We start from the raw sequence: 228,395 nt of genomic DNA on the forward strand, positions 1-228,395 counted from the left end.
GTGGCCGAGGGCGACTGCACCTTGGCGATCATGGTGGTGAAGAAATCCGGCGCCTGCGGGGCGTCCGCAGCGAGCCCCTGGCTCCTGAGGAATGCGCTCAGCGCGGTCTGGGTCTTGCGGCCGTCGACACCGTCGATCGGGGCGGCATCATACCCCGCGATCACCAAGAGCCGCTGGATCGCGGCCAGGCGCGCCTGCTCGTCGTCGTATTCGCTGTCCTCGGCGAGGTAGGCCACCTGCACGCCGTCGTCGGTTTGGGTCGGCTTGATCTCGGTGAACGGCACCGGCGTCTGGCCGCTGCGGCACTGCCGCGCCGCCGCGATGGTGAAATTGTCCTTGGCTACACACAGCGGATCGCTGCCGTTCTGCGGCACGGGAGACGCGCCATACACCGGCAGCGCACGGGCATGCAGCAACACGCGGTCGGCGGTCAGCGCGCCCTGCAACACCACGCGGCACTGCGCCGGATCGATCCGGAACCAGCCCCGCGTCGCGGTGGTGCCCTTGTCCTCCAGCCCGATCGCGGCCTCGACCACGTAACTCATGCGGTTGCAGAGTTTGAGATCGGCGCGGGCAGGGGTGGCGACGATTAGCGCGGCGAGAAAGATTAGCAATGTAGAGACGAGCGCACCCCACCCACCACTGTCATCACCGGGCTTGTCCCGGTGATCCCGCTTAGGGACGCAGTGCCCTCCTTGTCGGGGTTGCCGGGACAAGCCCGGCAACGACAAAGGAGGGGCAGTGCATGGGAGCGCCACACTCACTTGTGGATCAGCGTTCCGATGCCGTGGTTGGTGAACAATTCCAGCAGTACCGCATGCGGGGTCTTGCCGTCGATGATGACCACGCCTTCGACGCCCTGTTCCAGGGAGTAGATGCAGGTCTCGACCTTCGGGATCATGCCGCCGGAAATGGTGCCGTCGGCAATCAGCTTGCGGGCGTCCTTGATCGAGAGGTCCGGGATCAGCTTCTTCGACTTGTCCAGCACGCCGGGCACGTCGGTCAACAGCAGCAGGCGCTTGGCCTTCAGCGCACCGGCCACGGCACCGGCAAAGGTGTCGGCGTTGACGTTGAAGGTCTGGCCGCTCTTGCTCGACGCCAGCGGCGCCAGCACCGGGATCAGCTCATAACCGATCAACTGGTTCAGCAGCGTGAGGTCGACCTTCTCCGGTTCGCCGACAAAGCCGAGATCCACCACCTTCTCGATGTGGGAATCCGGATCGACCATGGTGCGGGTGGCCTTGGTGGCCATCACCATGTTGCCGTCCTTGCCGCACAGGCCGACGGCCTTGCCGCCGGCCTCGTTGATGTGGCTGACGATCTGCTTGTTGATCGAACCGGCCAGCACCATCTCGACAATCTCGATGGTGGCCGCATCGGTGATGCGCAGGCCGGCTGCGAACTCCGACACGATGCCGAGCCGCTTCAGCATCGCCGCGATCTGCGGGCCGCCGCCGTGCACCACGACGGGATTGATGGCGGTCTGCTCCAGCAGCACGATGTCGCGGGCGAATTGCTTGGCGAGCTCTTCCTCGCCCATGGCATGGCCGCCATATTTGATGACGATGGTTTCTTCGTCATACTGCTGCATGTGCGGCAGTGCTTCGGAGAGGATGCGGGCCTGGTCGAGCGGGGAAATGGCGTCCGTCATGAGGCGGGTCTCGTTTGGTGGCAAGTCTGTTGTTGGCAAGTGCCGCGTTCTAGCGCGGATCGCGCGGGACGGGTACCCACTTTTGAGCCTACGCGCTCTTCCCCGGCCACACCGCGGCCACCGCCAGCACCAGCCATCCGACAATCAACAGCGTCCCGCCGGTCGGCGCAGCCATCGGGAACAGGCTGTGGCCCGCGAACTGGCGTAACACGAGATCGCCGCTGAACAATCCGGCGCCGACCACGAAGCCTGCCGCTGCCAAAAGCCCGACCACACGCTGCACCAGGCCGCGCTCGATCAGCAGCACCGTGCCGATGATGACAGTGGCATGAAACAGCAGCATGGTGGACGCCGAGCCCAGGCGGGTCGCATCCGGTTGATGCGCTGAGAGTGCCGCAAGCACGACGCCCGCTGCGCCAAACAGGCCGGCGACAACCACGAGGGCGCGCAAGAACCCGCGCCCGCTCATGATCGCTCCTGCAGCAGCCGCATCATCGCCGCCCGCAGCTCCGGCATGCCGGCGCCGGTCTGGGACGAGGTGGTGAGCACATCGGGAAAGGCGGCGGGGTGGGTCTTCAGCGTGGCGTTGATCTCCTCGATGCGGCTGGTCAGTTCCGCGGGCTTCACCTGGTCGGTCTTGGTCAGCACGATCTGGTAACTGACCGCGGAACGATCCAGCGTTTTCAGGATATCCAGATCGACATCCTTGAAGCCGTGCCTGGAGTCGATCAGCACATAGACCCGCGCCAGCGTGGCGCGTCCCAGCAGGAATTTATGAATCAAAGTGGTCCAGGCCGCGACCTTGGCTTTCGGCGCCGCCGCGTAGCCATAACCGGGCATGTCGACCAGGCGCAGGCCCACATGGGGCGGGCCTTCAAAGAAGATCAGTTCCTGGGTGCGTCCCGGCGTGTGCGATGTGCGCGCCAGTGCATTGCGGTTGGTCAGGGCGTTGATGAGGCTGGACTTGCCGACATTGGAGCGCCCGGCAAAGGCGACCTCGACGCCCGCCATCGGCGGCAGCGTCTCGATCGAGGACGCCGCCCAGATGAACTCCCACTCGCCGGCAAAGACCTTGCGCCCGGCCTCGATCAGCTCCGCATCGTTTTTCGTATCCATGCGAAGCCTCGTTCAGGGGAGCCGGCAGCGAAAGCTGCAGGCTTACATTATGTTTGGCTCCACGAAGCCACCCCACCCACCGCTGTCATCACCGGGCTTGTCCCGCAAGTCGGATATATCCGACTTGCGTTCTTCAAGCACGCAACTCGAATTTTTCGAGTTGCTATGGATCTCGCTTAGGCGGGCAGTGCGTCCCTAAGCGGGGTTGCCGGGACAAGCCCGGCAACGACAAAGATAAAGCCGGGCGATGACAGCGGAGGGTGTGGCGGCGCGTTGCCCCTCAACCCGCCTCAGCTCTTCGTCTCAGCCTTCGGCTTCAGATCCTGCTTCAGAACATCCTTCTTCGGATCGTCCTTGGGCGGGTCCTTTTTCGCGAACGTCGCCTTGATGTTGTCGAACAGTTCGATCTTGGCGCCGTTGCGCTGCATGATCACGCTTTGCTGCGCCACCGACAGAAGGTTGTTCCAGGCCCAGTAGATCACGAGGCCGGCGGGGAACGATCCCAGCATGAAGGTGAAGATCAGCGGCATCCAGTCGAAGATCATCTTCTGGGTCGGATCCGGCGGCGTCGGGTTCAGCTTCATCTGGAACCACATCGTGATGCCCATGATGATGGGCCAGATGCCGAGCCACAGGTAATGCCCGATCAGCGGAAGCTGGGTTGGATCGTAGTGCAGCAATCCGAACAGCGTGAAGATGTTGGTCGGATCGGGCGCCGAGAGGTCATGGATCCAGCCGAAGAACGGCGCGTGCCGCATTTCGATGGTGACGAACAGCACCTTGTACAGCGAGAAGAACACCGGGATCTGGATCGCGATGGGGAGACAGCCCGCAAGAGGATTGATCTTTTCCTCCTTGTAGAGCGCCATCATCTCCTGCTGCTGCTTCATCTTGTCGTCGGGGTACTTCTCCTTCAGCTCGGCGAGCTTGGGCTGCACCTTCTTCATCTTCGCCATCGAGGCGTAGGATTTGTTGGCGAGCGGGAAGAAGACGATCTTCACCAGCAGGGTGACGAGCAGGATGGCGAAGCCGAAATTGCCGACGATGTGGAACAGGAAGTCGATGGTCCAGAACATCGGCTTGGTGATGAAGTAGAACCAGCCCCAGTCGATCAGGAGCTCGAGGCGGTTGAGCTTCAGGTCCTTGTCGTAGACGTCGATCAGCTTGCTTTCCTTGGCGCCGGCGAACAGCCGTGCATTGGCGCTGCCGGTGCCGCCGATCGCAATGGTCTGCGGATCGAGCAGGTAGTCGGTCTGGTAGGTCTTGCTGTTGCCGACGGCGTTCGACGAGAATCGCGCCTGCACGGCGGCGGTGGTGTCGGGCAGCAGTGTCGCCGCCCAATACTTGTCGGTGATGCCGATCCAGGCGTTGGTGACCTTGTATTCCTTCTTCTTTTCTTCGTCGATTTTCTTGTAGGCGAATTCCTGCAGGCCCTGGTCGCCGAGCACGCCGATCAAGCCTTCGTGCAGGACGTAGTAGCCGGAGACCTGCGGGGTGCCGTGGCGCGAGATCAGCGCATAGGGATACAGCGTCACCGGGGCGTTGCCGGTGTTGCTGACCTCGTCCTTGAGCGAAAACAGATACTGATCATCGACCGAGACGACGCGCTTGAAGGTAAGGCCGCCGCCATTGTCCCAGGTCAGCGTCACGGGCGTCGACGGCGTCAGGGCGTTGCTGCCCTGCTGGGTCCACAGCGTGGTCTGGTCCGGCAGCTTCGCGGAGGTGCCGCTGGCGCCCACCCAGCCGAACTCGGCGTAATAAGGATTCGGCGCGCCCGACGGCTCGAACAGCACGACGGCCGGAGATTTCGGGTCCACGGTCTCGCGGTATTTCACCAGCGCGACGTCGTCGATGCGGCCGCCCTTCAGCGCGATGCTGCCGCTGATGCGCGGGGTGTCGATCTTCACCCGCGGCGAGGCTTCCAGCGCGGCCGAGCGGGTCAGGGTCGGGGTTGCGGCGGCGCCTGCGCCCGGCGCCGATCCCGGCTGCGCCGGTGCCGTCCCGGCCTGCGGGGTGGTGCCCGACTGGGCGCCCGGGGCGGGCTGTTGGGCCTGCTGCTGCGCCTGCTGGGCGGCTCGCTGCTTTTCCATCTGCGGGATGTTGAAGAAATACTGCCAGCCGAGCAGCACGATGCCGGACAGGACGACGGCCAGGATGGTGTTGCGATTGTCGGTCATCGGTCTCTATCTCGTCGCCATTCAATCTGGCTGGTTTGCGATCTGTCTTTGTATTTGACGCGTTTTCTAGCGCGAACCGGAGTCCACTTCGCTTGAAAACGCTATGTTCGGCTTCTTGTTGCTGCCGAGGCGCTTCAGCGCCGTCCGCAGGTCATCGAGCATGGTTTGAAAGTCGCGGCTCAGCGCCGTTCGGCGGCCGACTAGCACATAATCGCTGTGCGGGCGCATGGATAGGGTGTCCACGCGCGTCACGAGTTCGCGTAAGCGGCGGCGAACCCGGTTGCGCTCGGTGGCGGTTCCAACCTTGCGGGACACGGTAAAGCCGACCCGGATCGGGCCCTGGTCGTCACGGTGGCGGCATTGCACCACAAAAGCGGCACCGGTCGCCCGCGGCGCTTTTGCCGCAGCGAGAAAATCGGCGCGCTGCCTCAACCGGTCCATGCTGATAACCGGTCCATGGAGGGGGTTCTGGGGGGCGCTCAGGCGCTCAGGCGTTTGCGGCCACGGGCACGGCGGGCGGCCAGGACCTTGCGGCCACCGACGGTCGCGAGACGGGCACGAAATCCGTGACGGCGCTTGCGCACCAGTTTGCTGGGTTGATAGGTCCGCTTCACGGTCGTTCTCCGCTGCCGGCAAACTTCGCCGGGTGTTAGGTGAATAAGGTCAGGAAATGCCCCGATGCATCAAAAAAGGACCGGTTTCGGTCGCAAAAATGACGTGGCCCAGCTCAAAATGGCCACCGGAGACGGTTGGCGCGGCTTATACGGGAGCGACCTGTTTTCGTCAATCTTGGCCTTTATAAAATGCCCGGCAGCCAAAAAGGGCCGATTCGTATCATGACGGGTTCCAGAATTGGCCGGGCGCTGGTGCAAAAAGCGTCCAACCTATGCCCGAAACCGGCTCAACACGGCGCTGAATCAAGGGTAGAACAGGCTCAATGACCGACGCGTTGGAACCCAGTGCCGATCGCCCGCAGCGCCAGCTGGTGCCGCCGCGCTTCGGCCTGTCCGCCAAGCTGTTGCTGCTCACCATCCCCCTGGTGATGATCGCCGAAGTCCTGATCTATGTGCCGTCGATCGCCAATTTCCGCGTCAACCGGCTGAACGACCGCCTCGCCGCCGCCAATACCGCCGCTCTGGTGCTCAACGCCGCCCCCAGCGGCATGGTGCCGGATTCGCTGGCGCGGGAGATTCTCAACAGCGTCGGCGCCCGCGCCGTGGCGATCAAGACCGGCAAACAGCGCCGGCTGCTCGCCATCGCCGACATGCCGCCCGCGATCGACCACGACGTCGACATGCGCAACATGACCGCCTGGTCGGCGATCATGGATGCCTTCGAGGTGATGCTGGAAACCGGCAACCAGGCGATCCGCGTGATCGGGCCGGCGCCGGGCAACAACGGCCAGTACCTGGAAGTGGTGATCGACGAATTGCCGCTTCGGCAATCGATGTACCGCTTCTCGCGCAACCTGCTGCTGCTGTCGCTGGTGATCTCGACACTGACCGCCGCGCTGGTGTACCTCGCGCTGCATTATTTGTTCGTGCGGCCGATGCGGCGGCTGACCGCCAATCTCGTCGCTTATCACGCCGACCCCGAAAGTCCCGAGCGGATCATTCCGCCGTCGGATCGCGGCGACGAAATCGGCGTTGCCGAGCGCGAATTGTCCGACATGCAGCGCGATCTGGTGTCGATGCTGCATCAGAAGAGCCGACTGGCGGCGCTCGGCCTCGCGGTGTCGAAGATCAACCACGATTTGCGCAACCTGCTGGCATCGTCGCAACTGATTTCCGATCAGCTTGCGCATGTGCCCGATCCGCGGGTGCAGCGATTCGCGCCGAAACTCGTGCGCTCGCTGGAGCGGGCGATCGCGTTCTGCCAGTCGACGCTGTCCTATGGCCGTGCCCAGGAGGCCGCGCCTGACCGGCGCATGATCGCGATCGAGCCGATCGTCAACGAGGTGCGCGAATCGGCGGGGCTCGCGGCCGACTCATCGATCGTCTGGGTCAATGCGATGGAGCGCGGCCTGACCATCGACGCCGATCCCGACCAGCTGTTCCGCGTGCTGCTCAATCTGGTGCGCAACGCGGCGCAGGCGCTCGCCAGCGACAGCGTCAGCCCGACCGTGACCAAGCAGATCCGCGTCACCGGCCGCCGTGAAGGCTCTGTCGCGATCATCGAGGTGTCGGACACCGGCCCCGGTGTGCCGAAAAAGGCCAGGGAGCACCTGTTCGAGCCGTTCCAGGGGTCCTCGCGTGACGGCGGCACTGGTTTGGGCCTCGTCATCGCCGCCGAACTGGTCCGCGCCCATGGCGGCGAAATGCACCTGGTCGAGGGCACCATCGGCGCCACCTTCCAGATTTCGATCCCCGACCGCCCGGTTCAACTGCATAGCCCGCGGCCGGAACGCATCCGCGCCTGATGTCTGGACGGCTTCGCCGGCCAAAAACGCCCGCAGCGCGGCCGGGACGGTGCATAAATCGCGAAATGCCCCGTATTCGGCCCGTTTCGAGGCCGTTTGGGTGCTTGCAATGCAAGGCGGGAGCCGGTAGCTATGGCGCCGCTTCGGTGGTCGCTGACCACCGTTCCTTCGCCGCTCCCGGGCTGATCTTCATAACCCGGAGTGTTCGCGACAAACGCGCCCGTAGCTCAGCTGGATAGAGCACCAGACTACGAATCTGGGGGTCAGAGGTTCGAATCCTTTCGGGCGCGCCATTTCATTCCAATTCAGTCGATCGTAGCGCCTGCGGGTTTGCTCCCGGAGGTCATGACCGTGACACGGCGGGGTTGTCGATTGCTGCTATCTCCGGCGCTGTTTCCGGGGATGTCACATGAGGGGGCGCGATGCCGCGAACGGCGGTGATGGCTGCGGGCGGCATTGTGATGCAGCAGGGGGGCAACGCTCCGCTGATTGCGGTTGTGCGGCTGCGCAAAGGCAATCACTGGGTGCTTCCGAAGGGCAAACTCAACAGCGGTGAAACCGCGCGCGCCGCCGCCGAGCGCGAAGTGGTGGAAGAAACCGGGCGCGACGTCTCGGTTCACGAGTTCCTGGGCACGCTGGCTTATGAGGCCTCCGGCGGCCGACCCAAGATCGTGCATTTCTGGCGGATGGAAGCCGAAGGCGAGCAGACCCGGAAACTGATGGCGGATGTGAAGGCCGTGGCGTGGCTTCCGCTCGACAAGGCGGTGGAGCGATTGACGCGCGGTCACGAGCAGGCGTTTCTTGCCAATGTCGGTCCGCGGGCACTTGAGACGGGCTCGGCGCGTGCTGCGCCAGCACCATCGTCGACCTCACATGACCTTGTCGTGGCGCACATGCCGCCGCTGAGACCGCAGACTATGCTGCAGCGGTTGTGGGGCTGGCTGCAACGCAAATCCTGATTGGCGAAGTGGCGGCTCTGCGCGCAACCGTCGCCTTGCCGATCCACAATGTTCTCACTAAGCTTCCCTGAAATAACAACAATTTTCCGTCCGACGGACACAGGGGGAGAAACACAGTGAAGGGATTGCTTTCCCGTCGCAGCGTGCTGTCTGCAGCCGCCACGGTTTCGGCGACCGCGATATTGCCGCGCAGCAGCCTTGCCGATTGGCGGCCCACCGAAACCGTACGCATCATCGTGCCGGCCGCAGCCGGCGGCAGCACCGACGTGATGGGACGATTTCTGGGGCAGCACCTACAAGCGGCCTGGGGCGTGTCGACCGTGGTCGAAAACCGCTCGGGCGGGGGCGGCACCATCGGCACTGCCGAGGCGGCGCGACAGAAGGGCGACGGCCACACCATCCTGATCGGCAATCCCGGTCCGAACGCCATCGCCTACAGCATTTTCCGCAATCTGCCCTACAAGGCGGACCAGCTGCAGGCCGTCAGCAACATGATCCGCGTGCCCAACATTGTGTCGGCCCACCCATCGGTGCCGATCAAATCGATCGCGGAGCTGATCGCCTATCTCAAGGCCAACCCGGACAAGCTGTCCTATGGCTCGTCCGGTGTTGGACAGAGTCCGCATTTGACCGGCGCCTGGTTTCTGCAACTCACCGGGCTGAAGATGGTGCACGTTCCGTTTCGTGGCGCGGGCCCGGCGCTGCAGGCCGCGCTCGGCGGCGAGATCCAGATCCTGTTCGATAATCTGTATCCGTCGCTGCCGCAGGTGCAGGACGGCAAGCTCAACGCGCTGGCGGTGACCACAACCGAGCGAAGTGCCCAGGCTCCCAACATTTCGACCATGCGCGAAAGCGCGCCGGAGCTCGAAAAATTCGACGTATCGTCATGGTTCGGCGTGTTCCTGCCGAAGAGTGCGCCTGCGCCTGTCGTCGATGCGCTGAACAAGGAAATCAAGAAGCTGCTGGAGCGCGACGATATCAAGCGCAACATTGTCGGCATGGGCGCGCAGCCGGACTACGGCACGCCGGCACAGTTCTCCGACTTCGTGCAAGCCGAAACCGTGAAGTTCGCAGCCATCATCGAGAAGGAAGGCCTTCAGATGGAGGTGAAGTAGGCGCCGGTCGCAGCCACTCGGTGGCTAGCGCTGGATCACGAACTTGAGCAAGCCGTTGTCGCACATGTCGTGCCGGTGATTGTGACGCAAATCAGCTCGACAGGACGAATCGACCCGCCGTGCAGGTATTGGTCGGTTCGAGTCTTTGGAATCAATACAGATTTTGCCGCATCAAGGGGCATCGTCTCGCCGCGCTCCGCGGCGTTGACACGACCCCCATCCCCTGTGCAAATCCCTGCGTTATTCTTCACCGAGGAAAGAAAATCCAATGACAGAGATTCGCCGTCTTCATTCCAACAAGCGGATGAGCCAGGCCGTCATTCATGGCGATACGGTCTACCTCGCCGGTCAGGTTGCGCAGCGCGCCGGGGGCAAGCCCGTGGCCGACCAGACCCGCGACATCCTTTCGCGGATCGACGAACTGCTGGCGGAATCGGGCACCGACAAGACCAAGCTCCTGTCCGCCACGATTTGGCTGACCGACATGGGAACGTTCGCCGAAATGAACAGCGTGTGGGACGCCTGGGTGGCCGAGGGCGGTCAGCCCGGCCGCGCCTGTGTCGAGGCCAAGCTGGCTGCGCCGGAATACACGGTCGAGATCGCGGTCATCGCGGCTCGCTGAAACTAGATACGGCCCCGCCCGGCATCGACGATGCCGGGCGGGTTTTTTTCGTTAGTTGCCGTACAGATAGTTCGGCAGCCACAGCGTCATACCCGGCCACAGATACATGAACACCATGCAGACGATCACGATCAGCATGTAGGGCATCATGCCGGAGAAGATCTGGTTCAGGGTGACATGAGGCGGCGACACGCCCTTGAGATAGAACGCCGACATCGCCACCGGCGGCGACAGGAATGCCGCCTGCAGATTGACGAACACCAGCACGCCCCACAGCACCGGATCGATGTTGAAGTGCTTCAGCATCGGTAGGAAGATCGGCACGAAGATCACGATGATCTCGGTCCACTCCAATGGCCATCCCAGAATGAAGATGATGGCCTGTGACAGGATCATGAACTGGACAGGTGTCAGGTTGAGCGACAGCACCCAGCTCTCGAGCAGGGCCTGACCGCCCAGGATCGCGAACACGGCGGAGAACAGCGCCGAGCCGACGAACAGCCAGCACACCATCGACGTGGTCTTGGCCGTGAGGAACACCGCTTCCTTGGTGCGTTTCCAATCGAGCGTGCGAGCCTGGAAGGCGAGCAGGAAGGCGCCGGCGGCGCCGACGGCGGCGGATTCCGTCGCGGTGGTGATCCCGAGCAGGATGACGGCGAGCACCACGACGGTGAGGATGCCGAGCGGCATCACCGAGGAAATCAGCAGCCGCAGCACCTCGAACTGTTCGGCCTCCATGATCCAGTAGTAGTAGAACAGTAGCAACGCAAGGATTGCTGCCGTGAAGGCAAAGTAGATATAGAATTCGCGCGGAGGTCCGCTGTAGGCGGGCGCTGCCGACGCCTGCTGCTGCAATTCGGCGCTGCCCATCTGCTGCAGGCCTTCCGGCTCACTGTCCTTCGCTGTGTTGGATGCTTGCGATGATCCGCCAAGCTCCTGCAGCGTTTCTTCAGCAGGTGCGCTGCTGGCTTGCGATTTGCCGGCACTTGGCAGACGCTCGCTGATGGTGGCCGATGGCGTATCCGGCTGCTGATGAATCACGACATACCACCACGCGCCCCACAGCGTGAGCACGGTCAACGCCAAAGGAACCAGCGCATAGCCGAGATTCTTCAGCAATGTCGTGTAACTTAGCCGCACGCCGTCGGCCGTGAGCTGCAAGGCCCTGGCGGGCGCAACGGCGGCCGTCAGCAAAGCCGGCAGCATCCTGCGCGAATACGCCTGCTGCAGCTCCGGAATCCAGGGCCGCACCGGCACGCGGGTTTCCTCCACCGAGAGCTTCGGTGCGATCCTCGGATTGAGCAGGGCCCAGCCGACGATATAGACGAGATACAGGAACGCCAGGAAGAAGCCCGGGAACATCGCCGCCGCATAAAGCTTGACCACCGACTGCCCCGCCACCGCGGCGTAGACAATGATCATGACCGACGGCGGGATCAGAATGCCAAGGGTGCCGCCGGCGGTAATCACACCGGACGCGAGGCGCACGTCGTAACCCGCCTTGAGCATGGGATTGAACGCGATCACCCCCATCAGCACCACCACGGCGCCGACCAGGCCGCTGGCGATGCCCCAGAACGTGCACACGATCAGTGTCGCGACCGCCAGCGATGCCGGCACGCGGCGGAACGCGAGCTGGATGCTGTAGAACATCTTGTCCACCAGCGCGCCGCGCTCCATCACATATCCCATCAGCACAAACAGCGGGATCGAGATCAGGACGTCGTTGGTCATGGCGCCATAGGTGCGCTGGACCATGAGGTCGAAGATGTGGTTGTCGCCCCATGCCTGATCGCCACGGTAATAGGCGAAGAAGCCGAAAAACATCCCGAGGCCCATCAGAGTGAAGGCGGTCGGGAATCCCATCATGATGACGACTACGATGAGTCCGAGCATCAACAGTCCAAGTGCCGGATCGCTCATCGGGTGGAATCCTCGCCCATGCCGCGCTGGCGCGCGCTCTCATCAATGGTCTGCACGCGTTCGATCGCCATCTTGCGCGCGTCGTCGTCGACATGTTCGCTGTGCGCGAGCTGCTCCTCGACCACGTCGATCTCGGCGACGTCCTTCAGCCGCTCCGGCCAGGCTCCGGTCTTTAGGCAAATGACGCTGCGGGCCATCTCGGCTGCGCCCTGCAGCAGCAGCAGCGCGCCGGCCAGCGGGATCACCGCCTTGAAGTGGTAGATCGGCGGGCCGTCGGCGGTGACATTGGAATGCTCGTTGATACGCCATGAATCGGCGGCGTAGTCGTAGCCGGCATAAACCAGCGCCGCGATGCCCGGCAAAAAGAACAGGATGTAGAGTGCGAGATCGAGCGCGGCCTGGGTCCGGGGCCGCATCGAACTGTAGAGAAAGTCGCCGCGGACGTGGCCGTTCTGCGCCAGCGTATAGGCGCCGCACAGCATGAACAGGCCACCGTACAGCATATTGGAGGCGTCGAAGATCCACGCCGTCGGCATGTTCATGATGTAGCGCTTGAACACTTCGACGCAGACCAGCGTCATCAGCGCCATGATCAGCCATGCCGCGGCCTTGCCGGTCCAGGTGCTGACGCCGTCGATCGCATACAGGAAACGCTGCGCGGTCATGTGCTTTGACACCGTATGAGAAATGAGTCGGAAACGAACGAGGCATCGCCCGGGATGGTGGTCCCGGACGATGTCGCGATGGCAATGGTAAGGATCAGGTCTTCTTTTTCGCGTTCGGACCGAAATAGTGATTGTACGCCATGCGGCGGTTCACCACCGTGTCCTGCTCCCACTGGGTTGCGCGTTTGGCGAACGCCAGCTGGGATTCGACGATTTCCTTGAACAGGGGATTTTCCGCGGACTTCTTCTCGACGACCTGGTCGTAGATCTCAAGTTGCTTCTGCAGGATCGAGTCGGGTGTCTTGTAGAACTTGACCTTGTCCTTGCTCTGCAGTTCTTCGTAGTCCTTGGAATACCGGTCGATCGCCTTCCAGGCCATGTCCTGCCCGGCCGCCTCGGCAGCGTTGGCGATGATCGCCTTGATCTTCTCCGGCAGCCCGTCGTACTTGGCCTTGTTGAACATGATTTCGAACTGCTCGGCGTTCTGGTGGAAGCTTTGCAGCATGCAGATCTTGGAGACATCCGGGAAGCCGAGTACGCGGTCCGACGAGGCATTGTTGAATTCGGCCGAGTCGAGCAGGCCGCGGTCCATCGCAGAGACGATTTCTCCGCCCGGCAGCGCGTTGACCGCGGCGCCGAGACCGGTGAACACATCGATGGAAATGCCGACCGTGCGGAATTTCAAGCCCTGGAAGTCTTCGGCTTTGGTTATCGGCTTCTTGAACCAGCCAAGCGGCTGGGTCGGCATCGGCCCGTAGGGGAATGAGACCACGTTGGCGCCGATCGAAGCATAGAGTTTGGCCAGCAACTCCTTGCCGCCGCCATACTTGTGCCAGGACAGCAGCATGTTGGCGTCCATGGCGTAGGCCGGGCCCGACCCCCACAGCGCCAGCGCAGTCTGCTTGCCGTAATGGTAGGCAAGCACGCCGTGGCCGCCGTCGAGCGTGCCTTTCGACACCGCATCGAGCAGGCCGAAGGCCGGAACGACGGCACCCGCGGGCAGCACTTCGATCTTGAGATCGCCGCCGGTCATGTCGTTGACCTTCTTGGCGTAGTCCTGCGCGTATTCGTGGAAGATGTCCTTGGCCGGCCAGGTGCTCTGAAAGCGCATGCTGACGGGCCCTTGCGCGCTGACGATGCCCGGCGCAGCGACGGTGGCGGCGGCGCCCACCGCGGCTGTCTTGAGGAAACGGCGCCGCGTCGCGGTCTTGTCCTTTGGTGTGGTCATGGCACTCCCCCTAATGACCCGATCCTTGCTGGATCGGGTTTTATTGATTGTATGCCAGACAACGGCTTGCGCAGGGGTTTGGCAAGATTGCGCAGGCTGCGACGCTACGACGCGCCACCCAAACTGCGCCAACTGAGGAATGCAATCGGACCTGCGGTGACGCTGCGTTGCATCGCAGCGAATAGAGCGGAAAAAGTCGCGCCTTCAATGGCATATAACGTTGCTACGTCGCACCGGCGATCGCGGCGGGGTGCGGCGTGTCTGGTGACGTCATTGAAATTGGTCGCGGCTTATCCAACGAATTGCGTATGGCCATCGCCGACGACTGCGTGGCTTCGAGCAAATCCAGGAGCCGCCGATGCGCGTTTGCCGTTGAGCAAATGCGAAACGGGGTGGACGACGACGCAGACGGAGTGGTGTCTTTAATCTCAGCTCTAATGAAGCCTTGGCTCAGTGCAGCCTTGGCTTTTTTAGAAATTTGGCGCGGTCCGATGAAACCAGCTCGACATCGAAGGTGACGCCTTCGCGGTAAAGCGTTAGCGGCACGTCGACGCCGGCCGGTCCGATTGCCCAGAATTTCCGGTAGAACTGCGCCAGGTCCGAGACCTTCTCGCCCTTCACCGCCAGGATCACGTCGCCGACCTTCACCTCGGCACGGGCTGCCGGACCCTTGGGAGCGACGCCGACCACCACGATGTTGTCCTCGATCTCGGTGGCGTACAGGCCGAGCCAGGGGCGCGCCGGCTTGTTGACGCGGCCGAATTTCTGCAAGTCGTCGAGCGCCGGCTTGAGCAGGTCGATCGGCACGATCATGTTGAGATGTTCGCTCTTGCCTTTGCGCTCGCGTTCGACCTGCAGCGAGCCGATGCCGAGCAGTTCGCCGGTGGCCGAGATCAGCCCGGTGCCGCCCCAGTTGGGGTGGGCTGGATAGGTGAAGAGCGCCTCATCCAGCGCATATTCCCAATAGCCCGCGAAACCTTCCTTGGCGGCGATGCGGCCGGCGAGCGAGCGGGTGCGGCCGCCGACGCCGCCCACCACGATGCGATGGCCGATATCGGTCGCGCTCGAATTGCCAAGCGGCAAGGGATCGAGGTCGATAGGACCGAGGGCCTGCACGAGACCGAAGCCGGTCTCCTGGTCGAAGCCTAGCGCATGGCCTTGCACCACCCGGCCGTCGCCCAGATGCAGCCAGACGGTTTCGGCCTCGGTGATCAGATAGCCGATGGTCAGCACCAGCCCGTCGCCGATCAGCACGCCGTTGCCGACGCGTTCGGTGCCGAGCACGTCGGCGGTGAAGGCATCGGTCGGAATGATGGAATGCAACCCAACCACTGCGGACAAAGCGCGATCGAGGTCGAATTCATAGTCTTCGGTGCGCGGCTGGGAAGCCTGCGGCACTTTCCATTCGGTCAACGACGCCATGCAGGACGCTCCTCGTTTACACGTAATCCTATCACAAGGTGGGTCTGCGGACGAGCCGATGAAAGTGGCAAATTTGAATAACGCAGAATTTATCGGCAGGTGTTTCCAGCGAGGCGCGCGGTCGATGGCGGCAATTGTACCGAGCGTGAATCGTCGGGCACACTGGATCAAATCCCGTCAATCCTCTAGCCCTTGTTCCCGACCTTCAGGGGTCGGCCGCCAGGCAAGATTGTTTCCGCGCATAATCGACGAAAGGGCAACGAGATGACCGCAGAATCGACTGGTCCCGACACCGTGGAGGTTGCAACCACACGCTCGATCGACATCGGTCGCGTGGCGACGCGGCGCGAGCATGATCTGCTGGGCGATGCCGAAGTGCCCGAGAGCGCCTATTGGGGTGTACATACGCTGCGCGCGGTCGAGAATTTTCCGATCACCGGCGTGCCGGTTGGCCACTACCCGGATTTCGTGCGTGCTCTTGCGCTGGTGAAGCAGGCAGCAGCCCGTGCCAATCGCCGGCTCGGCTATCTGGCGCAGGACAAGGCCAGTGCGATCGACCGCGCCTGCGATCTGATCGCCAAGGAGAAACGTTTCCACGACCAGTTCGTGGTCGATGCGATCCAGGGCGGGGCCGGCACCTCCACCAATATGAATACCAACGAGGTGATCGCCAATGTCGCGCTTGAGCTGATGGGAAAGCCGAAGGGCGATTATGCGACGTTGCATCCCAACGACGACGTGAACATGTCGCAGTCGACCAACGATGCTTATCCCACGGCGCTGCGGCTCGGAATCATTTTCGCGGCCGGCCCGCTGATCGAGGCGCTGGATGAGCTGGCGTTTGCGTTCAAGTCGAAGGCGGTGGAGTTCGGCGATGTGCTGAAGATGGGCCGCACCCAGCTGCAGGACGCGGTGCCGATGACCGTGGGCCAGGAATTCGACGCCTTCTTCGCCACCATCAAGGAAGATGTCACGCGGATTCGTGAGGCGTCGGCGCTGTTTCGTGAGGTCAATCTCGGCGCCACCGCCATCGGCACCGGCATCAATGCCGATCCGCGTTATGCGGCGCTGGCGATCGAGGAACTGGCGCGCTCGTCGCAGCAGCCGATGGTGCCGGCCAGCAACATGATCGAGGCCACCTCGGACATGGGCGCCTTTGTGTTCTTCTCCGGTGTGCTGAAACGCGTCGCGGTCAAGCTGTCGAAAATCTGCAATGACCTGCGCCTGCTGTCGAGCGGGCCGCGCGCCGGATTCGGCGAAATCCGGCTGCCGAGCGTGCAGGCGGGATCATCCATCATGCCGGGCAAGGTCAATCCGGTGATCCCGGAGGTGGTCAACCAGGTGGCCTATATGGTGATCGGCCACGATCTGACGGTGACGATGTGTGCGGAAGGCGGCCAGCTGCAGCTCAATGCATTCGAGCCCACCATCGGCTACTGCATTCTGACCTCGCTGCGCACGCTGACGGCGGCGGTCGGCACGCTGACGCGCAAATGCGTGAACGGCATCGAGGTCGACCGCGAACGCTGCCAGGCGCTGGTCGACAACAGCATTGGGCTTGTCACCGCGCTGGTGCCGACGCTCGGCTACGAGACCTGTTCGCGCGTCGCCAAGCTGGCGCTGGCACAGAACCGCCGTGTCGCCGATATCCTGCTCGAGGAGAAACTGTTGACCCCGGAGCAACTCGCCCGGCTATTCCGTCCGGACGCGATGACCGCGCCCGCACGGGCGCGTTGACGCGGTTGGTCGACCGTGAGCTGATCGACACGCTGCCGACATGCGTCGAGCATGTTGACGGCGCGTGCGATCAAGATGCCGGTCGCCCGGCTGGTGTCGTCACGCCCTCGGAAAATGCTGTGACATCAGCCAACAAGGGCCGGATCGGTGGTATTTCGCGTTTTGCAGGGTGGTTTTTAGTGGCATTTTGAGGCGGATCGGCCTAAAGCAGCCTCAAATCGCCCCATCAGCAGATCCGCCGCGGCCGCCCAACACCATGGGCGCGCGCTTTCGACCCGTTCGGTTCTCGTTTTCACCCGTTTCGGGCGCCATCTGCCAGCCAAGGTCCGACATTCCGTGACATTCCAGCCCACCTATCCGTCGCTCTCCCGAGCCTTGGCGGAGCGCCACTATCATGAAGCCACGCCGGTGCAGACCGCGGTGCTTGCCGACGAAGCCGCCGGTCAGGACCTGCTGGTATCGGCGCAGACCGGCTCCGGCAAAACCGTGGCCTATGGCCTCGCGATCGCCGCCAATCTATTGGGCGATTCCGACCGGTTCGAGCCCAGCACAGCGCCGCTTGCGCTCATCGTCGCGCCGACGCGCGAACTCGCCCTGCAGGTGCATCGCGAGCTGGCGTGGCTGTATCAGCATGCCGGCGCGCGGGTCGTTTCCTGCGTCGGTGGCATGGACCCGCGCAAGGAGCAGCGCGAGCTTGCGGCGGGCGCACACATCGTGGTCGGCACGCCGGGGCGTCTGTGCGATCACTTGCGGCGCAATCGTCTCGACATCTCGGAACTGAAGGTCGTGGTGCTCGACGAAGCCGACGAGATGCTCAACATGGGCTTCCGCGAGGATATGGAATTCATCCTCAAGGAAGCTCCGGAGAGCCGCCGCACGCTGCTATTTTCAGCCACCATCCCGCGCGGCATTGCCGCCCTGGCCAAGCAATATCAGCAGCAGGCTTTCCGCATCGAGGTCGCCGGCACCGAAGGCGGCCATGCCGACATCGAATATCGCGCCATCCGGATTGCGCCACACGATGTCGAGCACGCCATCATCAATGTGCTGCGCTTTTTTGAATCGCCCAGCGCCATCGTGTTCTGCAATACACGGCACGCCGTGCGGCATCTGCAGGGCGCGCTGCTGGAGCGCGGCTTCTCCGTGGTCGCTCTGTCGGGCGAATTGACCCAGAACGAGCGGACCACGGCTCTTCAGGCGTTGCGCGACGGTCATGCGCGGGTCTGCGTGGCGACCGACGTTGCCGCGCGCGGCATCGACCTGCCGAATCTCGGCCTCGTCATCAATGCGGATCTGCCCAATGATCCCGAAGTGATGCAGCATCGCTCCGGCCGCACGGGACGTGCGGGCAAAAAGGGCGTGAGCGTCCTGCTGGTGCCGAACGCACGCAAGCGGCGCGCGGAACTGCTGCTCAGCCAGGCTGGCATTGACGCGGTTTGGGGCACCGCGCCTCAGGCCGAGGACATTCGCAAGCTCGATCAGGAGCGGATGCTGAAGGATACGCTGTTCTCGGAGGAGTCGACCGAGGACGATCTGACTCTGGCGCGCGCGCTGCTTGCCGAGCGTTCGCCGGAAGATATCGCTGCGGCACTGGCGCGGCTGTATCGCTCGCGGCTGCCGTCGCCCGAGGATATCCTCGATCCCGGAGAGCGCAGCGGGCGAACCCGCGACGATCGCGGTCCACGACCGGATCGGGTCGTGCGTGACGATGATCGTGACAGCGGCCCCAAATCGAAAAAGACCAAGGCCCGCATGCGCGAGGGCATGGCTGAGGGCAGTGTGTGGTTCCGCGCCGCCATCGGGCGCCAGAAGAACGCCGAAGCACGCTGGCTGTTGCCGATGATCTGCCGCCGCGGCGGCATCGACAAGAACGACATCGGCGCCATTCGCATTTTCGAGAACAGCACCGAGTTCGAAATTTCAAAGGCGGCCGCGGAGCTGTTCGCGACCAAGATCAAGCGCCCCGACAAGGAAGACAACATCCGCATCGAGGCGTTGCCCGATGGGCCGCAGGGCGATGGAGCGCTCGAACGGCCGGCCGGCAAGCCGCCGCATCGCGCTAAAGAGTACGAGGGCAAAGCCCGCCGTGACGACAAGCCGCGCTCTGAGGACAAGCCACGTTACGAGGATGGGCCGAAACGTCACGGCAAGCCCTTTCAGGACAAGCCTTTCAAAGACAAGCCCTTCAAGGATAAGCCGTTCGGCGACAAGCCTTTCGGCAAGCCGCGTCGCGACGATAAGCCGAGGTTTGACGACAGGCCGGCGTTCGACAAGGACCGGCGGCACGATGCCAAGCCCGCGCATGGCGGCAAGCCTTCCCATGCTGGCAAGGCTTCTCATGCAGACAAGCCTCGGCGCGACGATGCGGCGCCATTCGCAAAGGGCGCCTTCAAGAAGAAGCTGAAGAAGAAAAAGAACCGGGGCTGAGCGGCTCGCCAGATCCGAGTTGAGGGGCGGGCAGATCGCCGTTTTGGACCGCCCTTGACAATCTGTCCGTCACGTCTGATATTTCTGTTATGACAGAAATTACAGGAAGTAGAGAGCTGCCCGCCGCCGTCGAACGCTTCATCCTGCATTGGGGCGACATGGGGGACGAGTGGGGCGTCAACCGCTCGGTCAGCCAGATCCACGGTCTGCTCTATCTGTCCGAAGGCCCGTTGACCGCGGAAGATATCGCCGAGCAGCTGGGGATGGCGCGGTCCAACGTCTCCAATTCGCTCAAGGAATTGCTGAGCTGGAACTTGATCCGGCGGGTTCCGATCATGGGCGACCGGCGCGACCATTTCGAAGCCGAAACCGACATCTGGGAAGTCGCGGCGCGGATTGCCGCGGGGCGCAAGGAACGGGAGATCGATCCGGCAGTCGAGGCGCTGCGCGCCTGCGTTGCGGACGCCGCCAACGATCCGAAGATGAGCCCCGTTGCCAGCAAGCGGCTGAAGGAAATGCTGGTGTTCACCGAAACCGTCGACGGCTGGTTCACCCAGATGCTGACGGTGCCGCGGCCCAAGCTGGTGGCGCTGATGCGGCTCGGCGTGAAGATCGTCGGCTTTCTGCCGTCGGCAAAAGGCAAGTGAGCAGCAAGATTGGCTAGTGTCCCGAATTCGAAGTTCGCATCCCTTGGCACCTAAGCTGGAGGCATCATGGACGACGCCAGACTGGGCGACCTCATGGCGGTGTTGCCGCCTTTGCTGCAGTCGCTTGATGTGCTGCAGTTCATCGCCCGCCATCTGAATCCGCCGGATTTCGATGCGGTGATGCAGGCTGTCGGCACGCCTGAGGAGGCCGTGCGTGCGATCCGGTCGCGCCTGGATGACTGGCCGGGCCGATGGGCAGATGTCAGCAGCCAGTTGAAGATCGTCAGCGATGCCGTGGTGACCGCATTCGAGGCCCTTCGCGCCGCGCCGGATCAGGAGAATGGCCTGATGGCCGTGTTTCGCGCATTGCGCTACCTGCCGCGCGCCGAGGAGGCGCTCTATCAGCTCACGGATCTCGCGCCGATCAGTGGCTTCTTCCTCGATCCCGCGCTACGCGGTGACACCGAGTTGTTGACGCGGCTGGCGCATCCGACGCCGGGGGTGGAGACCGGTGTGCTTCATGCCAGCAACGAGCCCGGTAGCCGTGGCGGCTTCTCGCTCTATGTGCCGGAGTATTACACGCCGGATCGCACCTGGCCGCTGGTGGTGGCGCTGCATGGCGGCAGCGGCAACGGCCGCGCCTTTCTGTGGAGCTGGTTGCGGGATGCGCGCAGCCGCGGCGCGATCCTGGTGGCGCCGACGGCGATCGGTCCGACCTGGGCCCTGATGGGAGACGATCCGGATACGCCAAACCTTGCCCGCATCCTCGCCTTCGTGCGCGAGCGCTGGAATATCGATCCGGCCCGGTTGCTGCTCACAGGCATGAGCGACGGCGGCACCTTCAGCTATGTGACGGGCCTGGAGCCGACCTCCCCCTTCACCCATCTCGCGCCGGTAGCTGCGTCTTTCCATCCACTGATGGCGCAGGTGGCGGATGCGGATCGCATGCGCGGCCTGCCGATCTATCTCATACATGGTGTGCTGGACTGGATGTTTCCAGTGCAGGTGGCGCAGCAAGCGCGTCAGGCACTGGCAGCGGCCGGCGCGAACGTGACCTATCGAGAGATCGACGATCTCAGCCACACTTATCCGCGCGACCAGAATGCGGCGATCCTCGAGTGGCTGATGCGAAGCTGAGTGGCGGGCACACGGCAGGCCTGCGTCAGCAGCAGGCTTGCACGGGTGGGGCGAGATGACCATGTGACGTGGCTGAGGATTTCGCCATGTTGGATTTTACCCAGAACATACCGGACCAGGATCTGCCGGGCTCGAACGCCCCGGATCTCTCCGCCCAAACACCACCGCCGGCTGTCGACGATCACGCGCTGCTCGACGCCTATTCCAATGCCGTGATCGATGTCACCGAGCGAGTCGGCCCCGCCGTGGTGCGGGTTGAAACACGAGCTTCGGCAGACACGCGGGGGCGCGGCGGCATCGGCTCGGGCATCGTGATTTCGCCCGATGGTCTGGTGCTGACCAACAGCCACGTGGTCGGCTCCGCCAAGCAGATCCGCTTGAGCGACAGCGAAGTTATGTCCACCGAAGCGCGGGTGCTTGGTGTCGATCCCGACACCGATCTCGCGCTGCTGCGGGCCGATGGCGCGCGCGACCTGCATTTTGCGTCGCTCGGCAATTCCAAAAACCTGCGCCGCGGCCAGCTGGTGGTCGCGATCGGCAATCCGCTGGGATTCGAATCGACCGTCACCGCCGGTGTGGTGTCGGCGCTGGGCCGCTCGATCCGTTCGGTGAGCGGGCGGACCATCGAGGACGTTATCCAGACCGATGCCGCGCTCAATCCCGGTAATTCGGGCGGACCGCTGGTGTCGTCAGCGGCCGAAGTCATCGGCATCAACACCGCGATCATCAGCGGTGCCCAGGGCATCTGCTTTGCGGTGGCCAGCAACACGGCGCAGTTCGTACTGTCCGAGATCATCCGTCATGGCCATGTGCGACGGGCTTATATCGGCGTCTCCGGACAGACAGTGCCGGTGCCGCGGCGGCACGCTGTGCTGGCTGGCATCACCAACAAGATGGGCGCGCTGCTGATGAACCTGGAGTCGGGCGAGGCGGCATCGCGCGCCGGGCTGTTGTCCGGTGACGTGGTGGTGCGACTGGATGGAATCGACGTCAATGGTGTGGACGACTTGATCCGGATTCTCGACCGCGACCGTATCGGCCGCAAGATCGAGATCGAGGTGCTGCGGCTGGGCCGTTCTAGGGTGTTCGAGATCCAACCGGCGCAGCGGAAAACCGCTGCGGTTAAATAAGAAGGCTCGGTGAGGCCGTCGGCGAAAGCGGCTCACCATACTCAGTGTCGTCCCCCGGCTTTGACCGGGGGACCCAGTAGGCGGTGACGCTCATGGTTAAGCCTGAGAGTTAGATGCGGCGGCCATCGGCTTTGCTGGCGCCGTCCTTTCAGTCACATCAGATCCCGGATACTGGATCGCCCGGTTAAACCCGAGCGATGAGACTGAAAATGTTGAGACGCGTTGGTGCACTAACGCTGCCTACCAGCGCAGCGCTGCCGTATGCACCGGCGCGTCCCAGAGTTTTGCCAGGTCGTCGTCCAGCATCGAGACCGTGATCGAGCAGCCCGCCATCTCCAGCGACGTGACATAGGATCCGACCAGGGAGCGGGCGACGCGGATGCTGCGCTTCTCCAGTTCCTTCCGGGCGGCCTTGAACATCAGATACAGTTCGACCGAGGGCGTGCCGCCAAAGCCGTTTACCAGCAGGATGGCATCGCCGGTCCTGTCCAGATCGTCGACGATCGCGGTGACCATCTCGGCGGCGATGCGGTCGGCCGGCTCTAACTTGACCCGCCGCCGTCCGGGTTCGCCATGGATGCCGACGCCCATTTCCATCTCGTCTTCGGCAAGGGCGAAGGTCGGCTTGCCGGCGGCGGGAACGGTGCAACTCGTGAGTGCAACGCCCATGGAGCGGGTTGCCGCATTGACCCGGTCACCGAGCTCTTTCAACTGTGCCAGCGCCATGCCTTGCTCGGCCGCGGCGCCTACCATCTTCTCTACGATCAGCGTACCGGCGACACCGCGGCGTCCGATGGAAAACGACGACTTCTCGACCGCGACATCGTCGTCGACAATGACGGTCATGGTCTTGGTCTCGGCCATCTCCGCAGCCATGGCGAAGTTCATGACATCGCCCTCGTAGTTCTTGACGATGAACAGCACGCCTGCTCCGGTGTCGACCGCAGCCGCGGCCTCCAGCATCTGGTCGGGCGTGGGTGAGGTAAAGATCTGGCCGGGGCAGGCGGCATCCAGCATGCCGCGCCCGACAAAACCGGCATGCAGCGGCTCGTGCCCGGCGCCGCCGCCGGAAATCAGCGCCGGCTTGCCGGCAGTAAGCTGCCTGCGCCGGACGAATTTTCGTTCCTCGCCCAGTTGAATGATGTCGGCATGGGCGGCTGCGAAGCCATCGAGGCTTTCGGCAAGCACGGACTCGGGGGCGTTGATCAATTTCTTCATGGGTGTCCTCCCGGCATTTTTTGAAAACGCGAATTCTTGAGCGCTGCAATGTAATCGCTACTCGCCCATCAGCTTCGTCAGTCTCTGGATAAACTCTCCCACCAGCTGATCGAGTTCCCGGTTCTTGTCCGCGTCACCGAGGTCAGGCAGATGGATCGTATGCTGCCGCAGCCGCTTGATCTCCCGCAGCGACGGCGCGCGGCGCGGATGGGCTCGCGCATAGCCGTCGAGAAACACACGCCGCTCGTCCGGCGAGAAGTGACAGATCTCGAAAATCGTCTCGATATGCTGGGCGGGAATCGGCGTCGCGTAGGCCGGATTGGTGATCTGGCTGATGAAGGAGCGGTTCTTGCCGAGCGCCTGCGCCAGCCGGCCGCGGGTGCCGGACGGACGATTGTCGAGCACGCGTTGCAGGACCTTCTTGTAGTCCGCAACGGCATCGCCGACATCGTTCTCGACGATCGCTTCTTTCATGCGGAAGGGCCTCCATCGATATCGCGCAACGCCAGCTTGACGCGGCCGACCAGCGGCGGGGCGACCGAGACCGATCGCAACCCCGCCGCGATCAGCACCGGCAAATGGCGGGGGTCACCACCCATGTCGCCGCACAGACTGACGTCGATGTTGAGGGCACGGCCAGTTTTGGCCACGTGGGCGATCATGGCACGCACGGCTGGATGACCGGCATCATTCAGGTCCGCCACGGCCGCGTTGTCGCGTGCGCTGGCGGTGACATACTGCGTCAGGTCATTGGAGCCGATGGAAAAGAAGGCGGCCTCCTTGAAGAGTTCGGGCACGATGGCAACGGCCGGCACCTCGACCATGATGCCGAGCTTTGGCCGTTTGGCGCTGACATTCTCAGCCTGCAGCTGCGCCACCGCTGCATCGAGCAGGGCCGCGGCAGCAGTGATTTCCTCCGGGACCGTGATCATGGGCAGCATGATCCTGAGATCGCCGTGCACGGCCGCGCGTGCCAGGGCGCGGAGCTGAACCCCGAAAATGTCTGGCTTCGCCAGCGAGAGGCGGATGCCGCGCATGCCAAGGAACGGATTGGTTTCGCCATCCTGCGTTAGCCCCGGCACCGGCTTGTCGCCACCGGCATCGATGGTGCGAATGGTGACAGGGCGCCCTGCGGCCCATTGCATGATATGCGCATAGGCGCGGTACTGTGTTTCTTCATCCGGCAGGCCGCCCGGGCGGTCGAACAGGAATTCGGTGCGGACCAATCCGATGCCGTCGCAGATCGCCGGGTCGATGGTATTGAGCTCTTCGGGCTCAGCGACATTGATCAAAACTGCGACCGGCTGACGGTCGCGTGTCATCGCAGCCTGCTTCAGCACCACCGCCTCCTGCGCAACACGGGTGGCGGCTTCGCCGAGCGCGGCGGTGTAGGAGGCGACGTCATCGGCGGCCGGGTCGAGCAGCAGACGGCCGCGTTCGCCATCGACAATGGCTTCGGCGAATGTCGCCGCGGGAATCCGTCCGAGACCGACCGTCATCGGTACTCCGCGGGAGCGCGCCAGCATGGCGACATGGCTGGACGGGCTGCCGTCGGACAATGCGATGGCGCCGCCCTTCGACCAGTCGATCGCGAGAAACCGGCTCGGCGTCAGGTCGCGGCCAATCAGGATTGCCCCCGGTTGGATGTCCTGCTGCGCGCCGGCGCCGAGCAGGTGCGAGAGCACGCGGTCGCGCAGATCCTCGAGATCGCTCGCTCGCGCGCTGAAATAGGAATCGTCGCCGGCACGATAGATCGCGATTTGCTCCGCCACAGTTGCTGACCAGGCCGAGGCCGCGTCAGCGCCGCTATCGATGGATACGAGCGCGGGCTCGCGCAGTGCTTCGTCCTCCAGCATGGCGACCTGGAATTCAAGGATGTCAGCGCCATCCGATGATGCGTCGGCGATCAATGTGGCGAGATCGGCGGTTGCCGTTTCGATCGCCGACTCGAGGGCGATCCGCTCATCGCCGGGCGTACCCGACTGTCGCTGCAGATCGGCGATGTCGACAATGCGATGCACCGGCCCGCGCGCGAGCCCCGGCGCGGCAGCGCGTCCCCGCAATTCAACCGTTGCCGGCATGGGCCTCCGCCTCGTCGAAGTCGCGTTCGACCAGCGCCACCAGCGCGGCAACCGCCTGGTCCGCATCGGGGCCGCTGGCGCGGAAAAACAATGTGCTGCCTTGCGGCGCCTTCGCGGCCATCACCTTGACGATGCTCTTGGCGTCGATCCAAATCTGGCCGCCAGTCTCACCGCTCTCGCCGCCATTAAGGCCGAGTTCGATGGTCGATTGAAATGTCTTGGCGAGCTTGGTGAGCTTCACCGAGGGGCGCGCGTGCAACCCGACCTCGTGGGTCAGCAGGACGCTGCCGGATGCTTCACCATTCACCATGATCGTTCCCATTTCTGTTTCATGCCGGCGACAGCTCTTCCGCCGTCCGCCGCACCACGTCAAGCGATGCCCCGCCGGATGCCTCGGTAGCGGCGATCACCGCACCTTCCACGATCGGTGCATTGCAGACCACGATCTTGCCCTGGCGTTCCGCCGGCTGCATCTCGATGGCCATTTCCGAATTGGTCTCGGCGCCGCCAAGATCGACCAGGATCGCGACACCGGCCTCGGACCAGGCGCGGTCGATGGCGCCAAGGATCGCTTCGACACTGGTGCCCAGCCCGCCGCCGGGATCGCCGCCGCAGAATGCGAGCGGCACCTCCTCGCCGACCATCTGCTGCACCATCTGCGCCGTTCCCTTGGCGACATCGGGTGAGTGCGAGACGATCACGATGCCGACATTGCCGTTGTGTTTGGTCGAAGTAGATTTCGTCATACTGATTTTCCTGCCGCGAGTCTTATCGCGTGTTCTGTGGTCTCTGCGATGGCGGCGACCAGCAATGCGCTGGATCGCGCGCCGGGATCCATGTGGCCGATCGAGCGGTCGCCGAGAAAGGAGGCCCGACCGCGAATGGCCTTCATCGGAATGGTTGCGTCGGCGGCGGTCGCCGCAGCTTTGGCAGGGTCGCCTTCGTGTGAGAGCGCTTCGGCAACCGGCGCAAGCACGTCGAGCAGGGTCTTCTGGCCAACTTCCGATTTGCCGCGGTTCTTCACCGCTTCGATGGCGGCAGTGAGCGCCCGTGCCAGATCGGCGCGGCTTGGATCTTCCGGCAGTTCCTTGCCTAGGGTCATGGCGAGCGTGCCGTAAAGCGGCCCGGAGGCGCCGCCGACTTTCATCACCAGGGTCATGCCGATGGCCTTCAGCGCATCCGGCAGCGACTTGGCGGCGAGGCCGTCGAGGTCGGCCAGCACCGCTTCCAGTCCCCGCTTCATGTTGATGCCGTGGTCGCCGTCGCCGATCGCCTGATCGAGCTCCGTCAACTCCTCAGCATGATCGATCACGCGTTTGGCCGCGGTCTCGATCAGGGCGCGCCGTGTGGTCTGGTCGAGCATCAGGCTCCTCCTCCGATTCGCTGTCCCGCCTGGTCGAAATAAAGCGGATCGACCAGCGACAGCGCAACCGCGTCACCGGCCGCCAGGTCCGTTGCCGGATCGACCAGGGTTGTCAACCGGCGCTCGCCGATCCGGATATGCAAATGGTTCTGGTCGCCGAGGTGTTCGATCCAGTCAACCGAAGCGGTCGCAAGCGTTTTCGACGTCTTCTCGATCCGCAGATGCTCCGTCCGTGCGCCGATGGTCATTGTGCCCGGCGGCGCACTGCCCGCCGGAATCAAGCCTTCGGGAAGCAGATTGATCGCCGGCTGTCCGAGACGCGCGGCGACATAGATATTGGCCGGGCTGCGGTAGATCTCGCGCGGGGTGCCGATCTGGGCCAATTCGCCTGCGCGCATGATGCCGATCCGGCTTGCCAGGGTCATCGCCTCGATCTGGTCGTGGGTAACGTAGAGGATGGTGGCGCCGAGATCGCGCTGGATGTGCTTGAGCTCCAGTTGCAGATCGGCCCGCAGCTTGGCATCGAGTGAGGACAGCGGCTCATCCATCAGATAGATCGACGGCCGCCGCACCAGCGCCCGGCCGATCGCAACCCGTTGCATCTCGCCGCCGGACAGTTGCGTTGCGCGGTTGGTCAGCTTGTGACCGATCCTGAGCATGGTCGCAATCGACGTGACTTGCCGCTTGATCTCGTCTTCCGGCACCCGCCGCGCCGGCGAGCGCAGCGGGAAGGCGAGGTTGTCGTAGACCGAAAGGTGTGGGTAGAGCGAGTATTGCTGGAATACAAAAGTGACGTCGCGGCCGGCCGGCTCCATCGAACTCACGTCGTGGCCGTCGATCGAAATGCGTCCTGCTTCGGCTCGCTCCAACCCCGCGACAAGCCGAAGCGTGGTAGTCTTGCCGGCACCGGTCGGTCCCAGCAGCACGACGAGTTCGCCATTGGCGATCGACAGATCGAGATTCGAGACGGCCGTGGTGGTGCCGAAGCGCTTGGTCACGCCGTTGATGATGACATCAGCCATGGGGCGCTCCCTGGTAGAGGGCGGACGGCAGCGCTTGCCCGGACACCGTATCGAACAGCGACAGCCGTTCCGGCCGGAATGCCAGGCCGACCGTCTCGCCGGGATGCACGATGCGATCCGACGGCAGCCGGGCCTTGATCTGTCCGTGTGCGGTATCGACTGCGATGATCTGGGTGGTGCCGAGATAAGCCGATCCGAATACCGAGCCCCGAAGATTCGAGCGGTCGTCGAACACAATGTGCTCGGGACGTACGCCAAGCGCGAATGGGCCGGGCGCACGATCCGTATGGATCTCCGGAACCGCGATCTCGGCACCGTTCAGGCGTACTGCGCGGTCGCCGCTTCGCAGGCCGCCATGAAAGTTGAGAAAGTTCATTGGCGGAGAGCCGATGAAATCGGCGACGAACATGCTCGCGGGACGGTCGTAGATGTCCTGCGGCTTGCCGAACTGTTCGATGGTGCCGTGGTTCATCACGGCGATCTTGTCGGCCATCGCCATTGCTTCGAGCTGGTCATGGGTGACATAGACCGTGGTCGCATCAATGCGATTGTGAAGCTCGCGCAATTCCCTGACCATCAGGTCGCGAAACTCTGTATCGAGGGTTCCGAGCGGTTCATCCATCAGGAACGCCTTGGGACGGCGCACGATGGCGCGCCCCAGCGCCACCCGTTGCCGATCGCCGCCCGCCAGACCCGAGACGGCGCGGTCCAGCAGATGATCGATCCGCAGCAGCTTGGCCGCTTCCTCGACCCGCTGCCGGATCTCGCCGCGGGCCATGCCCTGGCATTTCAGCGGAAAGCCGATGTTGTTGCGGACATTCATGTGTGGGTAGAGCGCGAACATCTGGAATACGAAGGCGATGTCGCGCGCCGCCGCGCGGTTGAAGGTGACATCCTCGCCGCCGAGCAGGATCTGTCCCGATGTCGGCAGCTCCAGGCCGGCGATCATGCGCAGGGTCGTGGTCTTGCCGCAGCCGGACGGCCCCAGCATGACGAAAAACTCGCCGTCTTCAATGGTGAAGGTCGAGCCCTTCACCGCGGTGAAGGAGCCGAAGGATTTCTGGACGTTGTCGACCCGGATCTCGGCCATGGCTCACTCCGGAAAATGGCTGACAATGGCGAACAATACCGTGCCTGCCAGGATGGTGATGAACGAGTAGGCATAGGCCATCGCCGAGAACGGCTGCATCAGCATCACCACGCCGAGCCCGATCAGGACCGTGGCCAGATTTTCCCAGGGGCCGCGCCGCAGGTGAAGCAGGCGGTGCAGGGTCGATGGTCGTTCGATAATCTCGCTGCGATTGGTCATTTGCGCACTGCTCCGAAAGTGATGCCGCGCAGCAAGTGTTTCCTGAGCAGGATGGTGAAGACGAAGATCGGGATCACGAACAGCGTTGTTGCCGCGGCGACCGCCGGCCAGTCCTGCCCGCCTTCGCCGATAATGAAGGGTATGAAGGGCGGCATGGTCTGGGCGGTGCCGGATGTGAGCAGGACGGCGAAGGCGTATTCATTCCAGGCGAAGATCAGGCAGAAGATCGCGGTGGCGGCGATGCCGGTCGCAGCCTGTGGCAGCACGGCTTTGCGGAAGGCCTGCAGCCGGGTGTAGCCGTCGATCATCGCGGCCTCTTCATACTCCCGCGGGATTTCGTCGATGAAGCCTTTGAGCAGCCAGACGGCCAGAGAGACATTCACCGCGGTGTAGAGCAGGATCATGCCGAGCCGGGTGTCGGAAAGGCCGAGCTCGCGATACATCAGGTAAATCGGAATGGCGACGGCAATCGGCGGCATCATGCGGGTCGACAGGATGAAGAACAGCAGGTCTTCCTTCAGCGGCACGCGGAATCGCGAAAAGCCGTAGGCCGCCAGCGTTCCCAGCACCACCGCGAGAAAAGTCGAGCCGAAGGCGATGATGATCGAGTTGACGAAGCGCGGGATCACGTTGGACGGCCCTGCGATCACCATGTTCCGCGAGCGCACCAGCTTGTCGTACCAGGTGGTCGGCTCCGGCAGCTGCTTGAGCACCTCCGGCGATTGCCGCGTGCGTGTGGTGAACAGGTTCACATAACCCTCGAGCGACGGCGTGAACACGACCTTCGGCGGGTACGAGATCGAATCCGGTGGTGTCTTGAAGCTGGTCAGCACGATCCAGACCAGCGGGATCATGGTGATCACAGCGTAGACAATCACCAGTGCACCGGCGATACGGCGCGACAGGTTGGAGGGCGCAACGACGGAATGGGCCTGGGTCAATCCGCTCATGATGTCCTCAGCGCTGCTTCACGCGGTTCAGGGCCTTCACATAGATGTTGGCGAGCCCGAACACGGTGACGAACAGGATGATGGCAAAGGCCGAGGAGTAGCCGGTGCGCCAGCTCTCGAAGGCCTGCCGTTTCAGGGTGATGGACGCGACTTCGGTGATCGAGCCGGGGCCGCCGCCGGTGAGCAGGTTCACCATGTCGAACATCTTGAAGTTCTCGATGCCGCGGAACAGCACCGCCAGCATGATGAAAGGCAGCGCCATTGGCAGCGTGATCGACCAGACCTGTCGCCAGGGCGAAGCACGGTCGACCTCGGCAGCTTCATAGATGTAGTCGGGGATCGAGCGCAGTCCGGCGAGGCAGATCAGCATCACATACGGCGTCCACATCCAGACATCGACAATGATGATGGCCCACGGGCTGAGGCGAACGCTGCCCAGCATCTGGAACGACGATGGTTCGATCCCGGTCACGAACGAGATCGCGTAATTAAACAGGCCGCTCTGCGGCTGGTAGAGGAAGGTCCAGAAATTCCCGACCACCGCCGGCGACAGCATCATCGGAATCAGGATCACAGTGGTCCACAGCGCGTGTCCGCGAAACTTCTTGTCGATCAGCCAGGCCAGACCGAAACCCAGCACCATCTCGATGCTGATCGTCCAGATCACGAAATGGGCCGTGGTCTGCATCGCGGCCCAGACGTCGGCATCGCCGAGAATGCGCTGGTACCAGTCGAGCCCGACGAACTTCACCTCGGCGTTGGGCCGATTGGCGCGATAGTTCGTAAACGAGAGATAGATCGTCCAGATCAGCGGAAAGATGTTGATGGCCAGCAGCAGCAGAATGGTCGGCCCGATAAACAGCCACGCGATCACCCGGTCGGAGAGGCCGCGGACCGACCGCCCAATGGTGGACGGCGTGGCCGCGGCGACCCGATCGGCAAACACGGTTGGAGCGGTGACTTCGGTCATGGATCCGCGGTCCGGCTGTGACGATTCGAACGTCATGGCTTGAATGTCATGGCGACTTGAACATGGTGATCTCGGCAGGGGCCGCCGCTCCGGGGCGTGGTGGACGCCCCGGAGCGGCGATTGACGTCATGAAGCTTACTTGCCGTCATCCTTGAAGATCTGCGTCCAGTCGGCGACCAGCTTGTCGAGCGCCTCCTTGGCCGTGCCCTGGTCGGCGACGACATAATCGTGGACGCGCTTCTGTTCGGCCTGCAGCAGCTGGGCATAGGATGGCTCGGCCCAGAAGTCCTTGACCATGTCCATCGACTTCAGGAATTCGGCGGCGAACGGCGCGCTTGTCGGGAAGCTCGGATCGTTCAGCACCGACTTGGCGCAGGAATAGCCGCCAAGCGTCCACCACTTCTTCTGCACATCGCCCTTGGCAAACCACTTGATGTAGCGAAGCGCATCGTTCTTGCGGTCCGAATAGGCGACCACCGAAATACCCTGGCCGCCGAGCTGGGTGAACTGATACTTCGCGGCCGGATTGACGAAAAAGCCGATCTTGTCGCCGCCGACATTCGGGTCCTTGTAGAGGCCCGGGAAGAAGGCGAAGAAATTCATCTGCAGCGCGACCTGGCCGGATTTGAAGGCGTCCAGGCCTTCGCTCATATAGCTGTTCGACGCGCCGGGCGGTGTGCAGCACTTGTAGAGCGACTTGTAGAATTCGAGGCCGGCAACGGCTTCGGGCGAGTTGACGAAGCCCTTCATGTCGTACGGCTTCTTCGGGTTCTGATACTCGAAGCCATAATCATAAAGGACGTTCGACACGCCCATGGTGATGCCTTCCGAGCCGCGCTCGGTATAGATCGAGGCGCCGTACACCGTCTTGCCGTCGATGTTGCGGCCCTGGAAGAAGGCCGCGATATCCTTCAGCTCGTCATAGGTCTTGGGAACGGCGAGATCGCGGTTGTACTTCTGCTTGAAGGCGGCCTGGATCTCCGGGCGGCCGAACCAATCCTTGCGATAGGTCCAGCCGACCGCGTCGCCCATGGCCGGCAGCGCCCAATAATTCGGGGTGTTCTTGGGCCACTGCGAGTAACCGACAACCGTCGCCGGCATGAAGTCATCCATCAAGATGCCTTCCTTGGCGAAGAAGTCGTTCAGTTTCACGTAATGGCCGTTTTCCGCCGAGCCTCCGATCCACTGGCTGTCGCCGATGATCAGGTCGCAGAGTTTGCCGTGGGAGTTGAGTTCGTTGAGAAAACGGTCGGCGTAATTCGTCCAAGGGACGAATTCGAATTTCATGTCGATCCCGGTCTCCTTGGTGAAGTCCTTGGAGAGTTCGACCAGGGCGTTGGCGGGATCCCACGCGGCCCAGCACAGCGTGAGCTGTTTTCCCTGGGCGTGGGCAGCGCTGATCGGGGCGCTGGCAACGAAGGCGGTGGTGATGGCTGCTGCGGCGGCGAGCAATGGTCTCATCAGTTCCTCCCTGAAATGCCCGCGCGGCAATGCTGCCTTGAAAGGATGCGGGCAGTTGAAATGAAGACGTTTCGTCCGTCACGCCGGTTTGTTCCAGCGGAATGTTTAGTGATTATGTTTAGTAAAGCGCGTTTTGATAAACATCGCAATTGCTGTTTTTCAGGAAAATATTGTGCGGCGCGGCAATTTTACTAAACTGACGATGGAATGGCAGAAAGCCGCCGTCGTCCGGCGGCACCAGCCCCCGATTGCAAGCCGCTGATGGGATGTCGCTTTTGCGCGCGCAGTGAGGCGGGCCTTCGCTAGGCAGTAGGCGCAGCGAAAGATCTTCGTCAGATAACGTTCGGATGCGGATGCGCCGATGTGTGCCGCGCGATCAGCAGCGACATACGTCGAGCTTCTGGTCGAGTTCCTTGTCCAGCTGTCCCTGCAGGGCATCGAATGCATGCAGCCGCTGCTGCTCGGTCCTGTCCGCGCCGGACTGGTCGCGAAATCATTCGCGCGAGGCTGCAGATGACCGACAGGGGCGGGGAGTACAGTCGAGGGGATCAGTTGATCGGCCTGCGCGACGTTGGTCACGGACAACAGCGAGCCGGCAACAATCGCGGCTGCAATTGCAGCGACAAGGCCATGTGAAGACGTGAGATGCATGACGTCGCTCCATCGTGTTGTGTGTCGAGCTGCGCGCCTTAAGGCGTGCATTCCGACTCTCGGCATGAGCGAATGAAACTGACCGCCACGGTAAGGCGCGCACGTGTAGGCGCCAATTAAACACCAGTTTATGGTTTTCACGTCGCGTTGAGCGGGTCCGTGATGACGATCACGGTCGAGCGCAGGCGCGCAGGCTAAAACTTTTTATAATCGATTTCGCGGAGGCAGCATTGCATGTTGGTTGCGGGATTGATCCCGTCACCTTGCATCAGGAGGTTCACATGAAAACGTTCTTCAAGCTGGCCGTGCCGGCACTGGCCTTTTCTGCCGTCGCATTCGTCGCAATGGGCAACTCTGCCGCGCAGGCTGCGCCGGCCATGCATCGGGGCGCCTATTGCCTCACCTATGAGCAGGACGAAATGGATTGCGGGTTCACGACATACGCGCAGTGTGAGGCCAGCGCATCGGGTATCGGTGGCGACTGCTCCCGCGATGTCTTCGACAGCACCACCACCTCGTTCTCCAGGCCTGCCATGCGGCGCGGTTAATGCCTGCGGCCATCGAACAATGTCCGTCCTGATCGCAATCGGCTTGCTCCGATTGCGATCAGGACTTGAAAGATCGTCCGCCTCGGTCGGGTGGCCGATGACTGACTGAAGGAGCGCGCGTTTCTCGGCAATTTGCGGCTCGGGAGAACGCGTGAGATCCGCATCCGGCTGTGATGTTGTATGCCACCGCCGGCAGACCGGCGTTTCGCAGACCTGCTCTGCAAGCTTCCGCTCGCGAACACGACTTGCAAAACGAAAGTCATCGTGTAGGCTCCAGGTTCTAAATAAGAACTGAATGAAAAGGCGCGTGTCCGCGCCCCGCCAGGGAGCCAAGGTCTTGCCAGAAAACGTCTTGTCAGAAGATGCATTGGTGACGCGCGACGAGCGCGGCAATATTTCCGTGCTGACCATGCAGTATCGGCCCTACAATCTGCTGGGGCCGAAGCTGATCAACGCCATCGTCGAACAGGTCGAACAGGCGCAGAAGGCCGGCAGCCGGGCGATCGTGATCCGCAGCGGCCTGCGGCACTTCTCCGCGGGAGCCGACCTCGACATCTTCGAGAAACGCGTCGCGCAGGGCAGCGGCGATACATCCAGCGAGAACCGCCGGCTCAACGGCGTCGAATTCCTGCGCTTCATGGAACTGTTGCCGATCCCGTTGATCGCCAGCGTCCACGGCGTCTGTCTCGGCGGCGGCCTCGAACTGGCCCTGTCATGCGATTACATCGTCGCCGCCACGTCCGCCAAGATCGGCTCGGTGGAAGCGACACTGGGCCTGCATCCGCTGCTCGGCGGCATCCAGCGCCAGGTGCAGCGCATCGGCGCCGCGCGCGCCAAGGAGATGTCGATGCTGGCCCGGCGCTACGATGCACCGACACTGGAGAAGTGGGGCCTGATCAACCTGACGGTGCTGGAAGAAAAGCTCGAACAGGCGACCATGTCGATTGCGGAAGAGTTTGCGCAGGGGCCGACGCTGGCGCATGCGGCGACCAAGGAGCTGGTGCACATCGCGGTCAATGAGGGCGTGGTTGCGGCCGACGAAGCCATGGCGCGGGTGCAGGCGCCGATCTGGGCGTCGGAAGATCTCAAAGCGGGTCTGGCCTCGTTCAAGAAGCAGGGCCCAGGCCTCGCCAAGTTTGCGGGGCGCTGACATGGCCGGACCTCTGAGTGGAATTCGTGTCGTCGACTTTGCCCGTGTTCTCGCCGGCCCGTTGTGTGCCCGCACCTTGCAGGACCTCGGCGCCGAGGTCATCAAGGTGGAGCCGCCCAGCCCCGACGTCTCGCGCTTTGCGTTCCCGTCGACCGACGGCATGTCCGGCTATTATGCCCAGCAGAATGCCGGCAAACGCAATGTCAGCATCAACCTGAACATCCCCGGCGCCTACGAGCTTGCGCTCAAGCTGTGCGACACCGCCGATATCGTGGTGGAGAATTTCCGCGCCGGCACGCTGGGCTTCTTCGGCCTCGACTATGAGACCCTGTCAAAACGCAATCCGCGGCTGATCTATGCCTCGATCACGGGTTATGGCCAGGGTGGTCCCTGGCGCAGCCGGATGGCGTATGCGCCAACGGTGCAGGCCGAAGCGGGCTTCACCGAAAACAGCGTGCGCCATTACGGCGAAGTTCTGACCGAGCCGCGCACCGACAGCCTGTCGCATGCGGACGTCTATGCCGGGCTGCAGGCGGTGATCGCGATTCTGGCGGCCTTGCACAGCCGCGAGAAGACCGGGCAGGGCCAGTATATCGACGTCGCGATGGCGGCGACCCTGCTCGCCGTCAATGAGCGGGCCCATGTCGATCTCTCCGACGATGACATCGGCGCGGAGCCGGCCGTACTCGGCGCGACCGACTGTTCGTTTTTCACTGGCCCCAATGGCGAGCACTTCACCGTGGCCACCAGCATTGTCGGCAGCCGTACGTTTCCGTCCTGGCTGCGCGCGATGCGGCGTGTCGACCTGATGGACGATCCGCGGTTTTCCAGTGCGACGGGCCGCCGGCTGAACTTCGGCGCGCTGCATGCGATCATCCAGTCCTGGATCCTGACCTTCCCGGATATGGCGAGGCTCGACGCGCAGTTCGACGAGGCGAAAATCGCCATGGGTGAGATCCGCTCCATCAAGCAACTCACCAAATCCGACTGGAGCGATTACTGGGGCGCGGTGCAACTGGTGCCGGACCGCAGCGGTGGCGAGTACCGTCTGCCTGGCCGCCCCTGGCACTTCTCCAAGGACGAACTGACGCCGATCGGCACGCCGGCCTTCCAGGGCGAACACAACCAGGAGGTGTTTCGTGAGCTCGGTCTTAGCGAAGCGGACTTGCAGAAACTCAGTGACGCCGGCGCGCTGGTGACGCACCGACGGGCGCTGGCGCCTGAGGTGACAGCAAAGCCATCGACGGAGTCCGGTCAGGCCGCGTGAGGGAGATTGTTGCAGAACAACAGCCGGCCGCGATTCCATCGTGGCTGGCTCGCGCTGTTTGTCGATGCTAGACAGCGATGCCAGAGCATGATGAGCTCTGATCGAATTGTCGCGGCGAGGGATGCGTGCTCCCTCTCCCCGCTTGCGGGGAGAGGGGTGGGGTGAGGGGCCCCTCATTGCACGGCGCTCGTGGTGACGCCCCCTCACCCGCCGCGCAAGTGCGCGACGACCTCTCCCCGCAAACGGGGAGAGGTGAACTGCCCAGGACAATGGAATGGCCGACCAAAAGCGCGCGCGAATTGCCAACAAAGAGTGTTCCATGGCGCGGGCCATGGAGGTGGTCGGCGACCGCTGGTCGATCCTGTTGCTGCGCGAGGCCTATTACGGCGTCAAACGGTTCGACCAGTTCGAATATTATGTCGGCGTGGCGCCCAATATTTTGAGCAATCGGCTGAAGAAATTCGTTGATGCCGGCATCATGGAGCGGGTGCCTTTGCCGGAGCATGCGGGCCGCTACGAATATGTGCTGACCGACAAGGGCCGAAGCTTCTTTCCGGCCTATCTGGCGCTGAAGAAATGGGGCGATGACTGGCTGGCGGAGCCCGAGGGCCCGCAGGTGGTTTTCAGGGATCGTGAGAGTGGACGCCCGATCGAGTATCCCCCCCTGCAGGCGCGCAATGGCAGACCTCTGCAGCTTGAGGACGTCGAAGTCGTGGCCGGCTGCGGTGCCGTGCCCTTCAACCGCAAGCGATTTGCGGCGGCGACCGCGGAGGCTCTCCCCGATCGCGATGTGACGGCCGAATCACGGGATGCACCGGCTCGCAACAAAGCCAGGCCTGTGTCGCGCCGTTCTGCGCCGCGCAAAGGCAAGTAACGGCTCGCCATCGGGCTCAAACAACCTGCGAGACCTTGTAGGCAATCCCGCCCTCGATCGGGTAGCCGGTCCCGACACAGACGATGTCATTCAGCCAAGCGTAGGACTTCGCCCCGGTTTCGAATAGCGGCGTGGTCCGAAAGTAATACCGCGCGGGATCGATCTGGGTCCGCTTGACGGGATCGGCCACCTCGGCGCGCAGCTCGGGCGGGGTGATCCAGCGGCCGCCATAGGTCATGTGCACCAGGGCGTTGTCGTGGGTGCGCAAAGTCAACCGGACATCCAGCGACATCCCGCCGTCGGGGCGGAACAGCGCCCAGTCGCCGCCACCCGCCAGCACCTCGCCACGCAGCTTTGGGCCTTCGAACGTTCCGCCGGCCGCGCCGAAGAGAATCCGCTGACCCAACGGGCCTGGGCCGATGTTCAGCAGTGGATTGAGATCGACAACGATGTCGAACAGGTGCGTCGTTGCGATGTCGCTGACGACCTTTACGCGTGGATCGGATGCCATGGGGGACGCCTTCAGTTGCTGGGTCTGTCTAAAACATTCAATCCGCTTTGAACGATGTAAGTCCGCGCGCCACTTCGGTTCTGATGAGATGCCTGCGATAGTCTGCCGATGCATAATGGTCGGACAGGCAGTCGGCCTGTTCGCCGGCGAGTTTCGCGGCCGCTTCGATTGTCTCTGCGGTGAGCGGTTGTCCGATCACGGCCTTCGCGGCCGCTTCGGCCGCGAAGGCGTGGCCTGTCGCACCGGTGATGCCGATGGCCGCGTCGGACACGGTGTTATCGGTTAAACCCAAGGCGAAGGCGACGCCGACGACGGCATAGCCGCTCGCTGGATGGCGGATCTTGCGATAGCGGAATTGCGTGTCGGGCCGCGGCCGGGTGATGTGAACGGCGACCAGGATCTCGTCCAGCGCGAGTGCGGTGGTCATGATGTCGACGAAAAAATCACGCGCGGCCACCCGCCGTCGTCCTTGCGGGCCGGCGAGCTCGATCTCGGCATTGAGCGCAATTACGACGGCGGGCCAGTCGGCGGCCGGGTCGGCATTCGCGAGCGATCCGCCGATGGTGCCACGGTTGCGCACCTGCGGATCGGCGATCAGGCTTCCGGCCTGATGGAAAATCGGCAGCACCTCGCGCAGCGGCGTGGATGCCAGAAGCTCCGCATGGGTGGTCAGCGCACCGATCCGGATCTGCTCGCCAATCGTGATGCACCTGAGATCGTCGAGGCCGCGGATGTCGACCAGCAGCGCCGGCGATGCCAGCCGCAGTTTCAACGTTGGGATCAGAGAGTGACCGCCCGCGACGAGCTTGATGCCATCGGGATCGCCCTGCAGCAGGCCGATGACCTGATCGAGCGAGGTGGCGCGGACATAATCGAACGAGGCCGGGATCATGGCCGTGCTCCGGAGCGCGCGGTCTGGATCGCCGCCCAGATCCGCGGTGGCGTCATCGGCATGTCGAGATGGTTGATGCCGAATGGCGCCAGCGCATCGAGCACGGCGTGCACCATGGTCGGCGGGGCGGCGATCGAACCGCTTTCGCCGATGCCCTTGACGCCGATCGGGTTGGTCGGCGACGGCGTGATCTGAAACGACGAACGGATGTTGGGTACATACTCCGCGCGCGGCACGGCGTAATCCAGCAGCGATCCCGTCATTAGCTGGCCGTTGTCCGGATCGTAGTTGACGCCTTCATACAGCGCCTGGCCGATGCCCTGCACCACGCCGCCATGGATTTGCCCGGCCGCGAGCAGCGGGTTGATCAAGGTGCCGACATCGTCGACGGCGACATAATCCAGGATCTCGACAATGCCGGTCTCCGGATCGACTTCGACATAGGCCATGTGAATGCCCGAGGGCGCGCCCATGCCGGTCGGATCGTAGAACACGGTTTCATCAAGCCCGGGCTCAAGGCCGTCAGGCAGTTTGTGGCCGACATAGGCCATGCGCGCGACCTTGCCGAAGCTCAGCGGTGCGATATCGGTGCCGGGCACGCTGAACTGGCCGCCTTCGTAAGCCACGTCCTTCTCGTCGACCTCCAGCATGCCGGCGGCGATCTTCTTTGCTTTGGTCACGATGCGATGGGAGGACACGTGCACACTGGAGCCGCCGACCGACATCGAGCGGGAGTTGAAAGTGCCATGGCCGGCCTGCACCTGCCGTGTGTCGCCCTGCACCACGTCAATGTGGTCGATCGGAATCTGCAGCACATCGGCGGCGATCTGCGCGAACGACGTGACATGGCCGTGGCCCTGGCTCATGGAGCCGGAAAAGATCGTGGCCCGGCCGCTGGAATCCACCGCGATCCGCGCGCTTTCCCAGCCGCCGCGGTTGAATCCGCTCATGGCGAGTCGGCGCGACGGCGCCATGCCGCACATGTGGGTGTAGGCGGCGACACCAATGCCGCGATAGCGGCCCTGGGTGCGCAGCGCGTCGCGCTCGCTACTGCGCGCGCCATAGTCGAATGCATCGAGCGCCTTGGTGAGACAGCCTTCGTAATTGCCGCTGTCGAAGATCACGCCCATGCTGGCATAAGGACGGTAGGGAAAATCGGCGGCCTGGATGAAGTTCCTGCGCCGCACCTCGACCTGATCAAGCTTCAGATGCCGCGCCACCGCGTCGATGGTTCGCTCCGCAATGTAGGCACCCTCAGGCCGGCCGTAGCCGCGATAGGCATCGACCGGCACGGTGTTGGTCACCACCACCCGCGAAATTGCCTCATAGTTGGCGATCTTGTAGGTGCCGGTGCCGTAATTGATGGTGTTTACGGTCGGGCCGCCGCTCGCCATGTTGGAGAGATAGGCGCCGACATTGCCCAGCGTCTCCACCTTCATGCCCAGGATGGTGCCATCATTGCGGATGGCGGCTTCGATGGTCTCGATATGGGCGCGGCCGTGGCTGGTGGACTGGTGGCTTTCGGAGCGCGATTCCCACCATTTCACCGGTACGCCGAGTTCACGCGCCAGATACGGGCAGAGCAGTTCCTCCGGATAAAGATGCATCTTGGCGCCGAAGCCACCGCCGATGTCAGGCGCGATCACGCGCAGCATATGCTCGGATAAACCCACGGTCTCGGCAATCCACCGCCGGTGCATGTGCGGCACCTGGCTTGGGATATAGACTGTCAGCGTGCCGTCGGCACCGGGATCGGCGATGATCGATCGCGTCTCCATGCAGGTCGGGATCAGGCGGTTGTTGATGATCCGCAGCTGGATGACCTGATCGGCACTTTTGACGGCCTTCTGGTAGTCACCGCCCTTGACCTTGAACACGGTGGTGATGTTCCCCGGCACATTGTCGTGCAGTTGCGGAGCGCCGTCGCGGATTGCGGCATCTTCATCGACGACGGCAGGCAGTGCTTCGTAGTCGACATCGATCAGGCCGATCGCGTCATAGGCCTGGGCCTGGGTGTCGGCCACCACCAGCGCGACGCATTCCCCGACAAAACGCACACGATCGATCGCGACCACGGGGCGATCGGGCACCTTGGTGCCGGGCAGGATCCAGTTCGGGACGATCGATCCGAGCTTGCCGGCGAGGTCGGTACCGGACAGCGCCAGATGCACGCCAGGCGAGGCCTGGGCTGCGGTGAGGTCGACATGCCTGATGATGGCATGGGCGTGCGGCGAGCGCAGGATCGCCAGATGCAGCATCCCCGGCAGTTTGATGTCGTCGACATAACGGCCCTTGCCGGTGACCAGCTTGAAATCTTCCCGTCGCCGCAATGGCTGGCCGATATAGGGAGGCCGTGCTGCTTCAGTCATGGTGAGCCTCCGTTGCCAGCGATTCCACCGCACGCACGATGTTGTGGTAGCCGGTGCAGCGGCAGATGTTGCCGGTAAGGTGATGACGGATCTCGCTCTCGCTTGGGCTCGGATGATCCCTGAGCAACTGGCGCACGCTCATGATCATGCCCGGGGTGCAGAAGCCGCACTGCAGGGCATGATGTTCATGGAAAGCGGCCTGGATCGGATGCAGCGCGCCGCCCTTTGGCGCAACACCTTCAATGGTGGTGATCGATGCGCCGTCAGCCATCACCGCCAGCACGGTGCAGGACTTCACCGCCTGGCCGTCGATCTCGACCGTGCAGGCGCCGCATTGCGAGGTATCGCAGCCGATGTGGGTTCCGGTCAGGCCGAGGTCGTCGCGGATTAGATGCACCAACAGCCTGCGCGGCTCCACCGCAGCGGTCTTGCGCGCGCCGTTGATGGCGATGGTGACGGTATGAAGCGTGTTATCGGCTTCGATCATGTGGCCCTCCCTTTGGCTACCGCTTGCGGCGTTTTCTTAAGAAAGCCGGATATCGGCGATATCGATGGCGACTGCGGTGAGGCTGGGATCGGCTGTGCCGTCCGGGTTTCGGCGATAGGCCCGCCGTTTGGTCGCGATCTTGATGCCGTCGAAATCCCTGTAGTCGGTCATGACGTGGGCGGTCAGGAGATTGCCGACCACGACGGCGCTGTAATCCATCCGGCTGATCAGGTTGTCCGGGCCGACATGGAAAATCTGTTCGGGGCCGTGGGTTGCGATGGAATCCGGGAAGGTGACTTTGAGTCGACGGTGTGTCTCGCCATTGCTGCTCAGCGGGTCGATTTCCTCGGCTTTGATTCCCGGCAGCAGGAATAGAAACGGCGTCGTGAGATAGTTCCAGATCGCGTAACCGCTGAAATAAGCGAGGTTCAGGTCATCCCACGGGGTGGCCGGCGTGTGATCTTTGAAAGCGGTCCGCGGGCTGCGCCGTTCCTCGAGATGACGCCCGTCGAGCGTCTCGATGACGGTGAGATCCGGCGTGCACACGCTGCGCCTGTCCGCTGCCGTGAACGGCCGATAGCTGGTCCACTGCTTGCGAGTCTCGATGGTGACGTGGACATCCTTCAAAACGTCTGCCCAGCCCTTTCGCGCCCACATCGCGCCGGTGATCGACATGTCGCCGTCGATGGTTGTCACCTTGGTCCAGCGCGCAATACCGCCGTGCGCCTCGATGACCTGATCCAGCAGGCTGCTCATGCCGTCTCCATCCCATCTGTCAGGATATTGCCGCTGCCGCGTTGGGCCGCGCAGGTCCAGCTTTCGCGCTGGACGGTTAGTAACTCTAATGATAAGAGTTATGGTAGCGCAAGCGATTTCTGCGAGGTTGGTTTGGTCCACACCCCCCGCAACGTTCTCGATGATTGGCGGGCCGAAATAGTCTAAAGGCTGATGTTGTTGGATCCCGCATCCGAGGGGATCAAGAGGAGGCCGGCCTTTCATGCGATCCAAAAGTTTCGAAGGCATGACGTGTTCGATCGCCGGTGCGCTGGAGACGATCGGCGATCGCTGGGCGATCCTGATCCTGCGCGACCTGTCGCTGGGACTGCGCCGTTATGAGGATCTGCGGCAGTCGACCGATGTCACCCATGCAACGCTGTCGGATCGGCTCAAGCACCTGGAAGAGAATGAGCTGGTCGAGCGGCGGCTCTACCAGACCAATCCGGAGCGGCATGAATACATCCTGACCCGCAAGGGCTGGGACACCATCCTGCTGACCCAGGCGCTGGCGCAGATTGGCGACAAGTGGGCAGTCGCGGGCGATGACGGGCCGCCGTTGAAGTTCGTCAATCGCAGGAGCGGTCGGCCGGTGAAGCTTGCGCTGGTGGATGAGAAGACCGGTGAACGCGTGAGAAGTTCGGATATCCAGCTGCAGGCGGGACCGGGCGCCGATGAACGAATCCACTGGCGCCTGACGTTTCAGAAAACCTGATGTCGATGTCGGCTATTCGCCGGCATCGGTAACGCCGGCTTCGGCGAACGTCGCCATTCCGGCGTGACACGCGGCGGCGGCGCGCAGCAGCAACACCGCGACAGCCGCGCCTGAGGCTTCGCCCAGCCGCATGCCGAGATCCAGCAGCGGATCGAGTTTCAGCTCGGCGAGCAACTGCCGGTGTCCCGCTTCCGCAGAGACGTGGCCAGCGTTGCAATGATCAAGCACTGCAGGGTTGAGACGCGCGAACGGCAGGACCGCCGCGGTGGCGACAAAGCCGTCGAGCAGAACCGGAATACGCTGCGCCCGTGCCGCCAGCACCGCGCCGGCCATGGCCGCGAGCTCGCGTCCGCCGAGCGCCGTGGCGACTGCGAGCGGATCGCCGAGACTAGCGCTATGGCACTTCAGCCCGGCATCGATGGCGGCGCGCTTGCGCGCGAGCCCCTCGTCGTCGACCCCGGTGCCGCGACCGACCCAGCGCTCGGATCCTCCGCCCAGCAGCGCGGTGCAGAGCGCGGCTGCCACCGTGGTGTTGGCGATGCCCATCTCGCCGACCACCAGCAGGTCACAGTCGAGCGGCACCGTGTCATAGCCGGTGTTGACCGCAGCCAGAAATTCAGCGTCCGACATTGCCGGCGCGCCGGTGAAATCCGCGGTCGGGTGGTCGAGGTCGAGCGGCGTCACATGAAGCTCGGCGTTAGCGAGTTTCGCCAGCTGGTTGATTGCGGCGCCGCCGGCGGCGAAGTTCGCCACCATCTGGTGGGTGACCTCCTGCGGATAGGCCGAGACGCGCTGCGCGGCGATGCCATGATTGCCGGCGAAGACCACAATCTTCACCCGGTCGAGGCGCGGGATGTCGCGACCCTGCCAGGTTGCAAGCCATGTCGCCAGCTGTTCCAGCCGGCCCAGGCTGCCCGGCGGTTTGGTCAGCACACTCTGCCGTTCAGCGGCGACGGTTGCCGCCTGTACGTTGCCATGGGCAAGGTCGTGGCAGAACGTGTGGATATCGTTGCTTGTTTCGAAGCGCATGAAAAACCTGCATAGCGTTTTCCGATCCAGCCGGATCGGACATACGCGTCAAATTCCAAGTTGAAGCATTTTCCGGCAAGGTGCTGGAAAATCGCCCCGAGATCGGCGATGTCTCATAACATGAAAGACTGGCTCGATGATCTGCGTCTCGCCATCATGTTCCTGACGCGGCTGCCCATTCCGCATTCGGATGGCGTTGTCAACTTCCAGCGCGCGATGCGGGTGTTTCCGTTGGTTGCGGCGGGGATCGGTCTGGTCATGGGTCTGGTTCAGCTTGGCCTTCTCAGACTCGGCCTGCCGGCGCTGGCTGCGGCAGCGCTGACCCTCGGCGCCAGCGCGCTGCTGACAGGAGCCCTGCATGAGGATGGCCTCGGCGATACGGCGGATGGTTTTGGCGGTGGCCGCGACACCGCGGCGAAACTCGAAATCATGCGCGACAGCCGGATCGGCACCTATGGGACGCTGGCGCTGATGGTCAGTTTCGCCGCCAAGCTGGCCGCGCTCGCGGCGCTGCCACCAGCCTTTGTCATTCCTGGCCTCGTCGCCACTCATGCGTTGGCGCGCAGCCCGCTGCCGGCGATGGCCGTGCTGCTGCCGCCGGCGCGCAGCGATGGCCTCAGCGTCACGGCGGGAACGCCCGATCAGGCTACGGCGATCACGGCTGCCGCGTTCGGGTTTGTCATCACGCTGATCTGTCTGCCGTGGAGCGCGGCCTTCGCGGCAATTGTGGCGACGATCCTTGCCGCAGCAGGCATGGGATGGCTGGCGCGCCGGCATGTCGGCGGTTACACCGGTGATGTGCTGGGCGGCACGGAGCAGGTCTGCGAAACGCTGATCCTGCTGCTGTTGGCCGCACGGTTGTCCTGAGATGAGCAGCATCGCGCGGTTCTGGCTGATCAGACATGCGACGGTCGATGGACCGCGTGGCGTGATCCATGCGCCGGAGGCACCGGCGGATACCAGTGACGTAGCCGCCTTTGCGGCTCTGAGAAACGTGCTTCCGCTGGCGCCGGCCTTCTGCAGTCCGGCACGCCGCACCCGGGAGACCGCGATCGCACTCGGCCTCGACCCCACGATCGCGCCAGCGTTTCGTGAGCAGGATTTCGGTGCCTGGACCGGCCGCCGTCATGATGATCTCGCTGCGGAGATGGGCGATGCCTATCGGGCGTTCTGGGATGCGTCCGCGAGCAACCGGCCGCCGGGCGGTGAGAGTTTTGTCGACCAGATCGCGCGGGTCAGGAATGGCCTGCAGGAATTGCCCGACGGAGATGTGATTCTTGTGGTGCATTCCGGCACGGTGCGAGCCGCGCTGGCGATCGCGCTGGATATCACTCCGGATAATGCCTTGCGCTTTGTCATAGATCCGTTGTCGTTGACCCGAATCGACCGGCTTGACACCGGCTGGCGCATTGTCGCGGTGAACCGTCATGCGTCGGCGCGCGGTTGACCCCGGGCACCCCGGCGGATACCGTCCCGCTCGATGGTCCTTCCACGAGCGCGTTTTTAAGCGAAGTGGGGACCGGTTCGCGTGAAGAAAACGCGCTCTAATATAATTAGAGCGAATTCGAGCGCAAAACCGGTGTCCACTTTTGCTGAATTCGCTCTACGAAGGTGAAAAGGGAAGCCGGTGCGAGCCTGTCTCAAACCCGGCGCTGCCCCCGCAACTGTAAGCGACGAGCCTGTGCCGAAGCCACTGGGAGGTCCCGGGAAGGCGGCGATCAGGCAGCGACCCGCCAGCCAGGAGACCTGCCATCACGAACTGTGCTTTGGCGGCGTTGGGGCGGGGTGCACCTGACGGGAGCGTTGACCGATGGCTTGCGCCATCGCGCGATCCGACAAAGCTCGCGGCCTTAAGGCCTGAATTTGAGCTTGTGATGGATCGTCCCGACCCGGACCCAGGCACCACTGTTTGTTTCGCGCCCGATGAGCCCGCGGTGCTGCGTGATGACGTCGTCGTCAGCGTCTGCACCACCTGCCGCGCCGCCGGTTCCAAGGAGCCCGCGACCGAAGGGCCGGCGCTGCTGGATGCGCTGAAGCAGACATTCGGAGACAATCGGCAGGCCCGCGTGCGCGCTGTGCAGTGTCTCAGCGTATGCAAGCGGCCGGTGACGGTCGCGGTGACCAGCAGCGACGGCTACACTTTCCTGTTCGGCGATCTGGATGTCGAACGCGGCGTGCCGGCACTGGCGGATTTCGTCGAATCCTATCGTGTGTCCAACCACGGGCTGGTTCCCTGGCGCGCGCGCGCCGAAGTTTTGCGCAAGGGCATGGTGGCGCGCGTCCCGCCGCCGGGCTGGTCACCCGAAAATGGCGAGCCGCCGAAATGACGGCTTTGGTGACCACGCTGGTGCTCGGCGGCGCACGTTCGGGAAAATCGTCTTTCGCGGAAAAGCTGATCACGGACAGCGGCCTGTCGAAAATCTATCTCGCGACCGCAACCGCCGACGATGACGAGATGCGCGAGCGCATCGAACGGCATCGCGCGCAACGTGGCGAGGGCTGGCGCACCATTGAAGCGCCGCTCGATCTGGTGGAAACGCTGGCGCGGGAAGGTCGCGATGGCGTGGTGCTGGTGGATTGCCTAACGCTGTGGCTCTCCAACCTGATGCATGCCGGCCGCGATGCCGCGCGGGAATCGCAGCGGCTTGCCACCTGGCTGACGGTATCGCCCGGCCCGGTCGTGCTGGTATCGAATGAAGTCGGCCTTGGCCTCGTTCCCGAAACGCCGCTCGGCCGCAGCTTTCGCGATGCACAGGGCCGGCTCAATCAAATCATTGCTGCGGCGGTACCCGACGTTGCTTTTGTCGCCGCCGGATTGCCGCTCTGGCTCAAATGCTCATCGTCCTCGACGACCTGATACTGGAGATGTCTGCCACATGACCACCCGTGTTCCCGTGACCGTGCTGACCGGCTTCCTTGGCGCCGGCAAGACCACGCTGCTGCGCTCGCTGTTGACGCAGGCTGACGGCCGCCGCATCGCCGTGATTGTCAACGAGTTCGGCGATGCCGGCTTCGATGGCGGCCTTGTGGAAGAGTGCGCGGCCAAGGCCTGCGCCCCCGGCGATATCGTCGAGCTCACCAATGGCTGCATCTGCTGCACGGTGGCGGACGATTTCATTCCGACCATGGACAAATTGCTGTCCCGCGATCGGCCGCTCGACGCCATTGTCATCGAAACCTCCGGACTCGCGCTGCCGCAGCCGTTGCTGAAGGCGTTTGCCTGGCCGGATGTGCGTACCCGCGCCACCGTCGACGGCGTGGTGACCGTGGTCGATGCCCTGGCGCTGGCTGAGGGACGTGTGACGCTTGATGAAGCGGCGCTGGCCGATCAGCGCGCCGCGGATCCGTCGCTTGATCATGACGACCCGATCGAGGAGGTGTTCGAGGACCAGCTCGCCTGCGCCGATCTCGTGGTGTTGTCGAAGAGTGATCTGGTCGATCCGGCGGCGCTTGGCGATATCGAGACGCGGCTTGCGGCGACACTTCGCCCGGGCGTGCGGCTGGTGCGTTCGGGCGGCACGCTGCCGCCGCATGTCCTGGTAGGATTGAACGCCACGGCCGAGGACGATCTCGCGGGCCGCGCCGGACATCATGGCGAGGAAGAAGAGCACGACCATGACGATTTCGACAGCATTGTCGTGATTCCGTCCGCTACCGACAGCGTGGAGACCATGCGCGCGCGCGTCACCCAGGCGCTCGGTCTCGACGGCGTGCTGCGGGTCAAGGGCCATGCCCGGGTCACCGATAAATCCGCGCCGGCCGTGGTGCAGGCGGTCGGCAGCCGTGTCGATATTTCGTTCGCCCGGCCCGATGTCAAACAGGCCGAACATCTGGTCGTGATCGGCCTGAAGGGATTTGACAGCGATGCGGTGCGCCGCGCACTTGTGGGATGAGGATCGTCTGCGACAACGATGCATCTGAAGCTCGATACCAGCGGGGCCATTGACGACGGCGATCTCGCGCGCGATCTCGGTCAGGAGACCGCCGATATCGTGGTGCTGTCGGCCGCCGACAGCGAGCTTGCGGCGTTCGGTGCGGCGGCGACGAAGCTTCCGCCGGGCTTTCCGTCGATCGCATTGACCAACCTGCTTGCGCTTGGTCATCCAGCGTCGGTCGATGCCTATGTCGAGCGGACATTGAGCTCTGCCAAGATCGTGGTGCTGCGCATGCTGGGCGGAGAGAGCTACTGGCCGCACGGCGTCGAAAGCCTGCGTGCCGATGCGCTGCGTCGCGGTGCGCTGTTTGCTTGTGTTCCCGGCGAGTTGACCTGGAACCAGCACCTGGCGGCGCGCGGCACGCTCGATGCTGCGGCCACCCAGCAGCTGTGGCGCTATTGCAGCGAAGGCGGCGTCGAGAATGCCGAACTGGCGCTGCGTTTCGCAGCGCATTTGATCGGGCGGGCTGATGAGCCGCCGGCGCCACGGCCGATGCCGGCCGCCGGCTTCTGGCCGCACGACGTCACGCATGCGGATCGCCCCAATGTGGCAGTGATTTTTTATCGCGCGCTTGTCGCCGGCGCTGATACGGCGCCGATTACAGCGTTATGCGAAGCGCTGGACGCGTTGGGGTTCAATCCGATCGGCCTTTATGTCACCAGCCTGAAAGACGAGCGCTCAGCAGCCTTCCTCCGTGCGGCGCTGGCGGCGCATCCGCCCGATGTCATCATCAATGCCACCGCATTTGCCACCGCGACCGCCCAGGACGACACCGGCGTGCTCGCGGCGTTCGACTGCCCGGTGCTGCAGGTCGCGCTGGCGGGATCCTCGTTTGCGAACTGGCAGGCCTCATCACGCGGGCTGACGCCGCGCGATCTGGCCATGCATGTGGTGCTGCCGGAGGTCGACGGGCGTATCTTTGCCCATGCGATCGCGTTCAAGCAGCCCGGAGGCACGGTCGATGGCGTGTTCGCGCCGACGGTGCTGCGTGCCGTGCCCGACCGGATCGCGGCGACGGCGGAACTTGCGGCGCGATGGATCACGTTGCGGCGAGCGAGCGCTGGCGATCGCCGTATCGCACTGGTGCTGGCCAATTATCCGAACCGCGACGGCCGGCTCGCTAACGGCGTCGGCCTCGACACGCCGGAAAGCCTGATTGAGATTCTGCGTGCCATGAAGGAGGCCGGCTACGACATCGAGTCGGCGCCAGGCGACAATGCATCCATGATGCAGCTGCTACAGTCCGGTCCGACCAACGATCTGTCCGATCGCGCCGAACGCCGCGGTGGCGTGACGTGGCCGGTCGCCGATTATGAGCGTGCACTGGCGACGCTGCCGGACAGCCTCCGCCAAGCGGTCGAACGGCGCTGGGGACCGCCGCGGCAGGATCCGCATCTGAGCGGCGACGCCTTCCATCTCGGCCTGCATCGTTTCGGCCAGATCGTGGTCGGGATCCAGCCGGCACGGGGCTACAACATCGATCCGAAGAGCAGCTATCACGATCCGGATCTGATGCCGCCGCATCACTATCTGGCGTTCTATCTGTGGCTGCGCCACGCGTTCGGCGCCCATGCGGTGGCGCATCTGGGCAAGCACGGCAATCTGGAATGGCTGCCAGGCAAGAGCACCGGCCTGTCAACCGAGTGTGCGCCGGACGCGATCCTCGGCCCGCTGCCGCATCTCTATCCCTTCATCGTCAACGATCCGGGTGAAGGCATCCAGGCCAAGCGGCGCACGGCCGCGGTCATCATCGATCACCTGACGCCGCCGATGACCCGCGCCGAGCTGCACGATGACCTCGCGCGGATGGAAACCCTGGTCGACGAATACGCGCTGGCCGCCGATCTCGATCCAAAACGCGCCAACGCCATCGCCGACGATATCTTATCCCTTGCGCGGGCGCAGCGGCTCGATGCGGATGTCGGTGTCGTCAACGATACGCCGGTGACCGAAGCGCTGCGCGCCATCGATGCGCATCTCTGCGATCTCAAGGAAATGCAGATTCGCGACGGGCTTCACATCTTCGGCCGTACGCCTGCGGGCCCGCGCTGCGACGACCTGCTGGTTTCGATTGCACGGCTGCCACGGTCCGAGACGATGTCGGAAGACGCCTCGCTGCATCGGGCGCTGGCACTCGATCTCGGCCTTGACCCGTTCGATCCGCTGACACGGGATCTCGCGACGGCTTACGACGGTCCGCGCCCGACCGTCCTGGCCGCTTTGGGCGAGGGGGCATGGCGCAACGCCGGCGATACGGTCGAGCGGATCGAGCATCTGGCGTTGAAGCTCGTATCAGGGGCGATGACGCCCGAACCGGCGTGGGTCTGGACGGTTGCCGTGCTGGCGTGGATTGGGGAGCGTCTGCGCCCGGCGATCGATCGTTGCGGGTCGGCGGAGATGACGGCATTGCTGCGCGGGCTGGACGGCCGTTTCATCAAGCCGGGTCCCTCCGGTGCACCGACCCGGGGCCGGCCGGATGTGCTGCCGACCGGCCGGAATTTCTTCGCGGTGGATGTTCGCGCGGTGCCCAGCCCGTCGGCGTGGCGCATCGGCCGGCTGGCTGCGGAAAGGTTGGTGGAGAACCACTGGCAGGAGACCGGCGAGTGGCCGCGATCGATCGCGTTGTCGGCCTGGGGCACCGCCAACATGCGCACCGGCGGCGATGATGTAGCGCAGGCGTTGGCGCTGATCGGCGCACGGCCGTTGTGGGATGACGCCTCCGGCCGTGTCACCGGTTTTGCGATCATCCCGCTCTCGGAACTGAAGCGGCCGCGGGTTGATGTGACGTTCCGCGTCTCCGGCCTGTTTCGTGATGCGTTTCCCAGTCAGATGGATCTGATCGACAGTGCGGTGCGGGTGATCGCGGCGCTGGATGAACCTGATGACGCCAACCCAATTGCGGCTCATGTGCGGGCGAGGGCGGATGCGTTGGTGGTGACGGGCGTTGCGCTGGATGTCGCGCAGCGGCAGGCGAGCTATCGTGTGTTTGGTGCCAAGCCGGGCGCCTATGGGGCGGGTTTGCAGGCGCTGATCGACGAGGGTGGCTGGGCGAATCGCGCCGACATCGCCGATGTCTATTTGTCCTGGGGCGCATTCGCTTACGGCAGCGGTGTCGAAGGCACGGCGGCACGCGACGATTTCGCCGAGCGTTTGTCCGGCACCGACCTGGTGGCCCAGGCGCAGGACAACCGCGAGCACGATATTCTGGATTCCGACGACTACTACCAATTCCTCGGCGGGCTTTCCGCAACGATTGAGACTTTGCGCGGCACGGCGCCGCGGATCGCGCACATCGACACCTCCCGGCCCGAAGCGCCGCTGCCACGGCCGCTAAGCCATGAAATTTCGCGGGTGGTGCGTGGCCGTGCCGCGAATCCGAAGTGGATCGCCGGCGTCATGCGCCACGGCTACAAGGGTGCATTCGAGATCGCCGCCACAGTGGATTATCTGTTCGGTTTCGCGGCCTCCACCAATGCGGTCGCCAATCACCACTTCGACCAATTGTTTGCCGCATATCTGGAAGATGCGAAGGTGCGCGACTTCATGGCCGAGGCCAATCCGGCAGCGCTGCGTGAGACCGCGTTGCGTTTCGATGAAGCCTTGCGGCGCGGTCTCTGGACGCCACGCTCGAACAGCGCCGCCCATTTGATCGCGGACTTGCTGCAGCCCCCAAATTCACTGGAGAATGATCGTGACCGGATCCGAGCTTGACGACGAAGCTGCGAACACCCGCCATGCCGAGAAGATGCGCAAGCACAAGGCGGCGAAAGACAAGATCATGGCGACCAAGACCGGCGACAAGGGCCTTCTGATCGTCCACACCGGCACCGGCAAGGGCAAGACTTCGGCGGCGCTGGGCATGGTGTTCCGCCATATCGGCCATGGCTGGCCGGTGGGCGTGGTGCAGTTCATCAAGTCTCCGAGCTGGGACACCGGCGAGGCCAAACTGCTGGCCAAATTCCCCGAGCTGGTTACCCTGCACATCATGGGCGAAGGCTTCACCTGGGAAACCCAGGATCGCACCCGCGACATTGCCGCCGCCGTCACTGCGTGGGAGCGCGCCAAGGACTTGATCCGCTCCGATGCCAACAAACTGGTCCTGCTCGACGAGCTCAATATCGTGCTGCGTTACGATTACCTCCCCATCGAGGATGTCCTCACTTTCCTGCATGACGAGAAACCGGCCGACAAGCATGTGATCATCACCGGGCGCAACGCGCGTCCGGAGCTGATCGAGATGGCCGATCTCGTCACCGACATGACGCTGGTGAAACATCCGTTCCGTCAGGGTGTGAAGGCGCAGAAGGGTATCGAATTCTGATGCAGAGGCTAACACCCGCGATCATGATCCAGGGGACCGGCTCCAATGCCGGCAAGTCGACCCTGGTCGCGGGGCTGGCGCGGCTGCTGGTGCGGCGCGGTCTCAAGGTTGCGCCGTTCAAGCCGCAGAACATGTCGAACAATGCGGCGATTGCGGTCGACGGCGGCGAGATCGGCCGTGCGCAAGCCGTGCAGGCGCGCGCCGCCCGGGTGGCGCCGAGCGTGCATATGAACCCGGTGCTGCTGAAACCGGAGACTGATACCGGCGCGCAGGTGATCGTACGGGGACAGCGCACTGGCACGCTGCGCGCGAAAAACTATCTCGACAAGAAAGCGGCGCTGCTGCCCGCGGTGCTGGAGAGTTTTGAATACCTGGCCCGCGACGCCGACATCGTGCTGGTGGAAGGTGCGGGCAGTCCGGCGGAAATCAATCTGCGCGCCGGCGACATCGCCAATATGGGCTTCGCAGAAGCCGCCGATGTTCCGGTGATTCTCGCCGGCGATATCGATCGTGGTGGGGTCATCGCAAGCCTGGTCGGCACCCATGCGGTGCTGGAGCCTGCGGAACAGACGCGCATCCGCGGTTTCCTGATCAACAAGTTTCGCGGTGACGCCGGGCTGTTCAGCGAGGGCCTTGCCGACATCACGCGCCGCACCGGATGGCCGTCGCTCGGTGTGGTGCCGTTGCTGCCGCAGGCGGCCTTCCTGCCCGCCGAGGACGCACTTGATCTTGAACGGTCGGCGAGCGGACCGGCATCGCTGATTATCGCGGTGCCGATGCTGTCGCGCATTGCCAATTTCGATGATCTCGATCCGCTGGGCATGGAGCCGGGCGTGCAGCTGAGGTTTGTCAGGCCGGGCGAGCCGATTCCGGCCGAGGCCCGTGTCATCGTTCTCCCCGGCACTAAATCGACCATTGGCGATCTCGCCTTCCTGCGTACACAGGGCTGGGACATCGACATCCTGGCCCATGTCCGCCGCGGCGGTCATGTGCTGGGACTGTGCGGTGGCTACCAGCTGCTGGGCCGGGCGATCGACGATCCGGATGGCGTTGATGGGCACGCCGGCACAGTCGCAGGACTCGGTCTGCTCGATGTGACCACGGTAATGAGTGTTGACAAATCGACCGTGCTGTCCCGCGGTGTTCATAACGCGACCGGCGCCCCGGTCGAAGGTTATGAGATCCATCTCGGTCGTACGCAGGGGCCAGATTGCGTACGTCCATTTGTGACACTCGATGGTAAGCCGGATGGCGCGATCTCGTCCGATGGGCAGGTGCAGGGGACGTATCTGCATGGCCTGTTCACTGGCGATGCATTCCGCCGGGCGTGGCTTCAGCATTTTGGTGTGACGTCGTCGCTGGCGTATGACGCGAAGATCGAGAGCGCACTCGATGCGCTGGCGGATCATCTTGAGAACTATCTCGATATTGATCGGATTTTAGAGATTGCGCGGAGCCGCTAAACTTCAAGCCTCATGGTGAGGAGGCGCCCTTGCGCCGTCTCGAACCATGAGGCCCGTGATGCTTCCGCTGCGGCCTCATCCTTCGAGACGCCCGCTTTGCGGGCTCCTCAGGATGAGGGGATTAGCATCGCTAACATGACGTAAATAAACGCTTGCAGCCCACACGCGGCAATCAGCATCCTGAGCGCGCGGTCGATGTCCGACGGCGCGGCATCGCTGCGGCCCTCCGCATTGAGAAACGGATCCTCGACACTGTAAGTCGCATAACGCCGTGGCCCGGCCAGTGCGAGACCTAACGCACCCGCCATCGCGCTTTCCGGCCAGCCGGCATTCGGCGAGCGGTGCAGCGATGCGTCGCGCATCATGATGCGCAGTGATGACGAGATGTGTCCGCCGGCGACCGGTGCAACCAACGCGAACAGCAGCCCGGCCAGCCGCGCCGGCAACAGGTTGACTAGGTCGTCAAGCCGCGCCGCGGCCCAGCCGAAAGTCTCGTGACGCACCGAACGGTGTCCGATCATGGAATCCGCAGTGTTGATGATCTTGTAAGCGATCAGGCCGGGCAGGCCGAGCAGGGCGAACCAGAACACCGGCGCCACCACGCCGTCGGAAAAGTTTTCCGCACAGGATTCGATAGCCGCGCGGCAGACACCGCCCTGATCAAGCTGCTCGGGATCGCGCCCTACGATCATCGCCACGGCCCGCCGCGCCTCGGCAAGTCCTCCAGCGCCGAATGCCACGGCGACCTCGGCTACGTGCTGATAGAGGCTGCGCTGCGCAATGAAGATCGAACCCACCAGCGCAACCCACAGGGGACCCGCGGGCGAGGCCAACAACAGCCGCTCGATCGCGTATCCAGTGAGCCCGCTGATCGTTACCAGCACCACGATGGTGGCAACTCCCGCGGCCTTTCGCTGCCCCGGTGTCCATTGTTCCCGGTTGAGACCGCGGTCGAGGCCAGCGATCAACCGGCCGATCAGGACGATGGGATGCGGCAAGCGCCGCCATAGCCAGTCCGGATCGCCGATCACGGCGTCAAGAATCAGCGCGCCGACCACAATCACGAGACTTTCAGGCCACACGGCCATGTCAGTGCTCGACCCGCATGAACTCTGTTACCAGCCGGTCCAGCGCGTCGGCGAGCATCGGGCCGCCACATACGGTCAGTCGTTCGGACAACACCAGGCGTTTCGACGGCGGGTACAATTGTTCGAGGGCCGGATGCAGCACGAAGGCGCGGCCCTGGTCCTCGGCAAAGTCGCTGTCTTCCGACACCAGCAGAAAGTCCGGCCTGGCGGTCAGGATCGTCTCGAGCGACGCAAAGCCGCCGAGTTTATAGCCCAGATCCTGCGCCGCATTGGCAATGCCGATGGTCGCGAGCAGCGAGCTGGTCAGGCTGTCGCCGCCGGAAACCCAGCCGCGGCGCGAAACCGCCAGGATGCGCAGCGGCTTGCGGGCCACCGTTTCGCGGGCGCGCGTGACCGCGGCATCGATGCGGGCGATCTGCGCCAGCGCGCGATCGGGATGGCCGAGCACGTCGCCCATCCGCTTGATCTGCGTCTTGGTATCTTCGATCGAGCGGGCGGCATCGAATTCGACCACCTTGAGTCCCTGCGCCTTCAGGAGTTCGCGGGTGGCGCGTTTGGTGAAGCGGCCGGCTACCACCAGGTCTGGCTTCAACTCCAGCACGTCCTCGGCCTCGCCGGACAGGATCGGGTAGCGGGTGGCCTCAGCTGAGGCCCACGACCGCGCCGGATCGCGCGCATAGGGGCTGAGCCCGAGAATCTGACCGGGATCCGCAAGCGTGATCAGCAATTGATCGGTGCAGAGATTGATCGAGGCGACCCGCGGCAGGTCGGCGGCGCGAACCGGCGCCGTCAGCATTGAGATTGCAGCCAGGGCGGCCAGCGTTCCGAACACGCCCCCCTCGCGCTTTCCCAAGGATGATGGCATGAAGCGCCCATGAAACATGGTGGCGATCTCAGCGATGCAATTGCGCAGTATGGCGGCGGGCCGCCAGCGTGGCTCGATCTGTCGACCGGAATCAATCCCTGCCCGTGGCCTGTTCCCGCCATTCTTGCCGCTGAGGTCTGGCAGCGCCTGCCGTCGCGCGCCGATCACGAAGCTCTGATCGCTGCGGCCCGCGCGGCCTATCATGTTCCCGCCCATGCGGATATCGTCGCCGCACCCGGCACCCAGGGCTTGATCCAGTGGCTGCCGCATCTGGCACCTCCCGGTGCCGTTGCCGTCGTCGGCCCGACTTACAGCGAGCATGCGATTGCGTGGCGCGCCGCCGGGCGGGATGTGATCGATGTCGATTCGATTGAGGCTGCGGTCGCACGCGCGCCACATGTGGTCGTGGTCAATCCCAACAACCCCGATGGGCGCATCATCGATCATCCTTCGGTGATGCAGGCGGCGCGTGCCGTCCAGCGTAACGGTGGATGGCTGGTGATCGATGAGGCGTTCGTCGACACCAGCCCGCGGTCGAGTGCCGTCGCGTTGTGTGGCGATGATCCGATCGTCATCCTGCGCTCGTTCGGGAAATTCTACGGCCTGGCGGGCATCCGGTTGGGATTTGCGATCGCCGCTCCGTCGGTTACCAAGACCATCGCCGCGGCGCTCGGCCCATGGTCCTGTTCCGGCCCGGCGCTCGCCATCGGCACCGCTGCGCTGCGCGACCATGAATGGGCGGAGCAAACGCGCGGCGACCTGCGCGAGATGGCGCAGGCGATGGATCGGGTTCTGACCAGAGGTGGTCTTGAGCTCATCGACGGCACGGCTTTGTTCCGCCTGGCGCGGCATCACGATGCCGCCGTGGTCCATGCCCGTCTCGCCCGCCAGCATATCTGGTGCCGCCGGTTCGACCATGCGGACGATCTGCTCCGGTTCGGTTTGCCACCCGACATGGCCGCGCTCGATCGTCTTGCCGCGGCGCTTGGGTCGGATGCGTAGGTTGCCCCGCATAGGTCAGAGTCCCGACCACGGCACGATCACCGTGTCGTTGCCATGGCTGGCGCGATAGGCACCGATCCGGAAGACGTCGGCCAGGATGGCGTCGGTGAGGGCTTCACCGCACGGCCCCTGCGCCGCCAGTCGTCCATTGTCGAGCACCAGCACCTGATCGGCAAATCGCGCGGCAAGGCCGAGGTCGTGGGTCACCACCACAACCAGTCGGCCGGCGCCGGCGGCGACATGCAGGCCGTTCATCACATCAAGCTGATAACGCGGGTCGAGTGAGGCGATCGGCTCGTCGGCAAGGATCACCGGTGCTTCCACGGCAAGCACGCGCGCCAACGCGACGCGGCTGCGCTCGCCGCCGGAGAGTTCAGTGACGCGGCGATTGCTGAACCTGACGATATCGGCTGCCTGCATGGCGCGATCGACCGCGGCGGCGTCGATCGCGTTCAGGCGCGCCGGATCGGTGGCGCCATGCGGGTAGCGTCCCAGCGCCACCACGTCGCGCACCGGCAGCGGCCAGTGCACGGTATGGCCCTGCGGCAGATAGGCGAAGCGCCTGGCACGCTCGCGGATCGTGAGCGTCGCCACGTCGATGCCGTCGAGATGCACGCTGCCGTGCGTCATGTCGTGGAGGGGAAGCAGCCGTGCCAAAGCGCGCAGCAGTGTGGTCTTGCCGGCGCCGTTCGGGCCCACCAGCGCGATCAGGCCCTGCCGCGGCAGCGCGAACGAGATGCCGCTCAGCACCTGCCTGCCGGCCAGCGATACCTGGATGTTGTCAGCGACCAGAAATGCGCTCTCGCTCATGCCAAGCCTGCTCATGCCAGGCCTCCACCGAGGGAACGCCGCTCGCGCACGATCAGATAGAGGAAAAACGGCACGCCGATGATCGAGGTGAGAACACCGACCTTGATGTCGGTCGTCGAGGGAATTAGGCGCACCGCAATGTCAGCCGCCAGCAGAAGGCAAGCGCCGGCGAGCGCGCTTGGCACCAAGAGGCGAGCGGGATCATGGCCGACCAGCGGCCGCACCAGATGCGGCGCTACGAGGCCGATGAAGGCAATGATGCCGGTGACGGCAACCGCGCCGCCGGCGCCGAGCGCGACACCGGCGATGGTCACGATCCGCACCCGCGCCACATCGACGCCGAGGCTCTGCGCGGCTTCTTCACCGAGGCTGAGCACGCGAAAGGCATGGCGCTGGCTCATCAGGATCGCGCCTCCCGCCAGGATGAACGGCAGCGCCAACATGACATGGCGGAAGCTGCGGTCTTCCAGCGAGCCGAGCAGCCAGAATGCGATTTCCAGCGCCGCGAACGGATTGGGCGACAGGTTCATCACCAGCGATGTCATCGCGCCGGCCAGGCTCGACAGCGCAAGCCCAGCCAGGATCAGCAACAGCAGCCCGGCATTGCGGCCCGCGATCACCAGCAGCGCGAACACCGAGACGAAGGCCGCCGCCGTTCCTGCCACCGGCAGCACATACGAACGCACATCGGCGAGGCCGAGCGCGATCATCAGCACCGCGCCGAATGCCGCCGACTGCGGTGCGCCGAACAGCGACGGTGAGGCCAGCGGGTTGCGCAGCAGCCCCTGCAGCGCGGCGCCCGCCATGCCGAGAATGCCGCCGATGGCGAAAGCAAGAATAGCGCGGGGCAGCCGGATTTCACGCACAATGATCTGGTGCACGTCACTGCCGGAACCGAACAGCGCGCTGACCACGGTCGGCGGCGAGAGTTTTACCGGTCCCACCCCGAGCGAGACGATCATCAGCGCCGCGGCGAGGCTCGCCAGCGCCAGGATGGCCGTCGGCATGGATAGGCGCGCAGAAGCAGAATCTGATGTCACATCCGATGTCACCATGTGGCGCTGACGCCTCCGTAGGGCGCCGGCCCGGTGGTGCCGAAGTTCAGCGCCTCCTGGTTCTGCGCATTGAAGATGTTTTCGCCCCGGGCGTAAACCTTCCAGGTCGGGTCGATCTTGTATTCGGTGTAGAGGTCGATCCGGGTGTAAGGATCGAGCGGGCTGGTCTCATTGTTGCCGCTGTAGCGTTTCGAGACGTAAGTGATGCGAGGTTCGATCATCCATTGATCCGTCGGCGCCAGCGTCGATCCCGGATGGGTGGTCTGCAGCGTGGCGCCGCCGACCACGCTGATGGCGCTGCCGGTAAAACCCATAAGCCCTCTCTTCGCAGACCCGCCGTCGTTCTCACCGCATTCCCGTTTCACCTCCCGAACCGGGAGGCACCGATGACGGCGGCACCGAACCACAAAGGACCGCCGCAAGCAACAAAGCACGCGTGGCGGATCAATGATGCCGGATTTGAAAGCGCTTTTCGCGTCAGTGTGGTTAGTGATTCGAATCAGAACCTCGCGCCGGCCTTGACCATGTAGGTCCTGCCGGGCAGCGGGTAGGCATTGAAGCGGCCTGGCGTGAAAGTGCTGGCGACCGCATAGTCATAGTACAACGCATTGAACATGTTGTTCGCGCTCACTGACCAGAAGAACCGGTCGTACTCGCCGCTCAGTTTGACGTCGACAGTCGCATTGGCTGGAATGAACGATTGAGTGTTGGCTTGATCGTTGTCCATGCGGCGGCGGCTCCAATAGCGGACCGTCGCGTCGACCACGACATATTTCTCCCAGACGTTCCAGGTGACGCCGGCGTTGGCGGTAAAGCGCGACACCAGCGGCACATCGTTGCCTGTATACGCTCCCTCGCGGAAGACTGCGCGGGTGTAAGCGAGGCCGCCGCGCAGCAGCACGCTATCGCTCGCTCGAAGCGACGCCATGGTTTCGCTGCCGTACCGACGCGTCGGGTCAAGGTTGCGGTTGAAAAAATTCACTGGATCGAACTGGATCTCGTTGGTCAGATCCATGGTGTAGACGCTCGACTGCGCTTCGAATCTGCCGGCCTTCACGCGAAATCCGCCTTCGATGTCATGCGAGGTCTGGGTTTTCAGCGTGAAATCACGAGGAGCGGCGTTGAAATTCGCATCGAACAGCGGCCCGGCCGCGACGCGTTCGTCGACATTGGGGGTGCGGAATGCGCTGGCGGCGCGACCGAAGACCGAGAAGGTTTCATTGAAGCGATGCTCCAGGCCGATATGCAGGGCGTGATTGGTTTCACTGTCATCGAGCGGCGCGGCCTGCGTTTCGCCGAAGTAGTTCGGGGCGGCCGGATCGAGGCGGTCTCTTGCCGTGACGCTGGTGCGCTGAACGCGGCCGCCGTAGGAGATGTCGGTCGACGACAGAATTCCCACCGTTTGCTGCCAGTAGGCGGCGAGGGTCTGTTGCGACAGGTCATAGACGTGAACGGGTGGAGCGCCCTTGAACGCGGGCCGGTCGGAGTGGTAGGTCGCGTCGTAATAATCGATGCCGGTGAGGATATTCGAGGGTAATCCGAAAATTGGATTCTTGATGCTCAGCCGGGGCGTGATCGACCATGTGGTGAGTGTGGAATCGACGTAACTGAAGTTGAAGCTTTGCAGCGGAACATTGCCGAAAAAGCCGGCCTGCTGTTGCTTGTTGCGAACCCCGCCGTCGACGATCAACTCGCCGCCGTCCCAAAGTGTCTTGGTGAAGCCTGTCGTGGCGTTGGCACCCTGCTTGTCGCCATAGTCGAACGGCGTATTTGTACCCCTGCGGTTGGTGAGAAGCTGATTAAGTCCGATGGATGGATCGACCGTTCTCGGCCCGGGGAATCCTAAATGCTGCTTGTCGCCGGACAGTGTCAGGAAGGTGGTGAAATCCGGTGTGGCATAGCGGACGTCTCCGATGCCGTTGACCTGATTGCTGGCGTTGTTCGCCCGGTAGCCGTCAGATGTGAACATGCTCCCGTACACCGATGACGACCATGGGCCTTGGGTGACAGCGGCGGACAGCGAGCCGATACGCTGGTTGAAGGAGCCCGTGCCGCCTTCGATCCGCATCGCAACAGGCGGACCGGCCTTGACCTTGGTAACGATGTTGATGACGCCACCGACCGCGTTGTCGCCGTAGAGCACCGCGCCGCTGTTGCCGCGGGTGATTTCGATCCGCTCGATAGAGTCGCGCGGAATGGTCGACAGGTCGACGCCGGCCTGATCGAGGTCATTCACGCGGCGGCCATTGATCAGCACGAGGGTGTTGGCGGTGGCGACAGCACCAAATCCCCGCAGGTCAATGGAGGTGCCGACGCCGTTGGCGCCTCCATACAAGGTCTGGACCTGCACGCCGGGCACCTGCGCGATGATGTCCGGCACGGATTGAGCGGGTGAGCGGGCGATATCGTCGGCCGTGATTACGGATGTTGATGCCCCGACAATGCCGTTCGACAGCCGGCTCGCGGTCACGGTGATGGGCGCCAACTCCTGGATCTGCTGCGCCTGCGCGACCGGTCCATTCAAAACGATTGGCGCGACAAGGCAGCTCGACGCCAGCAATTGGCGCCAACGAGAATGAAGTACGGTGAACATGATACGCAACCTCGGTTGACGTCAGTGGCACGTCACAGCAACCGAAGGGCCGCACTCGGGGGGGACTCCCCTCATAAAGCCAAATGTCTGTACTCCCCGACCGACATCGTCGCGTGTGACCACTTCTGACGGCAGGTCTCCTGGCTCGCGGGTCAACGCCTGCTATCGCCTTCCCGGGACGAGTATCCCAGTGGCTGAAGATAGAAGGCTCGTCGCTTACAGTTGCGGGGGCAGCTGCGGCATCGGAAAACTCCTCACCGCATTCCCTTTTGATCCCGATTGGGAACCGTCAACGCAACGTTAGGATTTGGCCGGCTTTGGCGTCAATAGCGGCAGCGGGAAGGAGTAGTCGTGGCGACAGAGTGTTGCGCGTTTGTCTCAGAACGCAACGGTCGCGGACGCGCAGTTAACTTCTGGAACGGCATCGGAACGAAAGCAGCCCGAATCGGCCGAATCGCCGGTTACGACGATGTCGCATGCTCGATCTAGCGAGTGAGCATGTATCAGACACAAGATGGCGCCTCGACAATACTGGGATGGGCGTGCTTGGGCCCGCAAACGTTAATTGTGCTGGCTTGCGAGGTGCGGGCTCAACGGAAGATCGCTGCTGCGACCGGACACGTGGTGCAGTGATCGCATAGCCGATGCCATAGGCCTGTCCCGGAACGCAACGCGTGATCGTCGCGCCATTAACATAGAGAACGGTCCTGGAACGAAGCGGGCCCGAATCGGCCGAATCGCTTTTGGTGACCATATAGCGTGCTCGATCTAGCGAGCGAACAGCGTGCCAGACACAAGATGCGTTTCGACGAAGATTGGAATGAGCGTGTTTGCGGCTGCAAAACGTTAATTGGACTTGCCTACGAGGTGCGGGCTCAAGGGAAGAGATCGCAACGGTGACCGGGCGTGTGTTGCGCGGTCCTCGCGTCGCCGATGACCAGAAGGCTTGTGCCAGAACGCAACGGGCGAACGTCACGCCATTAATAGAGAGAACGGCACCGGAACGAAGGGAGCTCGAATCGGCCGAATCACTGTGGGCTCGATTCTACGTATGCTTGATCTAGCGATGAACCGTTTTCGCGGCACAAGATCAAGCGAGCCCGCGGTGCGAGACGATGGACTCGCGGCGGGCAAACGTTAACGCGTTTCGCGGAAGACGGCGTTAGTCCTTCAACGGCAACTTCCGCGTCGTCTTCAGGCAATCGAGCACGATCGACGAGCGCACATGCGCCACGCTTTCGTGGGGCATCAGCACGTTGTTGACGATGTCGGACAGGCTCTTGAGATCGCGCAGCGCGATCTTCAGCAGATAGTCGGCGTCACCGGTGAGCGCATAGGCCTCTTGGATGGCGTCCACCCGTCGCACCAAGTCGCGAAAACGTTTGGCATTGTTGGGCGAGTGGGTCGCCAGCGTGATGTGCACCACCGCGATGACGTTGAAGCCCAGCGCCTCGCTGGAGAGATCGGCATGGTAGCCCTGGATGATCTTGTCCTCCTCCAGCCGGGTGCGGCGGCGGGAGCATTGCGAGGCCGACAGTCCGGCGATATCGGCAAGCTCCTGGTTGGTCAGGCGGCCGTCCTCCTGCAGGGCGGCAAGGATCTTCAGATCGAAAGCATCGACCGCGGTTGCGGATGTCAAACTCATGCATGAAATCCAGACTTAGCGCACGAATCGTGCGTATTTTTGGGAAACCCACCTCATTATGCATGAACATTGCGCCAAAAATCAGGGATGATGCAGGAAGCAATCAGGGAGAATTTCCATGGGTCCGTTTCCGCACGATGCGCCCCCCGCCGTCATTTCAGAGCACAATCCGATGGGCACCGACGGCTTCGAGTTCGTCGAATATGCCCATCCGGATCCCGTGCAGCTTCATGCCCTGTTCCGCCTGATGGGTTTCACGCCGGTCGCCCGGCACAAGACCAAGGCGATCACGGTCTATCGCCAGGGCGATGTCAATTATCTGGTCAACGAGCAGCCGGGCACTCACGGTCACGGTTTTGTTGCGGCGCACGGTCCCTGCGCGCCGTCGATGGCATTTCGGGTGGTCGATGCGCGTCAAGCCTATGAGCGGGCAATCTCGCTGGGCGCAGAGCCTGCTGATCTGTCGCCTGCGCAGAAGGCGCTCGACGTGCCCGCGATCAAGGGCATCGGTGGCAGCCTGCTGTATTTCGTCGATCGTTACGGCGCCAAGGGCTCTGCCTACGACCAGGAGTACGACTGGCTGGGCGCGGCGAACCCGCGGCCCGAAGGCGCCGGGCTGTTCTATCTCGATCATCTCACCCACAACGTGCATCGCGGCCGCATGGATGTGTGGACCGGCTTCTATGAGAAGCTGTTCAACTTCCGCCAGATCCGCTTCTTCGACATCGAGGGCCGGGCGTCGGGCCTGTTCTCGCGGGCGCTGACCAGCCCCGACGGCAAGATCCGGATTCCGATCAACGAGGACGCCGGCGACTCCGGCCAGATCGAGGAGTATCTGAACATCTATCACGGCGAAGGCATCCAGCACATCGCCTGCGGGGTGAAGGATATCTATCGCACCATCGAGCAATTGCGCGCCGATGGTCTGCCGTTCATGCCGGCGCCGCCCACAACCTATTTCGAACGCATCGACGAGCGGTTGCCCAAGCATGGCGAAGACGTGCTGCGGCTGCAAAAGAACGGCATCCTGATCGATGGCGAAGGCGTGGTCGATGGCGGCCACACCAAGGTGCTGCTGCAGATCTTCTCGGCGAATGCGATCGGCCCGATCTTCTTCGAATTCATCCAGCGCAAGGGCGACGATGGTTTCGGCGAAGGCAACTTCAAGGCCTTGTTCGAATCGATCGAGGAAGACCAGATCCGCCGCGGCGTGTTGTCGGTGGAGGGGAAGAGCGCGGCTTGAGGCGTCGCGAGGCCCATAGCCCGCATGAGCAACGCGATATGCGGGACCCCGATTGAGATCGTTCCCGGATGCCGCGCTTCGCGCTCATCCAGGCTACGGACGTCTCGCAACGTCACAGCTTCCGAAAGATCACGCTCAAATTATTCGCTGGCATTGCGACAACCTCCGGCGGTGAAAAGCCGTTTATTGCCGCCAGCGCGGCGACATCCTCCAGCACCCGCAAGCCCCACGCTGGATTACGGCTGCGCAGGCTCTGATCGAAGGCCTCGTTGCTGGGCGCGGTCGGCACGTCACTGCGACGATACGGGCCATAGAGATAGAGCGGGCCGCCGGTCGGTAGGATCGTGGCGGCGGCGCGTATCAGCCCTTCGGTTGAGCGCCAGGGCGAGATGTGGATCATGTTGATGCAGATGACGGCAGCTGCACTCTTGACCGGCCAGCTTGTTTCAGCGGCATCGAGCTGCAGTGGTCGTTCGATATTGTCCAGGCCAGCCTTAGCAACCCATGCCGCAATGCTGCGCAGCGCGGCGGCGTCGGGATCGGACGGCTGAAACGTCAGGTTCGGCAAGTGTTGGGCGAAGTGCGCCACATGCTCGCCGCTGCCACTGGCGATTTCGAGCACCGTGCCGCGTTCAGGCAGCACCGTGCGCAGCACATCAAGGATCGGGTCGCGATTGCGGAGTGTCGCTGATGCAAAAAGGCGGTCATCTGTCATGACCGCCAATCTGCAATTCCAGAAGTCGGAAGTCGAGGGGGCTATCCCGCCTCCGCCACCGCCCGCTGAGCCATCACCCTGATCAAATTGGCGCGATAGGTCGCGCTTCCGTGGAAGTCGTCCATCAGTCCGCTGGCCGATATTGCTACGTTGTCGATGGCGGCTGCCGACCAGTTCGCTTTCAAAGCGGCTTCGATCGCTGGCACTCGCATCACGCCCTCCTGCGATGCGCCGGTGGCCGCGACACGGACATCGCCGGCCTTGGTTTTCGCAACGAACACGCCGGTGAGCGCGAAGCGCGACGCCGGGTGGCGGAACTTGGAGTAGGCCGCCTTGGCCGGAATCGGGAAGGTTACGGCGGTGATGATCTCGCCGTCCTCGAGGGCCGTGGTGAACAGGCCCTTGAAGAAGTCGTCAGCCTTGATGCTGCGCTTGTTGGTCTTGACCGTGGCGTCGAGCGCCACCAGCGCGGCAGGGAAATCCGCGGCCGGATCGTTGTTGGCGATCGAGCCGCCGATGGTGCCGCGGTAACGCACCGCCGGGTCGCCGAGCACCGAAGTGAGGTGCGCGATGGCCGGGATGGTCTTGCTGACCGTCGCATCGGTCATGATGTCGTAATAGGTGGTGGCGGCCTTGATGGTCAGGGTGTCGGCTGACGCCTCGACACCGACCAGATCCTTGATCCGCGCCAGGTCGATGACGTCGGACGGGGCAGCGAGCCGTTGTTTCATCACCGGCAGCAGGGTCTGGCCGCCGGCGAGATACTTTGCGTCGCTGCCCTTGCCGAACAGCGCCACGGCTTCGTCGATACTGGAGGCGCGATGATATGTGGTCTCGTACATGATCGTGCTCCTTACTCTGCGGCCTGTTGCTGATGAACGGCGTGCCAGACCCGGTCGGGCGTGGCCGGCATCTCCAGCGCGTTATTGCCGATGGCGTCGGTGATGGCGTTGATGACGGCGGCGGATGAGCCGATCGCGCCGGCCTCGCCGCAGCCCTTGATGCCGAGCGGATTGCCCGGACATAGCGTGGTGGTGTGCGACAGATTGAACGACGGCAGATCGTCGGCGCGCGGCATCGAATAGTCCATGAATGACGCGGTCAGCAGCTGGCCGCTCTTGTCATAGACGACGCCCTCCAGCAGGGCCTGGCCGATGCCCTGGGCCAAACCGCCATGAACCTGGCCTTCGACGATCATCGGATTGATCAGGCGTCCGAAATCGTCGGCGGCGACGAAGTTGATGAAGCTGGTCTTGCCGGTGCCGGGATCGACCTCGAGTTCGCAGATATAGGCGCCCGCCGGGAACGTGAAGTTGGTCGGGTCGTAGAAGGCGCCTTCCTTCAGGCCGGGCTCCATGCCGTCAGGCAGGTTGTGGGCGGTGTAGGCGGCCAGCGCCACCATCGGCAGTGCCAGCGCCTTGTCGGTGCCCGCGATCTTGAACTGGCCCTCTTCGATGACGATGTCGTCCTCGGATGCTTCCAGCTGATGCGCCGCGATCTTTTTGGCCTTGGCTTCGACCTTCTCCATCGCCTTCACGATCGCCGAGAGACCGACTGCACCGGAGCGCGAGCCGTAGGTGCCCATGCCGAATTGCACCTTGTCGGTGTCGCCGTGGATGATCGAGACCTGGCTGATCGGGATGCCGAGACGGTCGGCGACGACTTGGGCGAAGGTGGTCTCGTGGCCCTGGCCGTGGCTGTGCGATCCGGTCAGGATTTCGATGGTGCCGACCGGATTGACCCGCACCTCGGCGGATTCCCACAGGCCGACACCGGCGCCGAGACTGCCGACCGCCTTCGACGGGGCGATGCCGCAGGCTTCGATGTAGCAGGAGAGGCCGATGCCGCGCAGCTTGCCGTCCTGCTTGGCTTTGGCCTTGCGTGCGGGGAAGCCGGCATAATCGATTGCCTTCATGGCGGCGTCGAGGGAGGCGTTAAAGTCGCCGATGTCATAAGCCATGATGACGGGCGTCTGGTGCGGGAACTGGGTGATGAAGTTCTTGCGCCGTAACTCGGCCGGATCGACCTTCAGCTGGCGCGCGGCGGTTTCCATCAGCCGTTCGACCACGAAGCTCGCCTCGGGACGGCCTGCGCCGCGATAGGCGTCGACCGGAACGGTGTTGGTGTAGACGCTGATCACTTCCGCCGAGATATTCGGGATATTGTATTGGCCCGACAGCAGCGTTGCATACAGATATGTCGGGACCGAGGACGAGAACAGCGACATGTAAGCGCCGAGATTGGCGTAAGTCTTCACCCGCAGTCCGGTGATCTTGTTGTCCTTGTCGAACGCCATTTCCGCTTTGGTCAGATGGTCGCGGCCGTGGGCATCGGTCAGGAACGCTTCGGTGCGATCGCCGGTCCATTTCACCGGGCGTCCGACGCGCTTCGAGGCCCAAAGCGCCACCATCTCTTCGGGATAGATGAAGATCTTGGAGCCGAACCCGCCGCCCACATCAGGGGCAATGACGCGCAGCTTGTGTTCGGGGGCGATGTTGTAAAAGGCCGAGAGCACGAGACGCGCGACGTGCGGGTTCTGCGACGTCGTATAGAGAGTGTAGTGCTCCTCAGCCGCGTCGTATTCGGCCACGGCCGCGCGCGGCTCCATCGCGTTGGGCACCAGGCGGTTGTTGAGGATGTCCATCGCCACGACGTTTGCCGCGTTTTTGAAGGCCTCGTTGGTCGCGGCCTCCTCGCCGATATGCCAGTCATAGATTTCGTTGCCGGGCGCTTCGGGATGAAGCTGCGGCGCGCCGGGGGCGATTGCGGCGCGAATGTCAGCTGCCGCGGGCAATTCCTCATAGGTCACGGCCACGGCTTCGGCGCCGTCACGGGCCTGATTGCGAGTTTCCCCGATCACCACAGCCACCGCCTGGCCGACAAAACGCACGGTTTCCGGTGCCATCGCCGGCCATGCGCCCATTTTCATCGGCGATCCGTCCTTGGAGTGGATCATCCAGCCGCAAATCAGGTTGCCGACCTTGTCGTCGACCAGTTGCTGCCCGGTCAGCACCGCCACCACGCCGGGCTTGTTCAGGGCCTCGGATGGATCGATGCTTTTGACCTTCGCGTGGGCGTGCGGGCTGCGCACGAAATGGGCGTAAGTCATGCCCAGCAGCCGGACATCGTCGACATATTTGCCCTTGCCGGTGATGAATCGCTTGTCTTCCTTGCGCGCGACTCGTGCGCCAATGCCCTCAACGCTCATGCCATCTCTCCCTATCGGGCTGCCTGCCGCGCGAAAATCGGAATGGTCGCGGCGGCTGCCGCTTGTGATCGATCTTGAAATACGCGCCCCGGATCATTCCGCGGCGACAGCGACCTTCATGCGGCCCGCGGCATCGAGCACGGACTTGACGATGTTGTGGTAGCCGGTGCAGCGGCAGATGTTGCCTTCCAGCTCGTGGCGGACCGTCGCCTCATCGAGCTGGCCGCCGTGGCGGTTCACGATGTCGATCGCCGACATGATCATGCCCGGTGTGCAATAGCCGCACTGCAGGCCGTGATTGTCGCGGAACGCGGCCTGCATCGGGTGCAGTTCGTCGCCCTTCGCAATGCCCTCGATGGTGGTGATATTGGCGCCGTTGGCCTGGCCGACCAGCGTGGTGCAGGATTTCACTGCGCGGCCGTCGATATGCACGACGCAGGCACCGCATTGGCTGGTGTCGCACCCGATATGGGTGCCGGTAAGTCCCAGATGATCACGCAGCAGATGAACAAGGAGCGTCCGGTCTTCCACATCGGCAGAAACTGCCTTGCCGTTGACCGTCAGTTTGATTGTTGCCACACCCATTCCTCCCTGACTGTATTTTTCATTATTCTAATTAAGAACGCGGGCTCCCGGCTTTGCAACCTCGATTTTTGTCGAACGTCGTCTTGCGCAACAACCCGCTACTACAGGGCGAATGGCCGGCTGGCCGTCCACGGATTGGACTGGCGCGGCCATGAGATATGACAAACACGCGTGCGGGTACGCGGCGTCCGGGCTTGCTGCCGCCATGGGGCGATGCAAAATGGTCGCAGCCCAACACACAATATTCCACGGGAAGGACAGTTCCGGCGTGATCAACAAGCAGTTAGACGACATCAGGGAGGCAGTGGCCGACATCCGCGACGGCGCGGTGGTGCTGGTGCCCGGTTTCGGGGCGGTCGGCATCGCCGATCACCTGCTCGAGGCGCTGTGCGACCAGGGCGCACGCGATCTCACCATCGTGGCCAACAATTCGGGCAACGACGAGCATGGCCTGGCGCGGCTGATCAACCTGGGGCGGATCAGCAAGGTGATCTGCTCCTACCCGCGCTCGGGCGATTACAGCGCCTTCCTCAACGCCTATCGGGCCAAGACCCTCGAGCTCGAACTGGTGCCCCAGGGCACCATCAGCGAGCGGATGCGCTGCGCTGCAGCAGGGCTGGGCGGGTTCTTTTCACCGGTATCCGCCGGCACCAAGCTCGCCGAAGGCAAGGAGACCCGCGAAATCGACGGCCGCCTGCATGTGTTCGAGAAGCCGCTGCGCGGCGATGTCGCACTGGTGAAGGCAGCGCGGGCCGACCGCTGGGGCAATCTGACCTACCGGAAGTCGTCACGGAATTTCAACCCGATCTGCGCCATGGCGGCGGATCTCACCATTGTGGAGACCGAAACGATGGTCGAGCTGGGCAGCCTCGATCCGGAGGCCGTGGTGACGCCGGGCATTTTCGTCAATCGTATTGTCGAGGTCGGCCGCCTGCCGCCGAAGAACCATCCGCTGTATGCCAAGATGCTGGGAGCCGCCGCATGACACCGTTGACCCGCCACCAGATGGCCTGGCGCGCCGCGCAGGACTTGCCGGAAGGCGCCTATGCCAATCTCGGTATCGGCATCCCGACCCTGACGGCGAGCTATGTGCCGCCGGACCGTGAAGTGATCTTCCACAGCGAGAACGGCGTGCTCGGTCTGGGGCCTTCGCCAAAACCCGGCGAGGAAGATGAAGAGCTGATCGACGCTGGCAAGAACTTCACGACCCTGATTACGGGCGGATGTTATGTCCACCACGCCGATGCCTTCCTGATGATCCGGGGCGGCCATCTCGATGTCAGCCTGCTTGGTGCCTTCGAAGTGTCGGGCAAGGGCGACCTCGCCAACTGGACCACGGAAGACCCGGATTTTCCGCCCGGAGTGGGTGGCGCCATGGACCTCGCGGTCGGCGCGCGCGCAATCCGCGTGCTGATGGAGCACACCAGCAAGAAGGGTGAGCCGCGCATCAAGCACCAGTGCTCGCTGCCGCTGACCGCGGCTGGCGTGGTCAAGCGCATCTACACCAATCTGGCTGTCATCGATGTCACCCCCGAGGGCCTGGTGGTGCGTGAGATGGTGCCCGGGATGGATCTGGAGCGGTTGCAGGCCCTGACCGAGCCGAAACTGACGCTGGCGGCCGACTGGCGGGAGATTCGTGCGCCTGCCATCAGTGTGCCGTCCAAGGCCAAGGCGTCTGAACAGGCGGCGTAAGGTCACGCCTCCCGATGAATCGCTACAACGGAAGGTAGCGGTTTACGCCCTCTTATCCATTTTGCCTTAAGTTTGAAGGAAGTGGCCGGGACACACCCGGCCGTTTTCGCGTGGCAATCGGGTTGGGGTGGTTCGCAAATGGGCTGGTTCAGAAGAGCCGCAGGGCAAAAGCAGCAGAAGCAGAAGAAATCTGGTTTTCTGTCCAACATCAGGTTTCGCGCCAAGATCATGCTGGGCTTCCTCACGGTGCTCGGCCTCTCCGCCCTCAGCATGGGGGTCGCCTATTTCGGGTTCGAGCGGATCTCGCAGGGCGTCAGCTCCTATCATGACATTGTCGGGGAAACCGACGCCGCCCGCGATATCGATCGCGCGCTGGTCGAGTATCAGCTGCTCGCACGTTATTACGCGCTGACCGGATATGCCGCCGACGAGGCGGCCGCCCGCGCTGCCGAAGCCGATCTTCGCAAGGCGATCCGGCGCGCCGAGACGGTTGCGACCCAGGACCGCTGGCAGCAGATCGCCACCCTGTCCGGAAAATTCGTCGACTTCACCAAGCTGTTCGCCCAGGTGGTCGAGATCAAGTCCGAGAACGCCGGGATCGCCTCCAACCAGTTGCTGCGGTTGGGTAACTTCTTCCGTTACCGCCTCGAAGACCTCGCCGATACCGCGGCGCTCGCCGGCCAGACCTCGTTCCAGTCGAGCGTCAAGGAGATGGCGATGCAGTCCGCCGCCGTCACCGCCAACGTCGGCAACTTCATCGTCAAGCCGGACCAGGCTGTCGCCAACAGCGCGACCGCACGCATTCATCTCTTGAAGAACAGCTTCGCTTCGCTGACCTCGAGCGACGACAAGCTGACCGCCAAGATCAAGGAGATCTCCGATCAGCTCGGCGGCTACCAGGAGTCGTTCACGAAGTTCGTGCAGAACGCCGCCAAGGTCGATGAGCTGACCGCCAAGATGACCGATGCCGCCACCGCGATCACCAAGGACGGCAAGGCGATCAAGGACGGCCTGCTGGTGCAACAGCAGCGCATCTCCGACGAGTCGGCTGCGGTCGCGCGCGACACCCGGAATTTCGTGACGCTGCTCGGCATCGGCGGCCTGGTGCTCGGCACGCTGCTGGCCTGGATGCTCGGTCAGGGCATTTCCCGGCCGATGATCGGGATGTGCAAGGCCATGCGCGAGCTCGCTAGCGGCAATTTCGACGTCGTGCTGCCCGGCCTCGGCCGCAAGGACGAGATCGGCGAAATGGCAAGCGCCGTGGAAGAGTTCAAGGTGCAGGCGGTGGCGAAAGCCGAGCGTGAGGCAGCGGAGCGTGAAGCCGAAAACAAGGCGACAGGCGATGCGCGCCGCAACGAGCTGCATCGGTTCGCCGACAGCTTCGAGGCCGCGGTCGGTGGCATCGTCTCGAACGTGTCATCGTCGGCTGGCCAGCTGGAAAGCGCGGCTGCGACACTGACACGGACGGTCGATACCACCAAGGAACTGTCCGGCCGCGTGGCCGGTGCTTCGGAGGAAGCCTCCTCCAATGTCCAGTCGGTTGCCTCGGCGACCGAAGAGCTCTCCGCGTCGGTGGACGAGATCGGGCGGCAGGTGCAGGAATCCAGCCGCATTGCTGCAGCGGCGGTGACCCAGGCCGAACAGACCGACGCGCGGATCGCAAAGCTGTCGCGTGCGGCTCAGCAGATCGGCGATGTCGTGAAGCTGATCACCGCGATCGCAGAACAGACCAACCTGCTGGCGCTCAACGCCACCATCGAAGCTGCGCGAGCCGGCGAAGCCGGACGCGGCTTTGCTGTGGTCGCGTCGGAAGTGAAGTCGCTGGCGAGCCAGACGGCGAAGGCGACGGACGAAATCTCTTCGCACATCACCGGCATGCAAGTCGCGACCCAGGAGTCGGTCGCCGCGATCAAGGAAATCGGCCAGACCATTGGCCAGATTTCGCGGATCGCCGGGACCATCGCGACCGCGGTGGAGCAGCAGAGCTCGGCCACCCAGGAAATCGCCCGCAACGTGCAGAGCGTTGCGCATGGCACCCAGGAAGTCGCAGGCAGTATCACCGAGGTCAATCGCGGTGCCAGCGAGACCGGTGCTGCGTCGGGCGAAGTCCTGAACTCGGCACAAACACTGTCAGTCGAGAGCGCGCGGCTTCGCCAGGAGCTCGATCGCTTCATGTCCACGATCCGGGCGGCCTGATCGTCCAACTACAATTCTCGCAACACGCCCTCGGGTCAAAAGCCCGGGGGCGTTTTGTTTTTGAGCGGCTGCGGAACCGCTCCTTTCGGCGGGAACCCTGCGGTCGCGCGGACGTTAGTTCCCCAACGCGGGGCGAGCCATTCGCTTGTCGGAGCACGGTTGAGCTCCGAGGCGTTGGGTTCCTGATCGACACATACGGCCGCGACAAGAGAAGAAGGCAGTGCTGAGCCATTGAGGATGCATGATGAGTGAAACGAGTCATGCATCGGCGGGGATGGAGATAAACGCCTCCGAATCATCCCCCGGCCAGACGGTTGCGCGCACGATTGAAACCGATCTTTCGGCGCGTCTCGACCGTCTCCCTTGGAGCAGGTTTCATACCCTTGTGGTTGCTGCCCTTGGCGTCACCTGGATTCTGGACGGATTGGAAGTGACCCTGGCCGGTGCGCTGTCCGGCGCGCTGAAACAAAGTCCGACTTTGCGCTTCACCAACACCGATATCGGCTTCGCCAACAGCGCTTATCTTGCCGGTGCCGTGCTCGGCGCCATCGTGTTCGGGTGGCTGACCGATCGTATCGGCCGCAAGAAACTGTTCTTCATCACGCTTTCGATTTATCTCACGGCGACCGCGGCGACGGCGCTTTCATGGAATGTCTGGAGTTACGCGCTGTTCCGGTTTGTGACCGGCGCCGGCATTGGCGGTGAATATACCGCGATCAATTCGACCATCCAGGAGCTGATCCCGGCGCGTTACCGCGGCTGGACCGATCTCGTGATCAATGGCAGTTTCTGGATTGGAGCAGCGATCGGTGCGGTCTGCGCCATTGTGCTGCTCGATCCGCAGGTGATCAATCCGGAGCTCGGCTGGCGGTTGTCGTTCCTGACCGGCGCGGCGCTGGGGCTGGTCGTGTTCATGATGCGATTCTGGATTCCCGAAAGCCCGCGCTGGCTGATGATTCATGGCCAGCCGGAGCGGGCCCATGAGATCGTGCGGGAGATCGAGGGGGCGGTCCCCGCTGTCCATTCCGACACGGACGCCAATCAACCTTTGCCGACAATCAAACTGACCATGCGGCACCACACCCCGCTGTCCGAGGTGGCGCAGACCTTGCTCCACACTTATCGGCAACGTTCGCTGGTCGGGTTGGCCCTCATGATCGCGCAAGCCTTTTTCTACAATGCGATCTTCTTCACCTATGCCTTGGTGTTGACCGATTTCTTCGGCATCGCCGCCGACCATGTCGGCTGGTACATCCTTCCATTCGCGGCCGGTAATTTTCTCGGCCCTCTGCTGCTGGGCCGGTTGTTCGATACGCTCGGACGTCGCGTTATGATTACGCTGACGTATGGCGTGTCAGGTGTCTTGCTCGCGGGCTCCGGGTATCTGTTTTCGCTCGGGCTGCTGAGCGCGCAAACCCAGACCATCGCCTGGATGGTGATCTTCTTTTTTGCATCGCCGGCGGCGAGCGCGGCCTACCTGACCGTGAGCGAAACCTTTCCGCTCGAGGTGCGGGCCCTGGCGATTGCTCTGTTCTATGCGATCGGCACCGGCATCGGTGGCATCGCCGGGCCGGCGCTGTTCGGCGCACTGATCGACAGCGGATCCCGCAGCAGTGTGTTCGCCGGGTATCTTTTGGGCGCAGCATTGATGATACTAGCCGCTGTGGTCGCCTGGCGTTTCTGCGTTGCGGCTGAACGCCGTCCGCTGGAATCGATTGCACGGCCGCTGGCGGCCATCGAGCAGGATTGAATGAGAATGGATGCAACCCGACCGGCCCCGCCGGAAACAGCGCCTGAGGATCCGATCCTCCTGACCGATCCGATCATCATTCCGTCACTGGAGGATTGCGCGCTGCTGCTGGACGTTGATGGCACATTGCTCGAACTCGCGCCGACGCCAAGCGAAGTCGTGGTGCCGCCCGACCTGCGGACCGCGATGGATAGCCTGCTGCAACGGACAGGTGGCGCGCTGGCGCTGGTCAGCGGACGATCCATCCGCGATCTCGACATGATTTTTGCGCCCGCGAAATTTCCTGCGGTCGGTGGCCACGGCGCCGAAATGCGTCTCACGCCTGGCGGCTCGGTGACGTCATCGAAAATCCAGCCGATCGATCCGGATTTGAAACGACGGTTCGCCAAAATCGCCGAGCTGGATCCAGGCATTCTGCTCGAAGACAAGGGTTATTCGCTGGCGCTGCATTTTCGGCAGGCGCCGCAGGCGGAGCAGGCGATCTATGATGCGGTGTCGACGATCCGCGCTGAATTGTCCGAGGCGCCGCTCGAGGTGTTGCCGGGAAAATCGGTCTGCGAGATCAAGCCGTCTGGCTTCAACAAGGCGAGCGGTGTGCGCGAGTTGATGCAATTCTCGCCCTTCAAGGGGCGTGTTCCGGTTTTTCTCGGCGATGACGTCACCGATGAAACGGTGTTCGCGATCATGCCGGATCTGCAGGGGCATGCCTTTTCCGTCGGACGCCTCGCCAAGGGCGTGACCGGCCACTTCAAAGATCCGTCGCATGTCCGGGCCTGGTTGACGCAGTTGCTCGGCCGCGAAGAAATCATTGCGCTGTAATCGCGGTTCAACTCAACCAAAGACTGCACATAGATCGGGCATTGCCGATGGAACCCGGTTCCATTCTTGGCGGCGCCTGAATTTGACTTCAATTGGGACGAATGTTGGCTGCGCGGTGATTCCAATTGAATCTTTGTTGTGGCTTGCGAGCCCCTTAGCAACCATTGGCGCGAAACTGCACGAGAATCATAGGCTTCTGAGTTCCATTCAAAACTTCGATCGGATCACTTAGGAACCATATTGATGAATGGCCGTTTATCTCTCGACTGAAATTCGGAGAACAGCCTGTGAACCTCGTTGTTGTCTCAAATCGCGTGGCGCGCGCGAAGGCAAACGAGCCCATGACTGGGGGCTTGGCGGCGGCACTATTGCCGGTGGTGGAAAAATCCGGTGCGATTTGGGTGGGTTCCAGCGGTCGTGTGCGCGATGGCGCGCACAAGGATTTGTTCCCACAAATCGAATCGCTTGGCGCGGGCGCAATTGCCTTGCTCGATCTTCCGGCTGCCCACTATGGCGGTTATTACGAAGGTTTCGCCAACTCGGCGTTGTGGCCAGCGCTGCATTCGCGCCCGGATTTGATCCGGGTGTCGAACGAGGATTACAAATCCTATCGCGAGGTAAACGCCTTCATGGCGCGGGCGCTGCTGCGTTTTCGCAAGCCGGATACCGCTTTCTGGATTCAGGACTATCATTTCCTCGCGCTCGGCGCCGAGCTGCGTGAGCTCGATGTGCGCCAGCCGATCGGCTTCTTTCTGCACACGCCCTGGCCGGCGGCATCGGTGATCAACGGTGTGCCGAACCATCGCGAACTGATCGGCGCGATGCTTGCCTACGATCTGATCGGATTCCAGACCGAAGACGATTGCGAGAACTTCGCGGAGTATCTTCGCAGCGAACTTGGTCTTGACGTGGATGATGGCGTGGTGACGTCATCCTATGGCACGTCGCGCCTCGCGGCGTTTCCCATCGGTATCGACGTCGACGCCTTTGCGCAGTATGCGGCGCGCGCGGCATCTCATCCCGACGTGTCGCGGCTGCGCATGAGCCTGCATGGCGAAAAGCTCGCGATCGGCGTCGACCGAGTGGATTACTCCAAGGGACTGGTCAATCGGATCAGCGCATTCGATCGGCTGTTCACCATGCAACCGCAGCTTAAACGCGCGGTGTCACTGTTGCAGATCGCCACGCCGTCGCGCGGCGCGATCGAGGCTTACGGAAACTTGCAGGCGGAACTGTCGAAACTCGTGACCGACGTCAACGGTCGCCATGGCGAGGTCGACTGGGCCCCGATCCGCTACCTGAGCAAGGGGTTCAGCCAGACGGTTCTGGCCGGATTCTACCGCACCGCCCAGGTCGGTGTGGTGACGCCGTTTTATGACGGCATGAATCTGGTCGCCAAGGAATATGTCGCCGCGCAAAATCCTGCCGATCCCGGTGTGCTGGTGCTGTCGAAATTCGCGGGCGCCGCGAACGAACTCGACACCGCGCTGCTGGTGAATCCCCATGACGTCGATTCGCTGGCGCGGGCGATCTCGACGGCCCTGACCATGCCGGCGTCCGAGCGCCGCATGCGCTGGGAGGCGATGATGGTGAAACTGCGCGCGGGCACCATCCAGCAATGGTTCGCGGACTTTGTCGACGCGCTTGAAGAGGCACATACGCTGGGTGACAAGAAGCTCGTTGCTGCGGTCAAGCCGGTCTACGGTCCGACGGTGCGACCGCTTTATTCGGTAGGTGCCGGCCGGTAACGGCTGGAGCACTTTATTGATGCAGGCTCCGCGGCGCGGAGTCTTGCCAACCATCAGTTCTGTCGGCGATCAATCCTTATCGTCAGTCACAGTACGACACGCCCTCGATGATGGCGCAGCGGGTCTTGTTCGGCGCGTTCGGATCGTCCAGCGGCACGACGCCGCTGCCTTTGCCGACAAAGACGCCCGGGCCGATATGGACCGAAGGCTTGTGGCCGATGATCACGCTGGGATGCTGGGTGGCCGCGCTTGAGCGCGTGCCGTCGCTCCAGATGATGGACTCTCCCGACAGGATGCCGCGACGTCCGTCTTCGCAAAACACCGCGGTGCCATCACGCCGGCAGGAGGGTCCGGCGGCAAAGGCGATATTGGTCTGCAGCAGTGCGATCATCGCCGCGGACAGGACGAAAAGACGATTGGTCATCTGCGGGCCCTATTGCTTGCGAATCCGGAATGTCAGGACCGCCTCGGTTTGCTCGGACAGTTCGAGGATATCGCCGGTCTGCTGCACCAGATGGGGAATATCGATCGCTGCCAGCGGATCGGTGCATTCCACCACCACGATCTCTCCGCTCCTCAGTTTGCGCAGCGCCTTGCGCGTGCGCAGCGCAGGCAGGGGGCATTTCAGCCCCTGAAGGCGGAGAATTGTCTCGGTCATCCAGGCTGGCTCCATGGTTCGGAGTCCCGGTCTCGCCGCAGCAGCGCTAAAAATCAAGCCGGCAGGCGCCGAAGGCTCGCTCGGGGGGCCTTTACAGGGATAAATATCTCTTTTTTATCAATGTGTTGTGGAAATGTTCCGGCGCTTGTCCGCACTCTCTTGCAAAACCCGCCCGGCCCCGTCATGAGAGGCCCGTGGAGAGGTGGCCGAGTGGTTGAAGGCGCACGCCTGGAAAGTGTGTATACGGGAAACCGTATCGCGGGTTCGAATCCCGCTCTCTCCGCCACCCTTCGCCCTGACGGGCTTCGGGTGGCAGGCCATCCTGGTTCGCGCTGACGCGCTTCGCAGGATTGGCAGATTCCCTGACGCGAAGCAGCATGCTCTCCGAGGCTTCAGCGAAGCAGGAGCCGACGTGTGACCGAGGTCACACTTTTCTTTTCGGAGCTGCGATACGGTTTGTCTGGCCGTGGATGAGTGGTCGGGCCAAATAATCTTCCGCTTCACCCATGACATATGACTTGGAATGACGTCGTCGCGACGGCTGATCGCGTGACCGATTTTCAACTGATCCAGAATTTTGGAATTCCTTTTGACTGGAAGTCCTGCTCGCGCTGGCGGAGCGCGGCAACGATTTTCGCAATCGGAATGCCTTGATTGTACGCGGCGCGCGTCACGGCGGAGGGATCTCCAGCGTGGTGTAGCGCCATGAGCTCGAGTTGCTGATTGAAAACCGCGGAGCCCGACGACCCAGGTAACGTATCGGTATCATAACGCAATCGCGAACCGTTCTCGTTCAAGCCAAGCGAGGCGCCGATCGCGAGCGACATTGGAGCGCCCTTGGGATGCTGAACGATGAGGACGGGCAGATTCTGGTCGATCCCGGCCGCGGTGGGCGACAACGACAGCGGCTTGCGCTCGCCGCCGAACGGCGTGGAGAGCTTCAGGATCGCGAAGTCGAGGCAGTCGTCCTTGGGAAGCCCGGTGCCGCGGGTGTCGGCCGCCGGATCATAAGGGCTGCTCCCGATCGTCCAGTCGCCAGCTGTCGTCAGGCCGATCGCAACTCCATCGGCAACACCGGAGGCATCGCTTGCGTAATCAAACCGGCAGGCGATCTCGGGAAGATTGGCCCGGCTTTCGATGTGCTGCTGCACCACGTGGTAATTGGTGACGACAAGGTCCGGCGCCACCAGGATCCCGGTGCCCATCGGGGTGCCGGCCGGCGCCTCGATCCTGCAAACCGCCTCTCCGATCATTGCAAGCTTCTGCGAGAACTCCCTCAGCTGCGCAAAGCCACCGCCCCGGACGATCTTCTCAAGCGACAGCTGCGCATGACCGGCCGTTCGCGGCTGCTCGGTTCCCGTCATGCGAACCGCGTCAGGGAGGTTTTTCACCAGCGGATTATCAGGTCGATCCCTTTGCAGAGCCTCGACCAGGGATTGCGTCCATCCCTGCGCCTTCGCCTTGACGATCAGGGAGAAAATCTGCTGCTCGAACGTCGCGCCCGCAGCGATCGTGGCCAGTGCCGGCTTGTTGAGCTCGGCCGCCAGGAACATGTTGAATTCAAGCGGATCGGTGTACGCGGACAATATGGTTTCGCGCAAAAGCTTCTGCTGCATTCCATTGAGGGTGGACCAGTCCATGGCAATCGCCTTGCTGAAGCCCGAACGACGGTGTCGTCGGCAGAACGTGAAATAGGTCCAGGTAGAGTTGCGTCGACGAAATGACTGCGGATGAAAATAGCTCTGATCGATGCCTGCAAAATCATATTGCATCAGCCGGTCAGGGGTAGATAGTAGGCACTTTCCAATTCTTATTTGAGTTGCGTTTTATAATATTTTTTCGTGAGGCTGGGCAATGGCATCGACACTGGATGCTCGTGGCTGCGTCGAACTGGCGGGGTGCATCGTTGACGGCTTCGTCGACGCCACCGACTTTGACATGTTTGTCGGTGCTTCTCTGAACGAAAGTTTTCCGACACAAGTTCCCAGCAACCAGCCGTTTGTCGGTCAGGTCAAATTCTTCATCACCGCCAAGAACAAGCGAGGGCAAAGCGGCGAGCTGCTGGATCATCTGGGAGGGTACTGGAAATCGGAAACAACGAAGCGTGACGATCTCATCCGCCGTATCGGGCCTCTTGTCGAGCATCTCAACAGCGGTGGCTCCGATCAGTCGTGGTTTCTGAGCTATTCCGGCATGGCGAACTGGGCGGCCACGCTGGAGGACAATCGTGTGTTCGACGACGCATTCGGCGACAGATTGCAGAGACCGGCGGCAGGCAGGCTCGATGGCAGAATCAGCGAAGGATTGCGTGACGAAATCAGCCGGAGCGAATATTTCGTCGCGCTGCTTGACCGCTATTATGTAGCGTCGTCGAACCACTCGGAGATTTTTGCAACGGCGTTTGAGGGGTGGCGCAGCAGGCTTTCGGCTGACACATCGACGCGACAGAAGCTGATCATCCTGGTGCTGGACGACGCCGGCGAGACTTGGTGGAAGGAAAAATACGCCAATACCATTCCGCCCGACGGCTGTGCGTATTGGACCAAGTTTCGCGTTGGCGATGACTTCGCCGCCCTGAGGAAAAGTCTTGCGGACTGGGTCAGGAATCCAGCTGTCGCGCCTTCGCTGCCGTCGACAAGTTCGGTCATCGTCCTGGGTGAGCCGACGGGAAATGCCTCGGACGAGCTCTCGACGGCGGTCGACGACCTCGTCTCCTATCTGGTCAATCGCGCTGCAGACCGGGTCGATTTCTGGGAGGACGGCTGGTCGAAACGGGCGCGGATGTCCGACACCGAGCGCGCCCAGACGTACGGCAGGTTTCCGATATTCGTGCGTGCGATTGCCGATCGCGCGGCAACGACGCGCGAGGCTCAAACGGCGCTGAAGCCTCATCTCTTGAATGCGTTCGGATTTAACTTTGGCGATGACGACAGCTGGCTCGCCGAGCTCAGCCGATTCCGTCGGGTCTACTGGCGTCCGGAGGGACCTGATTGGCCGAGCGAGGGGGCAGACCTCGGCTGGACCGGGCAGGCGCAGGATTTCGGCGCGCGTCTGGCGGAGCTGGCCGGGTTTCCCGGCCGAGCAAGCCGCAGGATGATCGTGCGTTACGAAGACCCAAAATCGGTCGATCCCGCCCAGACGCAGCTCAATCGCCGGCTGGTGGTCACGTCGCTGCAATCGGCAGCGCAGGCCGGCGCAGGCCAGGACATGGTGCCCAATACCGTGCCGATCTCGTTCGAGAAGATCGAGGACAGCGTCAAGAAATTCACCAAGAACGGACTCAACGTTATCGCTTTACACGATCTCGAAGCCCAGCGTGACGACACGATCCGGCGCTTCGAAGGTGCCGACAAGCGGATCGACAGCGCGGTGAATCGTCTGTTCGGCAATGCCCAGAGACCGCCTATCCTGCGTGTCGCAGTCCTGCTGAGAAACGCGGGTTCGTTCGAGGGCCTGAAATTCGACCATGACAGTTCGGTTCATCGCTGGAACCTGCTGAAACGAACCGCTGCAAGTGACGGCACATTGAAGTTCGACGAGCAGGGTTTCAAGAACATCGCGCGAGAAGCCCGCGATCTGCTGGCGGACGTATCCTGATGAATGAAATCGTGAAGCCGTCGCGGCGGGACGATCGGCCGGTCGAACGACAGGCCGACAGGTTCATCACGCGATGGCTGGCGGGTGACAGGAACTGCATTCCGGCGGGCCCCGGCGCGCTGGTCACCGTCCCATATCCGGGATTGCGCAGCTTCAAGCCCGAGCTGAACCAGTTCTTCTTTGGACGCGAGCGCCAGAAGGCCGAACTGAAGTCGTTCTTCGCCGGCCGTTCTCGGGGCACCGGAGAAGCGAGACGTCAGATCACGTTCGTGGTCGGGGGCTCCGGCAGCGGCAAGTCGTCGCTCACACTGGCCGGACTGATCGCCGAGCTCAATACCATCGACATGGCGACAATTTCGGGCGCCTGGTACGTGGCCCAGATGCGCCCGGCGCAGGATCCGATTGAGCAGCTTCTGACGTCGCTCAACATGGTCGTTACCCGCATCATCGATGTTATTGTCGCTGATCCGATGTCCGATGGGGCTGCCGAGCGGCTTGCAAGGATCGCGGCGGGGTTGAATTGTCCGGACGCAAAAGATCTGCCCGCACTCAGGGAGCAACTCCACGACAGGCTGGTCGAACGACTGGCGCCCCTCGACAAGGCCACCGGCAGGCGTTCTCTCGCGATCGCTGCCCTGTTTCAGTTCGTCGACGAGACCCTCGACAGGCTGGATGAGATCGAGTCGCATGCGCAGCGGTCTGGAAAGCCGCTGCTGCTGATTCATATCGACCAGTTCGAGGAGGTGTTTCGCGAGCAGACCGACGCTGATGGACGACAGGCGCTGATGCAGCTCCTGCGCAAGGTCCATGAGTATGCGCCGGAACGCCTGTTCATCGTTGCCACGATGCGCAGCGAGGAATTGCACAAATGCTCGGAATTCGAGGGCATCGCCGACGTCGTCAACAGCTCGATGTACCTGATCGACCTGGTTTCGAACGAGGATATCGAACGGGCGATCGTGGAGCCGGCGCGACGCCAGACGACGCTGTGGGAGTTGCCGATCACGTCGTCGGAGACGGCGCCCTACACGGCGGAAGCCGTCCGGTGGCTGCAACGGGCCTATCAGACGGCTGGCACCGCAGCGCTTCACACCGCGGATCAGTTGCCGCTGCTTCAACACTTTCTGCCGCTGTTGTGGGAAGAGGCTGTCGACGACTGGTTTCGTTGCAGGGAGAAGGACCCTGCCGCCCGATTTGAAATCACCAGGGACCACATCGAGAAGGTGCCGGGTTGGATTCTGCCGGAAAGATCCGCTAAGGAGGCCGCTCCTGTGGCGTCAGGCGCCGGAAGCCAAAATCAGCAAAGTCATCTCGGACGATGCCTGAATGCCCACGCGGATACGGTTCTGAAGCAAGCGATCGAAAAGTGGGGTGGCGTTGAAGGTACGCCTGTCCCCGATCGTTCGCCTGATGGAAAAGTCGCCGACAGTCCCAAAGCCGGATTTGGCAATCCGTCTCCTGAACGTGCCGCTTTGATCGTCGCGTTCTGCTGTCTTGCGCAACTGGACGATCGCGGCCGTCCGGCGCGCAGGTTCGCCTCCCTGGAGGACATCGTTGAGGCTTCGGGCCTGACCGAATGGAAAACGCCAAAATACGATCGCATCGCTTTCGGCAAAGGGCTTGCGCGCGAGCTATCCGAGTTCGAGAAGGCCGGTCTGATCGAGCGCATCGGGTCGGAAGAGCCGCTTCGATACAACGTCAATCACGAAGCCTTCATTCGCAACTGGGCCAGCTATGAGGGTTGGCTCAAGGAAAAGCAGTTCGTTCAGCAGAGACTGCGTGATATCGATTCATCCGCAGGTCGCCTTAACAACCGAAAGAGCCGGAATCCACTGGTTCGAATTTTTTCCGGCCGAGCGCGAGACGCATATGCCGTCATCCCCGACGAAACCGGAGCGCGACTGCAAAGTGTGTTTGGCGACGAGCCAATCTTCAGCCGGGCCTGGGTCGTGGCGGCGCTTTCCAATCAATCGGCCACCGGGGCCGCTCGTGCGCCGGCGAACAGTTTCAGCGCGATCGAAGACGTATGGGAGAATGCAAGATGGTGGCAGAAAAATAGCTGGACGCTCCGGCTTTTTTGGTTCGTAGTGGGCGTTGCGGTCGCGGCGCTCGTGATTGGGGCGGTGGTCTTCGGGCGCATTGCCTCGCGGAATCAAACGCAGAACTATCAACTCTACAATTCGATCATTTCGTTGCGAACCAACCTGTCCGAATTTAGAAGTGCCGTTCAATACAGGGAACTGTACGCTTCCTTGCAGATAGCTGACGGCTACGATGCGTCATCGCGTCTTGAAGACGAGCCATTGCAAATTCTGCGTGAAACGCTGTTTCAAGTCGACAGCGGAGTGCGGAAGATCCTTGGAAATGAAGTGTCGCTTCGTTTTTCAAATACGCCATCGGGCGCGGCAAAGGCCAATTGCAAGATTACCGGCGGAGAAACCACAGAGCTGGAGGTTCAGGGGCCAGGCAACGTTAAGCTGGGCCTTTCTCGAGGTTATGGATATTGGAAGCCGGCGGACTTGAGTGCGAGCGATCGGGGAGTAGAGCAGCCGGCACAGACCCCCGACGGCATTCCTCTTCCAGACAATACGCTCCTGTGTTTGTCTCACGATGCACGCTGGTTGATGTTCTGGACCGACAGCTCGTATCCACCCGTGCTGACACGAATTGTCTGGTCGAGGCCGAAGCAGCCGAATGGCGAGTGGACGGGCAAGCTGCTGCCTCAGCGGCAGATGAATTCGACCGTGGATTTGACCAAACTGACTGACGAGAAGACGCGGCTGTCCTATGATTATCTAAGACATAAACTCACGAGAGAAGCCTTGGAAAAGGTTGAATCCTTCAACGAAGACGGTCAGGTCGGCTTCTCTCTTCCGATCCCGGAGAATGATTCGAGGCTGTTGATCTGGTCTACCACGGGATTGCTTGATCCCGACGATTCCGGTTATGCGACTTCAATCGAATGGCAACCGTGCAAGTACTCCGACGTTTCGGCCCGCCCCGGGACTGGATCAAGGAAAATCAAGGAATGCGGATTTCCTGTCGAGTACGATCGGATTAAACGAGATCTGGCGGTGAGTTACGCGGAGGGGGATTGCAAGGAGACCTCGTTGGAATGCCAATCGACGATTGAGCTCCGCTATCAGCAGGCCAAATCGGACGAGAAAAAGTCGAAAGAGCCTAGCGTGCAAATTCTGGACAATTTTGCAACGATAAGGTTTGCCCGTCTCCAGGATGGGTGGCTTTGGCTCAAGGACAAGCACGAAAACACCTGGCGATACATGGTCGCAAAGGACAAAATAGCGGCCCTGATCGCATTGAAATGGCAGGGTGTGACCTGGAACGATGACGGCAGGACGGGCGGCGAGAACTTTCGTCCATCGAAGTTCTGCCGACTATTCCCGGCCTGCCTCGACTATCTGTCGAGCGAGGAGGGGCAATGGCCCATTCCGTCGAAGAAGCTCCTGGGAGACTTACAATGAGGCGTGAGAGGACGCTGCTGTTGCTGGGGCTCGGGCTCGCTACCGCTGCTGCACAGCCGGCCACGGCGAAGTCGTTGCCGGACGCGGATACGCCCGCCCAGGAACAGTCGAAGCCAATTCAACGGCTCGCCACCATCCGCGCGAATTATCTAAAGACCTTGATCGACAGGAAATTGTACGATCCCAATATCGTCGTCGCCCAGCAGCCGAGATTTCCCAACTTTTCCAACTTCAAGAACTGGTCCAGCGGGTGGCGGAATTCTTGAGCAGAGATGCGTGCCGACACGCGACCGGACTGCTCATCCTGCAGCCGACGCCGTTCTGCAACATTAGCTGCGACTATTGTTATCTGCCCCATCGCAATGACCGCCGTGTCATGCCGATCGACACGGTTCGCGCGGCCGTCGATTTCGTGTTGCGGGAGGACCTGAACGCGCCGGACATGACGGTGGTCTGGCATGCGGGCGAACCGCTGGTGGTTGCCGCGGACTGGTATCGCGAGGCGTTTCGTGTGGTGGATCAGATGTCGCCGGCGGTTGGCCGCCTGCCGCATGCCATCCAGACCAATGGCATGCTGATCACCGAGGAGTGGTGCGACCTGTTTCTAGAGTTTGGCGTTCGCATTGGCGTGAGTCTCGATGGTCCGGCAAGCCTGCATGATGCGCGCCGCAAGACCAGGTCCGGGGCTCCGACCCACGCGCGGGTGATGCGCGGCATTGACATGCTGCAGAAGCGCAATGTGCCGTTTCATGTGATCTGCGTTGTGGGCGCTGCCAGCTTGCCGCGGGCCGGCGAGCTGATCGACTTCTTCCGCTTGAGCGGCGTGACCGACGTCGGTTTCAATATTGAGGAAATCGAGCAGTCCGGCGGCCGATCCACCCTGCAGCGAGCAGGGTGCGAACGCGCGTTTCGCGGCTTCCTGGCTGAGGCGGTGGCTGCGGCCTGCGAGGCGACCCCGCCCGTCGTCATTCGCGAGCAGCAGGAGCTGATGGCATGTCTGGAACATCCGGCTTTCGGGCGGATGTCCGGCAATTCTCAGAATGCTCCGTTCGGCATCATCACGGTCTCCGTGGCAGGGGAGCTGTTCACGTTTTCTCCGGAACTCGCAGGCTTGACCCATCGCGACTACGACACGTTCGCGATAGGCCGCCTGCCTGACGCGACCCTCGACGCTATTCTGGCGGGAGAGCCGTTTCGCAGGATGTGGACCGACATCGAAGCCGGCATTCGGCAGTGCCGCGGCAGCTGTGATTATTTCGATCTCTGCCTGGGAGGCGCGCCGGTGAACAAGCTGTTTGAAAACGGCTTCTTTGCCAGTGGAGAGACTATGTTCTGCCGTCTCGCTCACAAGGCGGTGTCGGACGTGGTCCTCGCCGATCTCGAGCGACGGCTGAAAGCACCGGTGCCTGCGAAAGAGTTGATGACATCCGATTTCAAAGTGATCTGATGCTGCATTTCGGCCGTTGCGCCGAGGGAGATTGTTGATGGACCAGGGTCCCCTCACATTTCGCGATCAATTTCTGTCGGTCTACCAGTCGTGGGCTGCAGATGTTGGCCGCCAGCTCGCAGCGGAGCGAGCGGCTGAGCAAGGCGAGCTGGAAAGCACCGGCGCGGCAATCACGCTGGACAAACCGAAGGAGCTCGTCGCGGCGGAACAGGTTGCCGAGGAGGTTGCTGCAGAGGTGGCCCGTGATGGCCGGAGCGACAGGACCGTCGAAATCCTTCAGGAGAGTGGCCTCGAGGACATGTCGATCGGCCAGAACGCCAAGGTCTGCGCCACGCTCGCCCTCAATCTGATGTGGGCGAAGCTCAAGGGGGATATCGACAAGGTTAGCCAGATTGAAAGCGAATTCCGTCCCGGGTCGAAATGCGATTTGAAATGGATTCAGACGATTACGGAATATCTCGGCTATTTCGGTCCCGGCGGCGACCAGCGGGCCATCCCCTACATCCGCCCGGCTGCGGTGGGGCCAAAAATCATTTCGATCAAAGCGGGTGCCAAGATTGGGCTGATCGGGGATTGGGGCACTGGCGCCGAGCCGGCCAAGCGCGTGCTGCGGCAGTTGAAGGCGCAGAATCCCGATATCCTCATCCATCTCGGCGACATCTACTATTCCGGGACGCTGACCGAATGCCGGATCAATTTCGAGGAGGTCGTGAATTCGGTGTTCGACCGTGCCGCGACCGGCATGCCGGTCTACACGCTGTCCGGCAATCACGACATGTACTGCGGGGGATTGGGGTTCTACGATCTTATCAAGCGCCTGAACACGCCGCCGTTGACCCAGCCGGCAAGCTTCTTCTGCCTGCGGGCCGACGACAATTCCTGGCAGCTGCTGGCGATGGACACCGGCCAGCACGATTATACGCCTATCCATGTCACGCCGATGCCGACCTATGTGGAGCAGGACGAGGTGGATTGGCATGAACAGCGCATCCGTGAATTCCCCGGCAAGACCATCCTGCTGTCCCACCACCAACTGTTCTCGGCGTTCTCACCGGTTGCGCCGGCGGCCGATAACGGGCGCCATCCAGCCAGCAATCCGCGACTGATGGCTGCGTTCGAGCAATTGCGTAGCACCGGAAAGCCCATCGCGGCCTGGTTTTGGGGGCACGAACACAATCTGTGCGTTTACCAGCCTCACCTCAACCTGGAGCGGGGTCGCTGCCTTGGCCACAGCGCCATCCCGGTGTTCTCACAGGACGATCCGTATAAGGTCAACGACAAGATCGACAATCCTCCGCAGCTCGTCACGGACAAGAAAATGAAGCTGTCGTTGCGGGACAATGTCTACGCCCACGGGTTCGCCACGCTCGCGCTTGGGTCGACCAGTGTCGATGTCGATTATTTCGAGGACGTCGACGGGGCAGCCAGGAAGCACTATTCGGAACGGATCGAATGAAGGCGATCACGTTGACGGGCGGCTTCAGTCGCCTGATGACGCCACCAGCGCCAGCAGCGCGTCGCCATAGTGTTCCAGTTTCTTGTCGCCGATGCCGGAGATGTTGCGCAGCTGGTTAAGGCTCGCAGGGCGTTCCGCCGCGATGCCGTCGAGCGTGGCGTCATGCAGCACGACATAGGCGGGCACCCCGCGCTTGCGCGCGGTCTCCGAGCGCCAGGCCCGCAACGCGGCAAGCAGGCCGGAGTGTTTGGCGTGACCGGCCGTATCCGGCGAAGATGGCGCGGCGCCGCGTTTTGATTTCGACTTGCTTCCGCGATGCGCCGACGATCCGGCGGTTTCCTCCCGCAGCATCACCTCGGTCTCGCCCTTGAGCACGCCACGCGCCGTCTCCGTCAGCTTGAGCGCGCCGAAGGCCTCGCTGTCGGCCTGCAGGTGGCCTTGCGCCACCACCTGGCGCACGACGGCGCGCCACTGCTTTTCGTTGAGATCAGCGCCGATGCCGTAGACCGACAGCTGGTCGTGCCGGAATTGCTTGACCCGCTCGGTCGCCCGGCCGATCAGCACATCGATCAGATGCATCGCTCCGAACCGCTGCCCGGTCCGATAGGCGCAGGACAGCAGCTTTTGCGCGAGGACCGTGCCGTCGCGGACGTTCGGTGGCGACAGGCAGTTGTCGCAATTGCCGCATTTGTGATTGTGATCCGCGACGGCTTCGCCGAAATATCGAAGCAGGCGGGTTCTGCGGCAGCCCGCGGTCTCGGCCAGAGCCACCAGCGCGTCGAGTTTGCCGATCGACACCCGCTTGAAAGCATCGGACCCGTTCGAGTCGTCGATCATGCGGCGCTGCTGCACGATGTCGGCGAGGCCATAGGCCATCCAGGCATCGGACGGCTTGCCGTCGCGGCCGGCACGGCCGGTCTCCTGGTAATAAGCCTCGATGCTCTTGGGCAGATCGAGATGCGCGACAAAGCGCACATCCGGCTTATCGATCCCCATGCCGAACGCAATGGTGGCAACGATGACGATACCGTCCTCGTTGATGAAGCGGTCCTGATGGCGGGCGCGAACGGCGGCATCGAGACCGGCATGATACGGCAGCGCCGGTATGCCGGCTTTGGTCAGGGCGGCGGCGGTTTCCTCGACCTTGTTGCGCGAGAGGCAGTAGACGATTCCCGCATCTCCGGCGTGGCGCTGGCTGATGAACGCCTCGAGCTGTGTCTTCGCGTTCTGCTTGTCGACGATTTCGTAGCGGATGTTGGGACGATCGAAGCTCGCCACGAAGCTCGGCGCGCCGTCCAGCCCCAGCCGGTCGATGATCTCCTGACGGGTGAGATCATCCGCGGTGGCGGTGAGTGCGATCCGTGGCACGTTCGGAAAGCGTTCCGCCAGCACCGACAGCCCGATATATTCCGGGCGGAAGTCGTGGCCCCATTGCGACACGCAATGCGCTTCGTCGATCGCGAACAAGGCCAGCTTCGCGCGGGCCAGCAGACCGAGGCAGCGCGGCGTCAGCAGCCGTTCCGGGGCGACGTAAAGCAGGTCAAGATCGCCGGCCAGCAGCCGCTGTTCGACCGCGTTGGCTTCCTCGAACGACAGCGACGAATTCAGCACGGCCGCCTTGACCCCGACTTCGAGCAGGCCGGCGACCTGGTCGCGCATCAGCGCAATCAGCGGCGAGACGACGATGCCGCAGCCGTCGCGGAGCAAAGAGGGCAACTGGTAGCACAGCGATTTGCCGCCACCGGTGGGCATCAGCACCAGGCAATTGCCGCCGCCGGCAAGGTGCATGACGATGTCTTCCTGCGGCCCGCGAAACGCCGGCAGGCCGAACACGGAATTCAGGACGGCGAGCGCGTTGGCCGCGACGTCGGTCTGGTCCATGCGGGAGATCGTGGCGGAACTAGGCATGCAGCGTCGGTATTCCGGCTAAAGGAGCCATGGTCGCAGATGGGGATCCCGGGAAACGACCGAAGCCTCGGTTCGATATCGCTCAATAGGCGTTGACGGCCTGTCGATCAAGACAAGCCCAGTTTAGACCTGATTCGAGTGGTCGTGCCGAGGAAAACGGCAGGATTCATGCGGCTTCCGCCCGCACCATGTGATTTGCGGGGTCGGCCAACGCGCTGCCCGATGGAATTCTGACCGTTGCCTTGACGCCGCGGCAACCGGGGCGATTTCCGATCGCGATGTGAAAGCCGTTGCGATCTGCCGCCGTTTTGGCGATGGCGAGGCCTAGTCCGGTTCCCTCGATATCCGGCGGCGCGGCGCGGAAAAAGCGGTCGTAAAGATAAGGCAATGCGGCTTCTGGAATTCCGCATCCACTGTCGGTGATGTCGATGACAACGGACCCGTCCAGATACTTTCCATGAATGCTCACAAGGCCGCCTCCATCGGTGTAACGCACGGCATTGTCGAGCAGGTTGGATAGAAGAAGTTGCACGTCAGACGCTCTCGTGGTCATCGGAATATCCTCGTCGACATTGATCGAGAGCTCGATCCCTTTCGCCTTGGCGAGGGGTACAAAACCGGACGCGACCAGGCTGACAAGTGCGCGGACGTCAACAGTCTCAGTTTCTCCTTCCATGGAAGCGTCGGCTCGCACCATTGTCATCAACTGGTTGACCAGATACCCGGCGCGGCGAATGCCTGCGAGGAGATCGATGGCAATGTCACCGATATCGCCGGTGAGGTCGCGTGCCCGCAGATTATCGATCTGGATCTGCAACGCCGCGAGCGGCGTGCGGAGTTCGTGGGCCGCATCCGACACAAAGCGCCGCTGGGTCTCCAGCGCCAGTTGATGTCGCTCGATCAGGGAGTTCATCGCGCCGACCAGCGGCGCGATTTCGACCGGCACCCCGGTCAGGCTCAGGGCATCGCGCGCATCCGCACTGCGCTCGCCGATATCCGTCGACAACTGGCCGAGACCCGACAGCACGCGCTTGACGGACCATGCAATCAGCAGCCAGGCGATGGGAATGGCGACAATCAGGGGAACGGCAGCCCCGGCGGCCGCGTAGGCCGCCACCTCTTCGCGGGCGCTCCAGCGCTGCGATATCTGCACGGCATGTTGCGGATCGCTGGCCCGGAACACCCGCCAGTTCTCGCCACCGGCCGTGACGTCGAAATATCCGAGGTCGGTCCGGTAGGGAATGTCGACGTGGGGTCCGGAACGGTGAAGCAGCTTCCCGTCATGGTCCCAGATCTGCACAACGAGCTGGTCTTCGAGCTCGGCGTCGATCCGTGGTTGAATTTCGTGCCGGTAAATCAGGCCTGCATTCAGGGCAACTTCCTGCAGTGCGTTGTCCTGGAAGCTGTTGACCTCGTATTTGACGAAAACATAGGCCGTGGCCGCAGCGGCGAAGCCGACGATCATGAGCAGGACCGTGATATGAGTCATCAGGGTTTGTCGGAGAGACGTCATGTCAGATCCTTCGTGACCATCCAGCCGGCGCCGCGGACGTTCCGCACGACGTCCTTGCCGTATTTCTTGCGCAGTCCATGGATCAGGACGTCGACGGCGTTGCTCTGCACCTCGTCGCCCCACCCATAGATCCGGCTCTCGATCTGCGCCCGCGACAGGATTCGTCCCGGCCGCTCCATCAGCGCATAGAGCACCGAGAATTCGCGGCCGGACAGCACATGCTGAACATTGCGGAACGTCGCGATCTGCGTGGCGGGATCGAGCATGATCTCACCGCTTGTCATGATGGGGAGCGCACGATCACCGGCGCGCCGCATCACCGCGCGCATCCGGGCCAGCAGCACGGGCAATTCGAATGGCTTGACGATGTAGTCATCGGCGCCGAGGTCGAGGCCGGCCACCATGTCCTTCACGCCATCCCTGGCGGTGATGATCAGGGCCGGCGTTTTGGCGCCAGCCTGCCGTCTCGCCTTGAGTACATCCAGGCCTGACATCTTCGGCAGGCCGATATCGATAAGGGCGATTGCATAATCGGACCGTTCCAGGGCGGCGAAGCCATCGATGCCGTTGCGCGTCCAGTCCACGCTCATGCCGTTGTCACTCAAGCCACGGACCAGCGCCTTGCCGAACATCGCGTCATCTTCGATCAGCAAAACGCGCATCGGTCTCGGCCCATGCCTGAATGGCGTTCATGGAAAGGGAATGCGTTGTCGAGCGTGCAATGATCGCTCGGACAACGCCGCGGGGCAGCTTTCCAAGCAGAATTTGGCAGCTTGAGATTGGCCCCGCGTCAAATGATCTTGTTGAGTACCAGGTATTTCAGGTCAAGCGTTCCGCAGGTTTCCAGTTTAGAACGATTACAATTTTAGAGGGCTTATCGTTCCTGCCGACGTGAAGCTGGCTCGCGAGTGCTGCCCTGGCGGACGCTCGACCTATTCTAATGTCCATCTAATTTTCCCCTAATTCTCGCCCGGCAAATGTTTCCTCGCGTTTCCAGGGGAGCGCGAAAACGACGCCTTTGGTGTGGGCGGATCAAGAAAACGGGGGCATTCAATGACTGTTTTGAGCGGCGCTGGGGCGCGTATTTCTCGTCGGCACAAGGGGCTTCTGCTCTCCGCAAGTGCCATTGCGATCGGCTTTGCCATATCCGCCAGCTTCGAGCCGGCTATCGCGCAGGATGCGAGGCCGGGTGCCGCAGCTCTGCCGCCGGTCTATGTCGCACCGGGCGCGAGCCGCCCGCAGCGGGCTCAATCGACGCGATCGTCGTCGGCGCGTCGCGTGGTTCGCTCTCGGCAGGTCGCTCAATCGCAGCCCCAGCGGCAGCCGCCGAGCGTCAACAGCCAGGATGCGCGCACCGGGCAGAGCGGTTATATCACCCAGGGAATCACCAGCGGCACCAAGACCAGGACAGCGCTGATCAATGTGCCGCAGTCGGTCACGGTGCTGACCAAGGAGTTCATCAAGGATCAGGCGTTCACATCGATCGGTGAAGCCGTTCGTTACGTGCCCGGCGTCATCTACCATCAGGGCGAATCGCATCGCGACGATCTGGTCATTCGCGGTCAGCGCAGCAACGCGGATTTTTTCACCAACGGCATCCGCGACGACGTCCAGTATTTCCGCGATTTCTACAATCTGCAGCGCCTGGAGGTATTGAAGGGCTCCAACGCCATGATCTTCGGCCGCGGTGGTGGCGGCGGCGTGGTCAATCGCGTGCTGAAGGAAGCCGACGGCACCACGGTGCGCGAAGTGACCGTCGGCGGCAACTCCTATCCCGGCGCCCGGATCACCACCGATATCGGCCAGGCCGTCAACGAGAATTGGGCGTTCCGCCTCAATGCATTCTACGAGAATACCGAAAGCTATCGGGATTTCGTCAAGCTGGAGCGCTACGGCTTCAATCCGACGGCGACGTTTGCGCCCAACGACACCACCACCGTCAAATTGAGCTACGAATACCTGCATGATCGGCGCACCGTCGATCGCGGCATTCCCTCCCAGGCTCGGCCGGGCGGAGCGTTGCCGCAGTCTCCGTTCCAGACCTCGGCATCCATGTTCTATGGAAATCCGGATCTCAACTATGCGCTGGCCGATGTGCATATCGCCTCGGCGGTCATCGAGCATGATTTCGAAAACGGCTGGACCATCAAGAACGCGTCGCAATTGGCGAACTACAACAAGTTCTATCAGAACATCTATCCGGGCGGCCCGGTCAACGCCGCCGGCACCTCGTTCAATCTGAGCGCCTATAACAATGAAACCGACCGGACCAACGTCTTCAATCAGACCGATCTGACCTACAAATTCGACACCGGCCCCGTCCGCCATACCCTGCTGTTCGGAGGCGAAGTCGGGCGCCAGACCGGTCTGAGTTACCGTCAGGACGGTTTCTTCAACAACGTGTCCACGACGTTCCCGACGTCTCCGGTGAATCCGGTGTTGACCACGCCGGTGACCTTCCGCAACACCGCGGGTAATGCCAACAACACCTATGATCTGGGATTGGGAGCAATTTATGTGCAGGACCAGATCGAAATCACCCGTTATCTGCAATTGATCGGCGGTGTGCGGTTCGATCATTTCGACCTGGATTCGCGCGATCGGCGCACCGGTGTCACGCTATCGCGCGTCGACGATCTCGTCTCGCCGCGGGCAGGGGTCATCGTCAAGCCGATCGAGAACCTGTCGATCTACGGCAGCTACAGCGTGTCGTATCTGCCGAGCGCGGGCGATCAATTCAGCACCCTGGCGCTTAACACGTCGCTTGCCGCGCCTGAGAAGTTCGTGAACACGGAAGTGGGGCTGAAGTGGGACATCAATCCGCGCCTGCAATTCTCCACCGCCTTGTATAATCTCGATCGAACCAATCAGCGGCTGCTCGATCCGAACGGCAGCGGCCTGTTCATCCTGAGCGGCGCCACCAAAACGAAGGGCTTCGAAGCCGGTCTCGCCGGTTACGTCACGGATGCGTGGCAGGTGACGGGTGGCTACGCCTACACCGACGCGCGGATCGCGAGCGACAATTCGACCACGATCGTGGCCGGCAACCGCGTCGGCCTCGTGCCCTACAACACATTTTCACTGTGGAACAAATATCAGTTCACGCCGATGTGGGCGGCGGGTGTGGGCGTCATTCACTACACTAATTTCTATGCGTCATCCGACGATACCGTTCGTATTCCCGGCTTCACCCGGGTCGACGCGGCGCTGTATTTCCGCCTGAACCAGAGCTGGCGGGCCCAGCTCAACGTCGAGAATGTCTTTGACCGGCGCTATTACGCAACCGCCGATGGCAACAACAACATCACGCCGGGATCGCCCCGTGCGTTCCGACTGTCCGCAACGGCCAATTTCTAGGGTTTGAAAACATCATGAGATCTGCGTATCCGCGAGCCAACCTGGCCTGCGGATACGATCTTTTCAGGCAGGCGTTCCGGCGCAAGGTCGTTTTCGAGGGGTAGCGAACCCCGGCGAAATAGGGCATCTGGTGGTCAGAGGTGCCCAGTGAGCCTATACTTTGAAGAACTCGATTATCGTCCAACGCCGATCGGTGCCTTGAGCCTGCGCCGGCGCCGAAACCTGTCGCTGGACGTAGATGTCTTCGAGATCAAGCTCGGCGACGAATACCTGATGTCGAGCCTGTTCACTGCCTCGGAGATCGCGCTGGCCCGGCTGGGGCTGGCGAAGCTTGCTGGAGCAGAGCTAGACGTTGTGGTTGGCGGGCTTGGTCTCGGCTACACCGCACAGGCTGTGCTGGAGCATCCGAGCGTCAAGTCTCTCACCGTCATCGAGGCGCTGGATGCCGTGATCGACTGGCACCAGAGCGCGCTCCTGCCGCTCGGGCCTGGACTCACTGCGGACCCCCGCTGCAGGTTGGTGCACGGTGATTTTTTCGCCCTGGCGGCTTCGAAGGACGGCTTCGATCACGCGCAACCCGGGCGACGGTTCGATGCCATCCTGGTCGACATCGATCATTCGCCGGAGCGGTTGCTGGATCCGCGCAGCACATCTTTCTATCAGCCCGACGGGCTGCGTGGCGTGGCGGCTCATCTCCATCCCGGCGGCATCTTCGGACTCTGGTCCGACGACGCGCCGGATGAAGCCTTCACCCAACGGCTGGCCGGCGTCTTCGCGCAGGCGCAGGCCGAACCGGTGACATTCTACAATCCGCTGCAGAACCGCGAATTCACCCAGGCGGTCTATCTGGCGCGGACGGCTGCCTGACGGCCAGTATCCGATTCGTTACCCTGCGCCGGTCATACTGGCAGGTCCAACCGCTTGTGTCCGTAGACCATGTGCCAGTCGGCCAAGTCTTCGGTTAACACTTGCGCTGCCGAAAGCAAAACATCACCGGTGGTATCGAGGCGAAGCCTGCGCCGGGCCAGTGCCAGATCACGTTGCAGCTCTTCGAGAGATGCCGCGGTTTTAGCCGAACGATCGGAGAATTTTTCGAAATCGCCGGTCTCGCGGATCCCCGCCAGGGCCGCGCCGAGCGCCGGCAGAAACGCTGCCGCGAAGGTGATCCAGTTCTTGATGGCGAAGAGCCACGTACCGAGCCGAGCGTCCGCAGGCATGCCGGTGCTCTGTTCGATCGGGCCGAGCGCGTCCTGGTGATCATGACCGAACCCGACGATAGCCCCCAGTACCTTGCCCTCCAGCATGATGCCGAACGCAAAAGCGAGCCATCCGAGAAAGAATACGGCAAGCAGCCCGCCTGTCGTCAGGAAGCAGATGTCGCCGAGGGTGTGGAGCCAGTGATGGATACGGTGCAGCGTCGCGGCATTGGCCTTGTGCCAGACGATCTGTTCCTCGACGACATGCTTGTCGACGGTGTTCAATACCGCCTGTTGATAGGTGCCGTTAAGCAGAGCGTCGGGGAGGCCGACCTCTCGGATTGTCGCGCGGAGATACCAGAGGAACCAGGCGGAGGACTTTGGCTCCAGATCGTCGTTGCGTTGGGCCCGGCCGTGTTCGCCGATCAAGGCGAGAAATCGTGCGTCGCGCAGCATTTCGGCGAGCGCACGATACTCAACCCATTTTTCCTGCCAGCGGCTTTTGCGGCCACGAAGGACCATGCGTACTACGGTTGTGATCAGGATCAGTTCGAGCGTGACAAGCCCGCATTTGAACGCAAGCTGAGCTTCCGCCTGGTGAAAAAGATCGTGACCGAACAGGCCGAACAACGCAATGAAGACTGCACCGGTTGCCAGCAGGTAGGCGTTCACATACGTCGAACGGTAATGGTGCGAAAAATCGACCGCAAGCGCATCGGCCCATGCATAGCGCGGAACCAGGATATCGGCGATGCGATTGCCCAGATGTCCGGTCTTGGGCCCGTCGGCGGTCAGCGGCGCCCAGTTTTCCGCGTAATGATCAATCGTTTCGGGCACGAGCTTGAAGCGGATGGGCTTGGCCTCGGCTAAACGCTTCAGCAGGTCATAGCTGATCCAGCGCGACGGCAGCGGCCAGCTCTCGCGGAAAAACTCATTCAGGCGCTGATCGGCATATGTGTTGATCGGCGGCGAGACGACGGCACGGATCGCGTCCGTCAGTAAACCGCCGAGGCAATCGGCTTCAGGCGCAACAGGGCGCTCGTCGTCGTCGATATCTATGACCATTCTGGCAATCGTGTTTTCCAGCGTCGAGATCCAGATCACCGGTATGCCGGCTTCGATGGCGCCCTTGACGACGGTCGCTGTGCCGCCCGGTCCTTCTTCCCGTTTGCCGTCCCAAACGGCGATGAGCACGTCGACCTGACGGAGCAGAAAACCGCCAAGCCGCGCGTAAGCGGCACTGCGATCCTGTGGTTTGTCGGGGGCAATGTCGCCGGTCGGCCTGCTTCGACCGGAGCGCGAACTATTGGGGAGTTCGACCGTCGTGGTCGCTCCCGCGAGGGCCTTTTTAAAACCTGCGGTCACGTCTATTTCGTCGCCGGCCGCGGACCGCTTGAAATCGGTCGCATAATCGTCACGGGGAAAAGGGAGTATGGCATCGAGAGCCCACTGGGCGGGCTTCATTGCAGCGGCGATCTGGTCAGCGCCCTCGGCGAGGCCGCACACCAGCCGCACCGCATGGGGCGCGTGGGAATAGACGTCGTTTCCGTTTTGCTCCTTGCGGGCAAATTTGACCAGGGTGTCATCGATGTGTGCGAAAACGTCGCGCAGTTTTTGTTCGACGAAATCAATCGACGAGTGCGGAAATTGGTATGGCTTGGGCCGGTGTCCGGTAATCCCGACGCGTAGCACCAAATTCGGTTTCGGCGGGTTGAGGCCGCGATGCATGGAAATAGTCAACTCGATGTTCATCGCTGAATATCCGCAATCAGAAAAATGGTCGGTTTGTGTGAAATGTTCGCAGTGAAGGTCTTGCTATTCGGGCAAGCCGTTGCAGAATATAGCCGACTGTTTACGTTTATTGATGTTTGTCAGTTGATATTTCAAGCAAGCCATTTTTCGGAAAGGTTGTCCAATTGTGATCGAATCTCCACCCCTGATCATTCGCTGGTGCAACGACGCCGGCATGGCAAGAGATCTCGCGCGCTTCTTCGCGGCGAACGTCACGACCGCCTATATTTCTCATTCCGAGTTGCAGGGCCCCCGGGCCCTCGACGTTGGTCGATGGCGCCCGGATATTGTCGATGTCTTTGCGCAGGAGATCGAGACCCGTATCGCCAGGGAGGGAGGCAAGATTTCCGCCTGTGCCACATCTTATCCCGTCATGGAGGCGCGCCGCGGCGAGCATCTCGTCGGCATCGCACTGGTTTCGCTGTTTCTGGAGGCTCCTGTGCCTTATGCCATCCTCGAGGACATCGCGGTCGAAACGGCGCATCGCGGCCAGGGTATCGGCAAGGCCATCATCGATTGGGTAACTCTGGAAGCCAGCGGGCATGGTTGTGAGCGGATTTTCCTTGAAAGCGGCAAGGACAATCACCGGGCGCACGAACTGTTCGAACGGGAAGGCTTCTCCGCAACCTCGGTGGTCATGATGAAGCCTCTGCCCAAGCCATAGTCGCGCTTCCCTCGAGCACGAGAGCAATTTTTCGCTGCTCGATATGGCGCAAGAAGGGTTCGCGGGCGAGTGTGAAGAACTCCGGCAAGTCGTCGAACAGGCGCGACATGCCGTCCGCGAGGAGCCGGTCGAACGAAACGCCCCTGAGATAAAGCGTCTGAAACAGACGAAAGACGTGTTCCAGCACCCAGCAATCTTCGTCGCGGATCCAGAACTTGATCTGCTTCTCATGTCGGCGAAGCAGATCATTGCGCTTGGCGGTACCTGAATTCAAAATAAGAGCGACGAGATTCTCAGCGCAAAGCCCACGAATCTTGCAGTTCCAGTGATCGTAAAATCGCTCGACCGAACGATGAAACACGGCGTCGTCATGATGGCGTACCGCAAACGCGGCCTCATTGGCCCCGAACTGGACACGCCAGTGCGGATCGTCGAGCAGCAGCGTAATGATCTGCAGCCGTTCGTTCGCCTTGTCATGATCGCGCGTGACCAGTAACGACAGCACGGTGGCTGCGGATTCGGCGACCGACCAGATCGGGTGGGCAAAGAAAACTCGCATCAGTTCAAGCAATTCCGGCGGGGACACGTCGGCCAGTTCGCCTTCGGCCTCTTCTATGCGCGTCGGATCCTCGCCCAGGCGAAAGTATTGATCGAGTAGTGTGTGCAGCGTTCCCCCCGCTACATGATGTTTCATGCGTTCGGTAATGCCGGTCTCGACCGCGAGCAAAGCCGCATAAGCTTTGCTGACCTCGTCACCGGTGGATGGCGGAGGCGTTTTGCGCGGCTTCGCCGCGAAGGCTTCCGCCGCTTCGATGGTTTGTATGTCCAAGGCGACGAAATCCCAGACCGGCTCCCAGAATCTTCGGTTCGGCAACAGAGCGTGTAAATCAGGTGTGATGTCTGGTGAATCGCGCAATGCCAGATTGAGGAGGAGGTCGCCCAGAATTGATCGCCCGGGGTAGGCTGGGTGATCGGCGAGCTTTTCGAGATAATGGAGCGTGATCAATTGCGGATCTCGAGCGTAAACCAGGCCCAGGGCATACCCGCCGAGCTCGAATTCGTTGAGGTTCTTGGCCTTGTCGATCAGGGCGCTGATCTTTTCCACGCCCCAGGCGTCGGCGATGGCCTCGGCCATCGCATAACGAAGCACATAGTTGTTGGCGTCGAGCAACCGGTCCTGCAGCTTCGGCCATGCGTCCTCGTTTTCGACCAGCCGGGCAATCGTTTCAGAGAGAGGCTGCACCTCGTAGAAATCCGCGAGCACCGTCGGCAGATATTCCGGACTGATGTTCTTGGCACCGACGTCCTGCAAGGTGAGCATGACGAGACGCGCCATGGAATCGAGCAGTTCGCGCGCGTTGAATTCGGCATCGTGATCGGCGTGAAGAAAATTGAGGGCGGTCAGCACGTGCGGGATCAGCTGCTCCTTTTCGCGCTGGCTTCGTAATCGATTCTCGATCAAGCGGCGCGGATAGACGTCGGCCAACGCAGCGGCGATGGTGCGCCGAATGTCGTCGCATTCGCGCGCGCTTCTCCGCGTGATGGCAATCTGTCGTACCAGGCGATGAATGCGGATGGCGTCGGCCGACCAAGCTTTGATGCGTTCCTCCGCGAGCGGTCTGCGGCTGACGAGGGCAAACGCGCGCAATGCCGCGACGGCGTCCTCGAATCCATCACCCGCGAGCAGGGTCGCTAGCGGTTCGCCGAGCATCTCGCGCGCTTCGGAGAACAAGAACAGCGGGATCGGTTCCGGCGCCAGCAGGGCGGCGAGCACGATCAGCGGCTCGGCCGCGGGATGAAGTCCCGTTGCCTGCTCGATGGCCATTCTGAATGTCGCGGCTACCGTTCGACCGTCGTGATAGGCGTCCGGCGCGTCACGCTCCTTATCCAGCATGGACTCGGTCGCCGCGACAAACCGTCTTTGGTATTCGTCGAACGAGACATCGAGCCGTTCGCAATACGCAGCGGCCTGCTCGTGCGCGAGCGGAAGTCCACCGAGCAAATCCGATAGCGCCGCCGCGGCGTCACGTTCCTTTTTTCGCCCGGTACGGGCCAGCAGATATTTGGCGCCGGTGGTTTTGGACCATGTCTTGATTTCCACCGTGGCGGCGGCGATATCCAGCCAATTCGATGCATTCGAGGTGACAATGATGCGGCATGCCCCGCGCGGCAGATAGCGTTTGATATCCGCCACGCGTGCCGCATTGTCGTAGATCAGCAATATATTCTCGCCCTCGTGATGCAACCGGTCGAGAACCAGCGCCAGGGCGACGTTTTGATCGTTCTCCGGGGTGATCCAGCCGAGCTTAAGGCCCAGCGCCACCAGATCGGCGCAGATGGTGGCCTCGCTCTGCGCGCGAATCCACCATGTCACCTTGTAGGCCTTGCTGTGGCGTTCCGCGAAGGCGGCCGCCAGCGTGGTTTTCCCGACGCCGCGCAAGCCGTGCAGCGCGGCGATCGATCTTTTTCCCTTGTCGCGGGCGAGCGCGGTCTCGATGTCGGCGAGTTCGCGATCTCGTCCGAGGAAATGAGTCGGCTCCTGAACGGGAATATTCGAGGCAGCGAGACCCGGGAGCGGTTCGGTGGTTTTTGCCGGTTGGCCGAGGCCCTGCATAAATTGCTTAAAGCGCTGCCGTACTGCGTCTCCCGACACATCGTATAATTCACAGCGCCGGAAATGACGGAAGAGCGCTGGGATCTTACAGGGCTTCGCCATCACGATCAGTGCAAAACCGGGCCGCTCCTCGTCCCAAAGCGCGGCCCTTCGCTCGAGCGTAGAGTACCGGGCCTTCAGGTAGTCGTCGGAAAAAACGCAAAGCGTATGATCCGCTTCGTCTATCTGTTCTTCCATCCAGGCTAGGATGTCGCCGCTACCCCGGATTTCCCAGTCGTGAAGATGGGGCTCATGGCCAAGCGCCTGAAGTTCTTTGCCGATCCAGTAAGCGAAGTCGCGATCGACCGATGTATAACTGACAAAAATACGCGCCATTACAATCTTCTGGAATATCCCAGCCCCCGTGCTTAAATGGCTATGTCATCGCCGCGGCGACGATGCTGTCCCCTGCGTTGGCAAACCGTTGCGATCGGAAGTGGATTCATACCGTCGCAATGACATCGCAAGGCTCAATAAAATGAAGCGCGGAACAAGAAAGTCTCAAATGAAGTCTTGATTCGAGAATCACCGAAGCCGATCCGTCATCCGATTGATGACGATGCGATCAAGATCTGGCGGATTGAACGGCGGTTCTTGTGCAGTTGAACTGTCTAGCTTTTACCAGCTCTCTTTGAAAATGGCTGACCCCGCATATGAACGGGCAGTAAAGGTCCGGCGAGCGGTATTATTCCCAACAAGCTCGGTAATGGCAATGATTACTTCCTGCTACGTTTGGTTTAGTTCAGTCCTCCATCCTGATGAGGCTCCCGGACGCCCCCCTTTTCGGCGCATTGTGACAATCGAGACCGGCTCGCCCTGAGACCGGTCCCCGGCGAAGCTGGCCGCCAACTCGATACGCGGTCGCGGGCGATGGAGAAGCGACGGATTCCATGGTCAGTCGTGCGGTTGGTTCGGCCGATCGGTTCCGGCCTTCATGTCTATTTATGTCCCTTTCATTCCAAACAGCCGCGCGGCATTCTCGCCGAGGATTGCCGCCTTCTGCCGGTCGGTGAGGCTGTCGGTCGCAAACACATGATCGACCGGATGTTCCTCCCACGGGATCGGGTGGTCGGTTCCGAGCATGATCTGGCTCGCGCCGACCTGCGCCACCAGATGCCGGAGCGCCTCGGGTGTGAACACCAGGGCATCGAAATACAGCTGGTTGAGATATTCGGTCGGCTTCTTCTTCAGCTTGATGTCCGGATTGCAGTTCTGCGGCGAAACAAAACAAGCGTGATCCGAGCGCGGCGCATAGGAGCCGAGATAGCCGCCGCCATGGGCGGCAATGATCTTCAGCCCGGGAAAACGATCCAGCGTTCCCTCGAAAATCAGGTGCTGCAGCGCAATGGTGGTGTCGAGCGGATTGCCGATGGTGTTGGACAGCCAGCCATTGCCCTTGAAGCGTTTGGCGAGCTCGGGGGTGCTTTGCGGGTGGATGAACAGCACGGCGCCGAGCTCCTCCGCCTTGGCCCATACCGGATGAAATTTGGGATCTGAAAAATCTTCACCCGATACACTGCCGCCGATCGCGGCGCCGCGCAGACCCAGCTTTTTCACGGCGTGGTCCAGTTGGTTCACTGCGAGGTCGGGATACTGCAAGGCCAGCGACGCGAACGCGGCGAAACGATCCGGCTTGGACGCGCAAAGTTCAGCGAGTTTCTCGTTCTGTACCTTGACGATTTCGGCGGCCGCCTCGCGTTCCCTGCGATACCAGAACGGATTGATCGACAGCACCTGCATGTCGATGCCCATGGCATCCATGGCTTTCAGCCGATTCTCGATGAGGATGAAGTGCTCCGGGGCTCCCTTGACCGGCGGCAGGATCTTGCCGGCTTCATCGCCCATCAAGTTGATAGATTCATGGAAATAGCAGTGGGCGTGCACGTCGATGGTCTTGATGCGCTTGCCCTTGATAGTGATCGGCAACTGCCGCGGGCGTGGGTTTTGCGCGTGGGCGGCGTCCAGCAGGCCGCAACTGCAAAACGCAATGCCGGCGGTGCCGGCGCCCTTGAGGAAATCTCTGCGCGTGGACATGGTCGCCTCCCTTATTATTGCGGTGGTCGCGGTTGGTCCCACGCCGCCGATTTATTTTGATCACCTGATCAATAATAGTGGAGATGGAATTTGAGTCCAGATATCCTCGCGACATTGATGTCGCGGAGTTTCACGGCAGGACATGAAAGTTACATTTGATCGTTTGCAGGCGTTCATCCATGACGCCATGATGGCATTGGGCCTGCCGGATGCGGATGCGGCGGTTGTCGCGAAGCTGATGGCGGACGCGGATCTGCAGGGTTCCGATGGGCACGGAGTCACCCGGCTGGTGCCCTATGCGCGCCGGATTCAGGCGGGCGGCCTGAATGTGAAGCCCACGATCCGTGTGGTGGAAGAGCGTGCCGGCACGGCCCTGATCAACGGCGATAACGGCATGGGACATCTTGTGATGTCGCGCGCGGCTGAGATCGCCATCGCGAAGGCGCGCACCACCGGCATCGCCTGGGTGGGTTCACAACTGAGCAATCATGCCGGTCCGGCGTCGCTCTATGCCAGCATGCCGCTCGCCCAAAACATGATCGGCCTGTATTTCGCCGTCGGCAACGCCAATCATCTGCCGCCCTGGGGCGGCCTCGACATGCTGCTGTCGACCAATCCGATTGCGGTTGCAATCCCGGCCGGAAACGAGCGGCCGATTGTCCTCGACATGGCCACCACGGTCGCCGCCTACGGCAAGGTCAAGACCAAGGCGCAACGCGGCGAGACCATGCCGGAAGGCTGGATGATCGACCGTCAGGGCAAGCCTTTGACCGATCCGACCCGCGCCGACGAAGGCATGCTGCTGCCGCTTGGCGGCATGGAAGCCGGCTACAAGGGGTATGGCCTGGCGCTGGTGATCGGCCTGCTGGCGGGCACGCTGGGCGGGGCCGCGATGGGCAAAGACGTCATCGACTTCAACCACGACGACAGCACCATCACCAACACCGGACAGGCCATCGCAGCGATCGACATTTCGGCCTTCGGCGATGTCGATGCGTTCAAGACGCGCGTGGACACGCTGGTTCGTGATTTGCGCGGCAGCGAGCGGATGCCGGGCGTGGACCGGATTTTCGTGCCGGGTGAACGTAGCCACGACACCCGCGTGGCGCGCCTGACCGACGGCATTCCCATCAATCCGGCACTGCAGCGCAATCTCGATCAACTCGCCGAGCAGCTCAAAATCAAGAAACTGGCCTAAGAAAATAAGAAGACCTTAGAAAACAAAAAAGACATTTGGGGGAAACCGACATGAACTTTCGCCGTTCGATCATTTCAACGTTTGCGCTGCTTGTCCTGACCGGCGCGGCGCACGCGCAGGCGAATTATCCGAACCAGCCGATCAAGATGATCATCCCGCTTGCGGCGGCGAGCGCGGTGGACGTGGCGGCGCGGATCGTCACACAAAAAATGTCGGAAAACATGGGCCAGCAGATTGTCATCCTCAATCAGCCGGGCGCGTCCGGGATGATAGGTGCCGAGCAACTGGCACGGGCGACGCCGGACGGCTACACGATCGGCGGCTTCAACGACAGCATCATGACCATGGTGCCGAACCTGCAGCCGGTCAAATGGGACATCTTGAAGGACTTCGAGCCGATCTCGCTGGTCGCGACGGTGGAGTGGGGGCTGATCGCCTATCCGCAATCCGGCTTCAAGAGCGCGGCCGACCTGATCGCCGGGGCGAAGGCTGCGCCCGGCAAGATCGATTACGGCTCGGGCGGCCTCGGTAGCCCGCAGCATCTGGCGATGGAGCTGTTTGCCGCGAACGCCGGCATCAAACTGACTCACGTTCCCTATCGCGGCGCCACACAGGCCGCGACCGATGTGGCGGCCGGACAAATCCCGGTGGCCTTCCAGGGGCTCGGCACGGTGATGTCGCTGGTGCAGGGTGGCCAGGTCAAGCTGATCGGCGTCACCACCCAAAAGCGGCTGACGCAATTTCCCGATGTGCCGACAGTGTCGGAATCCGGCTTGCCGGGTTTTCTGTTCAATTCCTGGTTCGCCATGCTCGCCCCGGCGGGGACACCGGCGCCGATCATCACGCGGCTCAACGACGAAGTCCGCAAGGCGCTGGCCGATCCGGACGTGCAGCGCCGGCTTGAAGAGCAGGGCCTCGTGCTGCGGGGAAGCTCGGCGGAGGAACTGCGCAACCTGACGCGGGATCAGTTCGCCAAATACGCCAAGCTGATCCAGGAGGCCGGCATCTCGGTTAAATGATGCCGGGCGAGAGCGCGATGCATTTGGCATCGCGCTTGATCGTGTGGGAGATTTCTATTCTCAGATCCGCTCGGAATCGATCGAACGGGTATCTCCGGTCGCGACAATGGTACGCGTCGCATCGACGGACGCATAGGTCCAGAAAATCCGCAGCTTGCCGGTGCTGGATGCGTTGATGAAACGGTGCGGCACGTTTGCCGGCACCCAGGTGGTGTCGTTGGCGCTCATGCGATGTTGCACGCCGTCGAGCTCGGCGATCGCGTCGCCCTCCAGCACCAGCACGCTTTCCTCGCAATTGTGGGTGTGCAGCGGGATCGCAGCCTCGGGACCGAACTCGGTGATGCCGTTGAGCAGGCTGGTCGAACCAACGGCTCGGGTCACGAGCGGAATGGTGCGCGCGCCGCCGCCGCGCTCGTGAGGTTTGATCTCGCTCGGGCGCAGGACGCGGCCCTCAACCTTGGTCGCAGTCGTCATAGTCTCGGTCCTCTTGCTCTTCTTGTTGGTGACGGTCGCATCGACAGCTGCCACGGCGAGCGCTGTTCGGCATCTCGGGGAGGAGATGACGAACCATAACACCTTCGTCGTGTGTCTCGTCGACCGTCAGATGATCGGCCACCGTCTTGGCGCCTTGCCAGCGCCAGGCCGCCACGGCTGCGACCTTTCGGCGCTGTCCGTCCCAGGTTTCCGTCAAATTCGTAAACGGATCCAAAGTGTTGGCAGCGACGGGGCAGTACGACTGACCGGTTCAACTTTTCGCGACTGGGGCTCATGTCGCCGGAGTCCTGCCTACATCTTCCAGTGAGGTAAGAACGCGGTCTGAAGAGGTCGCTGCGCGCTTGAACCAAATGCAAGGTCGCAGGAACACATGAATAGCAGTGGCGTTTTCTTACCGGACCGACACCGTTCGCGTTGATGCCAAAACCGAGCGGCGCGCCGGCAATCGCCGGTGCAAGCGATGCGGGCCTGCAGTGATGCTGGCGTTCGACACGTGACGACGGGTATCGGGTTATGTTGTTCATGTACGTGGCGGCAGGGCGTTTTCGCCGAACTTTTTGGCAACAGCATACTAATGAATCACGCGGTTGCACAATTCGTGTATTGCCGAAGGATGCTCCCCGGGTGTCCAATCGGTCTAATGCGCTGCTGATTCGCGAGAGATTATGCAGCTTTAGTGACCGCTGCATAACGTCGCCGATTAGCATGCCGACTGACGGGGCATAGGAGACGGGGTCATGTACAACGATTCTCTGTTCAATGCATTTGCGCGCTCGTTCGAAGCGCGCAGTGAAGCTGACATGTCGATGGCGGAATATCTGGAGTCGTGCAGAGACGACCCGATGCGATACGCCAATGCGGCGGAACGAATACTTGCCGCGATCGGCGAACCACAGATGATAGACACGGCCAAGGACTCCCGCCTTGGCCGAATTTTTTTGAACCGCACCATGCGGGTCTATCCTGCTTTCGCGGGCTTCCACGGGATGGAAGAGACAATCGAGCGGATCGTGTCGTTCTTCCGACATGCCGCGCAGGGGCTGGAAGAGCGCAAGCAGATTCTCTACCTGCTCGGGCCGGTCGGCGGCGGCAAGTCGTCGCTCGCCGAACGCCTGAAGTCATTGATGGAGATGCATCCAATCTATGTGCTGAAGGCCGGCGATGAACTCAGTCCGGTGTTCGAAAGCCCGCTCAGCCTGTTCGATCCGGACACGCTGGGATCGGTGATCGAGGAGCGCTACGGCATTCCGCGGCGGCGTCTCAGCGGGTTGATGAGCCCCTGGTGCTACAAGCGGCTCGAAGCCTTTGGCGGCGATATCTCTCGCTTCCGGGTCGCGAAAATCCAGCCGTCGCGACTGCGGCAGATCGGGATCGCCAAGACCGAACCCGGCGACGAGAACAATCAGGACATCTCGTCACTGGTCGGCAAGGTCGATATCCGCAAGCTGGAGACCTACGCCCAGAACGATCCCGACGCCTACAGCTACTCCGGCGGCCTTAACCGGGCCAATCAGGGCATCCTCGAATTCGTCGAGATGTTCAAGGCACCGATCAAGATGCTGCATCCGTTGCTGACCGCGACCCAGGAAGGCAACTATATCGGCACCGAGAACATCGGTGCGATTCCGTTTACCGGCGTCATCCTGGCGCACTCCAACGAATCGGAGTGGCAGAGCTTCAAGGCCAACAAGAACAACGAAGCCTTCATCGATCGTATCTGCGTCATCAAGGTGCCCTACTGCCTGCGGGTCACCGAAGAGCAGAAGATCTATGAAAAGCTGATTTCAAACTCGGAGCTGTCCACCGCGCCGTGCGCCCCGGCGACCCTGGAAACGCTGGCGCGCTTTACGGTGGCGTCGCGCCTGCGCAAACATGACAACTCCACGCTGTTTGCGAAAATGCGCGTGTACGACGGCGAAAGCCTGAAAGAGTCCGATCCCAAGGCCCGCAGCGTCCAGGAGTACAAGGATGCCGCCGGCGTGGATGAGGGCATGGACGGCATCTCCACCCGCTTCGCCTTCAAGGTACTGGCGGCAACGTTCAATCACGACACCGCGGAAGTCGGCGCCGATCCCGTTCACTTGATGTACACGCTCGAGCAGTCGATCCGCCGCGAGCAACTGCCCGACGAGACCGAGAAGCGTCATCTGGAATTCATCAAGGCCGAGTTGGTCCCGCGCTACGCGGAATTCATCGGCCATGAGATCCAGAAGGCCTACCTCGAATCCTATTCGGACTACGGGCAGAACCTGTTCGACCGTTATGTCGATTATGCCGACGCCTGGATCGAAGACCAGGACTTCAAGGACCCCGACACCGGTCAAATGCTGGATCGTGAACTGCTCAACCAGGAGCTGACCAAGATCGAGAAGCCGGCCGGGATCGCCAATCCAAAGGATTTTCGCAATGAGATCGTGAAGTTCTCGCTCCGTTCGCGGGCGCAGAACGGCGGCAAGAATCCGACCTGGACCAGCTACGAGAAAATTCGCGAAGTGATCGAAAAGCGAATCTTCTCGCAGGTCGAGGACCTGCTGCCGGTGATATCGTTCGGGTCCAAGCGGGATGGCGAGACCGAGAAGAAGCACGGTGAATTCGTCGATCGCATGGTCGACCGGGGCTACACCGAGCGTCAGGTCCGGCGTCTGGTCGAGTGGTATATGCGGGTCAAACAGGCCGGCTAGGGCTTGCTTGTTTGATGCGTTTTCTTCACGATCGAGAGCGCTGAAGGTCGAAATGCGAAAGCGGCAATGCATATCGTCGATCGACGCCTGAACCCGGGCAGTAAAAGTCTCGAAAACCGACAGCGTTTTCTGCGCAGAGCCAAGGCGTTGGTGCAGCGGGCCGTCAAGGACACCTCGCAGAATCGCAGCATCAAGGACGTTTTGGAGGGCGGGGAGGTTTCGATCCCGCTCGACGGCACCAGCGAGCCGCGCTTCCGGCGCAGTGCCGGCACCCGCGACCATGTGCTGCCGGGCAACAAGAAGTTCATCGAAGGCGATGTCCTGCCGCGCTCCGGCGAGAGCGGTGGGCGACCCAAGGAAGCCGGCGAGGGCGACAGTGAAGATGCGTTTCGCTTTGTCCTGACCCGGGAGGAATTCCTCGACCTCTTTCTCGACGATCTTGAACTGCCGGATCTCGCTAAACGCAAGCTCGCCGAGGCCGAACATGAAGGCATTCGCCGCGCAGGCTATTCGATCGCCGGTTCGCCGGCGAACCTGTCTGTCAGCCGTACCGTGAAACTGGCGACGGCCCGGCGGATCGCGTTGCGGCGGCCGCGGCCCGAGACGATCGAGGAACTGGAGGCGGAGCTCGCCGCGTGCGACGACGAAGAACGGCGTATCGCGCTCCAGGCTCAGATCGCCACGCTGAAGTCCAAGATCAAGCGCATTCCGTTCATCGATCCGATCGACATACGCTATCGCCGCTTCGAAACCGTGCCGAAGCCGGTGGCGCAAGCCGTCATGTTCTGCCTGATGGACGTCTCCGGTTCGATGTCGGAGCACATGAAGGACCTCGCCAAGCGGTTCTACATGCTGCTCTACGTCTTCCTGACGCGACGCTACAAGCATGTCGAGATCGTCTTTATCCGGCATACCGACCGCGCCGAAGAGGTGGACGAGGAAACCTTCTTCCGCGGTCCGGCGTCGGGCGGCACCCTGGTGTCGAGCGCACTGCAGGCCATGCACGAGATCGTCAGGACGCGGTTTCGTCCGGCTGATTGGAACATCTATGCGGCGCAGAGCTCCGACGGCGACAACTCCTACTCGGATGGCGATGTCACAGGGCGGATTTTGACCGAGCTGCTTCTGCCGGTGACCCAATACTTCGCGTATCTCGAAGTCAGCGAGTCGGGCGGTCCGATGGATATGCCGGATTCCGCGCTATGGACCCTTTACCAGCGCCTGAGCAACGAGGGTGCGCCGTTGTCCATGCGCAAAGTCAGCGACCGCAGCGAGATTTTTCCGGTGTTCCGTGACCTGTTCCAGAAGCGCGGAAAGCAGGAGAGGGCCACTCCGTGAATGTAGCATCGGCCGCACCTTTGTATCGCGGCGCCGACTGGGATTTCCAGTTGCTGCAGCGGATACACGATGCCTGCGAAGGCATCGCTTTGTCCGAGCTCGGGCTCAATGTCTATCCCAACCAGATCGAGGTCATCACGGCGGAGCAGATGCTCGACGCCTATTCCTCGGTCGGGATGCCGCTTTTCTACAAGCATTGGTCGTTCGGCAAGCATTTCGCCCATCATGAGGCGTTCTATCGCAAAGGCCTGATGGGGCTCGCCTATGAGATCGTGATCAACTCGTCGCCCTGCATCTCTTATTTGATGGAAGAGAACACGGCGACGATGCAGACTCTGGTCATCGCGCACGCCGCGTTCGGCCATAATCATTTTTTCAAGAACAACTATCTGTTCAAGCAGTGGACCGATGCCGAGGGCATCCTCGACTATCTGAATTTTGCCAAGAGCTACATCGCCCAGTGTGAGGAGCATCACGGCCAGCTGGCGGTGGAGCGGACGCTCGATGCCGCCCACGCACTGATGTCGCACGGCGTGTTCCGCTATCCCGGCAAGAAGGCGCTCGACCTGCGAGCCGAGGAGAAGCGCGAACGCGAGCGCCGGAGCCACAAGGAGCGCAGCTTCAACGATCTCTGGCGCACCGTCCCGTCCGGCCCCGGCAAGACCGCGACTGAACTGAGTGTTGACCGGCGTCGCAGCCTGCTCGGGTTACCGCAGGAAAACATCCTGTATTTTCTCGAGAAATCCGCGCCGCGGCTGCAGTCGTGGCAACGCGAATTGCTGCGGATCGTGCGCCATATCGCGCAGTATTTTTATCCCCAGGGCCTCACCAAGGTGATGAACGAGGGGACCGCAACCTATGTGCACTACCGGATCATGAACCGCCTGCACCAGCAGGAGCGGATCTCCGACGGCAATTTCCTGGAATTTCTGCAGTCGCATACCAATGTGGTGTTCCAGCCGGGTTTTGATGATCAGCGCTTCTCGGGCTTCAATCCGTATGCGCTGGGCTTCGCCATGATGCAGGACATCGAGCGGATCGTGACCAAGCCGGATGACGAGGATCACGAGTGGTTTCCCGACATCGCCGGGAACGGCGATGTCATGGGCGTGCTGCGTGATGTCTGGGCCAACTATCGCGACGAAAGCTTCATCAGCCAATTCCTCAGCCCGCGGCTGATGCGGCACATGCGGATGTTCCATCTGCACGACAATCCCGCGGACAGCGAAGGCATTCGGGTCCAGGCCATCCATGACGAGCGCGGCTATCGCCGGGTGCGCCGTGAGCTGGCGCGGCAATATGACGTCGGCCTGATCGAGCCCAATATCGAGGTCGTCGATGTCGATCTCGCCGGTGACAGGCGCCTGCTGCTGCGCCATCAGGTCGTGAACGGAAGCCTGCTCAACGAGGCCGATGCCAAGCGTGTGCTGCAGCATCTCGCCGATCTCTGGAGCTACGATGTCCTGCTCAAGGAGGTCGATGCAACGGATACGGTTCTGAAGGAACATGCGGTGAGCCCGCGCAAGATCGCCGCGGCCGCCTGAGGCGTCCGTGCTGTAAAAGCGTACTTCACCTGCTTTCACCGCATGTCGCCGACAGTTTTTCGTTTGGGTGTCTTGAACCATCACCTTCTCGCGCGCCAGCGCGATATCCGAGAGAGGGAGCGAGATGGCTGAAGGAGGCTGCAACAGCGTTGCATCGATCCAGCCGGGTCTCGACACAGACCGTGTCACGCGGATCGCGCTGCTTGGTATTCCCATCGAATGCGGCGCATCGGTCCGCGGTCCGTCGCGCGGGCCGGCGGCGTTGCGCGCGGCGGGACTCGGCACCCGGCTGCAGCGGCTGGGATTTGCGGTGGACGATCACGGCGACATGTCGGGACGCGAAAAGCTGCCGGACGAGGGACCGGCGCCGCGGCACACCCATCATTATCATGAGATCCAGGCCTGGACCCGGGCGTTGAGCGCGCGGGCGTTCGCGCTGGCGAGTTCCGGGGCCGTTCCGATCTTTCTTGGCGGTGACCACAGCCTGTCGATGGGGTCGGTGAATGGCGTCGCGCGGCATTGGCAGGGGCTTGGCCGCGAACTGTTCGTGCTGTGGCTGGATGCGCACGCCGACTACAACACGCCCGCGATCACGCCGTCGGGCAACATGCACGGCATGTCGGCGGCCTTTCTTTGCGGAGAGCCGGGGCTCGACGATCTGCTGGGCGAGGAGACGCGGGTATCCATCAGGCCGGATCATCTCTATTTGTTCGGAACCCGCTCGATCGATCGGCGCGAAAGCAAATTGCTGCGCGAGCGCGGCATCGCCGTGGTCGACATGCGGCAGATCGCCGAGTTCGGCGTCGACGCCGCCATCAGGCGTATGATCGATACCATCAAGGCGCGTAACGGCGTGCTGCATGTCAGTTTCGACGTGGATTTTCTCGATCCCGCGCTCGCGCCGGGGGCCGGCACCACTGTACCCGGCGGCGCCTATGAGCGCGAGGCGCGGGCGGTGATGGAGCTGCTGCGCGAATCCGCGCTGATCCGTTCGGTCGACGTGGTCGAACTCAACCCGCTGCTTGACGAGCGGGGTCGCACGGTGCGGCTGATGGTCGATCTCGTCAGCAGCCTGTTCGGCCGCTCGGGAAGCGAGCAGCTCTCGATGGTTCAGGCGCTTGGTGATGGGCTGGATGCCAGAGCCGGCCGTACCTGATGATGGCTGACGATCCGGAATCGCGCCTGCGGATCGTCCTGGCGGAACACTGCCACCCGATCTATCGTGAGCGCCGGATGATCAAGTGCGCCAAACCGGTCGCGCAGCATAACCACGATGCCGTCGCGTCGCTCGGGGGGAATCCGGCCGCTGAGTGTCATGTGAAAACGAAAATCGTCGAGGACGTAAGGGTATCCCCAGCGATCCAATTGATCGACCTGCCGCGGCGTCAGCTTGTCCGGATTGCGCCGCGCGCGATCCGCTGATGTCAGCGGCGCGCGAAAACGGTCGAAGCTTTCGACGCAGTCCTGGGCGAGCCGGCTCAAGGCGGCTGAGGGCTCATCTGGCACGATGGCGATGAAGTCGCCGATGGGGCGCACCACCGGCTGGATCACCGGCAACTGGCGGGGCGAGCTGCAGAAATCTTCGCAAGCTGCGATCAGGTCGGTCTCGCTGTTGCCCGGGGCCAGCGCGAACGGTGCCTTCAGGGTGGCGTGAAAGCCGTACTTGCGCGGATCGCTGGTCAGGCCGTGCCAATCAGGCACGGTCTCCACGAGGCCATTAGGGAAAGGCCTGACATCACCGCTGAAGGCGTCGTAGCCGAGGATGTCAGCGCCGAAGTGATAGAGGTCGCTGTTGGGCGCCGGCACAAAATAGATCGCGTATCGGGGGAAACTCGTCATGTCTCTTAGAATAGAGCGGCGTCAGGCAGCCGCAACCGTCTTGCGCGCCACGGCGCCCAATCGGGTCAGCCGATCGGCCTCTGTCAGGTGAACGACGCGTCCCGCGGCGACGACGGCAACGATGCGCGGCCGCAGCGGGACGCGATCATCGACCAGGATGAGGTCGGCGCGTTGTCCTGGTGCAAGCCGGCCGCGATCGGTTAGACCGGCCGCGGTCGCCGGGGCTGACGAGACCAGCGCCCAGGCTTGTGGCAGCGGCAGGATGCCGTCGGCGGCGAGTCGGAAAGCGGCCAGCAGCGGTGCGGGATAATAATAGTCCGATGCCAGCACCGAGCAGAGCCCCTTGGCGATCATGTCGGACGCCTTGGTCCAGCCGGTGTGGCTGCCGCCGCGCACCACGTTGGGTGCGCCGAACACGATGAAGTCGCCGCCGTCGGCGGCGTCGCGCGCGGTCTCCTCGTTGACCGGGAATTCGGCGATGGTGACGCCCTTGGCGCGGAATGCCTGCCGCTGGGCCGGGCTTTCATCGTCATGCGACAGCATGCGCACGCCATTGGCGCGGGCCACCGCGGCGAGACGGGAAATGGATGCAGGCACCTCGTCGGCGCGGGCCAGCACATCGGCGACCAGTCGGTCGAAGGCCTCGTTGGACAGGCCGGTGCGCTCCACGGTCTTGGCGCGCTTCTGCGGCCGATCCAGGCTGGCGACGATGGAGCTCATATGGTCGTTGAAGGCGAGCAGATCGATGCGGCCCGCTGCCAGCCATTGCTCGATGGTCGGTTCGGCATCGAGGTTGTAGGCCTCCTGACGCAAATGAAAGCGCGTGTCGGCCGCGAGCCTTGGGCGTAGCGCCTCGATGGTGTCGAGCAGCCGCTCCGCATTGCTGCCGCTGCGCAGCCCCGGCTCCCATGACCAGGTGGTGGCGTGGAATACGGTGGTGATTCCGTTGGCGATGGCCTGGCGGTCGCTGTCGACCAGCGCCACATCGATCGGGAAGTCCACACCCGGGCGGGGCATCATCTGCCGTTCGAAGGCGTCGCCATGGATGTCGACGATGCCCGGCAGCACCAGCAATCCGCTGGCGTCAAGGCCGAGAGCTGCCGTGCCCGCGTCCAGTGCGGCGATGTCGCGGACCGCCGTCTGCAGGCTGGTTTCACGGATGTCGTTCTGGACAAGGGCGCGGCCGCCATGAATCAAAAGATCAGTCACGATTGCGTCCGTCTTTGGTTGCGAGGCGGCGTGCCGCTGCCTCTGGTTCATATTTGTCGAGAAAGTCTTCGATGGCGAGATGGCGAAAATCCGGCAACGCGACGCGCAGGGTCTCATGATCCCAATCCCACCAGGCGAGCTCGATGAGGCGCTCGGCAACCGCTTCCGGAAAGCGGAGCCGGATCGGGCGGGCCGGATTGCCGGCGACGATGGTATAGGCCGGGACATCCTTGGTGACGACGGCGCCGGCCGCGATCACGGCCCCGGTGCCGATGTTGCGGCCCGGCAGCACGATCGCGCCATGGCCGATCCAGACGTCGTGGCCGATGTTAATGTGATGGCCGCGCCGCCATGCGAAGAAGGCGTCGTCGTCGCTCTCACCGGGGAAATAGCTGCCGGAGCGATAAGTAAAGTGGGCCTGCGTCACCCGCTGCATCGGATGATTGCCCGGATTGATCCGGGTCATCGCCGCAATCGAGCAGAATTTACCAATCGTTGTATATGTGATCTGGCTGTCATTCACGACGTAGGAGTAGTCGCCCATGGTGACTTCGTGAAGGACGCTGCGCGCCCCGACCTCGCAGTACGCCCCGAGCTGCGTGTCCTGAAGTTTGGCTGAGGAATCAACGAGAGGTGTAACCGAGAGTGCCTTGCCGGCCATGATATCGTCCGCGCCAGAGCGGATGCGCGTGCATCCGGACCGCGACGTCGTCTATCGTTTTGATGACGAGATCATGACGTGCGCGTGACGTTTGCGGTCTTCTCCCCGCGTTTCTTGGCGCGACCATCGCGCGCACATCGCCGAAACTGTCACACAACTGTAGAATCCCGGCGCTAGCGGTGGTGCAACGCGAAATGATGAAGTGGAGCATCGCATGCTGGTGGTGGATGGTTTGACGTGCCGTTTCGGCGCAAAGACCGCCGTGGACAATGCGTCTTTCTCCATCGCGCCGGGAAGCTTTATCGGCGTTATCGGCCGTTCCGGCGCCGGCAAATCGACCCTGTTGCGCATGATCAATCGCCTCGCGGAGCCAACTGCGGGGCGAATTCTATTTGAAGGCGTCGATGTGACGGCGCTGCAGGGACGTGATCTGCGCAAATGGCGCTCCCGCTCCGCGATGATCTTCCAGCAATTCAATCTGGCCGGACGTCTCGACGTGCTGACCAACGTGCTGATGGGGCGGCTGTCGGACATTCCGTCCTGGCGCTCGCTGCTGCAGCTGTGGCCCGACGAAGACAAGGCGATTGCCTTGTCGGCGCTCGAGCAGTTCGATATCGCTTCGCTTGCCGCGCAGCGCGCGGATCAGCTCTCCGGCGGACAACAGCAGCGCGTGGCGATTGCCCGGGCGCTGGTCCAGCAGCCGGACATCATTCTGGCCGACGAGCCGATCGCCTCGCTCGATCCGCGCAACACCCGGATCGTGATGGACGCGCTGCTGCGCATCAACAAGCACTTCGGCATCACCGTGATGTGCAACCTTCATTCGCTCGATCTGGCGCGTAGCTATTGCGACCGCCTGATCGGCATGTCGGCGGGACGGGTCGTGTTCGACGGCGCGCCTGCGGCCCTGACCGACCAGATCGCGCGTGAACTGTACGATCTTGAGGCCGACGAAGTGATGGACACCGCGCCCTCGGATATGCCCGCGGGCGTCGTCATCCCGGTCCCGGCACTCGGGACGGTCGCCGCGGCGTAAGTGCCGCCCTTTTTGTAAGCCTGTCCCGTTCGCGGGCCCGGCACTGAACTGTTGACCACCAAAAAATCAGGAGACACCATGATCACCCGTCGTATCGTTCTGGCCGGCGCTGCTGCGCTGGCTTTTGTCGCTTCCCCCGCGCTGGCGCAGGACTGGAAGGCAAAATATCCCGAACTGACCTTTGCCGTGGTGCCGGCGGAGAATGCCTCCGGCGTGACCGAGCGCTGGACCCCGTTCGTTAGCTATCTGGCGAAAGAGCTGGGCGTGAAGGTCACGCTGCGCATCGCCAACGACTACGCCGCCGTGATCGAAGGGCAGCGCTCCGGCAACATCCAGATCGCGAGCTATGGCTCCGCCTCGTTCGCCCGCGCCCGCCTGACCGGCGTCAAGACCGATGCGTTCGCCAACGACATCAACGCTGATGGCAGCACCGGCTACTATTCGATGTTCTTCGTCAAGGCGACGAGCTCCTATCAGAAAATCGACGATCTGAAGGGCAAGAACCTCGGTCTGGTCGATCCGAACTCGACCTCCGGCAACAACGTGCCGCGCTTCGAGCTCGACAAGATGGGCATTGCCGATGCCGACACCTATTTCGGCAAGGTGGTCTTCACCGGCAGCCATGAGAACGCGTTGCTGGCGCTGTCCCAGGGCACCGTCGATGTCGCGGCCAACCAGTGGACCAACGATGACGATTCGACGCTGCAGCAGATGCTGACCAAGGGCATGCTGAAGAATGCCGACGGCACCCCGATGAAAAAGACCGACTTCCGCATCATCCACAAGTCGGCGCCGATCATCAACGGACCCTACGCCTACAATTCGGACCTCCCGGAAGACCTGAAGGCCGCGATCGCCAAGGCGTTCCAGGATGCGCCGACCAAGAACAAGGCGGCGTTTGACCGGCTGTCCGACGGCCAGAAGAAGGGCTTCCATCCCGCCACCACCAAGGATTGGGATGGCACGGTCGAACTGATCAAGTTCGTCGACAGCCTGCGCAAGAAGAAGGCGTCCTGATCTCCAATCAGGCAGGGGAGCCGGGTCGTCATGACCCGGCTCCTTTTGCTGCCGGACCCTTGATATGCCCCTGGCGATTTCCACTCTTCCGGATCAGCAGCTCAATGCGCTGAAGCACGCCTATCGCAAGATGGTTGCGCGCAAGCGCCGACAATCCGCTGTGACCACGGTCGTCATTGTCGTTGTGCTTTTTGTGGCGGCGATCGGTGCCGACGTCGATCTCCGAACGCTGACGGCGAAGATTGCGAACTTCACCAGTTATTTCGATCGCATTCTGACCCTCGATGGTGGCGCGCGGGTCTGGACCGACATTGGCGAGTGGTTCTGGGGCTGGAAGAAGTGGCTGTCGCTGCTGGGCGAAACCGTTCTGATCAGCTATGTCGGGACGCTGGCCGGCGCGGTCGTCGCTTTCTCGCTCAATTTCCTGGCCGCGGCGAACACCGCGCCGACGCCTTGGCTGCGCTTTGCAGTGCGCCGCCTTCTGGAATTCTGCCGCACCGTTCCGAGCATCGTGTTCGCGCTGATTTTTGTTATCGCCTTCGGTCTCGGGCCCATGGCCGGGGTGCTGGCTATCGCCATCCATTCCGCCGGTGCGCTCGGCAAGCTGTTTTCCGAGATTGTCGAGAATGTCGATATGAAGCCGGTCGAGGGCGTTCGCGCCACCGGCGCGAGCTGGATCGCCTGCATGCGTTTTGCGGTGCTGCCGCAGACCATGGCCGGTTTCGCCAGCTACACGCTGCTGCGCTTTGAAATCAACGTCCGCGAAGCGTCCGTGATGGGGTTTGTCGGTGCCGGCGGCATCGGCCAGGAACTCGTGGTCGCGGTGCGCAAGTTCTATTATTCCGACGTCAGCGCCATCCTCGCGTTGATCATCGTCACGGTCTTTGTCATCGATATCACGACAGGCTGGGTTCGCGGGCATTTCCTTGGCCGGGAGCGCCGCGCATGACACGGAAGCAGCTGCTCGATCCCTCGCATTCGCATGACGAGCTTCGGGCACGTTACGCGACCGTCTTCAACCCATCGCTGAAGTCGCGCCTGATCGCGCCGGCGATCCTCGTTGCCGCCATCGGGTTGTTCATTTTCGGCCTGGTCGATCTCGATTTCTCACCCGCACGGATGATGGCGGGCCTGCATCAGCTCGGTTGGTTCGTCACACTGATGATCCCGCCGAACCCGGGCAGCTCGTTGCCGGCCTATCTGACGGCGATGGGCGAAACGCTTTCGATCGCCGTGCTGGGGACGACTATCGCTGCCGTGGTTGCGCTGCCGGTGAGTTTGCTGGCAGCCCGCAATATCGTGCCGTCCAATATCTTCCGGTTTCCCGTCCGCCGGTTCCTGGACTCCATTCGCGGCGTCGATCAACTGATCTGGGCGCTGGTCTGGATCAACGTGGTCGGGCTCGGCCCGTTCGCCGGCGTGCTGGCGATCGCGGTTTCCGATTTCGGCGCCTTCGGCAAGCTGTTCTCGGAGGCGATCGAGGGGGCCGACAAGAAGCCGGTTGAGGGCATTCGCGCCTCCGGCGGCTCGGCGCTGCATGAAATCCGCTTTGGACTGATGCCGCAGGTGCTGCCGGTGATCGCGGGACAGGTGCTCTATTTCATCGAGTCCAACGTGCGCTCGGCGACCATTATCGGCATTGTCGGCGCGGGTGGCATCGGCCTGCAACTGGCGGAGCAGATCCGTGTGCTGGAATGGCAGAAGGTGTCGTTCCTGATCCTGATGATCCTGGTCACGGTGGCCCTGATCGACTGGATTTCCAGCCGGCTCCGATTCGCCATTATAGGAAAGCGCGCGATCGCCTGACGCCGGGCGCCTAAAAGTTCTCGACCAGGAATTCGACGCGCTCCGCCGCGAAGCGGGAATGGCTGACCATCACCGGCTGGCCGCTGGCGTCGACGTCAGTCTTGTCGACCACCAGGACGGGCCGGCCCAGCGCCAGGTCGAGCCGGGCCGCGTCGGCGGCATCGACGATCGCCGCGGTGACGCGAGTCGTTGCCCGCCGGTAATCGTTGATGCCGAAATGCGCCAGCACCTTAGTCAGCGAGCTCGTACGTTCATAGATGGCGCCCGCTTCTGGAAAGCGCTCAGCCGATAGCCAGGTGCTGCCGACACAGATCGGCGTACGATCGGCGAACCTCAGCGCTTCGATCCGCGTCAATGGCGCTCCGGCTTTCAGACCGAGCTGCTTTGCCAGATCGCGCGTTGCGGCTTCCGTGAACGCGCCGATCAGCTGTCCGCGCGGTTCGCGACCGCCGGCTCCGACGATTTCCGAGAAGCGTGTGCGCGACCGCAGCGGGTAGGCGAGACGCGGTGCCTCGACATAGGTACCGCTGCCACGCTCCGCCCGCACAAAACCGCGTTCCGCCAGCGTCGCCAGCGCCCGGCGCACGGTGTGGCGATTGACCCGGTAGGTCTCGGCAATCTCGACTTCGCCGGGCAGCCGCTCGCCCGCGGCATAGGTGCCGTCGGCAATGCCGCGCTCAATGGCGTCGGCCACCCGTCGCCACAAGGTCACGCCGGAGTCGGTGTCCTGCATGCTCATGAGTTGATGCCGGAGGTCGGATGGAAACTCTGGAATGTGTAAGCGTTCATATCAGGCGGAGCATACCCGAGAAGTCGGTCGCAGGAAAACATCTCCGAGAAATCATCGCCGCGTCACGAAACGGTCATGGACGGGGCCTATCAAGTTGTCTATTAGAGTAGACAACTTGGAGTCGCTCATGTCAATCAATCAGCCCGGATCCGACGGCCGCGCCGAGAAGCGCCGGCAAGCCGCTATGGCGGTGCTGGCGCATGCGCAGACGGCGGAGATCGCGCAGCGTCTGGCCCCGCTGCCGCTACCATCCCACGACAATCTGCGCGAGCCCGAGAACGGTCTCGTCATGGTGCGCGGCCGCATCGGCGGCGACGGTGCGCCGTTCAATCTCGGCGAAGCCACGGTGTCGCGCGCGGCGGTGCGGCTGGCGAGCGGAGAGGTCGGGTTCGGCTATACGCTCGGCCGCGACCGGGGGAAGGCTGAGCTGATCGCGCTGTGTGATGCGCTGATCCAGACCAGCGCGCACGCCGAGACGATCGAGGCAGAGGTGATCGCGCCGTTACAGGCGCAGATGATCGCCGATCGCCAGCGCAGGGCAGCGGAAACCGCGGCAACGCGGGTCGATTTCTACACACTCGTGCGTGGTGAGGGTTGACCGATGACGACGGTTGCAGAGCTGCCGACGAAATACGCCGAGAAAGTGCTGTCGGCGCAGGCCATATTCCGCTCGGTGATGGACGCCATGGCGCGCCCGGGCAGCGTCCAGCACATCGAGCCTGTGACCGGCGCTCCGGCGCCGATGATGCGCGGCACGGCTGCGATCGCAATGACGCTGTTCGATCACGATACGCCGATCTGGCTCGATCCGGCGATGGCGGCTACCCCTGACGTGGGAAAATGGCTCAAGTTTCACACCAGCGCGCCGGTGGTCGAGGACGCTGGCATCAGCAGTTTCGCCCTGATCGGCGATGCCGCGGCGCTTCCCGCGCTGGATCGGTTCGCGCTGGGCAGCGGTGAATATCCGGACCGTTCGACCACCCTGATCCTGCAGGTGGCGAGCCTCACACAGGGGCTGGCCGTCGAGTTGCGCGGTCCCGGCATCGACGGGGTGACCATGCTGCGGGCTGCATTGCAGCCGTCGGATCTGGTCGAGCGGCTGGCCATCAATGCGGACCTGTTCCCGCGTGGCATCGATGTCGTCCTGGTGGCTGATGATGCCGTGGTCGCTCTGCCGCGCACCACGCGCCTGGTCGTAAAGGAGGGTTGAAGATGTATGTCGCCGTCAAGGGAGGCGAGCGCGCCATCGAGAACGCTCATCGGCTGCTGGCGCATGAGCGCCGCGGCGATCGCGATGTGCCTGAAATTGCGCTGTCGCAGATTTCCGAACAGCTCAGCCTCGGCGTCGACCGGGTGATGACCGAAGGGTCGCTGTACGATCGCGAACTTGCGGCGCTGGCCATCAAGCAGGCGCGCGGCGACATGATCGAGGCGATTTTCCTGCTGCGTGCGTTTCGCGCGACCCTGCCGCGCTTTGGCGCGACGGAGCCGGTCGAGACCGGCAAGATGCAGGTGCGCCGCCGGATTTCCTCGACCTTCAAGGATATCCCGGGCGGTCAGGTGCTGGGACCGACCTTCGATTACACCCATCGTCTGCTGGATCCGGAGCTGGTCGGGACGTCGTCCCCGGACCAGCCGGAAACCGCCGAGGTGTTGGCTGTGGCGATGCCGCGGGTGACTGACATTCTGGGACGCGACGGCCTGATCGAGCCGTCACCCGAGGGCGATCCGGATGTTCCGGTGGGTGATCTCACCCGCGAGCCTCTGAATTTTCCGGCCGATCGCGACCTGCGCTTGCAGAATCTCGCACGCGGCGACGAGGGCTTCCTGCTGGCGTTGGGCTACTCGACGCAGCGCGGCTATGGCCGCAACCATCCCTTTGCCGGCGAGATTCGTTTCGGTGAGGTTGAGGTGGAGTTTTTTGCCGAAGACGTTGGCTTTGCCGTGCCGCTTGGTTCGATCGCATTGACCGAATGCCAGATGGTCAACCAGTTCAAGGGATCGGCCACCGAGGCGCCGTGCTTCACCCGCGGCTATGGCCTCGCATTCGGTCAGTCCGAACGCAAGACCATGTCGATGGCGCTGGTGGATCGCGCGCTGCGCGCCCGCGAACTCGGCGAAGATGTGATCGCCGCGGCGCAGGACGAGGAATTCGTGATGTCGCACTCCGACAATGTGCAGTCGACCGGCTTTGTCGAACATCTCAAGCTGCCGCACTATGTGGACTTCCAGTCAGAACTCGGCTTGCTGCGCAAGCTGCGCCGGGAGTTCGCGGATGCCAATGCGCCGGCACAGCCGGTGAAGGAGGCCGCGGAATGAACGCGCCAGCCTATAATTTCGCTTATCTCGACGAGCAGACCAAGCGCATGATCCGCCGCGCGATCCTGAAGGCGATCGCGATCCCGGGCTATCAGGTGCCGTTCGCCAGCCGCGAAATGCCGATGCCCTACGGCTGGGGCACCGGCGGCGTGCAGGTGACCGCGGCGATCCTTGGTCCCGACGACCGGCTGAAGGTGATCGATCAGGGGTCCGACGACACCACCAATGCGATTTCGATCCGGAAATTCTTTGCCAAGACCGCCGGCGTCGAGACCACGACCAGCACGGAAGACGCGACCGTGATCCAGACCCGGCACCGCATCCCCGAAGCCCAGCTGCACGAGGGGCAGGTGCTGGTCTATCAGGTTCCGATTCCCGAGCCGCTGCGTTTCCTGGAGCCGCGCGAGACGGAGACCCGCAGGATGCATGCGCTGGCCGAATATGGCCTGATGCACGTCAAGCTGTACGAGGATATCGCCCGCCACGGCCATATCGCGACGTCCTATGCTTATCCGGTCAAGGTCAACGCGCGTTATGTGATGGATCCGTCACCGACGCCGAAGTTCGACAATCCGAAAATGGACAACAGTCCCGCGCTGCAGCTGTTCGGCGCCGGCCGCGAAAAACGCATCTATGCGATCCCGCCTTATACTTCGGTGGTCTCGCTGGATTTTGAGGATCATCCGTTCACGCGGTATCGGTTCGACGCGCCCTGTGCGCTGTGCGGCGCAGCCGATTCCTACCTCGACGAGATCGTCACGGACGACAAGGGCGGCCGAATGTTCGTCTGCTCCGACACTGATTATTGCGAAACCCGCCAGGCCGCCGGCCATCGCGGCACTGAAAGCGCTCCGCCGCATGCGGAGCATCGCCATGACTGAGACACAGATCATGCAGGATAATGAGCGGCCGCTGCTGGTGGCCGAAGGGCTCAGCAAGTCGTATGGACGGCTGCAGGCTTGCCGCGATATTTCCTTCTCACTGTACGCTGGCGAAGTGCTTGCCATTGTCGGTGAATCCGGCTCCGGCAAATCGACCCTGCTGCAACTGCTGTCGGCGCAACTGGCGCCGACCGAAGGCCATGTCGCCTATCGCATGCGCGACGGGGTGACCCGCGACCTCGCCAGTCTCGGCGAAGCCGAGCGCCGCTTCCTGTTCCGCACCGACTGGGGTTTTGTGCACCAGGATCCGGCGCAGGGGCTGCGCATGGGCGTCTCGGCCGGCGCCAATGTCGGCGAACGGCTGATGGCGGTCGGCTGGAATCATTATGGCCGTATTCGCGACACCGCGTCGTCCTGGCTGGAGCGGGTCGAGATCGGTGTCGATCGCATTGACGACGCGCCGCGTACCTATTCGGGCGGCATGCGCCAGCGTTTGCAGATCGCGCGTAACCTGGTCACCGAGCCGCGGCTGGTGTTCATGGACGAGCCGACCGGTGGCCTCGACGTTTCGGTGCAGGCGCGGCTGCTCGATCTGATGCGCGGCCTGGTCACGGATCTGGGGCTTGCGGCCATCGTCGTGACCCACGATTTGGCCGTGGCCCGGCTGCTCTCGCACCGGGTGATGGTGATGAAGGAGGGGCGGGTGATCGAAACCGGCCTGACCGACCAGGTGCTGGACGATCCGCGCGAGCCCTACACCCAGCTTCTGGTGTCCTCGATCCTGCCGCCATAGTCCCGAGATGAGATCAGACATGACCCCGATTGATATCACTTCGATTGAGACCCGCGCGATGATCGACATCAAGAGCGCGGGCAAAAGCTTCGTCATGCACCTGCAGGGTGGCATCACGCTGCCCGTGGTCCGCAACGTGTCGTTCCACGTCGACGCGGGTGAATGTGTCGTGCTGTCCGGCCCGTCAGGTGCCGGCAAATCGTCGATCCTGAAGATGATCTTCGGCAACTACCGCTGCGATGAAGGCGTGATCGGTATCCGCCATGCCGGCGCGCGGATCGACCTGGCGCGGTCCGAGCCGCGGCAGGTACTTGATGTCCGCCGCAAGACCATCGGTTATGTCAGCCAGTTCCTGCGCGCGGTGCCCCGCGTTCCGACCCTTGATGTGGTGGCCGAACCGCTATTGGTGAATGGCATGGACCGCGCCGAGGCGCGCCAGCGTGCCGGATTGCTGCTGCGCCGGCTCAACATCCCCGAGCGTCTCTGGCAGCTGCCGCCGTCGACATTTTCCGGTGGCGAACAACAGCGCGTCAACATCGCGCGCGGCTTCATCTCCGATCTGCCGATTCTGCTGCTCGACGAGCCGACCGCCTCGCTCGATGCCGCGAATCGTGCTGTGGTCGTTGAGCTGATCGCTGCCAAGAAGCGCGACGGGGTTGCCATGGTCGCCATTGTCCACGACGACGAGATGCGCCAGTTGATTGCTGACCGGATTGTCGACGTGACGTCATTCGCCGCCGCGGCTTGAAGAAAGATGAAGCGAGATGAAATCGAATCCGTACGATAGCGGAGCCGGAGCAAAGTCCGCGACGGTTCTTGGAAACGCCAGGATCGTGCTGGCCGACCGGGTGATCGAACGCGGTTGGGTTGCCATGGACGGCGGCCACATTGCCGAGTTCGGCGAGGGGCAGGCCCCGGCCGGCAGCGACGATGCCGCGGGTGACCTGATCATGCCGGGCCTGATCGAGCTGCATACCGATCATCTCGAAGCCCACTATGTGCCGCGGCCGAAAGTTCACTGGGACCCGGTCGCCGCGGTTGTTTCGTACGACGGGCAGCTGGCGACCTGCGGCATCACCACGGTGCTGGATTCGCTGCGGATCGGGAACGAGGCGGATGTTGCTGATGCCTCGGGACAGGCCGAGATCCTCGCAACCGCAATCTCTTCCGCCCGCGAGGCTAATCTGCTGCGCGCGGATCATTTCCTGCATCTGCGCTGCGAAACCCCGATGCCCAGCACGGTCGAAGAGGCAAAGCGGCTGATCGACCGGCCGGACATCCGGCTGATGTCATTGATGGACCATACCCCGGGCCAGCGCCAGTTTCGAGATGAGGGCAAGCTGCGGGATTATTATCGTGGCAAGACCGGAGGCTTTACCGACGCTCAGCTCGACGAGATGTTCGCGCGCCGGCATGCCTGCCAGTTGGCCTATGCCGAAACCAACACGCGCGCGATTGTCTCACTCGCTCACGAGCATGGGATTCCACTCGCCAGCCATGACGACACCACGGATGACAATGTGCGCGAGGCCATCCGCGACCGCGTGGCGGTTGCGGAATTTCCGACCACCATCGAAGCTGCGCGCGGGTTGCATCGGGTCGGCATCGGCATCCTGATGGGAGCGCCGAATGTGGTGCGCGGCGGCTCGCACTCCGGCAACATTGCCGCGGTCGATCTCGCCCGCGAAGGCCTGCTGGATATCCTGTCGTCGGACTACGTTCCCTCGAGCCTGCTGATGGCGGCGCTGCAGTTGCCGCAGCACGTGCCCGCAATCGACCTGTCGGCAGCGATCCGCACTGTGACCAAGCGGCCGGCGGATGCGGTCGGTCTGTCCGATCGCGGCGAGATCGCGGTCGGCAAGCGCGCCGACCTGATCCGCGTGCACGTGGCCGGCAATGCCTCCGTGGTGCGCAGCGTCTGGCGTGAAGGGTTGCGGGTGGCGTGAGCGGCGCTGTGACCATATCCGAGCGGATGCCCGCCACGGCCGGGCGGCTGGTGCTGATCGTCGGCCCCAGTGGAGCCGGCAAGGATACGCTGATCAATCTGGCTCAGGCTGCTTGCGCGCATGATAATGGAATCGTGTTTCCCCGGCGGGTGGTGACGCGACAGGCTTCGGAGCACGAGGCGAATGATTCGGTCAGCCCGGAGCAGTTCGAGTTGGCGCTGGCACGGGATGCATTCGCGTTGCATTGGGATGCGCATGGCCTGCGTTATGGCGTCCCGCGGGCGATCGACGATGATCTGGCGGCCGGGCGCATCGTGGTGGTCAATGTCTCCCGCACGGTGATCGCGCCGGCCCGACAATCCTATGGAAACGTAACGGTCGTGTTGATCACGGCGCCGCCGGACGTTCTTGCGAGCCGGCTGGCCCTGCGCCAGCGCGCCAGCGACGGCCGCCTGGACGCAAGGCTCGGGCGGACGGTCGATATGTCCAGCGCGTCGCCCGACGTGACCATCAGCAATATCGGCGGCGCCGAAGATCATGCGCGCGACCTGCTGGCAATCATTCGGGGTGATCAGATCGACCGCGCGTGAGCGGCAGGCAGGAGAGGTGACAGTGTCCATCGTTGCGACCATCGAGCAGCTTGAGGCGATCTACGGCGAAACCAATGATGCGTCGACCGTGAAGGTTGCCGATCATGTGACATCGCCGTATCGGGTGCTGATCGAGAAGTCGCCGTTTGTGGCGCTGGCAACCTCTGGACCGGAAGGGCTCGATTGCTCGCCGCGCGGCGATGGCGCCGGCTTCGTGCGCATCCATGACGAGCGGACGCTGATGATGCCGGATCGCCGCGGCAACAACCGGGTGGATTCACTGCGCAACATCGTGCGCGATCCGCGGGTGGCGCTGCTGTTCCTGATCCCGGGTGCCGGCACAACGTTGCGTGTCAACGGCCGGGCGCATCTCTCGGTCGATCCGGAGCTGCTGGCTTCGTTCAAGATGGACGGCAAGGCGCCGCGCTCGGTCATCGTGATGGCGGTCGACGAGATCTATTTCCAGTGCGCACGCGCCATCGTCCGTTCCGACCTGTGGAATCCAGACAAGCGGATCGATCCGCCAACCCTGCCGACGCCCGGACAGATTCTCGCGGAGATGAGCGAGAATACCGTCGGCGGCGCCGAGTATGACCGGATCTGGCCGGAGCGGGCACGTCAGACGCTGTGGTAGCGAAGTAAGCGTATCATCCCCACTCCGTCGTTGCCGGGCTTGACCCGGCAATCCAGCTTTTCTTCAACAAAACCACCATGCGACTTAAGCGCTTAAGCTGGATCACCGGGTCAAGCCCGGTGATGACGCTGAATGTGGTGAATCGCCTTCCGCTATTCGACCCAAAGTGCGCCTCCTCACCATGAGGGTCGATCTTAATACCCATTCTCCCGGTGCACGTCGTGCACCACGATGCCCATTCCCTGCTCCGGCATGGCCAACCAGTCGCGGCGCTGCAGGGTCCGGCGGGTGTCCTCGAGGCCGCTTTGCCAGTGCTCACGCATCGAGGTCGCGGAGAACTCGTGGTCCTTGGCGTGACCTTCATAGGCCTTCTGCTGATAGATCATCTGCAGAATGGTGATCTCGGGAAGATCCGCGAGGCTGTCGCGCATCGCGCGCTCGTGGTCGCTCAACTGGTCTGCGGGAATCTTGAGCAGCGCCTTGTAGAGATCGCTCTTCAGGTTGTTGGCGCGGCGGTAGATGTCGGTGTTGTGGCGGGTGCGCGAGGAATAGACGATATCCTTGTGTCTCGCCATCACCTCCTGGATATCGCGCGGCAACACGCCTCGCGCACTGAACAGGTCGACCTGAAACACCAGCGAGTTCTTCTTGTCGTCTTGGTCCAGCAGATGCTGCAGCGGCGTGTTGGACACGATGCCGCCATCCCAGAAATGATCGGTGCCGATTTCCACCATCGGCAGCGCCGGCGGCAGTGCGCCGCTCGCCATCACGTGCTCGGGTTCGATGACCTCTTTCTTGTTGTCGAAGTACAGGAAGTTGCCGGTCAGCACGTTCACGGCGCCGACGGCAAAATGGATCGGACGCGCGTTGATCAGGTCGAAATCGACCAACTCCAGCAGCGTCTCTCGTAATGGGGTGGTGTCGTAGTAGCTGGTCGCGGTTTTCGCGCCGGCTGCGGCGAACCATGGGTTGACGTCGTGCGGCTTGAAAAAGCCCGGCTGTCCCAGTGTGGTCGTCAGATACGAGCTGGCGAGATTTCGTGCCTTTCGAAAGATGTCGCCATCCGGTGTGTAATGCCAGACTTTCCGGCTGGTGATGCGCTCCCAAAAGGTCTGCAGCCGTTCCAGGCGCCTCTCCGGCGGATTTCCTGCGATGATGGCGGAGTTGATGGCGCCGATCGAGACGCCGCAAACCCAATCCGGCTCCATGCCGTTTTCATGCAGCGCCTGGTAAACGCCGGCCTGATAGGCCCCCAGCGCGCCGCCGCCTTGCAGGACCAGCGCGACGCGGTGGCAGCGCTCGGGCCGCCAGCCGCTGGACACCGATGTATTTGTAAATGGCGTTCGCGCGTCCATGATCTCAGCCTCTCTGGTGGTGTTCTGGAATTGCAATTTCCTCCTAGCATTCCGGGCAGCCGTGACGCCGTCGTGACAATCCGGGGTGGACTCCGCATATGGCTAACAGTCACTGGCTTTTCTTGCGAACTGCTGTCGGGGCGGGACGAGCAGGTTTCGGATCGCTCTGTCACAGCGTTGAGCAAAAACCCTCACATTGATGTCAACTGGGGACGCTAGGTGAAAATCAGCACCGTGCCATCTGTCGATGGCGGCCGGACGGTCCACAGGGAGATTGCTCCGATGCGCAAGGAAGACGTTCTCAGGCTTCCCTCCATGCCGGCCGCTGGTCCAAGTTATCCGGCGGGACCCTATCGTTTCATCAATCGCGAGTTTCTGGTCATCACCTATGAGACCGATCCCGAGCTGATCCGCGCCGGTTTGCCCGAGCCGCTGGAGCTGGTGGACCAGCCGATCGTCCATTATGAATGGATCAAGATGCCTGACAGCTCCGGCTTCGGCAGCTACACCGAATCCGGCCTGGTGATCCCGGCGCGGCTGAACGGCGAAGAGGTGAATTTCGTTTCGCAGATGTATCTGGACGATGATCCGCCGATCGCAGCGGGCCGCGAGATCTGGGGCTTTCCAAAAAAATATGCCCACCCCAAGCTCGAGGTGGTGAAGGACACGCTGACCGGTACCCTGGAATACGCCGGGACCCAGGTGGCCGTCGGCACCATGGGCTACAAGCACGAAGCCATGACCGGCAACGGTGACCAGACCCGCGCGATGCTGGCGAAGACCCAGGTCAACCTGAAGTTGATCCCGGGGGTCGATGGCCGCGCTGAGGTGTGTCAGCTGGTGGCGATCAACCTGACCAATATCGTGGTGAAGGGCTCCTGGAGCGGGCCGGGCCGGCTGCATCTCGTGCCCCATGTCAATGCGCCGGTGGCCGACTTTCCGGTGCGGCGGATCATCGGGGCGCGGCATTTCATGGCCGACCTGACCTTGCCTTACGGCCGCGTAGTCTATGACTACAACAAGCAGGCGGACGATCTGGCGGAAGCTGCGGAGTAAGGACCGGCTGTTTGGTCGATCCTGACATCACACTGTAACAAACTCGTCATTTGATCGGCTCGGCGGGCGCGGATTGCCCGCGGGCCGCACGAGCTGTCGTGACGGAATTGCTGACGGACATTTTTGAGTTTTTTGCGGGTATTGGGGGCGTTCCATGCAGGCTGACATCTCGGTGGCGCGTGTGCCCGGTGTCGAGAACCCGGTTCAGTCGGGAGGCTCAGCGGCGGTGATCCCCGGGCTGGTCTGGGCTTTCCGGGTCCATTCAGACGGCAGCTCGGAGACGTTGGCGATCGACCAGCCGATCGAACTCGATCATGACGGCCTGATCTGGCTGCACTTCAACCTGACCGATGCCCGCGCCGTGCAGTGGCTGGCCAATGCAAAGCTGGCCGCGCCACCCCAGGCGCAGGCCCTGCTGTTGTCGAAAGACACCTATCAGCAATTGCATGCAGTCGATGATACCATCTACGGTGTGATGTCGGACCTGATGCGGGACATCGATGCGGCGACCGACGATACGGGGTACCTGCGTTTTGTCATGACCGAGCGGGCGCTGATCAGCGGCCGGCATCATGCGCTCTCCGCATGCGATGCCACGCGTCGTGCGCTGGAAAGCGGACATCGCGTTGCGAATGCCGCGGCGCTGCTGGAAACCATTGTCGAGAATGTCGCCGACACGATGGACCAGGTCGCCGAGCGGGTCGCGCGGGCGCTGGACGCCGTCGAGGAAAGCATTCTCTCCGACGAGTCGGTCGACCAGCGCCAGGGGCTCGGCCGGTTGCGGCGGACCTGCGTGCGTTTGCATCGGCAGCTGTCAGGCCTGCGCGCGGTGTTTCACCGGCTGGAACAGCAGAACATCAAGGAGTTGAAGCCGGGGTTGCAGTTGCGCGCCGGCAAACTTGCCCAGCGTCTCGACAGCCTCGATCACCGCGTGGTCGAGATGCGCGAACGCAGCCGCCTGCTGCAGGAAGAACTGCATCTCAAGATCGAGGAGCAGGGCAACGACAGCCTGCGCGTGCTGTCGATCCTGACGGCGCTGCTGCTGCCGCCGACCCTGATCACTGGCATCTTTGGCATGAACACCAAGGGCCTGCCGCTGACCGACGTGGAAAGCGGTTTCATGTGGGCAGCGGTCTTGATCGTGGTGTCATCGGTCGCGGCCTTTCTCATCATGAAACGTGCCGGTGTCATCAGATAGTGTGAGTTGTCGTGACCGGCCGATCGATCAAATTTTCCGTCGCGGCAGCGTTGTTGCGATGTGTTCTTGTCCTTCTCGTTGCGGCACCGCTGTCGTCGGCGCTTGCGGCCGACGTGAAACCAGCAAAAGGTGCGGCTGAGACGCCGCCGAAAGATCCGCGGGAGGTCATGGCGGATTGGGGTGTTCAGTTCACCGCCACTTATATCGCGGAAACCCTCGGCAACGTTTCGGGTGGCATCCGTCGCGGCACGATCTACACCGGCCGTCTCGATGTCGGCACCGACATCGACCTGGAAAAACTGGTGGGATGGACCGGCGCAAAGTTTCACGCCAATGTCTTCCAGATCCACGGCCAGGGCCTGTCGCGCGACTATATCGGCAACCTGATGCTGGTCAGTGGCGTCGAAGCGCTGCCGTCGACCCGGCTCTACGAGTTGTGGATCGAGCAGTCGCTGGCGGATGGCAAGCTTCTGGTGAAGGTGGGGCAACAACCATCCGACGTCGAGTTCATCGACAGCAAGTATGACGATATCTTCATGAACTCCGCACTGGGATGGCCGGGCATCACCGGCGTCATCCTGCCGAGCGGCGGTCCGTCACCGCCGCTCGCCGTTCCCGGTGTCCGTCTCAAGATTGCGCCGACTGACCGCATCACCATCTATGCCGCGATTTTCGACGGCGATGCCGCGCCGCCCGGGCCGGGAGATTCGCAGGAGAGAAACCGCAACGGGCTGCTGTTTCGGGTGAACGATCCGCCCTGGCTGATCGGGCAGATCAAGTATGGTTTCGATCTCGGACCCAATGCTCTGCCGGGAACGGTTTCTGCCGGAGGCTGGTATCATTTCGGCTCGTTCGACGACCTGCGGTACACGGCGGAAGGCCTGTCGCTGGCGAATCCGGCTGGTTCCGGTGAGCCTGCATCGTTGCGGCGAAACCAGGGGATTTTTGGCGTTTACGAACAACTGTTGGCACGCAGCAGCATCAGCCCCGACAAAGGCATTGGCTTCTTCATGCGGGCATCGGTCAGTCCGTCCGACCGCAATCTTGTCGGCTTCTATCTCGATGGCGGTGTCCAGGTGTCCGGCTTCAGCGAGCTCTGCCCGAATGACAAGTTCGGCGTCGCTTTGACCTACGCCCGGATTTCCAGCGGCGCGCGTCAATTCGATCGTGACACCCAGCTGTTCACCGGCATTGCATCACCTGTCCGCGACTATGAAGCGATTCTGGAGATGACCTATCAGGCGGAGCTTCGACCGAACTTCACGGTGCAGCCGATGTTCCAGTATATCATGCATCCCGGCGGCGGCGCGGTCGATCCCAACGATCCGACGCAGACCCGGCGGATCAAGGACGCCGCGGTGTTCGGCATGCGCTCCATCGTCAGCTTTTAGCGCGGCGGTCGGGAGCGACCGTTCAATCTCCAAGCACGTCGCCGAACAGCACCCAGGCCTTGCCGTCGAACCGCGCCATCTTCAGTTGCCGGATCGGGGTGACATTGCCGGGATCGGTCTTCACCGTGATGCCGGGCAGCAGCATGGGCAATGCCACGGCGTTCAGATGCGTCGCCTGCTGGATAATGCTGTCGCGGCTGATATCACCCTTGCAGTTCTCGAGCACGTGCGCCATCAGCTGCGCGGCGGTGTAACCCTGCACATTCAGGAGGTCGCCTAGATTGGCGTTCGGCTGGTACTTTTTCATCCAGACCAGGAAATCCTTGAGCGCCGGGTCGTCGGCCCAGGCCTTGTCGTTGGGATCCTTCAGGTAGAGACCGGAGACAACGCCGATCGCGTTTTCGAGGCCTGCCGGCTCCAGCACCGCCGACACCGAATTCGAGACCGCGGGCAGGATGATCAGCGGCTTCCAACTGATGCTGGCGGCTTTCTTCAGCGCCATGGCCGCGAATTTCGGCGTTGCCTCGGCAAAGAACACATCGGCACCGGACTGCTGCATGGTGACGATCTGGGAATCGATGGTGGGATCGGTGCTGAGGTATGTTGTCAGCGACACCAGCTGATTGCCGTGTTCGCCGAGGCCATCCTTGAAACCCTTCAGATAATCTTTGCCGGCATCCTCGTTCGGGATGATCATCGCGATTTTGGCGTCCGGCTTGGTCTTCAGGATGTACTGCGCGTAGACCCGTCCCTCGAGTTCGTAGGTCGGATTCATGCCGACAGTCCATGGAAAGCGCGCGTTGTCGTTCCAGCGGCTGGCGCCGGTCGAGACGAAGAGCTGCGGCACCTTCTTGAGGTTGAGATACTTCTGCACGGCGATATTTGGCGCAGTGCCGACCGAACTGAACACGGCCGCCACCTCGTCCTGCTCGACCAGGCGGCGGGTCTGCTCGACGGTCTTCGGCGAGGAATAACCATCGTCGAGGCTGATGAACTCGATCTTGCGGCCATTGATGCCGCCGCGGTCGTTCAGCATCTGGAAGTAGGCAGCTTCCGCCGAGGCGATGGTGCCATAGGCCGACGCAGGTCCGCTGTAGGGCGCGGTATTGCCGAGCTTGATGGTGGCCTCAGCGGCGCGGAGCGCGGACGGCTCAACACAAAGGGCGAAGGCGGCGAGGATGGCTGAAATCGGCAATAGCTTGTACGGCGACAAATCGGTTTCCTCCGGTTTTTTTGTTGTTTGCGGACGCGATATTAGGCCCGCAGCCGCGTCCCGACGACTGGCTTTATATCGAAGCTGGTATTCGCGAGCCCGACGACTGCTCCGTCGGATGCCCCATCGTAAACATGCGTCGCTGCAAATCTCGTGCGGCGGAATTTTTCCGGCCGCCAGCGTTTACTTCGGCATGGCCGTGCGTTGCCGCTGCCAGTCTTCGTCGGTCCAATCCAGCATCTGGGTGCTGCCGCCACGGGATCCGCCGAGATAACGGCGGCCGCCATCGATCACGACGGTCTCGCCGGTGATGTAGCCGGCGAGGTCCGACATCAGGAACGCGCAGAGGTTGGCGAGTTCGATGTGGTCGCCGTTGCGGCGCAGCGGCACGCCTTGAATGGTGTCGTTGCCGCCGCCCTGCGGCGTCAAACGAGTAGCAGCGCCTTCGGTCGGAAACGATCCCGGCGCCACCGCCACCAGACGAATGCCTTTCGGTCCCCATTCCACGGCAAGGCTCTTGGTCATTGCTTCGATGCCCGCCTTGGCCATGGCGGAGGGCACGGTGAATGGTGCGCCAGTCAAGGCGGACAAGGTGAGAATGCTGAGCACAGTGCCGGGTCTGCCGGCGTCGATCCAGCGCCGGCCAACCCCGGTGGTGCAATAAGCGGTGCCGTGCAGGCAGATGCCGAGAACCGAGTCGATCGCGCGTGCCGACAATTTATGGGTCTGGGCGATAAAATTGCCGGCGGCATTGTTGACCAAGCCGTCCAGTGGAGCGGTTTGCCAGATCCGGTCCAGCATGCTCTCCACATCCGAGGCATTGCGGATGTCACAGCCGATGGTTTCGACATCGGCGCCGAACTCGTTGCTGAATTCGGCGGCGGTTGCGTCCAGCACTTCCGTGCGCCGTCCGCAGATCACAAGATTGGCGCCGAGCGAGAGGAAACGCCGCCCCATGCTCTTGCCAAGACCGGTGCCGCCGCCGGTGATCAGGATGCGTTTTCCGGTCAAGAGGCCTTCGGTGAAATTGTGCATGACTGGTGCTCCGAAAGTCGAGCCGACCGGATATCCTCAATAGCGGAAGCGACCTTCATCGGCTATCTGGCCGCGCCGCTTTCACATCCGTGAAAATACATCCAAAAAACACACCCAAGCCAAAATCGAGAGCCAGCTCAGGCGACCAGCCTCACGCCCCATCGTCTGGCAGGGATCAAGGCGCGGTCAGTCCCAGCTTTGCATAGATCCGTCTGCTGTAGACGCCAAATCCGTCGGTGGTCTTGATCGAGAGGTCACGCGGGAACGCCAGGTCCACCGGGAAGTAATCCGCCATCTGCGCCGGACCTGCCGTCAGCACCGCGCAATGGGACGACAGGAACACGGCTTCCTGGATGCTGTGGGTGACGAAGATGATGGTCTTGCCACTCTCGCGCCAGATCCGCTGCATTTCGAGGTTCATCTGCTCGCGCGTCAGTGCATCCAGCGCGCCGAACGGCTCGTCCATCAGGATGAGCTTGGGATCGTGGATGAACGCGCGCGCGATCGCCGCCCGCTGCTGCATGCCGCCGGACAGTTGCTGCGGATATTTGTCCTTGTGGCCGGCCAGTCCCACCATCTGCAGGAGCTCGCGCGCACGTGTCCGCGCCGCCTTCATCGGCAGTCCGACAATTTCTGCCGGCAGCAACACATTGTCGAGGATGGTGCGCCATTTGAGCAGCAGCGACTGCTGGAACACCATGCCGACATCCCGCCCCGGATTGAACGGGGTCTGGGCATTTCCGATCTGCACCGACCCGCCGTCGGCGTCATGCAGGCCGGCGAGAATTTTCAGAACCGTGGTCTTGCCGCAGCCGGACGGCCCGACCAGGGCGACCAGTTCGCCTTCCGTGATATCCATCGTGACATTGGAGACCGCCATGAACTCCTGTCCCTGGGCGCGATAGACCTTGCGGACATTGTTCAGGCGGATGAAAGGCTCGGCCATCATCCCAGCCATCGCTCGAGATTTTCGGCAACGAACGCATCGTCGCTGAGATCGTGATGTTCGCGCAGCACTCGGTCGATCTCGGTCGATTGGCTGGGGCTCAGGCTTTCGTGCGGGTCGAGACACCAGATACCCTCGAGCAAGCCTTGCCGTCGCAGCACCTCATGGCACCCTGCGATGCAGCCATGAAAGTCGTTGGCAACATCAAAGAAGGCGCTGTTGCAGTCGGTGACGCGGGCGTCGAGCGCCAGTAGGTCGGCTGGAATGGACCTTTCGGTTTGCGCCGCGCGACACTGCTCGAACTGGCGCACAGCGCTGGCGGTCCACACCGACCAGTGGCCGAGCAAGCCGCCGCGGAAATGCGCGCGCACGGTCTCCTGGCCCAGGCGCACGTCAAACGGCAGCGTGAGGTCGAGCAGGATGTGATCGTCATTGCCGGTGTAGAGCGTGACGCGGTCGAGCGCCCCGGCCGCACAGACGCCCCGGATCACATCGAGAGTCTTGTAGCGGTTGAATGGCGCCACCTTGATCGCAATGACATTGTCGATGGAGGCGAAGCGCCGCCAGAAATCGGCGCTCAGGAGCACACCGCCGACCGCGGGCTGCAGATAGAAACCGACCAGAGGAATCTCGCGGGCGACAGCCTCGCAATGGGCGATGATCTCGTCCTCGGACGCACTCTTCATCGCGGCGAGGCTGAGCAGGCCGGCATGATAGCCGATGCTAAGTGCGATTTTGGCCTCGGACACCGCCTGGCTGGTCGGTCCGCACAGGCCTGCGACCAGGGCCAACGGACGTTTGCTCCATGCTGCAGCCGTCTCTGCGGCCAGCTCCAGCACCGGGCGGTAGAGGCCAACGTCGCGGATTGCGAATTGAGTGGTGTGGACGCCGACCGCAAGACCGCCGACACCGGCATCCAGATAATAGCGCGTCAGGGCGCGCTGGCGCCGGGGATCGAGCTTGCGGTTGGCATCGAGCGCCAGCGGGTGGGCCGGGATGACGGTGCCGTCGCCGATCAGGCGCCGGATGTCGGGGTTGATCGCGGTGTGGTGCACGTGTCGGCTCCTCTATCCGAATTCCGGGCCGGCGATTGCAATCCCGGCTTCATGGCCGCCCGATGGCGGGCCGCCCAGTCGCATGCGCTGGAATGGCCGTTCATTGATCCAGCCCGACTGGATCAGATGCCGGATCACGTCGTGATGGTCGTCGACCAGATCGATGATATGCGGGCCGTCCTCATGCACAACGATGCCGTCGAGCAGCGCAATGGCGTCCGCGGCATGATCGGCGAACAATGGACCGATCTGCCGCGCCTTGCGTCCCTCGCGCACCAGGCAGAGCGCGCTGTCGCGGGCATACAGACGCGTTCCCTCCCTGGCGTTGAACGAGCCGAGCAGCACCGAACGGTCGAAGTCCATGGCGTCCCGGTCGCGACGGATGAGATCGGCCAGTGTGCCGCTGTCGGGTCTGATAGCAGCCGGCTGCGTGGATGTCCGTGCATCGCGGCGTCGAAATCGTTGCACCGTCAGCGTGGGATGAAAGCCCATCGGGCCGTAGACGGTCGCTCCTGCCGGCGTGGCATCGAGCCAAGGGGTTAAGCCGGCACGCCCTGCCGCGGCGATGCAGACCTCCATCAGCCGGCGTGCAAGGCCGCGGCGGCGTTTCGAGGCGGTGACCAGAACCATGCTGATCCATGCTGCGGGCGGATAAGGCAGCAGAGCTGCGGTGGCGACCAGTCGGCCGTCGCCGTCGCGCAGGCCGAACACGGTGCCGTTGGTCAGAAAGAACAGCCAATCCTCGTAGCCCTGGTTCCAGCCGACCTCGTCGGTCAAGGCCAGCCCGGCGATGGCGTCTCGCGGTCCCAGCGCTTCCGGGATGGCGCGATCAATATCGTCCATCCGCGACCTCGTACTTCGTTGGTTTGCCGAAGCTCGGCATCGACCGCGCGACCCAGTCGGCGGTCCATCCGATCAGGCGATCAATGTCGACCACCGGCTCGCCGAACAGCTTCACCGCCAGGGCGGTATTGGTCAGCCATGCGGTCGGCGTCTCCGTGCCGCTGAAAACCGGCGCGCGTCTGAAGCGCTGGCCGAACTTGTTAGCCAGCTCGCGCACCGCGAGGATCTGGTGGCCGCTGATATTGATCGGCGAGGTCGGGCTGTCGCAATGCGCCAGGCAGCGCAGCGCCTGCGCCGCGGCGTCACCCTGCCAAATAACGTTGACATGACTGATGGTGACGTCGATCGGCTGACCCTGGATGACTTTGCTGGCGATGTCATGCAACACGCCGTAACGCAGGTCGATTGCATAGTTCAGTCGGAACAGCCGGCCCGGGGTGCCGAACTTTTGCGAAAAATACTCGAACATCCGCTCGCGGCCGATGCAGGACTGGGCGTACTCGCCGGGTGGGTTCGGCGGTTCGTCCTCGGTCGCGCCGCCGCCGGTCACCGGGACGAACGGATAGACGCACCCGGTGGAGAAGGCGACGATCCACGATTTCGGAAACGCCTGGGCCACCAGCGCCGGTACATGGGCGTTCATGGCCCATGTCAGAGCGAGGTCGCCTTCCGCGCCGAACTTGCGTCCGGCCATGAAGATGATGTTCGGCGCTTTCGGCAGTGTCGCGATCGCGGCCTCGTCCATCAGGTCGCAGCTGATGGTCTCGATGCCGCGGGCTTCGAGCCATTTTTTGACCGGCGGGTCGCTGAAGCGGGCCACGCCGATGACCCGGCGCGCGGGCAGGGCAGCCTTGGCCAAAGCGGCCACGGTCGGTCCCATTTTGCCTGCGACCCCGAGAATCATGATGTCGCCGTCGACCCGGTTGAGATCGTCGATCAGGGCCTTGGTTGGCCGCGCCAGCAGATCGTCCAGCGCCGCGACGCTTTCAACGGTGGCCGGAAGATTATCGCGCGACAGCAGCATGAGGTGTCCCTGTTGTAGTCTTAGGCTTTTTGTTCTTGGATTGCTTCAGCGGTTAATTTTGCAGCCTGACGTCCTGGACCACGACCAGCCGTTCCAGCCCGAGCACCAGTCCGTACAGCAGGATGCCGAGCAGGGTCAGCAGGATCACCGCCATCACCATGGCTGGCGTGTCGAGCGACGATTGCACTTGGATCATGAGATAGCCGAGACCGCGTTCGGAGGCGATGAATTCGCCGACCACAGCACCCGCCACCGCCAGGATGGCTCCGACTTTCATCCCCGAGAAGACATAAGGCAGCGAGCCCGGCAGCTGGATCTTTCGAAAGAGCTGCCAGCGCGAGCCGCGCAGTGATTTCACCAGATCGAGAAAATCAGGCTCGACTTCCCGCAGCCCGCGCGCGGTGGTCAGCAGGATCGGGAAAAAGCAGATGCTGAAAGCGATCAGGATGTTTGGCATGATGCCATAGCTGAACCAGACGATGAACAGCGGCCCGAGCGCGACCTTCGGGATCATGTTCGTCGTGACGAACAGCGGCAGCAGAATGACGCTCAGCAGTGGCGACCAGCAGAACAGCACGGCAAGGCCGATGCCGACCAGGGCGCCGAGCCCAAAGCCGCCGAAGATCTCGATTGCGGTGACGAACGTGTTCGACAGCCAGGCGTATTTCGCAGATCCCAGTGTTGCGACGGTCGCCAGCGGCGAAGGCAGCACGAACGCCGGAACATGGAAACCGTCGACCAGAAGCTGCCACAGCACCACGACGGCGATATGGGTGGTCAGAATGATCGCGACGGGTCGGATCGATCGCTCTTCCAGGGTGGCCAAGGACAAATTCCGGCGTTGTTCCCGGCCGTGGCCGGATCATGGAGGACGACAATAATCTTGCAAACGCTCGTTTTCAACTATTTGGTTGATTAGCAGGGGGCTTCGACCATGCCCGATTGACGCATCAGGGGCGCAAGGAATGCATGATCAGGTCGACGACATGTTTCCTGCGGGCCCGCTTCGCCGCATCGCTGGCGAGGTCCTGGGAAAAGATCGCCGACAGGGTGGGGGTGTTGGAAAAGAAGAAATAGCTCAGCCCGGCCATCGAAATATACAGGTGCATCGGGTTGATGCCGCGCCGGAAGACGCCGGTCCGGACGCCCTCGGCGAGAAACGCGGCAATCATGCTGACCAGCGGGGAATGCATCTCGGCGAGTTTCTTGGACTCGCGGACATGCCGCGCGCCGTGGCGGTTCTCGTCGTTCAGCAGCGCGACAAAGTCTGGATGCGCCTCAAGATGATCGAACGAACTCTCGATCAGTTTTCGGATCGCCTTGTCCGGCGACAGGCCGCGCAGGTTCAACTGCCGTTCGGGGGAGCGGATTTCCTCGTAAATCCACTCCAGGACGGCCAGGAATAACGAATCCTTGTCGCCGAAATAATGATAGAGCAGTTGCTTGTTGACGCCGGCATGGGCAGCAATCTCGTCGACCCGGGCGCCGGCGAGGCCGTACTTGGCAAACTCCTGCCGTGCAGCTACCAGGATCTTGCGTTGCGTCGCTTCGGGATCACGCCGTCGAATTGGCTCTTTTGACCCATGGGTCGATCGCGTCATTTTCCAACCAAACAGTTGACAAGTCGAAAGCAGCTTGTTGCATTGGTAGGCGTGCGGATTCCCTGGCGCAAGGGCAGCCTCGAAATTATGCACGTCCCGCCGCTATAATATGCCGCTATAACATAAAGGGGAGTTCGATGGCGAACAGCCTGACGCGTTTCGGTTTGATCATTGCGCTGGCCGTGTCCAGCGGCTCGGCCTGGTCGGCGGAGAAGGTCAATCTCGTGCTCAACTGGACGCCGACCGCGGACCACTCTCCGTTCTATTATGCCAAGGCCCAGGGCTGGTACGAGAAGGCGGGGATCGACCTGACCATCGAGGTCGGCAAGGGCTCCGGCGCCTCGTCGCTGAAGGTCGGATCGGGGGGCTCGGAGTTCGGCATTGCCGATCTTGCCACCATGCTGGTTGCGCGCGGCAAGGGCGCCGACGTGGTTGCGCTGATGAGCATCTACGCCAATACCGCCCAGACGTTTTACTGGCTGAAAAGCTACGGCATCAATGGCCCGAAGGATTTCCCCAATCACAAGATCGGCAATCCACCGGCCGATGCCGCGCGGGTGATGTGGCCGGCCTTCGCCAAGGCGGTCGGTATCGGCGCGGATAGCGTGTCGTTCGTCAATATCGGGCCGACGGCCAAGATCGCTGCGCTGAAGAGTCACACGGTGGATGTCATCACCGATTTTTACAATGAGCACGATCTGAAAGTGAAGGAGTTCGGCGACGATCTCGGATTCGTCAATTGGAAGGACATCGGCCTCAATCCGTACGGCAATTCGCTGGTCGTCAACGGTCAGTTTTTGCAGAAAAATCCGAAGATCGCCGAGGATTTCGTCAAGATCACCCAGCGTGCGTTCGCGACCTGCGTCGCCGACGTTGAGCCCTGCCTCAAGGTGTTACTGGAGCAGGCGTCCGGCCTCGACCGGGCGAACCAGGTCAATCAGTGGGAGCGGATCAAATTCATGATGACGGATCAGTATACGCCGACCAAGGCGCTGGGCTGGATCGATCCCGACCGCATGAAGAGCGATTACGAGCTGGTCCAGACCTATCTCGGCATGGAAAAGCCGTTCGCGGTCGAAACGGCCTTCACGACTCGTCTGCTCGATACCTCGGTGAAGATGGACGCCAGCAAGGTCAAGCGTTGAGCGAAGTCAGCGCTTGCACACGTTTGCCAAGATCGCAGAATGAGGTCACAGGATATCGGCGAGTGACTGTCCCTGGAGTTCGATGTTCAGGCCCTGCATGGCGAAATCGCTGATTTCGCCGCCCATTGCCTTCAGGCTCTCTTCCCGGATCAGCGACATCAGTCCGCGTCGCAAGGCCAGGAATTCCGACGACATCATCATGCTCTGCTGGCGCGGCCGCTCCAGCGGGATGGCGATCTCGGCCTTGATCGCGCCGGGCCGCGCGGTCATGCAATAGACCCGGTCCGACAGGAAGATCGCCTCGTCGATATCGTGGGTCACGAACAGCACCGAGATCTTCAGCCGTTGCCACATGTTGGTGAGGATCTGCTGCATGATGACGCGGGTCTGGGCGTCGAGCGCGCCAAACGGCTCATCGAGCAGCAGCACTTTCGGGCCGGTCGCCAGTGCCCGAACGATGCCGACACGCTGCTTCATGCCGCCCGACAATCGTTCCGGATAGTGGTTCTCGAACGCAGACAGCCCGGCAAGCCCGAGCAGCGTGCGTGCCGCGCGCTCCCGGTTGAAGCGGTCCATCTTCTTCATCTTCAGGCCGAATTCGACATTCTCGCGCACCGTCTTCCACGGGAATAGCGAATACTGCTGGAACACCATGCCGCGGTCGGCACCTGGCCCCTCCACCAGCTCATCGTCGACGGTCACGGTGCCCTTTGTCGGCTTCAGGAAGCCGGCGACGGCGTTCAGCAGGGTCGATTTGCCGCAGCCGGACGGGCCAATGATGGAAACGAATTCGCCGGGGTTGATATGGATCGAGGCGTCGGAGACCGCCTCGACCGATCCGTCGATGGTCTCATAACTCAGGGAAAAATTCCTGACATTGATGTGGCCTTTTGACGGGACGGTCTTTGAGGGGGCGTCCTTTATGAAAGAATTCATGGGCCTACCTTTTCCATGGCATCACGAGGCGGCCGATGCTGCGGATGGCCGCGCTCGATGCGAGGCCGAGAACGCCGATGCAGGTCATGCCGAGCGCGATATCCGCATACTGGACCAGCGAGTAGGCCTCCCAGGTGAAGTAGCCGATGCCGAACTGCCCGGAGATCATCTCAGCGGCGATCAGCGAGACCCAGGCCACGCCCATCCCCACGGTGAGGCCGGTGAAAATGCTCGGCAGTGACGCCGGAAAATATACCTCGCGGAAAATCGACGCCTCGCGGGCGCCGAGGCATTGCGAGGCCCGCACCAGCACCGGATCGACCATCGATATGCCGTGCAGCGTGTTGATGAGAATCGGAAAGAACGAGCCGAGGAAGGTGATAAAGACGATGCTTTCCTCGTTGGTCGGCCACAGCATGATCGCCATTGGCACCCAGGCGATGGCCGGGATCGGGCGCAGGATTTCAGACACCGGGAAGATGATCTCCCGCGCCAGCCGGAAACGGCCCATCAGCAGTCCCATCGGGACAGCGACAACGGCCGCGATGCTGAATCCCAGCACGATGCGCCGGCAACTCAGCAGCACATGCATGAAGAATTTCGAGTCGTGCAGGGCACGGACCCAGCTGTCATAAACCATCGCCGGCGACGGGATGTTGGTGAAACGAACGTGGGCGTTGACGCGGTATTTCGTCAGCAAGTGCCAGGCCAGCAGGAAGGCCGCGATCGACAGCGTACCGATCACGACCGCCCTGATCTCGTCGCGATGCAGCCGCAGCCAGCGCCTGACCAGTTCGCGCGGCGCCGTAGCGAGGGGCGCCGTCTTGTCGGCCGTCGCCGCGCCGGCCACAGAATGATCGGTCCCGTTACTGTCCACGTGTCGAGCTGCCAATTCCACTGTCAGCCTCCGGTCGCAATGGTTTTCAGGGCGTCGTCGAAGCCCAGCACCTTGCCGCTGATCTTTGCGGCATAGGCTTCGGCGTCCTTTTTCAGGAGGAAGGGCGCAGTCTCGCTCTTGTCGCCGGCGACCGCGAAGAACGCCTGGTCCGCGAACAGCTTGATGCCGCGACTGGTGTCGAAGACATAAGCGACATTGATCTTTTTGCCGGCGGCCTTGAGCGCCGCGTAGGCCCCGAGCGTACAGCTCGCGCTGCTATAAGGCGCGATGGCCTCGCCATCGACCCAGACTTCGCCGGCCTTGCGTGGATCTGTGATCGGCTTCTTGCAGAAGGAATCCTCGCCTTTGATCTCGTAGTTCGCAGTGCTCTTGAGCTGGGTGTCGTAATCCATGCCGAGTTCGGAGAACGCCTTGCGGACATAACTGTCGTCGACCCACTTGCGCGGATCGAAGTCCTTCATGCGGCCAAGGTTCTGCAGCACCTTGACGTCGGTGGCGGCCGCGTCAATCAACGCCGGCTTGATGGTCGGATCGGTCGTCATGTTGCCGCCGGGTCCGAGAAAGATGTAGGCCACCTCCTTGTTGATCCCGGTCCATTCCTGGATCTTCTCGGCAGCGCGTTTCGGGTCAGTTCGCACCCATTCATTGGCGGCGATGATCGCCTTGATGTAGGCGATCACGACCTCGGGATATTTTTCCGCGAAGTCGGTGCGCACCACCACGCCGTGCCAGGTCGGAAAGCTGGTCTCGACGCCGTCGAAGATCTTCCGGGCAAAGCCGCGGAACGGCAGCAGCTCCGCGAACGGCACGAAATCGGCGTGGGCGTCGATCTTCTTTTCCTGCAGATTGGTCGAACCCACTTCGGGGCTCTGGCTGACCAGTTGGAAATAATCGGCGCCCCAGCCGCGATCCTGCATCGCCTTCAGCACCATGCCGTGCGCTGCGGAGCCGAACGGCACGCTGACCAGCTTGCCTTTGAGGTCAGACAGTTCGTAGTAAGGCGAATCCTTGTGCACCACCACGCCGTTGCCGGAGCCCTGCAGGCTGTAGGCGGCGACCGCGATCAGCCGGCTCTTGCTTTCCGGATTGTTCTCGAAGGTGAAGCCGTTGACCACCAGCGGATAGTCGCCCATCGCGCCGAACTGCAGCTTGTTGGCCATCATGCCGTTGGTGACCGGTGGGCCCGAGGTAAAATTCTGCCAGTCCAGCTCGAATTTGACGCTCGCGTACTTGCCGTCCTTCGGCAGGTATTTTTCCAGGAGCTTGAGCTGGCGAACCACGATGCCGGTCGTGACCGTGTTGGTTGTGGTGTCCTGAGTCCCGATGCCGATGGTGACGGTGGTTTGTGCTGAAGCCATTGTTGGCGCTACGATCGCCAGCGCAAGCAGGGCGGTGGTCAGCAAGCGCGATGCGTGATCAGACGGCCGGCCTTCGGTGCGGTTCATATACTGGCAATGCATGGCTGGCCTCTCGATGCTTGGCGTGCCCGGGCGTGGCGTCCTGCCTGTCCGCATCCTTGAGCGACACCTCCGCGCGAGCAAACCTCGTCTTTGTCGGCTGGTTGATTAGTTGCCGTGAAAGCCTTGCTGCTCAGTCTTTAAGCAATTTGACCGAGGCGCGATCTATCCGTGGGCAACAAGAGCGTTTTCAAGCGAAGTGGCAGCCGGTTCCCACGCGACAAACGCGAAGCGTTTGCGCGGAGAAAACGCGTCCAAACAAAATGCTATTCGCCCTGACCGCGCATCTCCTGCAGCACGTCCGACCGCAGCACCACGATGCGGGATTTGCGGGATGCAACGATCCCCTTCTCCTGCATGCGCTTCAGGCTGATGGTGATCCATTGCCGGGTCGCGCCGACCATGTGCGCGAGATCGGCATGCGTGAAGGCGGCTCCGATTGCGATGCCGTCTTCATCCTGCACGCCGTAGAGGTCGACGAGGTGCAGCAACAGATGGGCAAGGCGCTCGGTGATGGAGCGGGTTCCCAGCATCTGCGCCAGCGCCGAATAACATTTGCCCTTGAAGGCCAGGCCCTCGATCAGTCCAACAGCCAGATTGGGCACTTCCACCACCAGCGCGCGCAAATCCTTGCCGGGCAACTGCACCACGCTGCTGTTGCTGGTGGCGACGCCGGACCATTGATGCGTTCCGCCCCCGAACACCTCCGGGCCGCCGACAAAATTGCCAGGCTGCCAGTAGGCCAGCGTGATCTCGCGGCCCGACGGCGCGGTATAGAACACGCGGATACGCCCGGTTTCGATCAGGTAGATGCCGTCGTGTTTGGCGCCCTGGCTGAACAGCGTCTGTCCCCGATAAAGCACGCGTCGGCGGCCGCGCCGGAGCACGGTGTCGAGCTCCTGCGGCGACAGCGTGTCGAACAGCAGCGGGGGCCCGCCGAGCGATCGTGCGCTTTCGGTCAGCAGCAGCGACCGGCCGTTGTCGGTACGGGCGGAGGGGGATCGTGACAGAATGGTGCTGGGCCCAGTCTTGTTAATAGCGGTCTTGCTAATGGCGGCCGCAAAAGTCTGCATCGCACGCTCCGGAATATCAAATCGTTCTAAAGAGCGGAGCAATCCTTGTGCCAACCGGCGATGTTGGTCAGAAAAATCCTGTGTTTTCAATGTAACTGTCGTGTCCTGCCGTTGCCAGCGTCCAGAGCTGCGGCCTGCCAAAATGGTCAAATTGCAACCGGAAATGGCGTCGCGGAGCATGATCCCGCTACGGCCGCTGCCGAGCCGGCAAAATCATGCTGGCCAGCGCAAGCCGGGTACCCGGCTGTTCAGCCGGAGGCGGCTGTAACGCCGCGGGCGGCGATCTCCTGCAGGTATGGCCAGGGATAGATGCCGCGGGCATGCCCGTCGGAGAACCCGATGTTGATGCCGAAATTGCCCATCAGGGTGATTGCGGTGATCGAAATTCCGTCGAAGCTTTCGGGAAAGCGGCTGTCTATTCGCGCGCGGATGCAGTGGGCGCATTTGCAGGCGGCACGCAGCACGCCGGCGTGAACGACAAGAGTCGGCTGCGATGGCCAGGCCAGCCGCAGTTCGGTGTTGTCATCGTTGCACGAGATATCATTCGGCTCGGAGAGGGCCACTCCGTTGGAAGGAAATGTCGGCGCAAGAACCTGGGACATCGCGAATATTCTCCGAGATCGCAGTCGAGCATGAAAGACCGCTGACCGACAGCAATTAGTTGCCGTTACAGCGCTTTTGCCGATGTCATCGTCGCTGTGAGAGCGATCCAAAAAAGATTGCAACTAATCAACTCGCATTCGCACGGTTCGATTGCGCGTTCGCGCTGTGCAGGGCCTGATCGTTCGCAGAGATCAAGTCAGCGGGAACGAACGGCATGAGCGCATTCCATCGGGAGCAGGTTTTGTCGGTGCAGCACTGGACCGACACGCTGTTCAGCTTCGCGTCCACGCGCGATCCCGGCTTTCGTTTCAAGAACGGCCAGTTCGCCATGATCGGCCTCGAGATTGACGGCCGGCCGTTGCTGCGGGCCTACAGCATGGCCAGCGCCAATCACGAAGAGGCGCTTGAATTCTTCAGCATCAAGGTTGCCGAGGGCGCGCTGACGTCGCGCCTTCAGGCCATCAAGCAGGGTGATATCATCCTGGTCGGCCGCAAGGCGACCGGGACCCTAATCTCGGACAACCTGCTGCCGGGACAACGATTGCTGCTGCTGTCCACGGGCACTGGGCTCGCGCCGTTCGCCAGTCTGATCAAGGATCCGGAGGTCTATGAGGCTTACGAGACCATCGTGCTGGTGCACGGCTGCCGGCAGGTCTCCGAGCTGGCCTACGGTGAACACCTGGTCGAGCGGCTGACCGGCGATGAATTCCTCGGGCCGCTGCTGCGAGAGAAGCTCGTCTACTACCCGACCGTCACCCGCGAGCCGTTCCGCAACCGAGGCCGCATCACCGACCTGATCTCAAGCAACCGGCTGTTCGACGACGTCGGATTGCCGCCGCTCGATCGCGAGACTGACCGCGTCATGATGTGCGGTAGCCCGCGCATGCTCGAAGATCTGCGTGATCTGCTGGAGACGTGCGGCTTCCAGGAAGGAAATCACAGCGAGGCCGGCCATTTCGTCATCGAAAAGGCTTTTGTCGAACGCTGACGTGAAACGCTTCGATTATCAAAGTAAGGAAATCGACTGATGGCGATGGATGAGATTGTCGACGGCCTGTCCGAGGTCTCCTGCGACGTGCTGGTGATCGGCGGCGGCACCGCCGGCCCGATGGCCGCCCTCAAGGCCAAGCTGAAAAACCCCAAGGCCACGGTGGTGTTGCTGGAGAAAGCCAACGTCAAGCGGTCCGGTGCGATCTCCATGGGCATGGACGGCCTGAACAATGCTGTGATTCCCGGATATGCGACGCCGGAGCAGTACACCAAGGAGATCACCATCGCCAACGACGGCATCGTCGATCAGAAGGCGGTCTATAAATATGCCGAGCGCTGTTATTCGATCATCGAGGAGCTCGACAGTTTCGGCATTCGTTTCCTGAAGAACGAGAACGGCGATTTCGCGGTCAAGAAGGTGCATCACATCGGCACCTATGTGCTGCCGATGCCGAATGGCGACACCGTCAAGAAGGCGCTCTATCGGCAGCTGCGCCGTGCCCGCATCCTGATCTCCAACCGCTACATGGCAACACGGCTTCTGACCGGCAGCGACGGACGCGTGGCCGGCGCGATTGGTGTCAATACCAGGACGGCAGAGTTTCTGGTCATCAAGGCGAAGGCCGTGATCCTGTGCATGGGCGCGGCCGGGCGGCTGGGACTGCCGACCTCGGGCTACATGTTCGGCACCTACGAGAATGCGGCGAACTCCGGTGACGGTTATGCGATGGCCTATCACGCGGGTGCAGCGCTCGCCAATCTCGAGTGTTTCCAGATCAATCCGCTGATCAAGGACTACAACGGCCCGGCCTGCGCCTATGTCGCGGGTCCGTTCGGCGCTTACACCGCGAACAACGAGGGATCGCGCTTCATCGAATGCGACTACTGGTCCGGTCAAATGATGCTGGAGTTCTACAACGAACTGCAGTCCGGCAAGGGACCGGTGTTCCTGAAACTCAACCATCTGCACGAGAACACCATCAGCGAAATCGAGACCACACTGCACAAGGTGGAGCGGCCGACCCGTGGGCTGTTCCACCAGGGGCGTGGTACCGACTACCGGCAGGAACCGATCGAGATGCATATCTCGGAAATCGGCTTTTGTTCTGGCCACAGCGCATCCGGCGTGTTTGTCGACGAGTTTGCCCGCACCACGGTGCCGGGATTGTACGCTGCCGGCGACATGGCGAGCGTGCCGCACAACTACATGCTCGGCGCCTTCACCAACGGATCGGTGGCAGGTGAAGATGCCATGCAATATGCCGACAACATCGATTTCGCTGACATCGATACCGGCGATATCGCGCGGGAGAAAGAACGGGTGCTGGCGCCGGCCAAACGTGAGGACGGCATTCCGCCCAACCAGATCGAGTTCAAGGCCCGTCGCCTGGTCAACGACTATCTGCAGCCGCCGAAGGTGACGCGCAAGTTCGAACTCGGGCAGCGGCGGTTGGCCGAAGTTCGCGACGATATGGAAAACCGGATGATGGCAAGCAATGCGCACGAGTTGCTGCGCGCACTGGAAACCCATTCGATTCTCGATTGCGCTGATATGGCGGCGCATGCCTCGCTTTACCGCACCGAAAGCCGCTGGGGCCTCTACCACCTGCGCACCGATTATCCCGAGAAGGATAACGAGAACTGGTTCTGCCACAGCCTGCTGAGCAAGAAGGACGGCAAGATGGCCAGCGAGAAACGCGCGGTCGAGCCCTACATCGTGCCGATCGCGGATGAGGAAAAGGATCTCTACGACAAGCAGCGCATCCGCGCCTCCGCCTGAGCATTCATTTCATATTTGTATTCCAGATCTGAGGACATCGATCATGCCCCTCGCGGCCTCGCATACCACCGTTCCGGTCGTCGTCGACGACGCCAAATGCATCGCCGACAAAGGCTGCACCGTGTGCGTAGACGTCTGCCCGCTCGACGTGCTGCGCATCAGCGACATGACCGGCAAGGCCTATATGGCCTATGACGAGTGCTGGTACTGCATGCCCTGCGAAGCCGACTGCCCGACCGGGGCAGTCAAGGTCAACATTCCCTATCTGCTCAGGTGAGCCAGGAAGTTTTAGAAATGGCCGGACCTTTTGAAAGTTACGACGATCTGGACGACGTCGACGATCGCCTGAACGCTGCGGACGCCGGTGAGCGCCGGGTCGCGGTGATCTCGCTGGGACACTCCGGCGATCCGGCGGCGGTGGCGCATCTCGATCGGATGACCGCCGATCCCGATCCCGGCGTGCGCCAGCAGGTGGCGCTGGCGCTGGGCGAATTCGATGGTCCCGAGGCCGCCGCTGCGCTTGCCAAGGTGGTGGTCGATCCGGAACAAGCGGTGTCCCAGGCGGCTGCCGACAGCATGGCGGAGCTGAAGGATCCCGCCAGCGCCGATGCCATTCTGCCGTTGGTCGGTCACACGCACGCTTTTGTGCGGATGGCGGTGCTGCGTGCCTTGAAGGAGCTGCGGCGCAAGGATTCGCTGAAGCCGGCGCTCGATGCGCTGCGCGACACCGACGCCGCTGTGCGGGTTCAGGCGGTCGGCGTGATCGGCTTCCTGAAGCTGGAGGAAGCCGTGCCGGCGCTGACGTCGGCCACAGGTGATTCGGATTCCCACGTGCGCCGCGCTGCGGTCAGCGCGCTGGCGTTTTCGCACGTGAAACCGGCGACGGACTCGATCATCCGCGCGCTGTCGGACGTGGACTGGATGGTGCGCGAGATCGCCGCCGAAACCGTCGGCACCAGTGCGCATGGTGCGCAGGCCGCCGATCCGCTGATCAAGGCGCTGGCCGATGACTACTGGCAGGTGCGGCTGAAGGCGGTGCGCAGCCTTGGAAAGATGAAGGTGGTTCGCGCGGTGCCGCCGATCGGCGCATGCATCGATCATCCCCAGGCCAACCTGCGCAAGGAAGCCGCAGCGGCGCTGGGCGAGATTGCCGATCTGTCGGGTGAGCCATTTTTGCGGCCGATTGTCGATGATCCCGATCCCGAGGTTCGCAAAAACGCGCGCTGGGCGATGCAGCAGATCCTGGCCAACAAGGCGTCGCTGGGCGCCTGATTCCGACATCCCGGACACTCAGGGCACCCGGCTTGCATCGCCAGCCGGGTGTGCGACACTTCGCGCGGTTAGTCGCGCAAGCAACGCGAGCCGCTTGGGGAGAAGACGCTTGGGTTCGGCAGATCATTTGGCGCGATTTCGCGACCGGCTGCGGTTGCCGCTGATCGCGGCTCCGATGTTCCTGGTGTCCGGGGTCGATCTGATGGTGGCGGCTTGCCACAATGGCGTGATCGGCTCGTTCCCCACCGCCAATTGCCGCAGCGCCGATCAGCTCGATGGATGGCTCACCGATATCGAAAGCCAGTTGAAGCGAAGTGCTGACGAGAGCGGTGTTGCAGCGGCGCCGCTGTGTCCGAACCTGATCGTCCATCACTCCAACCCGCGGCTTGCCGATGATCTGGCGGTGCTGCTGCGCCATACTCCGGAAATCGTCATCACCAGCGTCGGTTCGCCCGCGCCGGTGGTTCAGCCGCTGCATGATGCCGGCGCGCTGGTGCTGGCCGACGTCGCCAGCATTCGCCACGCCGAGCGCGCCGTGGCCGCGGGCGCGGACGGGCTGGTGCTGCTGACCGCCGGCGCCGGCGGGCAGACCGGCTGGCTCAATCCGTTCGCTTTCGTGCGCGCTGTGCGGCAATTCTTTGAGGGGCCGATCGTGTTGGCCGGCGGCATCAGCGACGGCCACGCGCTGCGTGCGGCGCAGGCGCTGGGCTGCGATCTCGCCTACATGGGCACCAGGTTCATCGCAACCCGGGAGAGTTTGGCGGACCCCCGTTACAAGGAGATGCTGGTCACGAGCTCGGCCGACGACATCCTGCTGACCCGCGCCTTCACCGGCCTGCAGACCAACATGTTGCGGCCTTCGATCGTGGCGGCGGGGCTCGATCCGGACAACCTGCCCGAGCGGGGCGGCATCGACATTGCCAGGGATATCGACGTCGGCGCCCGCGATACCAAGCCCAAGCGCTGGCGCGACATCTGGAGCGCCGGGCATACCACGTCGGGTGTTTCCGATATCCCGTCCGTCGCCGATCTCGTCAGCCGGACGGTCGCCGAATACGGCGCGCGCTAGCTCGCTGCGAAACGCCGGCGGAACCAGTCTGTCAGCATCTCTTTCTCATAGTACAGCCGGCCGCCGCTGGAGGCGCGCGACGAATTCATCAGATAGTTGATGTCGCTGATGGTCTCCTCGTCGCGCTGCAGGACGCGGCGGCCTTGCGACAGGGTGTAACGCAGCCTGATGCGTGGCGGCGTGGAATCGCGCATCACCCGGATCTGTTGCGTTCCGAATGGTTCGATCATGCCGGCGAGGTCGACCCGCAGGATGTCGATGCGCAGGGTCTGGTTGGGCTTCAACAGGCGTGCGCCCAGCTTTTGCAAATGGCCGGCGAGTTCGGACAGCGTGGCTTGCGGCGTAGCACTGCCGAAGTCGCTGCTGTTATACTGCTGAAGATCGGCGAAGTGGACGGCGACACCGGCCGATACGGGACGCAACATCAACATCAGCGCCATCGTGCCGAAAAGGATGATCCGGATCGCGGACATGAGAACTCCCTGTTCGCACCGACACCGGCCTGCAACGCGCTCGGCATCCGCTGCACTGTAACACAGTGGTGACGAGATCGTTTTGAATAGGTCTTGATTTGATGGCCCGGCGCTGCAGCGCGGCGGGCCGCGCACCTTATGCGCTTTCGCGCAGCCGGTCGGTCATCTCTTCATAGACCGCGAGCCGGTCGCGGCCCTGTTTCTTGGCCACATACAGCGCCTTGTCGGCCTCGGCGATCAGCTTATGGGGATCGTGGGCGATCTCGCTTGACCATGCCGAGATCCCGATACTGACGGTGAATGAGATCTGCCTGCCGTTCCACAAAACCAGGGTCTTTCGACAGGCCTTGATCAGGTTGCGGGCGACCAGCGCCGCATCGCTCAGGCTGGTGGAAGGCATCAGCACGCAGAATTCATCGCCGCCGGATCGGGCAAACAGGTCGTCGTCGCCCAGCCGCAGTGGCACCGCGCGGGTGAAAATCCGCAGGCATTCGTCACCGGCGCCGTGACCGTAACTGTCGTTGATCGCCTTGAAGCCATCGAGGTCGAGGATGAGCAGCGCAAACGGTTCGTTGGTGCGGCTGGCGCGGGCGCAGGCCTCCGACAAGCGCACCAGGAAATGCCGGCGATTGGCGATCCCGGTCAGGTCGTCGATCAGCGCCAACTCGGCGACCTCGGCGCGCAGCCGGTCGATCGCCATCAGCACAAAGCCGAAATTGGCCATCATGGCGGCAAAGACCAGGAGCAGCAGGCAGACGGCCTGGAATGCGTTGAAGCCGACGATGGTCGTCTCGCCGTCGAAGTGCAGGAGGCTGACCATGGAGCGGATCGCATGGACCGCAATGACCACCAGGGTCATGCCGGCGGCTAATCGCGCTCCGGGGCTTTTGCGCCATTCGCGGGTCCTATGAATATCCCAGGTGGAAAGCGCGAGCGGAATGCATTGCCCGATCGAGTAGACCACGATCCGCATCCGGATGTCGTCATACCATAAGGTGAGGACGGCGAGGACGCATACGCTCAGAAGCGTCACGGCAATGCTGGTTCGCCATGGGATCGGTCGCCCATAGAAACGTCGGACGCCCATCCAGGCGAAACCGCCGGAGAGGATCAGGAGACCGTTGCCGACCAGAACCGGCAGCAGCGGATGGGCGATGCCGCGAAGGAACGAAAACGCGGCGCCGGCCGCAGCCACGAAGCCAAACGCGGTCCAGTAACGAGCGGCCGTGAAGTTGGGATAGCTGCGGGTGAAATGCAACCATACCAATCCGAGCGCGAGAAAATTCGCGAAAATGACGACGTATAGCGTCGGCACGCTCAGTTGCATGATCGCCTGTCCTGTCCCCGTTTGTTCGGTGGTCGTTGCCGCGAACCGAAATCCTTAAAAAACGCCCGGATTTCGCCTGCACATTGGCAGGTCGAGGCTTAAGATTTTGTCTTCGCAAAACGCGGCGAGAAGCAGTGGTTTTTAATTGATAAAAATTTCGCGGGCCGTCCCGCAGTGGGACAGGTGCCAAAACGGCGATGAACGATCATGCAGGTGGTCAGGCCACCTGGCGCAACCGGTCGACCGTTTCCTCGTGAATGGCGATCCGGTCGCGTCCTTGGTTCTTGGCCGCATAGACCGCCTGGTCTGCGGCGGCGATCAGCTTGCCGGGATCGGACGACATTTGGCGCGACCATTCGGCGATGCCGATGCTGGCGGTGATCGGGATCTCGATGCCGTTCCATTGTCCCGGCGTTCCGCGGCAGACCTGGAGCAGGTTGCGGGCGATCAAGGTTGCTTCGCACAGCCCGGTGGATGGCAGGATCACGCAGAACTCGTCGCCACCGGTGCGGGCCACCAGATCGCTGTTGCGCAAATGCGCTTGCGTGACATGAGCGAAGCTCCGGAGGCATTCGTCGCCGGCGCCATGGCCATGCCCATCATTGATCGCCTTGAAGCCGTCGAGGTCGATGACGAGCAGCGCGCACGGTTCGTTGTTTCGATCGGCGCGGGCGCATTCTTCGGTGAGGCGCGCCAGGAAATGCCGGCGATTGGCGATCCCGGTCAGTTCGTCGACCAAAGCAAGATCGGCGACCTCGCTGCGCAGCCGGTCGATTGCCATCAGCACGAAGCCGAAATTGGCCATCATGCCGGCGAATATCAGGACCAGAAAAGCGCTGGCCTGGAATGCGTTGAAATCGACAAATGCAATCTGGCCGCCGACACCGAGAAAAGCGCAAGCGGATCGGATGACATGCATGACCACGATGCAACCGAGCATCAGGCTGGCGAGATCCGCCCCCGGGCTCTTGGCGGGCTCGGGCCTCGATCGCAGATCTCGGATCGCCAGACTCAGCGGGATGCCGTTGCCGGCGGAGAGGATTGCAAGACGGATGTTAATGTCGTCATGGACCACGGTGAAGATGCCGAGCATCACCGCCGTCACGGCCGTGATGATGGCGCTGAGTCGCATCGGCGCCGGACGCCCGTAGAATTGTCTGATGCCAGCCCATGCGAAGCAGCAGGCCAAGATCATCAAGCTGTTGCCCAGGATGACGGGAAACAGCGGATGGACAATGCCGCGGAGGATCGCCGTGGCGGCACCCGCGGCCGCGAGGCACATCGACGCCCGCCAGAATTTCGCCGCGTTGAGATTCGGATAGCTGCGGGCGACATAGAACCACACGATCGCAAGGGCGAAAAAATTCGCCAGGATCACAACCTGAATTGTCGGCACGCTCAACTGCATGACCTCGCCCCTGTCCCCGTCCAGGTCCGGCGGTCGTTGCCGCGAACCGACATCCGGAGCCTGTCCCCGAACAAGTCTGGATGCCGATGTCAGGTTTGCCGTTCCGCGCTTAACAATCCCTCACCGGGAACTTGAAAGCGGTCTCTTGGTTTTCATTTGATGAAAGCGGTGCGCATCGAAATGGTAAAGCGTTAACCGTGGCCGGCGTGTATTCGTCCACTTTCCGCCACTGGAGACTTGCGGACGCAGCTAGATTTCGATCTCGGTGCCGAACTCCACCACCTGTTTGGTCGGCACGCCGAAGAAGGCTGCGGAGCGTTCGGCGTTTCGCTGCAGGAAGGCGAACACCGCTTCTCGCCACACCGCCATTCCCGCCACCTTGTCGCTGGGGATGATGGTCTCGCGGCCGATGTAGTAACTGACGTCGGCGAGATCGATGCCTGGCAGCTTGCCCTGCTCACAGGCCAGGCGCAGGCCCTCGGAGATGGTCGGGTACTGCATGAAGCCGAAATGCAGGATGATCCGGGTGATGCCTGGGACCACCTCGACGATCTCAACCCGATCCGCGTCGGCGATGCGTGGCGCTTCCTCGATCAGAACGGTGACGATCAGCACGCGTTCGTGCAGCACATGGTTGTGCTTGACGAACTGGGTGAGGGCCAGCGGCACGCCGTGGGGTGACGAGGCCAGGAACACGGAGGTCCCCTGCAGCCGTGCGTGGCATTTGTTGACGGCGGTTTCGATCAGTTCCTCTTCCGGCTGACGCAGTTTGCCCCGCGCTGCTTCCACCAGCCGCACGCCGCTGCGCCAGGTCAGCATCAGGAAGGCCACCGCGCCGGCGAGCAACAGCGGAAACCAGCCGCCTTCGAACAGCTTGGTGGAATTGGCGGCGAAGAAGATGCCGTCGATGATCAGGAAGAATCCGTTCACCAGGATGACGAGCCAGGGCGCATACCCCCATTGAATGGCGACCAGCGCGGCAAGGAGCGTGGTGATCGCCATCAGCAGCGACACGGCGATGCCATAAGCGCCGGCCAGGGCATCGGATGATCCGAAGCCGATCACCGCGCCGAGCGTGGCGGCAGCGAGCAGCCAGTTCACCAGCGGCACATAGATCTGACCGATCTCGTGGCTGGCGGTGTGCCGGATCTGCATGCGCGGCAGGAAGCCGAGCTGGATCGATTGCTGGGTCAGCGAGAACGCGCCGGAGATGATGGCCTGCGAGGCGATCACGGTCGCTACCGTCGCGAACGCCACCATCGGATAGTGCGCCCAGTCGGGAACGAGCTGATAGAACGGGTTGTCGATGGCTTTCGGATCGGTGATGAGATAGGCGGCCTGGCCGAAATAGTTCAGCACCAAAGCGGGCAGGGCGATGGCGAACCATGCCAGCCGGATCGGCACGCGGCCGAAGTGCCCCATGTCGGCGTACATCGCTTCGCCACCGGTCACGGCGAGGAAGGCCGCCCCGAGAATGGCGAAGCTGATGTGAAAATTCTGGTGCAGGAGGAAGTCGACGGCATACAGCGGACTGAGCGCAGCCAGAACCTGCGGCGCATGCGCGATGCCATACACGCCGAGCAGTGCCAGCACCAGAAACCATGCCAGCATCACCGGGCCGAAGATCTTGCCGATGAAACCCGCCCCCTTGCTCTGCATGAAAAACAGACCGATCAGGATGACGACGGTGATCGGCACCACCGCCGGCGCCAGCGACGGCGCATCGACTTTCAGCCCTTCGATAGCGCTTAGCACCGAGATCGCCGGTGTGATCGCTCCATCGCCATAGAGCAGCGCCGCGCCGATCAGGCCGACCAGCAGCAATTGCGCGCGCCAAGTCCCCGGCTTGGCATTGCGCGCCGACAATAGCGCCAGCAACGCCACGATACCGCCTTCGCCGCGGTTGTCCGCGCGCATGATCAGCATCGCATATTTGATGGAAATGATGGTGATCAACGCCCACAGGATCAGCGACACGACACCGAGCGCGGCATCTGTCGTCAAGGTCGTTGCGCCATGATTGGTCGCGGCTCGGGCAGCTTCCTTCAAGGCGTAGAGCGGGCTGGTGCCGATGTCGCCGTAGACGATTCCCAGCGCACCGAGGGTTGCGGTCAGGGGAAGGCCGGCTCCGCCGCGGGACGCGCCGGCATGGGTTGTGGTCATCGTTTCCCCCGATCAGAACCCTGAGAGCGGGAAGACAGTGTCCCGCTCACCAACAGTCTGCCGCCGGACGGTTCAAATTGCCAGAGTGTTTTGTGGCGAGGCAGGCCCTTGGACCTGTCGCTGGAGACAGCATGATGAATAATCGCGCCAGCGGCTCGCGCGATAGGTTTCTCGCGAGTCGCTGGCGTGTCCGACGAATTTTAGTCCGATCGAAGCTTATAGTTTGACCATGCGTTTGCCGCGGTTTTCGCCGGCCAGCAGACCGATCAGGGCCTGCGGGGTGTTTTCCAGGCCGCTGATGATGTCTTCCTGCACCTTCAGCTTGCCGCTGCCGACCCAGGACTGCAGATCGGCCAGCGCCTGGCTGCGCTGCTCGTCGTAATCCATCACGATGAAGCCCTGCATGGTGAGCCGCTTCACCACGATCGTGCCGGGCACGCCGCGCGGGCCATGCGCTGACGGCGTGCCGTCATATTGCGAGATCGCGCCGCAGCAACTGATGCGGCCGAACAGGTTCATCTGCGCGATGCAGGCTTCGAGAATGTCGCCGCCGACATTGTCGAAATAGACGTCGATGCCCTTCGGCGCGGCAGCTTTCAGTTGCTTGAAGACCGGGCCGGCCTTGTAGTCGACCGCCGCGTCAAAGCCGAGCTCCGACGTCAGCCACTGGCATTTGTCGGCGCCGCCGGCGATGCCGACCACGTGGCATCCCTTGAGCTTGGCGATCTGGCCGACGATCGATCCGACCGAGCCTGCTGCGGCTGAGACCACCACGGTCTCGCCCTCCTTCGGACGTCCGACATTGAGCAGGCCGAAATACGCCGTCAGCCCCGCAATGCCATAGACGCTCAGCAGATAGGTCATCGGTTCGACCTTCGGCATCTTGGTCAGGTGTTTGCCGCGAACCACGGCATAGTCCTGCCAGCCGGTATCGCCGAATACGATGTCACCGGGGGTGAAACCGAGGGCGTTGGAGCTGATGACCTCGGCGATGCCGCCGCCGGCCATCACCGAATTCGCTTCCACCGCGGAGCGGTAAGTGGCGCCGTGCATCCAGGCGCGGTTGGCGGCGTCGAGCGAGATGTAGCGTACCCGCAGCAGCACCTCGCCATCACCGGCTTCTGGAATGGCTGCTTCCGATACTTTGAAATGCTCGGGGCCGAGCTTTCCGGTCGGCTTTTCGACGAGCAGGATCTGGCGATTGGTGCCGTCTGTCATGGTGTGTTTCCTCCGAATTTTCTGCGTGGTGCACTGGATGCCACGGCCGTCATGTTTCCAAAGGACGCTAGAGCATTTTCCAATCGAGTGGAAACAAAACGGCGGAGCGCGTGGCGCTCCGCCGAAATCAGCCGTCAGGTCTCGTGATCGTCAGGCGACGACCAGGCGCACGTCGATGTTGTTGCGGGTGGCGTTGGAGTACGGGCACACTTGGTGGGCCTTGTGGACCAGCGCTTCGGCCTGTTCGCGCGGCAGGCCGGGGATCGTCACCTTGAGCTCGGCTTCGATGCCGAAGCCGTTCGGGATCGGGCCGAAGCCCACGGTGCCGTCGACCGTGGTGGTCTCGGGCAGCGCGACTTTCTCGCGCCCTGCGACGAACTTCAGCGCGCCGAGGAAGCAGGCGGAATAGCCGGCCGCGAACAGCTGCTCGGGATTGGTGCCGACGCCGCCGGCGCCGCCCATTTCCTTCGGCGTGGCGAGCTTCACGTCGAGAACGTTGTCGGAGGTGACGGCGCGGCCATCGCGGCCGCCGGTGGCCTTGGCATGAGCCTGGTAAACGACTTTTTGCAGAGACATGGCGTGTTCCTTCCTGAGGAGCGTCGGTTTGATCTGGGTCTCACCGCAACAGCCTACCGCAGCCAGTGCGATCAGTAATTGAATTGTGCACTATTGAATTGCCGGCTATGTATTGTCAAGTGGATTGTGTGCTATTGAATAGCCTGCACCGAATCGTGACGGCCCGGGGAGCCTTGTCCGCGCCGGCAGTTGGAGCGAAGCCGTTGAAGAAACATAAAAATTCCCCTACGGAGAGTCCGCCGGAGCAACTGCTGGAGAACCAGCTGTGTTTCGCCATCTATGCCGCGGCCCATACCTTTGCCCAGGCTTACAAGCCGTTTCTCGATCCGGAGGGGCTGACCTATCCGCAGTATCTGGTGCTGCTCGAACTCTGGGAGCGTGACCGGCAAACGGTGAAACAGCTGGGCGAACCGCTGTTTCTCGACAGCGGAACACTGACGCCGCTGCTCAAGCGCATGGAGGCGAACGGATGGATCACGCGGCGGCGCGATACGGACGATGAGCGCGTGGTTCGGATTGCGTTGACCGAGAAGGGCGACGCATTCCGTCACAAGGCGAGAGAGATCCCGGACGCCATGATGTGCGCCACCGGTCTCGACACGGCCGGGCTCGGCGCACTGCGAAACAAGGTCAATCGCGTGGCCGGCGAACTGCGCAGCAATTCGCGCAAGGCCAGTATCTAAGGCAAATATCTAATGCCTCATCCTGACCTGAAGCTGCAGGAGACCGCAAGCGAAAAACGGACTTCTCAAACGACGCGCGGAACCTGATCGTGCTGCGAATGTGCAACAGCACGATGGAGTTCGTCTCCAACTCGGTTGCTCCCTGTTAAATTTTCGTCATACTCAAGCACCGTCGGGATTGGGGAGTGCTTGGCCATGTCCAATAAATTTACTCGCTACATTCTCATTGCCATGGTGCTCGGCATCGTTGTCGGCACCGCCGTTTATGAATATCTGCCGGACAATCGATCGGAAGTCGCCTCCAGCATTAATCTGATCGCGATGCTGTTCCTGCGTCTGATCAAGATGATCATCGCTCCCCTGGTGTTCGCGACGCTGGTCGGCGGTATTGCCCACATGGGCAGCGGCTCCAAGCTCGGGCGAATTTTCGCCAAGACGATGGGCTGGTTCGTCACCGCTTCATTCGTTTCCTTGCTGCTCGGCCTGATCATGGTCAATCTGCTGCAGCCGGGCGCGAACTTTCCAGGCACACTGCCGGCGGCGACCCAGTCGACAGGTCTGCCGGTGTCGGCTTTCTCCCTCGAAAAATTCCTGACCCATCTGATCCCGACCTCGATCGCGGATGCGATGGCGCAAAACGAAATCCTGCAGATCGTGATCTTTGCGGTGTTCTTCTCGGTGGCAATGGGCGCCATGCCGGAACGCTCGAAGCCGATGCTGGCGCTGATCGATGATCTCGGTCACATCATGCTCAAGGTGACAAGTTATGTGATGCTGTTTGCGCCGCTCGCGGTGTTCGCGGCGGTGGCGGCAACGGTGGCCAAGAACGGCCTTGGCGTGTTGTGGAAGCTGGTCGTCTTCATGGGCGGTTTCTACCTGTCGCTCGCCATTCTGTGGGGCATCCTCGTCGTGGTCGGCTTCATCGTCATCGGACCGCGCTACAGCCACCTGCTGCGGCTGATCCGCGAACCGCTGATAATCGCGTTCTCGACCGCGAGTTCGGAAGCGGCCTATCCAAAGACGCTGGAGGGGCTCAACCGCTTTGGCGCCTCGTCGCGCATATCCAGCTTCGTGCTGCCGCTGGGTTACTCGTTCAACCTCGACGGCACCATGATGTACTGCACGTTCGCCAGTATCTTCATCGCGCAGTCCTATCACATCGAGATGTCGCTCGGCACCCAGCTCGCCATGCTGGCGACGCTGATGATCACCTCGAAGGGCGTCGCGGGCGTGCCCCGCGCGTCGCTGGTGGTGATCGCCTCGACGCTGGCCCAGTTCAACATCCCCGAAGCGGGGCTGCTGATGATCATGGGCATCGACACCTTCCTCGACATGGGCCGCAGCGCCACCAATGTGATCGGCAACTCGCTGGCCACTGCTGTCGTCGCCAAGTGGGAAGGCGAACTCGCGCCCGAGCACGAACTGCGTTCGGACGACGTGGTGCCGCCCGACGCGATTCCCGGAGAGCCGGTTCCCGCATAAGTTTCCAAAGATTGGAGCGACCGATGCGTGAATCCGTCAAGACCATGGTTCGGGCGGCCGTGCTGGCCGCCCTTGTCTGGATGCCGGCCACCGCCGGCGCCCAGACCGTCGAGGGAGCGCTCAGTCCCACCCTCGCCAACATCAAGAAGACCCAGACCGTGCGGCTTGGGTATCGCGATGACTCGCTGCCGTTTTCGTTTCTCGATCACGCCAACCGTCCGATCGGCTACAGCCTCGAAATCTGCGAGGCGATTGTCGAGGAGATCGGAACCGTGGTCGATGAGGCGAATCTCAAGATCGATTATGTCAAGGTCACCGTCGACAACCGGATTCCGCCTGTCGTCGAGAACAAGATCGATTTCGAGTGCGGCTCGACCACGGCGAACGCCGAACGCGGCAAGCTGGTCGCGTTCTCGCCGATGATGTATGTGTCCGGCACCAAATTGATGGTGTCCAAGGCGTCTGCGATCAACGAGGCGAAGGACTTGAAGGGAAAGACCCTGGTGGTGTTGAAAGGCACCACCAACGAGCAGGCCATGCACCTGGTCGATACCAAGTTTTCGCTGGGCCTGAAATTCGTGGCCGTCGACAATCGCGAACAGGCCTACCAGGCCCTGATCGACCAGAAGGCGGACGCCTTCGCGAGCGACGATATCCTGCTGTTCGGACTGATCGCGCTGCACAAGTCGCAGGACAAGTTCCGGGTCACCAGCGATTATCTGTCCTACGATCCCTACGGCATCATGTTCCGCAAGGGTGAGCGGCAGGTGACCGAAGTGGTGGAGCGGGCGATGCGCCGGCTTGCCACTAACCAGGACCTGCTGCCGCTCTACAGGAAGTGGTTCGTCGGGCGCCTGCCCACCGGCGAGCGGCTGAATGTGCCGATTTCGGCGCAGCTGGAGGATTCGTTCAGGGTCCTCGACGAATCGAGCACAGGCAGTAGGTAGGACCTCTGGACACGATCCCCTCTTTTGTCGTTGCCGGGCTTGTCCTCCGCGACTTCGGCTTCGCCGAAGTCGCGGAAACAACCTCGCTTAGGGACGCAGTGCCCTCTTAAGCGGGATCACCGGGACAAGCCCCATAGGTGCTAAGAACTGAAGCGTCTCGTCACTTTCAGTGTCGTCCCCCGGCTTGACCTCTGCGACTCGGCGAAGCCGAGTCGCGCTTGGGACCCAGTAAACGCAGGCGTTCGTAATATGCTCTGTGCTTAGGGCACTCACACCGGGCATACTGGATGCCCGCTTCGCGGGCATGACAGCAGAATGTGGGAGACACCTCGGCGCACAAACAGGGAATCTTAGCGCCCATGGGGACAAGCCCGGTGATGACGATAGTGGGTGGGACGCCTTCGTCTCCCGCAATAATGACAGGGGAGATGTGAATCTGACAGGCGACATCTGGGGCAGGCATCGCACGTCTGCGGACGGCGGCCTCAGCCTTGCGCCAAGAATGCGCGGACCAGTTCGTCCCATTCCTCATCGAGCGTCAGCCGCGACGGCGGGGCACCGTAGCGGCGATACCAGTACGCGGCATTGGAGTGATCGCCTTCCTTGCGATGGAGGTAGGCGTGCACGTGCATACCCGCCGCATCGTCGCGCTCCTGGGCGCGCTCATGCGCCTTGCCCCAATCGCACTTTGCATCCCACCACAAGGCCTGCAGGGCGAGGCTCAGGTCGGCGGGCGGCTGCGAGTGCGCAGTTGAGTCTCTGAAGGTTTGCAGATCCAATTTCATGGAGCGTCTCCAGACCTGGTGCGAGTTCAAGATGCCGCCTGGCTGTCAGTCTCGGCGATTATCGCGGTTCGCCGGAAAAGCCGTGCCGCAGTTCGGACAACCGGTCGAGTGCCACTTTCGGCAGTGGACCTTTCTCGACCGCAGCGAGGGCGTCGTCGAACTGTTGTGGCGTCGCGATGCCGATCAGAAGTGTCCCCATCGCCGCGTGAGACAGCGCGAACCGTGTCGCGGCCTCCGCCAGGCTCGCGGCAAACCCGTCCTTCACCAGCGCCATGAGACGTCGTGCGCGATCGAGATCGGCATCGTAGCTCATGGCCGAACCGATCGGCTCGGGCGCGGGACTGGCGATCGGATGGCGCTCGGCCGCGCCCGACAGCGCGCCCCCGGCGAGCACGCGGATGCCCACCACGCCGACGCCGGCCGTGGTAGCGTGATCGAACAACCGGCCATAATCTTGTGCCGGATAATTCGCCGGCAAGTCCTCGGCGGCCGATGGATTGAGCATGTTGTAGACGACCTGTGCGCTGTCGAAAGCGCGGGAGTCGATTACCTGCTGCAGGGGCGCGGTGTCGCCGACGGCGGTGATCCCGAGGAAGCGGGTCTTTCCCTGCTCGCGAAGGCGCGTGAATGCCGGCACCACATCGTCGAGCACCTGTCGGGCGCTCAGCGTTCCTTCGCCGCCTGTTGCGGTGATCGGATTGTGCAGGTGAAAGATGTCGACCCGGTCGAGACCAAGCCGCGCCAGGCTGCCTTCGAGTGACGCTGCTGCGGCGTTGCCGATACAGCCGTCGTCACCTGGAAGCAACCGGACCTTGGTGCCGACGAACACATTGGCTGGCTTCAAATTCCGTAAAATGCGGCCGAGGTTCTTTTCCGACTCGCCGTTGCCATACTGTACGGCGGTGTCGAAGTAATTCACGCTGGCGTCGACGGCCCGCGCGACGGCGCGCTCCTGGTCGGCCGGGTCGCCGCGCACCATCAGTCCGCCGACGGCACCGCATCCGAAGCCGAGCACCGAGAGCTTCAGTCCCGTGCGTCCAAAGTTGCGCAACTGCATTGCTGTTTCTCCGACTGTGCGTCAGGGGGCATGAATTCGCCGAATGGGCAAGGATATCATATCGAGCGCGCATGACTTGTTACTGATATGGCGAGACCGAGCGCGAAGGTTCGCACGACGTCACACGCCGGCTCCGCGCATCATCCCGCGGCCTGCGTCCTCTGTCCTTGCGCCAATTCCACCGCCATCTGCGCCACCAGTTCGACCGCCAGCGCATCGGGGGACGCGAGCCAGCTTGCGGAAAACGTCAGCGACGGGATCGAGATGGTGGTCTTGAGCAGTTGCAGCCGGCCGTCGGCGATCTCGTTCTCGACAATGGCGGTCGGGATCACAGCGATGCCGAGGCCCTCGATCGCCATGTGGATCACGGTGGCCAGCGACGCGCTGGCGTGCAGCCGCACCGAAGGCAGGTCGGAGCGGTTGAACAGCGAGCGGATCAGCTCGTAGGGTTGGGTCTTGCGCGGGAATGTGATCATCGGAAATTGCGCGAGATCGTGCGCGGTCATGGTCTTGTCCCCGAGCTTCAGCGCGGGGCTGGCGAGGAAGCCGTTCGGGTACGCGCACAGCACCCGATTGCGCACCGTCGGCGCGGTCAGCGGTCCCAGCAGGAACGCCAGATCGATCTCCTGCGCCAGCAGCCGGGCGCGCAGGTTCGGGGTGATGTCGACCTCGATTTCCAGCGACAGGTTCGGATAGGTGGTGTTCACATCCTTGATCAGGCGCGACAGCCAGGTGTGAACGATGGTTTCCGACACGCCGAGCCGTAGTACGCCGCGCATGGCGGTGCGGTCGCGCACCGCCGCTAGCATCTCTGCGCGCAGCCCGATCAGCTTCTCGGCATAAAGCATCATCTGCCGGCCGCTCGGCGTCGGCAGCGCCGCGCGGTTGTCCCGCTGCAGCAGCCGCACGCCCATCTCGGCCTCGAGCTGCGCGATACGCTGGGAGATCGCCGGCTGGGTGGTATTGAGCTTGTGCGCGGCGCCGCGGAAGCTGCCGAGGGCCACCACCCAGACGAACGTCTCGATGTTTTTGAAATCTACCATCCGCCAAACCCGTAAAAGGGTAGATAAGTCAGATTTATCGATCTTGATCCAAAAAGACGATTAGACATTATCGTGTCACAATGGTCCCCTGTCGAGAGGAACGATCCTTGCAAAGCGCAGGGACCGAAAAGACAGGGACCGCAATCGGCAACCGAGATCGGGGACCGAGTAAGGCGGGACCAAGAAAAAAATGGATGTGTTTATGTCTATCAGCCAACCGCAGGACTCACTCGCCGCCCCGCAAGCTGGCCGGGAGGCCCGTCTGGCCTGCCGCACCGGCCAGATCACCGGTTCGACCGCCAACATCGCCAACGGATATGTGCAGGGCAACCTGGCCATCCTGCCGGAAAAGCTGGCGGCGTCGTTTCACCGCTTCTGCCAGTTCAATCCCAAGCCGTGCCCGATCATCGGCATCTCCGAAGTCGGTAACCCGCGAATCCCTTCGCTCGGGATCGATCTCGATATCCGCACCGACCTGCCGCGCTACCGGGTCTGGCGCGACGGCAAGCTGATCGAAGAGCCGACCGACATCATGGCGCACTGGCGCAGCGATCTTGTCGCGTTCGTGATCGGATGCTCGCAATCGTTCGAAGGCGCGTTGATGGCCGACGGTCTCGGCCTCCGTCATATCGAGGAGGATTGCACGGTGCCGATGTATCGCACCAATGTGCCGTGCGTGCCGGCGGGACCGTTCGCGGGCCCGATGGTGGTATCGATGCGTCCGTTCAAGCCGGCCGATGCAATCCGCGCGATCCAGATCACGACGCGGTTTCCTTCGGTGCATGGTGCGCCGGTGCATCTCAGCAACCCGACCGACATCGGCATTGCCGACATCGGCAAGCCCGACTATGGCGACGCGGTGAGCATCGGGCACGATGAAGTGCCGGTATTTTGGGCGTGTGGCGTGACTCCGCAATCGGTCATTCTGGAATCGCGTCCCGATTTCGCCATCACCCATGCGCCGGGTGCCATGCTCATCACCGATCGGCGCAACACTGAATTCGCCATCCAATAGCGAAAACATCGACGCCGCATACCGGCGCTCTTAACCTCCAGGAGTCATCTCGATGAATCGTCGTGAAGTTCTGCTATCCGGCGCCGCGCTGTCCCTGCTCGGGACGCGCGCCTTGGCCCAGTCCGGCGGAGAAATTCCCGTCGGCGTGATCTATCCGCTGTCGGGTTCAAGCGCCCAGGTCGGCGTCGATGCGCGTCATGCGCTGGAGACCGCGGCCGAGATCGTCAACAACAGCTACGACCTCGATCTGCCGACGGCGAAAAACGCCGGCCTCCCTGGGCTCGGCAACGCTAAGATCAAGCTGATCTTCGCCGATCATCAGGCCGACCCGCAGAAGGGGCGCGCCGAAACCGAGCGGCTGATCACCCAGGAAAAGGTTGTCGCCATCATCGGCGCCTACCATTCGTCGGTATCAGCCACGGCGAGCGCGACCTGCGAACGTTACGGCGTTCCCTATGTGGCGGCGGATTCGTCATCGCCCAGCCTGCACACCCGCGGGCTGAAGTTCTTCTTCCGCCCCGCCGCGCACGACGAGATGTTCTCGCTTGGGATGTTCGAGTTTCTCGACGCGCAGAAGAAGGCCGGCAAGAAGGTCGACACCCTCGGCATCTTCTATGAGGACACGATTTTCGGCACCGATTCCTCGAACGTGCAGCGCAAGCTCGCGGCCGAGCGCGGCTACAAGATCGTGGCCGACATCAAGTACAAGTCCAATTCGCCGTCATTGACCGCCGAAGTGCAGCAGCTCAAGTCGGCCAATCCGGACGTGCTGCTGCCGTCGAGCTACACCACCGACGCCATCCTGTTGATGAAGACCATGGATGAGCTCGGTTACAAGCCGAAGAACATCGTGGCCCAGGCTGCGGGCTTTTCGGAAAAGGCGTTCTTCGATGCAGTCGGCGACAAGGCGATCGGCATCATCTCGCGCGCCAGCTTCTCGCTCGACATGGCGCAGAAGCGGCCCAGCATCCTCAAGGTCAACGAGATGTTCAAGGCCCGTGCCGGGCGCGACCTCAACGACAACACCTCGCGTCAGTTGATGGCGGTCCTGGTGCTGGCGGATGCGATTGACCGCGCCAAGTCGGCCGACGGCGAAAAGATCCGGGCCGCGCTGGCGGCAACCGATATTCCTGGCGACCGCACCATCATGCCGTGGAAGCGGGTCAAGTTCGGGGCCGATGGGCAGAACGTCGACGCCGACCCCGTGCTGATTCAATATATCGGCGGCAAGTTCGTTACCGTTTATCCCACCTCGGTGGCGGTCGCCGAGCCGCTCTGGCCGATGAACGCGTAAAGCTTGAGATGAGGCCTCCGCCCGCGCGGCGCGCCTCTCCATTGCGATGACGCACGGCGCACCCCTCTCCCCGCTTGCGGCAGGGCTATCGCATATGGCTGAGGATCTGCATGAGGAAGGTATCGTCCCAGCCGGCGCGCTTGATTTTGCGGCGCAGAGAAGCTCGATCCGGGTGAGTTCGCAGAATGTTGAGGGCCAGCCTTCGCAGAATGGCGAGGTTCTCGGGAGCGTTGTCTTTTCGCGCACGATTGCCATCCTCGGCGAAATGGACGTCGAGGACCCAATGAAGCTGGTTCTCGATGCCCCAGTGACTGCGCGTGACGTGCAGCAGCCGCTTGGGGGAGATGTATTTGGACAGCAAATAGTATCGCACGGCCGGGGCATCGGCCCGCCGACCCCGCAAGCGCCTGCGCGATGTGACGCGGCCCACCGCAGCCGCGCCCGGGAAGCCGTAGAGGGTGGCCAAGCTGGTATTGCGCATGATGGTCGCGCGCCGAGCTTCGCGCCGATCGTGGGTGGATTGGTTGATCTGCTCGGCGACGCTGCGCTTGCCCGATCGCGCAAACTGTTGCGTAACCGCGGTGAACAAACGCCCGCGGTTTGCCTTGATCGCCAGAACATAGTGGCCGCCACGCTCGCGCACCGCTGCCGCAAAGGCTCGGTGGCAATGCAGTGCGTCGGCTGTAACGATGCAGCCTTCGAGGGACAGAAGCTCGAGCACTTCCAAAGCGCCCGCCGTCTCGTTGCGACCGGGTGCTTTCTGCTGGGCCAAAGCCATACGGGCGTCCACCGCAAAGACGTTGACCAGATGCAGCGGCGTGGCCTTGCCACCGCGTTCGTAGGCCCCGCGCAAAGCCTTGCCGTCGACTGCCACCACTCCAGAAAGCTTGAGCCCATTGGCCTTGGCAAAGGCGGCCATGAAACGACGGAATGCGTTCTCGAAGGCCTGCGGCTTGAGCAGGCGGAACACCCGGCTGAACGTATCGTGGCTCGGGATGCCATGCTCCAGACGCAGGAACAGCCGCAACAGCCCCTCTTTGGACTGGCCGAAGTCCGCCATATCCGAGCAGGACTCCGCCCCACACAACGTTGCCGCCAGCGCGATGAACAACACTTCCAGCAGGTCGTGCCTTGCATTCTCCGCCCGCGGGTCTGGCAGCTGCCGAAAATTGCTCCTGAACTGCTCCATCCGACTCCCTCCGTGATCCGGGAGTCATGTTCAGAATCCGTCTTGCCTTCCAATGCAATAGGGGACGCAAAGCCATATGCGATTCCCCTGCCGCTTGCGGGGAGAGGGGTGGGGTGAGGGGCTTTTTCAATCTGCGAAGTTTGTGGCGGCGCCCCCTCCTCCGCCGCGATAGCGCACGGCGATCTCTCCCCGCAAGCGGGGCGAGGTGACGTGCGGCGCGTTGTGATGTGTCACGAACTTCGGATGTGGGCACGAGGATGTTGCAGACATGACGACACAGGCGCTTTTGCAAGTGCTGGCGAGCGGCCTCCTGATGGGGCTGATCTACGCCCTGATCGCGGTGGGGCTGTCGCTGATCTTCGGGCTGATGGACGTGGTGAACTTCGCCCATGGCGAGTTCCTGATGCTGGCGATGTACGCCACCTTCGGCCTGGTGCTGGCCACCACGCTGGATCCGATCCTGCTGATGCCGCTGGTGGTGGCCATCATGTTCGCGGTCGGGGTCTCGGCCTATGCCGGCGTGGTGCGTTATGCGATGCGCGCCACCACCAACCAGGGCATGGTGCAGATCTTCGCCACCTTTGGTTTGGCCATCCTGATCCAGGGCCTGGCGCAGTATTTCTTCACGCCCGATTTCAAGAGCATCCAGCACTCCTGGCTCGGCGGCCGCACCCTCGATGTTGGCGGCGTGTTCCTGCCCTGGCCGCAGATCTATGGCGGCCTGATTTCGCTTGCGACCTTCGGCGGCCTGTTCCTGCTGATCACCCGCACCGATTTCGGCAAGGCGCTGGAGGCGACGCGTGAGGACCAGGGCGCCGTGGCCCTGGTCGGCATCGACCGCAACCGCGTCTTCGCGCTGGGCTGGGGGCTTGGTGCCGCGCTTGTCGGACTTGCCGGGGCGGTGCTGGCGGTCTTCTATTACATCCATCCCAATGTAGGCAGCACCTTCGGCCTGATCGCCTATGTCACGGTGGCGCTCGGCGGTTTCGGCAGCATCTTCGGCGCGCTGGTCGCCGGTGTCGTTGTCGGGCTGGTCGAGGCGCTGACCACGGTGATCCTGCCGCCGGCGCTGAAGTCGGTCGGCATCTACACGCTCTATCTCGGTGTGTTGTTCATCAGGCCGAGCGGCCTGTTCGGGAGGCTGTGATGAGCGACGATGCCATGACCACACCAGTGGCCACACCTGCAACGACACCAACGCCGGTCAGTTTGTCTCCGATCGCCGGCCATCTCACCGCCCGCCGCCGCCAGTTGATCACGGCGCTGATCGTGTTTGCGGCGCTGGCGCTGGTGCCCAAGCTGATCTCCGACGTCTATCTGATGAATGTGCTGATCCTGACGCTGCTGTTCGCGGCGCTGTCGCAGAGCTGGAACATCCTCGGCGGCTATTGCGGCCAGGTCTCGCTCGGGCATGCGCTGTATTTCGGGATCGGCGCCTATGTCACCAGCATCCTGTTCGTGAAGTTCGGCATCGTGCCCTGGGTGGGCCTGGCCGCCGGCGGGGTGTTGGCCTCGCTGCTGGCGCTGGCGCTGGGCTATCCCTGTTTTCGGCTGAAGGGGCATTATTTCTCGATCGCCACCATCGTGATCGCCGAGATGGGCCTCTTGCTGGTGCACAACTGGGATTATGCAGGGGCTGCGCTCGGCATCCAGTGGCCGTTCGGCCCCGACAGCTGGTGGACACTGCAATTCGCCCGCGACAAGGCGCCGTACTTCTATTTCGTGCTGGGCTTGTTTGCGGTGGTGTGGCTGGTCACCTTCGCCATTGTGGAGTCGCGCTGGGGTTACTGGTGGCGGGCGGTGAAGGACAACCCGGAAGCCGCCGAGAGCCTCGGCGTCACCGTGTTCCATTCCAAGATGGCGGCGGCGGGCGTCTCTGCCTTCTTCACCGCCATCGGTGGTGGCTTCTACGCGGCGTTCGTCTCCTACATCGACCCGGAAAGCGTGATGCAGTTCCGCTTCTCGCTGCTGATGGCGCTGCCGGCGGTGCTGGGTGGCATCGGCTCGCTGTGGGGGCCGGCGGTCGGCGCCCTGATCCTGATCCCGCTGGCCGAGTTCACCCGCTCCTACATGGGCGGCAGCGGCTCGGGACTCGACCTCGCGGTCTATGGCGCCCTGATCATGGTGGTGTCGCTGACCCGTCCCGAGGGCATCATGAGCATCTTCGACGGCTTCGGACGGAAGAGGGCGGCGTCATGAGCGAGACGCTGGTGATCTGCAACAAGGTGACCCGCCGTTTCGGCGGCCTGGTGGCCAACGAATCCATCGACATGACCATCAACCGGGGCGAGATTTTGGGACTCATCGGGCCGAACGGTGCCGGCAAGTCCACGCTGTTCAACCTGATCGCCGGTGCGTTTCCGCCGTCGTCGGGATCGATCCACTTCGAGGGCCGTGACGTCACAACCATGCCGGCCGCGGATCGCTGCATCCTCGGCATCGCCCGCACCTACCAGGTGCCGCGCTCCTTCGATTCGATGTCGGTGGTGGAGAATGTCATTGTCGGCGCCTTCGTCCGCCATCCAAGGGCCAGCCAGGCCCGGCTGAAGGCGCTGGAGGTGCTGGACTATGTCGGACTCACTGCGCAAGCCAATGTCTCGGCCGGTGACCTGACCCCGCCGCAGAAGCGTCGGCTGGAAGTGGCGCGCGCGCTCGCCACCGAACCCAAATTGCTGCTGCTCGATGAAGTGCTGACCGGACTGACGCCGGCGGAATCCCGCGCCGGCGCTGAACTGGTGCGCAAGATCCGCGACAGCGGCATCACCATTGTGATGGTGGAGCATGTCATGGAGGTGGTGATGCCGCTGGTGGACCGCGCCGTGGTGCTCAATCTGGGGCGGGTGCTGGCGGAGGGACATCCCAAGGACGTGGTCAAGGACGACGGTGTCATTGCCGCCTATCTCGGAGATCGCCACCGTGCTGCTTGAGGTCGCAAATATCACCACCGCCTATCGGGGCCTGGTTGCCATCTCCGACATCTCGATCTCGGTTGCCGCCAACGAGATCGTGACGGTGGCGGGCGCCAATGGCGCCGGCAAGTCGACGCTGTTGAAGTCGATCGCCGGGATGGAAAAGGCCCGTTCCGGCACCGTGAACTTTGCCGGCGAACGCATCGACACCGTGCCGGCCCACCAGATCACGGCACGGGGCCTGGCCTATGTGCCGGAGAACAAGCGGCTGTTCCCGCGGCTGTCGGTGGCCGACAATCTGCGGCTCGGCAGCTATCTGTACCGCGACAAGCCTGATCGTGACGCGCCGCTGGAGTTCGTGTTCAAGCTGTTTCCGCGGCTGCAAGAGCGGCTGGAGCAGCGTGCGGCGACGCTATCGGGCGGCGAGCAGCAGATGCTGGCGATATCCCGTGCCCTGATGACCCGTCCCAGGCTGCTGATGCTGGATGAGCCGTCACAAGGCATCATGCCCAAGCTGGTCGACGAGATTTTTGCCGCCGTGCAGAAGATCCGTGACACCGGCGTCACCGTGCTGCTGGTCGAGCAGCGGCTGTCGGAGAGCCTGGAGATTTCCGACCGCGCCTATGTGCTGCAGACCGGCCGCATCGTCATGAGCGGCCCTGCCGCGGAGATCCGCGATAACCCGGAGGTGAGGCGGATCTACCTCGGAATGTGACGGATGGATCTGCCGAAACGAAACTGACGTAAACCTGAAGGCAGTGCCGACGCAATGCAGCTCTTTGCATGCGAGCGGTCTGCTATTGTCTGAACTTGACGGAGACTGAGATGTCACGCTGGAATTTCTGGATCGATCGTGGCGGCACGTTCACGGATGTGATCGGCCGCGACCCGCAGGGCGGCCTGCACGCCCGCAAGCTGCTGTCGGAAAATCCCGGTGCCTATCGCGACGCCGCGGTCGCCGGCATTCGCGCCCATCTCGGGCTTGAAACGGACCAGCCGATCCCGGAAGGTCTGATCGATGAGGTGCGGATGGGGACGACGGTGGCGACCAACGCGCTGCTGGAGCGCAAGGGCGACCGCACGCTGTTTGTCACCACCCGCGGTTTCCGCGACGTGCTCGAGCTGGGCTACCAGGATCGCCGGCATATCTTCGCCCGCAACATCATCAAGCCCGATCAGCTCTATGAGCAGGTCATCGAGGTCGATGAGCGCATGCGTGCGGACGGCACGATCGAGCGCGCCATCGATCTGCCTAACGCGGTTGAGGCGATGAAGGCGGCCTATGCGGCCGGCATCCGCGCCATCGCCATCGCACTGATCCATGGCTATCGGTTTCCCGATCACGAGAAGGCGCTGACGGAAGCCGCCATCCGCATCGGTTTCACCCAGGTATCGGCGAGCCACGACGTGTCGCCATTGATCAAGCTGGTCGGCCGGGGCGATACCACGGTGGTGGACGCATATCTCTCGCCGATCCTGCGCCGTTATGTGGCGCAGGTCTCCGAGGAACTGGATATCAAACGCACCGGCATCCGGCTGATGTTCATGATGTCTTCGGGCGGGCTCACCGCTGCCGATCTGTTCCAGGGGCGCGATGCCATCCTGTCCGGCCCGGCCGGCGGTGTGGTCGGCTTTGCCAAGACCGGCGACGCGGCCGGCTTTCACCGTGTCATCGGCTTCGACATGGGGGGCACCTCGACCGACGTCGCGCATTTCAACGGCGAGTACGAGCGCGCGTTCGAAACGGAAGTTGCCGGGGTGCGCAGCCGCGCGCCGATGATGCTGATCCACACCGTGGCGGCGGGAGGCGGATCGCTGCTGCAGTTCGACGGCGCCCGCTTCCGTGTCGGCCCGGAATCCGCCGGCGCCAACCCAGGACCGGCGTGCTATCGCCGCGGCGGGCCGCTGGCAGTGACCGACGCCAATGTCATGACCGGAAAGCTGATTGCGGATTTCTTTCCGGCGATCTTTGGCCCCGACCAGAGGCAGCCGCTTGATACCTCGATCGTGCGCGATAAGTTCGCCGAGATGGCGACGCAGGTTGGAGGCGGCCAGACACCGGAACAGGTCGCCGATGGCTTCATCCAGATCGCGGTCGCCAACATGGCGGAAGCGATCAAGAAGATTTCTGTGCAGCGCGGCTACGACATCACCGCCTATGCGCTGAATTGTTTCGGCGGCGCCGGCGGGCAGCACGCATGCCTGGTGGCCGATGCGCTTGGCATGACCAAGGTGCTGATCCATCCGATGTCCGGCCTGTTGTCGGCGTATGGCATGGGCCTCGCGGACATCCGCGCCGTCCGGGTGCAGGCGCTTGACGTGCCGCTGGAGGCGGCGAGCGAGCCGCTGGCAGCGATTGGCAAGGAGCTCGGCGATCTCTGCCTGTCGGAATTGACCGGGCAGGGGGTTGAGCGCAGTGCTGTCACCGTCAATGTCAGCGCCCACATCCGATATGCCGGCACCGACACCACGCTGGAGATCCCCGCATTCTCCAGCCGTGCCGGCCAGATCTCCGCCGATCATCGCCAGACACTGCGGGACAATTTCCTGACAGCCCATCGCCAGCGATTCGGTTTTGTCGACGGGTCCAAACCGCTGGTGGTCGAGGCGATCAGTGTCGAGGCGGTTGGCGGCGCGGCAACATTCAGCGAGCCGGAGCGCGAGGCTGTGGCGGCGGACATTCCGCCCAGCGCACGTCGCACGCAGTTCTTCAGCGCTGGCCGCTGGCATGAAGCTGAGGTCTATCAGCGCGAAGCGATCGTCCCTGGACACCGCATGCCGGGTCCCGCTGTTATCATCGAGCCGAACCAGACCATCGTGGTGGAAGATGGCTGGGAAGCCCGGCTGACCGGGCGCGACCATTTGGTGCTGGCGCGGGTCAAGGCGATGCCGGCGCGGGCCGCGGTCGGCACCGCCGCCGATCCGGTGATGCTGGAAATCTTCAACAATCTGTTCATGTCGATTGCCGAACAGATGGGCGTCACCCTGCAGAACACCGCCTATTCGGTCAACATCAAGGAACGGCTCGATTTTTCCTGTGCGATCTTCGATGCCACAGGCGCGCTTGTCGCCAATGCACCGCACATGCCGGTGCATTTGGGATCGATGGACAAGTCGGTCGAAACCATCCTGACCCAGAATACGGATATCCGCCCCGGCGACGTCTATGCGATCAACGCGCCCTATAATGGCGGCACCCATCTGCCGGATATCACGGTCTGCACCCCGGTGTTCGACGACAGCGAGACGAAGATCATCTTCTGGATCGCCAGCCGCGGCCATCATGCCGATGTCGGCGGCATCGCGCCGGGCTCAATGTCGCCGGTCGCCGTCACCATCGAGGAAGAGGGCGTCTACATCGACAACTTCAAACTGGTTGATCGCGGAACGTTCCGGGAAAAGGAACTCGAAACGCTGCTGACCACGGCCAGGTATCCGGTGCGCAATGCCGTGCAGAACATCAATGATCTCAAGGCGCAGATCGCGGCCAATGAGAAGGGTGTGGCCGAACTGAAGAAGATGATCGGCTATTTCGGCATGGATGTGGTCAATGCCTATATGGGCCACGTCCAGGACAACGCCGAGGAGAGTGTCCGGCGGGTGCTCGATCGGCTGGCTGATGGCGAATTCAGCTACGAGATCGACCAAGGCTCGGTCATCAAGGTCAGGATCAGCGTCGACAAGGCGAAGCGTGAGGCCACCGTCGATTTCACCGGCACCAGCCCGCAGCGGCCGGACAATTTCAATGCGCCGGCGCCTGTCACCCGCGCCGCCGTGCTTTATGTGTTCCGGGTCATGGTCGACGACATGATCCCGATGAATGCCGGGTGTCTGCGCCCAATCAGGCTGGTGGTGCCTGAGGGGTCGATGCTGGCACCGCGTTATCCCGCCGCCGTCGTTGCCGGCAATGTCGAGGTCAGCCAGGCGGTCACCAACTGCCTGTTCGGTGCGCTGAAGGCGCTGGCAAGCGCCCAGGGCACCATGAACAACCTGACTTTTGGCAATGATCGTTACCAGTATTACGAGACGATCTGTTCCGGTGCGCCGGCAGGTCCTGATTTCGATGGCGCGTCCGGCGTGCACACCCACATGACCAATTCACGCCTGACCGATCCGGAGATCCTGGAAACGCGTTTTCCGGTGGTGCTGGAAGAGTTCACCATCCGCCGCGGCTCCGGCGGCAGGGGGCGGCACACGGCAGGCGACGGCACGCGGCGCACCATCCGCTTCCTGGAAACCATGGAGTGCGCGATTCTTTCCGGTCATCGGCGTGTCCAGCCGTTCGGCGTCGACGGCGGAGAGCCCGGTCAGCTCGGTGAAAATCTTGTGCGCCGCACCGGCGGCATTGAGAAGCTGGGCGGATGCGCCAGCGTGGTGCTGGTCGCAGGTGACGCGGTGACCATCGTTACTCCGACGGGCGGTGGGTTTGGCTCAGTCAGCGGGTCGCCGAAAACGCAAATGTGAAATTTGCATTGGACACCTGATCTTGAAATCGAGCATCTGGTTTGATCGCTGCCGGATAAAAAAAGACGGCGGCGTGAGAACGCGCGCTGCTCAACGCAACGCGTGGCTCGATGCAATTGAATGCGACCAGCAAAGGAGGATCGAATGACTGTGTATAGCGGTCCGGTTTTCGAGATGGCGGTCAACCAGTTCGGTGTCATCGCCGACCATCTGTCGATCCCAGTGGACGAGCGCGCCCGCCTGCTGATGCCCAAGCGCGCGATCACGATTTCCTGTCCGATCCATCGCGATGACGGCACCACCGCGGTGTTCGAGGGGTATCGCGTGCAGCATCATCTCACCCTTGGTCCTACCAAGGGCGGCACGCGGTTCGCCGCCAGTGTCGATCTTGGCGAGGTCGCCGCACTCGCGATCTGGATGAGCTGGAAATGCGCACTGGTCGGTTTGCCCTATGGCGGCGCCAAGGGCGGCATCGGGGTCGATCCGTCCACCTTGTCGAAGCACGAGCTCGAGGCGCTGTCACGGCGCTACATGCAGGAGATGATTCCGTTCGTCGGGCCGCACACCGATGTGATGGCGCCGGACATGGGCACCAACGAGCAGGTGATGGCATGGTTCATGGATACCTACTCGATGTACCAGGGCCGCACCGTCACCGAGATCGTCACCGGCAAGCCGGTGACCGCCGGCGGCACGCTCGGGCGGCGTGAAGCGACCGGACGTGGCGTGGCCTATCTCACCCGTCGCGTGCTCAACGATTTGCAGATCGCGCTCAACGGCGCGACCGCGGTGGTGCAGGGGTTCGGCAATGTCGGCTCCATTGCCGCGCTGGAATTGCACAATATGGGCGTGAAGGTGATCGCGGTGAGCGATCACACCGGTGCGCTGCATCGCGCCGCGGGACTCGATATTCCCGCACTGGTCGAGTATGCGGCGCTCCGCGGCAGCCTCATGGGCTATTCCAACGAACTCGCCATCGACCCGCAGGAAATCCTGATGCTGGCCTGCGACGTCGTCGTTCCCGCCGCCATGGAGCGGGTGATCGACGCCAAGGTTGCGGAGAAGCTGCGCTGCCGCGTCGTCGCCGAGGGCGCCAATGGCCCGACCACACCCGAGGCGGACCTGATCCTGGAAAAGCGCCAGGACGAGATCTTCCTGATCCCGGACATTCTCTGCAATTCCGGCGGCGTGGTCGTCAGCTACTTCGAATGGGTGCAGGACCTGCAGCAGCTATTCTGGGAAGAGGAAGAGGTGATGCGGCGCGAGTATCAGATTCTCGACCGCGCCTTCGACCGAATGGTGGCGCGCGCCAAACGTGACAAGATTTTCAACCGCACCGCGGCCATGGCCATGGGCGTGGAGCGTGTCCGCGGCGCCAAGGATACCCGCGGCCTGTTCCCATGATGGGCGCGGTGTGAACAACGCTGGTGTGTCGCCAAGGCGCTTGAGCGTAACAGTCATTCGCGTCAGATTGACGTGTCCGCGCAGATCCGGAGGGGATGGTGGCGACGATTGTCATGACACCCGGCGCCGTTCCGCTTTCTGATTGGCGTGCGGTCTATCGCGGCGCAGTCCCGACACTCGATCCGGCTTGCCGTCCGGCGGTGCAGGCGAGCGCGGATACGGTTGCCCGTATCGTGGCGAAGGGCGAGCCGGTCTACGGCATCAACACCGGTTTCGGCAAACTCGCAAGCGTTCGCATCGGCGCGGCCGACCTCGTCACGCTTCAGCGCAACATCGTGCTGTCCCACGCCGCCGGTGTCGGCGAGGCCATGCCGGTGGCGATTGCCCGGCTGATGATGGCCCTGAAGCTTGCCAGCTTGGGGCAGGGCGCTTCCGGTGTTCAGCCTGCGACACTGGATTTCATGCAGGCCATGCTGGCGCACGACATCATTCCCGTGGTGCCGGCGCAGGGATCGGTCGGTGCCTCCGGCGATCTTGCGCCGCTTGCCCAGATGGCAGCCGTGATGATCGGTGTCGGTGAAGCCTTCACCAGGGTCGGTCGCCTGCCGGCGGCGGCGGCGCTGGCGAGTGCCGGCCTTTCGCCGCTGACGCTCGGTGCCAAGGAAGGCCTCGCTCTCCTCAACGGCACGCAGTTTTCCACCGCCTATGCGCTGGCGGCACTGTTCGAGGCCGAGACGGTGTTCCGCTCCGCACTCGTCACCGGCGCGCTGTCCACCGACGCGGCGCGCGGCTCGGATACGCCATTCGATCCGCGCATCCATCAATTGCGCAAGCATCGCGGCCAGGTCGAAACCGCGGCGGCGCTGCGCGCGCTGCTTGCCGGCAGCGCGATCCGCGCATCGCATCTGGTCGGCGACGAGCGGGTGCAGGATCCGTACTGTCTGCGCTGTCAGCCGCAAGTCATGGGCGCCTGTCTCGATCTCTTGCGCCAAGCCGCGGCAACGCTTCTGATCGAGGCCAATAGCGTCTCCGACAATCCGCTGATTTTTTCCGCCGATGACGAAGCGTTGTCGGGCGGCAACTTCCACGCCGAGCCGGTGGCGTTTGCCGCCGACATGATCGCGCTCGCGCTGTGCGAGATCGGTTCGCTGGCGGAGCGGCGCATTGCCATGCTGGTCGATCCGGCATTGTCCGGCCTGCCGGCGTTCCTGACCGCAAAGCCCGGCCTCAATTCCGGATTCATGCTGGCGCAGGTCACGGCCGCCGCATTGGTCTCCGAGAACAAGCAGCGGGCCTATCCGGCCAGCGTCGATTCCATCCCGACATCCGCGAACCAGGAGGATCACGTGTCGATGGCGGCGCACGGGGCCCGCCGGCTGCTGCCGATGGCGGAGAACGTCTCTGCCGTCATCGGCATCGAATTGCTCGCAGCCGCGCAAGCCTGCGACTTTCATGCGCCGCTGGCCTCAAGCGCCGCGCTTGAAGCGGTCCGGCACCTGCTCCGCAGCGCGGTGCCGCATCTCGACGACGATCGTTATTTCCATCCGGATATCGACTGGGCCATCCGCCTGGTGCGCAATGGCGAGGTCGTCACGGCTGCGAGCACGATCGCGTTGCCGGAGATCGCTCTCTGATCATCTCAAAGAGCCGAGTGCCGCAACGATGGCATCGAGCCCGTCGGTCAGTGCCGCCGGCCCCGGTTGCAAAATGATCGGAGACTTGATCTCGATAATGCGATTGTCGCGGATCGCCGGTAGCTCGCTCCAGCCCGGGCGCTGCCGGATCTTGTCGGGCACGACCTTCTTGCCACACCAGGAGGCGAGAATGATCTCGGGTGCCGCCGCAATCACCTGGTCCGACGAAACAATGCGGGCCTTGGCGGATTTCTCCGTGCTCAGATGTGCGAACACGTCCCGTCCGCCGGCGATGCCGATCAGTTCCGACACCCAGCCGATGCCGCTGATCATCGGCTCGTCCCATTCCTCGAAATAGACCTTTGGACGCGATGATTGCTGCGGCCACCTGTTCGAGGCGGCGCGCATAACCGTCGGCCAGCGCGTTCGCTCGCGCCGCCGCATCGACCATCGCGCCGAGCGTGCGGATCATGGCGAGAATGCCGGCGATGTCGCGCTGGTTGAAAACATGCACCGCGATGCCGGCACGCACCAGGTCAGCGACGATATCGGCCTGCAGGTCGGAGAACGCCAGCACGAGATCGGGCGCAAGCGCCGTGATCTTGGGGATGTCAGCCGAGATGAAGGCGGATACCCGGGGTTTTTCCTTCCGTACGCCCGCTGGTCGAACCGCGTAGCCGGACACGCCGACAATACGATCCTGCTCCCCGAGCAGATACAGCGTTTCGACGGTTTCCTCGGTGAGGCAGACGATTCGGCGTGGCGGGTAGTGTTGCATGGCCATCTTGGTCTTAACTGCCGGGTTCGACGAACGACTCCTTCAGGCTTGCGCCGTTGAGCAGCATGCTGGCGATGATGTCGTTCGATCCCGGATGATAGACTGACGTGCGCACCCACATGCTCTCGGTGCGCTTGCTTTCGCTCACGGCCACGATCTCGCGCTCGATCTCATAGTCCTCGCCGACGAACAGCGGCCCGTTGATCAGGCGGATTTCCTGATCTGCGAACAGTCCGACCACCGGGCCACGCACCGGGAATGGATCTAGCTTGGCGGTGTAGTTCAGCAACACGCTGATCATTTCCATCGGAATGATGGGACGCCCCCAAGGTGATGAGGATGGCGACGAGGTGCCCTCGCGCGGCGAATACCAGGATGAGCTTTGCGTGATCTTTGTCAGTTTCTGCGTCAGCGAGAACGGATAGAGCGCGCCCATGTTTTGATCGAGGTCCATCCGGACACGATGGCGCCTCGATCGCATGCCGACACGAATATCGCGCAGGATGACCAGCGGGCCGGTCGGCGCAAGGCTGGTCAGCCGCCGGTCGAGCGCGGTCGGCGCGGTGTCGCCAGCGAGCGACAGGGTGCCGCGCAACACTTCGGTGCCGTCCTTCTTCTGCATCCAGATCTCGGTATGGCCGTTGCCCTGCGCCGGACGCGCCATGAAGGCTCGGACCTCCTCGCCCTCGAACACGGCATTGCGGTAATGCGCCGAGATGCAGCCGCTCTCCAGGAAGCGCTCTCCCCAGGCCGAGACACCCAGCGGCACGAACTGGCTGAAATGGGTTGGCCCCTCGATGGTGCCGCCACGGAAGCCGAGCTTTTGCGCCGTGGCATCGTCGTGGATCGAGGCGTGGTTGTCATAGGACTGTTCCGCCAGCATCTGCAGCGGGGTGCACCAGGGTCCGGCGATGGCGTCGCCATCGATCGCGAGGGAAGTCGAAAAGCCGCCATGGGTCAGTTGTTCGGTGTTGGACATGGTTTCTCCCCGTCGCGGCAGCGATTTTGTCCCGCATGTGACACCAGCGCACTTGAGGGGCTGGTTAAGTACATCATATTAAAGTGAAAAATCGAGACATGGGGGAGAAATTCGTCATGGGAATTGGGCTTGTTTGGTTCTAAAATAGGGCGCAAAGAAAGCCGAAAATGCCACCGCGCCTGCTGGTGGTCCTTGGGCCCCTGGGTTGTCGGCTTTGGGGACGCTGAACGAGTTAATCGCCATCATGTTGCTGCTTGTCGCTGTCATCGGCTTTGCCGCGTGGATCTATCTGGTTGGATTTCGCGGCGGCTTCTGGATCAATTCCCGTTTCAACAACCTGCCGGTCCCGGCCGCGCGCTCGGAATGGCCGGAGGTCGTGGCTGTCATCCCGGCGCGTGACGAGGCTTCGAGTATCGGCAACTGCATCCGCTCGCTGTTGTCGCAGCCCTATGCCGGACGGTTCTCGATCATCCTGGTGGACGATCAGAGCAGCGACGGCACCGCGGAGTTGGCTGCCAAGGCTGCTGCCGAGATCGGCGCCGCTGATCGGCTGACCGTGATTTCGGGCCGGACCCCGCCGGCGGGATGGACCGGCAAGCTGTGGGCGCTGAAGCAGGGCCTCAGCCGTGTCGAGGAACGCGAAATCGAGCCGACCTATGTCCTGCTGACCGATGCCGATATCGTCTATTCCGGCGACGTGCTGCCGCGTCTGGTAACGCGAGCGGACGACGGGAAGCTGGCCATGACATCGGTGATGGCGAAACTGCGATGCGAAAGCTTCGCCGAACAGTTTCTCATTCCGGCCTTTATCTTCTTTTTCCAGATGCTCTATCCGTTCTCGTGGGTGGCGCGGCCGGATCGGTCGACAGCCGCGGCCGCCGGCGGTTGCCTGCTGGCGCGCTGGGATGCGCTCTATGCCGCAGGGGGCATCGATGCGATCCGCGGTGCCCTGATCGATGACTGCGCGATGGGCGGACTGCTCAAGAGTCGCGGGCCGGTCTGGCTCGGATTTTCCCAGGGCGTCAGCAGCGTCCGTGAATCGAAGACGTTTGATGATGTCGGTGGCATGATCACACGATCGGCCTACGCCCAGTTGCAGTATTCGCCGTTGAACCTGGCCGGCACGATCCTCTCGATGGCCGTCGTTTATCTGGCTCCGGTGATCATTGCCCTGATCGGAGGGTATCCCGCGGACCTGTTTGCCTTGGGATCGTGGGCGCTGATGGCAATCGCCTTCCAGCCCACCTTGCGGTATTATCGACGCTCGCCCCTCTGGGGCCTCATCCTCCCAGCCATTGCGTTTGCCTATCTGATGTACACGATCAACTCTGCCTATCAGTATTACAGGGGCCGAGGCGGTATGTGGAAGGGACGTGCCCAGGCCAACCTGTCCGGTTTCCGATGACAACTGCTTCCGACCTCCGCTCCGGCAAGACCCATCGCGACGAGAATTTTCCTGTCGCGTCGTGGATCATTCATCCGCGGCATCGCGCGCTGATCCTGGCGTTTTACAACTTCGTGCGCACGGCGGACGACATCGCCGATCATGCGTCGCTCAAACCGCAACAGAAGCTCGATCTGCTGGACCGTCTGGAAGACGGCCTGTTCGGCCGCAACGAGGATCAGCCCGAAGCGGTGATTTTGCATCGCGCGCTGGCGGACCGTTCGCTGGCGCCGAAGCATGCGCAGGATTTGCTCAACGCCTTCCGCCTCGACGTCACCAAGCTGCGTTACGACAACTGGGACGAAGTCATCCATTATTGCTCGCTCTCGGCGATGCCGGTGGGCCGGTTCATGCTGGATGTGCATGGCGAAGACCGTGCCACCTGGGCGGCATCGGATGCGCTGTGCGCGGCGCTGCAGATCAACAATCACCTGCAGGATTGCGGCAAGGATTATCGCGATCTCGATCGGGTCTATGTGCCGCTCGATGCTCTGGCCGCGGCAGGCGCGAGCGTGGAGCAACTTGGGCAGGATCGTGCGCCGCCGGCCCTGCTGAATTGCCTGCAGAAGCTGGCGCAGCGCACCGAGACGCTCCTGCATGATGGCAAGTCGCTCGGCCCCAGCGTCAAGGATCTGCGTCTTGGCCTGGAGGTTTCGGTGATCCAGACCTACGCCGAAAAGATCGTCAAGCTGCTGCAGGTTCGCGATCCCCTGAGCGAGCGCGTTCATCTGTCGAAGCTGCAATTCGCTGGCTACAGCTTCACGGCGATCGCTGCCGGGTTGTTCCAGCGCGCGACCGGCACAACGGCTGTGTCCAGGACGGCGTCCGGCGCATGACCGATCAAGCCACTTCCACCACCGCCGCCGGCCAGGCGTCCGGCAGTTCGTTCTACGCTGCGATGCGGATTCTGCCGCCCGCGCAACGCGAGGCGATGTTCCAGATCTACAGCTTCTGCCGCCATGTCGACGACATCGCCGATTCCGATGGTCCGCGCCCCGAGCGGCTCGAGGCCATGGCGCAATGGCGCCGCGACATCGACGCGCTTTATCAGGGCAATCCGCCGCCCTCGGTTGCGGCTTATGTCCCGGCGGTGAAGACCTTCGGCTTGAAGCGCGAGGACTTTCTTGCGGTGATCGACGGCATGGAGATGGATATTCCAGCCGATATTCGCGCGCCGGATGCCGCCACCCTGGATCTGTATTGCGACCGCGTCGCCAGTGCCGTCGGCCGGCTGTCGGTGAAGGTGTTCGGCATTCCCTCGCCCGACGGCGAGGCGCTGGCGCATCATCTGGGACGCGCGCTGCAGCTGTCGAATATCCTGCGCGACATCGATGAGGATGCGTCCCTCGGCCGGCTTTATCTGCCGCGCGAAGCGCTGATCGCGGCGGGCATCACCTCCACGGATCCCGTGGAAGTGGCCGCGCATCCGGCCGTGCCGAAGGTGTGCGTGCCGCTGATCGCACAGGCGCAGGCGCATTATGAGAAAGCCGATGCCATCATGGCGCGGTATCCCCGGCGCATCGTCAAGGCGCCGCGCATCATGTCGGAATACTACCACGCAATTCTCGATCGGCTGATCGCGCGTGGTTTCGCGCCGCCGCGCGAGCCGGTGAAGCTCAGCAAGGCGGCCAAACTCCTCATTCTCGCCAAATATGCCTTTATCTGAAGCGAGCGCCACATTCGAAGGTTCATAATTATCTGATGACAAAGACGGTTCATATTATCGGCGCCGGGATTTCCGGCCTTTCCGCCGGTGTGCGGCTCGCCAACGCGGGTTACACCGTGCATGTGCACGAGGCGACGCAACTGCTCGGCGGCCGTTGCCGGTCCTATTTCGACGGCGCGACGGGATTGACCATCGACAACGGCAATCACCTTCTGCTGTCGGCCAATCATCATGTGCTGACATATGCACGGACCATCGGCTCGGAAAAGGGGCTGGCCGGGCCGGACAAGGCGGAATTCTTCTTCGTCGACTTCAAGGCCGACAAGACATGGTGGCTGCGGCTGAACGACGGCCGCGTGCCGTTCTGGGTGTTCGACAAGTCGAGCCGCGTGCCCGATACCAGCATCGGCGATTATGTCGCGCTGGCGCCGCTGACCTGGGTCGGCGAGGACAAGCTGGTCGGCGATGTCATTCCCTGCAAGGGGCCGCTGTACGATCGTCTGGTGCAGCCGCTGCTGCTGGCCGCCCTCAATATCGATCCGCCGAAAGGCTCGGCAAAACTCGCCAGCGCCATCGTGAAGGAGACGCTGCTGGTCGGCGGCAAGGCGTGTCGCCCCCTGGTGGCGCGCGATGGCCTGAGTTCCGTGCTGATCGACCCGGCGGTTGAGTTCATCCGGGCCCGTGGCGGCAGCGTCACTATCGGTCACGAGCTGCGTGAGCTCGTCCGATCGGGGGACAAGGTCGAGAGCCTGAAATTCGTCGACGATGCGGTGACGCTCGGCCCGCAGGATGCGGTGGTGCTTGCGGTTCCCGCCCGCCCGGCGGCGGCGCTGCTGCCCGGCCTGAGCGCTCCGACCAAATTCCGCGCCATCGTCAATGCGCATTTCCGCTATGACTCTCCCGCGCACCTGCCGCCCTTCATGGGCATTGTCGGAGGCCTGGTGGAATGGCTGTTCGCCTTCCCCCAGCGGCTGTCGGTGACCATCAGCGACGGCGACCGTCTCATCGATACGCCGCGCGAGCAGCTCGCGCAGGCGATCTGGGCCGATGTCTGCCGGGCGGCGGATATTACCGCCGAGATGCCGGCCTGGCAGATCGTCAGGGAGCGCCGGGCCACGTTCGAGGCCACGCCGGAGCAGAATGCGCTCCGGCCAGGTTCCACCACAGCCTGGACAAACCTGTTCCTTGCGGGCGACTGGACTGATACAGGAGTGCCGGCAACGATCGAAGGGTCGGTGCGGTCCGGGGACCGCGCCGCCGATCATGTGCTTCGGATGTCGTGACATCCGCTCTGGATGGTCCTTTGTCGGCCGTCCGCTCATATGATGATTTGACAGATGTAAAACCGGCGGATCGCGTTCAATTCGCATCGGGCCGGTCTTGGAGACAGTATTGAGCATCATGAACGTCGAACCGCGTACCAGGGAATTTGATGCCGGAGCCTCGGCGTCCGCAGGCCCGGACAAGGCCGCGCTGGAGGCCGGCATCGTCGCGGCCCGCGACGCGCTGCTGCAGCATCGCAAGAGCGACGGGCACTGGGTGTTCGAACTGGAAGCCGACGCCACCATCCCGGCGGAATATGTTCTGCTGCGTCACTATCTCGACGAGCCGGTCTTGAGCGAGCTTGAGGCGAAGATCGCGGTCTATCTGCGCCGCATCCAGTGCGACCATGACGGCTGGGCGCTGTTTCACGGCGGCGATTTCGACATGAGCGCCAGCGTGAAGGCCTACTTCGCGCTGAAGATGATCGGCGATTCCGTCGACGCGCCGCACATGGTGCGCGCCCGCAAGGCCATCCTGGCCCGCGGCGGCGCATCCCGCAGCAATGTGTTCACCCGCATCCTGCTGGCGCTGTATGGCGTGCTGTCGTGGCGCGCGGTGCCGGTGATGCCGATCGAGATCATGCTACTGCCGCGCTGGTTTCCGTTTCATCTGACCAAGATTTCATACTGGGCGCGCACCGTGATCGTGCCGCTGCTGGTCTTGATGCTGAAGAAGCCGCAGGCGAAGAATCGGCTTGGAATCTCGATCGAGGAACTGTTCGTCGAAAAGGATCTGCAGGCGATCGGCACGCTGCCGAAGGCGCCGCATCAGAAGACTTCATGGTTCGTCTTCTTTACCGTCGTCGACAAGGGGCTGCGGCTGGTCGATCCGCTGTTTCCAAAGGGCACGCGCGACAAGGCGGTCGCCAAGGCCGTTGCATTCACCACCGAACGGCTGAATGGCGAAGATGGTCTGGGCGCAATTTATCCGGCGATGGCCAACAGCGTGATGATGTACGCAGTGCTGGGCTATCCGGCGGAGCATCCGTCGCGCGCGATCGCCCGCAAGTCGATCGAGAAGCTGTTGGTGATCAAGGACGACGAGGCCTATTGCCAGCCCTGCGTGTCGCCGATCTGGGACACCGCGCTCGCCGCACATGCCGTGATCGAAGCCGGCGGCGAGGCTGCCCACGCCGCCGCCAAGCAGGCGCTGGATTGGCTGAAGCCGATGCAGGTGCTCGATGTCGAGGGCGACTGGATCGAGAAGCGTCCCGGCGTGCGTCCCGGCGGCTGGGCATTCCAGTACGCCAATCCGCATTATCCCGATCTCGACGACACCGCGGTCGTGGTGATGGCGATGGATCGCGCGCGTGCTCTCGGCAGCGGCAACAGCTATGACGAGTCGATCGCGCGTGGCCGCGAGTGGCTGCTCGGCCTGCAAAGCCGCGACGGCGGCTGGGCGGCGTTCGATGCCGACAATCTCGAATATTATCTCAACAACATTCCGTTCGCCGATCACGGCGCGCTGCTCGATCCGCCGACCGATGACGTGACCGCGCGCTGCGTCTCGATGCTCGCCCAACTCGGCGAGACCCAGGCGAACAGCCCGGCGATGAAGGCCGGTGTCGATTATCTGCGCCGCACCCAGATGGCGGACGGCTCATGGTTCGGCCGCTGGGGCGTCAACTACATCTATGGAACCTGGTCGGTGCTGTGCGCGCTGAATGCGGCCGGTGTCGATCACAACGATCCCATGCTTCGCAAGGCGGTCGAGTGGCTGGTCAAGATCCAGAACAGTGACGGCGGCTGGGGCGAAGACGGCAACAGCTACAAGCTTGATTACCGCGGCTACGAGCGCGCCGACTCCACGGTCTCGCAGACCTCGTGGGCGACGCTGGCGCTGATGGCCGCAGGCGAGGTGGATCATCTGGCCACCCAGCGCGGAATGCGCTATCTGCTGCAAACACAGGCAGAGAACGGCCTATGGGATGAGCAGGCCTACACGGGCGGCGGGTTCCCGCGGGTGTTCTATCTGCGATATCACGGCTATTCCAAGTTCTTCCCGCTCTGGGCGCTGGCGCGGTATCGGAATTTGCGCGATAGTAATAGCCGTCTCGTAGGGGTTGGGATGTGATTCTTGGGGCGGGCGGCGACGCCAATCATGACGGTCTTCCCGTATTGATCGTGACTGGTCTCCGACAGGAGGCGCAGATCGCGGCTGGCCCCGGCATGACGGTGGTCTGTAGCTCCAGCAATCCGCGTCAGCTTCGGGAACTGATGACCACGTTCGATCCCTTGAGCGTGCGTGGCATCGTCTCGTTCGGCGTTGCCGGCGGTCTCGATCCCGCACTGGAGTCCGGCGACGTCGTGGTGGCCAGCGAAATCGTCACTCGTGACAGACGCTGGCAGGCGGTCTCGCCGATGAGCGACAATCTGGTGGCGCTTCCGGGTCCCGGACGGCGCAGGATCGTCTCTGGCATTCTTGCAGGCTCCGAAGACGTGGTTCTGGGACAGGCAAGCAAGGCGAAGCTGCGCGCCGAAACCGGCGCCGCGGCCGTCGACATGGAAAGCCACATCGCAGCCGCTTATGCCGAAGAGAACGGCCTGCCGTTCGCGGCCGTGCGCGTGATCAGCGATCCTGCCTCGCGCGCGCTGCCGCGGCTTGCGATGGATGCGCTGAAGCCTGACGGCAAGGTCGATATCTGGAAGGTGATGCGAGGGATAGCCGTCAATCCGACCGCCATTCCCGCGCTTGTATCGGCCGGACGCGATTTCAATCGCGCGCTGCGCTCCCTGAGCGGTTGCCGCAGCCTTCTGCTTGGCGAGAGCGCCGGCAGTCTCGTCGGCGCAGATATCTGATTTTTTCTGCGTTCGTCTGACGGCGATGTGCGTCTCGCGCGTCGCCATGCTGCCGTTAGGGCGTTTTCCAGCGAATGCCGGTTCGCGCTCAGAAAACGCGCCAACACAAAATCAAAAGCCCCGTCCCGATTTTATCGGAACGGGGCTTTTGCTTGTGACTAGTCCCTGTGAGGCGGGCGCGATCTCAATCGCGCCCTGCGCTTCTTAAGCGGCTGTCGGAGCCTTCTTCTTGGCGAGGGCGCCGGCAGCTTCGTCGGCGCGGATCTCTGACAGCTTCTTCTGCACCTGCTCGGCGAAGATGTACTGTGCCGGGCGCTGCTTCGACATGTCGATTTCCGGCGCCATCGGGCCGGAGGTGCGAATGCCGCGCAGAGCCACCCACAGCGCCTTGAACGGATTGGCCACTGCCGCGTTCGCCGCCGTCGGTTCATAACCGCAATGCGCCATGCAGTCGGCGCACTTCTCGTACTTGCCGGTGCCGTAGGTGTCCCAGTCGGTGGTGTCCATCAGCTCCTTGAAGGTCTTGGTGTAGCCTTCACCGAGCAGATAGCAGGGCTTCTGCCATCCGAAGATGTTGCGCGCGGGCATGCCCCACGGTTCGCAATGGAAGTTCTGGTTGCCGGCAAGGAAGTCCAGGAACAGGCCGGAGTGCATGAAGTTCCACTTCTTGCCCTTGCCGAGCTCGAACACCTTGCGGAACAGCTCCTTGGTTTTCTTGCGGTTGAGGAAGTGCTCCTGGTCCGGGGCGCGCTCATAGGCGTAGCCCGGTGACATCGAGACGGCGACGCCGAGCTCCTTGGTGAAGTCCAGGTACTTGGCGATCTCCTCGGCCGAATGACCGTCGAAGATGGTGGCGTTGACGTTGACGGTGAAGCCGCGGGCTTTCGCCGCCTTGATCGCGGAGACGGCGCGATCGAACACGCCCTTCTGCGACACCGCCTTGTCGTGATGATCCTTCAGGCCATCGAGATGGACCGAAAAGAACAGGTAGGGCGAGGGCGTGAACAGGTCGAGCTTCTTTTCCAGCAGCAGGGCGTTGGTGCAAAGCGACACAAACTTCTTGCGCTCGACTAGGCCGCGCACGATCTCGCCGATTTCCTTGTGGATCAGCGGCTCGCCGCCTGGGATCGCCACCATCGGCGCGCCGCATTCCTCGGCCGCGTCCCAGCATTCCTGCGCGGTCATGCGGCGGTTGAGGATGGCATCGGGATAATCGATCTTGCCGCAGCCGACGCAAGCAAGATTGCAGCGGAACAGCGGCTCGAGCATCAGAACCAGCGGATAACGTTTACGCCCGAGAAGCTTCTGCTTCACGAGGTACGAACCGATCTTGATCTCTTTGAAAAACGGAATAGCCATGATGGACGACAGACTTTCTGGATTCAAACTGACGAAGCGGGGCTGACGCTTGCGCGGGTCAATTCAGCCGGCAGGCGGAATTCGATGTTTTCTTCGCGTCCCGGCAGCAACGACACGGACACAGGTCCGATCCGCCGCAACGCTTCGATCACATCATCGACAAGAACCTCCGGCGCCGATGCGCCCGCGGTAACGCCAACGGTCCGGGCATCCTTCAGCCATTCGGGATTGACCTCACTGCCGTCAGCGACGAGATAACTCGCCACGCCAACTTCAGTGCCAATTTCGCGAAGGCGGTTGGAATTGGAGCTGTTGGTCGCGCCGACGACAAGAATGACATCGACGACTTTGCTGAGGTCTCTTACCGCAGATTGGCGATTTTGTGTCGCATAGCAGATATCCCGGGTATCGGGGCCCTGGATATCGTGGAACCTGGCTTCCAGTGCGGCGATAATATCCTTGGTATCGTCGACACTTAGGGTGGTTTGGGTGATGTAGGCGAGCGGTGTGTCGGTCGGCAGATCCAGTGCCGCGACTTCGTCCACATTCTGCACCAGCGTCACCGGGCCGTCGATCTGGCCCATGGTTCCGACCACTTCCGGATGGCCTTCATGGCCGATCAGGATCAGTGAGCGGCCCTTCGAGACATAACGTTTGCCCTGGTTATGCACCTTGGTGACCAGTGGGCAGGTGGCGTTGAGAACCGGCAGCCCACGGGCCGCGGCTTCTTCCTCGACCCGCCGAGCCACGCCATGGGCGCTGAACACGGTCACAGCATTGGCCGGGACCTCGTGCAGGTCCTCGACGAACACGGCGCCCTTGGCCTTCAGGCTCTCGACCACGTATTTGTTGTGCACGATCTCGTGCCGGACATAGACCGGCGGACCGTACTTCTCCAGCGCACGCTCGACGATCTCGATGGCGCGCACCACGCCGGCGCAGAACCCGCGCGGCTGGGCAAGGACGACTTGCATGGTGCGGCGATCAAGCAAGTTGCACCATGGTCTTGTCGGCTTCGCGACCCAAGGCTTCGAACACCTTGATCACGATGCCCTTCGCATCGAGGCCCGCCTTGGCGTACATCGCCGCCGGCGAGTCCTGATCGATAAATGTATCCGGCAGAACCATGCACCGAACCTTCAGCCCTCTGTCGGCAGCGCCGTGATCGGTGAGGGTCTGGAGCACCAGCGAACCGAAGCCTCCGATGGAGCCTTCCTCGACCGTGACCAGCACCTCATGCTCCCGGGCCAGCCGCAACACGAGATCCGTGTCGAGCGGTTTGGCAAAGCGAGCATCCGCGACCGTTGCCGTCAATCCATGGGATTTTAGAATCTCCGCAGCCTTGAGACATTCTGCAAGACGCGTGCCGAGCGACAGCAGGGCGACCGAGGAGCCTTCGCGAAGGATCCGGCCTTTGCCGATCTCAAGCGGCACGCCCACCGACGGCAGGTCGATGCCGACGCCGTCGCCACGGGGGAAGCGGAAGGCCGACGGGCGGTCGTCGATGGCGCGGGCGGTCGCGACCATGTGAACCAGGTCGGCTTCGTCGCCGGCCGCCATCAGCACCATATTGGGGATGCAGCCGAGATAGGCCAGATCGAACGAGCCGGCGTGGGTCGGGCCGTCGGCGCCGACCAGGCCGGCGCGGTCGATGGCAAAGCGCACCGGCAGGTTTTGGATCGCCACATCGTGCACGATCTGATCGTAGGCACGCTGCAGGAAGGTCGAGTAGATCGCCACGAACGGCTTGTAGCCCTCGGTGGCCATGCCGGCGGCGAACGTGACGCCGTGCTGCTCGGCGATGCCGACATCGAAGGTGCGGGTCGGGAACGCTTTATTGAAAATGTCGACGCCGGTGCCGCCCGGCATCGCCGCGGTGATGGCGACGATCTTGTCGTCCTTCTCGGCTTCCTTGACCAGGCTCTCGCCGAACACCTTGGTGTAGGACGGCGCGTTGGCCTGGGCCTTCGCCTGCTTGCCGGTGGCGACGTCGAACTTGACCACGCCATGGTACTTGTCCGAGGCGGCTTCCGCCGGGGCATAACCCTTGCCCTTTTGAGTCACGACGTGAACCAGGATCGGGCCCTGCTTCGAGTCGCGCACGTTCTTCAGGATCGGGAGCAGGTGATCGAAGTTATGGCCGTCGATCGGGCCGACATAATAGAAGCCGAGCTCTTCGAACAGCGTGCCGCCTGTGACCATGCCACGGGCATATTCTTCGGCCCGGGCGCCCGCGGTCTTGACGAACTTCGGCATTTTCTTCGCGAACTGTTTACCCATCTCGCGCAGCGAGCGGTAGGTACGTCCGGACAGCAAACGCGCGAGATAGGCCGACATCGCGCCGACCGGCGGCGCGATCGACATTTCGTTGTCGTTGAGAATGACGATCAGGCGCGAATCCATCGCGCCGGCATTGTTCATGGCCTCATAGGCCATGCCGGCGGACATCGCGCCGTCACCGATCACCGCAACGACACTGCGCTCTTCGTTGGCGAGGTCGCGGGCCACAGCCATGCCGAGGCCGGCCGAAATCGAGGTCGAGGAATGCGCGGCGCCGAAGCTGTCATATTCGCTCTCGGCACGCTTGGTGAAGCCGGAGAGGCCGCCGCCCTGGCGCAGGGTGCGGATCTGGTCACGACGGCTGGTCAGAATCTTGTGCGGATACGCCTGATGACCGACGTCCCAGATCAGCCGGTCCGACGGTGTATCGAAAACATAGTGCAGTGCTACCGTCAGCTCCACCACGCCGAGGCCGGCGCCGAGATGACCACCGGTCACAGCGACAGCGTTGATCGTCTCCGTGCGCAGCTCTTCAGCCAGTTGCGTCAACTGGCTTTCTTTCAGCTTACGGAGATCGGCAGGAGAATTGACAGCGTCAAGAAGAGGCGTCTGTGAAGTCATGCACTATCTTCCAACTCAGCATAAGAACAGGACAAGAACATTTTGCAGTGTAGCATTATGGCAGATTTTCAGCAGTAATTCTCGGATTGGGCTGGCGTAATGCCATGATTGTGTGACTTAAGAGCACCGCTCGAGCCTAATAGAGTTAACCTGCAAGCTGCTTTGCCGGCGGCCACTGCTGATTGGTTCAAAGACATAGAAAGAAAAACTGTGCTGACAAGGATTATTGTTGCCCTGGTTAGGGGCTGTACGCGTTATGCATGGCTCACGATTGTTGCGGGACTTGTTTTAGCTGTCGTTGCAGGCGCTTATTCTGTCCGCCATTTCGCTATCGACACCGATATCGGCAAGCTGATTTCAAACGATCTGCCCTGGCGGCAGCGGGAAATTGCCTTCGACAAGGCATTTCCGGGCCAAAATGACCTGATTTTGGCCGTCATCGAGGCGCGGACCCCGGAACAGGCCCGGCAGGCCGGGCTGGATCTGGAAAAAAAGCTTGTTCCTCAGACAGATAAGTTCATTTGGGTGCGGTTTGCCGGCAGCGGTCCGTTTTTCGACACCAACGGGCTCCTGTTCCTGCCCACCGATGAGGTGGCCAAGCAGACCGAGCAACTGGCCTTCGCCTCCCCGATTTTCGATATCCTGATCGACGACCCGAATTTGCGCGGCCTCACCGGCGTGCTGGAGTTCGGCCTGCAGGGGGCCGAGCGGAACCAGTTTCCCCGCGAGGCGCTGGCAAAGCCCCTGGCCAAGGTTGCGGAGACCGTGGAACAGGTGATGGCCAAGGGGAAGGCGGATTTCTCCTGGCGGGAACTCGCCAGCACGGAGCCGCTGACCGACGGCGATCGCCGCACCCTGATCAGCATCCGCCCCATCCTGGATTTCCAGGCCCTGGAACCCGGCAAGGTCGCCACCGACGCGATCCGCGATGCCGCCCGGGAACTCGATCTGGCCGGCAAATATGACGCCCGGGTCCGGCTGACCGGGCCAACCCCGATCGCCAACGAAGAGTTCGCGACCGTTCAGGAAGGCGCGCTGGTCAACGGTATCGGAACCGTGGCCGTCGTGCTGTTCATCCTCTGGATGGCGCTGCGATCGCCGAAGATCATTGCAGCGGTGTTCATCACGCTGGCCATCGGCCTTTCCGTCACCACAGCGGTCGGCCTGATGCTGGTCGGCGCGCTGAACCTGATCTCGATTGCCTTCTTCGTGCTGTTCGTCGGCCTCGGCGTGGATTTCGGCATTCAGTACAGCGTCAGATACCGCGCCGAACGCCACAATGAAGGTGATCTGCAATCTGCGATCGAAGTCGCCGCGGACCATTCCGCGGTGCCGCTGACGCTGGCCGCCGTGGCCACCGCGGCCGGCTTCCTGTCGTTCCTGCCCACCGCCTACAAGGGCGTCTCGGAGCTTGGCGAAGTCGCCGGCGCCGGCATGATCATCGCATTCATTGCCGCACTGACGGTGCTGCCAGCCCTGCTGAAAATCTTCAATCCACCGGGCGAAGCAGAACCGCTCGGTTATTCATTCATGGCGCCGGCCGATCGTTTTCTCGAGCGCCATCGCGTTCCGATCGTCGCCGGCACGCTGATCGTTGCTGTCCTCGGCCTGCCGCTGCTGTATTTCCTGCATTTCGACTTCAATCCGATCAACCTGCGCAGCAAGAAGGTAGAATCGATCGCCACCTATCTCGATCTGCGGCGTGATCCCAACACCGGGACCAATGCGGTCGACATGATCGTATCATCGGAAGCCGCCGCCAAGCAGCTGGAGGAGAGGCTCGGGAAGGTGCCGGAGGTTGCGCGAACCATTTCGCTGGACAGCTTCGTGCCTGACGATCAGCCGGCCAAGCTGGCGCTGATCCGCAAGGCCGCTGCGACCCTCGATCCGATCCTGAAAGGATCGCAAGGTGCCGCGCCGAACGACACCGATCGCGTCGTCGCCCTGACTGAATCGGCTCAGAGCCTGCGAAAGTTCGCCGGCAAGGCCGATGCAAAAGCGGCGGATGCGCCCTGGGTGGTTGCCTGCAAACGCCTCGCCGACGATCTGACCAAGCTCGCGGCTGCCGACAAGGCCATGCGCGACAAGGTGGAAGCGACGTTCATCGCACCGATGACCGTCGTGCTGAATCAGCTGCGCGCCATGCTGCAGGCCGAGCCGGTCAGCATCAAGACGCTGCCCCAGGACATCGTCAGTGAATGGGCGACCCCCGACGGACGCGTTCGTGTCCAGGCGCAACCGAAGGGCGATCCCAATGACAACGATACGCTGCGCAAATTCGCCGGCGCCGTCATGAAGGTCGAGCCGACCGCAACCGGCGGTCCGATCTCGATCCTGGAATCCGGCGACACCATCGTGCTGGCGTTCATTCAGGCGGGCGGCTGGGCGCTGCTCTCGATCGCGATCCTGCTCTGGATCGTCCTGAAGCGGATCGGTGACGTGCTGCTGACACTGGTGCCGCTGCTGCTCGCCGGCGTGCTGACGCTGGAGATCTGCGTGCTGATCGGGTTGTCGCTCAATTTCGCCAACATCATTGCCCTGCCGTTGCTGCTGGGCATCGGGGTGGCGTTCAAGATTTATTACGTTACCGCATGGCGAGCGGGCCAGACCGACCTGCTGCAGTCGAGCCTGACCCGGGCAATCTTCTTCAGTGCGCTGACCACGATGACCGCTTTCGGCAGTCTCTGGCTGTCGAGCCACCCCGGCACGTCCAGCATGGGCAAGCTGCTTGCGCTCTCGCTTGTCACCACGCTGGCTGCCGCGGTGCTGTTTCAGCCGGCGCTAATGGGGCGCCCCCGCGATCTCGGGAAGTAGGCAAATTTCCGCATTTGGGTCGGCGGGAGCAGTTCCTTTCGCCGATCCCGCTGTCACAGCGGGTTTGGCCTTTGCGACATTGGATTTTGGAGCGGTTCCAGATACGGCAGGCGGAGCGCTGGGATCGATATAACGCGTCCAGGTCTGGCCGCCACACAGGAAGCCCAGCACACAGCCCTTGATTTCCAGCTTGTCGGGGGTGAGGAGTTTGATCTTGGAATCGTAGGTTTTGCCGTTTTCGGCGTTGTAAACCTTCCCTTCCCATTGCTCGGCTTCGCCCTTATTTTCTGCTGGCGCTTTCTTCATGTTCAGGAGTACAGGCATCCCCAGGGTGAGGCGGCTGCGCTTCGAACGGTCCGGGTTTTCGGCATCAACGTTGCCGGGCTTCTTCTCCCAGGAGATCACCCCCCACAAACGGGTATTGCAATCGACGATGCGAATACGTGCCACGGCATCTTCCACCAGCCATTCGCCCAGCGGCTGGGGGTCAGCTGCGGCGGCCGATCCGAGCGAAGCGAACAGAGCAATCCCGCAAACCACAATCTTCTTCATAGAACCTCTTCGGCAATGCAGCGAAACCAATGGACAATCCTAACAGAAGTTCCGAGTTAAGGGGCAAATCGCCGCATTTCTGATTTCCAGTTGACGAGCCCATAACGAAACGACCTATGTAGCCAATGATGTACCCGAATCTTGACGTTTCCGAGATGTTTAGCGCCCGTCAGACCGAGCGCAGCGACCTGCATGCCCGCTATCTGAACGAGCAGCTCGTTAGGGTTCTCAAGACCATCGGCTACGATGTGGGGTTCGTTAGCGGCAGCGGACAGTATCTGTTCGACCGGCAGGGGGCTCGCTATCTCGATTTGTTGAGCGGTTTCGGCGTTTTCGCGATCGGGCGCAACCATCCGGTGCTGCGGGATGCCTTGAAAAGCGTGCTGGACAGCGATCTGCCGAATCTCGTGCAAATGGACGTCTCGACGCTGGCCGGCATTCTGTCCGAGCGGCTGATCGAGCATGTGCCCTATCTGGAGAAGGTATTTTTTGCCAATTCAGGCACTGAGACGGTTGAGGCGGCCATCAAGTTCGCGCGTGTCGCCACCGGCCGGACCGATATTATTTACTGCGGCCAGTCTTATCACGGCCTGACCTATGGCTCGTTGTCGCTGACCGACGACATGAATTTCCGCAGCGGCTTCGAGCCCCTGCTGCCGGGGTGCACCTCCATCCCTTTTAACAATCTCTCAGCGCTGGAAAAGGCGCTGGCCTCGCGCCAGGTCGCGGCCTTTATCGTCGAGCCGATCCAGGGCAAGGGCGTCAATATTCCGGACGACAACTTCCTGCCCGAGGCGGCGGCGCTGTGCCGCCGCTACGGCACGCTGCTGGTGGCCGACGAGGTGCAGACCGGTTTGGGGCGCACCGGGCGCTTTCTCGCGGTCGAGCACTGGAACGTCGAGCCGGACATGGTGCTGCTGGCGAAATCGCTGTCCGGCGGCCACGTTCCGGTCGGCGCGGTGCTGACCCGCAAGTGGATCTTCGACAAGGTCTTCGACCGGATGGATCGTGCGGTGGTGCATGGTTCAACCTTCGCCAAGAATGACCTGGCGATGGCCGCGGGGATCGCCGCGCTCGACGTCATCAAGCAGGAAAAGCTGATCGAGAATGCCCGGCAGCGCGGCGAGCGGCTGCAGGCTTCGCTCGGCCGCATGGTGCAGAAATACGAATTGCTGAAGGATGTGCGCGGCAAAGGGCTGATGCTGGGCGTACAGTTCGGGGCGCCGAAGTCGCTGGCGCTGAAGGCCTCGTGGAACGTGCTGGAGACGGCCAGCAAGGGGCTGTTCTGCCAGCTCATCACCATCCCGCTGTTCAAGGAACACAAGATCCTGACCCAGGTCTCGGGCCACGGCAGTCACACCATCAAGCTGCTGCCGTCGCTGACGATCACGGACGAGGATTGTTTGTGGATCGAGAGCGCGTTCGACACGGTGATCAGCGGCGCCCACCGGGTGCCGGGTGCGGTCTGGTCACTCGGCAAGACGCTGGTCGACAACGCGATGCGCAAGTCTGCCTGACATCAAGTCTGCCTGACAACAAGTCTGCCTGAAGACAGGTCTGTCTGACGCAACTGGCCTCTGTCGGGAGGCCGATCCGGGCAACAATAAAACGGGCAACAATAAAAACGGCCGCAGCGAGATTTCGCGCGGCCGTTGATTTTTGAAATGATTCTAAATTTACTGGCCGTGATTTCTCAGCACGCCGTCGCACGGCTTGGAGATCTTGGCGCGGTTCTGCTGCAGGCAGGCGAGAATGACGAAGTCGCCTTGATCCATCACAGACCGGCAGTAGCGGGAAACGTCTTTTGAGCAAGCCTTTTGTTCGTCCGGTGTTCCGCTCCGGCCCGCACCCTGCTGTGCCAGCGCTGAGGTGGACACGGATGCGAGGACAATCGCGGTCACAAGCAAAGATTTCAACATCACATCCCTTTAATTTGCATTGGAAAGCTTCAGCCCGGACCCGTCTCTAACACATAACGTCGCGCAGGCTCCATGGTTCGCCGTGCCGGCCAGAATTAAGGCGCACAGGCGTGTTGTTTCGGAAACACCCCGAAGTGCACTCCCAGCAGCTGTGTTATGCGTGTTCCGCGGCATTCGGCTGCCTGATACGGCGCAAACGACCTTTGAAAGCGGCCTGGAGATGACGAGTGCGTCATCAGGGGTCCCCGTGGGCGTGAAAATAGCCTAGACACGCCGTCATGACTGAAAGCCCCTTTGTGAACGCCGTCCATCCCCTGATCGATGATCCGTCGATCGCCAATCTGGTGCGAACCTTCTATGGCCGTGCCCGGGAAGACGATCTGATCGGACCCATCTTCAACGCGGCTGTCACGGATTGGGATCATCACATCGGCAAGATCGCCGATTTCTGGTCCTCGATCATGCTGCGCACCGGCCGTTATGATGGCCGGCCGATGCGGCCGCATTTGATGCTGCCGCTGACGGGGGACCATTTCGACCGCTGGCTGCAGATATTTGAAGAGACGGCGCGGGAGCTTTTTCCTCCGGAGGTCGCTGACGCGTTCATCGTGCGGGCGCGCCGTATCGCCGATAGTTTCGAGATGGGTATTGCCACAACACGCGGCGAGATCGCCCGGCCACGGCATAGCCAGATGTGAGACCTCGCTACGCGGTCTGCTTCTGTGTCGCGGGCCAGTAACGATCGCGCAGGTGCCGCTTCACCAGCTTGCCGGTCGGCGTCCGCGGCAGCTCGGGATCGAAGTCGACGGAGCGCGGACATTTGATCGGCGAGAGCTGCTGCCGGCAGAACGCGATCAATTCGGCTTCGAGATCCTTGCCTGCGCGCGTCATGTCGTGTGGCTGAACGACCGCTTTGACTTCTTCTCCCATCTCGTCATTGGGAACGCCGAACACCGCGACGTCGGCGACCGCGGGATGGGTGATCAATATGTCCTCGGTTTCCTGCGGATAGATGTTCACGCCGCCGGAGATGATCATGTAGGCCTTGCGGTCGGTGAGATAGAGATAGCCGTCGGCATCGAGATAACCGACATCGCCGAGGGTGGACCATCCCCTGGCATTGTAGGCGCGTTTGGTTTTCTCCGGATCGTTATGATAGGCGAACTGCGGAGCATCGGCGAAATAGACGCCGCCGATCTCGCCGGCTGGCACCTCTTCGTCGTTCTCGTCCAGGATCTTGATCTTGCCGACCACCGCGCGGCCGACACTGCCGCGATGCGCCAGCCACTCCGGCGAGGTGCTCACCGTCACGCCGTTGCCCTCGGAGCCGGCGTAATATTCAATCAGGATCGGCCCCCACCAGTCGATCATGCGGGCCTTGACGTCCACCGGGCAGGGCGCCGCGGCATGGATCGCGCCTTTCAGCGATGAGACGTCGTAGCGTTGGCGCACCTCGTCAGGCAGCTTCAGCATCCGCACGAACATGGTCGGCACCAGCTGGCTCTGGGTGATGCGATGCCGTTCGACCAGCCGCAGGAAGTCCTCGGCGTCGAAATGCTCCATGATGATCGAGGTGCCGCCCAGCACGCCGACCATCATGTTGAAGCGCAGGGGGGCCGCATGATAGAGCGGCGCCGGCGACAGATAGATGGTATCCGCCGACATCCCGCACATGTTGGCGCAGAGGAATTTCAGGAACGGATTCGGCGTGTCGATGGTGTCGCCGGTGGCCTCGCGCTTGATGCCCTTCGGACGGCCGGTGGTGCCCGAGGAGTAGAGCATGTCATAGCCGGCGACCTCGTCCGCAACCGGTGTTGTTGGCTGCGCGGCAGTGGCCTGATCCCATGAGCGGAATCCCGCGCGCGGTTCACCGGTGATGTAAAAGGCAGTGGCCGGTGGCGCTGTCGCGATCAGCGGTGACAGCGCATCGGCGCACTTAGCCGACGTGATCACGACCTTTGCGCCGCAGTCCGCGATAATGTAGGCGATTTCGTCGGCGGTGAGATAACGGCTGATCGCCGTGTAATAAAGCCCGCTGCGCTGCGCCGCCCAGCAGATCTCCATGAAGGTCAGCGAATTTTCCATCAGGAAGGCGATGTGATCGCCGGCCTTGAGCCCAAGGGACCGAAACAACTGTGCGCCCTGGCTCGAACGCTCATCGAGCTGCCGATAGGTGATGGCGACGCCTGAGCCGGCCATCTGGTAGGCGATCTTGTCCGGTGTGGTCCGTGCATGTTGCGACGGATGCGACATGAGTCTTCCTCTGGCGTTTCCAAGAGTGATACGGCGGCTTCAGCCGCTCGTCTGGTTTGGGAGTTATCAAGTCAGCAAAAAGGGCGGGTTCTTCAACCCGCCCTTGTTCGCACTCTCAGAGCCGTTCGACGATGGTGACGTTGGCCATGCCGCCGCCTTCGCACATGGTCTGCAGGCCGTAGCGCTTGTTGCGCTGCTGCAGCGCGTACAGCAGCGTCGTCATCAATTTGGTGCCGGAGCCGCCCAGCGGATGTCCCAGCGCAATGGCGCCGCCATTGACGTTGAGCCTGGCCGGATCTGCGCCGGTGTCCTTCAGCCATGCCGTCGGCACCGACGCAAAGGCTTCATTGACCTCGAACAGGTCGATGTCGTCGATGCTCATGCCGGCTTTCTTCAGCGCGCGGTGGGTGGCCGGCAGCGGCGCTTCCAGCATGATCACCGGGTCGTGGCCAATCATGGTCATGTGATGGATGCGCGCGATCGGTTTGACGCCAAGCGACTTCAGGCCCTTCTCGTTGACCACCATGACGCCGGAGGCGCCGTCGCAGATCTGGCTGGCGCTGGCAGCGGTGAGCCGGCCGCCGTCCACGATCAGCTTGACGCCGCGAATGCCATCGAGCGTAGCGTCGAAACGAATGCCTTCATCGATGTGGTGGATGTCGGTCGAGCCATCGTCGCGCTTGATGGTCACCGGAACGATCTCGTCCTTGAACGCGCCGGCCTGGGTCGCCGCGATCGCGCGCTGGTGGCTCTGATAGGAGTACTGGTCGAGCGCGTCCTTATCGAGATCGTACTTCTTGGCCATCATCTCGGCGCCGGTGAACTGGCTGAACTGGATGTTGGGATAGCGCTGCTCCATGTTCGGGCTCTTGTAATGCCCGAAGCCGTTCTTGGCCGGCAGCGATGAGGCCAGGCCCATCGGCACCCGCGTCATGCTCTCCACACCGGCCGCGATCACCACGTCCATCGATCCGGACATCACCGCCTGTGCGGCGAAATGCAGCGCCTGCTGGGAGGAGCCGCATTGCCGGTCGATCGAGGTGCCGGGAACGCTTTCCGGCAGCTTCGAGGCCATGATGGCGTTGCGCGCGATGTTGTTGGACTGTTCGCCGGCCTGCATCACGCAGCCCATGATGACGTCTTCGATCTGGGCGGGATCGGCGCCGGTCCGCTCCACCAGGCTGTCGAGCACCACGGCAGCGAGATCCGCCGGATGCCAGCCGGCAAGGCGGCCGCCTTTTCTGCCTCCCGCGCTACGCGCAGCGGCGACGATGTAGGCTTCAGCCATTCTTGTTCTCCTTGGTTGACGGGTTTTCCGCTCGTTGCGGCGAATTAAAGAGATGAGACTGGACTTAGTCAATCAATCAATTAACTTGTAACAGGGAAACGCAAGGGAATGGGACCGATATGGGACCAATTTCGAATTCAGCCGTCGCAAGCCGGCAACCGGCGGCGCGAAACACCACGGCGGAGAAACTGCTGGTCGCGGTCAGCGAACTGATGATCGAGCGCAATTCGATCGAAGTGTCGCTGAGCGATCTCGCGCAAAAATCCGGGGTCAACGCCGCGCTGGTCAAATATCACTTCGGCAACAAGGAAGGCTTGTTGCTGGCGCTGCTCGCGCGCGACGCGGACACCCAGATCGCGCATCTCGAACACCTGCTGAAGCAGCCGATCCCGTCGACCGAAAAACTGAAGCTGCATATCGCGGGCATCATCAACGCCTATTACCGCTTTCCCTACATGAACCGTTTGCTGCATCTGCTGCTGCACGACAGCAGTGACGCGGCCGCAGCCTCGGTGTCGCAGTTTTTCGTCAAGCCACTGCTCGATTTCCAACGCCGTCTGCTCGACGAGGGCGTCGCTAAAGGTGAGTTCAAGGCGGTTGATCCGGTGTTCTTCTACACCCATCTCGTCGGCGCCTGCGACCATCTGTTCCATGCGCGCCATGCGATGTCGCGGGCGGCCGGCGTCAGTGCCGTCACCGAAGAGGTTCGCCGGCGCTATATCGACTACATGACGGATACATTTCTCGGCGGCCTACTGCGCCCGGGTGTGCAACAGCAGGCTTCGGCGGCAGGCTAGCGCCGGTGTCGTCACGTTGAAACAAACAACACGCAAACAAGCAAAAACATAAGACCAAGAACACAAGACGATATCGGGAGGTCTAGCGTGAGTGAGACAAAAGCGGCGTCCGGGCCGTTGAGCGGTGTCCGTATTGTCGAGTTCGCGGGCATCGGGCCTGGTCCGTTCGCGGCGATGATGCTGTCGGACATGGGCGCGGACGTGGTGGCGATCGTGCGGCCGGGTGCGGCCAAACGCGACGCCCGCGAGTTCGTCAATCGCGGACGGCGCGTCGTCGAGCTCGACCTCAAGAAGGCGAGCGATGTCGCTGAGGTGCTGGAGCTGATTACTTCCGCCGATGTCCTGCTCGAAGGCTTTCGCCCGCAGGTGATGGAGCGGCTCGGGCTCGGCCCGGATGTCACGCTGAAGCGCAATCCGCGGCTGGTGTACGGGCGCATGACCGGATGGGGCCAGGAGGGGCCGCTGGCGCAGGCCGCGGGCCACGACATCAACTACATTGCGATCACCGGTGCGCTGGATTCATTCCGGGCGTCGAATGGCGAGCCGGTTTCCCCGCTCAACCTTGTCGGTGACTATGGCGGCGGCGCGCTGTTCCTGGTGGTTGGTGTGCTTGCGGCGTTGGTTGAAGCAAAGCGCTCCGGCAAGGGCCAGGTGGTCGACGCCGCGATGTGTGACGGCGTATCGCTGATGCTGACCATGTTCCACAGCATGCAGGCGATCAAGCGCTGGACCGAGGTGCCGCGCACCAACATGCTCGACGGCGGTGCGCACTTCTATCGGCCCTACGAATGTTCCTGCGGTCGTGCGATCGCCATCGGCGCGATCGAGCCGCAGTTCTATGCCGAACTGCGGCAGCTCGCAGGTCTCGACGACGAGGCGTTCGACCATCAGATGGATCGGACGAAGTGGCCGGACCTGCAAGAAAAGCTGATCGCCGTCTTCAAGACCAAGACCCGCGACGAGTGGTGCGCCATTCTCGAAGGCACCGATGCCTGCGCCGCGCCCGTGGTCGGCCTGTTCGAAGCACCGTCGCATCCGCACCTCGCGGCGCGGCAAACCTTCGTCGAGCACGCCGGGCATGTGCAGCCGGCGCCCGCGCCGCGGTTCTCGCGCACGGTGTCCACCATCCAGGGGTCCGCGGCGGTGGCGCCGACATCGATATCAGACATTCTCGCCGGCTGGTCGCAGCAAGCGGTCGCCTCCTGAAATCCAGATTCACAGACAGAAAGGCAGCAACATGCAGTTGAAGGACGTAGCGGTACTCATCACCGGTGGCGGCTCGGGCCTCGGCGAGGCAACCGCCCGCGCCATGGCGGCCAAGGGTGCCAAGGTGGCCGTGCTCGATGTCAACAAGGAGAACGCTGAAAAGGTCGCGGCTGACATCAAAGGCGTGGCGGTGTTCGGTGACGTGGCCGACGAGAATGACGTCAAGGCTGCGATCGCGCAGGCAGAGGCCGCTCATGGCGTGGCCCGCGTGCTGGTGAATTGCGCCGGGATCGGCAATGCGGCGAAGACAGTCGGCAAAAATGGAGCATTTCCGCTCGACCAGTTCACCCGCGTGATCCGGGTCAATCTGATTGGCACCTTCAATGTGATCCGGCTGATGGCGGAACGGCTGCAGTCGCAGTCGCCGATCGGCGAGGAGCGCGGCGTCATCATCAACACCGCGAGTGTCGCCGCCTATGACGGCCAGATCGGCCAGGCGGCTTATTCGGCGTCGAAGGGCGGCATCGTCGGTCTCACGCTGCCGGTGGCGCGCGATCTCGCCAGTCTTTTTATTCGCGTCAACACCATCGCGCCGGGCCTGTTCCTCACGCCATTGTTGATGGGCTTGCCTGAAGAAGCTCGCGAAAGCCTGGGCAAGCAGGTGCCGCATCCGGCGCGCCTGGGAAAGCCCGAGGAATACGCCGCGCTGGCCGTGCACATCGTGGAAAACTCCATGCTGAACGGTGAAACCATTCGTCTCGACGGCGCCATCCGCATGGCGCCGAAGTAGTGGCGGCGACGTAACGGAGATCGCATGAACAACGGACCTCTGCTGGTCGAGCATGTCGACGGTGTCGACCGGGTGACCCTCAATCGCCCGGACAGCCTGAATGCGCTCGACACCCAGATGGTCGATGCGCTCAACGTCTACTTCGCGGGCCTTGCCCGCAACCACGACACGCGGGTCGTGGTGCTGAAGGGGGCGGGGCGGGCGTTCTGCGCCGGCCTTGATCTCAAGGAAGCGATGAGCCGCCGCCCGGCGGATGCGCCGCCGGCGAGCGTGGCCGAGTCGCTCGACCACCAGCGCCATATCGCGGACATCGTCTTGCTGATGCGCCGATGTCCGCAGCCGATCATCGCGCTGGTGCAGGGCGCGGCGTCGGGCGGTGGCTTCGCGCTGGCGCTGGCGGCGGATATCCGTATTGCGGCGAAGTCGGCGCGGATGAACTGCGCGTTCATTCGTCTCGGCCTCGGTGGCTGTGACATCGGCACCAGCTATTTCCTGCCGCGGCTGGTCGGCGTCTCCGTCGCGTCCGAGCTGATCCTGACAGGACGTTTCATCGGCGCCGAGCGGGCGCTGGCGGTTGGCCTGGTGTCGGAGCTGGTCGAGGACGGCGAACTCGAGGCCGCCGCGCAGCCTTATGTGGAGGCGATGCTCGCCGCATCACCGCTGGGCCTGCGGCTGTCGAAGGAATGTCTCAACATGAGTGTCGATGCCGGCTCGATCGAGGCCGTCATCGCGATGGAGGACCGCAACCAGGTTCTCACCAGCCGCTCCGAGGATTTCAAGGAGGGCATCCGCGCCTTCCTGGAGAAGAGGAAGCCCGTCTATCGCAATGCATGACGGTCTGCCGAAACCGCAATAGTCAACAGAACAAAAGCGGCAGACACTTTCCGGGAGGAAACAACAAGAATGAGCGCGACGACCGCGGCCAAGCTGCAAAAGCCGGCCTTCCGCAAGATCAACTGGCTGCAGCGCGACATCGCGGTCGAGCGGCGGCCGGATGGCGTCATCATCCTGAAGTCCCGCGTGCCGCTGGCCCCTTATGCGCGGCACATGCCCGAGGCATTGGCGCGCTGGGCGAAGGAGCGCGCCGACCATGTTTGGCTCGCGCAGCGCGCCGGCCCCGAGCGTCACTGGCGCAAGGTGACTTATGGCGAAGCCAAGCACACTGTCGATGCGCTGACCCAGGCGTTGCTCGATCTTGGCTTGCCGGCGGATCGTCCGCTCGCCATTCTCAGCGGCAATTCGATCGAGCATGCGCTGATCACCCAGGCGGCGATGCAGGCGCGCATTGCGGTGGCGCCGATCTCGCCGGCCTATTCGCTGATGAGCCATGACCACGCCAAGCTCAAATACATCTTCGACCTGATCAAGCCCGGCGTGGTGATGGTGCAGGACGGCCCGGCCTTCGAGAAGGCGCTGGCGGCCCTCGATCTCGACGGTGTCACCGTCGTCCATGTACAGCGGTCGCCGGCCGGGCGCGACAGTCTCGCTTACGCCGACCTCGCGGCGACGCCGGTCACGACCGCGGTGGAGGCATCGATTGCCGCCATCACGCCGCAGACCGTCGGCAAGCTGCTGTTCACCTCGGGCTCGACCGGCATGCCCAAGGCCGTCATCAACACCCAGGAGATGATGTGCGCCAACGCGGCCATGATGATGCAGACGCGTCCGCGCCCGCCCGGCGGCAGCGAGTCGGTGTTTCTCGACTGGATGCCGTGGAATCACACCATGGGCGGCAACGCGCTGTTCAATCCGGTGCTGATCGAGGGCGGCACGCTCTATATCGACGATGGTCGTCCGATGCCCGGCCTGTTTGACGAGACCATCCGCAACCTGCGCGAGGTGTCGCCGACCTATTACGCCAACGTACCGGCCGGATATGCCGCGCTCGCCGCCGTGATGGAAAAGGACGACGCGCTCTGCCGCAACTTTTTCAAGAACCTTGGCCTCTTGGCCTACGGTGGCGCACGCCTGCCGGATGATCTTTATGAGCGCATGCAGGCGCTGGCGGTGCGTGCCACCGGCGAACGCATCGTGTTTTATACCGGTTGGGGCTCCACCGAGACCGCGCCGACATCGACCGGGACATACTGGGACACCGAGCGTGTCGGCCTGATCGGCCTGCCGTTTCCCGGTGTCGAACTGAAGATGGTGCCGGTCGGGCCGAAATACGAACTGCGCCTGCGCGGCGTCAATGTCACGCCCGGTTATTACGGACGGCCGGATCTCACCGCAGCCGCGTTCGATGAGGAAGGCTTCTACTGCATCGGCGACGCCGGCGTGTTCGTTGACCCCGACGATCCGGTGCAGGGTCTGATCTTTTCCGGCCGCGTGGTGGAGGATTTCAAGCTCACCACGGGCACGTTCGTCCAGGTTGGTGCGTTGCGCACCGATGCCATCGCGGCTGCGACGCCAGTGGTGCAGGACGCGCTGGTCGCGGGCCAGGATCATCCGTTCGTCGGCCTGTTGGCTTGGCCCAATCTCGATGCCTGCCGCCGGCTGATCGGCGACATGGACGCGACGATGGACACCATCGTCCGGCATCCGCTGGTGATCGCGCGCCTGAAACAAGGCCTGCAGGCCCATAACGCGGCGGTGCGCAATGTCACCAGTATGCGGATCGCCCGCGCCATGCTGATGGCCGAGCCGCCGTCGATCGACGGCAATGAACTCACCGACAAAGGCTACATCAACCAGCGCGCGGGCCTGGAGCGCCGCGCTGCGCTGGTCGCGCGGCTCTATGCCGAGCCTCCCGCAGACGACGTCATCATTATCGATTGAAGCCTCATCCGTTCCTCGTTCGATCAAAGGCAACTGCCATGAATTTCGATTTCTCCGACGACCAGAAGCAACTGCGCGATCAGGCCCGCCGCTTTCTTGCCGAGCATTCCTCGCCGAAGGCCGTGCGTGCGGTGCTCGATGGCGCGAAGCCCTATGATCGGGACCTGTGGAAGGGACTAGCAGGGATGGGTTTCCTCGGTGTCGCCATTCCCGAAGAGTTCGGCGGTGCGGGCGCCGGTCATCTCGAACTCTGTGTGATTGCCGAGGAGATGGGCCGGGCGCTGGCGCCGGTGCCGTTCTCGTCCTCAATCTATCTCGCCGCTGAGGCCATCATGCTGGCCGGCAGCGACGAGCAGAAGAAAAAATACCTGCCGGGTCTCGCTGATGGCACCACCATCGGCACGCTGGCGCTGTTCGAAGGGCCCGGCAATCCGTCCCCGCGCGCGATCAAGGCCGCCGTTACCAATGGCGCGCTCAGCGGCACCAAGCTGCCGGTGTCCGACGGCGACATCGCCGACATTGCCATCGTTGCCGCCCGCACCGCTCAGAGCGGCCGCGAAACCGACATTGCGCTGTTCATCGTCGATCTGAAAGGCAAGGGCGTCAGCCGCAAGACCCTCACCAATATCGACCCCAGCCGCAACCAGGCCGAGATTACGTTCGACAACTGTCCGGCCGAGCCGCTGGGCCCCGCAGCCGAGGGCTGGAGCCTGCTGACCCGTGTGCTCGATCGTGCCGCGGTGCTGGTGGCGTTCGAGCAGGTCGGCGGCGCCGATCGCACCCTTGAGATGGGCCGCGACTATGCGCTAGACCGTATCGCATTCGGTCGTCAGATTGGCTCGTTCCAGGCGGTCAAGCATCTGCTCGCCGACATGTATGTGTCGGTGACGCTGGCGCGCTCCAACGCCTATTACGGCGCCTGGGCGCTGTCGACGAATGCCTCGGAACTGTCGGAAGCCGCGGCCGCCGCGCGCATCAGTGCGACGCAGGCATTCCAGCACTGTTCGAAGAACAACATCCAGGTGCATGGCGGCATGGGCTTCACCTGGGAGTTCGACTGCCACCTGTATTACCGCCGCTCCAATGCGCTGGCGCTGGCGCTCGGCAGTCTCTCCTATTGGGAAGATCAGCTGATCGATCGTTTGCGCACACGAAACGCAGCTTGAGCAGGGACGCCGGCCGATGAATTTCGACGACACCCCGCAGGAAGCCGCGTTCCGCGCCGAAGCGCGGGACTGGATATCCGCCAATGCGCCGCATCAATACAAGGACGAACTCGCCAAGGCCTCGCTTGGCCGTGTGCAGCTCAAGGGCGCCAACATCCTTGAGGTCGGCAAGGCCTGGCAGAAGAAGAAGGCCGATGCCGGCTGGGCGTGCCTGCACTGGCCAAAGGATTATGGCGGTCGCGGCGCGACGCCGATCGAACGGGTGATCTGGCAGCAGGAAGAAGGCGTATTCGGCAAGCTGAGCGGTCTGTTCATCATCGGCCACGGCATGTGCGGCCCGACCATGATGGCTTACGCCAGCGAGGACCAGAAGCGCGAGTACCTGCCGCCGCTGGCGTCGGGCGAGAAGGTCTGGTGCCAGCTGTTCTCCGAGCCGGCGGGCGGATCGGATGTGGCGGGCCTGCGCACCCGCGCCGAACGCGACGGCGACGACTGGATCATCAACGGCCAGAAGATCTGGACCAGTGGCGCTCACTATTCAGACCACGGCATCCTGATCACCCGCACCGATCCCACCGTGCCCAAGCACAAGGGCCTCACCATGTTCTTCCTGGACATGAAGAGCCCGGGCGTCGAGATCAAGCCGATCAAGCAGGCCAATGGCCAGGCCGAGTTCAACGAAGTCTACTTCACCAATGTCCGCATTCCGGACGCGCAACGCCTCGGCGCGGTTGGTGACGGCTGGAATGTGTCGTTGACCACGCTGATGAACGAGCGGATGTCGATCGGCGCCAATGTGGCGACCGGTTTCCCCGAGCTGTTTGCGTTCTGCGCGAACCTGACACTGGGCGACGGCCCCGCGCTTGACGACCGTGCGGTGCGCTCCAAGCTCGCCAACTGGGCGGTGCGGGCGAGCGGCCTCAAATACACCAGCTTCCGCGCCATCTCGGCGTTGTCGCGTGGCGAACGTCCCGGCCCCGAGAATTCCATCGGCAAGCTGGTGGCGGGATCGATGATCCAGGATGTCGCGACCTACGCGCTGGATCTGCAGGGCGCCGCCGGCGTGGTCTCGTCGCCCGAACAGGCCGAACTCGGCGGCAAATTCCAGGCCATGCTGCTGCGCTCGCCGGCCACCCGCGTCGAGGGCGGTACCGACGAGATCCTGCGCAACATCATCGCCGAGCGGGTGCTGGGCCTGCCCGGCGATATCCGCGTCGACAAGGATGTTCCGTTCAACAAGATTCCGACCAAGGGACGCTGACGGCGGCGTAAGCCGCATCTGACACTAAGGATCGTCGGACACAAAGGATCAGAGCGATGAATTTCGATGATACTCCGCAGGAAGCCGCGTTTCGCAAGCAGGCTAGAGACTGGATCGCCGCCAACGCGCCGAAAGAGCTCGAGGCCGAGCTGTCGCGGCCGTCGATCGGGCGCATCAAGCTCGACCATGGCAACATCGTCGATGCCTCGAAAGCCTGGCAAAAGAAGAAGTCCGATGGCGGCTGGGCCTGCCTGCACTGGCCCAAGGAATTTGGTGGCCGCGGCGCGTCGCCGATCGAGCGGGTGATCTGGCAGCAGGAAGAAGGCATCTACGGCAAGCTCGGCGGCGTCTTCATGATCGGGCAGGGCATGTGCGGCCCGACCCTGATGAGTTATGCCGGCGAGGAGCAGAAGAAAACTCATCTGCCGCCGATGGCCTCGGGCGAGCATGTCTGGTGCCAGCTGTTTTCGGAGCCATCGGCCGGATCCGACGTGGCGGGTCTGCGCACCAGGGCGGAGAAGCAGGGCTCGGACTGGATCGTCAACGGCCAGAAGATCTGGACCAGCGGCGCGCACTATTCGGACTGGGGCATCCTGATCACCCGCACCGATCCCAACGTGCCCAAGCACAAGGGCCTCACCATGTTCTTCCTGGACATGAAGAGCCCGGGCGTCGAGGTGAAGCCGATCAAGCAGGCCAGCGGCCAGCAGGAATTCAACGAGGTGTATTTCACCGACGTGCGGATTCCCGATTCGCAGCGGCTCGGTGCCGTGGGCGACGGCTGGAACGTGTCGCTGACCACACTGATGAACGAGCGGATGTCGATCGGCGCGCGGCTCTCGACAGGATTCCAGGAAATCTTCGATTTCTGCAGCAATCTGGTGACCGAGAATGGCCCCGCGCTGGACGATCGCGCGGTGCGCTCCAAGCTCGCCACCTGGGCGGTGCGCAACAGCGGCCTGAAATACACCAGCTATCGCGCGATCTCGTCGCTGTCGCGCGGCGAGCGGCCGGGCCCCGAGAACTCGATCGGCAAGCTGGTGGCCGGCCCGATGCTGCAGGACATCGCGATGTTCGCGACCGAGCTGCAGGGCGCCGCCGGCGCTCTCACCGATCCCGCCGTTGCCGAAGCCGCCGGGCAGTTTCAGGCGATGGTGCTGAGTTCGCCGTCGGGCCGCATCGCTGGCGGCACTGATGAGATCATGCGCAACATCATCGCGGAGCGGGTGCTGGGTTTGCCGGGCGACATTCGCGTCGACAAGGATGTGCCGTTCAACAAGGTTCCGACCAAGGGCCGCTGAGCCCATCCAAGGATTATCGTCATGACGTCATCTTCCGGCGAGCGTATCGAAGCGCTCGAGAGCCTGCTTGTCGAACGCTACTCCTGCCGCGCCTTCCGTTCCGACCTGGTGCCGCGCGCCACCATCGAGCGCATTCTCAGCGCCGCCCAGCGCACCGCGTCCTGGTGCAACAGCCAGCCGTGGCAGGTGATCATCGCCAGCGGCGACGCCGCACGGCGGTTCAGCGAGGCGATCCATGATGCGGCGACGGGAACCGGCACGGCACACGGTGCCCAGTCCGACTTTCCGTTCCCGCGCGAGTACAAGGGGGTCTATCTCGACCGCCGGCGCGAGAGCGGCTTCCAGCTCTACAATGCGCTGGGGATCGAGCGCGGCGACAAGGAGGGTTACAAGCGGCAGACCCTGCAGAACTTCAAGCTGTTCGGCGCGCCGCATGTGGCCATCATCTCGTCCGACGAGGCGCTTGGGGTTTACGGCGCGGTCGACTGCGGCGGCTATGTGAACAACTTCCTGCTCGCGGCTCAGGCGCTCGGCGTGGCCACCATCCCCCAGGCGGCGCTGGCCGGCTTTTCCGGCCTGATCCGCACGCACTTCGGCCTTGGCGAGGACCGGCGGGTGGTGTGCGGCATTTCGTTCGGGTTCGCGGAGGGCGAGCACGCCGCCAACAGCTACCGAACGAATCGCGCGAAGCTCGCTGACGCTGCAACCTTTCTGGAAAGCTAATTTTTTACAGGCCAACCGTCCAAAAGTTGGTTCCTACGTTCATTGGTTAACCAGTCGTTAGGATTTTACGTCGCATTCTCTGTCTCAGGAGAATTCGCATGTGGTCTGGACGCGTCGCTTTTGAAAATGATGCCTGTCCCGTCGGAGACGACCTGCTGGGGCAGTTGTACCGCGCGAATGAAAACGGCTTGCCGGCGCTGGTCGCCTCGGTATCCGCCGATATCCGCGCCATGCTCGCACTCTACTGCTACAAGCGAAGCCATCTTCACGCCATGGGGGTTGCGATCGCAGCAAGCTGCGAGGAGCGCGATCTGATTCAGCTTGGCGGTCGCGTAGGGGCGACATTGTTCGCCATCTCACGCACGACACCGTCTGCACGGCCCGTTGTGTCGTCGGGGCATCGCAAGTCGATCACGCTGTCGACGGCTCCGCTCAGTGCGGTTCCGGCGATGGAGGAAGTCGACGACGATCTCGAGCTGGCTGCACCGGCGATCGCCTGATCCCGGCTTTCGGCGTTTTGCTTTGACGCGTCACTCGCGCGTTGGCAGCGCGTTCATCCCGAATCGGCGCCGCGCCATGGTGCATTCCGGGTCGCCGGGTTCGCAGGTCCGGCACACCTCCGGCCGCACCGCATAAATCCCGCACGATGTCGTCTCGCCGATTTTGCCGGCCAGGGCGCAGCAACGGTCACCCTCACAGCGCATGCCCGAGAGCCGGTCGTTGACCAGATGCGCGGGGATCAGGTCCAGTGCCGCATCGTCCTCGATGGTGAATCGCGGCCAGTTCGACGAATAGCTGCAGCAGGCGCCGCAGGACTGGCAAAGGCTCTCATCTGCGCTCATGGCGTTGGCTCGTGCGGACGCGGCTGTGTGAATGTCTTCATCCATTTCGCCCGCAACGCTGCGCGCCGCTCCGGATATTTTTCGTCCAGGAAGGTCGCATCGGTGATCCGCTCGATGCGGAAACTGCGAAAGCCCTCGCGCAGCTCGCACCACGCTACCAGGTGCCGCACGGTGTCCAGATAGCCGATCGCGACCGGCCAGACGGTTCGCTCTGTCGTTTGTCCCCGTTCGTCACGGTAATGCAGCGTGAGCTTCTTACCGGCATGAATGTGGCCGCGCAGGCGCACCACATCGATGCGGTCGTCAGGCACATCGAACTTCGGCGGGGTGCGGCTGGCCGGCTCCAGCGCCAGCGGCCGCAGCCGTTCCGGCACCGTGTAGGCGATCTTGGCGATCAGGTCGCGCGCAGCGTTCGCCAGTACCGGGTCAGCACGACCGGCCACCCATTGTGCGCCAAGCACGGCGGCTTCGATCTCGTCGGGTGTCAGCATCAGCGGCGGCATGTCAAAACCCCTTTCCAGCACATAACCGGTTCCGGCCTCGCCGCGGATCGGGACGCGCTGTGCCATCAGGGTGGCGATATCGCGGTAGATCGTGCGCTTCGAGGTCTCAAGCTCCGCGGCAATGGCATCGGCTGTGATCGGGCGCCCGGTTCGCCGGAGCACCTGGATGATCTGGAACAGCCGGTCGGCCCGCCGCATCGTTAAACTTCCAGTTACACGTTCACTGCTGACAGCATGGTGGCAGCAGGGGGTAGCTAGAAAACGGCATCTTTTCAACGCGCAACGCCAGAGGATGCCAACATGATCACGCTTTACGCCATCGGAGCCGGCTTCGGTCTCCCGGAAATCAGCCCCTACGTGACCAAGACCGAGGTCCAGCTCAAGATGGCCGGACTGGACTACCTCAAGCAGCCGGGAACGATGCCCGACAGCTCGCCCAAGGGCCAGTTGCCCTATATCGACGACGGTGAGCAGCGAGTGGCCGATTCCACCTTCATCCGCGTCCACATCGAGACAACCCACGGACTCGACCTCGATGAAGGGCTCAGCCCGCGCCAGCGCGCGGAAGCCTGGGCGACCGAGCGGATGATCGAGAATCATCTGAACTGGGCGTCGGGGTATGCCCGCTGGATGCTGCCGGAGAATTTCGAGAAGGGGCCAGCACGGTTTTTTGACGGCGTGCCCGAGCATATGCGTGCAGCCGTTGTCGAGGACATCCAGGGCCGCGTGGCGGAGAGCATGCGGGTCGCGGGCCTCGCCCGTCATGCGCCGGACGAGATTGTCGAACTCGGCGCCCGTTCGTTGTCGGCGCTGTCGCTGATTCTGGGAGATCACCCGTATCTGATGGGCGAACGTCCCAGCAGTCTCGATGCAACGACGTTCGCCGCTCTTGCGGGCCTCATGACACCGTTCTTTGACTCACCGCTGCGCCAGCGCGCGCTGCAGTTCAAGAATTTGGCCGCCTATGTCGATCGCATGATGGCCCGATACTATCCGGAGCATGCCTGGCAGCCGCTTGCGGCGTGATCAGAGCGTTTTCCAGCGAAGTGGACACCGGTTCCCCGCGACAAACGCGAAGCGTTTGCGCGGAGAAAACGCGTCAAAACAAAAATCTAGAGCTTCCGTTCCGATTCTATCGGAACGGAAAAAGCTCTAGGATGGCTGCGGCGTGGCGGCGCTCTCCGGCGCTGCCGCCTGCGGGCCCTTCAGGGCCGCGAGCTCCGCCTCCAGCGCCGCGATCTTCGCATCGCGTGCGCCGATGGCGGCGGCGACATCGGCGGCATCGAACCGCTGCGGAATGTGCTGCGGGCAGTTGGCGCTCCAGGCGCCGACCTCGAACACGATGACCTGCTCGGGCCGCGCCTTGTAGCCCTCCGGCATCAGCGCGCGCATCAACTCGGGATCATCCTCGATCACCCGCGCCGTGCCCCAGATCTTCACCCGGCGCCGGTGCACATAGTCGATCAGGAAGATGTAGGCCTTCGGGTTATCGTGAAGGTTGCCCTGGCTGATGTACTGCCGGTTGCCGCTGAAATCCGCAAACGCCAGCCGCTTGCGGTCGAGAATCCGGATGAAGCCCGGCGGTCCGCCGCGGTGCTGGATATAGGGCTGGCCGTCCGCTGTCGCGGTGGCGAAAAAGATGCTGGTCTGCTCGGCGATGAAGCCGGCCAGATCGTCGGTGATTTCGGTTTCCCATTCGCCATTGTGTTCATAGGCCCGCCGCGAGCCCTTGCGGGTCTGGATCGCCTTGACGGTCGGGGTGAATGCGATGTCGCTGGAAACTGCAAAATGGCTGTCCATCTCACACCTGTTGGGTGACCGGATCACGTCTGGTTTCCAGACCAGTGCCGGTTTCTATCAGGGAACATAAGGCAACCGTTTTCAGGGACAATTGTCGTCCTTGACACTTCATTATTGCCGAATATGGAATAGTTCCATGGATCGTATCGAAGCCATGGAAGCTTTTGTCGCCGTTGCCGATCTCAAAGGGTTCGCGCCAGCCGCCCGCAAGCTGAATGTGTCGCCCTCGGCGGTCACCCGGCTGGTGGCGGCGCTGGAGGAGCGGGTCGGGGCGCGATTGCTGCAGCGGACCACGCGCTCGGTGGCGCTGACCGATATCGGTGAACATTATCTGGAGCGGGCGCGCCGCATCTTGGCCGATGTCGAGGAGGCGGAGGGATCCGCCCGCGCCGAGCGCACCCGTCCGTCGGGACATCTCATCGTGTCCGCGCCACTGATGTTCGGGCGGCTGCACGTCAATCCGCTGATGTCGGAATACCTGCGGCGCTATCCCGACGTCACCGGCGAACTGCGGCTGTCCGATCGCACCGTCAATCTGGTGGAAGACGGCATCGATGTCGCCGTCCGCATCGGCCACCTGCCCGATTCCAGCGTGGTGGCGAAGAATGTCGGCGACATGTACCGCGTGGTGGTCGCGTCTCCCGACTACCTCGCGCGGCGCGGCGTGCCGATGAAGCCTGTGGATGTACGCACCCACGACATCATCCATTGCTCGATCATCGTGCCGTCGACCGAATGGCGCTTTTTGCAGGACGGCCGGCTGATCCGCGTGCCGATCGCGCCGCGTTATATCACCAGCAGCGCGGATGCCGGCATCTGGCATGCCGAGCAGGGCGGTGGGCTTGCCATGGTGCAGGCCTATCAGGCCCAGGAGGGAATTGCCGCCGGGCGCCTGCAGGCGGTCCTGACCGCGTTCGAATTCCCGCCGCGACCGATCCACATCATCTATCCGGCGTCCCGCCTGCTCTCGGCCAAAGTGCGCGCGTTTGTCGATCTCGCGATCGAAATCTGCAATTGGCGCTTCAGCGAGATGGCGGGCGCGCCACCCTTTACGACGGTCGTTTCCGCAGTACCTTGAACGTCGCATTGCCGCGCGCGCAGGGCACACCATCGGCGCTGACCAGGCACTGGGCGAAGCAGATTGAGCCGCCGGTCTTGACGAAATTGGTTTCGACCTGAAGCCATTGTCCCTTGTTCGCCGAGCCGACAAAGTCCATCCCGAGGCTGATGGTCAAAAGCCCGGTCGGCTCGGAGGCATGCATGGCGCAGCTCAGCCCCATTGCGTTGTCGGCCAACGCCGTGATCAGCCCGCCATGGGCGAGCCCCTTGGAATTGGTGTGCGGCTCGGCAATCCACAGTCCGATGAAAACGGCCTGCTCGGTCTTTTTCGAATACAGCGGCTCCCACGGATCGGTCAGCGGGCTGCGACGGAAATGTCGTGCGAATCCCTCGGGAATAGCGGCGGCAACAGTCTCCATGGATCGTCCTTCCTGCTCTCTTTTCTAATTAGATCAGTCTATATAATATTGACGCATCGAATCAATGACGGGACATGCCTGCCGATGGGTGCCTTGCCGAAACACCGCAGTGCCATCATCGAAGCCGCGGCGCGGCTGTTCCGCCGCCAGGGTTATGCCGCCACCGGCATCAACGAGATCGCCGAGGTCGCCGGCGCCCCCAAGGGCTCGCTCTATCATTATTTCCCCGACGGCAAGGACCAGATTGCGGAAGCGGCGGTGCGTTTCGCCGGTGCGCGGGTGTTTAAAACACTCGAACAGTTATCCAGCGAGTCGCCGTCGGCGGCCGCGCTGATCAAGACCTATGGCCGGATGCTGCAGGGCTGGATGGCGCAATCGAAATTCCGCGACGGCTGCCCGATCACCACAACACTGCTGGAAACCGCGCCGCAATCTCCCGAACTGACGGCCGCCGGCCGCGAGGCGTTCGACGGCTGGTGTGGCGTGATCGCGGCCGCGCTAATGCGGGATGGTTTCACGAAAACGGAGGCCCGCAAACTGGCGGTGCTGGCAATCTCGTCGATCGAGGGCGCGCTGATCCTGAGCCGGGTCCAGGGCAACGGCCAGCCGATCGCCGACGTCACCGAGATGCTGGCGAAGACGCTACGGGCGAGATCCTGACCGGCCCGATTCAAGCCGTAGGAGCTGAGTGCTCCGCCTTTGCCATGTTCTGGGCTTTCATGTGCTTGGACAGATAGAAGTCGCCGAATTTTACCGGAGGATATTTCTCTCCGGTACCCTTGTCATAGAATGATGTGATGCAGCGGATTTCTGCATCGACGTTGGGATTGTGGAAGAATGGAATGCTGAGGCGTCCAAGCTTCATGGCTTCCGGTGGCGGATTCGCAACGCGGTGAAGGTTTGATACCCATTCGTCGTTGGTCCAGCGCATCATGAGGTCGCCGATATTGCACACGAACGCGTCACTCCGAGGATGCACGTCAACCCAGCCTCCATGGCGTAACTTGACTTGCAATCCACCCGGCACGTCCTCACCCTTGAGGATGGTGAGCGTATCGTAGTCGGTATGTTCTCCGGCCCGAAGCTGCCCGTGTACGGGCATGCGATCTTGCGGCGGGTAGTAGATCGCCCGCATCGTACTGGTCGACTCATTTACCTTGTTGTCGAAGAAGTCATCATTGAGCTTCAGCGCCCTCGCGAACAGGCGCAAGATATGCACCGCAAGTTTATCCATCTCGTTGTAGTAGGCCTCGAATGCGGCTCGGAACTGCGGGCGGTCCGTCGGCCATGAGTTTGGAAAGAAGAATAAATTTTCCGTCGACGATCCGATGACGGTGGCTGGAGCTGCCTTGACGGGCCCCATGGCAAAGCTTTCCTGGAGGTCTGGTGGTGTTTCTTTGCCAAGCGAAAACGCCAGTCCACGGCTGCCGACATGGCTGTAGCCGCGGCTGATTTTTTCAGGAGGCTGCGGCGTCTTGAGTTTTTCCTCGGGCGGTAAAGCAAAATAAGCGCGAGCTTCGCGCTGGAGTGATTCGATCACCGAATTGGGGACGCCATGACCAATGATCGAAAAGAAGCCGATCTCTTCGCAGGCATGCCTGATTTCGGCGGCCACCTGATCGCGACCGGTTTCTCCAGCTTCAAACGATGGTCCAAGATCAATGGCCGGAACCTCGGTCAATTCGCTTCTGTCGGACATGGAACGCTCCTCTGCATTTGCTCTATGGATTTTAGATGGGCTCGCGCCGGCAGCGACTGGGGTCTTGCGGGCAATGGACCGAGGTGAGGACTGGCGACCATCGACTGCGGCGTCAGGCGCGCCTTTCGGAGACTGGGATTGTTTGAAGAGGGCCCAGGCTGAACGCTTGATCGAGCTCAACCGGCTTGTTGATGACCTTGCTCTGGAGAAAAAAATCATGGGCTGATTGAATGGCCTTCATGTCGAGCCACAGCAATCCATTCTGGGGCGCGGAGCCAGCCGTCAGGAGGCGTCTGTTTTCTCGAAGCGAGTACTCTTCGTGGGTCCGATCAAGAGTCGGAGCGACTTTCAGAAGTGTGTCCAGGGCGTTCGCAGGACTTGCGAAGACATCTTTCCATCCTTTGATGGATGCGCGGATAAGACCGGCAGCCATCGCCGGATTATCCCGCATGATCTTTTCGGAAGTGATGAGCGTATCGCGTGGAACAGTAATTCCCGAATCTTCTGCGATGAAAGTTCGGAGATTATCGCGCCCGAGCCGCTGCTCGATTGTATAAAGCTCGTTATATATGGTTGCTGCGCAGACATCGACGTCGCCATTAGTGAATGGTGTCACGCTCACTTGTTGAGGCTGGATTTTGATGTCGTCTGGACCGAGGCCAGCCTTTGCGAGCATGCCGGCGAGCACATAATTGGCTCCCGTGAACCAGGCAACGACGCGCTTGCCCTTCATGTCGCCTAACGTTTTTATGGGGCCATCCTTGCGCGTCACGAAGACGAAGGGCGTGACTTGATGAGCGAGCCCGAAGCATATGATCGGGAGTCCCTTGTTGCGGGCAACGAGGACACTGTCTGTGCCGCCTGACAGGCCAAACGTATCGGCCTCTGTGGCCACCAAATTCTCGGTCAGCAGGTTCGGTCCGCCTGGAATGATGTCGAGGTCGAGACCTTCGTCGCGGTAGTAACCCTTTTCAAGGGCGACATAGTAGCCGGCAAAAGAACCTTGCGGCAGCCACTTCATGCGTATTGTCGCTTTTGTGGCAGCGCGGACGATCGCAGGCGCGAACGACCAAACCAGGGTTGCACATGCGACTTTAGCTGCGCCACGTCGAGTTATCATCGTTCTCCTCGCCAATCGTTGTTTCACAAGAAGGAAAGAGGGAATCTGCACACCTGGGACATGAGTGTTTTCAAAGAAGTTTCATGCCTCGAACGCCGTATTCTTTGGGCGCCGCAGCCCCAGGTGATCACGCAATGTCGTCCCCTCGTAGTCCCTGCGGAACAGGCCGCGCTCCTGCAGGATCGGGATCACCAGGTCGACAAAGTCTTCGAACCCTTCGTGGAAGTACGGCGGCATGACATTGAATCCGTCGGCCGCACGCTCGTCGAACCATTGCTGCAGGGTGTCGGCGATGCTCTCGGCCGAACCGCACAGCACCCAGTGACCGCGCGCCGCCGCGGTGAGATTGTAGAGGTCGCGCAATGTCATGTTGTCGCGCCGCGCCTTGGACAACATGACCCGTGCAAAACTGTGATAGCTGTCGGGCAGGGTGATGTCCGGGATCGGTCCGTCCAGATCGTAGGCCGACATGTCCTGGCCGAAACGATCCGACAGGATCGCAAGCGCGTTGCTGCCGCTGACGAAGCTTTGCAGCACCGCGAGTTTTTCGAACGCCTCCTTGTCGGTGCGCCCGACGATCGGCATCACGCCCGGCAACACCGTGACGTCCTCCGGTGCGCGCCCGAAGGCCGGCAGGCGGTCCTTCAGAGCGGCGTAACCGGCTTTGGCCTCCTCGATGTCCTGCACCACCGAGAACACGATGTCAGCGGTGCGCGCCGCCAGCGCCTGGCCCGCCTCCGAACCGCCGGCCTGCAGCACCACGGGATGACCCTGCGGGCTGCGGCCGATATTGAGCGGCCCCTTCACCTTGAAGAACGAGCCCTCATGCTCGATCGGACGCAGCTTCGCGGGGTCGATGTAGAGCCCGCTCGTGCGGTCGGCGACGATGGCATCATCAGCCCAGCCGTCCCACAATCCCTTCACGACCCCGAGGAATTCGTCGGCCATCTCATAGCGGCGGGCATGGTCGGGATGCGTGGTGCCGAAATTGGCGGCGGTGGCGGGATTGGCTGTCGTCACCGCATTCCACGCGGCGCGTCCCTTGCTGATATGGTCCAGCGAGGCGAATACGCGCGCCACCGAAAACGGATCGCTGTAGGTGGTGGAGACGGTGGCGCCGAGCCCGATCCGGCTGGTCGAGGAGGCGAGCGCCGCCAGCATGGTCAGCGGCTCGAGCCGCAGTGTGTAGGACGGATGCGCGGCGGCATCGGCGTAGAGATTGTCGCCCATGAAGATCAGGTCGAACTTGCCGCGCTCGGCAGTGCGGCCGATCTGCTGGATCGCTGCAAAATCCTGAAAGCTGTCGACCGCGCCCGGATAGCGCCAGCCGGCGACATGGCTGCCGGTTCCAAGGATGAACAGGCCCAGATGCATCTGTCGTTTCATGTGCCGTTCCCTGCCGCTGCATTCCCTGCCGTTGATGGACTCATTTCCAGAACAGGATCTTGCGTTCGATCAGGCCGATCAGGCCGAAGAAGGTCAGGCTTGCCGCGGACGCCACGAAAATCGCCGACCAGACCTGCACGAAGTCGATCTGCAGCACGGCCTGGTAGATGATCCAGCCGAGGCCGCCATAGGCGCCGAGCATTTCGGTGATGATGGCCACGATGACGCTGCGCACGGTCGAGACGCGCATTCCCGCCAGCATCAGCGGCAAGGCCGTCGGCAGCCGCAGCCGCCACAGGATCGAGAGGCGGCCGGCGCCGAAGCTGCGCAAGAGATCGACCGAGCGGCGATCGACGCGGTCAAGGCCCGCAAGCGTCGACAGGAACACCGTGAAGCTGACCGCCATCGCCACCATCACGATCTTGGACGCCACGCCGATGCCGAACCACAGCAGGATCAGCGGCGAATAACCGACCACCGGCACCGAGTTGATGGCGGTCGCGACCGGCAGGATCGCGACACGCAGTTTCGGCACCATGGTGATGGCGACAGCGAGGCCGATGCCGATCAGGCAGCCGAGGCCGTAACCGACGATCGCCTCGAACAGCGTATAACTTGCCGCTTCGCCCAGCAGCGCGCGCTTCGACCAGACGCTGGCCAGGATGTCGCTGACGGCGGGAAGGATGTAGGATGGCAGGTGCAGTCCGCGGGCCAGTCCTTCCCAGCAGGCGACCAGCAGGAGGGCGCCGAGAATGCCGCGCTGGACCGCGAGTGACGGCGATCGGAGTGTCGCGGCGCTCATTGCTCCGCTCCCCAAAACACCAGGCGCCGTTCGGCCGCGGCGACCACTGCGTAGAAGCCGGTGCCGAGCAGCGCCGACGCCAGCAAGGCGCCCCAGATCGCGGTGACGTTCTCTGTGTACATGGCCTGCAGCAGCAGCACGCCGAGGCCGGTGGTGTCGCCGAACCATTCGCCAACGATCGCGCCGACCAGGCTCAGTGACGACGCCAGCCGCAGCGCCACGAAGATCTGCGGCAGCGCGGTCGGGAGTTGCAGCCGCAGCAGCAACTGGCGGTTCGAGGCGCCGAAGCTGCGCATCAGCGCCACCTGCTTCGGATCGACCGATTCAAGGCCGAGCAGCGTGTTCACGGTCACGGGGAAGAAGGTGAGATAGAAGGCGATGACGGCTTTGGCCAGCAGAGTATTGCCGAACCACAGCACCACCAGGGCGCCGAAGGCGATCACCGGGATGGTCTGCGACACCACGAAAATCGGAAAGGCCATCTCGCGCAGCGCCCGCAGGCGGAAGAAGGCGATGCCGATCAACACGCCGAACCCGCCCCCGGCCACGAAGCCGATCAGCGTTTCAGCCAGCGTGCGCAGGAAGCCGTCGACATAAGCCCGCGGCGTCGCGGCCATTGCAGTGAGGATCGTGCTGAGGCGCGGCAGGTAATGCGGCTTGATGCCCAGCAGCAGCACGGCGCCTTCCCAGACCAGCGCTGCTATGGCGAGGCCGGCCAGCAGCCGCGCCGCCTGTCGCAACGGGCCAAGCAGAGCGACCAGCGACCAGCCGGACGCCGCCTTGTTGTCGACGACCAACGCCGTCGAACCGGCGCTCACGGCCGCCGGTCCACAACCGGCACGCTGTCGATGAAGCTCGCGTCATAGGCGGCGGCGAGATCGATCGGCTTGGAAATCACGGCGTACTTCAGGAAAAAGTCATGCGCGGTCTTGACGGCCACGGGATCGATCCAGAACAGGCCGTTTTCGCTGGCCTTGCCCGCGGTCATCAGCCGCCTCACTTCCGTCAGCATGAACTCCTGCTGCGCGCGGTCCAGCGTCGGGGCAACAGCCATCACGGTGTCGACGGCGCCCTTTGGATCGGCGAAGGCGTCTTTCCAGCCCTTGATCGAGGCGCGCAGGAAGCCTTTTACCAGATCGGGCTTTTCCTTCGCCGTGGTCTCGGACACGATCAGCGTGTCGCGCGGAAAAGTGATGCCGTAGTCTTCGGCCACGAAGGTCTTGAGGCTGTCCTTCGGCATCCGCGACTGGATGGTATAGAACTCGTTGTAGTAAGTCGCCGTGACCACATCGACGCTGCCGTCAACGAATGGCGTCACCGAGACCTGCTGTGGCTGGATCTTCAATTCGTCGGACTTGATGCCTTCCTTGGCCAGCATGCCGTTGAGGACGTGATTGGCGCCGGTGAACCAGGTCGTCACCGTCTTGCCCTTGAAGTCCTGCAGCGTCTTCACCGGGCCGTCTTTTCGCGTCACGAAAATGAACGGTGTGATCTGGTGCGAAATCCCGATGCAGACGATCGGCAGGCCCTTGTCGCGCGCGGCGAACACGCTGTCGGTGCCGCCCGACAGGCCGAAGGTGTCGGCGCCGGTGGCGACCAGGTTTTCCGTCAGCAAATTGGGGCCGCCGGGATTGATGGTGAGATCGATACCCTCAGCCTTGTAGTAGCCCTTGGCCACCGCAACATAGAAGCCGGCGAATTGCGCTTGCGGCAGCCACTTCAGCCGCAGGCTGGCTTTGGTCAGGGTCTCGGCTTCAGCGCGAGGAGCCGGAAGGCCAGCCATAAGTGCGGCGGCGGCTGCAACGGCGAGGGCATGGCGTCGGCTCAACATGGTCGGGCTCCTGGCATCAAGATGAGAGGATCAATTTCGATAGGTCGGGTCGGTGCGATCGAGCTGGCGCATCAGCGCCGGCCATTCGCGTTCTCCGGGCACCAGAATGTCGCCCTGCAATTCCCAGAATTGCCGCGCGGCTTTTTCGCAGACCTCGTGCGGCGGCATCACCAGCTTTGCGCCGGCAGCCGCGGCGGCCTGCATCTGCAACTGGATGCGCGCGGCGCGCTCGAAATAATACAGCAGCATGAACGCCTCGCCGGGCGTGCGGCCGACCGTCAGGATGCCGTGGTTGCGCATCAGCATGACCTTGTGCGCTCCGAGGTCACGCACCAGCCGGGTCTGCTCGTCGAGGTCGATGGCGACGCCTTCATAGTCGTGGAAGGCCTGGCGATCGTAGAACCGCATCGCAAACTGGCTGAGCGGCAGCAGGCCCTTCTCCTGACCGGAGACGGCGACACTGGCGTCGGAATGGGTGTGCAGCACGCAGGCGGCGTCGTGGCTCGATGTGTGGATCGCGGCATGGATGACGAACGCCGCGACATTGACGCTGTGCGGCGTGTCGTCGAGCTTCTCGCCGGCGAGATTGATCTTCACCAGGCTCGACGCCGTGATCTCGTCGAACAACAGGCCATAGGGATTGATCAGGAACTGGTCGTCGTGCCCCGGCACGCGTGCGGAGATGTGATTGTAGATCAGGTCGTCCATGCCGAACCTGGCCACCATGCGATAGCAGGCGGCGAGCTTCATCCGGGCGTCCCATTCGGCGGGATCGATCCTGCGTGCGTCGAGGGAGACCGGCTGGTTGCCGGGGCTTGTGCTCACGAGACCTTCTCCTGTGCCACGGTGGATTGGAACGACTTCATGCTCTCCTCCTCGATCGCTTCGAGCAGAATGCGCTTGAGTTGGATGAAGTCGGGCGCGGTGACGATGTCGGGCTTGCGCGGGCGCGGCAGGTCGACCACCTGTTCGAGCTTCACGCAGCCGGGGCGGGCAGTCATCACCAGCACGCGATCCCCGAGGAAGATCGCCTCGTCGACGTCATGGGTGATGAACAGGATGGTGCGCCGGTATTTTTGCCAGACGTCGAGCAACCAGCGCTGCATCATCGCCCGCGTCAGTGCATCGAGCGCGCCGAACGGCTCGTCCAGCAGCATCAGGTTGCGTTCGAACAGGAAGGTGCGCATCAGCGCCACGCGCTGGCGCATGCCGCCGGACAATTGATGCGGATACTGGTTCTCGAAGCCGGCAAGCCCGAACTCCGGCAACATCCGCAGCGCCTTGGCGCGGGCCTGCGGCCGCGGCACGCCTTCGACTTCGAGCGCCAGGATGGCGTTGTCGACCACGTTGCGCCAGGGCAGCAAGAGATCCCGCTGCGGCATGAAGGAGACGTGGCCCAGCAGGTCCGCCGCATGACAGCTGCGGCCTTCGAAGCGCAGGATGCCGCCGGCGTCGGGCTCCTCCAGTCCCGCCACGATGTTGAACAGCGTGCTCTTGCCGCAGCCGCTGGGGCCGACCACGGTGACGAATTCGCCGGGGGCGATCGTCGCATCCAGCCGGGACAGCGCCGTGACCTGGCCGTAGGTCTTGCTCAGGGCGCGCAGCTCCAGCAGCGGCGCGGCCGCGCCGTCAGGCGATGCGGTAGGGCCGTTTGGAGTGGTTTGAATTGCCGCCTGCACAGACCGGCGCCTCTCTTTGTATAATGACGGCGATATTCCGCATACGTTGGCGGGCCGAATGGAAGTCTCTTAGCAACTCGTGTGCCAGAGCCGCTTTCCGCTATTCGGGCATGAAATTTGCGAGGCGTTGGCGTCTAATGCGGGTGAGTCGTCGCTGTTTTCGCGTATGGGGTCAGCGATGATGTATACTTAGATTTATTCTGGAGAAACATGTGGCGCGGCCTGGTGCACATAATGAGGGCAAAAGAGCCGAAAACGGGCACGGAGGCCTTCCGTCCCTGCCCGGTGTGACGCTGGCGGAGAGCCTGCGCCAGAAGCTGGAGGAGGATATCGCAGCCGGCCGGCTCGAACCCGGCAGCCGGCTCGACGAACAGGAGATCGCACAACGCTTCGGGGTCTCGCGCACGCCGGTTCGCGAGGCGTTCCGGCTGATGGCGGCCAACAATCTGGTCGAGCTGCGGGGGCGCCAGGGGGCCACGGTGCGCGCCATCAAGGCGCAGGCGCTGATCGAGATGTTCCAGGTCATGGCCGAGCTCGAGGGACTGTGCGCGCGGCTCGCCGCACGGCGCGTGTCCCAGGCCTGGGGGATCGAAATCATGGAGATTCATCAGCGACTTATATCGATTGGCGAGACCGGCCAGATCGACGCGTTCTACGACATCAACCAGGAATTTCACGAGGCGATCTACGAGGCGTCGCGCAACGCCTTTCTCGCCGACCAGACCCGGAAATTGCGCAACCAGGTGGCCGCCTATCGCCGCCGCGTGACGCGGATGCCGAACCGCATCGCGGACACCGTGCGCGAGCACGAGGCCATCATGCAGGCCATTCTCGCCCATGATCCGGAGCGGGCCCATAGCGCCATGCGCGACCATGTCAGCCTGCTTGGCGACAATCTGCTGGATTTTCTCGCCGCCTTCGAGTGACGTTCAGTCTCTTGGTATGCAAATTGCTAGACTTTGTATATCGGATTTGCATCTTGGAGACGCTGGCGTGGAACTTAACCTGAAAAACAAGACCGCCCTGATCACCGGCGCGTCGCAAGGGATCGGGCTTGCCGTGGCCGATGTCTTTGCCGCGGAAGGCTGTCACCTGCATCTGGCCGCCCGCAATGGCGCGGCGATGGTGGAGGCCAGGGACAGGCTCGAAGCCCGATATGGCGTCAGGATCAGCGTTCACGCACTGGACCTGTCGAGCACCGCGGCGATGGAGAAGCTGGCCGCCGAGGTCGGCGACATCGACATCCTGATCAACAATGCCGGCGATATCCCGGCCGGCTCGCTCGAGGTTCTGGGCGATGCCGACTGGCGGCGCGGTTTCGATCTCAAGGTGTTCGGCTACATCAATTTGTCGCGGCTCTATTACCCACGCATGAAGGGCAAGGACGGGGTCATTCTCAACATCATCGGCAATTCCGGCGAGAACTGGGATGCAAGCTACATCGCGGGCTCGACCGGCAACGCGGCGCTGATGTCCTTCACCAAGGCGCTGGGCGGTGCGAGCCTCAACCACGGCGTCCGCGTGGTTGCGGTCAACCCCGGCCCGGTCGCGACCGATCGCATGCTCAAGATCATGAAGCGCAAGGCGATCGACATGCTCGGCGACGAGAGCCGCTGGGAAGAGCTGTTCGACAAGTATCCCGGCAAACGGCCGGCCACCTCGGAGGAGGTCGCAGACCTCGTTGCGTTCCTGTCGTCGCCGAAGGCCGGCTACATCACCGGCACCGTCGTCACCATCGACGGCGGCATTGCCGCCCGCGGCTCCGTGATCTGAGACCGCAGAGCCATGTCAAAAACGATGTCAACCGCGCTGATCCGCAACCGCTATTTCGACGAACTCTCGGCCACGCCGGGACTCTACTGGCTTGGCCAGAACACCAATCACATCGAAAGTCATCCCGCGGTGCGCGAGGCGATGGTGCGTTCGATCGAGGCCGGCGAGTTCAATGCCTACGCGCCTCCTCTGGGCTTCGAGGCGCTGCGCAGCGCCATCGTGGCCGATCTCGGCACGCCCGGCGCCGAGGCGCTGGTCACCGAAGGCGGCGTCAACGCGCTGGCGATAATCTGCCGCGCGCGCTGCAAGCCCGGCACCACCTTCGTGACCACTGATCCGACCTGGAAATGGCCATGCCTGTTCGCGAGGCAACAAGGCGCGGAGGTGATCGAAATCCCGATCTACGATCCGGCCTGCAATTATCGGCTGACGCCCGAAGCGCTGAAGGCCCATGTCGACGAGCGCACGGTCATCATCTATCTGGTCGACCCCAACAACCCGCTCGGCATCCGCTATACCCGCGAGGAGATCGAGGCGTTTGCCGCCATCGCCCGCGACTGCGGCGCGCTGCTGGTCCATGACTGCACCTACCGTGATTTTGCCGATGGCCATCACCCGGCGCTGCACGCCGCGCCCGAAGGCGCCGTGGTCTCGCTCAGCTTCTCGAAATGGCTGGGACTCGCCGGACTGCGGATCGGCGCGCTGGTTGCGGCGCCTGCGTTGTTCGAGGAATTTGCGGAGACCGCGACCAACGTGCTGGGGGCAAGCGTAATCGCTCAGCGCGCGGCGCAGGCCGGACTTGCCGTCAAGGCGGAATGGATGACCAAGGTGCGCGGCATCGACCGCGCCAACAAAGCGATGATCCATGAAGCTGTCAGCGCGATCGAGGGCCTGTCGCTGCCGATTTATCCCTCGCATGGCAATTTCCTGGTGCTGGAAACCGTCGCCGCCGGCGTCCGTCCGGAAGCGCTGGTCGAATGTTATCGCCGTCAGGGCATCATGATCCGCCAGGGCACCTATCACACCCAACGCTTCGGCGATCGTTTTGTGAAGGTGAGCACGTCGGTGCCGCCACCATGGGTCGAGACGTTCTGCGCGCTGCTGCCGGAGATGGTGGCGCAGGCTCGCACGCTCAACGATCTGCCGCCGCAATTCTAACAGAGATCAACCGATGTCGATCATCACACGGGATGGCGTGACGCTGCATGTGGAAGAGGCGGGCGAGGGCACGCCGATCCTGTTCATTCACGAATTTGGTGGCAACCATGCGAGCTGGGAGCCGCAGTTGCGTTACTTCAGCCGCCGCCATCGCTGCATTACCTATGCGGCGCGGGGTTATCCGCCGTCGGATGTGCCTGATGGCGTCGACGCCTACTCGCAGACGCTGGCGGCCGACGACGCCGTTGCCGTTCTCGACGGATTGGGCATCGACAAGGCGCACATCGTCGGGCTGTCGATGGGGGGCTTCTGCACGGTGCATTTTGGCCTGCGCACGCCGCAGCGGGCGCTGTCGCTGACGGTGGCCGGCGCCGGGTATGGTTGTGAGAAGGAGTTCGAGGATTACTTCCGCGGCGTATCTCTTGAAGTCGCCGACAATTTCGAGACAAAGGGTGCGAAGGAGTTTTCCAAAATCTATGCGCTCGGCGCCAGCCGGGTGCAGTTCCAGAACAAGGACCCGCGCGGCTGGCAGGAGTTCGCCGACCGCCTCGCCACCCATTCCGATCGCGGCGCAGCCAACACCATGCGCGGCGTGCAGGCGCGACGGCCCTCGTTCTACGATCTCGAAGCAGAACTCAGGCAGATGAACGTGCCGACCCTGGTGATGGTCGGAGACGAGGACGATCATTGCCTGCAGCCGGGCATCTTCCTGAAAAAGACCATTCCCGCCTGCGGGCTTTCGGTATTTCCCAAGACCGGTCACACCCTCAACCTCGAGGAGCCTGCCGCCTTCAACGCGCTGCTCGCCGAGTTCATCGTCCAGGTCGAGGCGGGGAGGTGGCTTCCACGCGATCCCCGCGCGTTGCCGGGCCAGATCATGCGCACGACATAGACCGCCCGATGGTTTCCTCCAACTCCCTGATCAATGGTGATCGTCTTTGGACGCGGCTGATGGCGCTTGCCGAGATCGGCGCGACACCGGCCGGTGGCGTCAATCGGCAGGCGCTGAGCGACGGCGAGATCGAAGCCTGGCGTCGCGTGGTCGGCTGGGCACAGGCGGCGGACCTGACGGTGGCGACGGATGCCGCCGGCAACCTGTTCATGACGCTTCCGGGCCGAGATCCCACCGCGCCGCCGATCCTGCTTGGCAGCCATCTCGACAGCCAGCCCACTGGCGGCAAATTCGATGGCGCCGCGGGCGTGATGGCTGCGTTTGAAGCCGTGGTCACGTTGGCCGAGCAGCGTCTGCGGCCGGCCTGCGATCTGGTCGTGGTCGCGTGGATGAACGAGGAAGGCAGTCGTTTCGCGCCCGGCATGATGGGATCGGAAGCATTCGTCGGCGCGCGCAGCCTCGTGGCCATTCGCGCAGTGCCCGATGCGGATGGCGTTTGCGTCGGCGACGCGCTCGACCGGCTGCATGCGGCCTTTCCCGACCTGCCACACAAACCGCTGGGATTTCCCGTGGCAGGCTATCTCGAGCTGCATATCGAGCAGGGCCCGCTGCTCGAGGCGTCTGAGCATGTGATCGGCGCCGTAACCGGCATTCAGGGCAAGAAGACGTTTCAGGTGGTGATCGAAGGCGCCGAAGGCCATGCCGGCACGCTGGCTCAGAACGAACGCCGCGACGCGCTGCTGGTGTTCGCGCGCATGGCAACCGCGCTGAATGCGGAGATCGGGGCAATCGACGACGCCATCAAATTCACCATCGGGCGGGTGACGGTCGAGCCCAACGCGCCCTCGGTGGTGCCCTCGCGCGTGACCTTCAGCATCGATCTGCGGCATCCGGACAATGCCGTGCTCGATGCAGCCGGTGCGCGTATCGCCGTGCTGTGCCGTCGGTGTGCTTTGCCTTGCACCGTGACGCTGACGCCGCTGGTCGATGCGCCATCCAATGAGTTCGATCCGCGATTGCGCGACCTGATCGTGCAGGCGGCGCGCGATCAGGGGCAGCCCGCCATGGCCATTCTGTCGGCGGCGGGCCACGACGCACGTCATCTCGCCAAGGTTTGCCCGGCGGCGATGATCTTCATTCCCTGCCGGGATGGCGCCAGCCATGTCGAGCATGAATGGGCGGAGCCGGCTCATGTCACGGCCGGAGCCGCCGTGCTGGCGCAGGTGCTGCGTGAGATCGCCGGAGTCCGTTCGTGACCGCGTCTGCAAGCGATGGACCGACACCAGGCGGCGTCGACAGCGGGGACTACCGCGATGCGATGGCCCACCTCGGTGCGGCGGTCAACATCGTCACGACCGACGGTCCCGCCGGCCGTGCCGGTTTCACCGCCTCCGCGGTCTGCAGCGTGACCGACAATCCGCCGACCCTGCTGGTGTGCATCAATCGCGCCTCATCGGCTTATGCCGGCGTCATCGAGAATGGTGTCGTGTGCATCAATGCGCTGTCGGCGCGTCATCAGGAGCTATCGCGGCTGTTCGGCGGCAGGATTCCCGTGGACGAGCGATTTTCGGCCGCGGTCTGGTCGACACTCGAAACCGGCTCGCCGGTTCTGGTCGATGGCGCCGTTGCGTTCGATTGCCGCATCACCAGCAGGACCAATGTCGGCACCCATGATGTCCTGTTCTGTCAGGTGGTTGCCCTGCAAAGCGCCGACCACGCGGACAGCCTGATCTACTTCGATCGCAGCTATCATGTGGTGACGCCGCATCCGGAGTAGGAGGCCCGGCGGGTTGTCGTCTGCGCGGAACCGCAAGTTTGTCCAAGTCCCGATCGGGGCGTTGGCTTAAGGGATTAGCACCACTAATCCCGCGAGAGGTCCGAGTCATGACTGCCGCTTCATCCCGTCGCTTCGCCAACGTACTTCACACCGACGGGCCGGCCCCGGACCGCGCCAATGCGATGGCGCTCTATGGCTGGCTGATCGGCGACTGGGAGATGGATGCCGAGGTCTATGCCGATGACGG

The 228,395-nt window shown here is 62.7% G+C and carries 206 protein-coding genes, 2 tRNA genes, 1 pseudogene and 2 riboswitches (2 of these 211 only partly in view); of the genes and pseudogenes, 110 read left to right on the plus strand and 99 right to left on the minus strand.

Annotated features, from left to right (window positions below; all coding sequences use genetic code 11):
* From RS897_RS13710 to rpmH, 7 genes are all read right to left on the minus strand, one after another.
* A protein-coding gene (locus RS897_RS13710; RefSeq protein WP_315837072.1) for a DUF1036 domain-containing protein crosses the window boundary here: on the minus strand, nucleotides 1–614 show its 5' portion. Its footprint begins 361 nt before the window's first position; only the first 614 of its 975 coding nucleotides appear in the window; the start codon lies at nucleotides 612–614; its stop codon lies off the left edge, out of view.
* Between the two features lie 146 nt (nucleotides 615–760).
* Nucleotides 761–1,651 carry an acetylglutamate kinase gene (gene argB / locus RS897_RS13715; protein ID WP_315837073.1) on the minus strand — a complete coding sequence of 297 codons (891 nt, stop codon included), beginning with the start codon at nucleotides 1,649–1,651 and terminating at the stop codon, nucleotides 761–763.
* A gap of 88 nt (nucleotides 1,652–1,739) precedes the next feature.
* Nucleotides 1,740–2,120 (minus strand): DUF423 domain-containing protein, encoded by a 381-nt coding sequence (locus tag RS897_RS13720; protein ID WP_315837074.1) that lies wholly within the window; start codon nucleotides 2,118–2,120, stop codon nucleotides 1,740–1,742.
* Nucleotides 2,117–2,767, minus strand: a complete 651-nt coding sequence (gene yihA, locus RS897_RS13725) for a ribosome biogenesis GTP-binding protein YihA/YsxC (RefSeq protein ID WP_315837075.1) — start codon at nucleotides 2,765–2,767, stop codon at nucleotides 2,117–2,119. The genes RS897_RS13720 and yihA overlap by 4 nt, the downstream gene beginning before the upstream one ends.
* A gap of 290 nt (nucleotides 2,768–3,057) precedes the next feature.
* Nucleotides 3,058–4,944: a membrane protein insertase YidC gene (gene yidC / locus RS897_RS13730; RefSeq protein WP_315837076.1), complete on the minus strand. Its 1,887-nt coding sequence runs from the start codon at nucleotides 4,942–4,944 to the stop codon at nucleotides 3,058–3,060.
* Nucleotides 4,945–5,010: 66 nt separating this feature from the next.
* Nucleotides 5,011–5,385, minus strand: a complete 375-nt coding sequence (gene rnpA / locus RS897_RS13735) for a ribonuclease P protein component (protein WP_315837077.1) — start codon at nucleotides 5,383–5,385, stop codon at nucleotides 5,011–5,013.
* A 38-nt stretch (nucleotides 5,386–5,423) separates the two neighbouring features.
* Nucleotides 5,424–5,558 carry a 50S ribosomal protein L34 gene (gene rpmH, locus RS897_RS13740; protein WP_011471298.1) on the minus strand — a complete coding sequence of 45 codons (135 nt, stop codon included), beginning with the start codon at nucleotides 5,556–5,558 and terminating at the stop codon, nucleotides 5,424–5,426.
* A gap of 323 nt (nucleotides 5,559–5,881) precedes the next feature.
* Here rpmH and RS897_RS13745 point away from each other — a divergent pair, with 323 nt between their 5' ends.
* The 5 genes from RS897_RS13745 (at nucleotide 5,882) to RS897_RS13765 (ending at nucleotide 10,059) form a co-directional block, all read left to right on the plus strand.
* Nucleotides 5,882–7,363 (plus strand): ATP-binding protein, encoded by a 1,482-nt coding sequence (locus tag RS897_RS13745; protein ID WP_315837078.1) that lies wholly within the window; start codon nucleotides 5,882–5,884, stop codon nucleotides 7,361–7,363.
* Between the two features lie 216 nt (nucleotides 7,364–7,579).
* Nucleotides 7,580–7,656, plus strand: a tRNA-Arg gene (locus RS897_RS13750).
* A gap of 129 nt (nucleotides 7,657–7,785) precedes the next feature.
* A complete protein-coding gene (locus RS897_RS13755) occupies nucleotides 7,786–8,322 on the plus strand; it encodes an NUDIX hydrolase (protein ID WP_315837079.1) in 537 nt (178 codons plus the stop codon).
* A 116-nt stretch (nucleotides 8,323–8,438) separates the two neighbouring features.
* Nucleotides 8,439–9,437 (plus strand): Bug family tripartite tricarboxylate transporter substrate binding protein, encoded by a 999-nt coding sequence (locus tag RS897_RS13760; RefSeq protein ID WP_315837080.1) that lies wholly within the window; start codon nucleotides 8,439–8,441, stop codon nucleotides 9,435–9,437.
* 268 nt (nucleotides 9,438–9,705) lie between these two features.
* Nucleotides 9,706–10,059, plus strand: a complete 354-nt coding sequence (locus RS897_RS13765; RefSeq protein WP_315837081.1) for a RidA family protein — start codon at nucleotides 9,706–9,708, stop codon at nucleotides 10,057–10,059.
* A 51-nt stretch (nucleotides 10,060–10,110) separates the two neighbouring features.
* Here the strand turns inward: RS897_RS13765 and RS897_RS13770 are convergent, their stop codons facing one another.
* The 4 genes from RS897_RS13770 to RS897_RS13785 form a co-directional block, all read right to left on the minus strand.
* Entirely contained in the window at nucleotides 10,111–11,982 is a 1,872-nt protein-coding gene (locus RS897_RS13770) for a TRAP transporter large permease (protein WP_315837082.1), read from the minus strand.
* Entirely contained in the window at nucleotides 11,979–12,647 is a 669-nt protein-coding gene (locus RS897_RS13775) for a TRAP transporter small permease subunit (RefSeq protein WP_315837083.1), read from the minus strand. Before RS897_RS13775 ends, RS897_RS13770 begins: the two co-directional genes overlap by 4 nt.
* A 94-nt stretch (nucleotides 12,648–12,741) precedes the next feature.
* Complete coding sequence (locus RS897_RS13780; protein ID WP_315837084.1) at nucleotides 12,742–13,875, minus strand: TRAP transporter substrate-binding protein; 1,134 nt, start codon at nucleotides 13,873–13,875, stop codon at nucleotides 12,742–12,744.
* Between the two features lie 450 nt (nucleotides 13,876–14,325).
* A complete protein-coding gene (locus RS897_RS13785) occupies nucleotides 14,326–15,297 on the minus strand; it encodes a S1C family serine protease (RefSeq protein ID WP_315837085.1) in 972 nt (323 codons plus the stop codon).
* Nucleotides 15,298–15,561: 264 nt separating this feature from the next.
* Here RS897_RS13785 and RS897_RS13790 point away from each other — a divergent pair, with 264 nt between their 5' ends.
* The 6 genes from RS897_RS13790 to RS897_RS13815 all read left to right on the plus strand — a co-directional run bounded on the left by RS897_RS13790 (nucleotide 15,562) and on the right by RS897_RS13815 (nucleotide 22,375).
* Nucleotides 15,562–17,034 (plus strand): aspartate ammonia-lyase, encoded by a 1,473-nt coding sequence (locus RS897_RS13790; RefSeq protein WP_315837086.1) that lies wholly within the window; start codon nucleotides 15,562–15,564, stop codon nucleotides 17,032–17,034.
* Nucleotides 17,031–17,225, plus strand: a complete 195-nt coding sequence (locus RS897_RS13795; protein ID WP_315837087.1) for a hypothetical protein — start codon at nucleotides 17,031–17,033, stop codon at nucleotides 17,223–17,225. The genes RS897_RS13790 and RS897_RS13795 overlap by 4 nt, the downstream gene beginning before the upstream one ends.
* 145 nt (nucleotides 17,226–17,370) lie before the next feature.
* Complete coding sequence (locus tag RS897_RS13800; RefSeq protein ID WP_315837088.1) at nucleotides 17,371–19,461, plus strand: DEAD/DEAH box helicase; 2,091 nt, start codon at nucleotides 17,371–17,373, stop codon at nucleotides 19,459–19,461.
* 89 nt (nucleotides 19,462–19,550) lie between these two features.
* Nucleotides 19,551–20,108, plus strand: coding sequence for a GbsR/MarR family transcriptional regulator (locus RS897_RS13805; RefSeq protein WP_315837089.1), 558 nt, complete (start codon nucleotides 19,551–19,553; stop codon nucleotides 20,106–20,108).
* A 66-nt stretch (nucleotides 20,109–20,174) separates the two neighbouring features.
* Complete coding sequence (locus RS897_RS13810; RefSeq protein WP_315837090.1) at nucleotides 20,175–21,245, plus strand: dienelactone hydrolase family protein; 1,071 nt, start codon at nucleotides 20,175–20,177, stop codon at nucleotides 21,243–21,245.
* Nucleotides 21,246–21,331: 86 nt separating this feature from the next.
* On the plus strand, nucleotides 21,332–22,375 hold the full coding sequence (locus tag RS897_RS13815) for a S1C family serine protease (protein ID WP_315837091.1): 1,044 nt from the start codon (nucleotides 21,332–21,334) through the stop codon (nucleotides 22,373–22,375).
* A gap of 240 nt (nucleotides 22,376–22,615) precedes the next feature.
* On the opposite strand, the gene dhaK is transcribed toward RS897_RS13815, so the two are convergent.
* From dhaK to RS897_RS13875, 12 genes are all read right to left on the minus strand, one after another.
* The gene (gene dhaK / locus RS897_RS13820) at nucleotides 22,616–23,593 is read right to left on the minus strand and encodes a dihydroxyacetone kinase subunit DhaK (RefSeq protein WP_315837092.1); all 978 of its coding nucleotides are present in this window, start codon (nucleotides 23,591–23,593) and stop codon (nucleotides 22,616–22,618) included.
* Nucleotides 23,594–23,650: 57 nt separating this feature from the next.
* A complete protein-coding gene (locus RS897_RS13825; protein WP_315837093.1) occupies nucleotides 23,651–24,067 on the minus strand; it encodes a hypothetical protein in 417 nt (138 codons plus the stop codon).
* Nucleotides 24,064–25,674, minus strand: coding sequence for a phosphoenolpyruvate--protein phosphotransferase (gene ptsP / locus RS897_RS13830; RefSeq protein ID WP_315837094.1), 1,611 nt, complete (start codon nucleotides 25,672–25,674; stop codon nucleotides 24,064–24,066). The genes RS897_RS13825 and ptsP overlap by 4 nt, the downstream gene beginning before the upstream one ends.
* Nucleotides 25,658–25,996 (minus strand): HPr family phosphocarrier protein, encoded by a 339-nt coding sequence (locus RS897_RS13835; RefSeq protein ID WP_315837095.1) that lies wholly within the window; start codon nucleotides 25,994–25,996, stop codon nucleotides 25,658–25,660. Before RS897_RS13835 ends, ptsP begins: the two co-directional genes overlap by 17 nt.
* A 7-nt stretch (nucleotides 25,997–26,003) precedes the next feature.
* Entirely contained in the window at nucleotides 26,004–26,420 is a 417-nt protein-coding gene (dhaM, locus tag RS897_RS13840; RefSeq protein ID WP_315837096.1) for a dihydroxyacetone kinase phosphoryl donor subunit DhaM, read from the minus strand.
* Nucleotides 26,417–27,037, minus strand: coding sequence for a dihydroxyacetone kinase subunit DhaL (gene dhaL / locus RS897_RS13845; protein WP_315837097.1), 621 nt, complete (start codon nucleotides 27,035–27,037; stop codon nucleotides 26,417–26,419). The genes dhaM and dhaL overlap by 4 nt, the downstream gene beginning before the upstream one ends.
* Nucleotides 27,037–28,059: an ABC transporter ATP-binding protein gene (locus RS897_RS13850; RefSeq protein WP_315837098.1), complete on the minus strand. Its 1,023-nt coding sequence runs from the start codon at nucleotides 28,057–28,059 to the stop codon at nucleotides 27,037–27,039. Before RS897_RS13850 ends, dhaL begins: the two co-directional genes overlap by 1 nt.
* Nucleotides 28,052–29,149 (minus strand): ABC transporter ATP-binding protein, encoded by a 1,098-nt coding sequence (locus RS897_RS13855; RefSeq protein WP_315837099.1) that lies wholly within the window; start codon nucleotides 29,147–29,149, stop codon nucleotides 28,052–28,054. The genes RS897_RS13850 and RS897_RS13855 overlap by 8 nt, the downstream gene beginning before the upstream one ends.
* Before the next feature lie 3 nt (nucleotides 29,150–29,152).
* Nucleotides 29,153–29,368 carry a hypothetical protein gene (locus RS897_RS13860; protein WP_315837100.1) on the minus strand — a complete coding sequence of 72 codons (216 nt, stop codon included), beginning with the start codon at nucleotides 29,366–29,368 and terminating at the stop codon, nucleotides 29,153–29,155.
* Nucleotides 29,365–30,318 carry a carbohydrate ABC transporter permease gene (locus RS897_RS13865; RefSeq protein WP_315837101.1) on the minus strand — a complete coding sequence of 318 codons (954 nt, stop codon included), beginning with the start codon at nucleotides 30,316–30,318 and terminating at the stop codon, nucleotides 29,365–29,367. Before RS897_RS13865 ends, RS897_RS13860 begins: the two co-directional genes overlap by 4 nt.
* 7 nt (nucleotides 30,319–30,325) lie before the next feature.
* Nucleotides 30,326–31,288 (minus strand): carbohydrate ABC transporter permease, encoded by a 963-nt coding sequence (locus tag RS897_RS13870; RefSeq protein WP_315837102.1) that lies wholly within the window; start codon nucleotides 31,286–31,288, stop codon nucleotides 30,326–30,328.
* Nucleotides 31,289–31,423: 135 nt separating this feature from the next.
* Nucleotides 31,424–32,749, minus strand: coding sequence for an ABC transporter substrate-binding protein (locus RS897_RS13875; RefSeq protein ID WP_315837103.1), 1,326 nt, complete (start codon nucleotides 32,747–32,749; stop codon nucleotides 31,424–31,426).
* A gap of 932 nt (nucleotides 32,750–33,681) precedes the next feature.
* Between RS897_RS13875 and RS897_RS13880 the strand changes: the two genes are divergently transcribed.
* The 4 genes from RS897_RS13880 (at nucleotide 33,682) to RS897_RS13895 (ending at nucleotide 37,239) form a co-directional block, all read left to right on the plus strand.
* On the plus strand, nucleotides 33,682–33,948 hold the full coding sequence (locus RS897_RS13880) for a DUF3551 domain-containing protein (protein WP_315837104.1): 267 nt from the start codon (nucleotides 33,682–33,684) through the stop codon (nucleotides 33,946–33,948).
* Nucleotides 33,949–34,318: 370 nt separating this feature from the next.
* On the plus strand, nucleotides 34,319–35,098 hold the full coding sequence (locus RS897_RS13885) for an enoyl-CoA hydratase/isomerase family protein (RefSeq protein WP_315837105.1): 780 nt from the start codon (nucleotides 34,319–34,321) through the stop codon (nucleotides 35,096–35,098).
* A gap of 1 nt (nucleotide 35,099) precedes the next feature.
* Nucleotides 35,100–36,365 carry a CaiB/BaiF CoA transferase family protein gene (locus RS897_RS13890; protein ID WP_315837106.1) on the plus strand — a complete coding sequence of 422 codons (1,266 nt, stop codon included), beginning with the start codon at nucleotides 35,100–35,102 and terminating at the stop codon, nucleotides 36,363–36,365.
* A gap of 274 nt (nucleotides 36,366–36,639) precedes the next feature.
* Nucleotides 36,640–37,239 (plus strand): winged helix-turn-helix transcriptional regulator, encoded by a 600-nt coding sequence (locus tag RS897_RS13895; RefSeq protein ID WP_315837107.1) that lies wholly within the window; start codon nucleotides 36,640–36,642, stop codon nucleotides 37,237–37,239.
* Nucleotides 37,240–37,255: 16 nt separating this feature from the next.
* Here the strand turns inward: RS897_RS13895 and RS897_RS13900 are convergent, their stop codons facing one another.
* From RS897_RS13900 to RS897_RS13920, 5 genes are read right to left on the minus strand one after another with little or no spacing between them, the layout of a single operon-like run.
* Nucleotides 37,256–37,750: a DUF3237 domain-containing protein gene (locus RS897_RS13900; RefSeq protein WP_315837108.1), complete on the minus strand. Its 495-nt coding sequence runs from the start codon at nucleotides 37,748–37,750 to the stop codon at nucleotides 37,256–37,258.
* Nucleotides 37,751–37,787: 37 nt separating this feature from the next.
* Nucleotides 37,788–38,642, minus strand: a complete 855-nt coding sequence (locus RS897_RS13905; RefSeq protein WP_315837109.1) for an FAD binding domain-containing protein — start codon at nucleotides 38,640–38,642, stop codon at nucleotides 37,788–37,790.
* On the minus strand, nucleotides 38,639–41,011 hold the full coding sequence (locus RS897_RS13910; protein ID WP_315837110.1) for a xanthine dehydrogenase family protein molybdopterin-binding subunit: 2,373 nt from the start codon (nucleotides 41,009–41,011) through the stop codon (nucleotides 38,639–38,641). The genes RS897_RS13905 and RS897_RS13910 overlap by 4 nt, the downstream gene beginning before the upstream one ends.
* On the minus strand, nucleotides 41,004–41,498 hold the full coding sequence (locus RS897_RS13915; protein ID WP_315837111.1) for a (2Fe-2S)-binding protein: 495 nt from the start codon (nucleotides 41,496–41,498) through the stop codon (nucleotides 41,004–41,006). Before RS897_RS13915 ends, RS897_RS13910 begins: the two co-directional genes overlap by 8 nt.
* Before the next feature lie 36 nt (nucleotides 41,499–41,534).
* Complete coding sequence (locus RS897_RS13920; RefSeq protein WP_315837112.1) at nucleotides 41,535–42,254, minus strand: hypothetical protein; 720 nt, start codon at nucleotides 42,252–42,254, stop codon at nucleotides 41,535–41,537.
* 241 nt (nucleotides 42,255–42,495) lie between these two features.
* On the opposite strand from RS897_RS13920, the gene RS897_RS13925 reads away from it, so the two are divergent.
* The gene (locus tag RS897_RS13925) at nucleotides 42,496–42,987 is read left to right on the plus strand and encodes a winged helix-turn-helix transcriptional regulator (protein WP_315837113.1); all 492 of its coding nucleotides are present in this window, start codon (nucleotides 42,496–42,498) and stop codon (nucleotides 42,985–42,987) included.
* A 12-nt stretch (nucleotides 42,988–42,999) separates the two neighbouring features.
* Here the strand turns inward: RS897_RS13925 and cobT are convergent, their stop codons facing one another.
* The gene (gene cobT / locus RS897_RS13930) at nucleotides 43,000–44,016 is read right to left on the minus strand and encodes a nicotinate-nucleotide--dimethylbenzimidazole phosphoribosyltransferase (protein WP_315837114.1); all 1,017 of its coding nucleotides are present in this window, start codon (nucleotides 44,014–44,016) and stop codon (nucleotides 43,000–43,002) included.
* A 108-nt stretch (nucleotides 44,017–44,124) separates the two neighbouring features.
* Here cobT and cobS point away from each other — a divergent pair, with 108 nt between their 5' ends.
* The 8 genes from cobS to RS897_RS13970 all read left to right on the plus strand — a co-directional run bounded on the left by cobS (nucleotide 44,125) and on the right by RS897_RS13970 (nucleotide 53,735).
* A complete protein-coding gene (gene cobS, locus RS897_RS13935) occupies nucleotides 44,125–44,883 on the plus strand; it encodes an adenosylcobinamide-GDP ribazoletransferase (protein ID WP_315837115.1) in 759 nt (252 codons plus the stop codon).
* A 1-nt stretch (nucleotide 44,884) separates the two neighbouring features.
* Nucleotides 44,885–45,463, plus strand: a complete 579-nt coding sequence (locus RS897_RS13940; RefSeq protein ID WP_315837116.1) for a histidine phosphatase family protein — start codon at nucleotides 44,885–44,887, stop codon at nucleotides 45,461–45,463.
* A 140-nt stretch (nucleotides 45,464–45,603) separates the two neighbouring features.
* Nucleotides 45,604–45,784: riboswitch (cobalamin riboswitch) on the plus strand.
* Between the two features lie 106 nt (nucleotides 45,785–45,890).
* The gene (locus RS897_RS13945) at nucleotides 45,891–46,343 is read left to right on the plus strand and encodes a DUF1636 domain-containing protein (RefSeq protein ID WP_315837117.1); all 453 of its coding nucleotides are present in this window, start codon (nucleotides 45,891–45,893) and stop codon (nucleotides 46,341–46,343) included.
* Nucleotides 46,340–46,873, plus strand: a complete 534-nt coding sequence (cobU, locus tag RS897_RS13950; RefSeq protein ID WP_315837118.1) for a bifunctional adenosylcobinamide kinase/adenosylcobinamide-phosphate guanylyltransferase — start codon at nucleotides 46,340–46,342, stop codon at nucleotides 46,871–46,873. The genes RS897_RS13945 and cobU overlap by 4 nt, the downstream gene beginning before the upstream one ends.
* A 19-nt stretch (nucleotides 46,874–46,892) precedes the next feature.
* A complete protein-coding gene (gene cobW / locus RS897_RS13955) occupies nucleotides 46,893–47,909 on the plus strand; it encodes a cobalamin biosynthesis protein CobW (protein WP_315837119.1) in 1,017 nt (338 codons plus the stop codon).
* Between the two features lie 18 nt (nucleotides 47,910–47,927).
* Nucleotides 47,928–51,662, plus strand: a complete 3,735-nt coding sequence (gene cobN / locus RS897_RS13960; protein ID WP_315837120.1) for a cobaltochelatase subunit CobN — start codon at nucleotides 47,928–47,930, stop codon at nucleotides 51,660–51,662.
* Nucleotides 51,637–52,272 (plus strand): cob(I)yrinic acid a,c-diamide adenosyltransferase, encoded by a 636-nt coding sequence (cobO, locus tag RS897_RS13965; RefSeq protein WP_315837121.1) that lies wholly within the window; start codon nucleotides 51,637–51,639, stop codon nucleotides 52,270–52,272. Before cobN ends, cobO begins: the two co-directional genes overlap by 26 nt.
* Nucleotides 52,272–53,735, plus strand: coding sequence for a cobyric acid synthase (locus RS897_RS13970; protein ID WP_315837122.1), 1,464 nt, complete (start codon nucleotides 52,272–52,274; stop codon nucleotides 53,733–53,735). The genes cobO and RS897_RS13970 overlap by 1 nt, the downstream gene beginning before the upstream one ends.
* A gap of 107 nt (nucleotides 53,736–53,842) precedes the next feature.
* Here the strand turns inward: RS897_RS13970 and cbiB are convergent, their stop codons facing one another.
* Nucleotides 53,843–54,823: an adenosylcobinamide-phosphate synthase CbiB gene (gene cbiB / locus RS897_RS13975; protein ID WP_315837123.1), complete on the minus strand. Its 981-nt coding sequence runs from the start codon at nucleotides 54,821–54,823 to the stop codon at nucleotides 53,843–53,845.
* 1 nt (nucleotide 54,824) lies between these two features.
* Nucleotides 54,825–55,688, minus strand: a complete 864-nt coding sequence (locus RS897_RS13980; RefSeq protein WP_407654487.1) for an ABC transporter substrate-binding protein — start codon at nucleotides 55,686–55,688, stop codon at nucleotides 54,825–54,827.
* Nucleotides 55,689–55,697: 9 nt separating this feature from the next.
* Between RS897_RS13980 and cobD the strand changes: the two genes are divergently transcribed.
* Complete coding sequence (cobD, locus tag RS897_RS13985; RefSeq protein ID WP_315837124.1) at nucleotides 55,698–56,690, plus strand: threonine-phosphate decarboxylase CobD; 993 nt, start codon at nucleotides 55,698–55,700, stop codon at nucleotides 56,688–56,690.
* A gap of 15 nt (nucleotides 56,691–56,705) precedes the next feature.
* On the opposite strand, the gene RS897_RS13990 is transcribed toward cobD, so the two are convergent.
* From RS897_RS13990 to RS897_RS14010, 5 genes are all read right to left on the minus strand, one after another.
* A complete protein-coding gene (locus tag RS897_RS13990) occupies nucleotides 56,706–57,500 on the minus strand; it encodes an ABC transporter ATP-binding protein (RefSeq protein WP_315838635.1) in 795 nt (264 codons plus the stop codon).
* 11 nt (nucleotides 57,501–57,511) lie between these two features.
* A complete protein-coding gene (locus RS897_RS13995) occupies nucleotides 57,512–58,507 on the minus strand; it encodes a FecCD family ABC transporter permease (protein WP_315837125.1) in 996 nt (331 codons plus the stop codon).
* 41 nt (nucleotides 58,508–58,548) lie between these two features.
* Nucleotides 58,549–58,869: a TonB-dependent receptor gene (locus RS897_RS14000; protein ID WP_315837126.1), complete on the minus strand. Its 321-nt coding sequence runs from the start codon at nucleotides 58,867–58,869 to the stop codon at nucleotides 58,549–58,551.
* Between the two features lie 185 nt (nucleotides 58,870–59,054).
* Nucleotides 59,055–61,148 carry a TonB-dependent receptor gene (locus RS897_RS14005; protein WP_315837127.1) on the minus strand — a complete coding sequence of 698 codons (2,094 nt, stop codon included), beginning with the start codon at nucleotides 61,146–61,148 and terminating at the stop codon, nucleotides 59,055–59,057.
* A gap of 113 nt (nucleotides 61,149–61,261) precedes the next feature.
* A riboswitch (cobalamin riboswitch) is annotated at nucleotides 61,262–61,454 on the minus strand.
* Nucleotides 61,455–62,310: 856 nt separating this feature from the next.
* Nucleotides 62,311–62,793, minus strand: a complete 483-nt coding sequence (locus RS897_RS14010) for an Lrp/AsnC family transcriptional regulator (RefSeq protein ID WP_315837128.1) — start codon at nucleotides 62,791–62,793, stop codon at nucleotides 62,311–62,313.
* Nucleotides 62,794–62,911: 118 nt separating this feature from the next.
* On the opposite strand from RS897_RS14010, the gene hppD reads away from it, so the two are divergent.
* Complete coding sequence (gene hppD, locus RS897_RS14015) at nucleotides 62,912–64,036, plus strand: 4-hydroxyphenylpyruvate dioxygenase (protein WP_315837129.1); 1,125 nt, start codon at nucleotides 62,912–62,914, stop codon at nucleotides 64,034–64,036.
* A gap of 112 nt (nucleotides 64,037–64,148) precedes the next feature.
* On the opposite strand, the gene RS897_RS14020 is transcribed toward hppD, so the two are convergent.
* The 4 genes from RS897_RS14020 to RS897_RS14035 form a co-directional block, all read right to left on the minus strand.
* Complete coding sequence (locus RS897_RS14020; RefSeq protein ID WP_315837130.1) at nucleotides 64,149–64,751, minus strand: DUF938 domain-containing protein; 603 nt, start codon at nucleotides 64,749–64,751, stop codon at nucleotides 64,149–64,151.
* A gap of 41 nt (nucleotides 64,752–64,792) precedes the next feature.
* Entirely contained in the window at nucleotides 64,793–65,593 is an 801-nt protein-coding gene (locus RS897_RS14025; protein ID WP_315837131.1) for an FAD binding domain-containing protein, read from the minus strand.
* Between the two features lie 11 nt (nucleotides 65,594–65,604).
* On the minus strand, nucleotides 65,605–67,959 hold the full coding sequence (locus RS897_RS14030; RefSeq protein WP_315837132.1) for a xanthine dehydrogenase family protein molybdopterin-binding subunit: 2,355 nt from the start codon (nucleotides 67,957–67,959) through the stop codon (nucleotides 65,605–65,607).
* Between the two features lie 93 nt (nucleotides 67,960–68,052).
* Nucleotides 68,053–68,538 carry a (2Fe-2S)-binding protein gene (locus RS897_RS14035; RefSeq protein WP_315837133.1) on the minus strand — a complete coding sequence of 162 codons (486 nt, stop codon included), beginning with the start codon at nucleotides 68,536–68,538 and terminating at the stop codon, nucleotides 68,053–68,055.
* Nucleotides 68,539–68,815: 277 nt separating this feature from the next.
* Here RS897_RS14035 and RS897_RS14040 point away from each other — a divergent pair, with 277 nt between their 5' ends.
* The 6 genes from RS897_RS14040 to RS897_RS14065 all read left to right on the plus strand — a co-directional run bounded on the left by RS897_RS14040 (nucleotide 68,816) and on the right by RS897_RS14065 (nucleotide 76,749).
* A complete protein-coding gene (locus tag RS897_RS14040) occupies nucleotides 68,816–69,529 on the plus strand; it encodes a 3-oxoacid CoA-transferase subunit A (RefSeq protein ID WP_407654548.1) in 714 nt (237 codons plus the stop codon).
* A complete protein-coding gene (locus tag RS897_RS14045) occupies nucleotides 69,526–70,236 on the plus strand; it encodes a 3-oxoacid CoA-transferase subunit B (protein ID WP_315837134.1) in 711 nt (236 codons plus the stop codon). Before RS897_RS14040 ends, RS897_RS14045 begins: the two co-directional genes overlap by 4 nt.
* A 138-nt stretch (nucleotides 70,237–70,374) precedes the next feature.
* Entirely contained in the window at nucleotides 70,375–72,432 is a 2,058-nt protein-coding gene (locus RS897_RS14050) for a methyl-accepting chemotaxis protein (protein WP_407654488.1), read from the plus strand.
* A 274-nt stretch (nucleotides 72,433–72,706) separates the two neighbouring features.
* Entirely contained in the window at nucleotides 72,707–74,182 is a 1,476-nt protein-coding gene (locus RS897_RS14055; RefSeq protein WP_315838638.1) for an MFS transporter, read from the plus strand.
* Complete coding sequence (otsB, locus tag RS897_RS14060) at nucleotides 74,183–75,001, plus strand: trehalose-phosphatase (protein ID WP_407654489.1); 819 nt, start codon at nucleotides 74,183–74,185, stop codon at nucleotides 74,999–75,001.
* A 341-nt stretch (nucleotides 75,002–75,342) separates the two neighbouring features.
* Nucleotides 75,343–76,749 carry an alpha,alpha-trehalose-phosphate synthase (UDP-forming) gene (locus RS897_RS14065; RefSeq protein WP_315837136.1) on the plus strand — a complete coding sequence of 469 codons (1,407 nt, stop codon included), beginning with the start codon at nucleotides 75,343–75,345 and terminating at the stop codon, nucleotides 76,747–76,749.
* A gap of 82 nt (nucleotides 76,750–76,831) precedes the next feature.
* Here the strand turns inward: RS897_RS14065 and RS897_RS14070 are convergent, their stop codons facing one another.
* Both RS897_RS14070 and RS897_RS14075 read right to left on the minus strand, forming a co-directional pair.
* Nucleotides 76,832–77,173: a hypothetical protein gene (locus RS897_RS14070; RefSeq protein WP_315837137.1), complete on the minus strand. Its 342-nt coding sequence runs from the start codon at nucleotides 77,171–77,173 to the stop codon at nucleotides 76,832–76,834.
* 9 nt (nucleotides 77,174–77,182) lie between these two features.
* Nucleotides 77,183–77,407 carry a sulfurtransferase TusA family protein gene (locus tag RS897_RS14075; protein WP_315837138.1) on the minus strand — a complete coding sequence of 75 codons (225 nt, stop codon included), beginning with the start codon at nucleotides 77,405–77,407 and terminating at the stop codon, nucleotides 77,183–77,185.
* Between the two features lie 196 nt (nucleotides 77,408–77,603).
* On the opposite strand from RS897_RS14075, the gene RS897_RS14080 reads away from it, so the two are divergent.
* Nucleotides 77,604–77,693: transfer RNA gene (locus RS897_RS14080), tRNA-Ser, on the plus strand.
* A gap of 274 nt (nucleotides 77,694–77,967) precedes the next feature.
* Here the strand turns inward: RS897_RS14080 and RS897_RS14085 are convergent.
* Entirely contained in the window at nucleotides 77,968–79,047 is a 1,080-nt protein-coding gene (locus RS897_RS14085; protein WP_315837139.1) for a trypsin-like peptidase domain-containing protein, read from the minus strand.
* A 214-nt stretch (nucleotides 79,048–79,261) separates the two neighbouring features.
* On the opposite strand from RS897_RS14085, the gene RS897_RS14090 reads away from it, so the two are divergent.
* From RS897_RS14090 to RS897_RS14110, 5 genes are read left to right on the plus strand one after another with little or no spacing between them, the layout of a single operon-like run.
* The gene (locus RS897_RS14090; RefSeq protein WP_315837140.1) at nucleotides 79,262–81,004 is read left to right on the plus strand and encodes a toll/interleukin-1 receptor domain-containing protein; all 1,743 of its coding nucleotides are present in this window, start codon (nucleotides 79,262–79,264) and stop codon (nucleotides 81,002–81,004) included.
* Nucleotides 81,004–84,486 (plus strand): nSTAND1 domain-containing NTPase, encoded by a 3,483-nt coding sequence (locus RS897_RS14095; protein WP_315837141.1) that lies wholly within the window; start codon nucleotides 81,004–81,006, stop codon nucleotides 84,484–84,486. Before RS897_RS14090 ends, RS897_RS14095 begins: the two co-directional genes overlap by 1 nt.
* Complete coding sequence (locus RS897_RS14100; RefSeq protein ID WP_315837142.1) at nucleotides 84,483–84,752, plus strand: hypothetical protein; 270 nt, start codon at nucleotides 84,483–84,485, stop codon at nucleotides 84,750–84,752. Before RS897_RS14095 ends, RS897_RS14100 begins: the two co-directional genes overlap by 4 nt.
* A complete protein-coding gene (gene grrM, locus RS897_RS14105; protein ID WP_315837143.1) occupies nucleotides 84,749–85,933 on the plus strand; it encodes a cyclophane-forming radical SAM/SPASM peptide maturase GrrM/OscB in 1,185 nt (394 codons plus the stop codon). The genes RS897_RS14100 and grrM overlap by 4 nt, the downstream gene beginning before the upstream one ends.
* Nucleotides 85,934–85,970: 37 nt before the next feature.
* Nucleotides 85,971–87,389: a metallophosphoesterase family protein gene (locus RS897_RS14110; RefSeq protein ID WP_315837144.1), complete on the plus strand. Its 1,419-nt coding sequence runs from the start codon at nucleotides 85,971–85,973 to the stop codon at nucleotides 87,387–87,389.
* Nucleotides 87,390–87,413: 24 nt separating this feature from the next.
* Here RS897_RS14110 and recQ read toward each other — a convergent pair whose 3' ends face one another.
* The 3 genes from recQ to RS897_RS14125 form a co-directional block, all read right to left on the minus strand.
* On the minus strand, nucleotides 87,414–89,270 hold the full coding sequence (gene recQ / locus RS897_RS14115; RefSeq protein WP_315837145.1) for a DNA helicase RecQ: 1,857 nt from the start codon (nucleotides 89,268–89,270) through the stop codon (nucleotides 87,414–87,416).
* Nucleotides 89,271–89,463: 193 nt separating this feature from the next.
* Nucleotides 89,464–90,810: an ATP-binding protein gene (locus tag RS897_RS14120; RefSeq protein ID WP_315837146.1), complete on the minus strand. Its 1,347-nt coding sequence runs from the start codon at nucleotides 90,808–90,810 to the stop codon at nucleotides 89,464–89,466.
* Nucleotides 90,807–91,472, minus strand: coding sequence for a response regulator transcription factor (locus tag RS897_RS14125; RefSeq protein ID WP_315837147.1), 666 nt, complete (start codon nucleotides 91,470–91,472; stop codon nucleotides 90,807–90,809). Before RS897_RS14125 ends, RS897_RS14120 begins: the two co-directional genes overlap by 4 nt.
* A 391-nt stretch (nucleotides 91,473–91,863) precedes the next feature.
* Between RS897_RS14125 and RS897_RS14130 the strand changes: the two genes are divergently transcribed.
* Both RS897_RS14130 and RS897_RS14135 read left to right on the plus strand, forming a co-directional pair.
* Entirely contained in the window at nucleotides 91,864–94,167 is a 2,304-nt protein-coding gene (locus RS897_RS14130) for a TonB-dependent receptor (RefSeq protein WP_315837148.1), read from the plus strand.
* A gap of 147 nt (nucleotides 94,168–94,314) precedes the next feature.
* On the plus strand, nucleotides 94,315–95,034 hold the full coding sequence (locus RS897_RS14135) for a spermidine synthase (RefSeq protein ID WP_315837149.1): 720 nt from the start codon (nucleotides 94,315–94,317) through the stop codon (nucleotides 95,032–95,034).
* A gap of 32 nt (nucleotides 95,035–95,066) precedes the next feature.
* Here the strand turns inward: RS897_RS14135 and RS897_RS14140 are convergent, their stop codons facing one another.
* Nucleotides 95,067–97,115 (minus strand): hypothetical protein, encoded by a 2,049-nt coding sequence (locus tag RS897_RS14140; protein ID WP_315837150.1) that lies wholly within the window; start codon nucleotides 97,113–97,115, stop codon nucleotides 95,067–95,069.
* Between the two features lie 214 nt (nucleotides 97,116–97,329).
* Between RS897_RS14140 and RS897_RS14145 the strand changes: the two genes are divergently transcribed.
* Nucleotides 97,330–97,818, plus strand: coding sequence for a GNAT family N-acetyltransferase (locus RS897_RS14145; protein ID WP_315837151.1), 489 nt, complete (start codon nucleotides 97,330–97,332; stop codon nucleotides 97,816–97,818).
* Here RS897_RS14145 and RS897_RS14150 read toward each other — a convergent pair.
* Nucleotides 97,790–100,807 carry a tetratricopeptide repeat protein gene (locus RS897_RS14150; protein ID WP_315837152.1) on the minus strand — a complete coding sequence of 1,006 codons (3,018 nt, stop codon included), beginning with the start codon at nucleotides 100,805–100,807 and terminating at the stop codon, nucleotides 97,790–97,792. The two genes, RS897_RS14145 and RS897_RS14150, sit on opposite strands and share 29 nt — an antisense overlap.
* A gap of 606 nt (nucleotides 100,808–101,413) precedes the next feature.
* Complete coding sequence (locus RS897_RS14155) at nucleotides 101,414–102,505, minus strand: amidohydrolase family protein (RefSeq protein ID WP_315837153.1); 1,092 nt, start codon at nucleotides 102,503–102,505, stop codon at nucleotides 101,414–101,416.
* Between the two features lie 142 nt (nucleotides 102,506–102,647).
* Here RS897_RS14155 and RS897_RS14160 point away from each other — a divergent pair, with 142 nt between their 5' ends.
* Entirely contained in the window at nucleotides 102,648–103,703 is a 1,056-nt protein-coding gene (locus tag RS897_RS14160) for an Ldh family oxidoreductase (RefSeq protein ID WP_315837154.1), read from the plus strand.
* A gap of 50 nt (nucleotides 103,704–103,753) precedes the next feature.
* Nucleotides 103,754–104,722 carry a Bug family tripartite tricarboxylate transporter substrate binding protein gene (locus RS897_RS14165; protein WP_315837155.1) on the plus strand — a complete coding sequence of 323 codons (969 nt, stop codon included), beginning with the start codon at nucleotides 103,754–103,756 and terminating at the stop codon, nucleotides 104,720–104,722.
* Nucleotides 104,723–104,782: 60 nt separating this feature from the next.
* Here the strand turns inward: RS897_RS14165 and RS897_RS14170 are convergent, their stop codons facing one another.
* Entirely contained in the window at nucleotides 104,783–105,196 is a 414-nt protein-coding gene (locus RS897_RS14170; RefSeq protein WP_315837156.1) for a cupin domain-containing protein, read from the minus strand.
* A 758-nt stretch (nucleotides 105,197–105,954) separates the two neighbouring features.
* Between RS897_RS14170 and RS897_RS14175 the strand changes: the two genes are divergently transcribed.
* The 4 genes from RS897_RS14175 to rocF all read left to right on the plus strand — a co-directional run bounded on the left by RS897_RS14175 (nucleotide 105,955) and on the right by rocF (nucleotide 111,936).
* The gene (locus RS897_RS14175) at nucleotides 105,955–107,898 is read left to right on the plus strand and encodes a PrkA family serine protein kinase (protein WP_315837157.1); all 1,944 of its coding nucleotides are present in this window, start codon (nucleotides 105,955–105,957) and stop codon (nucleotides 107,896–107,898) included.
* A gap of 66 nt (nucleotides 107,899–107,964) precedes the next feature.
* Nucleotides 107,965–109,236 (plus strand): YeaH/YhbH family protein, encoded by a 1,272-nt coding sequence (locus RS897_RS14180; protein WP_315837158.1) that lies wholly within the window; start codon nucleotides 107,965–107,967, stop codon nucleotides 109,234–109,236.
* The gene (locus tag RS897_RS14185) at nucleotides 109,233–110,780 is read left to right on the plus strand and encodes a SpoVR family protein (RefSeq protein ID WP_315837159.1); all 1,548 of its coding nucleotides are present in this window, start codon (nucleotides 109,233–109,235) and stop codon (nucleotides 110,778–110,780) included. The genes RS897_RS14180 and RS897_RS14185 overlap by 4 nt, the downstream gene beginning before the upstream one ends.
* A 124-nt stretch (nucleotides 110,781–110,904) precedes the next feature.
* Nucleotides 110,905–111,936, plus strand: coding sequence for an arginase (rocF, locus tag RS897_RS14190; RefSeq protein WP_315837160.1), 1,032 nt, complete (start codon nucleotides 110,905–110,907; stop codon nucleotides 111,934–111,936).
* On the opposite strand, the gene RS897_RS14195 is transcribed toward rocF, so the two are convergent.
* Genes RS897_RS14195 through RS897_RS14205 form a run of 3 tightly spaced genes read right to left on the minus strand, consistent with a single transcriptional unit; the run spans nucleotide 111,891 to nucleotide 114,489 of the window.
* Entirely contained in the window at nucleotides 111,891–112,619 is a 729-nt protein-coding gene (locus tag RS897_RS14195) for a DUF1045 domain-containing protein (protein ID WP_315837161.1), read from the minus strand. The genes rocF and RS897_RS14195 overlap by 46 nt on opposite strands.
* A 21-nt stretch (nucleotides 112,620–112,640) precedes the next feature.
* On the minus strand, nucleotides 112,641–113,828 hold the full coding sequence (locus RS897_RS14200) for an alpha-D-ribose 1-methylphosphonate 5-triphosphate diphosphatase (RefSeq protein ID WP_315837162.1): 1,188 nt from the start codon (nucleotides 113,826–113,828) through the stop codon (nucleotides 112,641–112,643).
* Entirely contained in the window at nucleotides 113,821–114,489 is a 669-nt protein-coding gene (locus RS897_RS14205; protein WP_315837163.1) for an LbetaH domain-containing protein, read from the minus strand. The genes RS897_RS14200 and RS897_RS14205 overlap by 8 nt, the downstream gene beginning before the upstream one ends.
* A 214-nt stretch (nucleotides 114,490–114,703) precedes the next feature.
* On the opposite strand from RS897_RS14205, the gene phnC reads away from it, so the two are divergent.
* From phnC to phnE (RS897_RS14225), 4 genes are all read left to right on the plus strand, one after another.
* Nucleotides 114,704–115,525 (plus strand): phosphonate ABC transporter ATP-binding protein, encoded by an 822-nt coding sequence (phnC, locus tag RS897_RS14210; RefSeq protein WP_315837164.1) that lies wholly within the window; start codon nucleotides 114,704–114,706, stop codon nucleotides 115,523–115,525.
* Nucleotides 115,526–115,603: 78 nt separating this feature from the next.
* On the plus strand, nucleotides 115,604–116,542 hold the full coding sequence (gene phnD, locus RS897_RS14215) for a phosphonate ABC transporter substrate-binding protein (protein WP_315837165.1): 939 nt from the start codon (nucleotides 115,604–115,606) through the stop codon (nucleotides 116,540–116,542).
* A 64-nt stretch (nucleotides 116,543–116,606) separates the two neighbouring features.
* On the plus strand, nucleotides 116,607–117,491 hold the full coding sequence (gene phnE, locus RS897_RS14220; protein WP_315837166.1) for a phosphonate ABC transporter, permease protein PhnE: 885 nt from the start codon (nucleotides 116,607–116,609) through the stop codon (nucleotides 117,489–117,491).
* Nucleotides 117,488–118,348, plus strand: coding sequence for a phosphonate ABC transporter, permease protein PhnE (gene phnE / locus RS897_RS14225; protein WP_315837167.1), 861 nt, complete (start codon nucleotides 117,488–117,490; stop codon nucleotides 118,346–118,348). Before phnE (RS897_RS14220) ends, phnE (RS897_RS14225) begins: the two co-directional genes overlap by 4 nt.
* Nucleotides 118,349–118,358: 10 nt before the next feature.
* On the opposite strand, the gene phnF is transcribed toward phnE (RS897_RS14225), so the two are convergent.
* Complete coding sequence (gene phnF / locus RS897_RS14230; RefSeq protein ID WP_315837168.1) at nucleotides 118,359–119,087, minus strand: phosphonate metabolism transcriptional regulator PhnF; 729 nt, start codon at nucleotides 119,085–119,087, stop codon at nucleotides 118,359–118,361.
* 178 nt (nucleotides 119,088–119,265) lie between these two features.
* On the opposite strand from phnF, the gene phnG reads away from it, so the two are divergent.
* The 9 genes from phnG to RS897_RS14275 are packed head-to-tail and all read left to right on the plus strand — an operon-like array spanning nucleotide 119,266 to nucleotide 126,301.
* Complete coding sequence (phnG, locus tag RS897_RS14235; protein WP_315837169.1) at nucleotides 119,266–119,736, plus strand: phosphonate C-P lyase system protein PhnG; 471 nt, start codon at nucleotides 119,266–119,268, stop codon at nucleotides 119,734–119,736.
* 3 nt (nucleotides 119,737–119,739) lie between these two features.
* Nucleotides 119,740–120,348, plus strand: a complete 609-nt coding sequence (gene phnH / locus RS897_RS14240) for a phosphonate C-P lyase system protein PhnH (RefSeq protein WP_315837170.1) — start codon at nucleotides 119,740–119,742, stop codon at nucleotides 120,346–120,348.
* Between the two features lie 2 nt (nucleotides 120,349–120,350).
* On the plus strand, nucleotides 120,351–121,457 hold the full coding sequence (locus RS897_RS14245; RefSeq protein ID WP_315837171.1) for a carbon-phosphorus lyase complex subunit: 1,107 nt from the start codon (nucleotides 120,351–120,353) through the stop codon (nucleotides 121,455–121,457).
* On the plus strand, nucleotides 121,454–122,338 hold the full coding sequence (locus tag RS897_RS14250; protein WP_315837172.1) for an alpha-D-ribose 1-methylphosphonate 5-phosphate C-P-lyase PhnJ: 885 nt from the start codon (nucleotides 121,454–121,456) through the stop codon (nucleotides 122,336–122,338). Before RS897_RS14245 ends, RS897_RS14250 begins: the two co-directional genes overlap by 4 nt.
* Entirely contained in the window at nucleotides 122,331–123,131 is an 801-nt protein-coding gene (gene phnK, locus RS897_RS14255) for a phosphonate C-P lyase system protein PhnK (RefSeq protein WP_315837173.1), read from the plus strand. The genes RS897_RS14250 and phnK overlap by 8 nt, the downstream gene beginning before the upstream one ends.
* 19 nt (nucleotides 123,132–123,150) lie before the next feature.
* Nucleotides 123,151–123,879: a phosphonate C-P lyase system protein PhnL gene (gene phnL, locus RS897_RS14260; RefSeq protein WP_315837174.1), complete on the plus strand. Its 729-nt coding sequence runs from the start codon at nucleotides 123,151–123,153 to the stop codon at nucleotides 123,877–123,879.
* Nucleotides 123,880–123,895: 16 nt separating this feature from the next.
* On the plus strand, nucleotides 123,896–125,077 hold the full coding sequence (locus RS897_RS14265; protein ID WP_315837175.1) for an alpha-D-ribose 1-methylphosphonate 5-triphosphate diphosphatase: 1,182 nt from the start codon (nucleotides 123,896–123,898) through the stop codon (nucleotides 125,075–125,077).
* Nucleotides 125,078–125,103: 26 nt separating this feature from the next.
* Nucleotides 125,104–125,667: a phosphonate metabolism protein/1,5-bisphosphokinase (PRPP-forming) PhnN gene (phnN, locus tag RS897_RS14270; RefSeq protein WP_315838639.1), complete on the plus strand. Its 564-nt coding sequence runs from the start codon at nucleotides 125,104–125,106 to the stop codon at nucleotides 125,665–125,667.
* Between the two features lie 22 nt (nucleotides 125,668–125,689).
* Complete coding sequence (locus RS897_RS14275) at nucleotides 125,690–126,301, plus strand: pyridoxamine 5'-phosphate oxidase family protein (RefSeq protein WP_315837176.1); 612 nt, start codon at nucleotides 125,690–125,692, stop codon at nucleotides 126,299–126,301.
* Between the two features lie 194 nt (nucleotides 126,302–126,495).
* Here the strand turns inward: RS897_RS14275 and RS897_RS14280 are convergent, their stop codons facing one another.
* Complete coding sequence (locus RS897_RS14280) at nucleotides 126,496–127,656, minus strand: patatin-like phospholipase family protein (protein WP_315837177.1); 1,161 nt, start codon at nucleotides 127,654–127,656, stop codon at nucleotides 126,496–126,498.
* Nucleotides 127,657–127,938: 282 nt separating this feature from the next.
* Between RS897_RS14280 and RS897_RS14285 the strand changes: the two genes are divergently transcribed.
* The 3 genes from RS897_RS14285 (at nucleotide 127,939) to RS897_RS14295 (ending at nucleotide 131,301) form a co-directional block, all read left to right on the plus strand.
* A complete protein-coding gene (locus tag RS897_RS14285) occupies nucleotides 127,939–128,712 on the plus strand; it encodes an acetoacetate decarboxylase (RefSeq protein WP_315837178.1) in 774 nt (257 codons plus the stop codon).
* A 154-nt stretch (nucleotides 128,713–128,866) separates the two neighbouring features.
* The gene (locus tag RS897_RS14290) at nucleotides 128,867–129,910 is read left to right on the plus strand and encodes a transporter (protein WP_315837179.1); all 1,044 of its coding nucleotides are present in this window, start codon (nucleotides 128,867–128,869) and stop codon (nucleotides 129,908–129,910) included.
* Nucleotides 129,911–129,921: 11 nt separating this feature from the next.
* Complete coding sequence (locus RS897_RS14295) at nucleotides 129,922–131,301, plus strand: carbohydrate porin (RefSeq protein WP_315837180.1); 1,380 nt, start codon at nucleotides 129,922–129,924, stop codon at nucleotides 131,299–131,301.
* A gap of 22 nt (nucleotides 131,302–131,323) precedes the next feature.
* Here RS897_RS14295 and RS897_RS14300 read toward each other — a convergent pair whose 3' ends face one another.
* The 8 genes from RS897_RS14300 to RS897_RS14335 all read right to left on the minus strand — a co-directional run bounded on the left by RS897_RS14300 (nucleotide 131,324) and on the right by RS897_RS14335 (nucleotide 139,018).
* Complete coding sequence (locus RS897_RS14300) at nucleotides 131,324–132,514, minus strand: ABC transporter substrate-binding protein (protein WP_315837181.1); 1,191 nt, start codon at nucleotides 132,512–132,514, stop codon at nucleotides 131,324–131,326.
* A gap of 183 nt (nucleotides 132,515–132,697) precedes the next feature.
* Nucleotides 132,698–133,549 carry an SDR family oxidoreductase gene (locus RS897_RS14305; RefSeq protein ID WP_315837182.1) on the minus strand — a complete coding sequence of 284 codons (852 nt, stop codon included), beginning with the start codon at nucleotides 133,547–133,549 and terminating at the stop codon, nucleotides 132,698–132,700.
* A 175-nt stretch (nucleotides 133,550–133,724) separates the two neighbouring features.
* Complete coding sequence (locus RS897_RS14310) at nucleotides 133,725–134,507, minus strand: ABC transporter ATP-binding protein (RefSeq protein WP_315837183.1); 783 nt, start codon at nucleotides 134,505–134,507, stop codon at nucleotides 133,725–133,727.
* Complete coding sequence (locus RS897_RS14315) at nucleotides 134,495–135,550, minus strand: dihydrodipicolinate synthase family protein (protein WP_315837184.1); 1,056 nt, start codon at nucleotides 135,548–135,550, stop codon at nucleotides 134,495–134,497. The genes RS897_RS14310 and RS897_RS14315 overlap by 13 nt, the downstream gene beginning before the upstream one ends.
* Before the next feature lie 12 nt (nucleotides 135,551–135,562).
* Complete coding sequence (locus RS897_RS14320; protein WP_315837185.1) at nucleotides 135,563–136,393, minus strand: GNAT family N-acetyltransferase; 831 nt, start codon at nucleotides 136,391–136,393, stop codon at nucleotides 135,563–135,565.
* A complete protein-coding gene (locus RS897_RS14325) occupies nucleotides 136,380–137,417 on the minus strand; it encodes an NAD-dependent epimerase/dehydratase family protein (protein ID WP_315837186.1) in 1,038 nt (345 codons plus the stop codon). Before RS897_RS14325 ends, RS897_RS14320 begins: the two co-directional genes overlap by 14 nt.
* Before the next feature lie 52 nt (nucleotides 137,418–137,469).
* Nucleotides 137,470–138,243: an ABC transporter permease gene (locus RS897_RS14330; protein ID WP_315837187.1), complete on the minus strand. Its 774-nt coding sequence runs from the start codon at nucleotides 138,241–138,243 to the stop codon at nucleotides 137,470–137,472.
* A 124-nt stretch (nucleotides 138,244–138,367) separates the two neighbouring features.
* Nucleotides 138,368–139,018, minus strand: coding sequence for a TetR/AcrR family transcriptional regulator (locus RS897_RS14335; protein WP_315837188.1), 651 nt, complete (start codon nucleotides 139,016–139,018; stop codon nucleotides 138,368–138,370).
* A 137-nt stretch (nucleotides 139,019–139,155) separates the two neighbouring features.
* Here RS897_RS14335 and RS897_RS14340 point away from each other — a divergent pair, with 137 nt between their 5' ends.
* Nucleotides 139,156–140,163, plus strand: a complete 1,008-nt coding sequence (locus RS897_RS14340; RefSeq protein ID WP_315837189.1) for an ABC transporter substrate-binding protein — start codon at nucleotides 139,156–139,158, stop codon at nucleotides 140,161–140,163.
* A gap of 45 nt (nucleotides 140,164–140,208) precedes the next feature.
* Here the strand turns inward: RS897_RS14340 and RS897_RS14345 are convergent, their stop codons facing one another.
* From RS897_RS14345 to RS897_RS14365, 5 genes are all read right to left on the minus strand, one after another.
* Nucleotides 140,209–141,099, minus strand: a complete 891-nt coding sequence (locus RS897_RS14345) for an ABC transporter ATP-binding protein (RefSeq protein ID WP_315837190.1) — start codon at nucleotides 141,097–141,099, stop codon at nucleotides 140,209–140,211.
* 4 nt (nucleotides 141,100–141,103) lie between these two features.
* Nucleotides 141,104–141,976 carry an ABC transporter permease gene (locus RS897_RS14350; RefSeq protein ID WP_407654490.1) on the minus strand — a complete coding sequence of 291 codons (873 nt, stop codon included), beginning with the start codon at nucleotides 141,974–141,976 and terminating at the stop codon, nucleotides 141,104–141,106.
* 23 nt (nucleotides 141,977–141,999) lie between these two features.
* Nucleotides 142,000–143,355, minus strand: a complete 1,356-nt coding sequence (locus tag RS897_RS14355) for an ABC transporter substrate-binding protein (RefSeq protein ID WP_315838641.1) — start codon at nucleotides 143,353–143,355, stop codon at nucleotides 142,000–142,002.
* A 365-nt stretch (nucleotides 143,356–143,720) separates the two neighbouring features.
* The gene (locus tag RS897_RS14360; RefSeq protein WP_315837191.1) at nucleotides 143,721–144,527 is read right to left on the minus strand and encodes a Crp/Fnr family transcriptional regulator; all 807 of its coding nucleotides are present in this window, start codon (nucleotides 144,525–144,527) and stop codon (nucleotides 143,721–143,723) included.
* A 248-nt stretch (nucleotides 144,528–144,775) separates the two neighbouring features.
* Nucleotides 144,776–145,129 carry a DUF971 domain-containing protein gene (locus tag RS897_RS14365; protein ID WP_315837192.1) on the minus strand — a complete coding sequence of 118 codons (354 nt, stop codon included), beginning with the start codon at nucleotides 145,127–145,129 and terminating at the stop codon, nucleotides 144,776–144,778.
* A gap of 215 nt (nucleotides 145,130–145,344) precedes the next feature.
* Here RS897_RS14365 and RS897_RS14370 point away from each other — a divergent pair, with 215 nt between their 5' ends.
* From RS897_RS14370 to RS897_RS14390, 5 genes are all read left to right on the plus strand, one after another.
* Nucleotides 145,345–146,118: a ferredoxin--NADP reductase gene (locus RS897_RS14370; RefSeq protein WP_315837193.1), complete on the plus strand. Its 774-nt coding sequence runs from the start codon at nucleotides 145,345–145,347 to the stop codon at nucleotides 146,116–146,118.
* Between the two features lie 39 nt (nucleotides 146,119–146,157).
* The gene (locus tag RS897_RS14375) at nucleotides 146,158–147,900 is read left to right on the plus strand and encodes a fumarate reductase/succinate dehydrogenase flavoprotein subunit (protein WP_315837194.1); all 1,743 of its coding nucleotides are present in this window, start codon (nucleotides 146,158–146,160) and stop codon (nucleotides 147,898–147,900) included.
* 43 nt (nucleotides 147,901–147,943) lie between these two features.
* Complete coding sequence (locus tag RS897_RS14380) at nucleotides 147,944–148,177, plus strand: 4Fe-4S dicluster domain-containing protein (protein ID WP_315837195.1); 234 nt, start codon at nucleotides 147,944–147,946, stop codon at nucleotides 148,175–148,177.
* A gap of 17 nt (nucleotides 148,178–148,194) precedes the next feature.
* Nucleotides 148,195–149,172, plus strand: a complete 978-nt coding sequence (locus tag RS897_RS14385; protein WP_315837196.1) for a HEAT repeat domain-containing protein — start codon at nucleotides 148,195–148,197, stop codon at nucleotides 149,170–149,172.
* A gap of 109 nt (nucleotides 149,173–149,281) precedes the next feature.
* The gene (locus RS897_RS14390; RefSeq protein ID WP_315837197.1) at nucleotides 149,282–150,241 is read left to right on the plus strand and encodes an NAD(P)H-dependent flavin oxidoreductase; all 960 of its coding nucleotides are present in this window, start codon (nucleotides 149,282–149,284) and stop codon (nucleotides 150,239–150,241) included.
* Here the strand turns inward: RS897_RS14390 and RS897_RS14395 are convergent.
* The 6 genes from RS897_RS14395 to RS897_RS14420 form a co-directional block, all read right to left on the minus strand.
* Nucleotides 150,238–150,714, minus strand: a complete 477-nt coding sequence (locus RS897_RS14395; protein ID WP_315837198.1) for a DUF3016 domain-containing protein — start codon at nucleotides 150,712–150,714, stop codon at nucleotides 150,238–150,240. The genes RS897_RS14390 and RS897_RS14395 overlap by 4 nt on opposite strands.
* Nucleotides 150,715–150,850: 136 nt before the next feature.
* Nucleotides 150,851–152,041 (minus strand): GGDEF domain-containing protein, encoded by a 1,191-nt coding sequence (locus tag RS897_RS14400; protein ID WP_315837199.1) that lies wholly within the window; start codon nucleotides 152,039–152,041, stop codon nucleotides 150,851–150,853.
* A 217-nt stretch (nucleotides 152,042–152,258) separates the two neighbouring features.
* The gene (locus tag RS897_RS14405) at nucleotides 152,259–153,449 is read right to left on the minus strand and encodes a GGDEF domain-containing protein (RefSeq protein WP_315837200.1); all 1,191 of its coding nucleotides are present in this window, start codon (nucleotides 153,447–153,449) and stop codon (nucleotides 152,259–152,261) included.
* Between the two features lie 249 nt (nucleotides 153,450–153,698).
* Entirely contained in the window at nucleotides 153,699–155,612 is a 1,914-nt protein-coding gene (locus RS897_RS14410; RefSeq protein ID WP_315837201.1) for a potassium transporter Kup, read from the minus strand.
* A gap of 216 nt (nucleotides 155,613–155,828) precedes the next feature.
* Nucleotides 155,829–156,830: an NADP-dependent oxidoreductase gene (locus RS897_RS14415; protein WP_315837202.1), complete on the minus strand. Its 1,002-nt coding sequence runs from the start codon at nucleotides 156,828–156,830 to the stop codon at nucleotides 155,829–155,831.
* Nucleotides 156,831–156,980: 150 nt separating this feature from the next.
* Nucleotides 156,981–157,406, minus strand: coding sequence for an organic hydroperoxide resistance protein (locus RS897_RS14420; RefSeq protein WP_315837203.1), 426 nt, complete (start codon nucleotides 157,404–157,406; stop codon nucleotides 156,981–156,983).
* Between the two features lie 203 nt (nucleotides 157,407–157,609).
* Between RS897_RS14420 and RS897_RS14425 the strand changes: the two genes are divergently transcribed.
* The 3 genes from RS897_RS14425 to RS897_RS14435 all read left to right on the plus strand — a co-directional run bounded on the left by RS897_RS14425 (nucleotide 157,610) and on the right by RS897_RS14435 (nucleotide 160,518).
* Complete coding sequence (locus RS897_RS14425) at nucleotides 157,610–158,089, plus strand: MarR family winged helix-turn-helix transcriptional regulator (protein ID WP_315837204.1); 480 nt, start codon at nucleotides 157,610–157,612, stop codon at nucleotides 158,087–158,089.
* A gap of 195 nt (nucleotides 158,090–158,284) precedes the next feature.
* On the plus strand, nucleotides 158,285–159,571 hold the full coding sequence (locus RS897_RS14430; protein ID WP_315837205.1) for a dicarboxylate/amino acid:cation symporter: 1,287 nt from the start codon (nucleotides 158,285–158,287) through the stop codon (nucleotides 159,569–159,571).
* 23 nt (nucleotides 159,572–159,594) lie between these two features.
* Nucleotides 159,595–160,518: an amino acid ABC transporter substrate-binding protein gene (locus RS897_RS14435; protein ID WP_407654492.1), complete on the plus strand. Its 924-nt coding sequence runs from the start codon at nucleotides 159,595–159,597 to the stop codon at nucleotides 160,516–160,518.
* A gap of 485 nt (nucleotides 160,519–161,003) precedes the next feature.
* Here the strand turns inward: RS897_RS14435 and RS897_RS14440 are convergent, their stop codons facing one another.
* The 3 genes from RS897_RS14440 to RS897_RS14450 form a co-directional block, all read right to left on the minus strand.
* Entirely contained in the window at nucleotides 161,004–161,303 is a 300-nt protein-coding gene (locus RS897_RS14440; protein ID WP_315837206.1) for a hypothetical protein, read from the minus strand.
* Nucleotides 161,304–161,361: 58 nt separating this feature from the next.
* Nucleotides 161,362–162,360: an aldo/keto reductase gene (locus tag RS897_RS14445; protein WP_315837207.1), complete on the minus strand. Its 999-nt coding sequence runs from the start codon at nucleotides 162,358–162,360 to the stop codon at nucleotides 161,362–161,364.
* 140 nt (nucleotides 162,361–162,500) lie between these two features.
* Nucleotides 162,501–163,403 carry a LysR family transcriptional regulator gene (locus RS897_RS14450; RefSeq protein WP_315837208.1) on the minus strand — a complete coding sequence of 301 codons (903 nt, stop codon included), beginning with the start codon at nucleotides 163,401–163,403 and terminating at the stop codon, nucleotides 162,501–162,503.
* A 190-nt stretch (nucleotides 163,404–163,593) separates the two neighbouring features.
* Here RS897_RS14450 and RS897_RS14455 point away from each other — a divergent pair, with 190 nt between their 5' ends.
* Together RS897_RS14455 and RS897_RS14460 are read left to right on the plus strand one after the other, a co-directional pair.
* The gene (locus tag RS897_RS14455) at nucleotides 163,594–164,418 is read left to right on the plus strand and encodes a putative hydro-lyase (protein ID WP_407654493.1); all 825 of its coding nucleotides are present in this window, start codon (nucleotides 163,594–163,596) and stop codon (nucleotides 164,416–164,418) included.
* Between the two features lie 52 nt (nucleotides 164,419–164,470).
* Nucleotides 164,471–165,712 carry an ABC transporter substrate-binding protein gene (locus RS897_RS14460; protein WP_315837210.1) on the plus strand — a complete coding sequence of 414 codons (1,242 nt, stop codon included), beginning with the start codon at nucleotides 164,471–164,473 and terminating at the stop codon, nucleotides 165,710–165,712.
* An 85-nt stretch (nucleotides 165,713–165,797) separates the two neighbouring features.
* Here RS897_RS14460 and RS897_RS14465 read toward each other — a convergent pair whose 3' ends face one another.
* Nucleotides 165,798–166,901, minus strand: coding sequence for an ISAs1 family transposase (locus tag RS897_RS14465; protein ID WP_315837069.1), 1,104 nt, complete (start codon nucleotides 166,899–166,901; stop codon nucleotides 165,798–165,800).
* Between the two features lie 268 nt (nucleotides 166,902–167,169).
* On the opposite strand from RS897_RS14465, the gene RS897_RS14470 reads away from it, so the two are divergent.
* The 7 genes from RS897_RS14470 (at nucleotide 167,170) to hutH (ending at nucleotide 177,312) form a co-directional block, all read left to right on the plus strand.
* Nucleotides 167,170–168,048, plus strand: coding sequence for a branched-chain amino acid ABC transporter permease (locus tag RS897_RS14470; RefSeq protein WP_315837211.1), 879 nt, complete (start codon nucleotides 167,170–167,172; stop codon nucleotides 168,046–168,048).
* Entirely contained in the window at nucleotides 168,048–169,100 is a 1,053-nt protein-coding gene (locus RS897_RS14475) for a branched-chain amino acid ABC transporter permease (protein ID WP_315833605.1), read from the plus strand. Before RS897_RS14470 ends, RS897_RS14475 begins: the two co-directional genes overlap by 1 nt.
* Entirely contained in the window at nucleotides 169,097–169,828 is a 732-nt protein-coding gene (locus tag RS897_RS14480) for an ABC transporter ATP-binding protein (RefSeq protein WP_315833604.1), read from the plus strand. The genes RS897_RS14475 and RS897_RS14480 overlap by 4 nt, the downstream gene beginning before the upstream one ends.
* Nucleotides 169,818–170,525, plus strand: coding sequence for an ABC transporter ATP-binding protein (locus RS897_RS14485; protein WP_407654549.1), 708 nt, complete (start codon nucleotides 169,818–169,820; stop codon nucleotides 170,523–170,525). The genes RS897_RS14480 and RS897_RS14485 overlap by 11 nt, the downstream gene beginning before the upstream one ends.
* A gap of 110 nt (nucleotides 170,526–170,635) precedes the next feature.
* Nucleotides 170,636–174,274 carry a hydantoinase B/oxoprolinase family protein gene (locus RS897_RS14490; protein ID WP_315837212.1) on the plus strand — a complete coding sequence of 1,213 codons (3,639 nt, stop codon included), beginning with the start codon at nucleotides 170,636–170,638 and terminating at the stop codon, nucleotides 174,272–174,274.
* A gap of 144 nt (nucleotides 174,275–174,418) precedes the next feature.
* Entirely contained in the window at nucleotides 174,419–175,678 is a 1,260-nt protein-coding gene (locus RS897_RS14495; RefSeq protein ID WP_315837213.1) for a Glu/Leu/Phe/Val family dehydrogenase, read from the plus strand.
* Nucleotides 175,679–175,791: 113 nt separating this feature from the next.
* Nucleotides 175,792–177,312: a histidine ammonia-lyase gene (hutH, locus tag RS897_RS14500; protein ID WP_407654550.1), complete on the plus strand. Its 1,521-nt coding sequence runs from the start codon at nucleotides 175,792–175,794 to the stop codon at nucleotides 177,310–177,312.
* Here hutH and RS897_RS14505 read toward each other — a convergent pair.
* Nucleotides 177,313–178,090 (minus strand): annotated as a pseudogene (locus RS897_RS14505) (cobalamin-binding protein).
* 13 nt (nucleotides 178,091–178,103) lie between these two features.
* The gene (locus RS897_RS14510) at nucleotides 178,104–179,069 is read right to left on the minus strand and encodes a hypothetical protein (RefSeq protein ID WP_315837215.1); all 966 of its coding nucleotides are present in this window, start codon (nucleotides 179,067–179,069) and stop codon (nucleotides 178,104–178,106) included.
* Nucleotides 179,070–179,313: 244 nt separating this feature from the next.
* Here RS897_RS14510 and RS897_RS14515 point away from each other — a divergent pair, with 244 nt between their 5' ends.
* The 6 genes from RS897_RS14515 to RS897_RS14540 all read left to right on the plus strand — a co-directional run bounded on the left by RS897_RS14515 (nucleotide 179,314) and on the right by RS897_RS14540 (nucleotide 186,300).
* Nucleotides 179,314–180,474 (plus strand): glycosyltransferase, encoded by a 1,161-nt coding sequence (locus RS897_RS14515; protein ID WP_315837216.1) that lies wholly within the window; start codon nucleotides 179,314–179,316, stop codon nucleotides 180,472–180,474.
* A complete protein-coding gene (hpnC, locus tag RS897_RS14520) occupies nucleotides 180,471–181,349 on the plus strand; it encodes a squalene synthase HpnC (protein WP_315837217.1) in 879 nt (292 codons plus the stop codon). Before RS897_RS14515 ends, hpnC begins: the two co-directional genes overlap by 4 nt.
* Nucleotides 181,346–182,179 carry a presqualene diphosphate synthase HpnD gene (gene hpnD / locus RS897_RS14525; RefSeq protein ID WP_315837218.1) on the plus strand — a complete coding sequence of 278 codons (834 nt, stop codon included), beginning with the start codon at nucleotides 181,346–181,348 and terminating at the stop codon, nucleotides 182,177–182,179. Before hpnC ends, hpnD begins: the two co-directional genes overlap by 4 nt.
* A 35-nt stretch (nucleotides 182,180–182,214) precedes the next feature.
* The gene (gene hpnE / locus RS897_RS14530; protein WP_315837219.1) at nucleotides 182,215–183,462 is read left to right on the plus strand and encodes a hydroxysqualene dehydroxylase HpnE; all 1,248 of its coding nucleotides are present in this window, start codon (nucleotides 182,215–182,217) and stop codon (nucleotides 183,460–183,462) included.
* A 118-nt stretch (nucleotides 183,463–183,580) separates the two neighbouring features.
* Nucleotides 183,581–185,575, plus strand: a complete 1,995-nt coding sequence (shc, locus tag RS897_RS14535) for a squalene--hopene cyclase (protein WP_315838644.1) — start codon at nucleotides 183,581–183,583, stop codon at nucleotides 185,573–185,575.
* Complete coding sequence (locus RS897_RS14540; protein WP_315837220.1) at nucleotides 185,572–186,300, plus strand: phosphorylase; 729 nt, start codon at nucleotides 185,572–185,574, stop codon at nucleotides 186,298–186,300. Before shc ends, RS897_RS14540 begins: the two co-directional genes overlap by 4 nt.
* A gap of 204 nt (nucleotides 186,301–186,504) precedes the next feature.
* Here the strand turns inward: RS897_RS14540 and hpnH are convergent, their stop codons facing one another.
* Genes hpnH through dxs form a run of 3 tightly spaced genes read right to left on the minus strand, consistent with a single transcriptional unit; the run spans nucleotide 186,505 to nucleotide 190,560 of the window.
* The gene (hpnH, locus tag RS897_RS14545; protein ID WP_315837221.1) at nucleotides 186,505–187,659 is read right to left on the minus strand and encodes an adenosyl-hopene transferase HpnH; all 1,155 of its coding nucleotides are present in this window, start codon (nucleotides 187,657–187,659) and stop codon (nucleotides 186,505–186,507) included.
* A gap of 23 nt (nucleotides 187,660–187,682) precedes the next feature.
* The gene (gene ispH / locus RS897_RS14550) at nucleotides 187,683–188,633 is read right to left on the minus strand and encodes a 4-hydroxy-3-methylbut-2-enyl diphosphate reductase (RefSeq protein WP_315837222.1); all 951 of its coding nucleotides are present in this window, start codon (nucleotides 188,631–188,633) and stop codon (nucleotides 187,683–187,685) included.
* A 10-nt stretch (nucleotides 188,634–188,643) separates the two neighbouring features.
* On the minus strand, nucleotides 188,644–190,560 hold the full coding sequence (gene dxs, locus RS897_RS14555; protein WP_315837223.1) for a 1-deoxy-D-xylulose-5-phosphate synthase: 1,917 nt from the start codon (nucleotides 190,558–190,560) through the stop codon (nucleotides 188,644–188,646).
* A 210-nt stretch (nucleotides 190,561–190,770) separates the two neighbouring features.
* Here dxs and hpnN point away from each other — a divergent pair, with 210 nt between their 5' ends.
* A complete protein-coding gene (gene hpnN / locus RS897_RS14560) occupies nucleotides 190,771–193,374 on the plus strand; it encodes a hopanoid transporter HpnN (RefSeq protein ID WP_315837224.1) in 2,604 nt (867 codons plus the stop codon).
* Here hpnN and RS897_RS14565 read toward each other — a convergent pair.
* Nucleotides 193,342–193,926, minus strand: a complete 585-nt coding sequence (locus RS897_RS14565) for a DUF2147 domain-containing protein (RefSeq protein WP_315837225.1) — start codon at nucleotides 193,924–193,926, stop codon at nucleotides 193,342–193,344. The genes hpnN and RS897_RS14565 overlap by 33 nt on opposite strands.
* A gap of 125 nt (nucleotides 193,927–194,051) precedes the next feature.
* Here RS897_RS14565 and RS897_RS14570 point away from each other — a divergent pair, with 125 nt between their 5' ends.
* Entirely contained in the window at nucleotides 194,052–195,443 is a 1,392-nt protein-coding gene (locus tag RS897_RS14570; RefSeq protein ID WP_315837226.1) for an aspartate aminotransferase family protein, read from the plus strand.
* Nucleotides 195,444–195,602: 159 nt separating this feature from the next.
* Here RS897_RS14570 and RS897_RS14575 read toward each other — a convergent pair whose 3' ends face one another.
* Complete coding sequence (locus RS897_RS14575) at nucleotides 195,603–195,845, minus strand: cysteine rich repeat-containing protein (protein WP_315837227.1); 243 nt, start codon at nucleotides 195,843–195,845, stop codon at nucleotides 195,603–195,605.
* A 278-nt stretch (nucleotides 195,846–196,123) separates the two neighbouring features.
* On the opposite strand from RS897_RS14575, the gene RS897_RS14580 reads away from it, so the two are divergent.
* Nucleotides 196,124–196,543, plus strand: coding sequence for a group III truncated hemoglobin (locus RS897_RS14580; protein WP_315837228.1), 420 nt, complete (start codon nucleotides 196,124–196,126; stop codon nucleotides 196,541–196,543).
* 7 nt (nucleotides 196,544–196,550) lie between these two features.
* On the opposite strand, the gene RS897_RS14585 is transcribed toward RS897_RS14580, so the two are convergent.
* Together RS897_RS14585 and RS897_RS14590 are read right to left on the minus strand one after the other, a co-directional pair.
* Nucleotides 196,551–198,098 (minus strand): acyl-CoA synthetase, encoded by a 1,548-nt coding sequence (locus RS897_RS14585; RefSeq protein WP_315837229.1) that lies wholly within the window; start codon nucleotides 198,096–198,098, stop codon nucleotides 196,551–196,553.
* Nucleotides 198,099–198,213: 115 nt separating this feature from the next.
* Nucleotides 198,214–199,386 (minus strand): acetyl-CoA C-acetyltransferase, encoded by a 1,173-nt coding sequence (locus tag RS897_RS14590; protein WP_315837230.1) that lies wholly within the window; start codon nucleotides 199,384–199,386, stop codon nucleotides 198,214–198,216.
* A gap of 119 nt (nucleotides 199,387–199,505) precedes the next feature.
* Between RS897_RS14590 and RS897_RS14595 the strand changes: the two genes are divergently transcribed.
* The 10 genes from RS897_RS14595 to RS897_RS14640 all read left to right on the plus strand — a co-directional run bounded on the left by RS897_RS14595 (nucleotide 199,506) and on the right by RS897_RS14640 (nucleotide 209,908).
* Entirely contained in the window at nucleotides 199,506–200,183 is a 678-nt protein-coding gene (locus tag RS897_RS14595; protein ID WP_315837231.1) for a TetR family transcriptional regulator, read from the plus strand.
* 87 nt (nucleotides 200,184–200,270) lie between these two features.
* A complete protein-coding gene (locus RS897_RS14600; protein ID WP_315837232.1) occupies nucleotides 200,271–201,389 on the plus strand; it encodes a CaiB/BaiF CoA transferase family protein in 1,119 nt (372 codons plus the stop codon).
* A gap of 31 nt (nucleotides 201,390–201,420) precedes the next feature.
* Nucleotides 201,421–202,179, plus strand: a complete 759-nt coding sequence (locus tag RS897_RS14605; protein ID WP_315837233.1) for a 3-hydroxyacyl-CoA dehydrogenase — start codon at nucleotides 201,421–201,423, stop codon at nucleotides 202,177–202,179.
* A 24-nt stretch (nucleotides 202,180–202,203) separates the two neighbouring features.
* Nucleotides 202,204–203,013, plus strand: a complete 810-nt coding sequence (locus RS897_RS14610) for an enoyl-CoA hydratase/isomerase family protein (RefSeq protein ID WP_315837234.1) — start codon at nucleotides 202,204–202,206, stop codon at nucleotides 203,011–203,013.
* Between the two features lie 69 nt (nucleotides 203,014–203,082).
* Nucleotides 203,083–204,957 carry an AMP-binding protein gene (locus RS897_RS14615; RefSeq protein ID WP_315837235.1) on the plus strand — a complete coding sequence of 625 codons (1,875 nt, stop codon included), beginning with the start codon at nucleotides 203,083–203,085 and terminating at the stop codon, nucleotides 204,955–204,957.
* 38 nt (nucleotides 204,958–204,995) lie between these two features.
* A complete protein-coding gene (locus RS897_RS14620) occupies nucleotides 204,996–206,123 on the plus strand; it encodes an acyl-CoA dehydrogenase family protein (RefSeq protein ID WP_315837236.1) in 1,128 nt (375 codons plus the stop codon).
* A gap of 16 nt (nucleotides 206,124–206,139) precedes the next feature.
* Nucleotides 206,140–207,384 (plus strand): acyl-CoA dehydrogenase, encoded by a 1,245-nt coding sequence (locus tag RS897_RS14625; protein WP_315837237.1) that lies wholly within the window; start codon nucleotides 206,140–206,142, stop codon nucleotides 207,382–207,384.
* A 56-nt stretch (nucleotides 207,385–207,440) separates the two neighbouring features.
* Complete coding sequence (locus RS897_RS14630; protein ID WP_315837238.1) at nucleotides 207,441–208,685, plus strand: acyl-CoA dehydrogenase; 1,245 nt, start codon at nucleotides 207,441–207,443, stop codon at nucleotides 208,683–208,685.
* A gap of 21 nt (nucleotides 208,686–208,706) precedes the next feature.
* Nucleotides 208,707–209,408, plus strand: a complete 702-nt coding sequence (locus tag RS897_RS14635; RefSeq protein WP_315837239.1) for a nitroreductase — start codon at nucleotides 208,707–208,709, stop codon at nucleotides 209,406–209,408.
* Nucleotides 209,409–209,506: 98 nt separating this feature from the next.
* Nucleotides 209,507–209,908: a hypothetical protein gene (locus tag RS897_RS14640; RefSeq protein ID WP_315837240.1), complete on the plus strand. Its 402-nt coding sequence runs from the start codon at nucleotides 209,507–209,509 to the stop codon at nucleotides 209,906–209,908.
* 30 nt (nucleotides 209,909–209,938) lie between these two features.
* Here the strand turns inward: RS897_RS14640 and RS897_RS14645 are convergent, their stop codons facing one another.
* Nucleotides 209,939–210,250 carry a YkgJ family cysteine cluster protein gene (locus tag RS897_RS14645; RefSeq protein WP_315837241.1) on the minus strand — a complete coding sequence of 104 codons (312 nt, stop codon included), beginning with the start codon at nucleotides 210,248–210,250 and terminating at the stop codon, nucleotides 209,939–209,941.
* On the minus strand, nucleotides 210,247–210,951 hold the full coding sequence (locus RS897_RS14650) for a helix-turn-helix transcriptional regulator (RefSeq protein WP_315837242.1): 705 nt from the start codon (nucleotides 210,949–210,951) through the stop codon (nucleotides 210,247–210,249). Before RS897_RS14650 ends, RS897_RS14645 begins: the two co-directional genes overlap by 4 nt.
* 102 nt (nucleotides 210,952–211,053) lie before the next feature.
* Between RS897_RS14650 and RS897_RS14655 the strand changes: the two genes are divergently transcribed.
* Entirely contained in the window at nucleotides 211,054–211,779 is a 726-nt protein-coding gene (locus tag RS897_RS14655) for a glutathione S-transferase family protein (RefSeq protein WP_315837243.1), read from the plus strand.
* Between the two features lie 126 nt (nucleotides 211,780–211,905).
* Here the strand turns inward: RS897_RS14655 and RS897_RS14660 are convergent, their stop codons facing one another.
* Nucleotides 211,906–212,553 carry a pyridoxamine 5'-phosphate oxidase family protein gene (locus RS897_RS14660; protein ID WP_315837244.1) on the minus strand — a complete coding sequence of 216 codons (648 nt, stop codon included), beginning with the start codon at nucleotides 212,551–212,553 and terminating at the stop codon, nucleotides 211,906–211,908.
* 136 nt (nucleotides 212,554–212,689) lie between these two features.
* On the opposite strand from RS897_RS14660, the gene RS897_RS14665 reads away from it, so the two are divergent.
* A complete protein-coding gene (locus RS897_RS14665; protein WP_315837245.1) occupies nucleotides 212,690–213,631 on the plus strand; it encodes a LysR family transcriptional regulator in 942 nt (313 codons plus the stop codon).
* On the opposite strand, the gene RS897_RS14670 is transcribed toward RS897_RS14665, so the two are convergent.
* Nucleotides 213,603–214,031: a PaaI family thioesterase gene (locus RS897_RS14670; protein WP_315837246.1), complete on the minus strand. Its 429-nt coding sequence runs from the start codon at nucleotides 214,029–214,031 to the stop codon at nucleotides 213,603–213,605. The genes RS897_RS14665 and RS897_RS14670 overlap by 29 nt on opposite strands.
* Before the next feature lie 84 nt (nucleotides 214,032–214,115).
* On the opposite strand from RS897_RS14670, the gene RS897_RS14675 reads away from it, so the two are divergent.
* Nucleotides 214,116–214,691, plus strand: coding sequence for a TetR/AcrR family transcriptional regulator (locus RS897_RS14675; protein WP_315837247.1), 576 nt, complete (start codon nucleotides 214,116–214,118; stop codon nucleotides 214,689–214,691).
* Nucleotides 214,692–214,701: 10 nt separating this feature from the next.
* Here RS897_RS14675 and RS897_RS14680 read toward each other — a convergent pair whose 3' ends face one another.
* The 8 genes from RS897_RS14680 to RS897_RS14715 form a co-directional block, all read right to left on the minus strand.
* Complete coding sequence (locus tag RS897_RS14680) at nucleotides 214,702–215,730, minus strand: isopenicillin N synthase family dioxygenase (RefSeq protein ID WP_315837248.1); 1,029 nt, start codon at nucleotides 215,728–215,730, stop codon at nucleotides 214,702–214,704.
* Nucleotides 215,731–215,842: 112 nt separating this feature from the next.
* The gene (locus RS897_RS14685; protein WP_315837249.1) at nucleotides 215,843–216,751 is read right to left on the minus strand and encodes an ABC transporter substrate-binding protein; all 909 of its coding nucleotides are present in this window, start codon (nucleotides 216,749–216,751) and stop codon (nucleotides 215,843–215,845) included.
* 180 nt (nucleotides 216,752–216,931) lie between these two features.
* Nucleotides 216,932–218,236 (minus strand): LLM class flavin-dependent oxidoreductase, encoded by a 1,305-nt coding sequence (locus RS897_RS14690; protein WP_315837250.1) that lies wholly within the window; start codon nucleotides 218,234–218,236, stop codon nucleotides 216,932–216,934.
* 40 nt (nucleotides 218,237–218,276) lie between these two features.
* The gene (locus RS897_RS14695; protein WP_315837251.1) at nucleotides 218,277–219,038 is read right to left on the minus strand and encodes an ABC transporter permease; all 762 of its coding nucleotides are present in this window, start codon (nucleotides 219,036–219,038) and stop codon (nucleotides 218,277–218,279) included.
* Nucleotides 219,035–219,856 (minus strand): ABC transporter permease, encoded by an 822-nt coding sequence (locus RS897_RS14700; protein WP_315837252.1) that lies wholly within the window; start codon nucleotides 219,854–219,856, stop codon nucleotides 219,035–219,037. Before RS897_RS14700 ends, RS897_RS14695 begins: the two co-directional genes overlap by 4 nt.
* Complete coding sequence (locus RS897_RS14705; RefSeq protein WP_315837253.1) at nucleotides 219,853–220,869, minus strand: ABC transporter substrate-binding protein; 1,017 nt, start codon at nucleotides 220,867–220,869, stop codon at nucleotides 219,853–219,855. Before RS897_RS14705 ends, RS897_RS14700 begins: the two co-directional genes overlap by 4 nt.
* A gap of 30 nt (nucleotides 220,870–220,899) precedes the next feature.
* Nucleotides 220,900–221,694 carry a class II aldolase/adducin family protein gene (locus RS897_RS14710; RefSeq protein WP_315837254.1) on the minus strand — a complete coding sequence of 265 codons (795 nt, stop codon included), beginning with the start codon at nucleotides 221,692–221,694 and terminating at the stop codon, nucleotides 220,900–220,902.
* Nucleotides 221,691–222,548, minus strand: coding sequence for an ABC transporter ATP-binding protein (locus tag RS897_RS14715; RefSeq protein WP_315837255.1), 858 nt, complete (start codon nucleotides 222,546–222,548; stop codon nucleotides 221,691–221,693). Before RS897_RS14715 ends, RS897_RS14710 begins: the two co-directional genes overlap by 4 nt.
* Nucleotides 222,549–222,760: 212 nt before the next feature.
* Between RS897_RS14715 and RS897_RS14720 the strand changes: the two genes are divergently transcribed.
* The 7 genes from RS897_RS14720 to RS897_RS14750 all read left to right on the plus strand — a co-directional run.
* Nucleotides 222,761–223,474, plus strand: coding sequence for a GntR family transcriptional regulator (locus tag RS897_RS14720; protein WP_315837256.1), 714 nt, complete (start codon nucleotides 222,761–222,763; stop codon nucleotides 223,472–223,474).
* Nucleotides 223,475–223,541: 67 nt separating this feature from the next.
* Entirely contained in the window at nucleotides 223,542–224,321 is a 780-nt protein-coding gene (locus RS897_RS14725) for an SDR family oxidoreductase (protein ID WP_315837257.1), read from the plus strand.
* Nucleotides 224,322–224,333: 12 nt separating this feature from the next.
* The gene (locus tag RS897_RS14730; protein WP_315837258.1) at nucleotides 224,334–225,479 is read left to right on the plus strand and encodes a pyridoxal phosphate-dependent aminotransferase; all 1,146 of its coding nucleotides are present in this window, start codon (nucleotides 224,334–224,336) and stop codon (nucleotides 225,477–225,479) included.
* A gap of 13 nt (nucleotides 225,480–225,492) precedes the next feature.
* Entirely contained in the window at nucleotides 225,493–226,371 is an 879-nt protein-coding gene (locus tag RS897_RS14735) for an alpha/beta fold hydrolase (RefSeq protein WP_315837259.1), read from the plus strand.
* 8 nt (nucleotides 226,372–226,379) lie between these two features.
* Complete coding sequence (locus RS897_RS14740) at nucleotides 226,380–227,627, plus strand: Zn-dependent hydrolase (RefSeq protein ID WP_315837260.1); 1,248 nt, start codon at nucleotides 226,380–226,382, stop codon at nucleotides 227,625–227,627.
* A 62-nt stretch (nucleotides 227,628–227,689) separates the two neighbouring features.
* Nucleotides 227,690–228,148: a flavin reductase gene (locus RS897_RS14745; RefSeq protein WP_315838645.1), complete on the plus strand. Its 459-nt coding sequence runs from the start codon at nucleotides 227,690–227,692 to the stop codon at nucleotides 228,146–228,148.
* A 107-nt stretch (nucleotides 228,149–228,255) separates the two neighbouring features.
* On the plus strand, nucleotides 228,256–228,395 hold the start of the coding sequence (locus RS897_RS14750; protein WP_315837261.1) for a hypothetical protein. It continues 364 nt past the right edge of the window; 140 of the gene's 504 nt are visible here — the first part of the coding sequence; its start codon is at nucleotides 228,256–228,258; its stop codon lies off the right edge, out of view.

Origin of the sequence: Bradyrhizobium prioriisuperbiae (assembly GCF_032397745.1) — a bacterium.
In the GTDB taxonomy this organism is placed as follows: Bacteria; Pseudomonadota; Alphaproteobacteria; order Rhizobiales; family Xanthobacteraceae; genus Bradyrhizobium_A; species Bradyrhizobium_A prioriisuperbiae.

Excerpts from the sequence above, each read along its gene's own strand:
- RS897_RS14565 (WP_315837225.1), bottom strand. The coding sequence starts at position 193,926 with ATGAAGAAGATTGTGGTTTGCGGGATTGCTCTGTTCGCTTCGCTCGGA.
- RS897_RS13990 (WP_315838635.1), bottom strand. The coding sequence starts at position 57,500 with ATGAGCGAGAGCGCATTTCTGGTCGCTGACAACATCCAGGTATCGCTG.
- RS897_RS14120 (WP_315837146.1), bottom strand. The coding sequence starts at position 90,810 with ATGACGTCTCTCCGACAAACCCTGATGACTCATATCACGGTCCTGCTC.
- RS897_RS14375 (WP_315837194.1), top strand. The coding sequence starts at position 146,158 with ATGGCGATGGATGAGATTGTCGACGGCCTGTCCGAGGTCTCCTGCGAC.
- RS897_RS13860 (WP_315837100.1), bottom strand. The coding sequence starts at position 29,368 with ATGACCAATCGCAGCGAGATTATCGAACGACCATCGACCCTGCACCGC.
- phnL (WP_315837174.1), top strand. The coding sequence starts at position 123,151 with ATGACCCCGATTGATATCACTTCGATTGAGACCCGCGCGATGATCGAC.
- RS897_RS14370 (WP_315837193.1), top strand. The coding sequence starts at position 145,345 with ATGAGCGCATTCCATCGGGAGCAGGTTTTGTCGGTGCAGCACTGGACC.
- RS897_RS14440 (WP_315837206.1), bottom strand. The coding sequence starts at position 161,303 with ATGAAATTGGATCTGCAAACCTTCAGAGACTCAACTGCGCACTCGCAG.
- hpnE (WP_315837219.1), top strand. The coding sequence starts at position 182,215 with ATGACAAAGACGGTTCATATTATCGGCGCCGGGATTTCCGGCCTTTCC.
- RS897_RS14380 (WP_315837195.1), top strand. The coding sequence starts at position 147,944 with ATGCCCCTCGCGGCCTCGCATACCACCGTTCCGGTCGTCGTCGACGAC.
- RS897_RS14365 (WP_315837192.1), bottom strand. The coding sequence starts at position 145,129 with ATGTCCCAGGTTCTTGCGCCGACATTTCCTTCCAACGGAGTGGCCCTC.
- RS897_RS14070 (WP_315837137.1), bottom strand. The coding sequence starts at position 77,173 with ATGACCAATCGTCTTTTCGTCCTGTCCGCGGCGATGATCGCACTGCTG.
- RS897_RS14410 (WP_315837201.1), bottom strand. The coding sequence starts at position 155,612 with ATGACCACAACCCATGCCGGCGCGTCCCGCGGCGGAGCCGGCCTTCCC.
- RS897_RS13980 (WP_407654487.1), bottom strand. The coding sequence starts at position 55,688 with ATGCCATCATCCTTGGGAAAGCGCGAGGGGGGCGTGTTCGGAACGCTG.
- RS897_RS14150 (WP_315837152.1), bottom strand. The coding sequence starts at position 100,807 with ATGGCGCGTATTTTTGTCAGTTATACATCGGTCGATCGCGACTTCGCT.
- RS897_RS14110 (WP_315837144.1), top strand. The coding sequence starts at position 85,971 with ATGGACCAGGGTCCCCTCACATTTCGCGATCAATTTCTGTCGGTCTAC.
- RS897_RS14690 (WP_315837250.1), bottom strand. The coding sequence starts at position 218,236 with ATGAAACGACAGATGCATCTGGGCCTGTTCATCCTTGGAACCGGCAGC.
- RS897_RS14045 (WP_315837134.1), top strand. The coding sequence starts at position 69,526 with ATGACACCGTTGACCCGCCACCAGATGGCCTGGCGCGCCGCGCAGGAC.
- cobS (WP_315837115.1), top strand. The coding sequence starts at position 44,125 with ATGTCTCATAACATGAAAGACTGGCTCGATGATCTGCGTCTCGCCATC.
- RS897_RS14290 (WP_315837179.1), top strand. The coding sequence starts at position 128,867 with ATGCAGGCTGACATCTCGGTGGCGCGTGTGCCCGGTGTCGAGAACCCG.
- RS897_RS14245 (WP_315837171.1), top strand. The coding sequence starts at position 120,351 with ATGTATGTCGCCGTCAAGGGAGGCGAGCGCGCCATCGAGAACGCTCAT.
- RS897_RS14655 (WP_315837243.1), top strand. The coding sequence starts at position 211,054 with ATGATCACGCTTTACGCCATCGGAGCCGGCTTCGGTCTCCCGGAAATC.
- RS897_RS14065 (WP_315837136.1), top strand. The coding sequence starts at position 75,343 with ATGACTGGGGGCTTGGCGGCGGCACTATTGCCGGTGGTGGAAAAATCC.
- RS897_RS14480 (WP_315833604.1), top strand. The coding sequence starts at position 169,097 with ATGAGCGAGACGCTGGTGATCTGCAACAAGGTGACCCGCCGTTTCGGC.
- rnpA (WP_315837077.1), bottom strand. The coding sequence starts at position 5,385 with ATGGACCGGTTGAGGCAGCGCGCCGATTTTCTCGCTGCGGCAAAAGCG.
- RS897_RS14385 (WP_315837196.1), top strand. The coding sequence starts at position 148,195 with ATGGCCGGACCTTTTGAAAGTTACGACGATCTGGACGACGTCGACGAT.
- RS897_RS14285 (WP_315837178.1), top strand. The coding sequence starts at position 127,939 with ATGCGCAAGGAAGACGTTCTCAGGCTTCCCTCCATGCCGGCCGCTGGT.
- RS897_RS14265 (WP_315837175.1), top strand. The coding sequence starts at position 123,896 with ATGAAATCGAATCCGTACGATAGCGGAGCCGGAGCAAAGTCCGCGACG.
- phnD (WP_315837165.1), top strand. The coding sequence starts at position 115,604 with ATGATCACCCGTCGTATCGTTCTGGCCGGCGCTGCTGCGCTGGCTTTT.
- phnN (WP_315838639.1), top strand. The coding sequence starts at position 125,104 with ATGCCCGCCACGGCCGGGCGGCTGGTGCTGATCGTCGGCCCCAGTGGA.
- RS897_RS14395 (WP_315837198.1), bottom strand. The coding sequence starts at position 150,714 with ATGTCCGCGATCCGGATCATCCTTTTCGGCACGATGGCGCTGATGTTG.
- hppD (WP_315837129.1), top strand. The coding sequence starts at position 62,912 with ATGGGTCCGTTTCCGCACGATGCGCCCCCCGCCGTCATTTCAGAGCAC.
- RS897_RS14635 (WP_315837239.1), top strand. The coding sequence starts at position 208,707 with ATGACGTCATCTTCCGGCGAGCGTATCGAAGCGCTCGAGAGCCTGCTT.
- RS897_RS14515 (WP_315837216.1), top strand. The coding sequence starts at position 179,314 with ATGTTGCTGCTTGTCGCTGTCATCGGCTTTGCCGCGTGGATCTATCTG.
- RS897_RS14450 (WP_315837208.1), bottom strand. The coding sequence starts at position 163,403 with ATGGTAGATTTCAAAAACATCGAGACGTTCGTCTGGGTGGTGGCCCTC.
- RS897_RS14030 (WP_315837132.1), bottom strand. The coding sequence starts at position 67,959 with ATGAGCGTTGAGGGCATTGGCGCACGAGTCGCGCGCAAGGAAGACAAG.
- RS897_RS14160 (WP_315837154.1), top strand. The coding sequence starts at position 102,648 with ATGAAAGTTACATTTGATCGTTTGCAGGCGTTCATCCATGACGCCATG.
- RS897_RS13780 (WP_315837084.1), bottom strand. The coding sequence starts at position 13,875 with ATGACCACACCAAAGGACAAGACCGCGACGCGGCGCCGTTTCCTCAAG.
- RS897_RS14340 (WP_315837189.1), top strand. The coding sequence starts at position 139,156 with ATGGCGAACAGCCTGACGCGTTTCGGTTTGATCATTGCGCTGGCCGTG.
- yidC (WP_315837076.1), bottom strand. The coding sequence starts at position 4,944 with ATGACCGACAATCGCAACACCATCCTGGCCGTCGTCCTGTCCGGCATC.
- RS897_RS14400 (WP_315837199.1), bottom strand. The coding sequence starts at position 152,041 with ATGCAACTGAGCGTGCCGACGCTATACGTCGTCATTTTCGCGAATTTT.
- RS897_RS14640 (WP_315837240.1), top strand. The coding sequence starts at position 209,507 with ATGTGGTCTGGACGCGTCGCTTTTGAAAATGATGCCTGTCCCGTCGGA.
- RS897_RS14355 (WP_315838641.1), bottom strand. The coding sequence starts at position 143,355 with ATGGCTTCAGCACAAACCACCGTCACCATCGGCATCGGGACTCAGGAC.
- phnH (WP_315837170.1), top strand. The coding sequence starts at position 119,740 with ATGACGACGGTTGCAGAGCTGCCGACGAAATACGCCGAGAAAGTGCTG.
- cbiB (WP_315837123.1), bottom strand. The coding sequence starts at position 54,823 with ATGGCCGTGTGGCCTGAAAGTCTCGTGATTGTGGTCGGCGCGCTGATT.
- RS897_RS13905 (WP_315837109.1), bottom strand. The coding sequence starts at position 38,642 with ATGATCCCGGCCTCGTTCGATTATGTCCGCGCCACCTCGCTCGATCAG.
- RS897_RS14490 (WP_315837212.1), top strand. The coding sequence starts at position 170,636 with ATGTCACGCTGGAATTTCTGGATCGATCGTGGCGGCACGTTCACGGAT.
- RS897_RS14745 (WP_315838645.1), top strand. The coding sequence starts at position 227,690 with ATGGCCCACCTCGGTGCGGCGGTCAACATCGTCACGACCGACGGTCCC.
- RS897_RS13875 (WP_315837103.1), bottom strand. The coding sequence starts at position 32,749 with ATGAGACCATTGCTCGCCGCCGCAGCAGCCATCACCACCGCCTTCGTT.
- RS897_RS14020 (WP_315837130.1), bottom strand. The coding sequence starts at position 64,751 with ATGACAGATGACCGCCTTTTTGCATCAGCGACACTCCGCAATCGCGAC.
- cobD (WP_315837124.1), top strand. The coding sequence starts at position 55,698 with ATGAAACATGGTGGCGATCTCAGCGATGCAATTGCGCAGTATGGCGGC.
- RS897_RS14145 (WP_315837151.1), top strand. The coding sequence starts at position 97,330 with ATGGCAAGAGATCTCGCGCGCTTCTTCGCGGCGAACGTCACGACCGCC.
- RS897_RS13775 (WP_315837083.1), bottom strand. The coding sequence starts at position 12,647 with ATGACCGCGCAGCGTTTCCTGTATGCGATCGACGGCGTCAGCACCTGG.
- RS897_RS14620 (WP_315837236.1), top strand. The coding sequence starts at position 204,996 with ATGAATTTCGATTTCTCCGACGACCAGAAGCAACTGCGCGATCAGGCC.
- RS897_RS14445 (WP_315837207.1), bottom strand. The coding sequence starts at position 162,360 with ATGCAGTTGCGCAACTTTGGACGCACGGGACTGAAGCTCTCGGTGCTC.
- RS897_RS14665 (WP_315837245.1), top strand. The coding sequence starts at position 212,690 with ATGGATCGTATCGAAGCCATGGAAGCTTTTGTCGCCGTTGCCGATCTC.
- RS897_RS13765 (WP_315837081.1), top strand. The coding sequence starts at position 9,706 with ATGACAGAGATTCGCCGTCTTCATTCCAACAAGCGGATGAGCCAGGCC.
- RS897_RS14140 (WP_315837150.1), bottom strand. The coding sequence starts at position 97,115 with ATGAACATCGAGTTGACTATTTCCATGCATCGCGGCCTCAACCCGCCG.
- yihA (WP_315837075.1), bottom strand. The coding sequence starts at position 2,767 with ATGGATACGAAAAACGATGCGGAGCTGATCGAGGCCGGGCGCAAGGTC.
- RS897_RS14675 (WP_315837247.1), top strand. The coding sequence starts at position 214,116 with ATGGGTGCCTTGCCGAAACACCGCAGTGCCATCATCGAAGCCGCGGCG.
- RS897_RS14630 (WP_315837238.1), top strand. The coding sequence starts at position 207,441 with ATGAATTTCGATGATACTCCGCAGGAAGCCGCGTTTCGCAAGCAGGCT.
- dhaK (WP_315837092.1), bottom strand. The coding sequence starts at position 23,593 with ATGAAGAAATTGATCAACGCCCCCGAGTCCGTGCTTGCCGAAAGCCTC.
- RS897_RS13770 (WP_315837082.1), bottom strand. The coding sequence starts at position 11,982 with ATGAGCGATCCGGCACTTGGACTGTTGATGCTCGGACTCATCGTAGTC.
- RS897_RS14575 (WP_315837227.1), bottom strand. The coding sequence starts at position 195,845 with ATGTTGAAATCTTTGCTTGTGACCGCGATTGTCCTCGCATCCGTGTCC.
- RS897_RS14570 (WP_315837226.1), top strand. The coding sequence starts at position 194,052 with ATGATGTACCCGAATCTTGACGTTTCCGAGATGTTTAGCGCCCGTCAG.
- RS897_RS13910 (WP_315837110.1), bottom strand. The coding sequence starts at position 41,011 with ATGACTGAAGCAGCACGGCCTCCCTATATCGGCCAGCCATTGCGGCGA.
- RS897_RS14130 (WP_315837148.1), top strand. The coding sequence starts at position 91,864 with ATGACTGTTTTGAGCGGCGCTGGGGCGCGTATTTCTCGTCGGCACAAG.
- RS897_RS14100 (WP_315837142.1), top strand. The coding sequence starts at position 84,483 with ATGAGGCGTGAGAGGACGCTGCTGTTGCTGGGGCTCGGGCTCGCTACC.
- cobO (WP_315837121.1), top strand. The coding sequence starts at position 51,637 with ATGATCGTGACCGGATCCGAGCTTGACGACGAAGCTGCGAACACCCGC.
- RS897_RS14420 (WP_315837203.1), bottom strand. The coding sequence starts at position 157,406 with ATGTCTCTGCAAAAAGTCGTTTACCAGGCTCATGCCAAGGCCACCGGC.
- RS897_RS14280 (WP_315837177.1), bottom strand. The coding sequence starts at position 127,656 with ATGGACGCGCGAACGCCATTTACAAATACATCGGTGTCCAGCGGCTGG.
- RS897_RS14460 (WP_315837210.1), top strand. The coding sequence starts at position 164,471 with ATGAATCGTCGTGAAGTTCTGCTATCCGGCGCCGCGCTGTCCCTGCTC.
- RS897_RS14585 (WP_315837229.1), bottom strand. The coding sequence starts at position 198,098 with ATGTCGCATCCGTCGCAACATGCACGGACCACACCGGACAAGATCGCC.
- RS897_RS13815 (WP_315837091.1), top strand. The coding sequence starts at position 21,332 with ATGTTGGATTTTACCCAGAACATACCGGACCAGGATCTGCCGGGCTCG.
- RS897_RS14435 (WP_407654492.1), top strand. The coding sequence starts at position 159,595 with ATGCGTGAATCCGTCAAGACCATGGTTCGGGCGGCCGTGCTGGCCGCC.
- RS897_RS14075 (WP_315837138.1), bottom strand. The coding sequence starts at position 77,407 with ATGACCGAGACAATTCTCCGCCTTCAGGGGCTGAAATGCCCCCTGCCT.
- RS897_RS13805 (WP_315837089.1), top strand. The coding sequence starts at position 19,551 with ATGACAGAAATTACAGGAAGTAGAGAGCTGCCCGCCGCCGTCGAACGC.
- RS897_RS13785 (WP_315837085.1), bottom strand. The coding sequence starts at position 15,297 with ATGGCGTCGTTGACCGAATGGAAAGTGCCGCAGGCTTCCCAGCCGCGC.
- phnC (WP_315837164.1), top strand. The coding sequence starts at position 114,704 with ATGCTGGTGGTGGATGGTTTGACGTGCCGTTTCGGCGCAAAGACCGCC.
- RS897_RS13825 (WP_315837093.1), bottom strand. The coding sequence starts at position 24,067 with ATGAAAGAAGCGATCGTCGAGAACGATGTCGGCGATGCCGTTGCGGAC.
- RS897_RS14415 (WP_315837202.1), bottom strand. The coding sequence starts at position 156,830 with ATGACAGACGGCACCAATCGCCAGATCCTGCTCGTCGAAAAGCCGACC.
- RS897_RS13925 (WP_315837113.1), top strand. The coding sequence starts at position 42,496 with ATGCGATCCAAAAGTTTCGAAGGCATGACGTGTTCGATCGCCGGTGCG.
- otsB (WP_407654489.1), top strand. The coding sequence starts at position 74,183 with ATGAGAATGGATGCAACCCGACCGGCCCCGCCGGAAACAGCGCCTGAG.
- phnG (WP_315837169.1), top strand. The coding sequence starts at position 119,266 with ATGTCAATCAATCAGCCCGGATCCGACGGCCGCGCCGAGAAGCGCCGG.
- RS897_RS14465 (WP_315837069.1), bottom strand. The coding sequence starts at position 166,901 with ATGGAGCAGTTCAGGAGCAATTTTCGGCAGCTGCCAGACCCGCGGGCG.
- RS897_RS14625 (WP_315837237.1), top strand. The coding sequence starts at position 206,140 with ATGAATTTCGACGACACCCCGCAGGAAGCCGCGTTCCGCGCCGAAGCG.
- cobT (WP_315837114.1), bottom strand. The coding sequence starts at position 44,016 with ATGCGCTTCGAAACAAGCAACGATATCCACACGTTCTGCCACGACCTT.
- phnF (WP_315837168.1), bottom strand. The coding sequence starts at position 119,087 with ATGAGCATGCAGGACACCGACTCCGGCGTGACCTTGTGGCGACGGGTG.
- RS897_RS13810 (WP_315837090.1), top strand. The coding sequence starts at position 20,175 with ATGGACGACGCCAGACTGGGCGACCTCATGGCGGTGTTGCCGCCTTTG.
- rocF (WP_315837160.1), top strand. The coding sequence starts at position 110,905 with ATGGCTGAAGGAGGCTGCAACAGCGTTGCATCGATCCAGCCGGGTCTC.
- cobN (WP_315837120.1), top strand. The coding sequence starts at position 47,928 with ATGCATCTGAAGCTCGATACCAGCGGGGCCATTGACGACGGCGATCTC.
- RS897_RS14250 (WP_315837172.1), top strand. The coding sequence starts at position 121,454 with ATGAACGCGCCAGCCTATAATTTCGCTTATCTCGACGAGCAGACCAAG.
- RS897_RS14310 (WP_315837183.1), bottom strand. The coding sequence starts at position 134,507 with ATGGCTGGGATGATGGCCGAGCCTTTCATCCGCCTGAACAATGTCCGC.
- RS897_RS13940 (WP_315837116.1), top strand. The coding sequence starts at position 44,885 with ATGAGCAGCATCGCGCGGTTCTGGCTGATCAGACATGCGACGGTCGAT.
- cobU (WP_315837118.1), top strand. The coding sequence starts at position 46,340 with ATGACGGCTTTGGTGACCACGCTGGTGCTCGGCGGCGCACGTTCGGGA.
- phnE (WP_315837166.1), top strand. The coding sequence starts at position 116,607 with ATGCCCCTGGCGATTTCCACTCTTCCGGATCAGCAGCTCAATGCGCTG.
- RS897_RS14705 (WP_315837253.1), bottom strand. The coding sequence starts at position 220,869 with ATGTTGAGCCGACGCCATGCCCTCGCCGTTGCAGCCGCCGCCGCACTT.
- RS897_RS14155 (WP_315837153.1), bottom strand. The coding sequence starts at position 102,505 with ATGTCCACGCGCAGAGATTTCCTCAAGGGCGCCGGCACCGCCGGCATT.
- RS897_RS14165 (WP_315837155.1), top strand. The coding sequence starts at position 103,754 with ATGAACTTTCGCCGTTCGATCATTTCAACGTTTGCGCTGCTTGTCCTG.
- RS897_RS14595 (WP_315837231.1), top strand. The coding sequence starts at position 199,506 with ATGGGACCAATTTCGAATTCAGCCGTCGCAAGCCGGCAACCGGCGGCG.
- RS897_RS14000 (WP_315837126.1), bottom strand. The coding sequence starts at position 58,869 with ATGGGTTTTACCGGCAGCGCCATCAGCGTGGTCGGCGGCGCCACGCTG.
- hpnC (WP_315837217.1), top strand. The coding sequence starts at position 180,471 with ATGACAACTGCTTCCGACCTCCGCTCCGGCAAGACCCATCGCGACGAG.
- RS897_RS14510 (WP_315837215.1), bottom strand. The coding sequence starts at position 179,069 with ATGTCCAACACCGAACAACTGACCCATGGCGGCTTTTCGACTTCCCTC.
- RS897_RS14430 (WP_315837205.1), top strand. The coding sequence starts at position 158,285 with ATGTCCAATAAATTTACTCGCTACATTCTCATTGCCATGGTGCTCGGC.
- RS897_RS13880 (WP_315837104.1), top strand. The coding sequence starts at position 33,682 with ATGAAAACGTTCTTCAAGCTGGCCGTGCCGGCACTGGCCTTTTCTGCC.
- RS897_RS13890 (WP_315837106.1), top strand. The coding sequence starts at position 35,100 with ATGGCCGGACCTCTGAGTGGAATTCGTGTCGTCGACTTTGCCCGTGTT.
- RS897_RS13745 (WP_315837078.1), top strand. The coding sequence starts at position 5,882 with ATGACCGACGCGTTGGAACCCAGTGCCGATCGCCCGCAGCGCCAGCTG.
- RS897_RS14345 (WP_315837190.1), bottom strand. The coding sequence starts at position 141,099 with ATGAATTCTTTCATAAAGGACGCCCCCTCAAAGACCGTCCCGTCAAAA.
- RS897_RS14095 (WP_315837141.1), top strand. The coding sequence starts at position 81,004 with ATGAATGAAATCGTGAAGCCGTCGCGGCGGGACGATCGGCCGGTCGAA.
- RS897_RS13855 (WP_315837099.1), bottom strand. The coding sequence starts at position 29,149 with ATGGCCGAGATCCGGGTCGACAACGTCCAGAAATCCTTCGGCTCCTTC.
- RS897_RS13870 (WP_315837102.1), bottom strand. The coding sequence starts at position 31,288 with ATGACCGAAGTCACCGCTCCAACCGTGTTTGCCGATCGGGTCGCCGCG.
- argB (WP_315837073.1), bottom strand. The coding sequence starts at position 1,651 with ATGACGGACGCCATTTCCCCGCTCGACCAGGCCCGCATCCTCTCCGAA.
- RS897_RS13835 (WP_315837095.1), bottom strand. The coding sequence starts at position 25,996 with ATGGGAACGATCATGGTGAATGGTGAAGCATCCGGCAGCGTCCTGCTG.
- hpnH (WP_315837221.1), bottom strand. The coding sequence starts at position 187,659 with ATGGCTATTCCGTTTTTCAAAGAGATCAAGATCGGTTCGTACCTCGTG.
- RS897_RS13970 (WP_315837122.1), top strand. The coding sequence starts at position 52,272 with ATGCAGAGGCTAACACCCGCGATCATGATCCAGGGGACCGGCTCCAAT.
- dxs (WP_315837223.1), bottom strand. The coding sequence starts at position 190,560 with ATGACTTCACAGACGCCTCTTCTTGACGCTGTCAATTCTCCTGCCGAT.
- dhaM (WP_315837096.1), bottom strand. The coding sequence starts at position 26,420 with ATGACGAAATCTACTTCGACCAAACACAACGGCAATGTCGGCATCGTG.
- RS897_RS14405 (WP_315837200.1), bottom strand. The coding sequence starts at position 153,449 with ATGCAGTTGAGCGTGCCGACAATTCAGGTTGTGATCCTGGCGAATTTT.
- RS897_RS13895 (WP_315837107.1), top strand. The coding sequence starts at position 36,640 with ATGGCCGACCAAAAGCGCGCGCGAATTGCCAACAAAGAGTGTTCCATG.
- RS897_RS14010 (WP_315837128.1), bottom strand. The coding sequence starts at position 62,793 with ATGAGTTTGACATCCGCAACCGCGGTCGATGCTTTCGATCTGAAGATC.
- RS897_RS14680 (WP_315837248.1), bottom strand. The coding sequence starts at position 215,730 with ATGTCCGACAGAAGCGAATTGACCGAGGTTCCGGCCATTGATCTTGGA.
- RS897_RS14695 (WP_315837251.1), bottom strand. The coding sequence starts at position 219,038 with ATGAGCGCCGCGACACTCCGATCGCCGTCACTCGCGGTCCAGCGCGGC.
- RS897_RS13995 (WP_315837125.1), bottom strand. The coding sequence starts at position 58,507 with ATGCCGACGGCCATCCTGGCGCTGGCGAGCCTCGCCGCGGCGCTGATG.
- RS897_RS14125 (WP_315837147.1), bottom strand. The coding sequence starts at position 91,472 with ATGCGCGTTTTGCTGATCGAAGATGACGCGATGTTCGGCAAGGCGCTG.
- RS897_RS14005 (WP_315837127.1), bottom strand. The coding sequence starts at position 61,148 with ATGTTCACCGTACTTCATTCTCGTTGGCGCCAATTGCTGGCGTCGAGC.
- RS897_RS14730 (WP_315837258.1), top strand. The coding sequence starts at position 224,334 with ATGTCAAAAACGATGTCAACCGCGCTGATCCGCAACCGCTATTTCGAC.
- RS897_RS14685 (WP_315837249.1), bottom strand. The coding sequence starts at position 216,751 with ATGAAGTGGCTGCCGCAAGGTTCTTTTGCCGGCTACTATGTCGCCCTT.
- RS897_RS14170 (WP_315837156.1), bottom strand. The coding sequence starts at position 105,196 with ATGACGACTGCGACCAAGGTTGAGGGCCGCGTCCTGCGCCCGAGCGAG.
- ptsP (WP_315837094.1), bottom strand. The coding sequence starts at position 25,674 with ATGCCGGCAACGGTTGAATTGCGGGGACGCGCTGCCGCGCCGGGGCTC.
- dhaL (WP_315837097.1), bottom strand. The coding sequence starts at position 27,037 with ATGCTCGACCAGACCACACGGCGCGCCCTGATCGAGACCGCGGCCAAA.
- cobW (WP_315837119.1), top strand. The coding sequence starts at position 46,893 with ATGACCACCCGTGTTCCCGTGACCGTGCTGACCGGCTTCCTTGGCGCC.
- RS897_RS14455 (WP_407654493.1), top strand. The coding sequence starts at position 163,594 with ATGGATGTGTTTATGTCTATCAGCCAACCGCAGGACTCACTCGCCGCC.
- RS897_RS14175 (WP_315837157.1), top strand. The coding sequence starts at position 105,955 with ATGTACAACGATTCTCTGTTCAATGCATTTGCGCGCTCGTTCGAAGCG.
- RS897_RS14470 (WP_315837211.1), top strand. The coding sequence starts at position 167,170 with ATGACGACACAGGCGCTTTTGCAAGTGCTGGCGAGCGGCCTCCTGATG.
- RS897_RS14610 (WP_315837234.1), top strand. The coding sequence starts at position 202,204 with ATGAACAACGGACCTCTGCTGGTCGAGCATGTCGACGGTGTCGACCGG.
- hpnD (WP_315837218.1), top strand. The coding sequence starts at position 181,346 with ATGACCGATCAAGCCACTTCCACCACCGCCGCCGGCCAGGCGTCCGGC.
- RS897_RS13915 (WP_315837111.1), bottom strand. The coding sequence starts at position 41,498 with ATGATCGAAGCCGATAACACGCTTCATACCGTCACCATCGCCATCAAC.
- RS897_RS14205 (WP_315837163.1), bottom strand. The coding sequence starts at position 114,489 with ATGGCCGGCAAGGCACTCTCGGTTACACCTCTCGTTGATTCCTCAGCC.
- RS897_RS13920 (WP_315837112.1), bottom strand. The coding sequence starts at position 42,254 with ATGAGCAGCCTGCTGGATCAGGTCATCGAGGCGCACGGCGGTATTGCG.
- shc (WP_315838644.1), top strand. The coding sequence starts at position 183,581 with ATGAACGTCGAACCGCGTACCAGGGAATTTGATGCCGGAGCCTCGGCG.
- ispH (WP_315837222.1), bottom strand. The coding sequence starts at position 188,633 with ATGCAAGTCGTCCTTGCCCAGCCGCGCGGGTTCTGCGCCGGCGTGGTG.
- RS897_RS14325 (WP_315837186.1), bottom strand. The coding sequence starts at position 137,417 with ATGCTGCTGTCGCGCGATAATCTTCCGGCCACCGTTGAAAGCGTCGCG.
- phnK (WP_315837173.1), top strand. The coding sequence starts at position 122,331 with ATGACTGAGACACAGATCATGCAGGATAATGAGCGGCCGCTGCTGGTG.
- RS897_RS14055 (WP_315838638.1), top strand. The coding sequence starts at position 72,707 with ATGGAGATAAACGCCTCCGAATCATCCCCCGGCCAGACGGTTGCGCGC.
- RS897_RS13790 (WP_315837086.1), top strand. The coding sequence starts at position 15,562 with ATGACCGCAGAATCGACTGGTCCCGACACCGTGGAGGTTGCAACCACA.
- RS897_RS14195 (WP_315837161.1), bottom strand. The coding sequence starts at position 112,619 with ATGACGAGTTTCCCCCGATACGCGATCTATTTTGTGCCGGCGCCCAAC.
- RS897_RS13865 (WP_315837101.1), bottom strand. The coding sequence starts at position 30,318 with ATGAGCGGATTGACCCAGGCCCATTCCGTCGTTGCGCCCTCCAACCTG.
- RS897_RS14475 (WP_315833605.1), top strand. The coding sequence starts at position 168,048 with ATGAGCGACGATGCCATGACCACACCAGTGGCCACACCTGCAACGACA.
- RS897_RS14360 (WP_315837191.1), bottom strand. The coding sequence starts at position 144,527 with ATGCAGACTTTTGCGGCCGCCATTAGCAAGACCGCTATTAACAAGACT.
- RS897_RS14740 (WP_315837260.1), top strand. The coding sequence starts at position 226,380 with ATGGTTTCCTCCAACTCCCTGATCAATGGTGATCGTCTTTGGACGCGG.
- hutH (WP_407654550.1), top strand. The coding sequence starts at position 175,792 with ATGACACCCGGCGCCGTTCCGCTTTCTGATTGGCGTGCGGTCTATCGC.
- RS897_RS14735 (WP_315837259.1), top strand. The coding sequence starts at position 225,493 with ATGTCGATCATCACACGGGATGGCGTGACGCTGCATGTGGAAGAGGCG.
- recQ (WP_315837145.1), bottom strand. The coding sequence starts at position 89,270 with ATGGACCAGACCGACGTCGCGGCCAACGCGCTCGCCGTCCTGAATTCC.
- RS897_RS14180 (WP_315837158.1), top strand. The coding sequence starts at position 107,965 with ATGCATATCGTCGATCGACGCCTGAACCCGGGCAGTAAAAGTCTCGAA.
- phnE (WP_315837167.1), top strand. The coding sequence starts at position 117,488 with ATGACACGGAAGCAGCTGCTCGATCCCTCGCATTCGCATGACGAGCTT.
- RS897_RS14090 (WP_315837140.1), top strand. The coding sequence starts at position 79,262 with ATGGCATCGACACTGGATGCTCGTGGCTGCGTCGAACTGGCGGGGTGC.
- RS897_RS14645 (WP_315837241.1), bottom strand. The coding sequence starts at position 210,250 with ATGAGCGCAGATGAGAGCCTTTGCCAGTCCTGCGGCGCCTGCTGCAGC.
- RS897_RS14670 (WP_315837246.1), bottom strand. The coding sequence starts at position 214,031 with ATGGAGACTGTTGCCGCCGCTATTCCCGAGGGATTCGCACGACATTTC.
- RS897_RS13755 (WP_315837079.1), top strand. The coding sequence starts at position 7,786 with ATGCCGCGAACGGCGGTGATGGCTGCGGGCGGCATTGTGATGCAGCAG.
- RS897_RS13900 (WP_315837108.1), bottom strand. The coding sequence starts at position 37,750 with ATGGCATCCGATCCACGCGTAAAGGTCGTCAGCGACATCGCAACGACG.
- RS897_RS14590 (WP_315837230.1), bottom strand. The coding sequence starts at position 199,386 with ATGGCTGAAGCCTACATCGTCGCCGCTGCGCGTAGCGCGGGAGGCAGA.
- RS897_RS13720 (WP_315837074.1), bottom strand. The coding sequence starts at position 2,120 with ATGAGCGGGCGCGGGTTCTTGCGCGCCCTCGTGGTTGTCGCCGGCCTG.
- RS897_RS14305 (WP_315837182.1), bottom strand. The coding sequence starts at position 133,549 with ATGCACAATTTCACCGAAGGCCTCTTGACCGGAAAACGCATCCTGATC.
- RS897_RS14615 (WP_315837235.1), top strand. The coding sequence starts at position 203,083 with ATGAGCGCGACGACCGCGGCCAAGCTGCAAAAGCCGGCCTTCCGCAAG.
- RS897_RS13850 (WP_315837098.1), bottom strand. The coding sequence starts at position 28,059 with ATGGCTGATGTCATCATCAACGGCGTGACCAAGCGCTTCGGCACCACC.
- RS897_RS14025 (WP_315837131.1), bottom strand. The coding sequence starts at position 65,593 with ATGTACGAGACCACATATCATCGCGCCTCCAGTATCGACGAAGCCGTG.
- RS897_RS14085 (WP_315837139.1), bottom strand. The coding sequence starts at position 79,047 with ATGGACTGGTCCACCCTCAATGGAATGCAGCAGAAGCTTTTGCGCGAA.
- RS897_RS14580 (WP_315837228.1), top strand. The coding sequence starts at position 196,124 with ATGACTGAAAGCCCCTTTGTGAACGCCGTCCATCCCCTGATCGATGAT.
- RS897_RS14660 (WP_315837244.1), bottom strand. The coding sequence starts at position 212,553 with ATGGACAGCCATTTTGCAGTTTCCAGCGACATCGCATTCACCCCGACC.
- RS897_RS13945 (WP_315837117.1), top strand. The coding sequence starts at position 45,891 with ATGGATCGTCCCGACCCGGACCCAGGCACCACTGTTTGTTTCGCGCCC.
- RS897_RS14335 (WP_315837188.1), bottom strand. The coding sequence starts at position 139,018 with ATGACGCGATCGACCCATGGGTCAAAAGAGCCAATTCGACGGCGTGAT.
- RS897_RS14320 (WP_315837185.1), bottom strand. The coding sequence starts at position 136,393 with ATGGACGATATTGATCGCGCCATCCCGGAAGCGCTGGGACCGCGAGAC.
- RS897_RS14495 (WP_315837213.1), top strand. The coding sequence starts at position 174,419 with ATGACTGTGTATAGCGGTCCGGTTTTCGAGATGGCGGTCAACCAGTTC.
- RS897_RS14050 (WP_407654488.1), top strand. The coding sequence starts at position 70,375 with ATGGGCTGGTTCAGAAGAGCCGCAGGGCAAAAGCAGCAGAAGCAGAAG.
- RS897_RS14605 (WP_315837233.1), top strand. The coding sequence starts at position 201,421 with ATGCAGTTGAAGGACGTAGCGGTACTCATCACCGGTGGCGGCTCGGGC.
- RS897_RS14650 (WP_315837242.1), bottom strand. The coding sequence starts at position 210,951 with ATGCGGCGGGCCGACCGGCTGTTCCAGATCATCCAGGTGCTCCGGCGA.